The 204,800-nt window shown below is 37.6% G+C and carries 176 protein-coding genes, 2 tRNA genes, 1 other RNA gene, 1 pseudogene and 1 riboswitch (1 of these 181 cut by a window edge); of the genes and pseudogenes, 102 read left to right on the forward strand and 78 right to left on the reverse strand.

Features of this window, described 5'->3' with window-relative positions:
- From R2R28_RS07910 to R2R28_RS07925, 4 genes are all read right to left on the reverse strand, one after another.
- A protein-coding gene (locus tag R2R28_RS07910; protein ID WP_316825143.1) for a copper homeostasis protein CutC crosses the window boundary here: on the reverse strand, positions 1-323 show its 5' end (the start). The gene continues 424 nt to the left of window position 1, outside the view; only the first 323 of its 747 coding nucleotides appear in the window; the start codon lies at positions 321-323; its stop codon lies off the left edge, out of view.
- A gap of 1 nt (position 324) precedes the next feature.
- Positions 325-1,359, reverse strand: coding sequence for a N(4)-(beta-N-acetylglucosaminyl)-L-asparaginase (locus tag R2R28_RS07915; RefSeq protein WP_316825144.1), 1,035 nt, complete (start codon positions 1,357-1,359; stop codon positions 325-327).
- 159 nt (positions 1,360-1,518) lie between these two features.
- Entirely contained in the window at positions 1,519-2,328 is an 810-nt protein-coding gene (locus R2R28_RS07920; protein ID WP_316825145.1) for a nitrilase family protein, read from the reverse strand.
- A 19-nt stretch (positions 2,329-2,347) separates the two neighbouring features.
- Positions 2,348-3,493 carry a methionine aminotransferase gene (locus R2R28_RS07925; RefSeq protein ID WP_316825146.1) on the reverse strand — a complete coding sequence of 382 codons (1,146 nt, stop codon included), beginning with the start codon at positions 3,491-3,493 and terminating at the stop codon, positions 2,348-2,350.
- 235 nt (positions 3,494-3,728) lie between these two features.
- On the opposite strand from R2R28_RS07925, the gene R2R28_RS07930 reads away from it, so the two are divergent.
- Positions 3,729-5,255 carry a DUF2271 domain-containing protein gene (locus R2R28_RS07930; protein ID WP_316825147.1) on the forward strand — a complete coding sequence of 509 codons (1,527 nt, stop codon included), beginning with the start codon at positions 3,729-3,731 and terminating at the stop codon, positions 5,253-5,255.
- Positions 5,227-5,910, forward strand: coding sequence for a PepSY-associated TM helix domain-containing protein (locus R2R28_RS07935; RefSeq protein WP_316825148.1), 684 nt, complete (start codon positions 5,227-5,229; stop codon positions 5,908-5,910). Before R2R28_RS07930 ends, R2R28_RS07935 begins: the two co-directional genes overlap by 29 nt.
- 129 nt (positions 5,911-6,039) lie before the next feature.
- Here R2R28_RS07935 and R2R28_RS07940 read toward each other — a convergent pair whose 3' ends face one another.
- The 3 genes from R2R28_RS07940 to R2R28_RS07950 form a co-directional block, all read right to left on the reverse strand.
- Positions 6,040-7,065, reverse strand: coding sequence for an LD-carboxypeptidase (locus tag R2R28_RS07940; RefSeq protein WP_316825149.1), 1,026 nt, complete (start codon positions 7,063-7,065; stop codon positions 6,040-6,042).
- A gap of 922 nt (positions 7,066-7,987) precedes the next feature.
- Positions 7,988-8,058 (reverse strand) — tRNA-Met (locus R2R28_RS07945).
- A gap of 6 nt (positions 8,059-8,064) precedes the next feature.
- Entirely contained in the window at positions 8,065-8,226 is a 162-nt protein-coding gene (locus tag R2R28_RS07950) for a hypothetical protein (RefSeq protein ID WP_316825150.1), read from the reverse strand.
- 325 nt (positions 8,227-8,551) lie between these two features.
- On the opposite strand from R2R28_RS07950, the gene R2R28_RS07955 reads away from it, so the two are divergent.
- Positions 8,552-9,850 carry a DEAD/DEAH box helicase gene (locus R2R28_RS07955; RefSeq protein WP_316825151.1) on the forward strand — a complete coding sequence of 433 codons (1,299 nt, stop codon included), beginning with the start codon at positions 8,552-8,554 and terminating at the stop codon, positions 9,848-9,850.
- A gap of 178 nt (positions 9,851-10,028) precedes the next feature.
- Here the strand turns inward: R2R28_RS07955 and R2R28_RS07960 are convergent, their stop codons facing one another.
- The 4 genes from R2R28_RS07960 to R2R28_RS07975 form a co-directional block, all read right to left on the reverse strand.
- Entirely contained in the window at positions 10,029-11,354 is a 1,326-nt protein-coding gene (locus R2R28_RS07960) for an OmpA family protein (protein WP_316825152.1), read from the reverse strand.
- Between the two features lie 235 nt (positions 11,355-11,589).
- Positions 11,590-12,252 carry a YdeI/OmpD-associated family protein gene (locus R2R28_RS07965; protein WP_316825153.1) on the reverse strand — a complete coding sequence of 221 codons (663 nt, stop codon included), beginning with the start codon at positions 12,250-12,252 and terminating at the stop codon, positions 11,590-11,592.
- A gap of 41 nt (positions 12,253-12,293) precedes the next feature.
- The gene (locus R2R28_RS07970; protein ID WP_316825154.1) at positions 12,294-12,824 is read right to left on the reverse strand and encodes an RNA methyltransferase; all 531 of its coding nucleotides are present in this window, start codon (positions 12,822-12,824) and stop codon (positions 12,294-12,296) included.
- A 95-nt stretch (positions 12,825-12,919) separates the two neighbouring features.
- Positions 12,920-14,071, reverse strand: coding sequence for a galactokinase (locus R2R28_RS07975; RefSeq protein WP_316825155.1), 1,152 nt, complete (start codon positions 14,069-14,071; stop codon positions 12,920-12,922).
- 76 nt (positions 14,072-14,147) lie between these two features.
- Here R2R28_RS07975 and R2R28_RS07980 point away from each other — a divergent pair, with 76 nt between their 5' ends.
- Complete coding sequence (locus tag R2R28_RS07980) at positions 14,148-15,197, forward strand: aldose epimerase family protein (protein ID WP_316825156.1); 1,050 nt, start codon at positions 14,148-14,150, stop codon at positions 15,195-15,197.
- A gap of 2 nt (positions 15,198-15,199) precedes the next feature.
- Positions 15,200-15,595, forward strand: coding sequence for a DUF1398 domain-containing protein (locus R2R28_RS07985; RefSeq protein WP_316825157.1), 396 nt, complete (start codon positions 15,200-15,202; stop codon positions 15,593-15,595).
- A 193-nt stretch (positions 15,596-15,788) separates the two neighbouring features.
- On the opposite strand, the gene R2R28_RS07990 is transcribed toward R2R28_RS07985, so the two are convergent.
- From R2R28_RS07990 to ribD, 4 genes are all read right to left on the reverse strand, one after another.
- A complete protein-coding gene (locus tag R2R28_RS07990; RefSeq protein ID WP_316825158.1) occupies positions 15,789-16,649 on the reverse strand; it encodes a nucleoside phosphorylase in 861 nt (286 codons plus the stop codon).
- A gap of 177 nt (positions 16,650-16,826) precedes the next feature.
- Positions 16,827-17,441, reverse strand: a complete 615-nt coding sequence (locus tag R2R28_RS07995; RefSeq protein WP_316825159.1) for a YigZ family protein — start codon at positions 17,439-17,441, stop codon at positions 16,827-16,829.
- Positions 17,428-18,294 (reverse strand): DMT family transporter, encoded by an 867-nt coding sequence (locus R2R28_RS08000; protein ID WP_316825160.1) that lies wholly within the window; start codon positions 18,292-18,294, stop codon positions 17,428-17,430. Before R2R28_RS08000 ends, R2R28_RS07995 begins: the two co-directional genes overlap by 14 nt.
- On the reverse strand, positions 18,291-19,346 hold the full coding sequence (ribD, locus tag R2R28_RS08005) for a bifunctional diaminohydroxyphosphoribosylaminopyrimidine deaminase/5-amino-6-(5-phosphoribosylamino)uracil reductase RibD (RefSeq protein WP_316825161.1): 1,056 nt from the start codon (positions 19,344-19,346) through the stop codon (positions 18,291-18,293). Before ribD ends, R2R28_RS08000 begins: the two co-directional genes overlap by 4 nt.
- An 81-nt stretch (positions 19,347-19,427) precedes the next feature.
- On the opposite strand from ribD, the gene prmC reads away from it, so the two are divergent.
- Positions 19,428-20,279 (forward strand): peptide chain release factor N(5)-glutamine methyltransferase, encoded by an 852-nt coding sequence (gene prmC / locus R2R28_RS08010; RefSeq protein ID WP_316825162.1) that lies wholly within the window; start codon positions 19,428-19,430, stop codon positions 20,277-20,279.
- Positions 20,280-20,408: 129 nt separating this feature from the next.
- Here the strand turns inward: prmC and xerD are convergent, their stop codons facing one another.
- Positions 20,409-21,308: a site-specific tyrosine recombinase XerD gene (xerD, locus tag R2R28_RS08015; protein WP_316825163.1), complete on the reverse strand. Its 900-nt coding sequence runs from the start codon at positions 21,306-21,308 to the stop codon at positions 20,409-20,411.
- A 61-nt stretch (positions 21,309-21,369) separates the two neighbouring features.
- Here xerD and aroQ point away from each other — a divergent pair, with 61 nt between their 5' ends.
- Positions 21,370-21,786, forward strand: coding sequence for a type II 3-dehydroquinate dehydratase (gene aroQ / locus R2R28_RS08020; protein WP_316825164.1), 417 nt, complete (start codon positions 21,370-21,372; stop codon positions 21,784-21,786).
- A 156-nt stretch (positions 21,787-21,942) separates the two neighbouring features.
- On the opposite strand, the gene R2R28_RS08025 is transcribed toward aroQ, so the two are convergent.
- Entirely contained in the window at positions 21,943-22,956 is a 1,014-nt protein-coding gene (locus tag R2R28_RS08025) for a glycosyltransferase family 2 protein (RefSeq protein WP_316825165.1), read from the reverse strand.
- A 5-nt stretch (positions 22,957-22,961) separates the two neighbouring features.
- Entirely contained in the window at positions 22,962-23,834 is an 873-nt protein-coding gene (locus tag R2R28_RS08030) for a lysophospholipid acyltransferase family protein (RefSeq protein ID WP_316825166.1), read from the reverse strand.
- Between the two features lie 39 nt (positions 23,835-23,873).
- Here R2R28_RS08030 and R2R28_RS08035 point away from each other — a divergent pair, with 39 nt between their 5' ends.
- The 7 genes and pseudogenes from R2R28_RS08035 (at position 23,874) to R2R28_RS08065 (ending at position 30,393) form a co-directional block, all read left to right on the forward strand.
- The gene (locus R2R28_RS08035; protein ID WP_316825167.1) at positions 23,874-24,485 is read left to right on the forward strand and encodes a WbqC family protein; all 612 of its coding nucleotides are present in this window, start codon (positions 23,874-23,876) and stop codon (positions 24,483-24,485) included.
- Positions 24,486-24,488: 3 nt separating this feature from the next.
- Positions 24,489-25,610, forward strand: coding sequence for a magnesium/cobalt transporter CorA (gene corA, locus R2R28_RS08040; RefSeq protein ID WP_316825168.1), 1,122 nt, complete (start codon positions 24,489-24,491; stop codon positions 25,608-25,610).
- A 60-nt stretch (positions 25,611-25,670) separates the two neighbouring features.
- Positions 25,671-25,922 (forward strand): type II toxin-antitoxin system ParD family antitoxin, encoded by a 252-nt coding sequence (locus R2R28_RS08045; protein ID WP_316825169.1) that lies wholly within the window; start codon positions 25,671-25,673, stop codon positions 25,920-25,922.
- Positions 25,915-26,202 carry a type II toxin-antitoxin system RelE/ParE family toxin gene (locus R2R28_RS08050; protein ID WP_316825170.1) on the forward strand — a complete coding sequence of 96 codons (288 nt, stop codon included), beginning with the start codon at positions 25,915-25,917 and terminating at the stop codon, positions 26,200-26,202. The genes R2R28_RS08045 and R2R28_RS08050 overlap by 8 nt, the downstream gene beginning before the upstream one ends.
- Before the next feature lie 90 nt (positions 26,203-26,292).
- Entirely contained in the window at positions 26,293-27,642 is a 1,350-nt protein-coding gene (mgtE, locus tag R2R28_RS08055) for a magnesium transporter (protein WP_316825171.1), read from the forward strand.
- Between the two features lie 103 nt (positions 27,643-27,745).
- On the forward strand, positions 27,746-28,747 hold the full coding sequence (gene bioB / locus R2R28_RS08060) for a biotin synthase BioB (RefSeq protein WP_316825172.1): 1,002 nt from the start codon (positions 27,746-27,748) through the stop codon (positions 28,745-28,747).
- Positions 28,748-28,940: 193 nt separating this feature from the next.
- Positions 28,941-30,393 (forward strand): annotated as a pseudogene (locus tag R2R28_RS08065) (IS1182 family transposase).
- A 334-nt stretch (positions 30,394-30,727) separates the two neighbouring features.
- On the opposite strand, the gene R2R28_RS08070 reads toward R2R28_RS08065, so the two are convergent.
- Positions 30,728-31,138, reverse strand: a complete 411-nt coding sequence (locus tag R2R28_RS08070) for an organic hydroperoxide resistance protein (protein ID WP_316825173.1) — start codon at positions 31,136-31,138, stop codon at positions 30,728-30,730.
- Between the two features lie 445 nt (positions 31,139-31,583).
- Here R2R28_RS08070 and R2R28_RS08075 point away from each other — a divergent pair, with 445 nt between their 5' ends.
- Both R2R28_RS08075 and R2R28_RS08080 read left to right on the forward strand, forming a co-directional pair.
- On the forward strand, positions 31,584-33,956 hold the full coding sequence (locus tag R2R28_RS08075) for a gliding motility-associated C-terminal domain-containing protein (protein ID WP_316825174.1): 2,373 nt from the start codon (positions 31,584-31,586) through the stop codon (positions 33,954-33,956).
- A complete protein-coding gene (locus tag R2R28_RS08080) occupies positions 33,956-34,954 on the forward strand; it encodes a PorP/SprF family type IX secretion system membrane protein (protein ID WP_316825175.1) in 999 nt (332 codons plus the stop codon). The genes R2R28_RS08075 and R2R28_RS08080 overlap by 1 nt, the downstream gene beginning before the upstream one ends.
- Positions 34,955-35,463: 509 nt before the next feature.
- On the opposite strand, the gene R2R28_RS08085 is transcribed toward R2R28_RS08080, so the two are convergent.
- Positions 35,464-36,666, reverse strand: coding sequence for a DUF763 domain-containing protein (locus R2R28_RS08085; RefSeq protein WP_316825176.1), 1,203 nt, complete (start codon positions 36,664-36,666; stop codon positions 35,464-35,466).
- Positions 36,667-37,000: 334 nt separating this feature from the next.
- Here R2R28_RS08085 and R2R28_RS08090 point away from each other — a divergent pair, with 334 nt between their 5' ends.
- A complete protein-coding gene (locus R2R28_RS08090) occupies positions 37,001-38,095 on the forward strand; it encodes a metallophosphoesterase (protein ID WP_316825177.1) in 1,095 nt (364 codons plus the stop codon).
- Here the strand turns inward: R2R28_RS08090 and R2R28_RS08095 are convergent.
- The gene (locus R2R28_RS08095) at positions 38,088-39,173 is read right to left on the reverse strand and encodes a HAMP domain-containing sensor histidine kinase (protein WP_316825178.1); all 1,086 of its coding nucleotides are present in this window, start codon (positions 39,171-39,173) and stop codon (positions 38,088-38,090) included. The two genes, R2R28_RS08090 and R2R28_RS08095, sit on opposite strands and share 8 nt — an antisense overlap.
- 149 nt (positions 39,174-39,322) lie before the next feature.
- On the opposite strand from R2R28_RS08095, the gene R2R28_RS08100 reads away from it, so the two are divergent.
- Positions 39,323-40,795, forward strand: coding sequence for a glycoside hydrolase family 130 protein (locus R2R28_RS08100; protein WP_316825179.1), 1,473 nt, complete (start codon positions 39,323-39,325; stop codon positions 40,793-40,795).
- A gap of 369 nt (positions 40,796-41,164) precedes the next feature.
- On the opposite strand, the gene R2R28_RS08105 is transcribed toward R2R28_RS08100, so the two are convergent.
- On the reverse strand, positions 41,165-43,435 hold the full coding sequence (locus R2R28_RS08105) for a glycosyltransferase (RefSeq protein WP_316825180.1): 2,271 nt from the start codon (positions 43,433-43,435) through the stop codon (positions 41,165-41,167).
- A 127-nt stretch (positions 43,436-43,562) separates the two neighbouring features.
- On the opposite strand from R2R28_RS08105, the gene R2R28_RS08110 reads away from it, so the two are divergent.
- Positions 43,563-44,333, forward strand: a complete 771-nt coding sequence (locus R2R28_RS08110) for a Ku protein (RefSeq protein ID WP_316825181.1) — start codon at positions 43,563-43,565, stop codon at positions 44,331-44,333.
- 139 nt (positions 44,334-44,472) lie between these two features.
- On the opposite strand, the gene R2R28_RS08115 is transcribed toward R2R28_RS08110, so the two are convergent.
- Positions 44,473-45,591: an alpha/beta hydrolase gene (locus R2R28_RS08115; RefSeq protein ID WP_316825182.1), complete on the reverse strand. Its 1,119-nt coding sequence runs from the start codon at positions 45,589-45,591 to the stop codon at positions 44,473-44,475.
- Between the two features lie 144 nt (positions 45,592-45,735).
- On the opposite strand from R2R28_RS08115, the gene R2R28_RS08120 reads away from it, so the two are divergent.
- The 3 genes from R2R28_RS08120 to R2R28_RS08130 are packed head-to-tail and all read left to right on the forward strand — an operon-like array spanning position 45,736 to position 47,103.
- Entirely contained in the window at positions 45,736-46,104 is a 369-nt protein-coding gene (locus tag R2R28_RS08120; RefSeq protein WP_316825183.1) for an STAS/SEC14 domain-containing protein, read from the forward strand.
- 17 nt (positions 46,105-46,121) lie between these two features.
- Complete coding sequence (locus R2R28_RS08125; RefSeq protein ID WP_316825184.1) at positions 46,122-46,274, forward strand: hypothetical protein; 153 nt, start codon at positions 46,122-46,124, stop codon at positions 46,272-46,274.
- Positions 46,275-46,296: 22 nt separating this feature from the next.
- Positions 46,297-47,103 (forward strand): mechanosensitive ion channel family protein, encoded by an 807-nt coding sequence (locus R2R28_RS08130; RefSeq protein ID WP_316825185.1) that lies wholly within the window; start codon positions 46,297-46,299, stop codon positions 47,101-47,103.
- Between the two features lie 4 nt (positions 47,104-47,107).
- Here R2R28_RS08130 and R2R28_RS08135 read toward each other — a convergent pair whose 3' ends face one another.
- Positions 47,108-47,476 carry a response regulator transcription factor gene (locus R2R28_RS08135; protein ID WP_316825186.1) on the reverse strand — a complete coding sequence of 123 codons (369 nt, stop codon included), beginning with the start codon at positions 47,474-47,476 and terminating at the stop codon, positions 47,108-47,110.
- Positions 47,477-47,626: 150 nt separating this feature from the next.
- Here R2R28_RS08135 and R2R28_RS08140 point away from each other — a divergent pair, with 150 nt between their 5' ends.
- The 4 genes from R2R28_RS08140 (at position 47,627) to R2R28_RS08155 (ending at position 51,296) form a co-directional block, all read left to right on the forward strand.
- A complete protein-coding gene (locus R2R28_RS08140) occupies positions 47,627-49,840 on the forward strand; it encodes an ATP-binding protein (RefSeq protein WP_316825187.1) in 2,214 nt (737 codons plus the stop codon).
- 1 nt (position 49,841) lies between these two features.
- Positions 49,842-50,261: a response regulator gene (locus R2R28_RS08145; RefSeq protein WP_316825188.1), complete on the forward strand. Its 420-nt coding sequence runs from the start codon at positions 49,842-49,844 to the stop codon at positions 50,259-50,261.
- 87 nt (positions 50,262-50,348) lie between these two features.
- On the forward strand, positions 50,349-50,933 hold the full coding sequence (locus tag R2R28_RS08150) for a biliverdin-producing heme oxygenase (protein WP_316825189.1): 585 nt from the start codon (positions 50,349-50,351) through the stop codon (positions 50,931-50,933).
- 183 nt (positions 50,934-51,116) lie between these two features.
- Positions 51,117-51,296, forward strand: a complete 180-nt coding sequence (locus R2R28_RS08155; protein WP_116249844.1) for a histone H1 — start codon at positions 51,117-51,119, stop codon at positions 51,294-51,296.
- 277 nt (positions 51,297-51,573) lie between these two features.
- On the opposite strand, the gene R2R28_RS08160 is transcribed toward R2R28_RS08155, so the two are convergent.
- Both R2R28_RS08160 and R2R28_RS08165 read right to left on the reverse strand, forming a co-directional pair.
- The gene (locus R2R28_RS08160) at positions 51,574-52,635 is read right to left on the reverse strand and encodes an HmuY family protein (RefSeq protein WP_316825190.1); all 1,062 of its coding nucleotides are present in this window, start codon (positions 52,633-52,635) and stop codon (positions 51,574-51,576) included.
- A 27-nt stretch (positions 52,636-52,662) separates the two neighbouring features.
- Positions 52,663-54,732, reverse strand: coding sequence for a TonB-dependent receptor (locus R2R28_RS08165; RefSeq protein WP_316825191.1), 2,070 nt, complete (start codon positions 54,730-54,732; stop codon positions 52,663-52,665).
- 102 nt (positions 54,733-54,834) lie between these two features.
- On the opposite strand from R2R28_RS08165, the gene R2R28_RS08170 reads away from it, so the two are divergent.
- Entirely contained in the window at positions 54,835-55,758 is a 924-nt protein-coding gene (locus tag R2R28_RS08170; protein WP_316825192.1) for an AraC family transcriptional regulator, read from the forward strand.
- A gap of 20 nt (positions 55,759-55,778) precedes the next feature.
- On the opposite strand, the gene R2R28_RS08175 is transcribed toward R2R28_RS08170, so the two are convergent.
- The gene (locus R2R28_RS08175) at positions 55,779-56,795 is read right to left on the reverse strand and encodes a LacI family DNA-binding transcriptional regulator (protein ID WP_316825193.1); all 1,017 of its coding nucleotides are present in this window, start codon (positions 56,793-56,795) and stop codon (positions 55,779-55,781) included.
- A 659-nt stretch (positions 56,796-57,454) separates the two neighbouring features.
- Here R2R28_RS08175 and R2R28_RS08180 point away from each other — a divergent pair.
- The 12 genes from R2R28_RS08180 (at position 57,455) to R2R28_RS08235 (ending at position 72,034) form a co-directional block, all read left to right on the forward strand.
- Positions 57,455-58,042: an RNA polymerase sigma factor gene (locus tag R2R28_RS08180; protein ID WP_316825194.1), complete on the forward strand. Its 588-nt coding sequence runs from the start codon at positions 57,455-57,457 to the stop codon at positions 58,040-58,042.
- Between the two features lie 789 nt (positions 58,043-58,831).
- The gene (locus R2R28_RS08185; RefSeq protein ID WP_316825195.1) at positions 58,832-59,983 is read left to right on the forward strand and encodes a FecR family protein; all 1,152 of its coding nucleotides are present in this window, start codon (positions 58,832-58,834) and stop codon (positions 59,981-59,983) included.
- A 363-nt stretch (positions 59,984-60,346) separates the two neighbouring features.
- Positions 60,347-63,556, forward strand: coding sequence for a SusC/RagA family TonB-linked outer membrane protein (locus R2R28_RS08190; RefSeq protein WP_316825196.1), 3,210 nt, complete (start codon positions 60,347-60,349; stop codon positions 63,554-63,556).
- Positions 63,557-63,566: 10 nt separating this feature from the next.
- The gene (locus R2R28_RS08195; RefSeq protein WP_316825197.1) at positions 63,567-65,093 is read left to right on the forward strand and encodes a SusD/RagB family nutrient-binding outer membrane lipoprotein; all 1,527 of its coding nucleotides are present in this window, start codon (positions 63,567-63,569) and stop codon (positions 65,091-65,093) included.
- 129 nt (positions 65,094-65,222) lie between these two features.
- The gene (locus R2R28_RS08200; RefSeq protein ID WP_316825198.1) at positions 65,223-66,317 is read left to right on the forward strand and encodes an MBL fold metallo-hydrolase; all 1,095 of its coding nucleotides are present in this window, start codon (positions 65,223-65,225) and stop codon (positions 66,315-66,317) included.
- A gap of 48 nt (positions 66,318-66,365) precedes the next feature.
- Positions 66,366-66,728 (forward strand): hypothetical protein, encoded by a 363-nt coding sequence (locus R2R28_RS08205; protein WP_316825199.1) that lies wholly within the window; start codon positions 66,366-66,368, stop codon positions 66,726-66,728.
- A 138-nt stretch (positions 66,729-66,866) separates the two neighbouring features.
- Positions 66,867-67,565, forward strand: a complete 699-nt coding sequence (locus R2R28_RS08210) for a hypothetical protein (RefSeq protein ID WP_316825200.1) — start codon at positions 66,867-66,869, stop codon at positions 67,563-67,565.
- Positions 67,565-68,494 (forward strand): tRNA (adenosine(37)-N6)-dimethylallyltransferase MiaA, encoded by a 930-nt coding sequence (gene miaA, locus R2R28_RS08215; RefSeq protein WP_316825201.1) that lies wholly within the window; start codon positions 67,565-67,567, stop codon positions 68,492-68,494. Before R2R28_RS08210 ends, miaA begins: the two co-directional genes overlap by 1 nt.
- 117 nt (positions 68,495-68,611) lie before the next feature.
- A complete protein-coding gene (locus R2R28_RS08220; protein WP_316825202.1) occupies positions 68,612-69,133 on the forward strand; it encodes an outer membrane beta-barrel protein in 522 nt (173 codons plus the stop codon).
- A gap of 150 nt (positions 69,134-69,283) precedes the next feature.
- On the forward strand, positions 69,284-69,835 hold the full coding sequence (locus R2R28_RS08225) for a hypothetical protein (protein ID WP_316825203.1): 552 nt from the start codon (positions 69,284-69,286) through the stop codon (positions 69,833-69,835).
- A gap of 245 nt (positions 69,836-70,080) precedes the next feature.
- Positions 70,081-70,611, forward strand: coding sequence for a DUF3347 domain-containing protein (locus tag R2R28_RS08230; RefSeq protein WP_316825204.1), 531 nt, complete (start codon positions 70,081-70,083; stop codon positions 70,609-70,611).
- Positions 70,612-70,744: 133 nt separating this feature from the next.
- Positions 70,745-72,034, forward strand: coding sequence for a citrate synthase (locus R2R28_RS08235; protein WP_316825205.1), 1,290 nt, complete (start codon positions 70,745-70,747; stop codon positions 72,032-72,034).
- A gap of 251 nt (positions 72,035-72,285) precedes the next feature.
- Here the strand turns inward: R2R28_RS08235 and R2R28_RS08240 are convergent, their stop codons facing one another.
- The 5 genes from R2R28_RS08240 to R2R28_RS08260 form a co-directional block, all read right to left on the reverse strand.
- Entirely contained in the window at positions 72,286-73,410 is a 1,125-nt protein-coding gene (locus R2R28_RS08240) for a DUF3667 domain-containing protein (protein WP_316825206.1), read from the reverse strand.
- A 16-nt stretch (positions 73,411-73,426) separates the two neighbouring features.
- Positions 73,427-74,806: a nucleoside permease gene (locus R2R28_RS08245; RefSeq protein WP_316825207.1), complete on the reverse strand. Its 1,380-nt coding sequence runs from the start codon at positions 74,804-74,806 to the stop codon at positions 73,427-73,429.
- Positions 74,807-74,989: 183 nt separating this feature from the next.
- Complete coding sequence (locus tag R2R28_RS08250) at positions 74,990-75,604, reverse strand: bifunctional nuclease family protein (protein ID WP_316825208.1); 615 nt, start codon at positions 75,602-75,604, stop codon at positions 74,990-74,992.
- 51 nt (positions 75,605-75,655) lie between these two features.
- Entirely contained in the window at positions 75,656-76,624 is a 969-nt protein-coding gene (locus tag R2R28_RS08255) for an electron transfer flavoprotein subunit alpha/FixB family protein (protein ID WP_316825209.1), read from the reverse strand.
- Positions 76,625-76,702: 78 nt separating this feature from the next.
- Positions 76,703-77,440, reverse strand: coding sequence for an electron transfer flavoprotein subunit beta/FixA family protein (locus tag R2R28_RS08260; RefSeq protein WP_316825210.1), 738 nt, complete (start codon positions 77,438-77,440; stop codon positions 76,703-76,705).
- A gap of 128 nt (positions 77,441-77,568) precedes the next feature.
- On the opposite strand from R2R28_RS08260, the gene R2R28_RS08265 reads away from it, so the two are divergent.
- Complete coding sequence (locus tag R2R28_RS08265; RefSeq protein WP_316825211.1) at positions 77,569-77,904, forward strand: tetratricopeptide repeat protein; 336 nt, start codon at positions 77,569-77,571, stop codon at positions 77,902-77,904.
- 51 nt (positions 77,905-77,955) lie between these two features.
- On the forward strand, positions 77,956-79,173 hold the full coding sequence (chrA, locus tag R2R28_RS08270; protein WP_316825212.1) for a chromate efflux transporter: 1,218 nt from the start codon (positions 77,956-77,958) through the stop codon (positions 79,171-79,173).
- Positions 79,174-79,626: 453 nt separating this feature from the next.
- On the opposite strand, the gene dnaB is transcribed toward chrA, so the two are convergent.
- The gene (dnaB, locus tag R2R28_RS08275) at positions 79,627-81,189 is read right to left on the reverse strand and encodes a replicative DNA helicase (protein WP_316825213.1); all 1,563 of its coding nucleotides are present in this window, start codon (positions 81,187-81,189) and stop codon (positions 79,627-79,629) included.
- Between the two features lie 200 nt (positions 81,190-81,389).
- Between dnaB and rlmB the strand changes: the two genes are divergently transcribed.
- Positions 81,390-82,157 carry a 23S rRNA (guanosine(2251)-2'-O)-methyltransferase RlmB gene (rlmB, locus tag R2R28_RS08280; RefSeq protein WP_316825214.1) on the forward strand — a complete coding sequence of 256 codons (768 nt, stop codon included), beginning with the start codon at positions 81,390-81,392 and terminating at the stop codon, positions 82,155-82,157.
- A 64-nt stretch (positions 82,158-82,221) separates the two neighbouring features.
- On the opposite strand, the gene R2R28_RS08285 is transcribed toward rlmB, so the two are convergent.
- Positions 82,222-83,313, reverse strand: coding sequence for a mannose-1-phosphate guanylyltransferase (locus R2R28_RS08285; RefSeq protein ID WP_316825215.1), 1,092 nt, complete (start codon positions 83,311-83,313; stop codon positions 82,222-82,224).
- Positions 83,314-83,328: 15 nt separating this feature from the next.
- Positions 83,329-84,297, reverse strand: a complete 969-nt coding sequence (locus tag R2R28_RS08290; protein WP_316825216.1) for a KpsF/GutQ family sugar-phosphate isomerase — start codon at positions 84,295-84,297, stop codon at positions 83,329-83,331.
- Between the two features lie 91 nt (positions 84,298-84,388).
- Here R2R28_RS08290 and recQ point away from each other — a divergent pair, with 91 nt between their 5' ends.
- The 3 genes from recQ (at position 84,389) to R2R28_RS08305 (ending at position 88,221) form a co-directional block, all read left to right on the forward strand.
- Entirely contained in the window at positions 84,389-86,578 is a 2,190-nt protein-coding gene (recQ, locus tag R2R28_RS08295) for a DNA helicase RecQ (RefSeq protein ID WP_316825314.1), read from the forward strand.
- 111 nt (positions 86,579-86,689) lie between these two features.
- Positions 86,690-87,502 (forward strand): 3-deoxy-8-phosphooctulonate synthase, encoded by an 813-nt coding sequence (kdsA, locus tag R2R28_RS08300; protein ID WP_316825217.1) that lies wholly within the window; start codon positions 86,690-86,692, stop codon positions 87,500-87,502.
- A 2-nt stretch (positions 87,503-87,504) separates the two neighbouring features.
- Positions 87,505-88,221, forward strand: a complete 717-nt coding sequence (locus R2R28_RS08305) for a DUF2071 domain-containing protein (RefSeq protein WP_316825218.1) — start codon at positions 87,505-87,507, stop codon at positions 88,219-88,221.
- A 120-nt stretch (positions 88,222-88,341) separates the two neighbouring features.
- On the opposite strand, the gene R2R28_RS08310 is transcribed toward R2R28_RS08305, so the two are convergent.
- Both R2R28_RS08310 and R2R28_RS08315 read right to left on the reverse strand, forming a co-directional pair.
- Positions 88,342-90,228 carry an OmpA family protein gene (locus R2R28_RS08310; protein WP_316825219.1) on the reverse strand — a complete coding sequence of 629 codons (1,887 nt, stop codon included), beginning with the start codon at positions 90,226-90,228 and terminating at the stop codon, positions 88,342-88,344.
- A 37-nt stretch (positions 90,229-90,265) separates the two neighbouring features.
- Positions 90,266-90,889, reverse strand: coding sequence for a 7-carboxy-7-deazaguanine synthase QueE (locus tag R2R28_RS08315; RefSeq protein ID WP_316825220.1), 624 nt, complete (start codon positions 90,887-90,889; stop codon positions 90,266-90,268).
- Between the two features lie 107 nt (positions 90,890-90,996).
- On the opposite strand from R2R28_RS08315, the gene R2R28_RS08320 reads away from it, so the two are divergent.
- Positions 90,997-91,332, forward strand: coding sequence for a Rieske (2Fe-2S) protein (locus tag R2R28_RS08320; protein WP_316825221.1), 336 nt, complete (start codon positions 90,997-90,999; stop codon positions 91,330-91,332).
- A 311-nt stretch (positions 91,333-91,643) separates the two neighbouring features.
- Here R2R28_RS08320 and R2R28_RS08325 read toward each other — a convergent pair whose 3' ends face one another.
- The 4 genes from R2R28_RS08325 to R2R28_RS08340 all read right to left on the reverse strand — a co-directional run bounded on the left by R2R28_RS08325 (position 91,644) and on the right by R2R28_RS08340 (position 96,834).
- Positions 91,644-92,525, reverse strand: a complete 882-nt coding sequence (locus R2R28_RS08325; protein WP_316825222.1) for a bifunctional 5,10-methylenetetrahydrofolate dehydrogenase/5,10-methenyltetrahydrofolate cyclohydrolase — start codon at positions 92,523-92,525, stop codon at positions 91,644-91,646.
- A 117-nt stretch (positions 92,526-92,642) separates the two neighbouring features.
- A complete protein-coding gene (gene lepA / locus R2R28_RS08330; RefSeq protein WP_316825223.1) occupies positions 92,643-94,430 on the reverse strand; it encodes a translation elongation factor 4 in 1,788 nt (595 codons plus the stop codon).
- Positions 94,431-94,686: 256 nt separating this feature from the next.
- Positions 94,687-96,111 carry an MATE family efflux transporter gene (locus R2R28_RS08335; RefSeq protein WP_316825224.1) on the reverse strand — a complete coding sequence of 475 codons (1,425 nt, stop codon included), beginning with the start codon at positions 96,109-96,111 and terminating at the stop codon, positions 94,687-94,689.
- Positions 96,112-96,414: 303 nt separating this feature from the next.
- On the reverse strand, positions 96,415-96,834 hold the full coding sequence (locus R2R28_RS08340) for an acyl-CoA thioesterase (protein ID WP_316825225.1): 420 nt from the start codon (positions 96,832-96,834) through the stop codon (positions 96,415-96,417).
- An 88-nt stretch (positions 96,835-96,922) separates the two neighbouring features.
- Between R2R28_RS08340 and R2R28_RS08345 the strand changes: the two genes are divergently transcribed.
- The 10 genes from R2R28_RS08345 to R2R28_RS08390 all read left to right on the forward strand — a co-directional run bounded on the left by R2R28_RS08345 (position 96,923) and on the right by R2R28_RS08390 (position 106,852).
- A complete protein-coding gene (locus tag R2R28_RS08345) occupies positions 96,923-97,126 on the forward strand; it encodes a hypothetical protein (RefSeq protein ID WP_316825226.1) in 204 nt (67 codons plus the stop codon).
- Between the two features lie 8 nt (positions 97,127-97,134).
- The gene (locus R2R28_RS08350; RefSeq protein WP_316825227.1) at positions 97,135-97,275 is read left to right on the forward strand and encodes a hypothetical protein; all 141 of its coding nucleotides are present in this window, start codon (positions 97,135-97,137) and stop codon (positions 97,273-97,275) included.
- Between the two features lie 279 nt (positions 97,276-97,554).
- Entirely contained in the window at positions 97,555-97,839 is a 285-nt protein-coding gene (gene rpsO, locus R2R28_RS08355; RefSeq protein WP_025146265.1) for a 30S ribosomal protein S15, read from the forward strand.
- A gap of 174 nt (positions 97,840-98,013) precedes the next feature.
- Positions 98,014-100,149: a polyribonucleotide nucleotidyltransferase gene (gene pnp, locus R2R28_RS08360; RefSeq protein ID WP_316825228.1), complete on the forward strand. Its 2,136-nt coding sequence runs from the start codon at positions 98,014-98,016 to the stop codon at positions 100,147-100,149.
- 132 nt (positions 100,150-100,281) lie between these two features.
- Positions 100,282-100,461, forward strand: coding sequence for a hypothetical protein (locus R2R28_RS08365; RefSeq protein WP_316825229.1), 180 nt, complete (start codon positions 100,282-100,284; stop codon positions 100,459-100,461).
- Between the two features lie 3 nt (positions 100,462-100,464).
- Entirely contained in the window at positions 100,465-100,941 is a 477-nt protein-coding gene (locus R2R28_RS08370; protein WP_316825230.1) for a DUF6036 family nucleotidyltransferase, read from the forward strand.
- Positions 100,942-101,613: a ribulose-phosphate 3-epimerase gene (gene rpe / locus R2R28_RS08375; RefSeq protein WP_316825231.1), complete on the forward strand. Its 672-nt coding sequence runs from the start codon at positions 100,942-100,944 to the stop codon at positions 101,611-101,613.
- Positions 101,614-101,698: 85 nt separating this feature from the next.
- The gene (locus R2R28_RS08380) at positions 101,699-104,119 is read left to right on the forward strand and encodes a TonB-dependent receptor (protein ID WP_316825232.1); all 2,421 of its coding nucleotides are present in this window, start codon (positions 101,699-101,701) and stop codon (positions 104,117-104,119) included.
- Positions 104,120-104,750: 631 nt separating this feature from the next.
- The gene (serC, locus tag R2R28_RS08385; RefSeq protein WP_316825233.1) at positions 104,751-105,824 is read left to right on the forward strand and encodes a 3-phosphoserine/phosphohydroxythreonine transaminase; all 1,074 of its coding nucleotides are present in this window, start codon (positions 104,751-104,753) and stop codon (positions 105,822-105,824) included.
- 77 nt (positions 105,825-105,901) lie between these two features.
- Complete coding sequence (locus tag R2R28_RS08390) at positions 105,902-106,852, forward strand: D-2-hydroxyacid dehydrogenase (protein WP_316825234.1); 951 nt, start codon at positions 105,902-105,904, stop codon at positions 106,850-106,852.
- A 176-nt stretch (positions 106,853-107,028) separates the two neighbouring features.
- Here R2R28_RS08390 and R2R28_RS08395 read toward each other — a convergent pair whose 3' ends face one another.
- Entirely contained in the window at positions 107,029-107,547 is a 519-nt protein-coding gene (locus R2R28_RS08395; protein WP_316825235.1) for a hypothetical protein, read from the reverse strand.
- Positions 107,548-107,665: 118 nt separating this feature from the next.
- Entirely contained in the window at positions 107,666-108,445 is a 780-nt protein-coding gene (locus R2R28_RS08400) for an SAM-dependent chlorinase/fluorinase (RefSeq protein WP_316825236.1), read from the reverse strand.
- Between the two features lie 103 nt (positions 108,446-108,548).
- Between R2R28_RS08400 and R2R28_RS08405 the strand changes: the two genes are divergently transcribed.
- The 5 genes from R2R28_RS08405 (at position 108,549) to R2R28_RS08425 (ending at position 112,332) form a co-directional block, all read left to right on the forward strand.
- Positions 108,549-109,508 (forward strand): PhoH family protein, encoded by a 960-nt coding sequence (locus R2R28_RS08405; protein WP_316825237.1) that lies wholly within the window; start codon positions 108,549-108,551, stop codon positions 109,506-109,508.
- A 94-nt stretch (positions 109,509-109,602) separates the two neighbouring features.
- Complete coding sequence (locus R2R28_RS08410; protein WP_316825238.1) at positions 109,603-109,881, forward strand: hypothetical protein; 279 nt, start codon at positions 109,603-109,605, stop codon at positions 109,879-109,881.
- A gap of 108 nt (positions 109,882-109,989) precedes the next feature.
- Positions 109,990-110,934 carry a phosphoribosylaminoimidazolesuccinocarboxamide synthase gene (locus R2R28_RS08415; RefSeq protein WP_316825239.1) on the forward strand — a complete coding sequence of 315 codons (945 nt, stop codon included), beginning with the start codon at positions 109,990-109,992 and terminating at the stop codon, positions 110,932-110,934.
- A 45-nt stretch (positions 110,935-110,979) separates the two neighbouring features.
- A complete protein-coding gene (locus tag R2R28_RS08420) occupies positions 110,980-111,357 on the forward strand; it encodes an STAS domain-containing protein (protein WP_316825240.1) in 378 nt (125 codons plus the stop codon).
- 69 nt (positions 111,358-111,426) lie between these two features.
- A complete protein-coding gene (locus R2R28_RS08425) occupies positions 111,427-112,332 on the forward strand; it encodes a ribonuclease Z (protein WP_316825315.1) in 906 nt (301 codons plus the stop codon).
- Positions 112,333-112,963: 631 nt separating this feature from the next.
- Here R2R28_RS08425 and R2R28_RS08430 read toward each other — a convergent pair.
- From R2R28_RS08430 to R2R28_RS08440, 3 genes are all read right to left on the reverse strand, one after another.
- Positions 112,964-113,917, reverse strand: coding sequence for an MlaD family protein (locus R2R28_RS08430; protein WP_025146250.1), 954 nt, complete (start codon positions 113,915-113,917; stop codon positions 112,964-112,966).
- A gap of 171 nt (positions 113,918-114,088) precedes the next feature.
- Entirely contained in the window at positions 114,089-114,865 is a 777-nt protein-coding gene (locus R2R28_RS08435; protein WP_316825241.1) for an N-acetylmuramoyl-L-alanine amidase, read from the reverse strand.
- 9 nt (positions 114,866-114,874) lie between these two features.
- Positions 114,875-115,738, reverse strand: a complete 864-nt coding sequence (locus tag R2R28_RS08440) for an N-acetylmuramoyl-L-alanine amidase (protein WP_316825242.1) — start codon at positions 115,736-115,738, stop codon at positions 114,875-114,877.
- A gap of 74 nt (positions 115,739-115,812) precedes the next feature.
- Between R2R28_RS08440 and R2R28_RS08445 the strand changes: the two genes are divergently transcribed.
- From R2R28_RS08445 to trxA, 5 genes are all read left to right on the forward strand, one after another.
- Entirely contained in the window at positions 115,813-118,473 is a 2,661-nt protein-coding gene (locus tag R2R28_RS08445) for a putative LPS assembly protein LptD (protein ID WP_316825243.1), read from the forward strand.
- A gap of 4 nt (positions 118,474-118,477) precedes the next feature.
- A complete protein-coding gene (locus R2R28_RS08450; RefSeq protein WP_316825244.1) occupies positions 118,478-119,722 on the forward strand; it encodes a competence/damage-inducible protein A in 1,245 nt (414 codons plus the stop codon).
- Positions 119,723-119,778: 56 nt separating this feature from the next.
- A complete protein-coding gene (locus R2R28_RS08455; RefSeq protein ID WP_316825245.1) occupies positions 119,779-121,134 on the forward strand; it encodes a dihydrolipoamide acetyltransferase family protein in 1,356 nt (451 codons plus the stop codon).
- Positions 121,135-121,205: 71 nt separating this feature from the next.
- Positions 121,206-121,820, forward strand: a complete 615-nt coding sequence (locus R2R28_RS08460; RefSeq protein ID WP_316825246.1) for a hypothetical protein — start codon at positions 121,206-121,208, stop codon at positions 121,818-121,820.
- Positions 121,821-121,993: 173 nt separating this feature from the next.
- Positions 121,994-122,290, forward strand: a complete 297-nt coding sequence (trxA, locus tag R2R28_RS08465) for a thioredoxin (RefSeq protein WP_316825247.1) — start codon at positions 121,994-121,996, stop codon at positions 122,288-122,290.
- On the opposite strand, the gene pdeM is transcribed toward trxA, so the two are convergent.
- The 4 genes from pdeM to R2R28_RS08485 form a co-directional block, all read right to left on the reverse strand.
- Positions 122,287-122,925, reverse strand: coding sequence for a ligase-associated DNA damage response endonuclease PdeM (pdeM, locus tag R2R28_RS08470; protein WP_316825248.1), 639 nt, complete (start codon positions 122,923-122,925; stop codon positions 122,287-122,289). The two genes, trxA and pdeM, sit on opposite strands and share 4 nt — an antisense overlap.
- Positions 122,926-123,042: 117 nt before the next feature.
- Positions 123,043-125,520, reverse strand: a complete 2,478-nt coding sequence (locus R2R28_RS08475; RefSeq protein ID WP_316825249.1) for a ligase-associated DNA damage response DEXH box helicase — start codon at positions 125,518-125,520, stop codon at positions 123,043-123,045.
- A 252-nt stretch (positions 125,521-125,772) separates the two neighbouring features.
- On the reverse strand, positions 125,773-127,362 hold the full coding sequence (locus tag R2R28_RS08480) for an ATP-dependent DNA ligase (RefSeq protein ID WP_316825250.1): 1,590 nt from the start codon (positions 127,360-127,362) through the stop codon (positions 125,773-125,775).
- 2 nt (positions 127,363-127,364) lie between these two features.
- A complete protein-coding gene (locus R2R28_RS08485; RefSeq protein ID WP_316825251.1) occupies positions 127,365-128,393 on the reverse strand; it encodes a ligase-associated DNA damage response exonuclease in 1,029 nt (342 codons plus the stop codon).
- A 155-nt stretch (positions 128,394-128,548) separates the two neighbouring features.
- Between R2R28_RS08485 and R2R28_RS08490 the strand changes: the two genes are divergently transcribed.
- On the forward strand, positions 128,549-129,160 hold the full coding sequence (locus R2R28_RS08490) for a SatD family protein (protein ID WP_316825252.1): 612 nt from the start codon (positions 128,549-128,551) through the stop codon (positions 129,158-129,160).
- On the forward strand, positions 129,160-129,867 hold the full coding sequence (locus R2R28_RS08495; protein ID WP_316825253.1) for a DUF3307 domain-containing protein: 708 nt from the start codon (positions 129,160-129,162) through the stop codon (positions 129,865-129,867). Before R2R28_RS08490 ends, R2R28_RS08495 begins: the two co-directional genes overlap by 1 nt.
- Positions 129,868-129,979: 112 nt before the next feature.
- Here the strand turns inward: R2R28_RS08495 and R2R28_RS08500 are convergent, their stop codons facing one another.
- From R2R28_RS08500 to R2R28_RS08530, 7 genes are all read right to left on the reverse strand, one after another.
- Positions 129,980-132,109 (reverse strand): S9 family peptidase, encoded by a 2,130-nt coding sequence (locus R2R28_RS08500; RefSeq protein WP_316825254.1) that lies wholly within the window; start codon positions 132,107-132,109, stop codon positions 129,980-129,982.
- Positions 132,110-132,245: 136 nt separating this feature from the next.
- Complete coding sequence (locus tag R2R28_RS08505) at positions 132,246-132,929, reverse strand: DUF4412 domain-containing protein (RefSeq protein ID WP_316825255.1); 684 nt, start codon at positions 132,927-132,929, stop codon at positions 132,246-132,248.
- 23 nt (positions 132,930-132,952) lie between these two features.
- The gene (locus tag R2R28_RS08510) at positions 132,953-133,729 is read right to left on the reverse strand and encodes an enoyl-CoA hydratase/isomerase family protein (protein WP_316825256.1); all 777 of its coding nucleotides are present in this window, start codon (positions 133,727-133,729) and stop codon (positions 132,953-132,955) included.
- A gap of 1 nt (position 133,730) precedes the next feature.
- Positions 133,731-135,818 carry a ComEC/Rec2 family competence protein gene (locus tag R2R28_RS08515; RefSeq protein ID WP_316825257.1) on the reverse strand — a complete coding sequence of 696 codons (2,088 nt, stop codon included), beginning with the start codon at positions 135,816-135,818 and terminating at the stop codon, positions 133,731-133,733.
- Between the two features lie 3 nt (positions 135,819-135,821).
- Entirely contained in the window at positions 135,822-137,378 is a 1,557-nt protein-coding gene (locus R2R28_RS08520; RefSeq protein ID WP_316825258.1) for a helix-hairpin-helix domain-containing protein, read from the reverse strand.
- Between the two features lie 47 nt (positions 137,379-137,425).
- Positions 137,426-137,854 (reverse strand): helix-hairpin-helix domain-containing protein, encoded by a 429-nt coding sequence (locus R2R28_RS08525; RefSeq protein ID WP_316825259.1) that lies wholly within the window; start codon positions 137,852-137,854, stop codon positions 137,426-137,428.
- A gap of 274 nt (positions 137,855-138,128) precedes the next feature.
- Positions 138,129-138,464, reverse strand: coding sequence for a MerR family transcriptional regulator (locus tag R2R28_RS08530; RefSeq protein WP_113951188.1), 336 nt, complete (start codon positions 138,462-138,464; stop codon positions 138,129-138,131).
- Between the two features lie 116 nt (positions 138,465-138,580).
- Between R2R28_RS08530 and alaS the strand changes: the two genes are divergently transcribed.
- Positions 138,581-141,193, forward strand: coding sequence for an alanine--tRNA ligase (gene alaS, locus R2R28_RS08535; protein ID WP_316825260.1), 2,613 nt, complete (start codon positions 138,581-138,583; stop codon positions 141,191-141,193).
- 87 nt (positions 141,194-141,280) lie between these two features.
- Here the strand turns inward: alaS and R2R28_RS08540 are convergent, their stop codons facing one another.
- The 3 genes from R2R28_RS08540 to R2R28_RS08550 all read right to left on the reverse strand — a co-directional run bounded on the left by R2R28_RS08540 (position 141,281) and on the right by R2R28_RS08550 (position 143,125).
- Positions 141,281-141,784, reverse strand: coding sequence for a hypothetical protein (locus R2R28_RS08540; protein ID WP_316825261.1), 504 nt, complete (start codon positions 141,782-141,784; stop codon positions 141,281-141,283).
- A 124-nt stretch (positions 141,785-141,908) separates the two neighbouring features.
- Positions 141,909-142,415, reverse strand: coding sequence for a hypothetical protein (locus R2R28_RS08545; RefSeq protein ID WP_316825262.1), 507 nt, complete (start codon positions 142,413-142,415; stop codon positions 141,909-141,911).
- Between the two features lie 107 nt (positions 142,416-142,522).
- Entirely contained in the window at positions 142,523-143,125 is a 603-nt protein-coding gene (locus tag R2R28_RS08550; RefSeq protein ID WP_316825263.1) for a hypothetical protein, read from the reverse strand.
- A 318-nt stretch (positions 143,126-143,443) separates the two neighbouring features.
- Between R2R28_RS08550 and R2R28_RS08555 the strand changes: the two genes are divergently transcribed.
- The 6 genes from R2R28_RS08555 to R2R28_RS08580 all read left to right on the forward strand — a co-directional run bounded on the left by R2R28_RS08555 (position 143,444) and on the right by R2R28_RS08580 (position 150,953).
- Entirely contained in the window at positions 143,444-144,631 is a 1,188-nt protein-coding gene (locus R2R28_RS08555; RefSeq protein WP_316825264.1) for an ATP-binding protein, read from the forward strand.
- A 102-nt stretch (positions 144,632-144,733) separates the two neighbouring features.
- Positions 144,734-146,197, forward strand: coding sequence for an Asp-tRNA(Asn)/Glu-tRNA(Gln) amidotransferase subunit GatB (gene gatB, locus R2R28_RS08560; RefSeq protein WP_316825265.1), 1,464 nt, complete (start codon positions 144,734-144,736; stop codon positions 146,195-146,197).
- A complete protein-coding gene (locus R2R28_RS08565) occupies positions 146,197-147,309 on the forward strand; it encodes a TlpA disulfide reductase family protein (protein WP_316825266.1) in 1,113 nt (370 codons plus the stop codon). The genes gatB and R2R28_RS08565 overlap by 1 nt, the downstream gene beginning before the upstream one ends.
- Positions 147,310-147,412: 103 nt before the next feature.
- Positions 147,413-148,102, forward strand: a complete 690-nt coding sequence (locus R2R28_RS08570; RefSeq protein ID WP_131532107.1) for a response regulator transcription factor — start codon at positions 147,413-147,415, stop codon at positions 148,100-148,102.
- A gap of 297 nt (positions 148,103-148,399) precedes the next feature.
- The gene (locus R2R28_RS08575) at positions 148,400-149,122 is read left to right on the forward strand and encodes an RluA family pseudouridine synthase (protein ID WP_316825267.1); all 723 of its coding nucleotides are present in this window, start codon (positions 148,400-148,402) and stop codon (positions 149,120-149,122) included.
- 40 nt (positions 149,123-149,162) lie between these two features.
- The gene (locus R2R28_RS08580; RefSeq protein WP_316825268.1) at positions 149,163-150,953 is read left to right on the forward strand and encodes a chloride channel protein; all 1,791 of its coding nucleotides are present in this window, start codon (positions 149,163-149,165) and stop codon (positions 150,951-150,953) included.
- Positions 150,954-151,197: 244 nt separating this feature from the next.
- Here the strand turns inward: R2R28_RS08580 and R2R28_RS08585 are convergent, their stop codons facing one another.
- Together R2R28_RS08585 and R2R28_RS08590 are read right to left on the reverse strand one after the other, a co-directional pair.
- Positions 151,198-152,604 carry a sigma-54 dependent transcriptional regulator gene (locus R2R28_RS08585; RefSeq protein ID WP_316825269.1) on the reverse strand — a complete coding sequence of 469 codons (1,407 nt, stop codon included), beginning with the start codon at positions 152,602-152,604 and terminating at the stop codon, positions 151,198-151,200.
- A 106-nt stretch (positions 152,605-152,710) separates the two neighbouring features.
- Complete coding sequence (locus tag R2R28_RS08590; protein ID WP_316825270.1) at positions 152,711-153,958, reverse strand: serine hydrolase; 1,248 nt, start codon at positions 153,956-153,958, stop codon at positions 152,711-152,713.
- Positions 153,959-154,041: 83 nt separating this feature from the next.
- A riboswitch (cobalamin riboswitch) is annotated at positions 154,042-154,235 on the forward strand.
- A gap of 98 nt (positions 154,236-154,333) precedes the next feature.
- On the opposite strand from R2R28_RS08590, the gene R2R28_RS08595 reads away from it, so the two are divergent.
- From R2R28_RS08595 to R2R28_RS08625, 7 genes are all read left to right on the forward strand, one after another.
- Positions 154,334-156,202 carry a TonB-dependent receptor plug domain-containing protein gene (locus tag R2R28_RS08595; protein ID WP_316825271.1) on the forward strand — a complete coding sequence of 623 codons (1,869 nt, stop codon included), beginning with the start codon at positions 154,334-154,336 and terminating at the stop codon, positions 156,200-156,202.
- A 40-nt stretch (positions 156,203-156,242) separates the two neighbouring features.
- Entirely contained in the window at positions 156,243-156,833 is a 591-nt protein-coding gene (locus tag R2R28_RS08600; protein WP_316825272.1) for a DUF6580 family putative transport protein, read from the forward strand.
- A 520-nt stretch (positions 156,834-157,353) separates the two neighbouring features.
- Positions 157,354-158,295: an ABC transporter substrate-binding protein gene (locus R2R28_RS08605; RefSeq protein WP_316825273.1), complete on the forward strand. Its 942-nt coding sequence runs from the start codon at positions 157,354-157,356 to the stop codon at positions 158,293-158,295.
- A 44-nt stretch (positions 158,296-158,339) separates the two neighbouring features.
- Complete coding sequence (locus R2R28_RS08610; protein ID WP_316825274.1) at positions 158,340-159,026, forward strand: SIR2 family NAD-dependent protein deacylase; 687 nt, start codon at positions 158,340-158,342, stop codon at positions 159,024-159,026.
- Positions 159,016-159,741 carry a diphthine--ammonia ligase gene (locus tag R2R28_RS08615; RefSeq protein ID WP_316825275.1) on the forward strand — a complete coding sequence of 242 codons (726 nt, stop codon included), beginning with the start codon at positions 159,016-159,018 and terminating at the stop codon, positions 159,739-159,741. Before R2R28_RS08610 ends, R2R28_RS08615 begins: the two co-directional genes overlap by 11 nt.
- A gap of 131 nt (positions 159,742-159,872) precedes the next feature.
- Entirely contained in the window at positions 159,873-160,376 is a 504-nt protein-coding gene (locus tag R2R28_RS08620) for a YMGG-like glycine zipper-containing protein (RefSeq protein ID WP_316825276.1), read from the forward strand.
- Positions 160,377-160,470: 94 nt separating this feature from the next.
- On the forward strand, positions 160,471-160,800 hold the full coding sequence (locus R2R28_RS08625; RefSeq protein WP_316825277.1) for a Dabb family protein: 330 nt from the start codon (positions 160,471-160,473) through the stop codon (positions 160,798-160,800).
- Between the two features lie 575 nt (positions 160,801-161,375).
- On the opposite strand, the gene R2R28_RS08630 is transcribed toward R2R28_RS08625, so the two are convergent.
- On the reverse strand, positions 161,376-161,627 hold the full coding sequence (locus R2R28_RS08630; protein ID WP_316825278.1) for a hypothetical protein: 252 nt from the start codon (positions 161,625-161,627) through the stop codon (positions 161,376-161,378).
- A 10-nt stretch (positions 161,628-161,637) separates the two neighbouring features.
- A complete protein-coding gene (locus R2R28_RS08635; RefSeq protein WP_316825279.1) occupies positions 161,638-162,336 on the reverse strand; it encodes a DUF3291 domain-containing protein in 699 nt (232 codons plus the stop codon).
- Positions 162,337-162,465: 129 nt separating this feature from the next.
- On the opposite strand from R2R28_RS08635, the gene R2R28_RS08640 reads away from it, so the two are divergent.
- The 8 genes from R2R28_RS08640 (at position 162,466) to R2R28_RS08675 (ending at position 168,742) form a co-directional block, all read left to right on the forward strand.
- On the forward strand, positions 162,466-162,945 hold the full coding sequence (locus R2R28_RS08640; protein WP_316825280.1) for a GAF domain-containing protein: 480 nt from the start codon (positions 162,466-162,468) through the stop codon (positions 162,943-162,945).
- 14 nt (positions 162,946-162,959) lie between these two features.
- The gene (locus R2R28_RS08645) at positions 162,960-163,565 is read left to right on the forward strand and encodes a DNA-3-methyladenine glycosylase (protein ID WP_316825281.1); all 606 of its coding nucleotides are present in this window, start codon (positions 162,960-162,962) and stop codon (positions 163,563-163,565) included.
- A gap of 53 nt (positions 163,566-163,618) precedes the next feature.
- A complete protein-coding gene (locus R2R28_RS08650) occupies positions 163,619-164,107 on the forward strand; it encodes a pyridoxamine 5'-phosphate oxidase family protein (protein WP_316825282.1) in 489 nt (162 codons plus the stop codon).
- Between the two features lie 66 nt (positions 164,108-164,173).
- Positions 164,174-165,460 carry a kynureninase gene (kynU, locus tag R2R28_RS08655; RefSeq protein WP_316825283.1) on the forward strand — a complete coding sequence of 429 codons (1,287 nt, stop codon included), beginning with the start codon at positions 164,174-164,176 and terminating at the stop codon, positions 165,458-165,460.
- 20 nt (positions 165,461-165,480) lie between these two features.
- Positions 165,481-166,341: a bestrophin family protein gene (locus R2R28_RS08660; RefSeq protein WP_316825284.1), complete on the forward strand. Its 861-nt coding sequence runs from the start codon at positions 165,481-165,483 to the stop codon at positions 166,339-166,341.
- The gene (locus R2R28_RS08665; protein ID WP_316825285.1) at positions 166,341-167,243 is read left to right on the forward strand and encodes a histone deacetylase; all 903 of its coding nucleotides are present in this window, start codon (positions 166,341-166,343) and stop codon (positions 167,241-167,243) included. Before R2R28_RS08660 ends, R2R28_RS08665 begins: the two co-directional genes overlap by 1 nt.
- A 42-nt stretch (positions 167,244-167,285) precedes the next feature.
- Complete coding sequence (locus tag R2R28_RS08670; RefSeq protein ID WP_316825286.1) at positions 167,286-167,969, forward strand: pseudouridine synthase; 684 nt, start codon at positions 167,286-167,288, stop codon at positions 167,967-167,969.
- A gap of 38 nt (positions 167,970-168,007) precedes the next feature.
- On the forward strand, positions 168,008-168,742 hold the full coding sequence (locus R2R28_RS08675) for a hypothetical protein (RefSeq protein ID WP_316825287.1): 735 nt from the start codon (positions 168,008-168,010) through the stop codon (positions 168,740-168,742).
- A 492-nt stretch (positions 168,743-169,234) separates the two neighbouring features.
- Here the strand turns inward: R2R28_RS08675 and R2R28_RS08680 are convergent, their stop codons facing one another.
- The 4 genes from R2R28_RS08680 to R2R28_RS08695 form a co-directional block, all read right to left on the reverse strand.
- Positions 169,235-170,611 (reverse strand): MATE family efflux transporter, encoded by a 1,377-nt coding sequence (locus R2R28_RS08680; protein WP_316825288.1) that lies wholly within the window; start codon positions 170,609-170,611, stop codon positions 169,235-169,237.
- A gap of 94 nt (positions 170,612-170,705) precedes the next feature.
- Positions 170,706-171,902 (reverse strand): serine hydrolase domain-containing protein, encoded by a 1,197-nt coding sequence (locus R2R28_RS08685; protein WP_316825289.1) that lies wholly within the window; start codon positions 171,900-171,902, stop codon positions 170,706-170,708.
- A 24-nt stretch (positions 171,903-171,926) separates the two neighbouring features.
- Positions 171,927-172,556 (reverse strand): ATP-binding protein, encoded by a 630-nt coding sequence (locus R2R28_RS08690; protein ID WP_316825290.1) that lies wholly within the window; start codon positions 172,554-172,556, stop codon positions 171,927-171,929.
- An 11-nt stretch (positions 172,557-172,567) separates the two neighbouring features.
- Positions 172,568-173,053 (reverse strand): DUF4442 domain-containing protein, encoded by a 486-nt coding sequence (locus R2R28_RS08695; RefSeq protein ID WP_316825291.1) that lies wholly within the window; start codon positions 173,051-173,053, stop codon positions 172,568-172,570.
- Positions 173,054-173,129: 76 nt separating this feature from the next.
- Here R2R28_RS08695 and R2R28_RS08700 point away from each other — a divergent pair, with 76 nt between their 5' ends.
- The 5 genes from R2R28_RS08700 (at position 173,130) to R2R28_RS08720 (ending at position 176,488) form a co-directional block, all read left to right on the forward strand.
- Positions 173,130-173,441 (forward strand): phosphoribosylpyrophosphate synthetase, encoded by a 312-nt coding sequence (locus R2R28_RS08700; RefSeq protein ID WP_316825292.1) that lies wholly within the window; start codon positions 173,130-173,132, stop codon positions 173,439-173,441.
- Positions 173,442-173,565: 124 nt separating this feature from the next.
- Positions 173,566-173,775, forward strand: coding sequence for a coproporphyrinogen III oxidase (locus tag R2R28_RS08705; RefSeq protein ID WP_316825293.1), 210 nt, complete (start codon positions 173,566-173,568; stop codon positions 173,773-173,775).
- A 102-nt stretch (positions 173,776-173,877) separates the two neighbouring features.
- The gene (locus tag R2R28_RS08710; RefSeq protein ID WP_316825294.1) at positions 173,878-175,110 is read left to right on the forward strand and encodes an MFS transporter; all 1,233 of its coding nucleotides are present in this window, start codon (positions 173,878-173,880) and stop codon (positions 175,108-175,110) included.
- A gap of 101 nt (positions 175,111-175,211) precedes the next feature.
- The gene (gene hemF / locus R2R28_RS08715) at positions 175,212-176,105 is read left to right on the forward strand and encodes an oxygen-dependent coproporphyrinogen oxidase (protein WP_316825316.1); all 894 of its coding nucleotides are present in this window, start codon (positions 175,212-175,214) and stop codon (positions 176,103-176,105) included.
- Positions 176,106-176,143: 38 nt separating this feature from the next.
- Entirely contained in the window at positions 176,144-176,488 is a 345-nt protein-coding gene (locus R2R28_RS08720; protein ID WP_316825295.1) for a hypothetical protein, read from the forward strand.
- A gap of 90 nt (positions 176,489-176,578) precedes the next feature.
- On the opposite strand, the gene R2R28_RS08725 is transcribed toward R2R28_RS08720, so the two are convergent.
- The 4 genes from R2R28_RS08725 to gyrA all read right to left on the reverse strand — a co-directional run bounded on the left by R2R28_RS08725 (position 176,579) and on the right by gyrA (position 182,820).
- Positions 176,579-177,280, reverse strand: a complete 702-nt coding sequence (locus R2R28_RS08725) for an endonuclease V (protein WP_316825296.1) — start codon at positions 177,278-177,280, stop codon at positions 176,579-176,581.
- A gap of 588 nt (positions 177,281-177,868) precedes the next feature.
- Positions 177,869-179,014, reverse strand: a complete 1,146-nt coding sequence (locus tag R2R28_RS08730) for a tetratricopeptide repeat protein (protein ID WP_316825297.1) — start codon at positions 179,012-179,014, stop codon at positions 177,869-177,871.
- A gap of 99 nt (positions 179,015-179,113) precedes the next feature.
- A complete protein-coding gene (locus R2R28_RS08735; protein ID WP_316825298.1) occupies positions 179,114-180,202 on the reverse strand; it encodes a tetratricopeptide repeat protein in 1,089 nt (362 codons plus the stop codon).
- Positions 180,203-180,228: 26 nt separating this feature from the next.
- Positions 180,229-182,820, reverse strand: a complete 2,592-nt coding sequence (gene gyrA, locus R2R28_RS08740) for a DNA gyrase subunit A (protein WP_316825299.1) — start codon at positions 182,818-182,820, stop codon at positions 180,229-180,231.
- Between the two features lie 271 nt (positions 182,821-183,091).
- On the opposite strand from gyrA, the gene R2R28_RS08745 reads away from it, so the two are divergent.
- Positions 183,092-184,303 (forward strand): TCR/Tet family MFS transporter, encoded by a 1,212-nt coding sequence (locus R2R28_RS08745; RefSeq protein ID WP_316825300.1) that lies wholly within the window; start codon positions 183,092-183,094, stop codon positions 184,301-184,303.
- A 105-nt stretch (positions 184,304-184,408) separates the two neighbouring features.
- Positions 184,409-186,706 carry a M60 family metallopeptidase gene (locus R2R28_RS08750; RefSeq protein WP_316825301.1) on the forward strand — a complete coding sequence of 766 codons (2,298 nt, stop codon included), beginning with the start codon at positions 184,409-184,411 and terminating at the stop codon, positions 186,704-186,706.
- A gap of 95 nt (positions 186,707-186,801) precedes the next feature.
- Here the strand turns inward: R2R28_RS08750 and R2R28_RS08755 are convergent, their stop codons facing one another.
- Positions 186,802-188,154 carry a PhoH family protein gene (locus tag R2R28_RS08755; RefSeq protein WP_316825302.1) on the reverse strand — a complete coding sequence of 451 codons (1,353 nt, stop codon included), beginning with the start codon at positions 188,152-188,154 and terminating at the stop codon, positions 186,802-186,804.
- A 1,113-nt stretch (positions 188,155-189,267) separates the two neighbouring features.
- Here R2R28_RS08755 and R2R28_RS08760 point away from each other — a divergent pair.
- Together R2R28_RS08760 and R2R28_RS08765 are read left to right on the forward strand one after the other, a co-directional pair.
- Entirely contained in the window at positions 189,268-191,292 is a 2,025-nt protein-coding gene (locus R2R28_RS08760; RefSeq protein WP_316825303.1) for an FUSC family protein, read from the forward strand.
- A gap of 378 nt (positions 191,293-191,670) precedes the next feature.
- Entirely contained in the window at positions 191,671-193,347 is a 1,677-nt protein-coding gene (locus R2R28_RS08765) for a metallophosphoesterase (RefSeq protein ID WP_316825304.1), read from the forward strand.
- A gap of 120 nt (positions 193,348-193,467) precedes the next feature.
- On the opposite strand, the gene R2R28_RS08770 is transcribed toward R2R28_RS08765, so the two are convergent.
- Entirely contained in the window at positions 193,468-194,934 is a 1,467-nt protein-coding gene (locus R2R28_RS08770; protein WP_316825305.1) for a glutamate synthase subunit beta, read from the reverse strand.
- Positions 194,935-194,937: 3 nt separating this feature from the next.
- Positions 194,938-199,437 carry a glutamate synthase large subunit gene (gene gltB / locus R2R28_RS08775; protein WP_316825306.1) on the reverse strand — a complete coding sequence of 1,500 codons (4,500 nt, stop codon included), beginning with the start codon at positions 199,435-199,437 and terminating at the stop codon, positions 194,938-194,940.
- A gap of 421 nt (positions 199,438-199,858) precedes the next feature.
- Between gltB and ffs the strand changes: the two genes are divergently transcribed.
- Both ffs and fsa read left to right on the forward strand, forming a co-directional pair.
- Positions 199,859-199,958, forward strand: an RNA gene (gene ffs, locus R2R28_RS08780) — signal recognition particle sRNA small type.
- Between the two features lie 92 nt (positions 199,959-200,050).
- Positions 200,051-200,710, forward strand: a complete 660-nt coding sequence (gene fsa / locus R2R28_RS08785) for a fructose-6-phosphate aldolase (RefSeq protein WP_025141909.1) — start codon at positions 200,051-200,053, stop codon at positions 200,708-200,710.
- Between the two features lie 345 nt (positions 200,711-201,055).
- On the opposite strand, the gene R2R28_RS08790 is transcribed toward fsa, so the two are convergent.
- The 3 genes from R2R28_RS08790 to R2R28_RS08800 form a co-directional block, all read right to left on the reverse strand.
- Positions 201,056-201,550: an HAD family hydrolase gene (locus R2R28_RS08790; RefSeq protein WP_316825307.1), complete on the reverse strand. Its 495-nt coding sequence runs from the start codon at positions 201,548-201,550 to the stop codon at positions 201,056-201,058.
- Between the two features lie 142 nt (positions 201,551-201,692).
- Positions 201,693-202,979, reverse strand: coding sequence for a sugar MFS transporter (locus R2R28_RS08795; RefSeq protein WP_316825308.1), 1,287 nt, complete (start codon positions 202,977-202,979; stop codon positions 201,693-201,695).
- Positions 202,980-203,073: 94 nt separating this feature from the next.
- A complete protein-coding gene (locus R2R28_RS08800; protein ID WP_316825309.1) occupies positions 203,074-204,192 on the reverse strand; it encodes a formylglycine-generating enzyme family protein in 1,119 nt (372 codons plus the stop codon).
- A 183-nt stretch (positions 204,193-204,375) separates the two neighbouring features.
- Between R2R28_RS08800 and R2R28_RS08805 the strand changes: the two genes are divergently transcribed.
- Positions 204,376-204,448: transfer RNA gene (locus R2R28_RS08805), tRNA-Lys, on the forward strand.
- Positions 204,449-204,800 lie beyond the last annotated feature (352 nt).

The raw sequence follows: 204,800 nt of genomic DNA on the forward strand, positions 1-204,800 counted from the left end.
GTTGTACATCGCTCTTGATCAATTGTACCGTCTGCTTTAAGTATTCCAATAACCACCCCTTCGCATTTTAATGATTTACAGATTTTTATATCTTCTTTCATTAACTCAAATTCTGTGTCGGAATATAAAAAATCGCCACCCCTCGGACGGATAATCGGCCAGATTTCGATGGACAGGTTTTTCTTCGCCAAAGCAATTTGAGCAAAACTTGGTGTAGTGCCTCCTTCTGCCAGGTTATCGCAAAATTCAGCTCTTTTAGCACCGCCATTTTGAGCGGCCAGTGCTGAGGCATAAGAGTTTGCACATACTTCTAAGCAGGCCATATTAATAATAACTTTTTCCCTTGATTAATAAATCCTGTTTTTCTGAATTGCAAACGGCATAGCTAAAGCCTTGTTGAATGGCATAAGCACCGTATTCGCCCTTTTTATTGATGGCTAAAAAGCCGACTTGTATGTTTTTGGCTGTTTCTGGTTTCTTTTTAATAATGCGCATCACCGCTTCTTTGCAGGCTGCCTCAGGCGTATAGCCTTGGCGCATCAATTCTACAACCAAAAATGATCCTACATTCCGTACCACTTCTTCGCCCACACCGGTAGAGGTTGCCCCGCCAATTTCATTGTCTACATATAAGCCTGCACCTATAATCGGACTGTCGCCAATCCGTCCGTGTAGTTTATAGGCCATACCACTGGTGGTACAGGCGCCAGAAATGTTCCCTTTGGCATCAATCGCTAACATCCCGATGGTATCGTGGTTATATTGATTTCCTGGTAGTTTTTGCGGCGCAGCTTTTTCGTAAAGTTTATTTTCAATATTCATTACCGGCGCATATTTGGCCGTTTTTAACCACTCTTTCCACGCTTTCTCACTGGCGGGGGTAAGCAGGTTCTCTTTTTTAAAACCCTGCTCTAAGGCAAATTGCAAAGCACCATCACCAGCCAGCATTACATGCGGCGTTTTTTCCATCACTTTACGTGCTACTGAAATAGGGTGTTTGATATGCTCGAGTGCTAAAACCGCACCGCAATTACCTAGTTCATCCATAATACAGGCATCAAGTGTAACATGGCCATCACGATCTGGGAGACCACCATAACCCACCGATTGATTCTTCTCATCAGCTTCAGGTACCCAAACACCTTGTTCTACAGCATCCAGGGCACGTCCGCCGGTTGATAATACTTTCCATGCATCAGCATTTGCCGCAATTCCAAAATCCCAGGTAGAAATCACAATCGGAAAATTTGCTGCTTTTGAATTTTTTTGAGGAAGTACATTAGCGATACTAGTTTTATCGATAGCCAGTAATCCGGCAGATAAGGCTGATGCTTTTATAAATTTACGGCGGTTAAACATTTGTTTGCTTAATGGTTGAAATTGGTTAACTGGTTAATTGTTTTAATTGCTACATTGATAAATCGATTAATTCCGTCTGAAAATTATAATTTGAGAATTTGTAATTTTCTAATAATTAATCGTTTTACTTCCGTTCGAAAATTGCGATTTGATTATTGGTTATTTATCCTCAATCGTAAATCTGTCCGCATCCTTTAAAAACGGGAACTGCCTTCTAACTTTAACCAGTTCTTCGTAGTTGATACTAAAAGTATACAAATCTTCGTCTTCAGGTTTGTAGTAAACGGTATTACCGTAAGGATCTAAACACATAGATAACCCGCTATGGTAAATCTGGTTGCCATCATGCCCAACGCGGTTTACTGCAATCACATAACTCTGGTTTTCGATCGCCCTAGCCGGGATCAGGGCTTTCCAATGTGCCGAACGTTTATCAGGCCAGTTGGCAACAAGGAGCAAGATATCGTATTCCTGATCTACATTGCGCAACCATACCGGGAAACGCAGGTCGTAGCAAATGGCCAGTCTGATTTTCCAGCCTTTAAGCGTTACAATCAGTTTGTCTTTTCCGGGGCTAAAATGTTCATCTTCATTACCCATTCCAAACAGATGGCGCTTATCATAATGCTGGTGTTTGCCATCTGGTTCCATCCAGATTAAACGGTTATAATATTGGTTGTTCTCTTTTATAATTAAGCTTCCGGTAACTACACAATGGTACAAATCTGCCATTTTTTGCATCCATTGCATGGTTTTACCACCCATTTCTTCGGCCAAAGCTTCCGAGTTCATGCTAAAACCTGTATTAAACATCTCAGGTAAAATAATGATGTCGGTTTTTTCCCGAACACCCATTGATAGCCTTAACGCCAGATTTAAAAGGTTTTTTTCTATGTTTTCCCAAAAGAGATAAGCTTGAAAGACGGTTACTTTCAGGTTTTCTATTTGAGTATAAACAGGTGCTTCCATTTTTAAGGTTTTAAACTGGTTAAACGTTTTTTAATTTCTCTGCAGCTAAGGCGAGGGTAGAATTTTCTTTGGCAAAGCAGAAACGGATAATCTTATGATCGGTTGATTTCTGATAAAATGCCGAAACAGGGATGGTAGCCACTCCAAATTCTTTAATTAGGCGCATGCTAAAATCGGTGTCTTTTTCATCACTGATGTCACTATAACTGGCGCACTGAAAATAAGAACCGTTACAAGGTAAAAGTTTAAACCGGCTTTCTGCTAAAAGATCCCTGAAATAATCCCGTTTCTGTTGAAAGAAACCCGCTATTCCCATATAGTTTTCTGGTTTATGAATGTATTCGGCGATGGCCTGCTGCATGGGACTATTAACGCTAAAAACATTAAATTGGTGTACTTTTCTAAATTCAGCCATTAGTTTTTCAGGCGCTAAACAATAACCCAGCTTCCATCCGGTAGCGTGCAGAAGTTTGCCAAAAGACGCCACAATAAAGCTCCGTTGTTTTAATTCCGGGTAAAGCATTACACTCTGGTGTTTTTGTTCATCGTAAATTAAATGCTCATAAACCTCATCGCTTAAAATTAAAATATCAGTACCACTGATGAGCTTAATTAACGATTGCATATCATCTGCTGACAAAATGCTCCCTGTTGGATTATGTGGTGTATTTAAGATAATCATTCTGGTTTTTGCCGTAAACAGCTTTTTAACCATCTCCCAATCAATACCATAGCTAGGTGGGGCAAGTTCATAAGTTTTAACTAAACCGCCCAGCAGCCTTATTGTTGGTCCATAACTATCATATGCAGGTTCGAAAATGATCACTTCATCACCAGCATTAATAATGGCAGCCAGCGCGGTGAAAATGGCTTGGGTTCCTCCGGCTGTTACCGTAATTTCTGTGTCCGGATTGTATTTTACTTTGTAAAGTTTTTCAACTTTCTCTGCAATGGTTTCTTTTAAAAAAGTATTGCCGGGCATTGGTGCATATTGGTTAAAACCATCTTTCATGGCTTTGTTTACCAATTCAACCAACTTTGGGTCGCAGGCATAATCAGGAAATCCTTGTGATAAATTAATGGCATGGTGCTCAGCCGCAAGTTTACTCATCACCGAAAAAATGGTGGTACCCACACCAGGAAGTTTAGATTGTATATTCAGCATCGTATAAGCGAAAATAGGAAAAAAAAGCTTAAAGCGTTAGGGGCGGGGTACGAAAACGTGCATTGCTTTATAAAAGATGTTTTAATAGTTTGTCATTTTAGTGCTGATAAATTACGGCAGATTTTTTATATAACCACAGTTAGAATGTATCATTTCAAATATATTTTCAGCTTATTTAAAATTATTCCAGATAAACCAGTTTATTTGTAATAAAATCTCAAATTATATATACTGTATGAAGTTTAAATACCTGGTTGTTGCCTTTTTAGTGGTGATAACTGCATCAGCCTTTATAAGCCCTAAAAAAGCGCTAAGAACTTTCGTTTCCAATTACGAAAATGTACTGGGTACATCTTTAGAATTAAAATTTAAAGCAACTAATCAGGCAGATGCCGATTTAGCTGAAGAAAGTGCGCTTAAGGAAATTGATCGCTTAGATGATATTTTAAGTGCCTACAAATCTTCAAGCGAGTTTAGCAAGTGGATGAAAAACGGGAAGCAGACCACTAAAATTTCATCAGAATTATTTGAGGTTTTACAACAGTTTGAAGATTATAAAAATTTAACCCATGGAGCCCTTGATGCATCAGCAGCAGTTATTGGCAATGTTTGGAAAAAAGCGTCAACCGAGAACCGTTTGCCATCGGCCAGTGACCTGCAAAATGCAGTTAACCTGGTTAAACAGAAACATTATATTTTGAATGATCAGGATAAAACCGTTACCCGCCTGGATGAGGTGCCTTTAGCCCTAAATTCTTTCGCCAAAAGTTACATTATTAACAAAGCTGCTGATAAAGCAATCCATACTTCAGGTATTGAAAGTGTAGTGGTAAATATTGGTGGCGATATGGTGATTAAAGGTAATCAGTCAGAAAATATTGAAATAGCTAATCCGAAGGCCGATGCAGAGAATAGCGCGGCATTAAACACCGTTAAAGTTTCTAATATGGCTATTGCAACGAGTGGTAATTACCGCAGGGGATTTAGTGTAAATGGAAAATGGTATTCACACATTGTAGATCCACGCACAGGAAACCCGGCATCAGAAATTGTCAGTGCTACCGTTATTGCAGCTGATGCCAGTGAAGCAGGTGCCTTGGCTACTTCATTTAATGTATTGTCTGTTACTGAAATTGAGGCCATTACTGCAAATAGAAATGATCTTGCTTATTTGTTAGTGACTAAAGATGGTAAAGAAATTAAAAACAAAGCCTGGGCGAAATATGAATTAACGTTTGAAAAGCCAGCAATTACTTTAACCAAAGCAAACAAAGCCGATAAACTCTGGAACACCAAATACGAACTGATCGTAAATTTAGAAATTGCCAATATCGAATCGACTGATGGTAAGCGTGTTCGTCGTCCATTTGTTGCAGTATGGGTAGAAGATGCGGCAAAAACACCAGTACGTAATTTGGCCATTTGGTACAATAAACCACGCTGGTTACCTGATTTAAAATCGTGGAACCGTGTAAATGGTGACGAATTTAGAAAAGGAGCAGAAGGAAAATTAAGCTCAACGAGTTCAGCAACCCGTGGTCCGGGTAAATACAGCCTAGCGTGGGACGGAAAAGATGACAATGGAAACTTGGTGAAAGCCGGAACCTATACGGTTTATATTGAAGTAGCCCGGGAGCATGGAACCTACCAGGTAATTGCCAAAGAAATGAAATTTACCGGCTCAGCACAAAAAGTAGAATTATCCCCAAATACAGAATTAGCATCAGCCTCCCTTGACTACAGAAAAATCGCAAAAAAATAATATTATCGCTGCACCTATTGGTTTGGGAAAAAAGCCGGTAAAAAAGGACGGCGGAAAAGGCAAGGGAAAAAAACGTTTAGCTGGCTTATCGCGCTGGTTACATATTTATTTATCGATGGTGAGTTTTACCATTCTGTTGTTTTTTGCCGTATCGGGCTTAACCCTAAACCATGCCGATTGGTTTACCTCGGGCAAGGAAGTAGTGAGCAAAGATTCGGGCTCGGTAAACTTAAAATGGGTAAACCAGGCCGATACCAATAAAATTAACAAGTTACAGATTGTTGAGTTTTTTAGGAATAAACACCAGGTTAAAGGCGCACTGAGCGATTTTAGAATCGACGACCGCGAACTGAGTTTAACTTTTAATGGCCCAGGTTACCTGGCCGATTCTTTTATTGACCGGGAAACTGGTAAATACGAATTAACCACCACCAGATTTGGTGCGGTGGCTGTAATTAACGATTTGCATAAAGGAAGAGATTCGGGTAAGGCATGGTCGTGGATTATCGATATTTCGGCGGTACTCATGACATTGGTATCCATATCTGGCATTATCCTGATCTGTTTTATCAAAAAGAAAAGATTAAGCGGTTTTATCATTGCTGCAGTTGGAACAATAATCTGTTATTTGATCTATAAATTGTTTGTCCCTTAAGCTCCTCATTTACAATTAACTTAGATGTTCTCAGGTGACTGAGGTGGTCATTAAATTTAAGCTATTTGCCTAAAGCCTTAGAAACATCTAAGTTCGCTCATCATAACTACTACTATGGCTTCTTATAATTTAAGCTATAGTTTGTAATACCGAAATGGTTTCTTTTACCGTTAAGGTATGGTTTACACCACATTTTAAAGCAAAATTATTTCGTTGGTGCCCCACAGGGAAATCAAAAGCAATCGGATAGTGATATTCCCTTACTTTTTCTAAAACAATTTCATAAATGGTTTTGCCAAATTCTTCGCCGGCATCATCAGGTTTTACTTTAAAACCGCCAATAATTAAACCTTTTAAGTTTTTTAGTTTGCCACTGCGCTTTAAGTTCCATAACATCCTGTCTATACTATAAAGGTATTCGCCCGTATCTTCTATAAAAAGTATTTTGTCTTTTGTGTTTAAATCAGAATCACTTCCTGCCAGTGTTTCAATAATGCTCAGGTTTCCACCAACCAAAACACCATCAGTTTTCCCTTGTCGGTTATTTAGGTTAGCAGGAGCGGTGTACCCCATTTGTTCTCCAATTAAAGCATTTTTTATCGAGAGGATGGTTTCAATATGTATAGGTTCTGCTTTGTTCCAATCATCAGGAAAACTATTGCACATTTTAGAATGGATAGAGGCAATACCATAATTTTTAGCCAAATGGCAGTGTAAAACGGTAATGTCGCTAAAACCGATAATCCACTTTGGTTTTTTTTTGAAAGAAGAGAAATCAAGCTGATCGATAAGCCGCACAAGGCCATAACCACCACGGGCACACATGATCGCTTTTATATTGGGGTCATCAAGCATCTTTTGAAGGTCCGTTAATCTTTCTTCATCCGTTCCGCCGTAGGTAAAATCGCGTTTGCCGATGGTATCTCCAGTTTTTATGGAAAACCCCCAGCTTTGCATCTGTAAAATAGAAGGTTGAATCTGTTCTAATGTAATATAGCCCGCCGGACTTGTTATTCCAATGGTATCGCCTGGTTTTAAGTAGGGAGGGATTTTAAATGATGAACTTTCGTTTTCTACCGTATCGGCCAGCGTTTTAAAAACAGGTAGTACAGTTGCTGCGGCAACAAATGAAGAAAGAAAATATTTTCGGTTCATCTAAAAACAGGGGTGTAATGTTGATGTAGCGAATATAAGATTTAAAATACTGGCATAAAAGAAAAGGGATTTATATCCATAAATCCCTTTTTTAAACCAAACAAATTAATCTGTAAAAGATTAGTATAATGTGAATTATATAAATAACCACGTTTGAAATAAAATGTTTTGAGATTTTAGAAAAAAATGTTTTTGTTGTTTTGAACGCATAGAGGAATCTGTCAGTTACATGCAGAAAAATTTCTTGTCTGGTAGTTTCTTAATTATTTGATTGTTCAATGTTTGAAAAAGGTAATTTTGTTAATAGAGATCCTTTGCTTTGCCATTATTGACAGATTCCAATAGATGGATCGTCATTGCGAGGAGGAACGACGAAGCAATCTTTCCTGCTAGCGATTTTTGCTAGAAAGATTGCTTCGTCGGCTGAAAAAGCCTTTCTCGCAATGACGACCTCATGCAGCCCACCATTTGCCGATAAAAATCTGTTACTGATATTGATTTTTATAAAAAAAAAATAATTCCTAGAATGATAGTAACTATATAAAATTAAGGGCTATCTCTCAAGGATAAATTGGTCGCCATAAAATAACATTTATGAGATAATTATATTTTAAATCACTGTATCTGCTAAATAGCCCTGATGGAAACGGAAATACTTTTTGGTACCGTTATATTTTATTTTAGAAAACTGTCTAAAAAGATTGCAGTGTACAGCAGGAACAAACCTTTACCATAAGCACTGAAACTGCGCTTCTAAATATTTAAAAACAGGATGTGATGGAGACGGAAGTAAACTGTTTATAGATTAAAAGTTAAAGGCTATCCCTCGCGGATAGCCTTTGCTAACAACAAAACAAATATAAGATAACCAAATCTTACCTGATTGAGCAGAATCAGGTAAAGTGCTATGAGATACACTTTGCGGCCTAGTAATGGATTCGAACCATTGTAAAAAGTTTATGAAACCCTTACCTTCCAATCGGTCAACTGGCCATGTTTTTATAATTGCTTTAATGCCAAATAATCCCTCAACTCTAAAATCTGTTCTTTATTTAAGCTATCTTCATCTTTTAAATAATCCTGCTTTTCTTTCTCCGGTTTTAAAGGATAGGTAAGGGCCTGATATTCATCTATAGTGGGATATTGAAAATAGATTGACATAATTTAGCGTTTAATTGTTCGACATTGTTTTTCTTTATGATTAACGTTGAGCAAATATAGAAATAAGTATATAATATCTATAGATTTAGTAGTATTTATTTTTATTAAAATTGTAATTTATTCATTTTCAGTCGATTATTTTTTATTGTAATTGCATTGTGGGTGCTTAAATAACAGAATTATCATACTTTTTGCGGTAAATAATCCATCGTAATATTTAAATTCCTTTTCAATTTGCGGTCTTCTATTCAGGAGCTTTAAATTCAATTTCAGAAAAGCTAATTATTTTAAGGATATTTGCACTTCAATCATTAAAATAGTAATTGTGTCTTTAGATAAATTAAAACTTAGCAAACCACTTGTAGCGGCGATGACTGATGCCGGATTTTTAACTCCAAAGGAAATCCAGGCGAAAACAATGTCGCGTATTTTAGGTGGACAAGATGTTATAGCGGTGGGGCCAGAGGGTTCGGGAAAAACAACAACTTATGTTTTAGCTACTTTAATGAAATTGAAGTATGCCTTTGAGGAAGCGCCAAGAGCTTTAATTTTAGTGCCTGATGCCGAACATGTAGATTACGTGTTGGAACAATTTAAATTACTTAACCGCAACAGCACTTTCAGAATATTGGGAATCGATAGCCGTGGCGCCGTTGATACGCAAATGAATGAAATTACCGATGGTTGCGATATTATTGTTGCAGTGCCCGATCGCGCCCGTGCTTTATATTTAAAATTAGCCTTAAATACCAATAAAATCCAGTTGTTTATTGTAGATAATGCAGAGCTGATTGTTAAAAAAGGCTTGCAGCTACCTGTGGTAGAATTGGCCAATAGCGCTTATAAATCACAACATGTGGTGTTTACCGAAGTTATGCATGAAAAATTAAACCTGATGATTTCGCCTTTTATGAAAGATTCTGCCACAACCATTGAGGTAGATGAAATCGGCGAAAAGCAGGCAGAGGTTTACCAGCAAATGTTATATCAGGTGCCAAATTTTAGAACAAAGCTAAACCTGCTTACCTTATTATTAAATGACACGGAAGTTTTTGATAAAGTAGTGGTTTTTGTAAATACCAGGTTAACTGCACAAACGGTTTACAAAAATTTTAATCATAGTAAAGAAGGAGAAATCAGTATTTACCGTTCCTTGTTTTTCGACGATAAAGGCTATGATGATATTGAAGACTTTAAAGACAATCCGGATGCAAGGGTTTTAATTGTTGCCAATGAGAATTTAGGAGAACTAAATATTGAAGGTATTCCTTTTATTTTACATTTAGAATTACCGGAGCAGAAAGAAACTTTAATTCAGCGGATTGTGAAACATGGTGATGAGGATGTAGTCGCCATTACTTTTTCTACCGATATCGAATTGATAGAAGTGAAGAAAATTGAACAAGCGATTGGACAGAAACTGGAGGTGATGGAATTGCCGGAAGATTTAAAGGTAGTGGATGCTGCTGCTAAGCCGAAGAAAAAGAAAGGTGCTGAAGAGGAGGAAGACACCGAACGTGGTGCAGCTTTTCATGAAAAGAAAGCCAGTAACCTAAAAAATTACAATTATAGCGCCGGTACAAAAGCCAAAATGACTTATAAAAATAAAAAAGGATTGTCTTAATCAAAATCTGATCGTTCTTCTGAACTTGCTTCAGCATCTATTATATATAAATTAGAACCTGAAATGAACTCAGGGTAACGATACGAACTCCACATCCTGTGTCCTCACAGACTGAAATTAATAAAAAAGCTCCCCAGAAATTAACCTGAGGAGCTTTTTTATTAATCGTTATTTACGACTAATATAAAGTAAACTCTACACGACGGTTTTGTTGACGACCAGCTGCAGTTTTGTTTGTAGCAATTGGTTGGTCAGGTCCGTAACCTGTAGCTTCAACTCTTGATGCATTTGCACCTTGTGATACTAAGTAAGCTTTTACTGATTCAGCTCTGTCTTTAGATAAACGTAAGTTTAACTCTCTACCACCAGTATTATCAGTGTGACCAGCTAATTTTAAGCTAAAGTTTTTCTCAACCAATAAACCAGCAACACGGTTTAAAGTAGCGAATGATTTAGAACGGATAGTTGATTTTCCTAAATCGAATTCTAAGTTAGAAATCGCATCTTTAACCACTTTACGATCTTCTTCAGTAATTACTCTTGTTTCTTTAATTACTTCACGTTGAACTTTAATTGGGCAACCAGAACCATCAACAACTGTACCCGAAGCAGTTCCAGGACATTTATCAAATTTGTTTGCTACACCATCATTATCATCGTCGCCAAGGTCTTTAGCATATTGCTCTCTATCACGTTGTGCATTTTGCTCAGCAGTAGATAATGCTCTTCTTAACTCAGAACTTTCTTCAGCGCTTTGTTGACGTAAGTTAGCCAATGAGCTGTAGTTTTGTAACTGAGGTTTATCTTTGCTACCCAAAGCAAATTCTAAACCTGCGTGTGCATAAGCAAATCTATCGTTTGTACCAGTGTTAACACCGTCAAATTTAGCAGATTTAACAAAGTTCACATCGTAACCTAAATCTACATTGATTCCTTTTGCAACACCTAATTTTACACCTGCACCAACTGGTACAAACCATCCTTCTCTGTAATAACCTGCATCTTGCGTATTAGCCGGTGTAGTAGTTGCACCTGATGACATGTAACCTGCACCTGCCTTTAAGTAAGGGATAAGTACTGCATTTTCATTGTTGATGTTGATGTTCGCTACATTCCAAACGGCTGATAATGCACCAGACCACTGGATGTTGGTTTTATAACCTGTGTTTGCAATAAAACCACCAGCACCATTTGATACTCTTAACTCTTCAACTTTACCAGCTAAAAAGTCAGCCTGGATCCCTAACTGAGGTAAAATTTGTTTTTTAACATAACCTCCGTAACCGATGTGCTCAACCGGGGTTTCGAATTGATGGTTTGAATTACCAAAGATAGTTCGTGGTGTTAACAAACCTCCGTGCACACCTACACTCCAGGTACGAAATTCTTTAGGAGAAAAACGTCCTGTAGTACTCGTAGTCGTTGGTGTTTCCTGCGCAAATAATTGTGATGATAAACCTAATAATGCAACCAACATTGTTGATTTTGTAATTCTCGTATTCATGTTCTTATATTTTTTAAATATTAGTGTCTTAACAGTTTTTATATCGTACTGTTTTGCATTGGCTAAGAAAAAATCTTGCCAAATACCATTTTTTAACACAAATAGCATATTATCAGAAGATTAGCTAGGTAAAATTATTTCACAAAAAAGTTACTTAGTACTAGAGATTATAGGAATTTTTGTATAGTATTCTATACAAATTAAGTTTGGGAGCTGTTTTTGGGTAGTTTAAATTCTACTTCTCTGACGGATTTTTCTTATTGGTGAGTAGTAGTGTTAAAGATTTTTCAATTCTGCTCACTCTGGTTTTTTCCTGTTTTGCGGATAAAACCCAAAGTACATACTCTTTTCTATGGCTATAGGCGAGTTGATTAAAATATGCTAAAGCTCCAGGATCAGCCTCCAGAACTACTTTTAAATCTTCAGGAAGTTTAATCGTTTTATTTACCGGATCGATGTATTCACCATATTGGTTGGTTTTAATATGATAGTTTCTCATTCCGGATGGTTTCACCTCCGAAATAAGTTTTAACCGAAGTGCTGTCCAGGTTTCGTTAACTGCGGCTGATGCACATGGAGTTAAACCAAAAATGTTCAGTTCATCCCAACTTTTCATCAAGTCGAGGTCTGATTTTATTTTTGATGATTTTTTTGGATATAATATCCAGAAAATGGTTTTTGCATCGATGTTTTTAAGGTTGTTTTTGATTTGCCCGTGCAGTTGCTCTTTATTTACAGTAAAAGTGATGAGTGCGTTGAAATTAGTTTCTTCGTCATACTTTAAAACAATATTCGATGGAATATCGCCAAATATAGCTGCCGCGTGTTCCGGCGCATCAATAACCTTAACCGTATAGCCAGGTTTTACCTGAAGTTTTTTTAAGAATGAATTTTCCATTTCTTAAGTTAGAAGTTTAGCTCCATGCCGAAATGACGATACTACAACCTCAATTTAGCAAAGAAATCCCAAAATACGATACCTGCAGAAATTACAATATTGAATGAATGTTTCGTCCCAAATTGCGGAATTTCTATGCATTCGTCAATTTTAGCCATTACTTCATCACTCACTCCATCAACCTCGTTTCCGAATATGAGTGCATATTTTTTATTGGAATCAGGTTTAAAGGTGTTTAACATGGTACTGTTTTCTGCCTGTTCTATGGCAACAATTTCGTAGCCTAATTCCCTTAGTGCATCAACAGCCTGTAACGTATCGGTATAATGAATCCAATCAACAGATTGTGTGGCACCTAATGCTGTTTTTTCAATTTCACGATGGGGGGGCTGAGCGGTAATGCCACAAAGCACAACTTTTTCTAAGGCAAATCCATCAGCAGTACGGAATATTGAGCCTACGTTGTGCATACTGCGCACATTATCCAAAACCACTACAACAGGCAATTTTTCCTGTGCTTTAAACTCTTCAATATCCGGACGGTTTAACTCGTCTAATTTTAATTTTCTCATTATTTTAATTGATTACACAGATGGCTGGATTACACCTATTGGATATAATTTCTGAACTGTATTTATCAATGCTCGTCTGTGTTTAATAATAACATTTATAATTTGGTTGGTCCACCGCCAATTTCGCTAATGTAAATGGCAGCAGGGTAACCTATTTTATCTACGTAATAATCTGTTAAATGTTTAGCAAAATCTTCTTCAAAGCCTTTTTCTAATAAAGCAATTGCACATCCTCCAAATCCTGCACCCGTCATCCGGGCACCTATTATATGCTCATAACCCATACAAAAATCTACAACGGCATCCAGTTCTTTTCCACTTACTTCGTACAAGGTTTTTAAAGATTGGTGCGAGGCGTACATCAACCGGCCAAATTCTTCGAGGTTAGCACTGTTTAAGGCCTTTGCTGCTAAATGAACACGATCGTTCTCTTTAACCACATGTGTAGCCCGGTTTAATATGGTTTCGTCAGTAATTAAATGACTGTGCAGGGCAAATTTCTCTGCATTAAGTTCGCAAAGGTAATGTAGGGTGATTTCTTCGTTCAATAATTTTAAAGCGGTTTGGCATTCGGCTACACGTTCGTTGTATTTAGAATCTGCCAGTTCGCGGGGTTTGTTGGTATTGATAATGGCCAAAACATAATTGCCCAGGTCAACATCGACCATTTTATATTTTAAGGTTTCACAATCTAACACAATCGCTTTGTCTTTTTCGCCAAAAGCAACAGCAAACTGATCCATAATACCCGAATTCAGACCGATAAACTCATTTTCAACCCGTTTTGCAGTTTTAACCAGTTCCAGTTTATCGTAACCCAGGTTAAAATAACTATTCAGGGCATAAGCAGTAGCTATTTCAATTGATGCTGATGAGGAGAGTCCTGATCCGATAGGGATATTTCCATAAAACAGGAAATCCATTCCGGTAATTTCTTTGCCGTCTTTGATAAATTCATTGATGATGCCTATAGGGTAATTTGCCCAGTTACTGCCATCTTTTTCATGCGAAATATCGCTTTCAATTGTTGTCTCGATATCGAAATTAAGGCTTTTAAATCTAAATTTATTGTCATGATTAGGAGCAATGGCCAGCCAGGTTCCCAGGGTGATGGCGCAAGGCATTACTAAACCGCCATTATAATCAATATGTTCGCCTATGAGGTTAACACGGCCGGGGGTAAAATAGACGGCATCGGCTTTTTTATGGTATTGCTCTGCAAATTTTTCCTCAAGGTTAATGTTCATTTGGCTAAAATATATTTATTAAAAGCATTAATAATAGTATGTTTGTTTAGGAAACAAAAGCCCTAAGTTACAATTTATGAGCGTTCAGCAAATACCTACCGGAAAAATTATTGATGGCGAAGAAGTTATCGCAGTCGAACTAACCAATAGTAAAGGCACTTATGTTAAAATATTTAATTATGGTGCAATCATTAACAAATTCATCGTTAAAAATGCCAAAGGCGAGATGCAGGATATTGTGTTAGGCTTTGATACTTTTGATGAATACCTTAATCCAGCTTATTTAGTCAATTATCCTTATTTGGGTGCTGTGGTTGGTCGTTATGCTAACCGCATTAAAAACGGTCAGTTTACTATTGATGGAGAAAATTATCAATTGGCACAAAACGCAGGTACTGATACTTTACATGGGGGAATAGAAGGTTTTGATAGAAAAGTTTGGGATATCGTAGAAATAGGAGAAGGGACACAATCTTTGGTTACCTTACAATATGAAAGTGTGGATGGAGAAGAAAATTTTCCTGGCAACCTGATCATCGATCTTACTTTTGAGCTTACTGAAAATGATGAGTTGATTTTAAGTTACGAAGCGGAAACTGATCAGGCTACTGCAATTAATTTAACGCATCATGGTTATTTTAACCTTGCACCAGGTGGTGGAAATATTAAAAATCATAAACAGCAGATTTTTGCTTCGAATTACCTTGAACAGGATAGTAATTATTCGGTAACAGGCAAATTAATCCCTGTAGCGGGTACAAATATGGATTTTACCAAATCTAAAGCAATAGGGCAGGATTGGGATGAAGAAGAAGGGTACGACCAAACCTACGTTCTGGATAAAATCTATGGCGATTTATCATTGGCAACTAAAACAATCGAAGAAGAAAGCGGTTTAGTTTTAAGCGTATATACAACAGAACCGGTGGCGCATCTTTATACTTCAAAATATCTGGATGTGAAAAATGGTAAAGGCGGAAAGGATTATGGCAATTACGGTGCTTTTTGCGTGGAAACACAGCATCACCCCAATGCCGTAAATATTCCTGAATTTCCGAGTACAATTTTAAGACCTGAAGATTTGTATACGCAAACAACCATTTACAAAGTTTCATTAAACAAATAATTATGTTCACGATCGAAAACATCCAGGCAGCAGAATCTAAAATTAAAACTGGTGCAGATTTCCCGCAGTTTATAAAAGAAATTAAGGAATTGGGTGTTAAGCGGAATGATGTGTATGTAAGCAACGGCTTGTCGATCTATTTTGATGATGAAGACAATGCCCAGCAAGTGAGTCCCGATGAGTATCCGACTTTGACTATTAATGAAGAATCTTCTGCGGGAAAATTGGAGCATGCTTTAAAAATACACCAGCAAGGCGAAACAGACTATTTTACGTTTTGTAAACAAGCTGCAGATGCCGGAGTGGAAAAATGGATAACCGATCTGGAAGAAATGACCTGTACTTACCTTGATGCAGGAGGAAATGAACTGGTAAAAGAAAAGATACGAACAGTATAAAAATGTGGAGGCCCGAAATTTCGGGCCTTTTTTATTACGCTGCAATCGTCATTTAGCCAAAACACAATACAACAGTCTTAGTTTTTAGTGAAGTCAGATGTTAATTTTAGTGTTTTATAACATGTTAATGGTTTATTTAACCATCCGAAACATCTTAGTGCAACCGGGGATTATCGATGATGATCGGCCTTAATTAAATCCTTTCCAGTACCGTTTTAATAGCTTTTTCTACAATTTTGTCAGGCTCATTGCTAAATTCAAACTTTACACGACTGGCCAAAATAGCATTTACAGAAAGTGCTTTATGCCCCAAAACTTTAGCCAAAGCATAAATCCCTGCAGTTTCCATTTCTAAATTGGTAATACGGTATTGATTGCTCTGGAAACTATTGATTAATCCAATAAAATCAGGAACGGCATTTTTTGCCCTGACTATTCTACCTTGCGGGGCATAAAACCCTGGCGCAGTAACCGTGATGCCGTGCACCATATCTTTACCAATGGTATTTAGCAGGGTTTCATTTGCTGCGGTTAAATAGGGGTTAATATTTTTTAAGTGGCCAAAATGGACTTTGATATCATCCATTAAAAGTTGCTCATCTCCAGATAATTGTTGAAGGTAATAATTCATTAAGGCATCCATGCCTAAACCATGGGAAGAAGCCAGAATGGTACCCATTGGGATATCTGGCTGAACGGCTCCTGATGTGCCAACACGGATAATGTTTAGTGAAGTAAGCTCTTTTTTAATTTCGCGGGTTTCGAAATCAATATTAACGAGTGCATCCAGCTCATTAAAAACAATATCAATATTATCTGTTCCAATGCCAGTAGAAAGTACAGTTACGCGTTTTTTGCCTACATACCCCGTGTGGGTAATAAATTCGCGTTTACCTTTTTTAAACTCTACTTTATCGAAATGTTTACTTACCTCGCCAACACGATCAGGATCTCCAACGGTAATTACGGTGTCTGCAACGTCTTCCGGTAAAAGATTTAAGTGGTATATACTGCCATCAGGATTGATAATTAAGTCGCTTTCGGAGATTTTCATATTTGGTTTCGTTTTGCCCGCAGATTTGGATGATACAAACAAATTTATCTGTGTTTATCCTTCTTGTCTGTGGTACTAATTATGTTTTAGTCCCTTTATATATTTTATTTGTTCCTTCAGATTTCGCTGATCAACGCAGATCAATTTATCTGTGGCCGTTCTGCCAATCTGTGGTTATTACACAGTTTGCAAATATTTTAATGTAACACCTTCAATTTTTTCAAATTTACTCAAAACCTGATTGAGTTGTGTTTTTCTTACTTCAAATTTTAAAACGCAATTGGTATCAAACTGTTGAGCCAAAATCTGTAAGTTTTCCTCTTTGCTCAATTTCATTACATCATTCATCTGTAAATATTCGAAATAAGCTTCATAAATATCATTAACTGTTTTGTTAACAATTTTTGAGGCTTTGATGGCTTCAATAGCAGCGCTTTTATAGGCGTTAATTAAACCTGGAACACCAAGTAATGTGCCGCCAAAATAACGTACCACTACAATTAATATATTCGTAATATCTTCTGATAGTAAACAGTTCAATATCGGCCTGCCGGCAGTGCCAGATGGCTCGCCATCATCGTTCACCCTAAAAACCGATCGGTTTGGTGTTAAACGGTATGCATAACAAAAATGATTCGCCTTTGTATGCATTGCACGCAGGTTGGTGATAATTGGTTTTACCTCTTCTTCGCTGCGAATGGGGTAAGCATAGGCGATAAATTTGCTTCCTTTATCACGAAATATACCTTCTGAGGCACTTTCGATAGTTTTATATGAATCATCGAACAGCATTTTGTGATAATGTAATGAAGATAACGGCAGCAACGGCTAAAACTATCCCTGCATAATTGAGTTTGCTTAATTTTTCTTTAAAAGCAATTACACCAATTAAAGTTCCAACAATGATAACGCCTAAGTTCATGGCAGCAAAAACTGTTGATGGGTTCTCTGCCAGTGCTTTATGTGCTTTCATGTAAAAAAGGATGTTCCCGAAATTGAAGAAACCTAAAATCAATCCACAAGCTACGTTTACCAATTGTAGTTTTATTTTGCCCGAAATGACCATCGCGATCACAATTAATAACGATACAATGAATGAAAGGCAGAAAACAGTGAAAAGAGAGGTCGTATAAGGTAATTCTTTGTAAAGCGCAATTTGTTTGAAAAGCACGTCGATTACGCCAAAACCAATAAAAACCATTACCGGATAAAGTAAATTTCCCTTGTTATCTTTCTGATCCGATTTGCGTAAAAAAGTTAGAATGATGGCTACAAATCCTATGAGTAGTCCGGTGATTTTATAGTTGTTAAAGTCTTCTTTGAAAATAAAGTAAGCGGCCAGTATCGGAATAAATAGGGATAAACGTTGTGCGATATCAGTTTTAACAATACCCAGGTTTTTTACCGATGCTGCAAGAAACAAAAATATAGATGGTAATAGTATTGCAAGAGCGATGTAGATAGGCCATGGCGCACTATGGGTAACCAGTTTTACATCAGGTTTAAAGAAAAGAAAGCATAAGGTTAATGCAGCAAAATAGTTAACGGTAACGGCCTGGATAATACTGATTTGATACCGTTTGGCGAGTTTTAATAAAATAGCAACTGTAACACTACAGCAAATGCTTAAAATAATGTAAATCATTTATTTATGTCGTTTATATAGATAGAGAGTTTATCGTATTCAATCTGGATTTCTTCCTTCAGACTTCCATTTATGGTAGGTGAAGGAGCGCCATCCGCCCAGCTGTTTGATGAGGTGAAGATACGTGCTTCATCCCAAAGATTAGCAGATAAAAATTGATTTAATATGTTTGCGCCACCCTCAATAATAACCGATTGAATATCCATCAAATACAACTGGAAAGCAATTTTTTGTGCCAGATAGAAATGCATATCTTCCATTTGAATGTAATGGATATTATCTGCAACATCAGTTTTAACCTCATTAAAAATGATGGTTTTAGCAGCTGCATTGAAAATATGATTGGATTGCGGAACCTGAAGATTTTTATCAATCACCAAACGGATAGGGTTTTTTCCTGTCCATTCCCTAACTGTTAAATGCGGATTATCCATTATGGCAGTTTGTTTACCAATCAATATCGCATCTTCTTCTGCCCGCCATTGGTGGGCCAGGCGTTTAGCCAACGCACCGCTAATCCATTTCTGATGGCCATCTTTTGTTGCAAAATAACCGTTGGCGGTTTCTGCCCATTTCAAAATGATGAATGGTCTTTGTTGTTGTATTCTAGTGAAAAAACGTCGGTTAAAATAGCGACATTCATCATCTAGAATGCCACTTACTACTTCAATGCCGGCATTTTTAAGTTTCTCGATGCCTTTGCCATCAACTCCTGAAAAAGGATCCCTATTACCAATCACCACTTTTTTGATCTGGTGTTTTACAAAGAGATCAGCACAGGGTGGTGTTTTGCCAAAATGCGCACAGGGCTCTAAATTCACATAAGCTGTAGCCTGTTTTAACAGGTTTTCAGCTTCTTCACCATAACGATCAAATACTGCTTTAACCGCATTCGGCTCAGCGTGTGCTTTGCCATATTCCTGATGATAGCCTTCGCCTACAATTTTGTTGTTTAGTACAATTACGCAGCCTACCATGGGGTTGGGGCTTACGTTTCCAATTCCCAAAGCGGCTAACTCCAGACAGCGTTTTATATAAAATTCATCGCTCATTAGCGCAAAAGTAGTAAAAAAAGAATCATGGACTTATCAAAACAGATTTGTTATCATCGCAATTAAGTAATTTTGCATTACATGAATATAGGAGCGCTCGAAGAGCATTACAAACTTGAACTATTGCCTTTGTATGAAGGTGATGAGGCGAAGGCATTATTTAGGTTGGCGGCTGAGCAGGTTTTGGCTTTATCTTCAGGTAAATTGATGATTCAAAAAGATGAGGAAATAAGTTTCGTCAACCTGCAAAAGCTTTTGAGTATTCTTAACGATTTACAGATCGGAAAACCCATTCAGCATATTTTAGAAGAGGCCCATTTTTATGGTCTGGTTTTTAAAGTCAACGAAAATGTGCTTATCCCCAGGCCCGAAACCGAAGAACTGGTAGAATGGATGATCTCAGTTTGCAGTTCACAGTTACCAGTTGGCGAATATAAGATATTAGATATCGGAACTGGCTCCGGATGTATACCCATCACACTTAAAAAACATTTGCCAAACGCTGATGTATCTACTTTAGATATTTCGGGCAAAGCCATTGCGGTAGCCAAGCAAAATGCCTCGCAAATAAGTGTCGAAATCAATTTTATGGAAGCAGATATCTTGACCTATCAATCTAAAGAGAAATTTGATATGATCGTAAGTAATCCACCCTACATCAGAGATTTAGAAAAAATGGAGATGCATGATAATGTGCTTCAGCATGAACCTCATTTAGCTTTATTTGTTAGTGATGAAAATCCATTGATTTTTTATAAAGCAATAGCAGATTTTGCCCTAAGCAACCTAAAACCTAATGGACAGCTTTTCTTTGAGATTAATGAATATTTAGGTAAAGAAACAGTTGATATGTTAAGTGATAAAGGATTTACTAACATTGAATTAAGAAAAGACATGCAAGGGAAGGACAGGATGGTGAGGGCGGAGGTTTGATAGATATTATGATCAAATGACCAAATTCAATTTCAATGATCAATAGCGACTATAATTAGGAACTACCTATTAATTACGACTAACTGATTTATAAAAAAGAGTCGTCAATTGCGATGACAACTCTTTTTACTATGCCCTCGGATGAAACTGCGTAATCACCTCTCTTAAATAATCTCTGTCGATATGCGTATAAATTTCTGTGGTGGTAATACTTGAGTGGCCCAGCATTTCCTGTACGGCGCGTAAATCGGCACCACCCTCAATTAAATGCGTAGCAAAAGAGTGCCTTAAGGTATGCGGACTAATGGTTTTCTTTAGTCCGGTAGCTACCGCGAGACTTTTAATGAGGTTGAAAATAGAAATACGGGAAAGTTTAGCACCAAACCGGTTTAAGAAGATAAAGTCTTCATTGCCTTTTTTAATGTTTGCATGTACACGAACCTCATTAATGTAAATATCAAGTAGTTTTAATGCGGTACTGCCAATAGGCACCAGGCGTTCTTTATTGCCTTTGCCGATTACCTTTATAAATTCGATCTGAGGGAAGAGGCTTGAAATCCTGAGTTCAGTTAATTCGGTAACGCGTAAGCCACAACCATATAGTACCTCTATAATAGCTTTATTTCGCATTCCTTCAGGTTTTGAAGCATCTATGGCAGCAATCAGGTCATTAATTTCGTAAATGTTTAAGGTGTCTGGTAATTTTCTGCTCAGTTTCGGCGCTTCGATTAATGCTGAGGGATCGTTGGTAATTATATCTTCCAACATTAAATAAGAGAAAAAAGCTTTCAAGCCTGATATTACCCTTGCCTGCGTACTGGCAAGCACACCCAATTCGTTTAGCCATGAAATGAAGGCTTTTAAATCGCTCAGGGTAATGTCGCTCAGTTTAGGTTCCTCATTTAAAGATTGAAAATATTGGATCAGCCTATGGATATCACTGAGGTAAGCCTCTACTGAATTGCCAGATAATGAGCGTTCCAGCTTTAAATACGACTTAAATCCTTTAATATATGATGGCCAAAGCATGCTTTTATATGAGATTTTTTATAACATTGCAACGTTACAACATTTAACGTTACAACCTAACATGAAAATACAAATTATTAACGGCCCAAATTTAAATCTACTGGGCGTTCGTGAGCCATCTATCTATGGAAATACAAGCATTGAAGATTATATTAAGGAATTAAAATCGGTTTACCCGGAAATAGGAATTGAATACTTCCAAAGTAATGTAGAAGGCGAAATTATTAATAAATTGCATGAAGTAGGTTTCAGCTATGATGGTGTGGTGCTTAATGCCGGTGGTTATACACATACTTCTGTTGCCATTGCAGATGCCATTGCAGCCATTAAAACGCCAGTGGTTGAGGTACATATATCAAATATATATGCGCGCGAAGATTATCGTCATGTTTCGTTAACTGGTAAAAATTGTCAGGGTGTATTAACGGGGTTCGGGATGAAAGGTTATCGTTTAGCCATCGAAAGTTTGTTGGTTTAATTTCTTGCGAAGTATAAAAGGCTTGTTTAGTCTGATCTATTCCATTAGTATCTCTATCAGATGGTAACATCTGTGGGTACTCAGGTAATGTGGATTGCCAATCAACGGATTATAACTGTCAGATGGTCGCATCTGACAGCCCGAAAATCATATTATTTACCCCAATTTTGAAAAATATTTGATTTTCTTAATGAAAAATGCCCAAACAACACTTTTGTTATACACACCAGTATGCTGGGTATAAGCTTTTTGAACCGCCTTACGTTTTTTATTGGTTTTTGATAATGATTTAAGAAAGTGCCAGTGCCCTTTACTTACGGCCATTGTAAATTTTGGCTTCCCGGTAAGTAAAAAGTGCCACCACGCAATAAAATCAATAAACATGCGGATCGTGATCCTGAAAACGGCGTCACCTGCAGGAAGGTTTTTCTGCATGATGATGAGGTTATTCCTGAAATTGAGATAGGTTTTAAATGGATTTTCGGTTTGTAAGGTTCCCCCTCCAACGTGGTATACTTCGGCTTCAGGACAATACATAATCTTATAATTCAGGTTTTTTAAACGCCAGCAAAGGTCTATTTCTTCCATATGGGCAAAAAGATCAGCATCTAATCCGCCAGCTTCAATCCAGCATTTGCTTTTGATGAAAAATGCTGCCCCGCTAGCCCAAAATACCTCTTTTTGCTCATTATACTGGCCATTATCGAACTCATAAACATTAAAAAGCCTGCCACGGCAGAAAGGAAAAGCGTAAATGTCCAGATAGCCTCCGGCAGCACCGGCGTATTCGAACTGATTTTTATTCAATTGCCATTTAATTTTTGGCTGCGCTGCTGCAATCCGTACATCACTTTCCATCAGATCGATAACAGGTTTGATCCAGTTAGGGATGACCTCAACATCTGAATTGAGCAAAATAAAATAATCTGCCTCTACACGCTCTAAAACTTTATTGTAACCTCCGGCAAAACCATAATTCCGGTCATTCTGGATAATTTTAACAGTTGGGAAATTTTCCTGTAAAAATGAAACTGAGTCATCGGTTGAGGCATTATCGCCTACAATAATCTGCAGATTATCGTATTCAGAAAGCAAAATTCCGGGTAAAAACTGCTTTAAATATGCTTTTCCATTCCAGTTTAAAATTACAACGGCTACTGATGGGTTCATTCTTTTTATTCGGGTTTAAATTTCCAGCGTTTGTGGCTCCAAAGCCAATATTGAGGCTGTTCTTTTATAATATTTTCTAAAAATTTAAAATGCAGATCGGTAATCCCGAATTCGGGCATTTTTTCAGGATCAAGGCACATGGGCAATACTTCAATGTGGTAGTAGCCCTTTTTAACTACTTTAACCTTAAAATAGTATATCGGCCTTTTGGTAGATTTTGCAATTTTTTCTACGCCCAATAATGCAGCGGTAGGCTGATGCAGGAAATCTACAAAATATTTAGTTTCTTCTCTGGTAGGCGATTGGTCACTAGCAAAACACAAAAGTGTGGGTTCATTTTTATATGCTGCCATACCACGGAGGGTTTGGCGCATGGCGATGAAAATATTGCCATATTTTGTTCTCGCATAATCAAACCACTTTCCAAAAACTTTATTTGAAATTGGTTTAAAAATTACCATTGTTTTAGCAGAAATATTAAGTCCTAAGGCCAAAGTGCCTAATTCCCAGTTGCCATAGTGGCCTGTGCAGGCAAGTACGCTTTCGCCGTTTTTAAAATGAACTTCCAATTGCTCCAATCCGCTAAATTTTACCCTTTTTAAGGTTTCAGCCTTTGAAATACTGGTCATTTTGATGATTTCAAAAATCAGTTCTGCCAGGTATAAGAAAAATTTTTTCTCTATGGCCTTAATTTCTGCAGCAGATTTTTCGGGAAAGGAGTGGGTTAAATTCTGTCTGACAACTTTTTTTCGATAGCCTATTACGTAATAAAGCAGATAATATAGTAATCTTGCAAAAAAAAACAGCAAAGGTAGGGGGAGCAGCGATAACAGGTATAAAAAAAATACGCCAACGTGCGCAATCCCTCTTTTAATCATTATTTTTAAAACGTTTCAGCTACAAACATAAATTTTCAAATGCAGAATACAGCTATACTTCCATTATTTTATCTTCCGCCAGTTGGTTATTTTAGTTTATTACAAAAGCTGGAAGGAGATTTTTTAATTGAAAAACATGAACATTTAGCCAAGCAAACCTATCGCAACAGGGCCAGTATTTATTCGCCAAACGGCAAACTGGATATTACTGTTCCTGTGGTTAAGGGCGCTAAAACACATACGAAAATGAAGGATGTACGGATTAGCTACGATTTTAACTGGCAGCGTTTACATTGGCTAAGCTTAGAAAGTTGTTACCGGAGTTCTGCTTATTTCGAATTTTACGAAGATGAACTTTCCCGTTTTTATACCCATAAATTCGAATTTTTGTTTGATTACAACCTGGAACTGATGGAGTGGCTAAATAAAAAACTCAAACTGAATAAAACCCTTGAGGTAACTCCTGAGTATTTTGATGATATCGTACCAGCGCTGGATTTTCGCTCTGTTATGAACCCTAAAAAACAGGATGATATTGTAAACAATAAGCCATATTATCAGGTTTTTGAAGATAAACATCAATTTTTACCCAACTTAAGTATCGTTGATCTGTTATTTAACCAGGGCCCGCAAGCCCGGCTATATTTGTAAGATATGGGAAAAAACAAACCACGTCATCGCCATAAGCATTATAAAGTGCCCGAGCCTGGCACTAGTCCGGGTTTATATGCCATTGATGAAGAAGCTTTAAAACCGCTCATTGTACTTCACACTTATAATGATAAAAGTTATAAAAAAGAAGAACTGGAGAATATCAACAATATTGATAAACTGATTGAGAACAAGGATTTTTATTACTGGTTTGATATTAAAGGTTTGGCAGATCCGAATATATTCGAAACACTGTATTCGAAACTGGATATCAGCAGGTTGGTGCTCGAAGATATTACCAGTTCTTATCAACGACCTAAATTAGACGAATACGACAACGATAAATATATTTTTTCGGTAAGCAGGCACCTGTATTTAGGCGAGGATAATGTGCTCTGCAATGACCAGATTTCATTTATTTTATCAGAACGCACACTCATTACCTTTCAGGAAACTTATGCCGATTGCTTTGAGCCGGTTAGGAAACGTTTGGAAATAGGAAAGGGTAACATCCGTATTGGTGGCAGCAGTTATTTAATGTACGCCATTATGGATGTGATTGTGGATAATTATTTTACCCTCTTAAATTTTTGGGGTGAGGAGTTGGATGCCATTGAAGACCGGTTGTACGATCATCCCGATAAAAGGATTATGTACGATACGCAGGCGATTAAAAGATCGTTGATTATGATCAGGAAAGTAGCCTGGCCGGAAAGGGATAAGTTAAATGATATCATTCGCACAGATAGCCCTTTAATTTCCGATCTGACCAAAACCTATATGAAAGATGCTTATGATCATTGTATCCAGATCATAGATTTTATAGAATCGTTAAAAGAGATTGCTTCTGCCAATATTGATATGAATTTATCGATAATCAGTAACCGGATGAACGAAATTATGAAGGTTTTAACCATTATTTCATCGATTTTTATCCCTTTAACCTTTATTGCCGGAATTTACGGGATGAATTTTAGTAGAGAAGACCCTGTAACCGGAAAAATCTTAAAAGATAATATGCCAGAGCTGTATGCGGCACATGGCTATTTATACACCTGGATTGTGATGGGGATAATTGCGGTGGTGCAGGTGATTTATTTTTGGCGCAAAGGTTGGTTTAAATAAACTTTATTTTTAAAATGTACCATTTTTGGGTAACTTTAGTAATATTTTAATGTTAAAACAATGGGACGAAATACATCTATGGCTTTAGGAGATCATTTTGAAAATTTTGTTGATGAAAGAATTTCTGAAGGAAGATTTAAAAATGCTAGTGAAGTTATTCGCGCAGGGTTAAGATTATTGGAAGATGAAGAAAATAAGATCAAAATTTTAAGAGAAGCGCTTCAGGTAGGACTTGATAGTGGAATGGTGAAGGATTTTGATCCGAAAAAACATCTTGAAATGTTGAAAGCCAAAAAGAGGAAAAATGGCTAGGTTCTCTCTTAGTAACAAAGCGCTGGAAGATTTAAGTGAAATTTGGGATTACACTTATGATGTTTGGTCTGAAAGTCAGGCAGACAAATATTATAAGTTACTAATTGGATTTTGTACCCGGATTGCAAAGAAACCTGAAATGGGTAGAAATTATAAGGAGACAAACCAAAATGTTTTAGGATTCAAAGCCGGTGAACATATAATTTTCTATCTGATAACTGACAATGGAGAAATCCAAATCGCTAGGATTTTGCATGCTAAGATGGATTTAAGTGCTTAAATGTCAGAACTTTAATTATGCTGTAAATAAGTAGCATTAAAAATCAATTTTTAATATTAGTAGCTTTAGGGCGTTTTGGTTAAGTTATAGATGCAGTCATTCGAAATAGATAAAAGCGACGTACTCAAGGTTAAAAATGCAATTTTAGCTGGCGATGAAACTTTAAAGGTAGTTTTAGAGGAATACCATGCCTCAGAAATCGCAATTCTTTTTGAACGTTTGGATAAATCCGAGCAACGGCATATTATCAACCTGCTTCCGGCAGAAATAGCCTCCGAGATTATTTCGGAAATGGATGAAGAGTCACATCCCGAAGATTTACTATTTGAACTCCATCCTGATAAACGTACCGAAATTGTTGAAGAACTGGATTATGATGATGCGACAGATATCATCTCCCAGTTGGAAGATCATGAGCAAAAGGAGATTTTAGAAGACCTTACAGAAGACCACGCTTCAGAAATCAGGAACCTTTTAACTTACGACGAAAAAACAGCTGGTGGTTTGATGAATACGGAGTTGATCTGTGTAAACATTAACCTGACTAAAAAAGATGCAATTGAGGAGATTATCCGTCAAAGTGAAGAAATGGAAGAGTTTTATACCATTTACGTGGTGGATGACGAGGAAATTTTTAAAGGCATTGTTTCATTAAAAGATATTATCAAGGCAAAACACAATGCCAAAATAACAGAACTGGTTAAAATTGATGCCGTTTATGTGCATCCTGATACCGACCAGGAAGAAGTGGCCAACCTGATTTCGCAATATAATTTAACCAGCATCCCCGTAATAGATGAGCACCAGAAATTACTTGGCAGGGTAACCTTTGATGACGTAATTGATGTAATGGAGGCCGAAAGTACTGAAGATATCCTGAAAATTTCAGGGGTATCAGAAGATGAAGAATTAAGCGGTAATTGGGTAGAAGCGGTAAAATCGCGCTTGCCATGGTTAATTATTAACCTTGGAACTGCTTTTTTAGCATCTTCAGTTGTACGCTATTTCGATCCAACCATCAAACTGATTCCTTCTTTAGCGGCTTACATGACCATTATTGCGGGAATGGGCGGAAATGCAGCCACACAGGCCCTTGCGGTAACGGTTAGGCGTATTTCACTTTACGATTTAACGGATAAACAAGCATATAGAACCGTTTTAAAAGAGTTTACCGTAGGTTTAATAAATGGAGCAGCGAACGGATTAATTGTATTTATTTTTGCTTTCTTTTTTGATGGAAATCCAATGCTTGGCTTGGTTATCTTCCTGGCTATGACGGGTAATCTGGTTATCGCAGGCATAACTGGTGCCGGGATTCCACTTATTTTAAAAAGGGTAGGTATCGACCCTGCCATTGCATCCTCTATAATTATTACTACTTTTACCGACGTTTTTGGTTTCCTGTTAATTTTAGGATTGGCCAGTAAACTTTTATTATAAATCAGGATTTAATTGTTTTTGGCACCTGCTGCCTGAAAACTGAATTGAGTGCCTGTTAACTAACTAAGATTACATCAAATTAAATCTGTAAAATCTGATCCACATGCAAACAACAAGACACGATTGGACAAAAGAAGAAATATACGAAATTTATAACAGGCCATTTTTGGATCTGGTTTACGAAGCTGCAAGCATCCACAGAGAGAATAAAGATTATAATGAAGTTCAGGTAAGTTCGTTAATCTCGATTAAAACAGGTGGCTGTGCCGAAGATTGTTCATATTGCCCACAGGCAGCCCGTTACCACACCGAGTTAGAAGTACAGCCATTAATGCAGGTTGGCCAGGTAGTTAGCGCTGCTGTTAAAGCTAAAGAGGGTGGTGCATCACGTTTATGTATGGGCGCAGCCTGGCGCGAAGTACGCGATAACCGCGATTTCGACCGTGTGATCGAGATGGTTAAAGCCGTAAACGATATGGATATGGAAGTTTGCTGCACTTTGGGTATGCTTACCGAAAACCAGGCGCAACGTTTAGCTGATGCGGGTTTATATGCTTATAACCACAACATCGATACGTCTGAAGATGATTATAAACGTATTATCTCTACCAGGACTTACGATGATCGTTTAAATACCATCAAAAATGTGCGTAAAGCCAAATTAACGGTATGTAGTGGTGGTATTATCGGTTTAGGTGAAACTGTGGAAGACCGTGTTTCGATGTTACAAACTTTATCGAACATGGAAAAACACCCTGAATCGGTTCCGGTAAATGCTTTGGTTCCGGTAAAAGGTACACCGTTAGAAAATCAGCCCCGCGTACCAATCTGGGATATGGTAAGGATGATTGCAACTGCACGTATTGTAATGCCAAATTCGGTAGTACGTTTATCTGCAGGTAGAAATGAAATGAGCACTTTAGAGCAGGCCTTCTGTTTTATGGCTGGTGCCAGTTCTATTTTTGCAGGTGATAAATTATTAACGACACCAAATCCTGCTTTTGTAGATGATATGGCTATGTTTGAACTATTGGGTTTAAAAACCCGAGATGCCTTTAAAAATGGCCGTCCGGCAAACACAAGAATTGCCGAAGAAGCAGTTTAATTTATTATGTCAATGTCTTTGGCATCAGTTGTTTCCAACTGACACAGAGGGATTAATAGTATAAAAAAAAGGTCCCGGCTTAAACGAGGGCACTGAAAAAGTCCCTTCAAGATTTGGTCAGAAAAAAGGAGTAGAAATTACGATTTCTGCTCTTTTTTTTGTATTTTAAAGGTGTACCAGAACGGCTTTTAAAATGCTTTTTCAACAACAAAAAATCCAGTTTAGCGAATTTTCCAGGCTCTACGATCTAATTGTCCCTAAGGAGAATCTGCTGCGCAAGATTAACGAGCTTATAGATTTTAGTTTTATATATAACGAGCTTTTGGATAAATATTGTCAGGACAATGGGCGTGCGGCAGAGAGCCCTGTGCGTATGTTCAAATATCTGCTTTTGAAAACGATATTTACCGTTTCGGATGTTGATGTTGTTGAGCGTTCCCGGTATGATATGTCTTTTAAATACTTTTTGGAGATGTCCCCTGAAGAGGATGTGATCAATCCCAGTTCACTGACCAAGTTCCGAAAGCTTAGGCTGAAGGATATGGACCTGCTCAATTTACTTATTGGTAAAACCGTTTCATTGGCTCTTGAAAAAGGTATTATCAAATCCAAATCTATCATTGTTGACGCGACGCACTCACTTTCCAGATCCAACCCATATTCAGCTCTTGAGGTACTTAGGCAACGTTCAAAGTTGCTGCGCAAGGCAGTGTATCTGATGGATGATGATTTCAGGAGTCAAATGCCGGAGAAAAACGATTCAAACGATATCCTAAAGGAAATTAAATACTGCAAGGAATTGCAAAAAACTTATCGAGTCTGATCAGACATTAAGCGAAATGCCAGCTGTAAAAGAGAAACTCAATCTTTTGAAAGAGACTGTAGAGGATACTCAGGAGAACTATATCCTATCCAGGGATATTGATGCGAGGGAGGGACACAAAACAGCTGACAGCAGTTTTTTTGGTTACAAAACCCATCTGGCAATGACAGAGGAACGTATCATTACTGCTGCTATCGTTACCTCGGCAGAGAAGGGAGATGGTCCTGAACTGCCAAAACTGTTGAACCAGACCCAGTCAACTGGAATGGAGGTGGACACTATCATTGGTGATGCCGCTTATTCCGGTAAGGGAAACCTAAAGCTAAAAGATCCGGATGGAAATAAAATAAGAATAGTTGCCAGGATGAATCCGGCAATCACCCATGGGGCCAGAAAAGAGGAAGAAAAGTTTGATTACAACAAAGATGCGGATATGTTTGTATGTCCAGCAGGTCACCTGGCCATGTACAAAAGAGTTCAGGGTAAAAAGATAAATAGGTACAACCAGGCAATGGTTTATTATTTTGATGTTGAAAAATGCAAGAGATGTCCGCTAAGAGATGGATGTTACAAGCCAGAAGCCAAAAGCAAAACCTATTCGGTTGCAATAAAAGCAAATGAACACATAGAACAGGAAGTATTTCAGCAGAGCGATTACTTCAGGGAAAAGTCGAGACACAGGTACAAAATAGAGGCGAAAAATAGCGAATTGAAGAATGTTCATGGATATGACAGGGCAGATTCCTATGGCATGGAAAGCATGAAAATGCAAGGCGCCCTTGCCATATTCGTAGTAAATCTAAAAAGAATACTCAAATTCTAGGTTTGGTAATCTCACCCCCAAGAAAATCCTTCAGGAGTTTGTAAACGGCTATTAAATCCAACAAAACAAATCAGAACGCCGCCTAAAAGTAAATGTGAAATAACGCAGAAAAAAGAAAGCGGTTGAATAGCTTATAACCGTTCAACCGCTTTTTTTGCTGGAGACTATTTTAAGTCCACTTTTTCAGTGCCCTCCTTAAACCGGGACCTTTTTTTATTGTTGTGGTGTCAGATAGTGCCATCTGACACAAAGTTGAGTGCAATCTTACCTTTCTATCAGATAGTTACAGGTAACGCCTGACTTCAATCAAAGATCGCAACATATAATCTGCACCTTAAACGGCTGTTACCCTTACCTCAATATTTCCTTTTGTGGCTTTCGAGTATGGGCAAGCCCTATGTGCTTTATCGGCCAACGCCTGTGCTTCTTCATGAGGTATTCCCGGAATATGCACATCAAGATCTGCCGAAAGTACAAATGAATTTCCATCCTTATTAAAGGAAACCAATACTTTAACATTTGCTTCGCTAATATCTACGCCTTCGCGTTCTGCAACCGAACCTAATGCACCTAAATAACATGGTCCCCATGCTGCGGCAAATAGTTCTTCGGGGTTGGTTGCCCCGCCCTGACCGCCTAATTCCTTTGGTTTTCTCAAATCGAAATCTAAAATTCCATCACTTGATTTGATGTGTCCGTCTCTTCCTCCAGTAGCTGTAACTTCAGCTGTATATAGCTTTTCCATAATTATTTTTTACTTGATTAGTTTAACAAATTATACTTGTCTTTGTTTTTAGTCACCATAAAGACTACCTAAACATACCCTAAAACGCATAAATGGCAATAATATGTGTAATTTATAGTCATGTCATGTAAAAAACCAGGTATTTCATCAGCTAATAGGTAACTAAAAATTTTAATTAAATGAGTTTATTAATTATGGTAGGATAGGCTAGGATAATTTTAATGTGCTTAGAAATCAATTGATTACAGTTTTTGCGCTACAGATTAGGAGGGCGTAATATTTTAATATACTCATTTATCGGTATCCGGTTTCGTGTAAAAAACCATGACTTTAACTTGACACAACAACGCTGGATATACTAAAACGATATTTTTATATCATAACTGTTTAAATCATCCCGTTGATAAATCGATTGTTTTTGATGCTGCTCATAGTCAGTTTTGCTATGCCATCTAAATTATGTGCGCAATCCTCTCCGGAGAATATCGGATTTGAAAATGGAAATTTTCAGAACTGGAAGATTTATGCGGGTACGATTGCAATTGAGAATAATCAGAATGTGGTAACGATGAATGAAGTACCAAAGCCAATTTCGGGCAGGCATACCATCATCAGTAACAAAAAACTGGTAGATCCTTACGGTGGTTTCCCTTTAATTGCACCTTCTGGCGGAAACTATTCAGTTAAATTGGGAAATAATGTTACCGGTGCACAGATTGATGGGATATCCTATTTAATGACCGTACCTGCCGATCGACCTGAATTTACCTTAACCTATCAATATGCTGTTGTTTTAGAAGATCCTGATCACGAACCTTTTGAGCAACCCCGGTTTATAGCCAGGATAAAAGATGTGGAGAAAAACGAATACATCCCCTGTGCATCCTTTGAATACGTGGCTACTTCATCATTACCGGGCTTTAAAAAATCAGCTGTATACGAAAGTGTTATTTATAAAGACTGGTCGCCCGTAACCATTAATTTATCCGGTTACCAGGGTAAGCAACTCCTCATCGAATTTATCAGTACCGATTGTTCGAGGGGGCAGCATTTTGGTTATGCTTATGTAGATATTAATAATGTTTATGGTGATCTAGTTACCGGTAATAATTATTGTGCCAGTGCCGATGCCGTTAATGTTTCTGGTCCAAGTGGTTACCAAACTTATAACTGGTATAGCGCAGACCGATCTATAAAATACGGTTCCGGTCAATCGGTCAGCATTAAACCGAAACCCGCCGATGGCTCCCGGATTTTGCTTGATCTGGTTCCATATGCAGGCTTTGGTTGCCCCAGTACCGTTAGTACAACTATACATGGAATAGATTATGAGCTTAAAGTTTTAAAGAAAGATGTGGTATGTAAGGGCGCTGAAATTGATCTTTTAGAGCCGAAATATATTCTCAATAAATCTGAAGGATTTAGCTATCAGGCTTTTGAGGATAAGGATTTAACCAAACAGATTAATGGTCTGGTTAAAATAGTGGCCGATAAAACTTTTTACATTAAAGGAAGCAATAACACAGGTTGCGAAAGTGTAGTGCCGATTGATATTTCGATGTTTAATGCAGCCAATATCAGCGCTAAAAATCCTGAAACCGTCTGTTATTCGGAAAGCGTCGATATTACCAATACAGCATTATATACTGGCGATTTAGCCGGGATTACGCGGTCATATTTTGTTAATGAAGCTGCTACACAAGTGCTTACTGATCCACAACATATTGATAAAACCGGCCGGTATTTTATTAAACTTTCAAACGAGATGGGCTGTAATAAAATCATTTCCATTGATGTAACCATTAAAGATAAACCTGTACTAAAAATTACCAACCCTAAACCCGTGTGTATTCCGGCGAAGGTAGATATCACCACTGCGGATCATTTTTTAGGAAGTGAAGCAGGTTTTACCTATCGTTTTTATAAAGACAAGGAAATGAATACCCCGCTTACTGATCCAATGCATATTGATCAATCGGGCACTTATTATGTAAAAGCAACCAATGCGAGTGGTTGTTCGGTAAATGATAAAATTGAAGTGTTGATTAATCATTTGCCTGTGCTTAACATTAAAAACCCTGAAACAGCTTGTTATCCTGATCAGGTGGATATTAGCAATCCCGCCCTTTATACAGGTTCAACTGATCATTTAAATTATTCATTTTTTTACGATGAAGCCTTAACCAAAAAAATTACTTCTCCTAAAGCCATTAGTAAAGCAGGAACATACTTTGTAAAAGCCGAAAATGACGGTGGGTGTTTTACTATGGGTAAAATACAGGTAAATTTTAATATTGCGCCAATCATCGTACTTCATAAACCCAAAGCAGTTTTTGATAATGGCTTTATCGATTTAACTTCTTCAGAAATTACTAAAGGAAGCAGCGCTTTTGTAAAGGCTGGTTATTTTGAAGATGCCTATTTAAAACGTCCAGTGGCTGACCCTGCAAAAGTGAACAGGGCAGGGGTATATTATATTTCCATCCAAAACGAAAGTGGCTGTATTGCTTCGGCTCCAATAGAAGTAGATATTCTGCCTCAGCCTAAAATTGTTGTTCCTACAGCATTTACACCTCAAAAAGATACCAATAACCGTTTATATCCATTTTTAGTAAGTATACAAAAGCTAATCAGTTTTAAAGTATATAATAAATGGGGTATTCTGGTTTATCAAAGTGAAACGCTGGCGAATGGCGGTTGGGATGGACAGTTTAAGAGCCAAATGCAGCCTTTAGAAACGTTTTCGTGGTTTGCAGAGGGCATTGATACGTTTGGGGGTAAATTTCAGTCAAAGGGAAAAACTATATTGATATTATAATGCACAAATCGCTCCTCATTTTAATGTTGTGCTTAGCGGCCGTATGTTGCTCGGCACAAGACCCGAAGTTTTCGCAATACTTTGCGGCGCCTTTAACTTTAAATCCGGCATTTACCGGTTTTTTTGATGGTGATTATCGCGTAGCCGCCAATACCAGGCAGCAATGGGGCAACCTGGGCGATCCTTACAATACCTATAGTGTTTCGGGCGATTTAAAACTGGTTGAAGATGAAAATTTCATTAACAGTTATTTCAGCCTGGGTTTGAGTGGACTGTTTGATGAATCTTTAAATAAAGCATTAAAATCGCAATACATTAGTGCTAGTGTTTCTTATTATCAGTATATGGATGAGGAACACCGGTTTAAATTTGGTTTGGCACCACAGGTATCTTATGTTTCGAAATATTTAGATTATAACAAACTTACTTTTGCCTCTCAGTATAATGGTGATGGCGGTTTTAACAGTGCCATGCCTAGTTATCTTGATTTGAAAAACGATAAAACATCTTATTTTGATTTAAATATTGGCGCCAATTTCGCCGCGGGTTTTGATTATTGGAGTTTTGCTGTAGGCTATGCTCAATATCACCTCACAAAACCCCAGGAAGCATTATTAAACAATAGCACGGATATTGTTTCGGCACGAAAAACTGTCAATTTTGGACTGCTTTACCTTTTAAACAATAATGTTGATTTAAATGTAACCGGAGTATATAATGCCCAAAAGAAAAACAGGGATATGATTTTCGGTACGGTTTTAGGACTAAAGCCTGGTGATGAAACAAAAATGAAGCTGAACTTTGGCATGTGGTACAAATTTAATGAAGCTTCTTTTTATCCTTACATTGGTGTAGCCATGGGAAATATCAGTGCCGGAATGAATTATACGGTTTATGGAAGTAAATTGTTAAGCGCCACCCCACGTACTTATGAACTCTCTTTTATTTATAGACACAATAATTTTAAAGGATTTAAAGTGCCTTGCCCAAGGTTTTAGAGGTAGTTGCTTTTAGAGGTTGATGGATCACGGTTTATTAGTTGATGAACAAGACATTTAATCTTCCGCGTTTTTCTGAGTCTCCGTGGCTTTAATTTTTTAACTATAAGGTTTTAATTAATACACCAAATCTTCTGACCTCCGGCCCCGGACTTTCAGATTAGTTAATACCACAAAGGAACCAAGACACAAAGTCGGATTTACCGTGTGTTCTTTTACATTATATCTTCGGACATCGGACTCCTGACTTACAGCATTTATCTTCAATCTCTTCATCATTTAGACATTAAGAATTTACAGGTAGATCCTAACGCGATTGATATTGGTCATCGATAATTGAGCTTTGGTTATTTGATACATTTTGACCTTCGGCCCCGGACCTTCAGGCTAATTAATAACCACAAAGGCACCAAGGCACCAAGTTGGATTTACCGTGTTTTCCTTTACACTATATCTTCCGACTTTCGGACATCTGACTCCTGACTACATATCACATCTTCCATCAAACGTTAAAATAGCTTCAACTGTTCACTACCAGGTGCTTTTTCTTTTCCGAAAACTGTTCTGCCGCCGTACTTCCAGCTATCAGCACGTTCTTTAGCAATCACCTTTTCGAAATCCATATTGGGGACGAAATTTTTTTCTGCATTGCGGGCAATTTGATGTAACGATTTTATCGCGTGCTGTTTGTCTGAATTTCCAATCTTTGCTTTTTCTACCGCATTTCTTAAAACCTTTATGGTTTCGTCGTACACATTTACAGGTACCGGGAAGGGATGGCCATCTTTACCACCGTTTGCAAAAGAATAACGGGCAGGATCGGTAAAGCGCGAAGGTGTGCCATAAATTACCTCGCTAACCAAAGCCATCGATTGTAATGTTCGAGGTCCCATGCCTTCCAGCAGTAACAATTCTTCAAAATCGGCTGGTTTTTTTTCCTGTGCCAACCACAAAATACTACCCAGGCGTTTTAAATCAATATCTTTTGATCTTACATCGTGATGATTGGGCAAAACCAGATTTTGTACCTCAGCAAGCATCCGGTTAGGCGACTCCGTGGTGATGCTCATCATACTTTGCCGGGTTTTATCCGCATTGTTCGAGGTGAGGTTTAAAATTTCACCCTGATTAATGCCGCAAATGCCTGTATGGGGTTCTTCTACAAAAGATTTTAAATTTTCAGAATGCCAGTGGTATCTTCTTGCCGTCGAGCTGCTATCGCTCATACCTTGCTGTACAACTGCCCAATCGCCATCGCTGCTCAGAATAAAGCTATGGAGATACAATTGGAAACCATCTTGAATGGCTGTATTATCTACCTTAGCACTCAGTTTACTTGCGCGGACTAGCTCAGTACCATTTAAACCGGTTTTATCTGCAATTCTTAATAATTCATTGGGCGTTTCCCTGCTGTGTTTTCCTTTACCACCACAAATATAAATGCCCAGTTCTTTAGATAAGGGGTTGATAGACTTCTTTAAAGCCCCCATTACAGAGGTGGTAATACCAGAAGAGTGCCAATCCATGCCCATTACTGCGCCGAGGCTTTGAAACCAAAACGGACTGCTTAAACGACGGATGACTTCGGCTTTGCCATATTCCACTATAATAGCCTCGGTTATAGCTAAGCCAAGTGTGGCCATACGTGTGGCCAGCCAAGGTGGTACATGACCATAGTGTAAGGGTAAGTCTGCGTTTCCTGATCTTTTCAATACTAACAAATTTAGTAAAATGTATTTAATAAATCGAATTTGACCCCGGAAACAAAATAGTTTAAGTTGTTATGCTGATCTGATAGCTATTGGATACATAATGAAGGATTTCTTAAGTAAAAGATTTGAAAGCCATTTGAACTTATATTTCTTAAAAGCCTTATAAGTTTCAATCTATTGGTACGGCAATTTAAAAAATGTTGACTATAAGCGCTTACGAATTCGCTTTAAGCTTCCTGCACGTGGGAGAATGATGAATACCCTAAGAAAAAACGATTAGCGATATTTTTTGTTATCTTAAAATTAGTTTCATAGCTAGCACTCATTTTTATACATGCGGAAATTCTTACAACGCTTATTTAGTGCCTGGATCATTCGCATGTCGAATAAGTTTGGCTCCAGGCCCGACCACAAGCGTATTCATAGCGCGCTAAGCAAACTTTACAAAACCATTAATCAGGAGCCCGGAAAACGTGGTTTGATTTTTGAAATTACCGATGCAGATAAATTTATCATCCTGTCTGACCAGCATAAAGGCGCCCGCGATTATGCCGATGATTTTACCCTGGCAGAAAAAAATTACTTAAAAGCACTCGAACACTACAATCAGCATGATTTCCACTACATTAATCTGGGCGACAGTGAAGAGCTTTGGGAGAATTTGTTGGAATCTGTAATCAAGCATAATAAGGAAACCTTTGAGGCGGAGAAAAAATTTATCCTTAAAAACCGTTTTACTAAAATATTCGGAAACCACGATTTATACTGGGACAATGATCCTTTGGCTGGTTTTAACCTGAATAGGATTTATGGAAAAAAAATCCCGATTTACGAAGGTGCCATTCTTAGAATGGCAATAGGGGCTCGCCAATTCGATATTTTCCTTACCCATGGCCATCAGGGCGATTTGCAGAGCGATGGAAACTGGTTTAGCAAATGGTTTGTTAGTACCATTTGGGCACCTTTGCAAGCTTACCTTCAAATTAACCCGAATACGCCAGCTTACGATAGCCAGCTTAAAACGGCACACAATACTATGATGTACAGTTGGGTTGCAGAGCAGCAAAATATGGCTTTAATCACCGGACATACGCATCAACCCGTTTTTGCTTCATTAACGCATTTGGAAAGGATTTATGTAAAACTGAATAAAGCAAAAAAAGATAAACACACCGGTGATCTTGCTTTTTTAACTGAAGAACTTCATAAGCGCATTAAAGAAGGAGATAAGCCACCACGTTTGGGTAAATACAAACCCGGTTATTTCAATAGTGGCTGTTGTTGTTTCAGCGATGGAGATATTACCGGAATTGAGATTGAAAATGGTTATATCCGATTGATTAAATGGTCGTACCATAAAAATGACTTGCCAGAAAGGGTAGTACTTGAAGAAATGAAATTAAGCGATTTATCAGATTTAGTTATTTAATAGGTATGGAAACAAAAAAGGTTGTACCTAAATCTTTTCCTTCGCTTTCTACCCTTAACTTTCCTTTGTGGATATCGATTAGTGCATTGGCCGTAATTAAGCCTAAACCATAAGCATTCTCACTCCTGGTAGCTACAGCACTCAACCGTGGAAATTTCAGGAAGATTTTTTCCAGGTCATCTGTTGTTAAACCTACGCCAAAATCTTTTATCACAATGGTGATTTCATTTTCGGCTGTTTGGTGTGATATCACAATTTCTTTATCTACCGGAGAAAATTTAATGGCATTGTGGATAAGCTCACTAAAAATCATTTTCAGTTTATCCCGGTCTCCAAAAATTTCCGCGGGATTTTCTATATCAATTAAAATAGTTTGATTTTTGCCTTTGATATTTAAATCGAGGTTATTTTTCACCTCCTCAATCAATGTTCTTAGGTCTACCTTTTCTTTTTTAGGTTTAAACGAATGAGTTTCTTTGCGTGCATTGCTTAATATGCCGTTTAGGTTATCAATCATCTTTTTCGATTGTGCATTGATTTTGCCGGCAATTGTTATGGCTTTTTCATCTCCCCCCGGTATCCTGCCTAAAAGTTCTGATTGCAGTAAAATCGTGGTCATTGGGTTTTTAAGATCGTGTATCAGTACGTGTAAACGATCATCATAGGCCCTAAAAGTTTTCCTGATCGCAATCCTCGATTCCAGTTTCTCTACTGCCATATCAGCCAGTAATTTCAGCATATTGAGCTGTTTTTCTGTTGCTTGTTTGTGTTGATCATCTGCTACATAAATCAAGCCGATATCAAAGCCATCAGGCGATAAAATAGGGGCTGCGGCAAAAAAAACAGATTCATCATTTTTGACCGGCCATGTTAAACCGATCTGAGATTTCACAAAAATCTCTTCACCAGCCTGAAAACAAATTCCTGCATTTGGAACGTTAAAAATTGCAGCTGCCAGCTGGCTTATCTGATCAAAAGCATGTTCAGCAGGCGTGTCTGCAATGTCGTAATAGGCAAGTTTTGCTAAACGTAGGGTTTGGTATGGCTGTTGATGGTTTGCTGCTTGATCGGTATGCATTAAAGGCCTTTATTAACAGGATAAGAATAAAAAACTAAAGGTAAAGATTATGATAAATAATGTAAACAATTATGTCGTAAATTCCGTTAATATTATTTGCAGTAAATAGTGTGGTAAAGCGTTAAATTACGATCAAAACAGCTTAAACGATGAGATTATACATAGAGCGTAAACCGGTTAAGGTTAATCCGGATACAAAAAGAGTTATTGCCCGTTTTTTTTTTAACGGAGAGGAGAGAGCATTAGAAGTAATTAGAAAGGTTTTACAATTTTCGGATGAAAAAGTATTTGCCCTGATATCGCCTATTTTGCAGGAATATTCTAAAAGGCACCGGAACATTACTAAAATTTTAACCCGCCATTGCAAAAAGTTAAAAAAGCAGTTTATCACCTTAGGTACAGAGTTTGAGGATATAGATGAATATACCCGATTGTTAATTGGTGCTTATTTTACTCATGAATATTCGATCGAATCGGCAGCATTTTTTAATCCCAGTATAGTTGATGATCCTGATCAGACTGATTTAGTGGAGGGCGAAAAAAGGGTGATCATCAGTTTCAGGGCTGTAGGTGAGGGGCACATTTCTTCTATCGTTTTCCGCCGCGCCTTGATTGATAAAAACAACAATATCCAGGTTTTGCCCGTGGGCAATTATGTAGATGAGGCTGAAGTGGTAAAAAATGCCATTTACGTTAAAAAACTTTTCCTCAAAAAAGCTGCTTATGCACAAATCGATCCATCGGTACTGGAAGAAATTGAATCAAAACTCGACGATAAGTTCGAATACACCAGCTTGAGCAATATTATTAAAGATTCGAAAAGTTTAAATAAAGAGAATCCCACACGTTTAATCGAATACGATAAGGTGCTTTGGCTATCGGATACCTACCATACCATTAGCTTTTCGAAAGATACCGATATTTCGGACCGTGTGATATTTCCTATTTCTGAATTTGAGCGCAAAGGAATTGAAGACGCCCGTTTTGTGAAGTTTATCAAAGATGATGGCAAAGTATTGTATTATGCCACTTATACTGCATTTGATGGCTCTCTAATTATTCCTAAGCTGGTACAAACCGATGATTTTTACGAATTTAAGGTGATTCCGCTTTATGGGGATGGTGCACAGAATAAAAACCTGGCTTTATTTCCGAGGAAAATAAAAGGGAAATATGTAATGATGAGCAGGATAGATGGCTGGAACAATTACCTGATGTTTTCTGACAAAGTAAACGTTTGGGAAAACCCGATCCTGCTGAAACAGCCGCGTTACGATTGGGAGCTGGTGCAGATTGGGAACTGTGGTTCGCCGATTGAAACCGATAAAGGATGGATTGTGATTACCCATGGTGTTGGCCCGATGCGAAGATACTGTATTGGTGTAAGTTTATTGGATCTGGATGATCCGAGCAAAGAAATCGGCCATTTAAAAGAACCTTTAATTATTCCGAATAATGATGAACGCGAAGGTTATGTACCTAATGTGGTATATTCTTGCGGATCGATTATCAGCAATGGCGAATTGATTATCCCTTACGGATTATCTGATTATAGTTCTTCTTTTGCTACGGTGAATTTAGAATTACTGCTAAATAAGTTGCTGGAGAATAATGAAGATTAACTAACCATAGTCCTCGTTACAAACGGAAACAATGATTTAAATGTATTTAACCCTCGCAGGTTTCAAAAACTTGCGAGGTTTTTAATATATATCCATCGTCTGTGTGCTCACAGACCATGGAAAAGCCCCCAAGAACCGGAATCCCATTTTAAATAAACCTGATAGAACGGAAAGCCCGGAGCGAAGCATGAGTGAGGACTTGAAGAGATAGCAGGACTGTTGTACCGAAAAGAACCAAACCCTGATTTTCAAAATAATATTGACCATTTAAGTTAGCCGGAACTCATATAAGCATTACATGGCTTACCATAAAAAAATGCTGATCCATTTCTGCATCAGCATTTTATATTTTCAATACAGATTTAATCGTTAATTACATTTATCTGCCTCCACTAAGGGGGAAGACAGTGTTTCATATTCAGCTTCTGCGGCTTTAAGAATGGCCAGGTGGGAAATAAAATAGGCCAGCGTACTTTCTGCGCCCTGATTTCTATTTACACTGTTAAACTGTAAGCCATCTGCACAGCCGTGAGTTTCAAAATCGTACAATGGAATATGAAGGCTATTTTTACCTAAAAACCACTGATAACTCACATGCATTAAATTGAGGTATTGGTCATCTTTAGTAATTTCGAAAGCTTTAGCATACAGTAACACCATGGCCATCGTTTCTATTGCCTGTTGATCGTAAATTGGGTTTTTGCCTTGTTTTTTCATCCAGCCAGCATTCCCAACCGGATTCAGATAGCCATTTTCGAAAGAAAAACTATTCAAAAATGCGATACTTTCCATCGCGATTTGATAGGATGTTGTATTCCCTGTAGCTTCATAATGGTGAAGCAGGGCCAGGGGCAGGATTGCATTATCGTAGGTAAGGATATCTTCAAACCAATGCCAGTCGCCATCTTTATTTTCTTTGTAAGAACTAACCAACGAAGCAGCAAGGTGATTAATTTCTTTTATAATCTGTTCATCACCAGGATGAGCGCATAAATAGTACGCCAGGCCAATGATGGTATTTGCTTTCCCCCTAATGTATTTTAAGGCTTTAAAATGAGGAATAGAATGGGAGAATAATTCCCTTCCAAATTCGCGGTATGAATTGTTAGGTGCACTGCAAACCAAGTAACCCAATGACCAGATGGTACGACCGAAAGAATCTTCAGAGCCTACTTCATCCAGGTAATTGCGGTTAAAACTTAAGAAATTTCTAAAGTTTCCATTTTCAGTTTGCATGTACTGGATAAAACTCAGGTACACCGGCATAAATTTTAAGGCTTTCGGATTTTCGCCTTGCCCGGTAGCCATCAAAGCCATAATCAAAGCCCTGGCATTATCATCTATGCAATATCCTTCTTTTAAATTCGGAATCCCAAATCTAGCATGTTGTATAATCCCTGTATCATCTGTCAATAATGAAATGTGGTTCAGGTTTAATGCAGGCATACTTTCTATATCGATAATGGGAGGAGTAACCCTTTCCGCTTTTTTTCCACTGGTTAAGGCTTCATTTAATACATTAAGATAAACGGTGCCAATCGCTGGCCAACGCAGGTTTAAACCATATTCATACGCATTCTGTCTGAGTTTTTGATATTTTTCCTGATCACTTAAAAGTTCGTTTACAATGCTAGCCAGCTGAGCATCATTTTTAAAGTCGAACAGTTTCCCGCGGTTATCAGCAAGCAATTCCTGCGCATGCCAGTAAGGGGTAGAAACCACGGCAGCACCTGCACCAATAGCGTACGATAAGGTGCCGCTGGTGATCTGTGCCTCATTTAAATAAGGCGTAATGTATAAAGTACAGGCGGTTAAATATTGGTGCAATTGTTCTTCTGATACAAATTTGTTAACAAAGGCAATGTTATTTTCTACCCCTAAATCTTTAGCCAGTGCTTTTAAACTGTCGCGGTATTCTTCGCCATTGTGTTTAACCACACCGGGGTGAGTATTACCTAAAATAACATATAAAACATCAGGATGTTGTGCTACAACTTCGGGTAATGCTTTAATTACGGTTTCCAAACCTTTATTTCTGCTGATCAATCCAAAAGTAAACAGCACTTTACGACCTTTAAATAAATCACTCTGCGCAATTTCGTTATTTGGAACAGGTTCTAAATCAGGCACACCATGTTCTATTAATTTAATCGACGACTTAGGAATCTGGTAAATACTGGTTAAAAATAAAACCGCTTTTTTGCTCATCACCACAATTTTGGAAGATTTTAAGGCAATCTCTTTAATAATGGTTTGTTGCATAAAACTTGGCTCTTTTAAAACCGTGTGCAAAATGGTAATAAAGGGTTTTTTTAGCCTGTTAATTAACGATAACAGAAAAACACCGCTATTACCGCCATAAATACCAAACTCATGTTCGATAATACAGGTATCTACACCACTATTATTGATAAAATTTGCTGCTTCAATGTAATCCTGCTGATTTTGCTGGCGGATAACAAATTTCACTTCATCGGGATATTGGTGTTCATGAACATCATCAGATTCGTTTAGTGCAACAACAAAGCTGTTTTGTGATTGATAAGTGGGATTTAAACTTAATGCATTAACCAGGTTTTGGTTAAAAGTAGCCAAACCACATTCGCGTGGTGGATAGGTAGAAATATAGGCTATTTTCATAATTTCAAATAAGGTTGATGATTAAATAACATTGTATGATCTAAATAGTTTCTGATTTCCTCAAATTACGCTTAATAAACCCAAAACAATCTGATTTAGGCTATTGTTAGTAAGTAAACAATACACGATGAGATCAATATGGAAAGGCTCAATCGGGTTCGGTTTGGTAAACATCCCAGTCAAGCTGTTTTCAGGTGTACAGAACAGTAACCTCGATTTAGACATGCTCGATGAACGCGATCATGCAAAAATTAAATTTTTAAGGGTAAACGAAAATACCCACAAAGAAGTTCCTTATGAAAAAATAGTAAAAGGCTATTTTTTAAAGGATAAATATATTATTCTTGATAAACACGACTTTGAGGAAGCTGCTCCTGAAAAGACCAAAATTATTGAGTTGGAGAATTTTGTGGATATTAAAGATATCAATCCGGTTTATTATGAAACCTCTTATTATACCGAGCCAGAAAAACAGGGTAAAAAGGCTTATGGCTTGCTGTTAAAAGCACTGGAGAAATCAGGCAAAGCAGGTATTGCCAGGTTTGTATTGAGGAATACGGAGAACCTTTGTGTCATCCACCCCATGGAAAATGTGATCGTGATTACTAAAATCAGGTTTGAGCAGGAAATCAGAAGTTTATCAGAAATTAATAAAGCTAATGATATCACCATTACCAAAAAAGAAATGGATGTTGGTTTAGCCTTAATTAAACAATACAGCTCGAAATTTGATTTAAGTGCGTTTAAAGATGACTATAGTGATGAATTGTTGAAAATTATCAAGGCAAAAGCCAAAGGCAAACGGGCCACGGTGAAAAAAATGAAACCCCAGAAAGCAAGCAGCGATGATCTTTACGATCAGTTAATGCAGAGTTTAGGTTCGAAGAAGGGCGCTTAGTTGAGCTGGGAATGCGGGGTTGTGAGTGTTGAGTTTAGCAAGCGTATTAAACTGAGTTTTGGATATTTGAATTAAACACTTATTGTTAAATGCTTTACAGAAGCTTAACTGGAGCGATTTCCGCTCCAGTTAAGTTTGCTTATTTAAACGCAGCTTTTAACTGATCAGCCGCATAAGCCTGTGCAGCCTTAGCTTCTGGCACTAGGATAGCCATTCCAAAGAACTCGTGTGTTACGCCTTCATAATTTTTACTGTCTACTTTTACACCTGCAGCTTTTAGTTTATCAGCCAGCATTACACCGTCATCATGCAACGGATCAATTTCTGCTGTAATAATTGTTGTAGGCGGTAAACCTTTTAAATTCGCATTAACCAATGAGATTTTTGGATTTTGCGCCTCAATCATCGTATTTAAATATTTTTCGGTAAACCAGCCCATCATAGCTTTGTTAAGCGGTTTTGCTTTTTCGTACATTTTGTACGAATCTGTGCTCATGTTCGATTGTGCAATCGGATAAACCAACACTTCATGTACCGGGATCATAATATGTTTATCGCGGGCCATAATGGATACATTTGCGGCTAAATTTCCACCGGCGCTTTCGCCCACAACTGCAATTTTAGCGGGATCAGCTTTTAAGCTCACTGCATTTTTTACCGCCCATTCATAAGCTGCAAAAGCATCATTATGTGCCACCGGAAACTTATTTTCTGGGGCTAAACGGTAAGCTACCGAAATCACAATTGCTCCAACCTGTTCGGCCAGGGCCTGTGCCGACGCATTATATACATCTATATTGGCAATTACAAAACCACCACCATGGTAATACACAATTAGTGGGTGCGGTCCGCTTCCCTCTTTCGGAGTATACACACGTAAGTGGATTTTTCCGCCACTCACATCGATATCTTTACCCATCGTATCTACCTTTGGTGCAGGTATGGTAATGTTGTTTTGTTTTACCAGATCCATTACCGCATCTGTTGGGGTATGGTTTTTCCGTGCATCCGTGGCACTTAAAGTTTCAATCGGCTTATCACCATAACTGCCAAGTTTTTCAATAACAGTCTGCATTTCAGGTTTGATGGTTTTGCCCCATTCAGGAGCCGGACCTGCAGGTTTTAATCCTGCAGCTGCGGTAGAATCAATTATAGTAGAATCTGTTGTGGTAGTCGTTTTTGTACCACCCGTACAGGCTGCAAGCGAAACTGCCAGGCCGCATATTATTGCGCTAAGTTTTAATGAGTTGTTTTTCATAGGTTATTTTTTATGTTTTATTTGAATATGTTTCTATAACAGTATCAATCAGATAAGAGTTTTTATAGCCTTACAACTTTTTAGAATTTACTCGAACAGCAAACATCTTGAGTAATTAAGATGTTCTTATTATAAAATGTAAATATGCTAACGGAAATAACAGGACTGCCAGATCATATTTTTGGCGTAAGGGCTACGGGAGAAGTGACCAGCGATGATATAAAAGACGTACTATTAACAGGCCTGAAAAGAACAGCGCAACGGTTTAAGGAAATCAGGTATCTGCTTGTTTTAGAAACTGACGTAAAGAATTTTACTGCAGGTGCCTGGATACAAGACGCTAAAGCTGGCATCCAGAATTTTACCAGGTGGAAAAAGATAGCCGTGGTAAGTGCCGAAAAAAGTGTAGAGTGGTTTACCGATATTTTTACTGTTGCCACGCCAGGTAAATCAAAAGGTTTTAAACCGGATGAATTAGAAGAAGCAAAAGCCTGGTTAAATACTGAGGATTAAATCTTAAATAATAAATCATGAAAAACACTAAAACTGCGGAGGAAAATAGCAAGGCTACAGCTCCAAAAAACACTAAAGCCAAAGGTGCCGATGATAAAGTAACTTCGGCGAAAGATGCAAAAAAAGTAAATGTAACTAAAGATGCGCCCGTAAAACATAAGAAACCATAAGTAATAAAAAATTCCCGGGTGTATGAAGATTGATGCCAGTAATATCGACCGTTTTTATGATAAAGCTTACGATTGGATAATAGATAGAGGACCAGTTGTAATTTTAGGAATAGCCATATTGATTTTAGGTTTATGGCTGATTAAGCTATTGGGTAAATGGATGCAGGGTGGGATGCACCGCAAGGATGTAAACCCATCATTAAGGCCGTTTCTGACCAGTTTAATGCTGATTACCCTGCGGATTTTACTAGTACTCACCGTGATGCAGATTATCGGTATCCAACTTACTTTTTTAACGGTATTAATTGGTGGTATAGGTGTGGCTGCTGGTTTAGCTTTATCGGGTACTTTACAGAATTTTGCCAGCGGCGTATTAATTTTACTATTAAAACCTTTCGTGGTGGGCGATAATATTATAGCCCAAAGTCAGGAGGGAACGGTAACCTCCATACAGATATTTTATACCATTGTAAAAACTTTTGATAACAGAACGGTGGTTATTCCTAATGGTAAATTATCAAATGAAGTCATCATCAATATCAGCAGGGAAGGAAGCCGGCGTTTGGATATCGAAATGAAATTTAGCTATGGGATTGATTACGACCAGATTGTTGCCATTTTTAACAAAACCGTTGATGAATTTAAAGATTGCTTAAAAACTCCCGAAAGGAGAATAGGCGTTTCATCTCTGGAAGACAGTGGATTTAAAATAAGTTTAAACCTGTGGGTAAATGCACACGGTTTTACCGATACTAAACTTTCTTTTTTAGAAATTTTAATGAAAAACCTAAAACAAGGAGGAATAAAATTGCCTGGAATGGGCGATTAAAAATCTATTTTTTTAACAAGGCATAAATCTTATCCATCAGTTCATCGATATTAAAAGGTTTGGCCATAAAATCATCAGCAACCACGTCATCAATGGCATAATTACTCGCATTGTAACGGGCTGAAATCATTAAAACAGGGATATGCTGTGTAGTTGGTGTATCCTTAAGTTCTTTTAAAAGCGCTCTTCCATCTGCATCAGGAAGCATAATATCCATGATAATTACGTCTGGCTTAAGTTTGTGAACGTGATCAATAAAATCCGAACCCTTGTTTAATCCGTCTACATTGAAGGCTTCACTTTCTAAAATAAGGGTAATAACATCCAGGATTGCATGGTTATCTTCGATAACCAAAATATTTTTCTTTGCCAAGCTTTAGGGAGTAATTATTAAATTTCAAACAAATATATAATAAAAAATAAATCCGAAACCCTAATTTGTAAAATTAGCTCCATTTGAAAAAATGAGGCTCAATATTTGATTAACCGTTAATTCTGATATTTTTGCAAACCAATATATAATATGACTAAATTTTCTGTAGACTTAACCAACTGTGATAAAGAACCCATCCATATCCCTGGCAAAATTCAATCACATGGTTTCCTAATCGCTGTTGATAAGAAGAACTTCTCTATCACTTATCTCAGTGAAAATACAGGAGGTTTTTTAAATGAACAGCCTAAAAATCTGTTGGATAAGCCGCTTTCGGTTTTGAACGATTTTATTAAACAGCAGGATCCTGAGTTTAATATCGAAGATTTACTCAAACTTGGCTTTATTCGTAAAAGCTTTGATGCCATTAGTCCGCACCCGATTGAGATTAATGCTAACCCTTTTTACCTGATTATTTCATCGTCAGATAATAATTGGTTGCTCGAGTTTGAACCGGTTACCTTACAATATGATATCCAGAGTTCAATTGGCCGTTCAGCCTCATCTATGCTTCAGGGTAAAAGTATTGCTGCTTTATTAAAAGGTGCTGCACTTGAAGTAAAAAAACTCATCAACTATGATCGGATCATGATCTATAAATTTTTAGATGATGGTCATGGTGAGGTGGTAGCCGAAGAAAAAGAACCAGATTTAGAACCCTTTTTTGGCTTACATTATCCGGCCTCAGATATTCCAAAACAGGCACGCGAATTATATAAACTCAATTTAACCCGGTTAATTGCTGATGTAAATAAGACTGATTCGCCCATTATTACCTTTAAAGAAGATTTGCCCCTCGATTTAACAAATGGTGGTTTACGTGCCGTATCGCCCATACATATTCAATATTTAAAAAATATGGGGGTACATTCTAGCTTTAGTATCTCGCTGATCTCGCACGGCGAACTCTGGGGTTTAATTGCCTGCCATAACTACAGCCCTAAATTTATCGATTATAAAGCCCGGGAGGGTTCAAAATTAATCGGGCAGATCCTGTCTTCAGCTTTAGAGTATCGTCAGGAGGAAGAAGATGCAGAAGTTATCCAGCAGTTTAAAAATACAGCCAATGTATTATCAGAACACTTAGGTCGCGATAAATACCTTGTTGAAGCCATTACCACACATAAAACCAGCATTTTAAATGTCACCCAAGCTTCGGGTGTTGCGATTATTTTCGAAAATGAACTGAACACCCTGGGAGATGTTCCGGAGCGCGATGAAATATGGGAGTTGACCAACTGGCTGAAAAATACAAGTGACGAATCCATTTATTATACCCATCGTTTGCCAGAAATCCATTCGCCGGCAAAAAAATATAAGTCAGTTGCTTCAGGTATCCTTGCCTGTACCCTAAATAAAGAATTGGGTGAGATGATTATCTGGTTTAAACCAGAAATGATCACCAATGTAAACTGGGCGGGAAATCCGGAAAAACCAGTTAGTCCGTCAGAAAATGGCCTGTTGAGTCTGTCACCAAGGAAATCTTTCGAAATATGGTTGCAGGTGGTAAACAGCACTTCCGAAAAATGGCTTGCGGAAGAAATTGATTCCGTATTGAGAATCCGGGAAATCATCATCACTGATATTAATAAAAAAGCCAACGAAATCAGGCAGCTTAACGAAAAACTCCAGGCCGCATACGAAGAGCTTGATACTTTTAGTTATACCATTTCGCACGATTTAAGGACACCGCTGACTTCGATAAAAACTTATGCAGAACTGATGCTTAAAAACAAAAGCATTGATGATGTCGGCAGGAGAATGTTAGATCGGATTTTAAATGGCGCAGATAAAATGAACTTTTTAATTAAAGAGATCCTCAATTTAGCCAGGGTTGGCCGTTCTGATATCATTTTTGAAACCGTGGAGATGGAGTCACTATTAAAAGAAATTAAAAGCGAAGTATGGACGGCTTTTAAAGCAGACAACTCCGAACTGATTTTAGGGCAATTGCCAGATTTAAAAGGCGATAAAACCATGATTACTCAGGTTTTTACCAACTTGCTTGGCAATGCTGTAAAATACTCTGCAATGGTTGATAAGCCCAAAATAGAGGTTTCAGGGCATATTGAGGATGGTGAGATTATTTATGCCATTACAGATAACGGTATAGGAATTGATAACCGATATTATGACAGGGTGTTTGAGCTTTTCAAACGCATGGATAATGTTAAGGATATTGAGGGAACAGGAGTAGGATTGGCTATTGTAAAAAGGGTTGTAGAAAAACACAACGGAAGGGTTTGGTTCGAGAGTAAGTTAAACGTTGGTTCTACCTTTTATGTAGCTTTTAAAAACAGATAAAATGAAAACGCCAGATATATTTTACGTGGAAGATGATATGGACTATGCATTTTTTATGCAAAGTGCCGTACAGGAAGTGAAAGATACACTAAATTTAACCATTGTGGAGGATGGGGCAGAAGCTTTACTGAAATTACAGAATTTTGCAGACAGTAAAACAAAACCTAAACTGATTTTGCTCGATTTAAACCTGCCCGGTTTATCAGGGCTTGACCTGTTAAAGTTTATCAGGGATATTCCTTATCTAAAAACAATCCCGGTAATTTTGTTTTCTACCTCCGATAATCCTGATGATGTTAAAGCATCAATTGAGTTTGGAGCCAATGCTTATTTAACAAAACCCGATGGTTACGAAAACCTGGTTAAATGTGTACATTCCGTACACGACTTTTGGTTTAACCAACATTTAAGGCTAAATTAGAATTTATAAAACATTTATAAAGAGATTCGGGTATTACATCCGGATCTTTTCTTTTTAAGATCAAATTAGAAAATAAATAATCCCGATATGATTGCCAATTTATTGAGAACAGAAACTGCAGAAAATCACAAAACATTAGAATCGTTAATGTTCGTAAACGAAATTATGAACAATTCGTTAAGTATTGATCAGTATAAAAAACTGCTGACGGTGAATTACATCATCCATCAAAAATCAGAAAATACGTTGGCCAATATGCTCGATGTAGCTATTGCCACAGAACTGGAAATGAATAGCAGGTTAAAGCTTTCTGCATTAGAAAAAGACTTAAACTACTGGGGGATTGACAGTTTGACTTTACCTGGACTGGATTTCGAACTCTTTCTTCCACAAAAAAATACAGCCGAAGTTTTGGGAGCATTATATGTGCTGGAAGGCGCAACATTGGGCGGAAACGTAATTAAACGGCATATTTTGGCCAATCCAAACTTTAAAGATCATGAAGATGGTTTAAATTATTATGGGGTTTATGGGGAAGAGCTGAGCACAAAATGGAAAAAGTTTGTTTCTGTATTAAATGAGCGCGTTCCCGAAGGCGATTACGAACGTTGCATCAACAGCGCTAACCAAACCTTCAATAACCTGATCAACTTATCAAAACAACTCAGTTAGGTGATTGGATATTGATCTTCGAAATGTAAAAAATAGGCCTGCAATAGTGCCAGAGCATTTTTTTTGATTGTGAAAATGTGCAAAACTTATTTCAAATAAATATTTGCTTTCTGTTGTTAATTCGGGGTAAATATGTATTATTGAAAAAATAAATTTTTTAAACCTTAAAAACATCAATTAGCGATGGAAAAATTCTCAAAAGTTAAAGCTGCTGTTGCTGCTATTGAAGCAGATGTAGAAAAATTTTATAATGCTGGCAATGCAGCTGCTGGTACCCGTGTGCGTAAAGCAATGCAAGATCTTAAAGTTTTAGCACAAGAAATCCGTGCAGAAGTAACTGACAAGAAAAATACTGGCAAATAATATTTCGCGAGTAAGAAACAAAAAGGGTTCTGGTATGCCAGGACCCTTTTTGCGTTTAACGTGGAGGCATCTTACAAGGATTAACCGGCGAAGCGAGTTGGCACCCTGGCGTAAACTTACGTAGTCTAATGACCTAATGCCCATCAGATTTCGTAAGTCTGGCTTAGATCCTAAAAAGATAAAGCTCCCCATCGCGGAGAGCTTTTATCCAACTAACAAAACATATTTTTTTATCGGAATTTCAAAAGTCTCATAGACAAGTAGACTTTTGAAATCTTTACCCTTTTTTAACCAATTTATATTCAATTACTGGTTTACCACGGGTACCGCCATCAGTAGAAATGTAGCTTACGAATTTTAACTTGTATACATTTCCTGATCCATCTTTAACTACATAAAAAACTTTATCATTAACAGCACCTCCAACACCGTTTCTGTCAGGTGATGTTCTCCAATTTGCACCAATTACATCTCTTGCGGTAGAAAAGGCTACGCTTGCAAGGTCTGATTCAGAAAAAGCGGCATAACTTTTAGCAGAGGTGGCAACTGAAGCTGCAGTTACACTGGCCAAATTGTTAATAAAAACCAGATCAGAAAATGCATATGGAAAAGTGCTCGTCCAGTACATGCTATAACCCCAAACAATATCCCAGCTTGCCTTTGCCGGCTCAGCAGTTACAGCTGTTCCTTTAACTAAAGAAGCGAATTGGAAATTGGCATCCGCGTTTTTAGCGATGTCTAATGTTTTAAAAGTAGTTTCGGTTAATTTAGCATATTGCAGCGTGTAACCAGATCCTTTTCTTATTACTTTGATTTTATAAAGTTCATCATTGGTCAGAACCGTAGCTGCACCACCTTTTCTATTAATGATATATACTTTATTTTCAGCGTCTGTTGCCGAAATAGCAGCAATCGCTGTTTTATTTAAAATATTTGGCTCTCTGCCATCATCAATAACAGTGAAATTGCCTATTCCTTGACCAACTTTTAAAACATTAGAATCAAAACCGGTAGCCGTTACTGCATTTATATCAGTTTTATCAGTCGCCACGGCCGAGGCACCATTGGTTGAATTTAAAATAACTTTAAAATCTGCTCCACTATAAAAACCTAAATCCCAGCTATCTCTTTCAATAGCAGTTTGTTTATCAGCACTAAAATCTACATAAACGCTATTACCAGCTGCACTTCCAAGTTCTGCACCAATTAAACCATTCAGGGTTAAAGTGCTTCCGTCTGACGGTGGAACCACTACAATAGGTTCATCCGTATTTTTTTTACAGGCTGTAAAAGTTACCGCTAAAAGTGCGATAGCAATTGTTGAGTTAAATTTGTTCATGTTTATTGTAATTATATTGTTTTATGATTAAAGTAAATTCAGGTTATAATTAAGTCCCAACACGTATGAGCGGCCATAGCTATATGGTACAGCTGCACCGCCTGTACTATGCGCGCCGCCGCTAGCAGTAGAGCTGTTGCTTAATTGCGTAACATTAAACAGGTTTTTAATCCCTGCGTTTATGGTTAAAGTATGGAATAAAGTCTTGTTCAGCATTAAATCAGCAAAGCTGAAACCCGAAATTATCGTCTCTTTATACAGTTCTGGTGCGCTGCTTTTTTGAAAGCCTAATTTATTACCTGTATACTTAAAGAATATGCTGATGTTTGCATCGATTTTAGGAAATCCATAGGTTAAATTCGCGGTGATTTCTGGCGACCACAATATTTTTTTGCCTGAAAAGTCTTGGGTTTCCGAGTAATCATGGTAGGTGCCGATATAAGAAATCCCGATATTCGCCTGTAATTTTTTGAAATTTAAGGTGTTATCCAATGTACCGCCAACGGTTTTAAAATTCTCTACATTAAGCAGTGTAGTTACTGTCGGATTAGCAGGATCGAAATCAAAAACTATCCTGTTTTTAAATTTGTTGTAAAATCCGGCAAGTGTTGATTTAAAACTTAAATCTTTTGACGATATCCCCGCCCAGGCAATTGAGGCATTGAAACTATCAGATTTTTCTGCCTTTAAATTTGGATTTCCGTAAATGGTATGACTTGCATCTACAAAATCGTAATATAATTCTCGAAGGGCCGGAGATCTAAACCCTTTTGCATAAGCCAATCTAAAATCAAGTTGATCGCTTAGTTTAAACTTTGTATTTAAGGAAGGAATTACCGGGGGAGCATCGTAAACAGAGTTTTTAATAAACCTGAAGCCCGGTCGGATATTGATTCCATCGCCAAACTTAAGTTCTGATGAAATAAAAGCAGCATAATCATTAATTACAGGTGAACCACTTATCCTTTGTCCACTTGCTGCATCCCGGTTATATTCGATACCTGGCTGAAATGACACCACCTTATTCACTACATAAACCGCTGTTGCCCTAAAAATGGCCGAATTAAACTTGGCAACATCTTGTTCTCCTGCACCGGGGGATAATTCTTCTGTATTATTGGCAAAATTGTGTATCACCGTTCTCGTAGCACGATCGAGGTTGGTAAATCCGGCAATTGCAGCTAGTTGGAAGTTATTGTTAATTTTATATTCAGATTGAAGCTGTTGAGTATAGCGGTGTGTGGTATAGGTTTGTAATAACCCTTGGCCAGTATTGGCGTTTAATCCATATCGTACATCAATATCTTCTTTTAAACCATCCAAGCGGTACCAAATGTTGAAATTATGATTCTGGTAGCCAATTTTAGTATTGGCTAAAAACTGTTCCTTCGGTTTCCAGCGATTAGGTATAGCACTTACTTCTTGAATAGTTGCTGTTTTACTCCCTAAATTCCAGCCGCCAAATTCGTTGTGCGTAAAACCTGCTAATATATTCCAGTGATTGTTTTTCCAGTTGGCACTGATATTTTGGATGTGGTTACCTTTTCCCGATAAAGCTTCATATTCGCTGCCAGCACTTTCTTCCTGTACCCTGGCTGATAAATTTAATAACGATTTACCGGTACCGCGTTTCGTAATGATATTGATTACACCGGCTAGTGCATCTGTACCATATACTACCGACATTGGCCCTTCTACAATTTCGATACGGTCGATGGTATTGATATCGATCTGGTTTAAGCTTTCCCTCGCATCCGATCGGTCTACCATGGGTACACCATCAAGTAAAATTTTGATGTTCCTGCCCGTCATTCCCATTAAAGAAACATCAGTAGTACCTAGCGTTAAATCATTACTAAAACGGAAACCTAATTCAGTATTTAAAACCTGTTGCACATTGGTGGCTGCTCTGAGTTTTATCCGTTCGGCAGTAATCGTACGGACATTGTAAACCGAGTTCCTCAACGTTTGTGGCCCATATTGGCCGGTAACCACTACATCTTTTAAATCGTTTGCCTTCGCTGTATCAATTTTAATTTCTTGAGCTACAGTTACAAATCCGCAAAGTGATAAGGCAAATGATAAATATATCTTCATTTATTTAGACTAATTATAAATAATTGTGCAAATTTGTACATAATCAGAAAAAACAGATAACGTTAAACGGATAATTAATACCGCCAAACGGATTAAATCAAAATGGAACTTAAACACTTAGCAAACGGAAATATCATTTATAAAAACAATTATCCTGATAATTTTGATGGCGATAATGCTGTTGAAGAATGGAATGTTAACTATACAACAAACCATGCAAGGGTAGAAGTTAAAGAAAAATGGTTTGAAGGTTCCCATATCAGTTTAATAGAGGTTCATCCTGATTTACCAGAAGATTTTGTTTTCGAATCCAGCCAGCAACATATTTGCTTTTTATTTTGCTTAAGTGGTGCAATTGGTTATAAATTAAACCATGAGCAAGATAATTTCTATTGGCTCACTAAAAATGAACAGGATATTAACCTGGGTAGTATTCATACCATCAGGTTGAGGGTAACTGAGCAAGCTAAATTTCTTTATATACAATTAACTGAAAATCATTTTAATAAAATTACAGGAACTGAGCCTGCTAATTCTCCGGGGATACAAGAACCTATTAAACCAGAAACCAGTTTAATCCTTCAACATATTATTAATTACAAGCATGAGGGGAGGGCAAAACGATTATTTTTAGAAGCCAGGATATTAGAACTGGTTATTGTTTATCTTAACCAGAATCTGGAGCAGCAAAAGGTTACTTTTAAACAGGAAGATATTGATAAAATTATGCTCGCCAAGCAATTGGTAGAGCACGATCTGCAAAAACCAAGTTCATTAATTGAACTTTCGCGTAAAGCCGGAATTAATGATTATAAGCTTAAAAAAGGCTTTAAAGAATTAACCGGGCACACGGTATTTGGTTACCTGTACAAAATCAGGATGGAAAAGGCGCACTATTTTCTCTCAAAAGAAAAAAGAAGCGTAAACGAAGTCGCCTTTTTAGTAGGATATAAAAATGCACAACATTTTATTGCGGCCTTTAAAAAGAAATACCACATTTTGCCGGGTAGCTTAAATAAAAATTAAAACTTAGCGCAAACGTTTGTTTACTCTTTAACTTCGTTTACAATCAGGTCTGATTCTACTATGGTATTATAATAAGCCTGGTTTTCCGAATTTGGACTATGGATCAGGTCTAACAATATATTTGCAGCTTTTTGTCCCTGCAGATACGGGTATTGCTCTACTGATGCAACAGGCGAATTATCCAGGTAACTGATAATCGGTAAATTGGCATAACTTACTACATCAAAATCGTTAATCACATTCAGCTTTTTAAAATATTTGATCAGAAAAAGTGCTACATAATCATTAAAAGTAACAATTGCGGTAGGTTTTCTTTTATGGTTTAAAAACTGATCTGCTGCTTCGATGGTGCCTTCTTCGGTTAAATCGCAATTTACCACCAGTGATGGATCAAATTTTAAGCGGTTAAAGTTAATGGCCTGCATATAACCATCTTTACGTTCTTCGCTGGCATATAAGGTACTTGGCCCATTAATCATACCAATGCTCCTGTGGCCTTTTTTAAGGAGGTAATTAACCGCTTTTATGGTTGCACTTTCTAAACTGCAGGCAACATAATGTACGTTTTTAAAAGGTGGAATACGGTCGAAAAATACCACCGGAATATTAAATGAGTTGAGTTTCTCAAAATGATCAAATTTGGAAGTGTCTTTACTAATGGATACCAATAAACCATCAACACGCTGATTTTTCATTTTTTCAACGAGTTTTACTTCCTGCTCATAATTATCATGCGACTGGGCAAAAATAACCGTATAGTTTTTCTTGATGGCTTCATCTTCAATGGCTGATATCGCGATTGAGAAAAAGTGTTCAGAAAGTTCAGGTAAGATTACGCCAATGGTATAGGTTTTTCCTTTTTGAAAAAGGATTGCCGCATTATTGGGTTCATAATTTAGGGACTTAGCCAGCTGCTTAATTTTCTCCCTGGTTACCGCTCCAATACTGGGATGATCGTGTAAACCCCTGGAAACACTGGATGGGGAAATATTTAAAATCCTGGCTATTTCTTTGATTGTGGTTGGTTTCGATTGCATTGTAAGTGCTAAACTACATTAAATTTCTTCAATATGTAATATTACAAAATTAATCAAACGTTTGCGTTGTTTTTTTTTCTCATTTCTTTTCTCCGGCTTATAAATATCAATACATTCGGGAAACAAAACAAACATCATCTTCTAAATTAATAACATCAAATTTGTAAAAAAAAAATCAGCTTTCTTTGATTAAGGAAGGCAGCTTATTAAAATTAAGAAATAATTATAAAGGAACACCCCCCATGATTAACAAAAATGCCCCTCAATTGAGGGGCGTTTAAAAAAAAACGAGAAGTGTTCGTACCACTCCTCGTTAAATGGGTTATGCTCCTGCAAGCAGGATACAATAAGTTATCTAAGCTATAATGTTAACCCAACTCAAAGGTATGAAATTAAGTTACTTTTTAGTAGTATATTTATTGATCGAACCTGGAGATGAGCAGTTTTTTAACCAAATAGATTTTAATCAAAATAAGAACAAGTAATATAAAGCTTGCCCCAGTTATATTCGTACCGTATTCTATCCGTATATTTTTCTACCCCCGAGCTTTAATTATAATAAACCTGATTAAATAATTATAAGATTTAACATTGGGTTAATAGTGGTGCCCTTTCTTTGGCATTCATCTAAACCCTTAATAGTTGTTTATCGATTGTATATGTACGAAGAATTAGAAAGTAATTTTTTTCTTCTTGTAAAAATGAACAAAAATAAGGCATTCAACCTGGTGTTTGATGCTTATTGGAGTGCGCTTTATAAAAAAGCTTACAAAAAGGTTAATTGCAGCGATTTAGCACAGGATCTGGTGCAGGATGTGTTTGTAAGTTTGTGGGACAAGATGGAGTTTTTAGATGCAGAAGGCAGTGTACTGGCTTATTTATTTGCCATTCTCCGCAATAAAATTTTAAAACTTTATGAAAAAGATGAAGTGCGTTTAAGGTATGCTTTAAATGTAGCTTCAACTGTAATTCCTGTTGATGTGCATGCCCAGGATAACATCCTTGAAAAAGAATTACAAAGCATTATCGATGCAGAAATAATGCGTATGCCTTTACGCATGAAAGAGATTTACCTTTTGAAAAGGGAAGATGACCTTTCCATCAGGCAAATTGCACAGGATTTATCATTATCAGAGCAAACAGTCAAAAATCAACTCCAAATGGCTTATCAACGCTTACGCTCCAGGGTTAAAGCTTACGATTCTTCTCTGGCCATGCTGGCACTGCTTATCGCCAAACATTTATAACCAATGCCTTGGTAGGGGCTGCAGCTTGCATTAAGATTAGCTTCGCTGAGCACTTCGTGGTTCCCGCCTGCGCCTATCGCGTGGACACATCTTTTCTAACTTTTTGTGGCGTTATGCTAGCTTGCTTTGAAATAACACAGCGCTTACCGAAGCACGCCCGTCAATCCCCAGGGCCAGGAAAATCAAAAAAACAGGCTTACAGCAGTACGAATGGCACTATCAAACCTAAAACGCAGTGGTTTGTGAAAATATCACTTAAACTTTCATTGAGCAGAAACGAGCAAAACAAAGTGCTGCTGTTTTTTTGATGAGCGTGGGATGGTGAGAAGCCACATTGCCGGATTGACAAAGCGCTTTGGGTACTTTGGCGCCCCAAAGTACCTTGCCGCCGCGGCATAGAGCGGGAAAAGAATCTTTATAATTAATTGTGTCCACACAATAGGCCTGCGCGGGAATGATGACCATTCTATTGGATTCTGTTATTGTTAGAGTCAGTTTTAGAAAAAATAGAGGAGTTGGAATGACTGTTCTTTAAAATCTGTTATTGGTAGCGTAAGTAAAAATCTTTTAAGATGTAAAATGGATAAGAGATTAATTATCAATGACCAATAGCCACCGTTTTAGGAATTAGTCATAAACCTTAATGCCCTAAACATCTTAATGATGAAAAGGATTAAAAACCGGAATGTAACTAATAATGCAGGGCTATCTTAAAAATAATTAAAATAATTATCATCACGTATGGTACTTTTTATCAGGTAACCGTATATCATTACAAAAGCCCTTATTTTGAAGCCAGACGAAATTAGATTTTTAATTAAAAAATACAACAGCCAGACTGCTACACCTGATGAAAAGAAACTGGTGGAGCAATGGTATGATGGTGTAGATGGCGACGACTTAAACGAAGATCAATTTAATAAGAAAGCACTAAAAAAGCTGATTTTTGAAAACGTTACTTCAGCCGTTGAGCACAAAAAGGCTTATGTGCAGCCAAAGAAGGTTAAGTTATACCATTCGCTGTTTTTTAAAGCGGCAGTTCTTGTATTGGCTTTACTTGCAGGAACGTATGTGTATTTAAAACAAAGTGAAGGCATTATTAAGGTAACGAATGTGCCCAAAACCCCAAAAACGAAAATAATGCCAGGTGGTAACAATGCCGTGTTGCTATTGGCAGATGGTTCGCAAATTGCCTTAAACAGTGCTTCTGACGGGCATATTGCAGATCAGTCAGGTGTTCAGGTAATCAAAACAAAAAGCGGCGAGCTACTTTACCGTTTCGTTGGCAATACCAACACCACAGCCATTAATACCATTAGTACGCCACGTGGTGGTCAGTATCACCTCATTTTGGTAGATGGTACCCAGGTATGGTTAAATGCAAACTCTTCTGTTAAGTTTCCGACGGCATTTAATGGTAACGAACGTAGGGTAGAGGTTAGCGGAGAGGTTTATTTTGAGGTGGCAAAAAATAAAACAAAGCCATTTATTGTACATACTGATCAATCTGATATTAAAGTTTTAGGCACCCATTTTAATGTAAATACTTATGATGATGAGGCGGCACAACGTACCACCTTGCTGGAAGGAAGTATACAATTAACGCGTGGTAACCAAAAAGTGCTTTTAACACCGGGCCAGCAAGCCAGCATTAACAGAAAAGCAGAGGCCATTAAAATTAAGGAGATAGCAGACCTGGATGCGGTAATTGCCTGGAAAAACGGTTATTTCCAGTTTGAAAAATCAGACCTCCAATCGGTAATGCGGCAGGTTTCTCGCTGGTATAATACAAGTGTAGATTATAATGGCACAATACCAACGAAAGAATATTCGGGCAAAATACCACGAAATGTAAATGTTTCAAAACTGATAGAAATGCTCTCTTATTCAGGTATTCATTGCGAAATTAAAAACAATCAGATTATAGTAAATCCAAAATAAAAGCCAAACCAAAATATATGAAGAAATAGTACACCACGACAAAGACCATTCAAATTATTTTCTCTTAAACAAATCAGAAATGTTCGTACCATTTCCTGTTAGGGTTTTTTGAGATGGAGCTTTCTGTGCGGATCAATCCCGTAGCAGGAATACCAATAAGTTATCTAAGCTATAATGTTTTAAACCCCGAATTCAATCATGAATTTTAGTAATTTCTTAAACGCCGTATTTAAGATACGGTGCAAACCTGCACAATTAATATTGGTGATGAAACTAACAACAATATTTTTATTAGCAAGCCTTTGCCAGGTAAGCGCGAGTGTATACAGTCAAAATATCACATTGAAACAAAAAAATGTTTCGATGAATGTGATATTCAAATCAATTGAAAAACAAAGTGAATATGTTTTTTTATACGATGATTTAGAGCTTTCAAAAGCGCAAAAAATCAGTGTTGATATTTCTAATGCACCTATTGAGCAGGTTTTGGATTTATGCCTCAAAAACCAGCCGCTGAGTTATAAAATATTCGATAAAACAGTCGTATTGAAGAAAAAAGACAACGATATTATATATAAATCGGTCTTTTTTGAAACAATAAGCGGAAAAGTAACCGACGAAAGTGGTCAGCCCATTGTTGGGGCCAGTATTTTGGTTAAAGAGACGAAAATTGGTGCAACAACTGACTCAAATGGATTATTTTCTTTAAATGCATCGGTAGGGGCTACCCTGGTTGTTTCGTTTATTGGTTATACTTCAAAAGAGGTGGTTATCGGCGAAAGTAAAAACTACGCTATTTCCCTTGTGCCAGCCATCAGTAATTTAACCGATGTGGTTGTTACAGCCCTGGGAATCAAGCGTTCAGAAAAATCGTTGGGTTATGCCGTACAGAAAGTAGATGGTAATACACTTACATCGGCAAAAGGTGTAAATGTAGCTACTTCGTTAACAGGTAAAGTAGCCGGCTTAAACATTAAAAACAGCACTGAGTTTGCTGCCAATCCTACAATCGAACTTCGTGGAGCAAATGCATTATTGGTGGTTGACGGTGTTCCTTACACCAGCTTATCAATCGATAATATTTCTCCGGATGATATTCTGGATATCAGTGTTTTAAAAGGTGCAACGGCATCAGCTTTATATGGTAGCAGGGGCGGCAATGGTGCCATTATGGTAACTACTAAACGCGGCACCAAAGAAGGCGGCCTGGTGGTAGGTTTTAATAGCAGCAATATGTTTTCATCAGGCTTTTTAGCCTTTCCTGAAGTGCAATCTTCTTACAGCTCAGGCAGTGGAGGTAAATATGGAGTGGGCGATTATGTTTGGGGTGATAAACTGGATATTGGCAGAACAGCAAGTCAGTATAATCCCAGTACGTACAAATTTGAAACGATGCCTTTAGTATCGAAAGGGAAAGATAATTTAGCCAATTTTTTGCAGCAGGGCTTTATTTTAAACAACAACATCAACATTAGCCAAACCGGGAAAAACGGCGGTATGCGTGCTTCATTTTCTCACGTGTATAACCAGGGGCAATATCCAAACACCAGGCTGAATAAAATGATTGCCAGCATTTCTGGCGATATAAAAGCAGGTAATTTTAGCCTGGATGGTGGTTTCACCTTCAACAAAAGGTATTTCCCAAATAATATAGGAACAGGTTATGGTGGTGGTGGCTATTTATATAACCTGGTGGTATGGTCGGGTAGTGAATATGATGTACGTGATTACAAAAATTATTGGGTGGCGGGTAAAGAAAACGTCTTGCAGAACTGGATGGAAAATACCTGGTATGATAATCCTTATTTTATTGCGAACGAAATTTTACGCAGCGATGATTATAACCTAACCAACGGTTATGTTAATGCAAGTTACGATATTAAGCCCTGGTTAAAGGCTGTTTTACGCTCAGGAATGGACACCTACTCACAAACCAATAAATATAGAAATGCCATTAGTGCAGTTGGCGGCTGGAATAAAAAAGGTTATTATAGCATCACTAAAACTGATGCTTTTAACCTTAATAACGATTTAATGTTAACAGCCAATGGAAAAGTTGGCGATTTTCGGGTTGATGGTTTAATTGGTGGATCGATATATTACAGAGAAAAAAATTACCTGAATGTAGAAACCCAGAATGGGATATCAGTACCTGGTTTTTACGCTCTTGCAGCTTCTGTAGATCCTGTTAAAAGTACATCTTATTATGGCATAATTGATAGAGACAGTCAAATTGGTAAAAAACAGGTTAACAGTTTGTATGGAAAAGCATCATTTTCTTATAAAAACATCGCTTTTGTAGATGTAACCGGAAGAAACGACTGGTCATCTACCTTATCTCCCCAACAACGTTCTTTCTTTTATCCATCTGTTTCGGGCAGTTTAATTGTTTCTGAATTAATTAAATTTCCAAAATGGGTAGATATGGCCAAAGTACGCGGATCATGGACTAAAACAAAATTTGATCTGGGTATTTACGACTTAAACAATAGTTACAACATTAATACCAACGTTTGGAATGGTTTAAGCACAAGCAGTTACCCAACTTCCATTAGGGGAGCAGATATTTTGCCTCAAACCAACAAAAGTTACGAATATGGTGCGGCTTTCGCTTTCCTGAAAAATAAAATACATTTCGATGCGGCCTATTTTAACACTTTATATTATAACAGAACCATTTCATCAACAGTAAGCAGCAGTTCTGGCTTTAATAGTGTACTCATCAATACAAAAGAAGAACTGAAAAGGAAAGGTGTGGAGTTATCGGCCGATGGAACCATCATAAATACAGGTAATTTTAGCTGGAATACCGGAATCAACTGGTCGACTAACCGAAGGTATTATGCCAAATTAGATCCTGTATATTCCAGTAAACAACAATGGGTTACCGAAGGAAGCCGATACGATTGGGTAAGCGGAAACGAATACGACAGGGCGCCAGACGGACAACTCATTTTACAAAACGGGTATCCTACCGATAGTCCGCGGGCTACCGTGTTGGGTTATTCAGATCCCGATTGGATCTGGGGTTTTAACAATACCTTCAAATATAAAAACATAAGCTTTTCTTTTTCATTTGACGGACGGGTAGGTGGTAAGGCCTATAATAACATGGTGGGTTATATGTGGAGTTCGGGTACCCATATTGATAGCGATAACAGCTGGAGATATGATGAAGTTGTAAACGGTAAAGAAACTTTTAAACTCGATGGTGTTAAAGTAGTTTCGGGTACTACCACCAGAGATACTTATGGAAACATCCTTACTGATACCCGTGTATTTGCGCCAAGCACCGATGTAATCTCATACGAAGATTATTCAAGGAACTATCGTGGTGTACAGGACTATTTTGCCCAAACCTTTTTTAAATTAAGAGAGCTTTCATTAACCTATAACATTTCAACAAAGTTTATCAAACACATCGGAATGAAAAATGCATCGATAGGTTTTGTTGGCCAAAACATGCTGTTATGGACGAAAGAGTGGAAATTCTCTGATCCGGACGTAGGTGGCGATAACCTGAATTCGCCTTCAGTGAGGTATATGGGTTTTAATGTAAAAGCTAATTTTTAAAACAACGAAAATGAAAACAGATCATAAAATATTCTTTTTGGTGCTAATGAGCTCAATGCTTTTTCAATCGTGCAAAAAGTTTGATGAAATAAATACCAATCCAAATTCGCCTGTTATTACCACTGCGTCTTTATTGGCAACAAACCTGATTTTAAATATTACGCGTCCATCCGAAGGAAATAAAACATTTTCGGCATTAACCAGTAAACAAATGGCCTGGGGCGAATTGCCACAAGGCGAGCAGTATAATAATTATGGAAGCGCAGGTTTTGGTACCATAACCATATTAACCAATGTCCAAAAAATGATTAATGCTGCTGCCGAAGCCGATAAACCAGCTTATACCGGTTTGGGCATGTTTATTAAAGCTTACAAACTATACTATTTATCCTTAAATGTAGGTGATATTCCTTATTCGGAAGCTTTGGCTGGCGAAACCGGAAATACACAACCTAAATACGATCCTCAAAAGCAGGTAATGCAACAAGTGCTGAAAGATTTAGAAACATCGGCAAATGCTTTTGCAATAGCTAAAAACTTTACCGGCGATCCTGTTTTTAATGGCAATGCAGATAACTGGAGAAGGGTTGTTAATGCATTTCGTTTAAAAGTATTAATCAGCCTGTCTAAAAAAGAAGCAGATCTTGATTTGAAAATTAAAGAAAATTTTGCCCAGATTTTAGCCACCCAACCTCTGTTGCGTAGCAATAGCGATAACCTGCAACTGGTATTTTCTGATAAGGCAAACCAAATTTATTGGTTTAATAGTGTAATCAGCAAGTTTACCAGTTATGCTATGGTTTCGTCTGTAATGATTGATACTTTAAAAAAATATAACGATTATCGCTTATTTTACTATGCTGCTCCTTCTGTATATAAAGTACAAACAGAAGGCAAATTACCTGGCGATGCTGATGCCTATCTGGGTACCGATCCAACCCAGGTATTTTCTGGTGTATCTGCGCAATATACTTCTAAAAAATATTCACAGCTTAATTTACGATATACAGGTTATGCGCCGGGAGAGCCTTTGGTGCGTATTGGTTTTGCCGAGCAAAATTTTATTATTGCTGAGGCAATGGTAAGGGGATGGGCAACCGGAACCGCTAAAAATTATTACGAAGAAGGCGTTAAACAGGCCATGAATTTTGTGGTAACAATTACGCCCGATGATGTAAAATACCACGGTGGCAAAAAAATTACACCTGCTTATATCAGTAACTACCTTACCGATTTAAACGTTGCCTTTTCAGGAGTTTCAGATCAGCAATTGAAGCAAATTGGAATACAAAAATACCTGATGTATTTTATGCAGTACCCATATGAGGCTTATTACGAATTCAGGCGTACTGGTTATCCTAAATTACCAGTTAACCCTGCAACGAGTACCAATCCTTTTGATAAAAATAATATCCCCGTCCGGTATACCTACCCAAGTGAAGAATACAATTATAACCTTGAAAATCTAAAAACAGCTTTAAAAAGGCAATATGATGGAAATGACAGAACAGATGGTATAATGTGGCTCTTAAAATAATTGAACTGAAAAATCCTTCCCCTCCAGGAAGGATTTTTTTTGTAATATTTAAAGTAAAAAACTGTTCATACGTCATGTATATTTGAAAGCTGTTTTTTAATGGCAAACCTTTACCTTATTTTAAATTGAATGACCGCAGTTTACATCTTAATTTTTCTGGTGACCGTTTTTTTGATCATCACCAATCTTCCCGTTTTTGGCCGCTTACCAAAAAATCAAAGGTTAGAGAAAATTCATCATTTATCCAATTACCGGGATGGTGCATTACAAAATCAATCTTTTACACCCATGCAGCCGGAAGGTGTAAGTTTTTTTAAAATTTTAAAAGCCTTTTTATTTGAGAAACATCCTAATAAATCACCCGATAAAGCACTTCCTTTTGTTACACCTGATATCGCTGGAAAACCAAAAAGCAACTCACCTGAAATCATCTGGTTTGGGCATTCTTCTTACCTGATCAAGGTAGATGGACTGAGGATTTTAGTTGATCCGGTATTTAGTATTACGCCATCACCTTTTTCTTTTATTGGCAGTAAAGCTTTTAAAGGTACTGATGTGGTGAAGGCCGAAAGTTTCAAAGATATTGATATACTGCTCATCACACACGATCATTACGACCACCTCGATTATCAAAGTATTTTGAAAATTGCACCACAAGCCAAAACCATTATTACCTCCATTGGCGTGGGCTCACATTTAGAGCGATGGGGCATTAAACCAGAAAAAATAAACGAATTATGCTGGGGTCAGTCTACCACTTTAGTTAACAATCTTACATTAACCGCTGTACCCGCTAGACATTTTACCGGCAGGAAATTTAAAAGAAACCAGACACTTTGGTCGGCTTTTGTATTAAAAACTGCCAACTATAAACTGTTTCTGGGTGGCGATTCAGGCTACGATACCCATTTTGCTAAAATAGGAGCTGAATTTGGGCCATTTGATTTAGCCTTGTTGGAATGCGGTCAGTATAATGCCTATTGGCCTTATATACATATGTTTCCCGAAGAAACCGTACAGGCTGCAATAGATTTAAAATCAAAAGTATTAATGCCTGTACATTGGGGCAAATTTAGCCTGGCCATGCATCCGTGGAACGAGTCTATTAAAAGGGTTGTTTTAGCAGCCACCGCAAAACAATTTCCTTTAGTTACCCCGAAATTGGGTGAAACCGTTGTATTAAACGGGCATTTGCCAACCGAAAACTGGTGGCTTGCAGAATAAAAACTAAACAATAACGTAGTACAGCTGTTTAATTTCTAAACTAGAATTATGAAAACTGATCTTGTAGAAATTTTTCAAACCATTAGGGCAGGCATACAACCATATGCAACAAGAGGATATACCGTGCACGAAAATTCTGAAACCGGCTACGATTTATATAGCGAAAAAAATATAGATTTAAACGGTGAAAAAATAACTGAACGCTTTTTTACAGGGGTTTACATTAATGGGAGCGAAGTAGAAGTTAAAGTAAATACAAGTGAATTTTCTACAACAAACCAGCAATTAACTCACTTTGGCGAAGATACAGCCGGTTTAAAAATTACCCAGCTGGATGACGCCAAATTAAAGGAAGCAGAAATGCTGATCGAAATTATCCATACGAACTTTAAAGAAAAAGAATGGATTTAATAATTTGATGGTTAAATTTGCAGCAAATAATTTTTCTGAATAAATTTCTGCTCATTGAACTTTTTAACTTCTTATAATAACTGGCATCATCAATTGAGTTTAGCGTTAACTAATCACAAAATTGAATGCCATTTTTTTTTGGAAGAAGGATTTCAACTGATCAAGACCAATACAAACCTGGTGATTAACCTTGCTAATTTAGACCATGGATTTAAACCTGAGAATCTGATCAGGCTCCAGGAAAGATATACTCAAAAAAAGATTAAACTGGTTCATCTTTGGGAAGACGTATGGCGGTCACGTCCGGATCAGGTTATCGCCAGGATAAAATCGTTAACCGGCATGAATAGCCGTATCCACGGCAGAAAAACCAAAGTTTTTAAAATCACAAAACCGGTTGCCGATGCTTTTTTAACCGAAAACCACCTGCAAGGGCCGGTAAGCAGCCGGTACAAAATTGGGTTATTTGAAAAAGAAGGTCTTGTTGCTGTTGCCACTTTTTCGGCACTCCGAAAAATGAACCATACCGAAAATTACAGATCAGCAGAACTGATCCGTTTTGCCGTTAAAGCTGGTTATTCCATTAACGGTGGATTGAGTAAGCTGATCACCTATTTTGCTGAAATCTACAAACCCAACGACCTTATGACTTATGCAGATCGTGATTGGTCAACAGGGGAGGCCTATGTAACGTTAGGTTTTGCCCAAACGGCTATTTTAGCTCCGCAAGTTTATATGTTAGGTGAAAATTTAATCCGCACGCTTAAAATGGACGATCAGATTTCAAATCAGGAAGTATTTAATACAGGGAGTTTAAAGTTTATCCTCAAATTTTAATGGACACGCATAACCTCATCATTATTTTGGGCGCAACGGCATCTGGCAAAACAAAACTTGCTGTGCAGGTTGCCGAGGCTTTAAATACAGAAATTATCAGTGCAGATAGCCGTCAGGTTTTTAAATGTATGGATATTGGTACCGGAAAAGATCTGCAGGAATATTTTATTAACGGCAAAACCATCCCCCATCACCTGATCGATATTTTGGAGCCCGGAGAACGTTACCATGTAGATGCTTTTAAAAACGATTTTTACAAAGCATTCCAAACCATCACTGCGCAAAATAAAATCCCCATCCTTTGTGGTGGAACGGGCATGTATATTCATAGTTTACTTCAGAATCAAACTTTTACTGCAGTTCCGGTCAATCAGGAATTAAGGGAACACTTCGATGCATTATCCAAGGAAGAACTGGTTCTGAAATTACAAAACAATCAAAACCAGAATACCGGTTATGTAGATCTGTCTTCAAAAAAGAGGTTAATCAGGGCATTAGAAATTAATGATTATTTAAAAGATCACCAGCTAGAAGTTATTCAACGACCAGTAATTAAACCGATCACTTTTGGGTTAAAAAATGAAGTTGAAGTCACCAGGGCTAAAATACTAAAGCGGTTAGACGAAAGATTTGCCTCAGGACTGATGGAAGAGGTAGCGCAATTGCTGCGGGATGGCATCAGTAAAGAAATGCTCGTTTTCTATGGACTTGAATATAAATTTATTGTGAACTATCTGGATGGTTTGTTCACTTTGGATGAATTAAAACTTAAACTGGGCATAGCCATTTGCCAGTATGCCAAAAGGCAAAATACCTTTTTCAGAAAGATGGAAAAGGACAATGTTCCCATCATTTGGCTCGATGCATCATTACCGGCAAACCAATTAAAACAGTTGATTTTAGAAAAAGTTTCAGTTGGGTTAAATTAATCTACATTGGTCATCTTAAGGTTGGTTTATTGGTTAAATAGCTTCAAAAAAGCCCTTTTGGCACAACCTTTGTATTTGTTGAAGCATAATATTTTTAACTCATAAATTATCCTTAAAATGAAAACAATTACTAAAATCATTGCTACTTCAGCAGCTGTAGTGGCATTATTTTTTACAACTAATGCTAATGCACAATCACAAAAATTAGGAATAGGACTAACTGCAGGTATCCCAACCAGCGACGCTTACAATTTTGCTGCTGGTGTAGATTTACGTTATCAATTTGATATCGATAAACAATTATCGATTCCTGTTACAGCAGGTTATACCAACTTATTTGCTAAAGATTTTACTGTTGGAAACACAACTTTCGACGGTGTAGATTATGGTTACATTCCAGTAAAAGCTGGTGTTAAATATTTCTTTAACGATTCTGGTTCTGGTGTTTATGGCTTAGCTGAGCTAGGTGCAGGTTTCGGTACCAAATCGGGTAGCGGAACATCTTTTGTGTATTCACCAGCAGTTGGTTATGCATGGAGCAACGGATTAGATTTAGGTGTTAAATATGAAGGTTTAGCACAAAACGGAACAAGTACCGGATTCTTTGGTCTGCGTTTAGCTTACGGATTCAGCTTATAAGCTAATCCATAACAAAATTGAAAGCCTCCTTTTTAAGGGGGCTTTTTTTATTTCACAACATTCTGAAAAAAATGAAAATTTAAAAATCCGCTCAAGATATTTTAACGTATATACCCTAAACCCTTAATTAATAACTTAAAATATCTAACAATGAAAACAATTACTAAACTTTTTGCAACAAGCTTAACAGCACTTGCAATCTTAACCACTTCAAATTTAAAAGCACAAACAATGGGCACTACGGAGCCAATGACAACCGGAAGCGGCATGGCTTTTAAAATTGGTGCTGGCGTAAATTATGGAATATTTCCTGACCGTTCGGAAATGGATTACGGTTATGGTGCCGATGTGAGACTTCAATATGATTTAAGTCCTTTTGTTGCAGTTACGGCATCTGGTGGTTATACCCGTTTAAAATGGAAAGGCAGCCCCCTTAAATTCGAATTTATCCCTGTAATGGGTGGTGTTAGGGTTTTCCCGATCGAAAGAATGTATTTAGCTACTGAACTAGGGTCTGGTTTGGCCATTAAAGATGGTGCAAACATGAACTTTATCTATACCGGCGGATTGGGTTACGAATGGAAAAACGGATTGGATCTTGGCGTAAAATATGAAGGTTATGTAAATAACAGTTCATCTGATCTTTATTTCATGAAAACAGGACAGTTTAACCTGAGATTGGGATACAATTTCAAACTATAATTAAAACATCATATATTTTTAAAGTCCCGGTGAAAATCGGGATTTTTTTTTGCCCAATAGCCCAATATTCTTAAGTTAAGTTTTATGGCCACGGATGCACACAGCTAAACACGGATTTTGTATCTGTGTTCATCCTTACAATTAAACGGCCTTGCGTCATATATTTTTAAAGTCTCCATGAAAATGGGGACTTTTTTATTTATTTAATATTTAATTTGCTATTTTGACCCGAAAACCAAATACAGATGAAAAAAATATTCGGATTAGCCATACTCACCGCTTTAATGGCCTGCAACCAGGCAAATAAAAATTCTACTGAAACCAAAGACTCAACTAAAACAGATTCGGTTGCGGTTAAAAATGAGGTTAGCATAAAAGATAAACAGAAATCGGAAATCTTTAATCAATATGTAGTTTTAAAGGATGCACTGGTAAAATCAGATGCGGTAAACGCACAAAAATCTGCTGTTCAGTTACAAACTTCTTTAGCCGCTTATAAAGGTTGCGAGCCTACGGCTGCGGTAGCAAACAAAATTGCGGCAAGCGGTAACCTGGTTTCGCAACGGAAAGATTTTACTGTTTTAAGTGCCGATTTAATTGCTTTACTTAAAGGAACAGAAATTGATAAAGGCATTATTTATGTGCAGCATTGCCCAATGGCCAATAAAGGTGATGGAGGAGACTGGTTATCAACAGAAAAGGACATTAGAAACCCTTATTATGGTAAAGAAATGCTCGAATGTGGAAGGGTTGCTGAAGAGATTAAGGCAAAATAAAATTTCAAAAATTGTAAAATTAAGCATGATTGTTACGTCATTTTGACCAATTATTCATATTAATTTAACAGATTTGTTATGCATGTATATTAATTTTATATAATTTAGAAAGCTATAAACACAATACAATAATATGTCAGATATTGCAGAGATTAAAGTTGATGGTAAGACAATAGAATTGCCAGTAATAACAGGAACAGAAGATGAGAAGGCCATTGATATTTCGAAACTAAGAGATCTTACAGGCTTTGTAACTTTAGATACTGGTTTTAAAAATACGGGTTCTACAAAAAGTAAAATCACTTTTTTAGATGGTGAAAAAGGCATTTTAAAATACAGAGGTTATTCTATTGAAGAACTTGCAGCAAAATCAAGTTTTTTAGAAGTTATTTATCTGATCATTTATGGCGACCTGCCAACGCAAAAACAACTGGAAGATTTACAGGCCGATATCAGCAAACATACGCTGATCCATGAGGATATGAAAAAATTCTTTGATGGTTATCCATCAAGATCCCATCCAATGGGACAATTAGGTTCGTTAATATTCTCGCTTTCTACATTTTACCCTGAATGTTTAAAGCCAAATCAAACTGCAGCAGAGCAGGATTTAACCATTATTAAATTATTGGCTAAATTTCCAACCATTGTTTCTTTTGTTTATAAAAAATCATTGGGTCATCCGCTTATTTATCCAAAAAATAAATATGATTATGTAACCAATTTCCTTTGGATGACATTTGGGCAACGTACCGAAGATTATGATGTAAACCCAATCGTTGTAAATGCGATGAATAAATTGCTGATCCTGCATGCAGATCATGAGCAAAACTGTTCAGCCTCTACAGTACGTATTGTAGGTTCATCTGACTGTAATTTATATGCATCAATTGCTGCAGGTATTGCTGCACTTTGGGGACCATTACATGGTGGCGCAAACCAGGCCGTTATCGATATGTTGGAGTTGATTAAAGCAGATGGTGGTGATACAGAGAAATGGATTGCAAAAGCTAAAGATAAAAACGATCCTTTCCGTATGATGGGCTTTGGTCACAGGGTTTACAAAAACTTCGATCCAAGAGCTAAAATCATTAAAAAAGCATGTGATGATATTTTAGAAAATTTAGGCATCGACGATCCGATCCTGGAAATTGCTAAAAAACTGGAAGAAGCAGCTTTAACTGACCAGTATTTCATCGAGCGTAAATTATATCCAAACGTAGATTTTTATTCGGGTATTATTTACCGCGCTTTAGGCTTCCCTTCTGAAATGTTTACCGTACTGTTTGCTTTAGGGCGCTTACCAGGATGGATTGCACAATGGAAAGAAATGCACGAAAACAAAGAACCTATCGGTCGTCCACGTCAGATTTATGTTGGCGAAACGGATAGAGAATTTGTTGAGTTGAAAAACAGAAAGTAATTCTATAAATCATAAAAAAACCACCCGAAAAATCGGGTGGTTTTTTTGTGGGTTTTACTTTCCTTTACTAATAGCCGTCATTGCGAGAAGGCTTTTTCAGCCGACGAAGCAATCTTTTAACGATCGCTACTTAGCGTGCGCATTAAGATTGCTTTGTGCCTCGCAATGACGGCAATTTATTAAGTTGTCATCCTGAGCGTAGTCGAAGGATCTCCATTCCACTGCGTTCTAGTCGAGATGACGACCGTGAATTAAGTAGCTACGTAATAAATCAAATTGATCATCGCCATTTCTGTTAGCTTAAATGCAACTGCATAAAGAATCAAAATCCAGAATATTTTAAAGATGGTGCTCCAGGTTTTACGTTGATAAAATATAGTTAGCGCCTTAAACATATACCAGAACATGTATATGGTAACAACAACTTCAATAATATTACTCACGATAGAATGCTCCCCAAACACATGTTTCATGATGGGTTGGGTAATAATCGAAATGATAAAATAAACCATCATACCATGGATGGTAAAAATCAGGTGATCTAAATAGTAGATATGGTTTTTTCTGAAATTGAGCATGATAAACCAGGCCAGTAAAGGCATCAGCAAGAAATATTGTTTTGGACGGTTATGTTCGAGGGTTTCCTGAATTACCTCAGATTTTTCTCCGATGGTAATCGCCCTTTTTTTAACCATTCTTTCGTACCAGCTATCCTGTTCTGAAAGAGATAGTTTTTTCTGACGAGATAAATAGGCTGAATAAGTGCTATCGTTCCTTTCAATATGGATTTCATTGTATTCTTCTAGTAAATCCGAAATGGAATCGGATTTAAGCGTCACATTTTCTGCTTTAAGCCTGCTTAATTCTCTTTCCTGATCAGCAAAGCCTAATTTTATAAACGCTTTCTTTTGGATGGCCTGATCAATAGACTTTGTAGCTTTATCTGCGATGGTTTTAGATACACCAGTAAGTTTCAGCGCATTTTTTACACTATCGCTTACTTTATCATCACCTTTTTTGTTTGCAATGCTGATATTAGCGTAATCTGAATTCTTTGCTATATGTTTTGGGGAATAAACCACCAAAAAATATACAATGGATACAAAGATGTACATACTCACCGGATTGATGTATCGGGCTCTCTTACCAGCTAAATAATCGAGTGTAACCTGACCAGGCTTTGTTAAAAGGGGAGAAAGAGTTTGAAAGAATTTATTGTCAAAATGGAAATAATGCGCAATGCTATGACTAATAAAAGTCCAGAAACTTTCTTTTAATTCTAAATTAGGTTGACCGCAGGCGCTACAATAATGTTTCTCAACATGAGAACCGCAGTTTAAACAATTATGTTCTTTTCTATATTTACCAGCTGACATAAGAGGTTAATGGGAATTATAAATGGTTAATGGCTTCTACTTCTGCACGGGTATGTTTGTGTTTAAAAATAACCACAAAAATAACTGCAATTACTAAAACATAAATGGTGAACGATAGCCAGATATTGTGCCAGTCTTTTACATCCAAAGCCCTGCTTAAATCACCATTCTGTAATACGCTGATACCTTTGTTTTTTAAAAATTTGAGCAAATGTGTATTATCTGCTTCGCTATTTACATATTTTGATAACGAACCAATATTATTATAATAGGTGGTGAAATATTTATTGATCATCCAGCCTGATATCAGACTTCCGAAAACGGCACCGAAACCGTTGGTCATCATCATAAACAAACCCTGTGCAGATGAGCGTGTTTTAGGTGTGGTAGAAGTTTCTACGAATAACGAACCCGAAATATTGAAGAAATCGAACGCCATACCATATACAATACATGAAGTAATGATCATCCATAGGTTGGCTGATGGATCGCCAAAAGCAAACAGCGCAAAACGTAATACCCATGCAAACATGGCAATTGCAATTACCCATTTAATGCCAAAACGTTTCAAAAAGAATGGAATAGCAAGGATAAAAAGCGTTTCTGATATTTGTGAGATGGATAAAATGATGGTAGAATATTTGATTACAAAAGAATCTGCAAAAACAGGAAACAATTTAAATTCATCTAAAAAAACATCACCATAAGCATTTGTTAATTGCAAGGCAGCGCCCAAAAACATAGAGAAAATGAAAAACAAAGCCATTTTATAATCGGCGAAAAGTTTAAATGATTCTAAGCCCAGCTTTTGTGCAAATGTTTTCTTCTCGCTGATTAAATTTAAAGGTTTACAGGCGGGAAGGGTAAAAGAATACACGCCTAACAGTAAAGCACTAATGCCTGCTATGTAAAATTGGTTGGCACTTGCTTTGTTACCTGTTAAATTGGTAATCCACATGGCTGCAATAAAACCTACCGTACCCCAAACACGGATTGGAGGAAAATTCTTTACTACATCGAAATTGCCGTTTTTTAAAGTGGTGTAACTAATGGAGTTGCTTAATGCAATGGTAGGCATATAAAAACACATGGCCACCAATATTACCCAAAAGAAAGTATGTGGATCTTCTACCTGAGGCAGGTAGAACATGGTAGCGGCATAAAGGATATGTAAAATGGCGTAAAGTTTTTCTGCATTAATCCATTTATCGGCAATAATACCGGTTATGGTTGGCATAAATAGCGATGCAATACCCATTGTAGAGAAAATGATCCCGAAATCTGCACCGTCCCATTGTTTGGTTCCGAACCAGTAATTTGCAATCGTAATTAACCAGGCAGCCCATACAAAAAATTGCATGAAACTCATTATAGTTAAGCGAAACTTAACGTTCATAATAATAGTTTAGTTTGATTATTGAAAGTAAAAGCTGAATATAGAACTATTTTGAATCATAATCCAAAATGAGCTTAAATTATTTTAAACAATTGGGCTCATTTTGGTATTTAGCTTTTTATTTGTTGATTTTTAGAGAAAATCTGAAGGGATTTTGATCTGTTGGATGGTTTTGACTAAAAATTAAGAGGTTCCGCGTTTATTCAGTTCGTCACGTAACCTGGCTGCTTTTTCATAAGCTTCTTCAGCAATGGCTTCCTGTAACTTTTGCTGTAGTTCTTCCAGGGTAAGATCGCCAAAGCCCTGTTGTTTACCCGCACTTGGCAAACTGTCGGCCTCTGGTTCTTTGGTGAGTGAGTTCATATTCTCCAGAAAAAGAAAATCATTTCCTTCGATTACAATTCCGGCAGATGCCAGAATAAATTCGTAGGTATAAATCATGGCATTAAACCTCACCGCCAAAGCAATGGCATCAGAAGTACGTGCATCAACCTCGTGTGTGTTTTTGCCATCGCTACAAATCAGTTTTGCATAAAAAACACCATCAACCAGGTTGTAAATAATTACCTCCTGAATATTGATATGAAAAGTATCAGCCATCGATTTAAAGAGATCGTGTGTTAATGGCCTGCTGGGAGTCATTTTCTCAATTTCTATGGCAATGGCCTGGGCCTCAAAAGCACCAATAATAATCGGTAGGCGACGGCGTCCATTTACTTCTCCTAAAACAAGGGCATAAGCACCAGATTGAGTCTGGCTGTAAGATAAACCTACAATATCTAATTTTACTTTTTTCATATTTTTGGTAAGACCTAATAGGTTTAAAAAACCTATTAGGTCTATAAGATATTATCCCTTATGTGCTTTTAATGCTTCAATTAATTTTGGTACCACTTCAAAAGCATCGCCAACAATACCATAATCGGCCACTTTAAAGAAAGGTGCTTCAGGATCTTTGTTGATCACCACAATAACTTTTGATGAACTCACACCAGCTAAATGCTGGATAGCACCAGAAATACCAATGGCGATGTATAAATTAGGACTAATTGCAATACCGGTTTGACCAACGTGTTCTGAGTGTGGTCTCCAGTCTGCATCCGAAACTGGTTTAGAACAAGCGGTAGCAGCCCCTAATAAACCAGCAAGTTCTTCTATCATTCCCCAGTTTTCAGGTCCTTTCAGGCCTCTGCCTGCCGATACCACCAACTCTGCATCCGGTAAAGAAACTTTATCCGTAGCCCTTACAATATCTTTAATTAGTGTACCTAAATCTGATTGTTTAATATCAGCAGCAAAGTTTTCGATGGTAACATCTGTTGCATTTTCTTTAACACCAAAAGCATTTGGATTTAAAGCAATTACTTTGTTGGCTGATGTTAATTCGGTAATGGCGAATGCTTTACCAGAAAAAGCAGTTTTCTTTACGGCGAATTTACCATCATTACTTGGTAGTTCAACAGCACCATCTGCCAAACCTGCTTTAAGTTTTACTGCAATACGCGGTGCTAAACCTTTTCCTGAGAATGAGTTAGACAAAACAACAACATCAGCGCCTTCTTTTTCAGCTGCAGCAGCAATAACGCTGGCGTAGGCCTGGTTTACGAAAGTTTTTAACTGATCGGCACTTACGTTTAATACTTTAGATGCACCGTATTTTCCTAATTCTTTTAACTCACTTTCTGCAACATCGCCAATAGAAATAGCGGTTAACTGAGTGGATTGTTGGCCGGCAATGGCTTTGGCATAAGAAACTGCTTCAAAAACAGATTTCTTGAATTTACCTTCAGCTTGTTCTACATATACTAATACTGACATATAATTTAATTCCTTAAAGGATTTTAGTAAAATTTAATTTTTTAATTATTTAAAAGCCCCCTCCAGGGGATTTAGGGGTTATATCACTTTAGCTTCGCTATGTAACAAGCTGATTAACTGTTCTGTTTGATCGGCAGGAATTAGCTTTACCGTACCGCGTGGGGCAGGAGTTTCGTATTTTGTAACCTTGCTTACTTCTTCTATCGCAACGGCATCAACCACGGCCAAAGGTTTTGTCCGGGCGCTCATGATACCACGCATGTTTGGTATTTTAGGCTCGGCTACACCTTCTGCACAGCTTGCAATAAATTTGCCAGAAACGGTTAATACTTCTTTACCACCTTCAATTTCTCTTTCAATTGTTGCAGTATCACCTTCAATGGTTAATTTTTTAATGATGGATACCGAAGGGATATCTAAAAACTCACCAACCATCGCCGCAACCTGATTACCGTTATAATCGATAGATTCGCGACCGGTTAAAATGATATCAAAATCTTTGTCTTTTGCATATTCAGCAATCTGCTTCGCTACAAAATAAGCATCTCTTGGGGCTGCATTAACCCTTACAGCATCATCAGCACCAATAGCCAAAGCTTTTCGGATGGTTGGATCGTTTGCGGCTTCGCCTACGTTAATTACAGTTACTGTTCCTTTACCACCTTCGGTTAGTTCTATTGCTCTTGATAAAGCGATTTCATCGTAAGGGTTAACAATATATTGCACACCTGCCGTATTGAATTCGGTATTATCATTAGTAAAAGTTATTTTTGTCGTCGTGTCTGGCACGTTACTGATACAAACTAATATTTTCATATGTTAATAGTGGTTTTTATTTAATGAACGATCTGGAACCGTAATTGTTCGTGTTAATCGATTCATATATGATATCATTATTATATAAGGTCTTTCTGCAAATTTAATTAAAAAAGCAAGGAAATAAAATGTCATCCACCCGTTTAAGTAAGTTATTAGAATTTTTAGAGAACGATCCTAACGATCCGTTTATACTATATGCCTTAGCTACAGAGTATAACAGTCTAAATGATAAAGAAAAAGCCTATTCTTTTTACCTTCAGTTAACGGATAAACATCCTGATTATGTAGGTACTTATTACCATTTTGGGAAATTATTGGAAAAAGAAGGGGAGAAAGAGAAAGCAATTGAAACCTACCAGAAAGGAATGCAGGTGGCCAGAAATAAGCGGGATATGCATGCTTTTTCTGAGTTACAAGGTGCGTACAACTCAGCCGCGGGTTTAGATTATGAAGATGATTAAGCCAGTTTCCAGTTGTCAATTTTCAGTTAACAGCTATTAGTTTTTGAATTAATGCAAACAAAACCCATCGCGGCTAAAAGACAATGGCTTTTTATCCGGAATGTAATCTTTTTTACTTTTACATCTTTTGGAGGTGCACAGGCACACCTGGCTTTATTATTAAAATATTTTGTTCAAAGTACAAAGTTTATTTCTGAAGAAGAACTTTTAGAGCTAAATGCGCTTGCACAGGTGTTACCTGGCCCGGCTTCTACACAAACACTGGTAGGAATAGCCTGGAAGGTTGGTAAGCTTAAACTTGCCATTATAACCTTTTTGATCTGGATTCTACCCACTGCAGCGATCATGACTTTTGCAGCCATTAGTTATGCCTTACTGGATCAGAAACAGAAATTTAATGATATCCTGGAATACATCCAGCCCATTGCTTTAGGCATTGTAGCTTATGGTGCATGGAAACTGGGCAAAAAAGTTTTATCCTCGCAGGTTTCTATTTTTTTAGCCATTGCCTCTGTTATTGTTACCCTGGTTTTAAGGAATGCTTATGTATTTCCACTGTCTATTTTAATCGGTGGAATGATTTCTTCTGCCATTGAGACGCCAAAAGAAGAAACAGAACTAAGGGTTAAACTTTTTTCGAACATTAATCCAAAAAAACTGATCTACTTTTTAGGTGCTTTATTACTGTTTGCATTGGTTGGGGCCATTATCAACAGAACATCACCTTTTAGTTTACCCATCCGCCTGCTGGAGAACTTTTACCGTAACGGGATATTGGTATTTGGAGGAGGGCAGGTACTTGTTCCGTTGATGTTTACCGAGTTTGTAGACATGAAACATTATTTACCTTCATCAGGATTTTTATCTGGTTTTGCGCTTCAACAGGCTTTGCCGGGCCCTACATTTTCTTTTACCAGTTATCTGGGCGCCCTGAGCATGAAAAATTTTGGCTATGGCTTATGGGGACAGATTTTAGGTGGATTAATTGGTGTAATTGGCATTAATTTACCTGGATTAATCCTCGTTTTATTTATCGTACCTTTTTGGGATGACCTGAAAAAGATCTCCAGGATCCGCCACAGCCTTTCAGGAATTAATGCGGTGAGCGTTGGTTTTATTATTGCAGCATTTGTATTGTTATTAATCCCTATGGGTTTTAACTGGGTGTTTTTAGGTATAATGCTCGCTACATTTCTGTTGCTCAACTTTACTAAAATTAGTCCACCTTTAATTGTGCTGGCAGGCATACTGATTGGATATTTATTTTAATACCATGCTAATTAACAGATTGTTATCAGACTCATAGATAAGGAGTCAGAACTTGGAAAGCAAACACAGTAAACTTTGGGCTAATGCAGTCCCGCCATCACTGCTGCTCCGATAAAGAATCGGGAGCATTCGTTTTATCGGGTTTAAATTGGTTGGTTCCCTGCTACTAGGCCAGTTTTCCGTGCCTGAGTTCTAGCTTTTAACCTGAGAGATCTGGTACTTGTGGGTATGGTATGGTAATATGAATGACATGAAGATTTTCGTGCATTTTAGCTCGTGTGGGGTCGTCATTGCGAGAAGGCTTTTTCAGCCGACAGCCTGCCCCGGGGAAGTAATCTTACAACGATGCAATGACGATCATTCTATTAAGTCTGCCATTGATAGCAGAAAAAGCTAAAACCTTTATGTAAAAATGAGTTTTGCTTCGAATAATGGATAGATGACTACTAATTACTAAAACGGTGGATCGTCATCATTATAATCATCCATTTTAGACGGACGGATAATTACGTTGCTTTGTTTTTCAAAATCTTGTGAAGGGTACATTCCGGCAGATGGATCTGCAGCAAACGAATTTGGCGGTGCATTAAAATCATCTTCCAAATCGGTGAATTTCACAAATTTACCTATGAATTTAAGTGGTACAATTCCGGTTTCACCGTTACGGTGCTTTGCAATAATTACCTCACCAATGCCGGCTTGCGATCTTCCTTGCTCATCCTCGGTAATACCGTAATATTCAGGACGGTACAAGAATAATACCATATCTGCATCCTGCTCAATTGATCCAGATTCACGTAAATCGGATAACATTGGTCTTTTTCCCTGTAAACCAGGTCTGCTCTCTACCGCACGACTTAACTGCGAAAGTGCCAATACCGGAACATCAAGTTCTTTAGCAACCGATTTTAGCGCCCTGGAAATACTACCGATTTCCTGTTCACGGTTACCACCTCCCTTGCCTTCGCCTTTACCATGCATTAACTGCAAGTAATCGACAATTACCAGCTGGATATCGTATTGTGATTTTAATCTCCGGCATTTAGCCCTGAATTCAAATATATTTAACGCAGGGGTATCATCAATTAATAGGGGAGCCTCGGTTAAACGGCCAATTTTACTGTGTAGTTGTTGCCATTCCCATTCCTGTAAATTTCCTTTCCTGATTTTTTCCTGTTCGATTTCTGCTTCTCCGGAAATTAAACGATTCACCAACTGAACCGACGACATCTCGAGTGAGAATACTACCGTTGGTTTTGCAAAATCAACTGTGGCGTTTCTTGCACAGGTTAATACGAAAGCCGTTTTTCCCATTGCCGGACGTGCAGCAATAATTACTAAATCCTGCTTTTGCCATCCACCGGTAATCCGGTCTAATCCGGTAAAACCTGTTGGTACACCTGTTAAACCATCTGTTTTGGTCCGAAGTTCTTCCAGAGTAGCTAACGATTGTTTAATAATATCGTCCATTTTTTGCGTATCCCTACGTAAGTTATTCTGGGCGATTTCAAAAAGTCCTTTTTCAGCCTGGTCCAATAAATCGAAAATATCGGTAGTATCTTCGTAGGCATTGGTAATAATTTCGGTTGAGATCCTGATTAATTCGCGCTGGATATATTTCTGAGAAATAATCCTGGCGTGAAATTCAATATTCGCTGCAGAAGCAACGCGGTTGGTTAAATGTGTAATGTAATAAGCGCCACCTACCATTTCCAGCGATCCCAGGGTACGTAACTCTGAAGTTACCGTTAAAATATCAACTGGTTTCGATTTTTGAAATAAAATATGGATGGCTTCAAATATTTTCTGGTGGGCGATGTTGTAAAAAACCTCAGGCTTTAAAACATCGATTACCGCAGATAAGGCGTCTTTTTCGAGCATCAATGCACCTAACACGGCTTCTTCCAGGTCTAATGCCTGTGGGGGTATTTTCCCCTGTGAACTAATGGTATTACTTAACCTGCTTTTTCTAGCAGTCATACTGTTCTTTCCGCCTTGTTCATTATCGATACTCATTCAACAAAAGTAATCAAATTTTGACGGGGTTGTTTGAATTAGTTACTAGTTGTTTGTTAACAAATTGAAGTATAATCAGATTAAATTTTAAGGGCTTTTATTCGATCTTGAAATTTTTTAAACAATTAAATGTGAATAAGGATAATATAGATTAGGGCTGAAACATTTAATTGAATACTTTTGCCTAACAATTTCAAAACATGGATAATTTTAGAAGACCGCAACGCGCAAAAGAGAATAATGAGTTTGTATTTGGCATAAGGGCCGTAATAGAGGCCATTAAAGCAGGAAGAGATATTGAAACCATTTACCAGCAACGCGGTTTGGGCGGCGATCTTTTTTTAGAATTAAAAGGCCTTTTAAAAGATACTTTGATTCCTTTAAACTCGGTTCCTGTTGAAAAACTGAACCGGATGTCGCAGAAAAACCATCAGGGTGTAATTGCTGTGATTTCTCCAATTACTTATCAGAATATTGAAGATATTGTTCCTGCCGTTTTCGAAAAAGGAGAGGTGCCATTAATATTGGTTTTGGATAGTGTAACCGATGTGCGTAATATGGGCGCAATTGCCCGTACGGCGGCTTGCGTGGGTGTTCATGCCATTGTAGTACCCTTAAAAAATGCGGCACAAATAAATGCCGATGCCATTAAAACTTCAGCGGGTGCTTTATTTAATATTCCGATTTGTCGCCACAGCAATTTGCATAAAACCTGCTTGTTTTTACAGGAAAGCGGATTGCAGGTTGTAGCCTGTACCGAAAAAACAAATGATTTTATATATGCTCCCGATTATACCATGCCTACAGCCATTGTAATGGGCTCAGAAGATGAAGGTATTTCTAATGATCTTTTACGTGTGGCCGATCACCTGGCTAAAATACCAATGTCGGGTAAAATCGAATCGCTAAATGTGTCAGTAGCTGCAGGCGTAATTTTATACGAAGCGGTTAGACAAAGAGGGGTGTAAGATGGATGATGTAAGATGGATAATGTAGTTTAATCCCACATTATCCATCTTACATCATCCATAGTTATATGAACTTGTTTCCAAATCTGGATTTAACTTCTGCGACAAATTCTTTAACGCGTTGTTCCTCGTCTCTCGGGCAAATCATTAGCATATTGTTATTTTCTACCACAATATAATCATGTAATCCTTGCAGAATAACCAGTTTATCTTTCGGAACATTTACCATACAGTTCGATGAATCGAACATAATCACCTGTTCCGAAGGGATAACCGCATTTCCTACATAATCTTTATCAGCCATCTCATAAATAGAGGCCCAGGTGCCTAAGTCCGACCATCCAAAATCAGATGGAAGCACATAAACATTTTCCGCTTTTTCCATAATCCCAAAATCGATTGAAATATTGGTACACTGCAAATAAGCGTTGTTGATAAATGTTTTTTCGTTTTCGGTATTCAGTTCCGATCGGCCCACACTGAATATTTCATACATATCCGGCAGGTGTTTTTCAAAAGCTTTCAAAATGGTTTTTGCCGACCAGATAAAAATGCCCGCATTCCACAGAAAATCGCCACTCTGCAAAAATGATTTCGCTAAATCGAGATTTGGCTTTTCAGTAAAAGTTTTAACCTTGTGCAGGTCTGTATCCGTATTAAGTACGTAATCAGTATGCTGGATATAGCCATAACCCGTATCCGGACGGTTTGGCTTAATGCCCAGGGTAATTAAACAGTCGTTTTTCGATGCTGCATCCAATGATTGTTCAATAGATTCTACAAAACCATCAATATTTGCAATAGTATGGTCAGAAGGAGCAACTACTATAGTTGCATTTGGATTTAATTCAGCAATTTTTAAACTGCCATAAGCAATACAAGGCGCTGTATTTCTAAGTAATGGCTCGGCCAGAATCTGATTTGGACTCAACTGAGGCAATTGCTCTTTTACCAGATCCGAATAAATTTCGTTCGTTACGATAAATATATTTTCGGGGAGACAGATTTTTAAAAACCTATCATAGGTACTTTGTATTAAAGTTTTACCTACGCCAAAAAAGTCGATAAATTGTTTTGGGTATTCTGTTCTGCTTACTGGCCAAAAGCGGCTTCCGACGCCACCGGCCATAATTAATGCATAATAATCTTTATTCATTTTTTATTTTAAAAATTACACAATGCCTTCGTTGAGCAGGTCGTGTAAATGGATGATGCCAAAGTAAGTATTTTGTTCTAGAACTAACAATTGTGTAATGTTGTTTTGTTTAATAATCTCCAGGGCGTCTACCGCCAAAGCATCAAATTGGATGCTTTTCGGGGTTTTACTCATAATATCTTCAGCTTTTAAATCAGCTATAGAATTGTTGTTCTCCAACATTCTCCTGATATCTCCGTCTGTAATAACACCCAATACATGGTTAGCTGAATCAACAACAGCAACAGCACCCAAACGGTTTTTACTAATTTCGATTAATACATCTTTTACGGATGCAGTTGGGCTGATGGAAGGCTTCTCGTTAGATAAAGCCAAATCTCTGGCCTTTAAATAAAGTTTTTTACCCAGCGATCCTCCGGGATGGTATTTTGCAAAGTCTGCTTCGTTAAACTCCCTGCACTCGAGTAAACAGATGGCCAGTGCATCACCTAATGCCAATTGAGCGGTAGTACTCGTGGTGGGCGCTAAATTGTGTGGGCATGCTTCTTTTTCGAAAGATGTATTTAAAATCAGATCAGCCTGTTCTGCCAGGAATGAATTTAATTCGCCAACCATCCCGATTAAAAGATTATTGGATGTTTTGAGTAACGGGACCAATACCTTAATTTCTGGTGTATTGCCACTTTTTGATAAGCAGATTACAATATCATCTACCTGGATCATGCCCAAATCGCCATGGATGGCATCTGCAGCATGCATAAAAATTGCCGGGGTACCGGTTGAATTAAAAGTGGCAACCATCTTTTGCGCAATAATGGCACTTTTTCCAATACCGGTTACAATTACCCGCCCTTTACCTTCTAAAATACGAGTCACAACTTTTTCAAAATCGTTGTTGATGTTCCTGGCAACATTTAATATTGCTGCTGCTTCGAGCTCTAAAGTGCTTATAGCTGACTGAATTATTGATTTTTTACTTTTCAAAGAGAAAATAATTGTCTGTTAATACTTGAAATTCTTGTAAAATTATGTTATTTTGGATAGAAAAATAGCATCGCATATTTTATTACACAAAATGGACGTGAAAAAGTCGTTATTTGATAACCTTCAAAATTTCTTCGGGTTTGATAATTTCAAGGGTGATCAAGAGTCGATCATTACAAATATTTTAGAAGGCAATAACACCTTTGTTATTATGCCAACAGGTGGAGGGAAGTCTATTTGCTATCAGTTGCCAGCTTTAATGAGCGAGGGAACAGCAATTGTTATTTCGCCGTTAATTGCATTGATGAAAAACCAGGTAGACCAGTTAAGGGCTTTTGGTGGGAATGATAGTATTGCACATTTTCTTAACTCATCTTTAAACAAATCTGAAATTACCCAGGTTAAATCTGATCTTTTAAGCGGTCAGACCAAATTATTGTATGTTGCGCCAGAATCCCTTGCGAAACAGGATAATATTGAATTTTTAAATCTGATTAAAATCTCTTTCGTTGCCGTTGATGAAGCGCATTGTATCTCTGAATGGGGGCACGATTTCAGACCGGAATACCGTAAAATCAAACAGGTTATTGCGGGTTTAGGAAATAACATCCCAATTATTGCACTAACCGCTACAGCAACTCCTAAAGTGCAGCAGGATATTATGAAGAATCTTGGGATGACGGAAGCAACCTTGTTCAAATCGTCGTTTAACAGGCCAAACCTGTTTTACGAAATCCGTCCCAAGCGTGATATTACCAAAGAAATCATCAAGTATATTAAATCCAATCCGGGTAAATCGGGCATCATTTATTGCCTTAGCCGTAAAAAGGTGGAGGAGGTTGCAGAAGCCTTAAATTTGAACGGAATCAGTGCGTTGCCTTACCATGCGGGCTTAGATCCGAAAGTACGGGCCGATACACAGGATAGGTTTTTGATGGAAGATGCCGAGGTGATTGTAGCAACCATTGCCTTTGGTATGGGGATCGATAAACCGGATGTTCGCTTTGTGATCCACCATGATGTGCCAAAAAGTATGGAAGGTTACTATCAGGAAACAGGTAGGGCAGGCCGTGATGGCGGCGAAGGTGTATGTATTGCTTTCTACTCTCAAAAAGATGTAGATAAGCTGGCCAAGTTTATGAAAGATAAACCGGTTTCGGAAAGAGAAATTGGTACACAAATATTAAAAGAGGTAATCGATTATGCGGAGTCTGGTGTTTGCAGGCGGAAGCAGATTCTTCATTATTTTGGTGAAAACTTTAATGAAACCGGCTGTAATTGCATGTGTGATAACTGTAAGAAACCTAAAAAACAGTTTGATGCCGAAAATCAATTATCTACCGTATTAAAGTTTATTGAAAAATCAGGCGAAAAGTTTGATGATGCCCATTTGTTAAACGTTTTCTTAGGTTTAGAAACCGCACAAACCATTGCCTACGAACATAGTAAGCTGCCGGAATTTGGTATTGGTAAAGAAGAAGGCGTATTGATGTGGAAATCGATTATCCGCCAGGCCGTTCTAAATAATTACCTCTATAAGGATATCGATAATTACGGTTTATTAAAATTAACCAAACAGGGAAGAGATTTTATCATCAATCCTTATAGCCTTAAATTTATATTAAACGAGCCAATAGAAAGTGGGGCAGATGATGATGACGATGACGTAAAACAAGGCACTGGTGCTTTAGATACACATCTTTTATCATTACTTAAAGATCTCCGTAAGAAAATAGCCAAACAAAAAAGCGTTCCGCCTTTTGTGGTTTTCCAGGATCCATCTTTAGAAGAAATGTGCACGCACTATCCCATTACGATGGAAGAACTTCGCCAGATTTCAGGTGTAGGATCGGGTAAAGCCATGAAATTTGGTACCCCTTTTATCGAATTGATCAAAAAATACGTGGAGGATAACGATATCGAGCGTCCGATTGACCTGATTATTAAAACCCAGGCCAATAAATCGCAGATGAAGGTTTCAATTATTCAAAATATCGACAGACAGATTGGTTTAGAAGATATTGCTGATTCTAAAGGGATAACTTACGAGGAAATTTTGAAAGAAGTTGAATCAATTGTAAACTCCGGTACCAAATTAAATCTCAACTATTTCATTGATGAAGTTATTGATGACGATCGTCAGGATGAAGTATTCGATTATTTCAGGGCGGCAGAAAGCGATTCTATCGATGAAGCCCTGAACGAATTAGGCGAAACCGATTATACCCGCGAAGAAATTCAACTGATGCGGATTAAATTCATGTCAGAACTAGGCAACTAGAGATTGATGGAAGATGGGGGAGGTAAGATGGATAATGTATCTGCTTATCCGTCCCATTTTCTGTTATAGATTTTAGTCCATACATTTTCCATCTTCCATAATACATTTTACATGCTAAACTACTTAGATAAACTTAAAAATACAGATTCAGGAAATTTCTTTTTAATGGCTGGTCCATGCGCTATAGAAGGCGAAGATATTGCCATGAGGATTGCTGAAAAAATTATAGCCATTACTGATAAACTGCAGATCCCCTATATTTTTAAAGGCTCTTATCGCAAGGCTAACAGAAGTAAAGGAAGTTCTTTCACTGGTATTGGTGATGAAAAAGCTTTACGGATTTTAGAAAGAATTGGAAGAGAATTTGGCGTACCAACCGTAACAGATATTCACGAAAGTGGCGAAGCGGCCATGGCTGCAGCTTATGTAGATGTATTGCAGATCCCGGCATTTTTATGCCGCCAAACTGATTTACTGATTGCCGCTGCCGAAACCGGAAAAGTGGTGAACGTTAAAAAAGGCCAGTTTCTTTCTGCAGGTTCGATGAAATTTGCCGTGGAGAAAGTTAAAGAAGCAGGCAATAATAAAGTCATATTAACCGACAGGGGGAACACCTTTGGTTATCAGGATTTAATCGTTGATTACCGTGGCTTACCCGAAATGCAGAGTTTTGGTGTGCCTGTGGTAATGGATTGTACGCATTCTTTACAACAACCTAATCAAAGCAGTGGAGTTACCGGTGGTAAACCCGAATTGATTTCTACCATTGCCAAAGCCGCTATTGCTGTGGGTGCTGATGGTTTGTTTATCGAAACACACCCTGATCCGGCCAATGCAAAATCAGACGGTGCCAATATGCTGCATTTAGATTTGCTGGAAGAAACTTTAACCAAACTGATCAGGATCAGACAAGCCATACTATAATTTTGAACAATCCGAAAGTATTTCTCACTGCCGAATGGCGAAAACTTGCTTTAGCACAATATGCTGTAGACAAAGAAATACTTTCGAAATATTTGCCCCCGCATACCGAATTGGACGACTGGGATGGAAAATATTATGTGAGTTTGGTGGGATTTATGTTTCTTGATGTAAAACTTCTTGGATTTAACATCCCCTTTCATACCAATTTTGAAGAGGTTAATTTAAGGTTTTACGTCAAATTTAAAGATGACGAGAGCTGGAAACGGGGAGTGGTGTTTATTAAAGAATTTGTACCCAAACCATCAATTACTTTTATAGCCAATACCATTTATAAAGAGAATTACCAGACTTTTCGAATGAAACACGTTTGGACTGAAGAAGAAAATCAGCTCGAAGTAGATTATTCATGGAAGAATAAAAACTGGCATAATTTTTCTGTAATTGCTGGCTCGAAAGCTGAAGAAATTTTAATTGGCAGCGAGGAAGAATTTATTACCGAACATTATTGGGGTTATACTAAAATTGGTACAAATAGAACATCCGAATATGGGGTCGAACACCCGCGCTGGCAATCTTATCCTATAAAAGATTATAAAATCAACGTTGATTTTGGAATTAATTATGGAAGTGATTTCGCTTTCCTAAATCAAGCCAAACCCGATTCTGTAGTACTCGCAGAAGGATCAGCAATCAGGGTTTTAAAAGGGAAAAAGTTTTAATTTTTAGCTGAAAATGTCATTCTGAATGCCAATGAAGAATATTTATTAAAAGGTTTTGCAGTCAGTGTTTTATGGGTAGGGGATTCTTCACTACGTTCAGAATGACAGTGATTAGAAAAACTAAACCTTGGTAATCACAAATGATGTCCTTCTATTGTTTTTTCTGCCCAATTCTGTTTTATTATCAGCAATTGGTTTACTTGCTCCAAAACCTTTGAATGTAAGTCTTTTAGTATCAATACTGTGTTTGATCAGATATTCATAAACGGCATTTGCACGGTTAAATGAGAGTTTTTCATTCAACTTATCATCTCCAACATTATCGGTATGTCCCTGTATTTCGATTTGAACCCTCTCATTTTGATGCAGGAAATCAATCAGCAGATCCAATTCGCGGATAGAGGCAGGCAAAAGGTTAAATTTATTGGTGTCGAAAAATATATTTCTCAGTGTAACATTGCCACCCTGTTTTATTTTTTCTATGTATACTTCAATCTGGTAGGGTTTATTAATATCTCCACTCTTCGGTTCGAAGTTTTCAGAGTAGAACATGTAGCCTTCTGCATTTACATTAAACAGATAATTACTTCCAACGGGCATTACCGCTAAAAACTGACCAGTTTCGGGATCGGTATAATCATCGAAAACGGTTTTATTGGTTTTTAGATCTACCACCTGCACATTACTTTCAATGGTCTTTTTAGTATCCTTATCCCTTACAATTCCTTTTACATACGATACTTTTAATGGCTTTGCGCTTTCCGGAATCCCAAAACTGTAAATATCCTGCAGGCCGAAACCACCTTTTAAGTTGGACGAAAACAGACCAAAATTTCCATCAGCACTTACCACTAAACCACTTTCATCTTCGAAAGAGTTAATTGGATAACCAATATTAACGGGTTTCTGCCATTTACCATCATTATCCATCCGGCTATAAAAAATATCTTTATTGCCAAATCCAGGCCAGCCATCTGAAGAAAAATATAAGGTTTTTCCGTCTGCATGCAGGAAAGGTGTATTTTCATCAGAAGCTGTATTGATGTCGGGGCCAAGATTAATGGCTGGTCCCCATTTTGCATCATCAGTTATTGTGCTTTTCCATATATCGTAACCCCCAGATCCGCCGGGACGGTTACTGATAAAGTACAAAGTTCTGCCATCCGGACTGATTGCAGGCTGCGATTCCCAATATTCAGAATTAACTGGTTTGCCAATATTATAAGGTTCGCCCCAATCTTTTCCTTCGCGGTGCGAAACATAAATATCACATCGGCCTAAGCCATCAGGACGATTACAGCCTGTAAAAAATAAATACTTACCATCAGGAGAGATGGTTTGCGCACCTTCGTTGTATTGCTTTGTATTTATTTTAGAAGATAACGGTGTAGCAACATCCCATTTATTGTTTTTAAACTGCGAGGTCCAGAAATCTTCATTTCCATTTACCTGACGGGTAAAAACCAGGGTTTCGCCATCTGCAGTTAAAGCAGGAAAATATTCTGCATTTGCTGTATTTACTCCATCTCCTAAATTCGTTGGGGTATATTTTACAGGTTTCTTTATCGCTAAGGACGCGAAATCGCAATCTAAAAGATACTTTTTTGCTTTTTTTGCCCGATCAGAAGAAACATCCACTGTGATGAATTCTTCGAAATGTTGTTTGGCCTTTGCATAATCCTGTGCCACAAATTCCATTTCTGCTAATCCATAAATTACAGCCGGTGCAACACTTTTATTGATCAGTATCGCCTTTTCGTAAGCTGTTTTGGCTTCCGGGTATTTCTTTTCCGTTTTATAAACAGCCGCCAGTACGATATAAGCATTTTGAAATAGCGGATCGGTTTCTACAGCACTTTTTAATACCTGTTCTGCACCAGCATAATCTAACCTATCTATAAGCGGACCTGCTTTTTCGAAAAAAGTCTGTGCTTTTTTGTTTGTTGAACTTTGTCCAAAACAAAAAAAGCTCAGTATGCTAAAGATAAGGACTAAACGAAATTTCATTACATTAACATTTGGTTATAAAGCTAATGTATTGTTTTTAAGGAATATTTAAAAATTTATGCGTTTGCAAAGAAATTTCCCATTTCGGGTTAGCCATTACATATTCGATAATCAATGGCGTAATTTCTTTTGATTTAGACCACTCTGGTTGCAGGTACAATTTACAGGTAGGAGATACCATTGCTGCATATTCTTCGGCCCATTTAAAATCACTTTTATTAAAAATGATCACTTTTAATTCGTGTGCAAATGGTGTAATATCTGGTCTTGGCGCTTTAAATTTCTTCGGCGATAAACAGATCCAATCCCAGTTGCCCGAAAGGGGATAAGCGCCAGAAGTTTCGATAAAAGTTAGAATGCCTCTTTCTTTTAGTTTATTGGTCAGATAATCAAGGTTATAAATTAAAGGCTCACCACCAGTAATTACAACTGCTTTACCTGGAAATTTATCTGCATTTTCTACAATAACATCGGATGGGGTAAGTGGATGCATTTCAGCATCCCAGCTTTCTTTAACATCGCACCAGTGGCAACCTACATCGCAGCCTCCTAAACGGATAAAATAAGCTGCTTTGCCGGTATTAAACCCTTCGCCCTGTATGGTATAAAATTCTTCCATCAAGGGAAGTAATGTGCCGTCTTCTGGTATGTCTTGTTTCATTTTTGAGGATGCAAATATCCTAAAAAAATATGGTGATGTGGTTCCTCTTTCGAAATTTAATGGAAAGATGAAATAAGACTGATATTTATTTGCCGTATTTTAGCTTTATGAAGTGGTTTAAAGCGTTAAATAAGATTCAGGTTCCAGCTGCAGATGCAATTAAGACGATTGAAGTAAACGGAAAACAACTTTGCATCATCAATAACAATGATCAAATCATCGCAACCCAATCGCATTGTCCGCACGCTGGCGGTCATTTTAGTGGTGGCTGGTGTAAAAACGGCAACCTGGTTTGCCCGATTCATCGCTATGAATACAATTTAACCACAGGGAGAGGCGCAGAAGGGCAGGGCGATTACATTGATATTTACCCGACAGAACTACGTGAAGATGGGCTGTATATCGGTTTCGAAGAAAGCTGGTGGAGTAAATTGTGGGGATAAAATAGTTTATTAGTCACTGGTTCATTGGTGAAGTGCAAAATGCAAAGAAAAGTTGTCATTTCGATCCGATTGCTATTGGATGTAGCGTATATAAAACCATTTTATTTATTTCTATCATTAAAGATCCTTCACTGCGTTCAGGATGACAAATGTGGCTGTGCAAATTTTTCTTTGTGTCTTCTTGCCTTTGTGCTATAAAATAAGCAATTAGCCGTCTAACAAAAAAAAGCAATCCAAATTAATGAACTGCTTTTTAAATATTTTCCGGCTTTAGGTTTTACCTTCAACCCTCCACCTTTAAACCCTCAACCTTAAGAATATATTTCTTTCCTTGCCGATGCCAAGGTATTTTTTAATAAACCTACAATGGTCATCAATCCAACGCCACCTGGAACAGGGGTGATATAAGAAGCCTTTGGTGCTACGTTTTCGAAATCTACGTCGCCATATAATTTGAAGCCGGATTTAGTTTCTGTGGAATTTTCGCGGTTAATGCCTACATCGATAATAATGGCACCAGTTTTAACCATATCAGCAGTAACAAAATTCTTTTTACCAATAGCTGCAATCACAATATCAGCCTGAAGAATTTGCTCCTTTAAATCTTTTGTACGCGAGTGTGTAAGCGTTACCGTACAGTTGCCCGGATTGGCGTTACGTGCCATTAAAATACTCATCGGACTACCTACAATGTTACTTCTACCAACCACAACGCAATGCATTCCAGTGGTATCGATACCATATTCCTGCAACATCAATAAAATGCCATAGGGTGTAGCCGGAATAAAACAAGGTAGATTACGCATCATCCTGCCTAAATTTACAGGATGGAAACCATCTACATCTTTACGATGATCGATCTTTTCGGTAACTTTTTCCGGATCGATGTGCTTAGGCAAAGGCAATTGAACAATTAATCCGTCTACATCATCATCCTGGTTAATTTCTTCAATTTTCGCCAATAACTCAGCTTCAGTTACTGAATTCTCATATCTATGCAGTGATGATTTAAAACCAACTTTTTCGCAGTTTTTCATCTTACTGGCCACATAGGTTTCGCTTCCGCCATCGTTACCAACTAAAATAGCAACTAGGTGTGGCTTGCGACCACTTTTATTTAAAAATTCGGCAGCTTCTTCTGCAATTTGAATTTTAACCTTTTCTGATACGTATTTACCGTCTAATAATTTCATTCTAAAAGTATCGAGTAGTGAGAATCAAGTATCAAGACCAATGGTCAACTCAATCATCACTGTGCTTTAACTATATTTTTATCTTGGTACCTAATACTAGTATCTTGATACTATGTATTAATCTAATTTCAAAACTGCCATAAACGCACTTTGTGGAATTTCTACGTTTCCAACCTGACGCATGCGTTTTTTACCTTTTTTCTGTTTCTCTAATAACTTACGTTTACGGGAAATATCACCTCCGTAACATTTAGCCGTTACATCTTTACGTAAAGCACTCAATGTTTCGCGGGCAATAACTTTAGCACCGATAGAGGCTTGTATTTTAATCTCAAATTGCTGACGAGGGATTAATTCTCTTAATTTCTCGCAGATTTTCTTTCCGAAATCGTAAGCATTACTTCTGTGGATTAAAGATGATAATGCATCAACCGGCTCATCATTTATTAACATATCTAAACGAACCAAATCCGATTTACGATAGCCAATCTGATGATAATCGAAAGATGCGTAGCCTTTTGAAATCGTTTTTAATTTATCATAAAAATCAAATACAATTTCGCCCATCGGCATTTCAAAAACCAACTCAACTCTATCAGAAGTTAAGTATGACTGATTTACAATTGTTCCTCTTTTCTGAATGCATAGTGACATTACAGGACCAACAAAATCAGCTTTGGTAATAATGTTAGCTTTAATAAATGGTTCTTCAACAGAATCTAATTTACTTGGATCAGGCAAATCAGATGGATTATTTACAAAAATTTCATCGCCTTTGGTCGTATGCGCAACGTAAGATACATTGGGAACGGTAGTGATTACCGTCATGTCGAATTCACGCTCTAAACGTTCCTGAATAATCTCCATGTGCAACATTCCAAGGAATCCGCAACGGAAACCAAAGCCTAATGCGGCAGAACTTTCAGGTTCGAAAACGATAGATGCATCATTGAGTTGCAACTTGTGCATGGCTTCGCGAAGTTCCTCAAACTCATCAGTATCAACAGGGTAAATACCTGCGAAAACCATTGGTTTTACCTCTTCAAATCCCTGAATAGAATCTAATGATGGTCTTGCAGTAGTTGTAATTGTATCACCAACTTTTACTTCTCGGGCTTCTTTAATGCCAGAAATAATGTAACCCACATCTCCGGTTTTAACTACATTACGTGGCGACATATCAAGTTTTAAGATACCTACCTCATCAGCCAGATATTCTTTTCCTGTATTGATAAATTTTACTTTATCACCCTTTTTAATCTCGCCGTTTACTACTTTATAGTAAGCAATAATCCCTCTGAAAGAGTTAAAAACTGAGTCGAAAATCAAAGCCTGTAAAGGTGCTTCCGGATCACCAACAGGAGCTGGAACGCGGTCAACAATGGCCTGGATAATATCAGGAATACCCATACCGGTTTTACCCGATGCAGGGATAATATCCTCACGTTTACATCCGATCAAATCAATAATCTGGTCTTTAACTTCCTCAGGCATTGCTCCGGGTAAGTCCATTTTATTTAAAATTGGAATAATTTCAAGGTCGTGCTCTAACGCTAAATAAAGATTAGAAATGGTTTGAGCCTGAATACCTTGCGAAGCATCTACAATTAGTAATGCGCCTTCACAGGCAGCAATGGAGCGCGAAACTTCATATGAAAAATCCACGTGTCCTGGTGTATCTATCAAATTGAAATTATATTCAATATCACCAACTTTATAGTTCATTTGTATGGCATGACTTTTAATCGTTATGCCTCTCTCACGCTCTAAATCCATGTTATCGAGCAATTGCGCCTGCGCTTCACGCTGCGAAATCGTCGCTGTATATTCTAATAACCTATCAGCCAGGGTGCTCTTGCCATGGTCGATATGTGCAATAATGCAAAAATTACGTATATGCTTCATCTTTGCGCAAAGATATGGTTTTTAATGGAAAATGTAAGAGGGAAAATGGAATGCTGCAATGGCCGGATTTTTATGGTTTTGAAAAGGAAAAACAGTGCTTTTTCTGTTACAACAGCGCTGCTTACCACTTTATTTCGATATTTGGTTCACTGCTTTTCCGACGCGAAGTCGGAAGCTACAGTAGTTAAAATAAAACAGGACGAACACAGATAACGTTACTCTATCTGTGTTCGTCTGTGCCTATTTGTGGTAAAAACTAAACCTTAATTTTCTTCCATTTACCCTTTTTAAACAAGATAAATGCCGCTACTGCAATGCCAGCTTCTGCGGTTGGGATGGCGATAAAAACACCGGTTGGCCCCATTTCTAAATATTTTGCCAAAAAGTATGCAAAGGGAATCTGGAACAACCAAAATGCAAATACATTAATTTTGGTCGGTGTCCAGGTATCGCCGGCACCATTAAAGGCGCTGGTAAATACCATGCCCGCACCATAAATAACAAAACCACCACTCATAATTTTTAGTGCTCTGCTGGCTACTTTAATCACTTCCTGATCTTTAGTGAAAAATGCGGCGAAAAACTGTCCGCAGGTTAAAAACAAAATACTTACTACAGCCATAAATATAACCGTGTATTTTATGGTTTGAAATACCGATTTCTCCGCCCGTTCCGTGCTTCCTGCACCAAGGTTTTGCCCAACCAATGTGGCTGCCGCATTACTTAAACCCCAGGCCGGAAGTATAAAGAACATCATTAATCTCAATGAAGTCTGGTAACCTGCAGAACCATGATCTCCGCCTGTAGTAGCAACCAGTTGCGCCAAAAATACCCAGCTACAACTTGCAATAACAAATTGTAAAACCCCTGGTGCAGCAATTTTAACGATGGCCTTTATCTGCTCCCATTCAGGCACAAGAAAGCTTAATCTGATTTTTAGTGTGTTTTTGGCGTTAAATAAGTGGTAAATCTGGTAACTAACGCCAAGCCCACGGCCAATGGTGGTGGCAATGGCAGCACCTGTTAGCCCAAATGCAGGCACGGGACCGAAACCATTGATAAAAATAGGGCAGAGGATAATATTTGCAATATTTGCGATCCATAAACTGCGCATGGCAATTGCTGCATTGCCGGCACCCCTAAATATTCCATTAATCAGGAACAGTAAAACAATAATTATACTGCCACCCATCATAATGCGGACAAATGTAACGCCATGACCGGCAGTTTCCCGGGAAGCACCCATAATCAATAAAATATCGCGGGCATAAATAAAACCTGCAATACTGATGATTAAATTGATCATCACCGCAATGATGATGGTCTGCATACCTGCTTTACCTGCAGCTTCCGGATTTTTTTCGCCAACCCGCCGTGCAACAACTGCTGTAGCGGCCATACTTAAACCGATTGCCAGCGAATAAATAATGGTTAAAACAGATTCGGTTAATCCAACGGTTTGTATAGCATGGCTGCTGTTTTCAAGATGACCTACAAAATAGAGATCGACTAAGGCAAAAACCGATTCCATGGCCATTTCCAGCATCATTGGTATAGCCAATAAAACAATTGCCCTTTTAATGCTAATGGAAGTAAGGTCAACTTCGTGACCTTTTAAAGACTGTACCAGGATACCGAAAAAAGACGATAATTTTCCCTGTGCCTTTGTAGACTGTGACATATAAATAGATAAAAAATGTGATGTATAAACCAATCATACGCTTAAAAGCGTAGATACCTAAAATTAAAGCGGAGGGAATCCTCGGTTGTTTAGAACCTCAAACGGATTGCAGATACTATCATGGCTCTGGTCTTTTTGATGCGGCAAATATACGGAAAGTTTTTGATTGTCAAATTTTGATGACCATTTTTTAAGGAAGTGATTAACTTTTTGCAGATTCTTTTTGCCACATAGATACACAACTCACAGATCTATATTCACTAATCTGCTAAATGGTGGATCACTCTATCTATTTAATCACTTTTAAATGCTGTAGGCTTTGATCATTTCTTCAGTAACTTTTGTACCTCTGCTGGTATTTAAATCAATCAGTACATAATCAAAAATGCCATCTGAAGCTACTTTGCCGGTTTTTTGATTGATAATTTCGAACTGAACAGCGCATCCTTTTTCGTTCATGGTCAGGATACCAGTGCGAATGAGCATTAAATCATTCATTAAAAGCGGACGTTTAAAGTTGATATCCACATGACTTACCACCCAGCCCAAACCCTGTTTGGTAAAATGTTCCCAGGGCATCCCATAAAATTTTTCCATCTGCTCGTAACGTGCAGCCAATACATAATCCAAATATTTACTGTTATGTACGTGGTTAAACATATCGATATCATCGGGACGGACACGTAGTTCACTTTCAAAAATGCTATATTGGTTCTTTTCCAAGGGTAAAATGTTTTGTGCAAAAGTATAAATAAGGTTTTGATATCTTAGAATAAGATATTCCATCTATTTTTCGTGTTTTTGATATGAAATGGGAAAGCTTAAGTTATACGATATTACAATACCACGCGAAACAATTTTTGAGGAGCGTGATGTTGTTTATTTGAGCCTTACCCCCGAGCAGCGCTTTTTTGGTGTTTTACAGCTCAATCAGATTTCAGTTACCATTAATGGTGGTAAACCATTAAAATTTCCCCAGGGTAAGGGGCTTGTTATCCGTAAGCCAGCCATATAATTTGCTTTATGTCTTTTGATAAAGAAAATCCTGAAATGCTTTTGTTGTTAGAAACATTTGAGCAGCTTAACGTTAATTATCTGATTGTAGGCGGTTTTGCTGTTAACAGATATGGTTGCAATCGTACTACCGGAGATACATCTATTTAAAGGATACTATGCGGGCAACATTGATAAGCTGTCCTGCTGAAGCATGAAGAATTCCAAGGTTATGAAACAGATATTTCGTACCTCAGCATGACAGAAGTTTTTAAAAGATTGCCGTGAGGGCGGGAGTATAGCAACAGGCAAGAAAAGTGAATCGCCTTACCCCTAAATCCGCTAAGGGAGCTTTGGCTTTTCGTTTAATAAACACTTGCTTATAATCAAAAATAACCTTATCTTTGCGCCACAATTAATTAATTTTATTGCTTTAATATTATTCAAGAAATGTATTTAAGTCCAGAAAAGAAAGCCGAAATCTTTAAACAACACGGCGAAGTAGAAACCAACACGGGTTCTGCAGAAGGTCAAGTAGCGTTATTTACATACCGTATTGCGCACTTAACAGAACACTTAAAGAAAAACCGTAAGGATTTTTCTACTCAGTTGTCACTTCAAAAATTGGTAGGTAAACGCCGCGGTATTTTGGCTTACCTATACAAAAAAGATATTGAGCGCTACCGTGCTATCATCAAAGCTTTATCGCTTCGTGATATCATTAAACAAAAATAAGCGAATTTTATCAGCGAAAGCCATTCTTCAGAGAATGGCTTTTTAATTCCTGTTAATTTTTTTAACGGGATTTGTTATAGATAGGCTTTTTTAATCTATCTTCGTTTGCAAAAACAAAAACATATATAAACAACGGTGTGTAGAAAGAGGAAAACACACCATAATTCTAATTAAATGAATGTAATAAAAAAATCGTTCGATTTGGGCGATGGCAGAATTGTAGAAATTGAAACTGGTAAACTGGCTAAACAAGCAGATGGTTCGGTTGTAGTGAAAATGGGCGATACCATGTTGTTAGCAACTGTAGTATCAACTGTTGGCGCTAAGCCAGGTACTGATTTTTTACCTTTATCGGTTGATTATCAGGAAAAATACGCGGCTACAGGCCGTATCCCAGGAGGCTTTTTACGTCGTGAGGCAAGATTATCAGATTATGAGGTATTGATCTCTCGTTTGGTAGATAGAGCTTTACGCCCAATGTTCCCAAGTGATTATCACTCTGATACACAAGTGATGATTTCATTAATTTCTGCTGATAAAGATATCATGCCAGATTGTTTAGCAGGTTTAGCAGCATCTGCAGCGTTATCAGTTTCTGATATCCCTTTTAATGGTCCAATTTCTGAAGTACGTGTGGCTAAAATTGATGGTAAATTAATTATAAATCCGAAAGCCAGTGAGTTAGAACGTGCAACGCTAGAGTTTATGGTTGCCGGTTCGGCTAACGATATAGGCATGGTTGAAGGTGAATGTGATGAAATTCAGGAAGATGAAATGGTTGAAGCTTTAAAATTTGCACACGATGCAATTAAAGTTCAATGTGCTATTCAGGTTGAATTAACTGAAGCTACAGGTAAAACTGTAAAACGCGAATATAACCACGAAGACCATGATGCTGATTTAAAAGCTAAGGTTTATGCTGATACTTACGATAAAGTTTATGCGGTAGCGAAAGCTGGTGGCAATAAAGATGTTCGTAAAGAAGGTTTCACTGCAATCATTAACGAATTCTTCGAAGCAATGCCAGAAGATACTGCAGATTTAACCAAAGCAATGGCTAAACATTATTACCATGATGTTCAATACGATGCCATCAGAAACTTATTGTTAGATGAAGGTATTCGTTTAGACGGTCGTAAAACGACTGAAATCCGTCCAATCTGGAGCGAAGTTGGCTATTTACCTGCTGCTCACGGTTCGGCTGTATTTACACGTGGCGAAACGCAATCGTTAACATCAGTTACTTTAGGTAGCAAAGATGATGAGCAAATGATTGATGGTGCTTTCTTTAATGGTTATAACAAATTCTTATTACACTATAATTTCCCTGGTTTCTCAACTGGTGAAGTTAGACCAAACAGAGGCGCTGGCCGTCGCGAAATTGGTCACGGTGCTTTAGCGCAACGTTCGTTGAAAAAAGTATTGCCTCAAGGCGAAGCAAATCCATATACTATCCGTATCGTTTCTGATATTTTAGAATCAAACGGTTCATCATCAATGGCAACTGTTTGTGCTGGTACACTAGCGCTTATGGATGCAGGTATTAAAATCAAATCGCCAGTTTCTGGTATTGCAATGGGTTTAATTACTGATGAGAAAACTGGTAAATATGCAATCCTTTCTGATATTTTAGGTGATGAAGATCACTTAGGTGATATGGACTTTAAAGTAACAGGTACTGAACATGGTATTGTTGCTTGTCAAATGGACTTAAAAATCAATGGTCTATCTTATGAAGTTTTAACTAAAGCTTTATTACAGGCTAAAGAAGGTCGTTTACACATCTTAAACGAGATGAAGAAAACCATCAGTTCACCTAACGAAGATTACAAACCACATGCGCCACGCATTGTTTCTCTAACCATCGAGAAAGAATTTATTGGTGCAATTATCGGCCCTGGAGGTAAAATTATCCAGGAAATGCAACGCGAAACCGGCGCTTCAATCTCTATCGAAGAAGTTGATGGTAAAGGTATTGTAGAAGTATTTGCTGATAACAAAGCAGCTATCGATGCAGCGGTTACCCGTATCCGTAACATCGTTGCTAAACCAGAAATTGGTGAAGTTTACCAGGGTAAAGTAAAATCAATTATGCCATTTGGTGCATTTGTTGAGGTGATGCCAGGTAAAGATGGTTTATTACACATCTCTGAAATTTCATGGGAACGTTTAGAAACCATGGATGGTGTTTTAAAAGAAGGTGATAAAATCGAGGTTAAATTATTAGACATCGATAAACAAGGTAAAATGAAACTTTCTCGCAAAGTTTTATTGCCAAGACCAGAAAAACCAGCTGCGTCACAAGCGTAAAAATGTCCGGAATCGGGAGATATAGCAAACCCTTTCAGTTTTACTGGAAGGGTTTTTATTTTATCTAAAAATTTAACTTCAGTCTTTCTGACTAAAAACTTTCGGACTTCTTTCGTAACTTGCAGTATTGCTATGAAAAAGGAAAACAACATCTTGGAAGAACCTGCAGCTAATTATCAAAAAGCTGAAGAAGATCTATTAAAAAAAGCTTTATCCAGCTCCTACACGGAGCGTTTTCATGCTATGACCAGATTGATGAAATTAAACATTCTTTTAAGATCAGCAACAATCGTTCACAAAAAAATCGACTAGTAAATGGACGTTTTTGACGATGAAATACTAAAATTATGGCGCTCACTTTTGAAAAATAAAGTAATGTTTATTATGATCGGTGGAGTGGCAACCAACTTGCATGGATTTCATCGAACTACCGATGATATTGACATCTGGATAAAAGATACCCTGGAAAACAGAAAAAACTTGAGAAGTGCTTTTAAAGACTATGGTCTTGGAGATCTTAAAGCATTGGAAACCATTCAATTTATCCCGGGCTGGACCGATTTCTATCTTGACAACAGCTTGCGAATGGACGTTATGACATCAGTAAAAGGGTTAGAAGACTTCGGTTTTGATAAATGTTTGGAATACGCTTCTATTGCAACCATTTACGAGCTGGAAATCCCATTTTTACACATTAACCAATTAATCGATTCGAAGAAAGCGGCTAATCGGCCGAAAGATCAGATTGATATAATTGAATTAGAAAATATTAAGAAACTAAGAGATAATTAAATGAAATACATCATTGCCCCATCCATACTTTCTGCCGATTTTGGCAATTTACAACGCGATATTGAAATGATTAACCAAAGTGAGGCCGATTGGTTCCACGTTGATGTGATGGATGGTGTATTTGTGCCGAATATTTCTTTTGGTTTCCCGATAATGGCTGCAGTTAAAAAGCATGCAACTAAACCATTGGATGTTCATTTAATGATTGTAGAACCGGATAAATATATTGAGGATTTTGCTAAAGCGGGTGCAGACCGGATTACTGTACATTACGAAGCCTGCACACATTTACATAGAACCATTCAGTTAATAAAAGCATCTGGTTGTAAAGCTGGTGTGGCCTTAAATCCCCATACACCGGTAACTTTATTGCAGGATGTGATAGAAGACCTGGATTTGGTACTGATTATGTCGGTTAATCCAGGTTTTGGCGGACAAGCCTTTATTTATAATACTTACAAAAAAATAAAGGATTTAAAAGCTTTGATCCAAGGCATTAACGAAGATTTAGTTATTGAAGTAGATGGCGGTGTTGGCTTACAAAATATGGCTACATTAGTATCTGCAGGTGCCAGTGCTTTCGTAGCCGGAAATGCAATTTTCGCAACGGATAACCCAACGGAAACCATTTCTAAAATGAAAAGCTTGACAACTAGCGCTATAAATATTTAAATTGTTAAATGTTTTATTGCTAAATTGTTTTTAGGATGAGGCGCATACAGTCTTAATACCTGGTACTTTTGTCTTGATACTAAAAATGCTCAAATTTCGGCTAATCCTTTTCCTTTTAATTGCTGGTTGCGGTTTTGCAGTGGCCCAGCCTTTAGTTAGGGTTTCTGGAATAGTTTATAGCGATGAAAAACTGCCGCTGGCCCAGGTTACGGTTATTGTTTTAGGGCAGGCACAATCAACCGTTACCGATGAATTTGGCGTATACACCATCTATTCCAAATCAAAGGGTTTCAGTATTAAATATTCACTTCTGGGTTACCAGCCACAAACCATCAAGTTTAACGAGCGTTCGGGAGCAAGAATTATCAAACAGGTAAATCTGATTGCCAATATTAATGAGTTAGAGCAGGTTAATATCACCAATAAACAGAATCAGTTAAGCAACGCCACTACCATTAATATTGCAGATATACCCTCAATGCCCCTGGTTTCGGGTAATTTCGAAACCATGCTTAAAACCCTCCCCGGTGTATCTACTAATAACGAATTAAGCGCACAATACAGCGTTAGGGGAGGTAACTTTGACGAAAATTTAATTTATATCAATGATATAGAAATTAACCGGCCGGTGTTAATCCGTAACGGACAGCAGGAGGGATTGAGTTTTATCAATTCAGACCTCGTGAGTAAAGCAAAGTTCTCTGCAGGTGGCTTCGAGGCCAAATATGGCGATAAACTTTCTTCTATTTTAGATATTAAATACGATAAACCAGATAGTAATCAAACCATTTTTAGTACTAGTCTTTTAAATACCTCAATAAGCACCAAAAAGATATTTAAAAACAGTTTTCTGCTGGCTGGATTGCGCTATAAAAACAATTCAAGTGTCCTCATTAAACAGGATGAAAAGGGAAGTTATAATCCAAATTTTGCCGATGCCCAACTGTTGTATCAGTACGATTTTTCACCAAAATTTAATCTCAGTTATTTAGGTAGTTTTAACCTCGGTCAGTTTAAACTGGTGCCCACCAATAGGGAAACCCAGTTCGGAACTTTAAGCACAACACTTAGGCTAAATGTAGATTATACCGGGCAGGAGATTGATGATTACCAAACTTTGGGCAGTGCGATTACGGCTACTTATTCTCCAAAACCAAACCTGGTAATCAAGTTTATCAACAGTTACTTCAATACCATTGAAAGAGAACGTTTCGATATTAATGGCAGTTATGTTTTTGATGAAGTGGACAATTCCTTTCCAGGAGAAAACTTTGGCCCGATTAGTAAAAACAGAGGCATAGGCAGTTATTATAATTATGGAAGAAACAGCCTGAATACACAGGTTTTTACTTCAGAAATTAAGGTTGATCAAAACTTTGATAACCATGTTTTTTCATGGGGTTTAAAATTCGATAAATCGAAATACAACGATCAGTTAAATGAATATAACTATACTGATTCAGCGGGATTTATTTTACCGGATAATTCTAAAAACATTGTTTTACAAAACGTAATCAATGTAAAAAACAACATTGATATTAAAAATTACAGCGCTTACATTCAGGATAGTTATTCGCTTTCCGATTTTGCAGAATTGCAGTTAGGGGCACGTGCCACCTATAGTTCGTTAAGCAAACAGTTATTAATCAGCCCACGGATGTTAATTGCTTACCGGCCCAATTCAAACAATAAAATCCTGCGGTTTACTGCCGGAGTGTACAAGCAACCACCTTCATACCGTACCATACGAGATTTTTCAGGAAAACTGAACATCAACCAGAAGGCGCAAAGTTCTTATAATACCTCATTGGGGTATGAATATGCCTTTGATGCCTTTGGAACAAGATTAAAATTTACTTCTGAAGCTTATTTTAAATATTCCGATAGGCTTATTCCTTATAAAATTGATAACCTGAGGATAAAATACCTTGCCGATGAAATATCTCGTGGTTACGCTTATGGAGCTGATTTTAGCATTGGGGGAGAATTTGTAAAAGACCTGGTGTCCTATTTCAGGATGTCGGTAATGCATGCCAATGAAGACATTATTAACGATAGTTATGTGCAGAACGGTAAAACCATTTATCCGGGTTATTTAAAAAGACCAACCGATCAGCGTTTAAACTTCTCCATATTTTTTCAGGATAAACTGTTAAACAGCCCAACTTATAAAGTGCATTTAAATGCATTATACGGTTCACGGTTACCAATTGGCCCGTCGCAAACGCCCAGGTACCTGGATAAGTTTTTTGTCCCATCTTATAAACGTGTAGATATTGGTTTTTCAAAAGATTTTCTTGATGATGCCGCTTTACATAAACCAAAATTTTTAGATAAGAATTTCAGCTCCGTTATTTTGTTTGTAGAGGTTTTTAATATGCTAAATATTGATAACACCGTGTCGTACCTCTGGTTAAAAGATGTAGATAATGTACAATATGCCATTCCAAATTATTTAACCGGCAGGCAGTTTAATTTAAAACTAATTGTCAAATTAAAAAACTAAGTTTCAATAACTGTAAACCGGGAACTGTTAGCTGAGAAATGCAAACTGATCAGGGCGTTCCTCAATTCCATGGAATACGGAAAAGTGGCGGGCTTTTCGCGGCTGCGCTTTGCTCTGGTACCGATGAAAAATCGGTACTAAACCCTTACAACCCCTAACGCAAACCCACCGTTTTAAAAGAATCTTCAACTTTTGAAAAGCTGGTGGGGTTATTGGTCTAATTTTTAATATGCATTTTTTCCTGAATATTAATGACAATGGTTATTAGCGATTGCTGAGAGAGAATCCTTATTGCGAGAAGGCTTTTTCAGTCAACGAAGCAATCTTACAATCACTATTAGCGTACGCCCTTAAATTGCTTCTTGTCTCGCAATGATAAGCCACTATATTTAATCTATCAATGGAAGCTATATTTAGTCGTAAATTTGCTGCATTTAAATTTATCATATTTTAGAAACCTGACAGATTCGTTTCCGCTAATTTCAGTAAAACGTTTTAATTGCAAAAACTTCAATAAATTAAACGTTTTAGAGCTTTTTTTTAACAAAATTTAATTTTTTAGGGTACGATTTTATGGGCATAACTGCTTTAAAAATTTTACATTTACGCCCATAAAACATTATATAATAAGATGAAGCATAATTTTGGCGCAGGCCCTTGTATTTTACCTCAAGAAGTGTTTAAACAAGCAGCTCAGGCTGTTTTAGATTTTAACGATGGATTATCAATTTTAGAAATTTCGCACAGAACAACCGAATTTGAGGCAGTTGTTGCTGAAGCTGATAAGTTGGTAAAAGAATTATTAAATGTGCCGTCGGGTTATTCCGTTTTATTTTTACAGGGAGGTGCTAGTTTGCAGTTTGCAATGGTTCCGATGAACTTATTGGGCGACGCACAAACAGCAAGTTATTTAGATACAGGCGTTTGGGCAACAAAAGCTTTAAAAGAAGCTAAACTGATCGGTAATGTAAATGTGGTTGCTTCTTCAAAAGATGCAAACTATACTTTCATTCCAAAAGATTTTGAAATTCCTGCTGATAGTGCTTATTTCCACTATACATCAAACAATACCATTTATGGTACTGAGCTTTTCGAAGTACCTAAAACGGGTGTTCCGGTTGTTTGCGATATGTCATCTGATATTATGAGCCGTGTAATCGATGTTTCTCAGTTCGATTTGATTTATGCAGGTGCTCAAAAAAATGTTGGTCCTGCAGGTTTAACCATCGCTATTGTTAAGAATGAGGTTTTAGGTAAAATCGACCGTAAAATTCCCTCAATGTTGAACTACCAATCACATATCGATAACGATTCGATGTACAATACACCTCCTGTTTTCTCTATCTATGTAGCTTTATTAAACCTACGTTGGTTAAAATCAAAAGGTGGCGTTGCTGAGATTGAAAAAGAAAACAAACAAAAAGCTGAAGCACTTTATAGAGAAATTGATCGCAATCCTTTATTTAAAGGAACCTGTGCGGTTGAAGACCGCTCGAGAATGAATATTTGTTTTGTAATGGAAAATTCAGAATTAGAAAAACCATTCTTGAAATATGCAGAAGAGCAAGGTATTGTGGGCATTAAAGGCCACAGAAGCGTAGGTGGTTTCCGTGCTTCGATGTATAATGCATTGCCAATTACCAGTGTTCATGCATTGGTAGAGGCCATGCAGATATTTGAAGAACAACAGGCAAAAGCAAATTAATTTAAACTTTAACCACAGATGATTACCGTGATTAATTAACCCGGTAATCTTTTTCAATCTGTGTAATCATAAATACAATGATTAAGATACTAGCAAACGATGGGATTGATCCGATCGGAAAAGAATTATTAGAAAAAGCAGGTTTTCAGGTAGATACCGAAACCATTCCTCAGGATAAATTAGCAGAAGCGTTAAAAAACTATGATGCCATTACCGTTCGTAGCGCAACCAAGGTTAGAAAAGAGTTAATTGATGCCGTTCCAAATATCAAATTAATTGGTAGAGGTGGAGTTGGTATGGATAATATCGATGTAGAATATGCACGTAGTCAGGGTGTTGCGGTGGTAAATACACCAGCTGCATCTTCATTATCAGTGGCTGAATTGGTGTTCTCTCACTTGTTTACCGGGATCAGGTTTTTACAGGATGCAAACCGCAAAATGCCTGTAGAAGGTTCAACTCAATTCAATAACCTTAAAAAAGCTTACGCTAAAGGAACTGAATTAAGTGGAAAAACCATTGGTATTATAGGTTTTGGTCGTATCGGTCGTGCTACTGCAAAAGTGGCTTTAGGCTTAGGTATGAATGTTTTAGCATACGATTTATATCCATCAGAATCTGAAATTACTTTAGAATTTCAAGGTGGAAAATCGGTAAGCATTCCAGTTAAAATGGTTTCATTGGATGAAGTAATTGCAGGAAGTGATTTCTTTAGTTTACATACCCCGTTTGCCGATAAACCGATCTTAGGTGCAGAAGAATTTGCAAAAATGAAAAACGGAGTAGGTATTGTAAACTGTTCTCGTGGTGGAACAATTGATGAGCCAGCTTTAATCGAAGCATTAAATTCTGGTAAGGTTTCTTTTGCCGGTTTAGATGTTTTTGATAACGAACCTACACCTTTGGCAGAAATTTTAACTCATCCTAAAATCTCGTTAACTCCTCATATCGGAGCATCAACCAACGAGGCACAAGAACGTATTGGTACGGAATTGGCTACGTTGATTATTGAGCATTTTAAGAAATAATAATATAAATTAGACCTTATAGGTTTCAAAATCTATAAGGTCTTTATCTCTAATCCAACGCATTCGTTGTAACCCAATAGCGATAACCCAATATCGCTTTCTGAAAAGTCGTCAGCTTATTCGGATCTTTTTTATACAAACTTGGCAAAACTAACTTGTTTATCTTCGCCAGGATTTTAAACAGTCCTCTTTTCATAATTTTGCAGTTTTTTATTAAAGAAATAAAATCCACCTGCCATTACTAAAATTAAAAATGCGATGATGTAGGTTGATAAACTTCCTTTGTTTTTTTTATCTAAATCTTCCTTCAGCTGTGCATTTTGGTCCTGCAATTTTTTAATGGTACCCATGTAAGCCTCAATGCGTTCCTGAGAATTGTCCGCCACAGCTACTTTTTGCTGGTTTTGCAGGTCTTTATAATCCATCAGTATTTTAAGCTCCTTAAAAATGTTATTATCGGTTAATACCACCTGGCGGAGAATCTCATTCGAATTTTTAATATCTTTTTTCGTTTGCCAGCCAAAAATGCCGGAGCGCTGCGTTAAACTTTCATCATATTGACCAAATTTCGAGCTTCGCTCTTGCAGTAACGAATTCACTTTAACCCGTTGAGCCGCGTAAGCAGCAGTATCTTGTTGCGCGTATGCTTGAAAGCTTAATAAGATAACCAAGAGCAGATAAAAATATTTCTTCATTTGGTATAAACGCGAAAAGGGTAGAAGTTGTTTTGCTGGTTTACTGGTTCACTAGCCATTAGTTCATTGGTTGGGTTCAACTAGTGAAATCAAGCTTAGTCTTTAAGCATTAATCTCATTAAGAATGAAACTCAACCCTAACAATATCGCCAAGGTGTAAGCCCAGTAACCCACTGGCTTTTCCTTTGTTAATGGCGATTTCCAAATGATTGCTAATACCAAAGAGGCAAAGTTTTTCACCCTCCTGTACTTCGTTGTAATGCCAGCTTAGTTGTGTAATGGTTTCGCTCTTTCTAAAGTGTAAGGTAAAGTCGCGGTTTTTTTGGATTTTAGTAAAAAGATCTTTGGTAATATTCGTAATTACGTTGCAAAAAGTATCAATATACACCACACTTCCCCTGATTACATCACGCTCAATTACAGGGTGTAAAAGCATCTTTTGCTCAATCTCCGCTACAGGTAAACCAATCTCTTTCAGTTTGCCTCCTTTAGCCAGGTGAGTTGCTGCCTTTACAAAAATATCAACCAATGGAAAATGCAGGTATTTTAAATCCTGCATAATGTTCAACTCCACCACATCTTCCGGAACATCATCAAAAAGAAGAGAAAAAATTCCATTATCTGCGCCTACAAAATAATGATCCCGATGCTTTACTGCAATGTATTTGGTGTTTTCGCTATACACAGAATCAATGCCGATTAAATGTACGGTATTCTTCGGGAAGTAAGGATAAGCGTTTTTAAGAACGAAGGCCGCATAAGAAATATTGAATGATGGAACTTCGTGGGTAATATCAACTAAATTAACATTAGGCATAAGACTAAACAGACTACCTTTAAGAGCACTCTGGTAAAAATCTTTTGAACCTAAATCTGTTGTTAAAGTAATTATCCCCATTAAAAATTCATTATTATTGCTTATTCTTGTGTACAGGCCTAAGCGTCTGCAAATATTCAAATTTTAATTAATATACCCCGATAACTTTTTAAAATACTACAGTTTGAACGAATTAAAATTAACCCTGGATACCGTAAATCCTGCTCACTTTTGGGGGCCGAACAATGAGAATTACGAAATGATTAAAGGTGCTTTCGCGAAGTTAAAACTGGTAGCGAGAGGGAGTGACGTTAAGGTTCTCGGTGATGAACAGGAACTTAAGGCTTTCGAGGAGAAGTTTAACCAACTGATTGCACACCTCGAAAAATATAGCTCACTCAGCAATAATGATGTAGAAACAATACTGGGCGCAAAGGCTGCTGGTGTAGTAAAAAAAGATGTAGAACAACCAACCGGAGGTGGCGGAGAGGTAATTGTTTTCGGAACTAACGGGTTATTGGTAAAAGCAAGAACCGCAAACCAGCGCAAAATGGTAAGCAGTATTGCAAAAAATGATATCCTTTTTGCCATTGGCCCTGCCGGAACCGGAAAGACCTATACTGCCGTAGCCTTAGCGGTGAGGGCATTAAAAAATAAAGAGATTAAGCGGATCATTTTAACACGACCGGCAGTTGAGGCAGGGGAGAACCTTGGTTTTTTACCGGGAGATTTAAAAGAAAAAATCGATCCGTATTTACGCCCGCTTTACGATGCGTTGGATGATATGATCCCTGCTGAAAAGTTGAAATTCTATATCGAAAACCGTACAATAGAAATTGCTCCTTTGGCCTTTATGCGTGGCCGTACCTTAGATAACTGCTTTGTGATCCTGGATGAGGCGCAAAACGCTACCGATATGCAGTTAAAAATGTTTTTAACACGTATGGGCCCAACAGCAAAATTTATTGTTACGGGCGATGTTACACAGATAGATTTACCCAAAAAGCAGATGTCGGGCCTATTTAACGGCTTAAGGATTTTGGAAGATATTAAAGGCATCGATATTATTTACCTGAGTGGCGAAGATGTAGTACGACATAAACTGGTAAAAGATATCCTGAAAGCTTACGGTGATATTCAGTAAATGGGAAATGTAAGATGGATCATGTAAAACGGGAAAGATTGAAGTCTTTTAAAAACGTCATCCATCTTACATCAATACATCTTACATCATAATTATGGAAAGTATTAATTTAGAAAATAATTTGAAGCTTTCTTTTGAAAAATTGCCTCATACCATACGGCTGATCATTTCAAAAACTGATGAAGTATGGGTTTGTAAAAAGGAAACACTTAAAAAGCTCTTCGAATTTGTTAATATTGATCAGGCACACGTCTTTAGAGGAAGGCTTCAGTTGATTAAAATTGATGATCGTATTACAATTCAGATCAAGAATGAAAATATCAGCACCATTTCAGCGAACACTTTTAAAGAGGTATTGAACAAATTAAAATAATCAAACCCCCGTAGCTTATTAACTGCGGGGGTTTTTAATAAATTATATCTTCGGACTTGTGACCTTTGTCTTCGGACTTTCGGACTTTTTCCCTATTTTTACTGCCTCATGAAAGCACTAAAAGAAACTCATTTCAATTTCCCGGATCAAAGTAATTTTTATAAAGGTAAAGTACGCGATGTATACACTATAGCCGATCAATCGATGGTGATGGTGGTATCCGATCGTATTTCTGCATTTGATGTGGTATTGCCCGAAGCGATTCCATTTAAAGGACAGGTGTTAAACCAGATCGCGGCTAAATTTTTAGCAGCTACTCAGGATATCGTTCCAAACTGGGTTTTGTCTGTTCCAGATCCAATGGTTACCATTGGTCGTATCTGTGAGCCTTTTAAAGTAGAAATGGTAATCAGAGGTTACTTAGCTGGCCATGCCTGGCGTGAGTACAGTGCTGGCAAACGTTCTGTTTGTGGTGTTGCTTTGCCAGAAGGCTTAAAAGAAAACGATAGATTGCCTCAGCCGATCATAACCCCAACTACAAAAGCATCAGTAGGGCATGATGAAGATATCTCAAAAGAGGATATTTTGGCTAAAGGCATTGTTTCTATTACAGATTACGAAAAGTTAGAAGAATATACTTACGCATTATACCAACGTGGAACTGAGATTGCTGCCAAAAGCGGATTGATTTTAGTAGATACTAAATACGAATTTGGTAAAGCTGATGGTGTAATTTATCTGATAGACGAAATTCATACGCCAGATTCTTCACGTTATTTTTACGCTGAAGGTTATCAGGAACGTCAGGATAATGATGAGGCACAAAAACAACTTTCGAAAGAATTTGTAAGAAAATGGTTGATTGAAAATGGCTTTCAGGGAAAAGACGGTCAGGTGATACCTGAAATGACACCGGAAATCGTAAATTCAATTTCCGAACGTTATATCGAACTTTACGAACAGATTGTTGGTGAGACCTTTATAAAAGCTGATGCTGATGCAATTTCGAGCCGTATTGAAGCCAATGTTTTAAAGGCCTTAGAAAGCTTATAAAATTCGAAAGAAATTTATACATTAGTAAAATTAAAGATTAGAGAGATGAAATTTTCAGTAGATAAACACGATAAATATGTAAGCTTAAAATTAGAAGAAACTAAGTTTACAAATGATAATGCCCCAGGCTTAAAATCAGAATTCTATTTACTTAATGCAGAGGGCTTTCAAAACATTATTGTTGATTTAAGCCATGTTACCGAGTGTAACGATGCACAGGATTTAAGCTGTTTATTGGTTGGCGACAGGCTATGCAAATCAGCCGGTGGGTTATTTATCGTAACCGGTATTAATGATGAACTGGCATCAATTATCGAATTATCAAACATATTTCAATCTGTAACGTTTGTTAATACATTAGACGAAGCAACAGATTTCATCTTTATGGATGAGTTGGAGAAAGAGTTTAGAGGCGCTAAATAATAATAATTTATATAACATTACGGCCTCGTAGTTTCTAAAAATCTACGGGGCTTTTTATATCTGATCATGATGAAGTTTGAAGTTACCATTTTAGGAAGCAGTTCTGCAACACCTGTATTTAACAGGAATCCATCGGCACAGCTTTTAAATTGTAACGAAAAATACTATTTGATCGATTGTGGCGAAGGTACCCAACAGCAACTGGCCAGGTTTAACCTCAAGGCGGCCCGTATCGATTATATTTTCATTAGTCATTTACATGGCGATCATTATTTTGGCTTAATCGGATTGTTGTCTAGTTTGCACTTAAATGGCAGAATTAAACCAATACAAATTTTTGGTCCGGGGCCTTTATTGGAGATTTTAGAGATTCAGTTTAAATATTCTGATACAATTTTGAGGTATCCGATTGAGTTTTTCCCTATCGAGGCTGATCAATCCACCCAAATTTTTGAAAATAGCGATCTGACGGTAAAAACCATTGTTTTAAACCACCGCATTCCGACTACAGGCTTTATTTTTCAGCAAAAGAAAAGACAGCGTAAACTCATCAAAGAAAAAGCAGATGACGTACCAATGGCTTATTATACTGCATTAAAAAAAGGGAATGATGTAGAATTGCCAAATGGTGATATTTTGCGCAGTGACGATTATACAACAGAACCTGATGCGCCAAGATGTTATGCCTATTGTTCTGATACTTTATTTGATGAACGTTACTTTTCTACCATAAAAGATTGCGATACATTATACCACGAATCAACGTTTATGCACGATCTTTTGGATAGGGCAAACGAAACACACCACACTACGGCTTTACAGGCAGGAGAAGTAGCTAAAATTACAGGAGCAAAAAAGTTACTCATCGGTCATTTCTCTTCACGCTACAAAACTTTACAGATGCTTTTAGAGGAAGCACAATCAGTTTTCGAAAATACGGAGTTGGCTGTTGAGGGGAGGACTTTCCAGCTTTAATATTCAACCACTGAGGTTCACAGAGCGCTAGGTATATCCGGATCCGTTATCCTGAACTTGTTTCAGGATTGAATGAACAAATTATTCAAATTCTTTCTCCTAAAAAAGACGCTACAGCCTGTCCTGTTTTTACGGGTAAATAATCTTAATGCGTACCCTGGTAGCGATCGTTGTAATGTCGCTTTCTCAGTTAAAGAAATCTTCTAGCAATACAGACAGATTCCAACAGAAAAGTCGTCATCTCGACCGAAGCAATGCGAAGTGGAGATCTCTCTTTAGTTAGATTTCCCGACTGCGTTGCACTCCGCCCGATATGACGGTAACTAGAATGGATCTGTACGTGTAGATTAATTGCTGTGTATGTGTTTCCATGGCAAAAAATAAGCTAGTGAAACTTACCATAATTTAAAGATCCTTCACTGCGTTCAGGATGACAAAAGAGTTGAGTTAACCAATTTTTCGTGTTCATGTTTCCGTGGCAAAAAAACGAGTCAATTTTGCTGGTAAAGATCCTTCACTGCGTTCAGGATGACAATTGGTAGAGCGGATTTCGTGACAAAACCAGGAATTTAGTCACAAAAAAAGCCTTACAATTTAAAACTGTAAGGCCTTCTGATTTTATAAAAATTAATTACTTATCTTTTTTATTTCCACCACCAAATACTGAGAAGTGTACATAACGTTTAGGATTTGCTTTTAAATCAATCATTAACTCATCCAGGTTTTTAGAAGCATTGGTTAAATTCTGATACATTTTATCATCATTTAATAATAAACCTAAACTACCTTTTCCACCTTTAATGCCTGAGATTACACTTTGTAAATCAGCAATGGCATTGTTTGCATTATCTAAGGTTTGTTTAAAATTAGCTGCAGCAAACTTATCGGTAACCGTATTGATATTGGTTAAAATATCGCTGATTTTTTGATTGTTGTTATTTAAGTTAGCGGTAATGCCTTCTACATTTTTAAAAATAGCTTCAATACGTTTGCTTTCGGAACCTACTAAACCATCAACTTTTTTAGAAGTAGTTTCTAACGATGCTAAGGTACCTGCAATACTGTTAAAACTTTTATCTACGTTTTTCTGGAAATTAGGATTCAGGATAGAGTTAACACTGCTCAATATAGAATCCATTTTGCCAATAATTAATTCTGCTTTTTTCTGTACAGGCTGTACCTGCTCCATTAATCCTTTTTCTACATTGGCATTTAGTGTATAACCATCTTCAGCCATTTTTTTAGAGTTACCTAACGACATTACAATGGCTTTGCTCCCTAAAAGGTCAGTACCTTCTAAACGGGCAATACTGTTTTCAGGAATTTCGTATTTACTGTTTACATTTAAGGTTGCAATTACAGTCCCATCATGCTGCAGCTCCAGTTTGGCAACACGACCAATCTGATAACCATTAATTAATATCGGTTTTGAAACAGTTAAACCATCTACCCTGGTGTATTTAGCATATAGTGTTGTTTCGTTTGAAAAAATGGAATTACCTTTTAAAAAATTATATCCAATAATTAGTAAAGCTATGGCAAATGCGGCTAAAATACCTACTTTGGTTTCGTTCTTAATCTTCATAAGTGTGTTATTTATGCTGCAGATTTTAGTTTGTTTTTAAAACCTGCTGGAGCGTTATTTCTTTTTTGTAACGTTAAACTTTATAAATACACAAAGTTTACATCAATTGTTTTGTTTGGTACTCGATTATATTTTCTGTAAAGTTAAAATAACTATCATTTATAATGCCACTTATTTAACTTCAATATTTTTTTTATACGTTTTTATTGCTTCCAGAATAGAATTAGCAATTTCATTCTGCCCTTTTTGCGAATTAATGTATTTTTCTTCTTCTGTATTGGAGATAAAACCCACTTCTGTTAAAACGGCAGGCATACCACAACGCTGCAATACCAGAACGCCTTGTTCTTTAACCCCACGGCTAAACCTTTCGTCCCTGCTGATATAGCTGTTCTGGATCAGTTTGGCAAATTTAATGCTTTTATCCCGAAAGGTATTTTTTAATAGCGATAAAAGAATAAAACTACTGGGGTTGCTGGGATCGTAACCATCATATTTGCTTTTATAGTTCTTTTCCAACTTAATATCGGCATTTTCACGGATGGCAGCATCCTGCTCTTTTAAGCGGTGCGAACCTGCCACTAAAGTTTCTACTCCTTTAATATGTTTGTTTCCCGGCGGCATAGAATTACAATGAACAGAAATAAAAAGATCAGCATTGGCTTCGTTTGCTATTTCAGCACGTCGGTAAAGGTCTACGTCAATATCTGTTTTACGGGTAAAGATAACTTTAATATCAGGCAGTTCTTCCTTGATCAGTTCGCCAAGTTTTAATCCAACTTTTAATGAAATATCTTTTTCTTTGGTAAAGCTGCCCGAGGCACCTGGTTTTCTGCCACCATGGCCGGGATCAATAACAATGGTTTTAATTTTATACCCTTGGGCAAACGAATGTTTAACGGCAAAAATGGAGAGGAGAAATATCGTTATCAGAAGTTTAATCTTCATCTATATTGATTAAAATGAGGTTTCGGCTATACGTTTATAATTTTTAATTGCCCTGATGATACCGCTTACAATTTCGTTCTGTCCTTCTTGCGAGTTCATATAATCTTCGTCTTCAGGATTACTTACAAAGCCAATTTCGGTTAAAACCGCTGGCATAGCAGCACGCGCCAATACTGCAAGGCTTTTTTCCTGTACACCACGGTTAGTTCGCCCTGCATTAACATACTCTTGTTGCAACATCGAAGCAAACTTTAAACTCCTATCCCTGTTGGTTTGTTTCATTAAAGATAACATAATATCATTTTCAGGCGTATTTGCAATAAAGCCTTCATAATTTTTCTGGTAGTTATCTTCGAGGAACATCGAAGCATTTTCCCTTTTTATTACTTCGTCCTGCTCACCTAAACGGCCAGTTCCCGATACAAAAGTTTCAGTTCCCCTGGTAGAAGTGCTTTTGGAAGTAACGGTTGTATAAACCGGAACTTTTCTTCCCCTCACTTTTTTGTAATAATCAACCACTCTCGAAACCCTTACCGGCATATCGTTTAAGTGGATAGAGATAAATAAATCAGCCTTGGCATTATTGGCAATGTTGATACGTTCGTATAAAGGAATAAAAACATCAGTTTGCCTAGTGTAAATTACCTTTATATCTTTTAAGCTGTCTTGAAGAGCCTTGCCCAGATTTAGCGCCGTTTTAAGCGCAACGTCTTTTTCTTTCGAATATACGCCATGTGTGGCGCCATCCTTGCCGCCGTGGCCTGCATCAATTACAATTGTTTTAATTTTATATTCTTGCGCAAAGGCTTGATTATCAATTGCATTTGACAATGCTAAATAAATAATAAATGTTAAAATGGATTTAAGATACATCAATGGTATATTTTTCACTAATTTTGAACGTTTTTGATTAAACATTTGTGCAAAAATAACATTCAAATACGAATTTGAAACTTCTTAAGAGCTCTATTTTACTAATTTCTGTCATTTTATTAACACTCGTTGTTGGTAAAGCTAACGCATTTTCGCGATTTTCATTGCAACAGATCATTCAACAAGACACTACAAAAAAGGATACTGCTAAAAAAACAGGCAAAAATAACAGCAGTATCGATCAAAAGGTAGAGTACAAGGCAGAGGACTCCGTAAAAATGAGTGCCGATAAAAATATTGTTTATCTATATGGAAATGCCAGGGTTATTTATGGTGATTTTGAGCTGGATGCGAGTTATATTAAATATGATAAAAAGCAGAACACCATTTTTGCCAGGGGTGTTAAAGATCCTAAAACCGGAAGATATACGGGCAGGCCGATTTTTAAATCAGGTGCTGACGGAACTGCGATAGCCGATTCTATTTTTTACAATTCTGAAACAACAAGGGCCAAAGTTTATGGTGTTTTTTCTGAACAGGAGGGTGGATTTTTCTCTGGTGGACAAAGTAAAAAACAAATAGATGATGAACTGCACATTAAAAATGTAATGTACAGTACCTGTAATTTACCGCATCCACACTTTGGATTAATGATTTCGAAAGGTGTGGTAACCGAAAAACAGATTATTACCGGACCGGTTTATATGATTATAGAGGATATTCCTACCTTTTTAGGACTTCCTTTTGCCTTTTTTCCCAAGCAGAACAAACGGACCTCAGGTGTGATTTTACCAACACCTGGTGAAGATGCAACACGGGGATTTTTCCTTCAGAATGGTGGCTATTACCTGGGTTTGAACGATTACTGGGATGCCAAACTAATGGGGTCAATCTACACCAACGGATCTTATGAAACCAGCGTATTGAGTAATTATACCAAGCGTTATAAATATAATGGTAACATTAATTTATCGTATTCCAGCTTTAAAGATGGTTTAGAGGGTACAGAAGCATTTGCAAACCCGACAAAAAACTTTAGCATTAACTGGAGCCATAGCCAAAATGCCAATGCCAATCCTGGAACTACCTTTAGCGCAAGTGTAAGGTTGGTATCAACCGGAAGAAAAGGTTATTACAGAAACACGGCAGCAGGTACCACTTACGATATTAATACCATTGCAACCAACTCTACCAGTAGTAGTGTGAGTTATGCCAAAGCCTATTCAAACGGGATGAATTTCGCTTTGTCCGGATCTGTTGACCAGACTTTAAGTACAAGGGCAATTTCTGTAAGGTTACCTGAGATAACTTTCAATGTACCGACTTTTAATCCCTTCAGTTCAAAAAATGCAGTTGGCGAACAAAAATGGTATCAAAAAATAACAGTAGGTTACAGTTTGCAAGGCATAAACCGGATTGATACTTTTGATAGTTTATTATTTCAAAATGATGGTTTAAAACGCTTAAGAAGTGGTTTTTCGCATAGTATCCCTGTAAATATGTCGTTTACCGCTTTAAAATACCTGAATTTTAGTATGGGTGGTACTTATAATGAGGTTTGGAATTTCCAGAATGTAAACAGAAGGTACACCAGGTACGATGATAATACCTATAGCTTTAGAGAAGATACAATAAGTGGCTTTAAAAGAGCAGGTAGTTACAGTTTATCAACCAGTTTATCGACCAAAATTTATGGAAGAAGAGATTTTAATCCGGCTGGGAAAATCCAGGCATTAAGGCATGTAATGACACCAAATATGTCGTTCTCTTATTCTCCTGATTTTACCAAAGCGGGATCTGGTCCTTATAAACCTGCCATCGATCAAAACGGTAATCCCATTTACATAAGCGGACAGCCTTTAAAATATTCCATTTTTGATGGGATGGCACAACCAGGTTCGTTTGGCGGACCTAATGCCTCTATTGGGTTCGGATTGGATAATACCGTCGAGTTGAAAGTGCGGAATAAAAATGATACAACCGGAACCGGATCGAAGAAGATTCCGATTATACAGGGATTAAGTTTTAGTGGTTCATATAATTTCTTAGCTACTTCGTACAAGCTTTCAAACATCGGTTTTAGCGGTCGTTCTCAGTTTACCGATAAATTAGGGATCAACTATAATGGAACATTAGATCCTTATTCACTTGGAGCCGATACTATACCGGGTTCTACATTAAAGATCAGACAAGACCGTTATTTCTGGCAAAGTGGCAAATTTTTACCGCGATTAGCCAATTTTGGTTTCTCTTTCGATTATAGTTTAAACCCTGAGGCATTAAAACGTAAAAATGAAGCCAATGATAAATTGGGCGATGCTGCTAATAAAAAAGGCCTAACTGATATCCAGTCGGAGCAACTGGCAGCCATTAGCCGTGATCCTAATGCTTTTGTTGATTTCAACATTCCATGGAATTTCTCGTTCTCTTATAGTTTCCAATATTCAAATGACGGAAATACGACTACAACTACAAATACATTAAACTTTAATGGCGATGTTAACCTAACCCCTAAGTGGAAGGTTACTTTTAACTCTGGTTACGATTTTAAGAATAATGGTTTAACACCGATGAACCTGGCCATATACCGCGATTTACATTGCTGGGATATGAGTGTAAACTGGGTTCCTTATGGTGCTTATAAAAGTTATTCAGTAACTATTAAAGTTAAAGCATCAATATTGCAGGATTTGAAATTGAGCAAAAGACAAGGTTTTTACAGCACATACCGATAAATTTATGCTAGCCGAAATTATTACCATTGGCGATGAGATTCTCATTGGCCAGATTGTAGATACGAATTCTGCCTGGATGGCGAAACAGTTAAACCTGATAGGCGTTTCCGTTAAACAGATTACTTCTGTTTCTGATGAAGAACAACATATTCTCGAAGCTTTAGCCCAGGCCGAAAAACGTGCCGATATTATTCTGATTACCGGTGGTTTGGGGCCAACCAAGGATGATATCACTAAAAAAACCTTAGCGAAATATTTCAACATGGGCTTTCGCAATGATGCCGGTGCTTTAGAGATGGTCCGCCAGATATTTGAAAAATATAAACGCCCCTTACTGGATGTCAATATTCAGCAGGCTGATGTTCCTGATGGTTGCGAGGTAATTGTAAATAGAAACGGTACTGCCCCTTGTATGTGGTTTGAGCAGAATGACCGGATTTTTGTTTCTATGCCAGGTGTGCCTTACGAAATGATGTATTTAATGGACGACGAAATCCTGCCAAGAATTACCAGCAGGTTTAAACTTCCATCAATCGTTCATAAAACCATTCTTACTGCAAATATCGGCGAATCGTTTTTAGCCAAAGAGATTGAAGAAATAGAGGATAGTTTACCCCCACATATTAAATTGGCATATTTGCCAAAATTAGGTCAGGTGCGTTTGCGTTTGTCGGCTAAAGGTGATCATGAAGCAGATCTTAAAGCCGAAGTTGAAATATATGCCAAACAGATCATTGCCAAAGTAAATAAATTTGTAGTGATTGATGAAGATATTGCGTTGGAGAAAGCCATTCTCAATATCATGAAAGAAAAAGGCCTAACCTTATCAACGGCAGAAAGCTGTACTGGTGGATATATTGCACATTTAATTACGCAACATCCGGGCTGCTCTTCAGTTTATTGGGGCGGGGCAGTAGCTTATGCTTATGAGCTGAAAGAATCAATCCTTGGTGTAAAAGCACATACTTTAAGCACTTTCGGCGCAGTAAGCGAGCAAACCGTAACCGAAATGGCCGAAGGTGCAGTAAAACATTTTAAAACTGATTATGCCATTGCCGTTAGCGGCATTGCCGGACCTGATGGTGGAACAGAAGATAAACCGGTTGGTACCGTATGGATTGCAATTTCTTCAAAACATAAAACTGTAGCTAAGGTGTTTAATTTCAGCAACAAACGGATTCAAAACATCGAGCGCTCGGCAGCATCTGCACTAACCATGCTATTAAATCTACTTAAAGAAGCAGTTTAGAACGAATAAAAACTGTATTTTTGTGGCGTTACCAATATAAAATACTGTAATTTAATATGGCTCAATACGAACTATTGTTACCAAAAATGGGTGAAAGTGTTGCGGAAGCAACGGTGATTAAATGGCTAAAACAACCGGGAGATCTGATTGATTTAGACGAAACCGTTCTGGAAATCGCTACGGATAAGGTTGATTCTGAAGTTCCTTCGCCCGTGGCCGGTAAATTGGTAAAACGGTTATTTAATGAAGGTGATGTTGCCCAGGTGGGCGATGTAATTGCCATTATTGAAACTGGCGCAGCAAATACTCCAACTGTTGAGGTTCCTGTTACGGAAGAACCAATTGCTGAAGAGAAAACAGAAACTATTCCGGGTATAGCGCAACTTCCGTCTGAAAATACAACTGTAGCGCCTGATTTTAGCGCTTCTGATCGATTTTATTCTCCGTTGGTGAAAAGTATTGCCGCACAGGAAAATATTTCGCTGGCAGAGCTTGATTCAGTTAAAGGTTCTGGCGCTGATGGTCGTTTAAATAAAGACGACCTGCTGGACTATATCGCCAATAAAAACGGTGGAAAAATTGCAGTCAAGACGGTTATCTTAAGCCCGCCTGCACCTCCGGTAAACGAAACGGCAGCACCAAAAGCAGTACCTGCACCTGAAGTTGCAACTTCAAATAAACCATCTACAACCAGTATAAATGGCGCGGATGAAGTGATTGAAATGGACAGGATGCGTAAACTGATAGCCGACCATATGGTAATGAGTAAAACCACTTCGCCACACGTAACTTCGTTTGTAGAAGCCGATGTTACGAATATGGTTTTATGGCGCAATAAAGTAAAAAACAGTTTCGAGAAACGTGAAAACGAAAAAATAACCTTTACGCCCATATTTGTAGAGGCCGTTGCAAAAGCAATAAAAGATTTTCCGATGATCAATGTTTCGGTAAATGGAACGCAAATCATCAAAAAGGGTAATATCAATATCGGTATGGCTGCTGCTTTACCAAGTGGGAATTTAATTGTTCCGGTAATCAGAAATGCTGATCAGTTAAATTTAGTAGGTTTAACCAAAGCAGTTAACGATTTAGCAGCCAGGGCGAGGAATTCTAAATTAAAACCTGATGAAACGCAAGGTGGAACTTTTACCTTAACTAATGTGGGTAGCTTTGGAAACGTAATGGGCACACCGATTATCAACCAGCCCCAGGTAGCTATTTTAGCAGTTGGTGCCATTAAAAAGAAACCGGCAGTTTTAGAAACCGAACATGGTGACGTAATTGCCATCAGGCATATGATGTTCTTGTCGTTATCTTACGATCATAGGGTAGTAGATGGTTCATTAGGTGGAATGTTTGTGCGTAGGGTAGCCGATTATTTAGAAAGCTGGGACCTGAACAGAGAAATTTAGTCAGTTTACAGTTTGTAATTAACAGTTTACAGTTGGCATAGGCCAGCAATTTACCAGTTTAACAATCAAAAATGTTAGCTTCAAATTTAAAATCTATAGTTTCGGATAATGTATTGCATGCCAAATGGTTAAATACGTTATCTTACATGGAAAATGCAGGTGCAAAAAAGATTTCGGCTTCTGAGCATAAAGAAAATGTAAACCTGATTATCCTTAAACACGCGGCAGAAGAACACCGTCATGCCTATTATTTAAAAAAGCAGATTTCAAAAGTAGACGAGGCGCTCTGTAAAACTTATACCAATGCCGAGCTACTTTCACCAAACCATACAAAATATTATTTACATGCCTTAGATATCGCTGTTTGCCGTTATTTAAAAGCTGTATTTAATCTGTCAGGTTACGATTTAAAATTTGCTGCATATTTATTTGTAACCTATGCAATTGAAGTCCGTGCTGATGAATTGTATCCAATTTACCAAACGGTTTTAGATGAGGCAAAAAGCAAGGTAAACGTCAAATCGATTATCCTGGAAGAAGAAGGTCACCTGGAAGAAATGATGAACCAGTTGGTTAGCTTTTCTGACGATTGGGAAAATCATGCTGCCGAAGTCATCAAAATCGAAAAAGCTTTATTTGATAACTGGGTTACTGCTTTAGCTGCAGAGTTGCCAGTAAGTGCCTAAATTCAGATATTCGTCATTGAGAGAAGGCTTTTTCAGCAGACGAAGCAATCTTATTGATTGAAAGTTTCTAAGAAACGCTAAATGAAGATTGCTTCGTCGTTCCTCCTTGCAATGACGAATTTTCGTTAAAAACCAATCCAGTTAATCTTTGTTTCTAAATAAAGACAAATATCATGGCTAAATTTTCAGAACTAATCAATGGTGATAAACCCGTACTGGTAGATTTTTTTGCGGAGTGGTGCGGTCCATGTAAAATGATGAAACCGATTTTAGAACAGTTAAAATCGCAGGTAGGCGATTCAGTTTCGATCATTAAAGTAGATATCGATAAAAATCAGCCGGCAGCTTCTTCGTTTAATGTTCAGAGCGTTCCCACCTTAATTCTTTTCAAAAACGGAGTACAGGTTTGGAGACAGAGTGGTGTTTTACAGGCCTCACAACTGAAACAGGTAATTGATGCCCACGCTTAAACTTCAACTACACTTTTGGGCGTAACTGCAAAGATACGTTCGCTCGTTTTTGGGTGAATATTGTAAAGCCCGGTAAACAAGCTAAAAGCTGGTAATACTGCATATTCCTTACCGAAATAAAAACAAGGAAATTTTAACCGCTGTTTAGCCTTCCCAACAATAGTAACCCCGGGGTGGATGTGGCCGCTAATGGGGTATAACTCCTCTTCAGTACAATTTGGCGCATCATGGATAAAACAAAAAGGCCCCAGGCAAAAACTAGGCTCATGTATTTCGATATCCATTTCGGCATAATTTGCATCAGAAAGCCGGTCGTGATTTCCTTTTACCAATAAGAAATTAAGCTCCTTATATTGCTTTCTCCATTCAGCAAACTCATCAATATCCGTATTTAAGCCATGGTGAAACATATCGCCGTTAATCAGCAAGGTTTTGGGGTTATATTGCTTAATTAATACGCTTAAACGCTGTAAATCGGTTTGGGCAATGGTAGCCGGCACCTGCAAACCTGCTTTACGGAAATGTGCTGATTTTCCTAAATGTAAATCACTTATCGCTAAAAGTTGGTGTTTGGGTAAAAATAAAGCCCTTTCTTTATCTAAAATCAGTTCTTCGCCCCGGCTAGTAATGTTCATTAATAATATGTAAAAATCTGACCATTTAAGAAATATAACAACTTATAAGGCATATTGCCAACGGGTTAACTTATATTTACTCAAATGCCTTATATGGTTCAAAATAATTTATATGTTTCATTTTATTTTCTCCGATTCTGCTTTCATTCTGGCAATGCGTTGTTCTAATTCCTCCGAGCTCATGTTTTCACGTAAACTATCCACCTTGATCGGAAAAGACAACGGTGTGAAACTTTTTGGATGCATGATGATAATCGCTCCATTCTGAATCCGCTCTAAAGCTGCCGCCAGCCGGGGCTCTTCCAATTGCTGGTAAAAAACCTCATCGTAAGCCTGGCGCAAAAGTAAATTATGTTTGTCATAATCGCTAAAAACATTAAAAAACAAACCAGCAGATGACTGGAGGTGTTTATTAGCCACATATTTGCCCGGATAACCCTGAAAAACCAGTCCTGAAATACAGGCAATATCCCTGAATTTTCGCCTTGCCATTTCAGTTGAGTTAATACTTAATGTAATATCTTCCGTTAAATTTTTAGGTGAAAAAACTTCATAAGCAATTGATTCATCCATTGGGATTTCCGTTTCACTTAACAATTCGAAGCCATAATCATTCATGGCAATGGAAAAACTGATCGGTAATAATTTGCTTAGTCGATAGGCTACCAGGGCCGCTAAAACCTCGTGTACCAAACGACCTTCAAAAGGGTAGGCAAATAAATGGAAACCTTCTTTATTGTTGATCAGCTCAATTAATAATTCATCATTTCGTGGCACATGAGAACGTTTCTCCTGTAACAGAAATAAAGGGTAAACCGAATCCAGTTCCTCATCCTGATGGGTTTTATCCAATGCCTCATTGTATTTTTTACGCAATACCGAACCTAAATTGGATGATAGCGGTAAACGCCCACCATTCCAGCTTGGGGAGATGGCATTCTTTTGTTTGCTCACCCTTACCACAACAGTCATATCTTTTACCTGGATAAACTCTAAAACCCGACCGGCCAAACGGAAATTATCGCCTGCTTTTAAACGCGTAACAAAATATTCTTCTACCATACCGATGTAGCCGCCAGAAATGAATTTCACTTTCAGCATCGCATCGCTCACAATGGTACCGATGTGTAAACGATGCCGCATGGCAAGTTGCCGGCTTTTTACTTTCCAAAGCCCGTCTTCATCTTTCACTACCTTTTTAAATTCAGTGTAAGCACTTAAACTATCGCCTCCGGAAGTAATAAACTGCATTACCCAGGTCCATTCCTCCGGTAAAATCATTTTAAAAGCATGGGTGTTTTTAATTTCCTCGTAAATAATTTTATCGTCAAATCCATCACCAATAGCCAATGTAACCAAATATTGCACCAGGGTATCAAACACCATGATAAAGGGCTCACGACTCTCTATATTGTTGGTTTTTGCCGCTTCCTTAATCGCTGCCGCTTCTACAAGTTCGAGCGCATGGGTAGGCAGGAAATAGATTTTGGAAGTTTCATGAGGGGAGTGGCCAGAGCGTCCTGCACGTTGCAAAAACCTCGCTACACCTTTTGGCGAACCCACCTGTACAACCGTATCAACAGGTTTAAAATCTACGCCTAAATCCAGCGATGAAGTGGCAATAACTGCTTTAAGCTGCCCCGTGTGCAGGGCATCTTCAATCCAGTTGCGAAGTTCAAAATCTATCGATCCGTGGTGTATGGCAATGCGACCGGCCAATTCGGGTTCGATATTCAGCAAATGCTGGTACCACATTTCCGACTGTCCGCGGGTATTGATAAAAATTAAAGTGGTTTTGCTTTTCTCTATGATGGGCAAAAGTTTATAGGCCAGTTTTAAGCCTAAATGGCCTGCCCAGGGCAGGGTTTCAATATCGTCCGGTAAAATCGATTTGATGATAATTTTTTTTTCTAAATCGGCCTTAACAATAATCCGTTTGGCTTCTAAATTAGGTTCGAGCACATCTAAAGCCTCATCTATATTACCGATGGTTGCCGAAATTCCCCAAATCCTTAAAAACTGTTTTTTTTCCAGCCTTTGCAAACCTTTAATCCGCGAGACAGCCAATTCAACCAATACACCACGCTTACTCCCCAAAAGTTCGTGCCATTCATCAGCCACAATGCATTTAAGGTTTCGGAATAAGGTTGAAGATCCCTTTTGTGCCAGTAATAAATGCAGGCTTTCTGGCGTAATCAACAAAATTTCTGGCATCGATTTCTTTTGCTGTACCTTTTCTGCCTGAGAAGTATCTCCATTCCGTACACCAACATGCCAATCCAATTCCAGTTCCAATAAGGTTTCGCGCATGGCCCTTGCAATATCTTTGGCCAGGGAGCGGAGTGGGGTAATCCAGATTAATTGTAAACGGTCTTTCGCTTTTTTATTATTGTTTTCAGATGCGTTTAAAGCTTCTATTACTATTGCCAAAAATAAAGAAAAGGTTTTTCCAAAACCGGTGGGCGCGTTTACCAAACCACTGTAGCCATTAAGATAATACTGCCAGGCATCTTCCTGAAACTGAAAAGGCCTGCGTTTATTGGCCTTAAGCCAGGCCTTTATCTTTTTATAACCTTTGGTTTTGGTTTGGTCCATGCTCAATGTATTTCCTTATTGATTTTATATATATAAGTTTTGGTTTTTTGAAAAGCAATAATCGTAATCCTTAGGTTACAGCAGCCCCGCCCTACGTTTTAACTTTTTTGTGATTTACCTTGTAACCATGATCCATTGATGACAAAAAAGGGTATCACTACTGTCGGGTTTAAAATCGTAAGGTAAACCTATCAAAACTTAACGTATTTTGCCTGTCTGCCTCCCTAAACATGCGAGGTTTAAACAAGCGCATTACAAAGTAGATTGCAGCAACTGCCTCAGATCTTCCAAAGTGTTAATCTCATCGGCTTTTTTATCCTTTCTCCACCGCAATATACGCGGAAAACGCAAAGCTAAACCTGCTTTATGGCGTTTGCTTTCGGCAATTCCTTCAAAGGCAATTTCGAAAACCAGTTCGGGTTTTACCGTGCGTACCGGGCCAAATTTTTCGATCGCGTTTCGGGTTACAAAGCTATTTACTTCCTTAATTTCTTTATCTGTTAAACCCGAATAGGCTTTTGCAATCGTAACCAGGTTTTTTCCATCGCGAACAGCAAATGTATAATCGGTAAAGAAATTGGCTCTTCTACCGCTTCCTTTTTGTGCATAAATCATCACTGCATCAACAGTGTACGGATTAATTTTCCATTTCCACCAGTCGCCGCGTTTTCTGCCACTATGGTAATGCGAACTCAGTTTTTTAAGCATAATGCCTTCGCTGTTAATCGACCGCGAAGTTTGTCTTAATTCGGCTAGTTCTTCCCATGTATTGCAATTAATTACAGGGGAAATAATTACCGGGCTTTCGTCCAGGTTGCCAATTAGTTGCTCCAGTATTTTTCGTCTTACATTTAAAGGTTCTTCCCTGAAATCTTTTGTTTCATATTCCAGGATATCATAAACAAAAAAGCCAATGGGTGCATCTTCCAGCTGTTTTTTATTGATTGTTTTGCGGTTTAACCGCTGTTGTAGCGTGCTAAATGATAAAACCTGTTTATCCTGTACTGCCAATATCTCTCCATCCAGAACCACGCCATCAGGTAAAACGTCAATCATGAAATGCAATTCAGGAAACTGTTCAGTAACCAGTTCTTCTCCTCTGCTCCAGATAAAAAGTTCCCCGTTGCGTTTTACAATTTGCCCGCGGATGCCATCCCATTTCCACTCCGCCTGCCATTCTGAAATATCTCCAAGTTTTTCGGGTTCCTGTTCTAAAGCATAAGCAAGGCAAAAGGGGTAAGGCCAGGAGTTATCGGTATTTACATGAATGCCGTTAATCAGTTCATGGAAAGTGATTTCGTAAGGATCCCATTTACCCATAATGCTATGCATAACCTGAGCACTATCTAAACTGCTTTGTTTAGCCAGCGCATTAACCAGCATTTTATTGGAAACACCTATCCTGAAATTTCCGGAGATTAGTTTATTAAAAATAAAACGCTCCTGGTTTTCAAGTTTATTCCAGGCATTTAAAATGAAATCTTTTTTGGTTTCATCGTTTTTACCTTCCAGATCGTGGAGGTCTTCAATCCATTTGTGCAATTGAAAATCTGATGTGTTTTCTGCAGTAGGCAATAATAATGCTATGGTTTCGCTTAAATCGCCAACATTCGAATAGCTTTCTGCAAACAACCATTCAGGAGTTTCGGTAATGTCTATCGCCCAATATTTTAGCAAAGCTGATTTAATCGGTCGTTTAGGTTTTTTACCTGTAAATAAAGCAATCACCCATACTTTGTCTTTATCGTCGGCATGGTTAAAATAATCAACCAAAGCTGCAATTTTATCGTTGGTTTTATTGCTCAGTTCGAGCTGCTGGATCAGTTTTGCAAAACGTTTCATGGTTATTTATTTTCGTTTTGCTCAGCTAAATCCACCTTGTTTTCTTCATCATCTTCCTGGCCAAATTTGGTTAGCACTTCGGCAGCTTCTATACCTTCATCATTTAGAAAACGGCTAAAAGCGGCTGTAAAACCATGGGTAACATAAACTTTTTCGGCACCTGTTGCGGTAATGGCTTCCATTAAACCTGGCCAATCGGCGTGGTCGCTCAGCGCAAAACCGGCATCGGCACTTTGCCAGCGGCGGTGCGCGCGGACCTGCATCCAGCCAGAACAGATACCCGTAACCGGATGGGATAAATTTTTGATCCAGCGGCTATCGCGCATCGCAGGCGGTACAATTACAATTCCTTTCTGCAATTCATCTTTAGTGGTTTCGGGAGTAATCCTAATGGTTTTGGGAAGGTTTACGCCGGCTTCTATAATCACTTCATTTAGGTTGGCAATGCTGTTATGTACATAGATGGGAATATCACCGGCAAGGTTTTTAATTAAACGTTGCGCTTTACCCAAACTATAGGCTATTAGTACGCTGGTTTTCTGTTGATTGATATTATCGTTTACCCAACTCCTGATCCCGTTAAAAACAGTTTCCTGTTTTTGCCATTTGTAAACGGGCAGGCCAAAAGTACTTTCTGAAACAAATGAATGGCACTTTACAGGCTCGAAAGGCGTAGTAATGCCATCATCTTCGATTTTATAATCGCCTGAAATGACACAAACTTCACCTTTATATTCCAAACGTACCTGTGCGGAGCCAATAATATGTCCGGCAGGAAAAAACGAAATATTTACACCGTTGCGGATGATGCTTTCGCCGTACTCAAGTGTTTCAACGTTTAAATCATCACTAATCCTGCGTTTGATGATTGGCTTCGTTAAGGTATGGCAAAGGTAATATTTGTTTCCAAACCTTACGTGATCGCTGTGCCCATGCGTGGTTACGGCATAATCTACAGGCCACCAGGGGTCTACATAAAAATCGCCCTGCTTACAGTAAATCCCTCTTTTGGTAAATTCGATCAATGCCATAGCTACTAAACAATAAATTTATGGATTAGTTTTAAATCAATATCGGGCATTTACCCGATATTTTAAATTATCGGCTAATTACCCGATAAAACGAAATATCGGCTAATTAGCCGATATTAGTTTTGTAATATGGATAATAAGTTCGATATTGTATTATGATTTCTATTATAACAGGTGATATTGTAGGTTCGCGAAAGATTAAAGACAGTTGGTTATTGAGCTTAAAAACTGCATTAAAAGCAATTTCAGGCCAACATGGGAAGTGGGAAATTTTTCGGGGGGATAGTTTTCAGGTTGAGGTTGAGCCGGAAAATGCAATTAAGGTTGCAGCTTATTTAAAAGCATGTATAAGGGTAAATAAACCTGCTGATGTTAGGATGGGCATTGGTATTGGTGGGATAAAAAACAAACGGAAAAAGCTTTCTGAATCAAGTGGAGATGCATTTATTAACTCGGGGGCAGCCTTTGATAGTTTAAAACAGGCTAAAACCAATTTGGCAATTAAAACAGATTATCCTGATTTTGATGAGGAAATTAATGTGGTAATAAAACTGTCTTTAATTGCCATGGATAGCTGGGGTGTAGTGGCTGCAGAAATGGTAAAACTTGCGCTCGAAAATGAAAATCTGTTACAAAGCGAACTTGCAGCTCTTTCAGGCAGAACACAATCTTCTGTAAGCGAGGCACTAAAACGTGCGCATTATACTGAAATAATGGAAATGGACAGGCTTTACCGTAAAAAATTGAACCAAACGATTTTGAAATAATGGATATCTATTTAATCAAGCTAATTATTGCCCACTTAATCGGTGATTTTTTTTTACAGCCAAATGCCTGGGTAAAAGATAAGGGAAGAAAGAAATTAAAATCAGCTAAACTCTATTTGCATGTAGTGATACATGTGGTTTTGATATTTGTTATTTTTTTAAGTTTTGATGTTTGGAAAACGGCTTTAACAATAGGTATCATCCATTTTGTTATCGATGCGTTAAAATCGATCTTTCAAACCCATAAAAATGCCCGGATACTATTTTTTGTTGATCAGGTTTTACATTTTAGTTCGATTGTGGCCGTGTGGCATTTTTTCTATAAAGGAAGCCTGGATATTGGTTTTTTAAATGATCCGCATACCTGGATATTCATTTCAGGTGCCTTGTTTTTAACCATGCCTACATCGATTGTAATGAAGGTAATCATTGCTAAATGGATTCCGGATAATCAGCCTGACAGTCCAAAATCATTAGAAAATGCGGGTAAATACATTGGGATATTGGAAAGAACATTGATTTTTCTCTTTATTCTTACCAATCATTTTGAGGCCGTTGGTTTTTTACTTGCGGCAAAATCGATATTCAGGTTTGGCGATCTAAAAGAAAAACACGATCTGAAACTAACCGAATATGTACTAATCGGGACTTTGTTAAGCTTCGGGATAGCTATTGTAACCGCCATGCTTATTCAAAGGTTTATTTAGATCTCATGACTAAATATAGTCAATCCTTGACCATATAAGGCATTTAAGAAATATAAGCTAAAGGCCCTATTATATTAAAAAAGCAGCCCGAAAGCTGCTTTTTTAATATTTTCTATCTTGCTCCCGGAGGACAATTTTCTTTTAAAAATTTGGTATAGGTTAGCGAGAGATGTTCGCTTGTACCTTCGCCTTCAGAAATACTGTGTGTACGGTTAGGGTAACTCATCAATTGAAAAACCTTTCTGTTTTTAATCAGTTCATTGATTAACATTTCGGCATTTTGGTAATGAACATTATCATCGCCAGTGCCATGGATATACAATAAATTCCCTTTTAAGTTTTTGGCGTAAGTAATAGGAGAGCCTTTTACATAAGCTTCTTTACTTGGAAAAGGCGTACCCATATAACGTTCCTGATAAACATTATCGTAAGTTAACTGGTTGCCTACTGCTGCAATAGCAATACCTGTTTTGTAAATTTCAGGATATTGGAACATCAGGTTTAAGGTAGATGAACCGCCACCACTCCAGCCCCAAACAGCAACACGGTCTTTATCCATAAAAGCGCTGGTAGCCAGTAATTTTTTAGCAGCCATGGCCTGATCGCGGATATTGATTACGCCAATGTTTTTGTAAATGCTTTTACGCCATGCACTGCCTTTTGGTACAGGTGCGCCTCTGTTATCCATTGAAATGTAGATATAACCATCTTTAGCCATATCGCCATTGTATAAGAAATTTCTTCCGGCACCATAAGTGTCTGATGCTGTTTGTGATGCAGGTTCGCCGTAAACATAAAATACAACAGGATATTTTTTAGCAGGATTAAAGTTGTCAGGTTTTTTCATCCATCCATCCATTTCAATACCATCTTCGGTAGTTACCTTAAAAAACTCGACCTTGTTTTTGGCAGCTTCTTGTTTTGATAACTGCGTGGTAACACTTCCATCCATGGTTAGTGGATTTCCTGTCGTAAAATTCATCCACTCGGTAATAGGCCTTACGATAGAACTGTTGTAGGTATGACGGGCAAATGATGCGCTTGGAGATATGTCGTAATTATGCGTTCCCGGCAGGATAGAGGGAGAAACCTGTTCTAATTTACCTTTTCCATCTAACTTGGTTTTAAAAAGATATTTTTGGGTGGCATTTGTTGGCGATGCAAGAAAATAAACCGTATTGTTTTTAACGTCGATCAATTTCACATCAATTACATCGTAATTGCCTTTTGTAACCAAAGTTTCTTTTTTCCCGTCTAAACTGATTCTGTATACGTGGTTCCAGCCATCTTTGTCTGATACAATAGTAAACTCCTTATTATCGTTTAACCACTTCCATTCGTCCTGTGGATCGATCCAGGCTTTTGCTTTTTCCGTATAAATGGCTTTTGCATCTCCTGTGGCTGCATTGCAGATAAATACTTTACTTTCGTTTTGCTCGCGGTTAAGCTGCTGCAAAATAATATTATTGCTGTTTGGTACCCACTGCATACGTGGAATATAATGCTGGATATTATCGCCCGGAACATTTAACCAGTTTGTTTTGGCTGTAGCAATATCAACTACACCAACTTTACAAACTGAAGGATTCTCCCCAACTTTCGGATATTCTACCGGGATGGTATAAGGATAAATAGAATCGGTATTGTTGATCATCAAAAAGTTTTTGATCTTCGTTGCATCAATTTGCCAATAAGCGATAGATTTCCCGTCAGGGCTCCATCTAAAACCATCGCGGCAATCGAACTCTTCTTCATAAACCCAATCAAAAGTACCATTAATCATCCGGTCTGTACCGTCGGTTGTTAAGGCTTTGCTACCCGATCCATCGATATTTTCTACATAAAGATTATGCTTGCTTACATAAGCCACTTTACTTCCATCAGGTGATAATTTTGCAAACATTAAAGATGATGCCGGTTTATCTTTCCCGATCTGGGTAATTTTATTTGCCGTTAAATCAGCTAGCCAATAATCACCACGTGTATCGTAACGCCAAACTTTTTTACTGTTGGTATAAATTAATGCTTTTGTGCCATCATCAGATAACTGAAAACTTCTTACAGCAATCGCATTATCTTTTCCGGCGGGCGTTAACAATGCCCTCGATACAATTATTTTTTTGTCGTTTTTTGGGAGGGTAACTGAAATAATTTCTCCACTTGCTATCTGGTAATAAGAGCTACCATCTTTTGCCCAGTTAATGCTTTGGGCTTTTGCATCAATTAACGTGCATAATGCCATGCAGGTAATTGATAATCTGAGTAATAAATTTTTAATCATATATATTTTTGGGCATAAAAAAAGCTTTTTAACTTTTTGGCTAATTTAAATAAAAAGCCGAAAGTTAAAAAGCCGTTAATTAACAGGAATTGGTTAATTATTCACCACCGCCTTGCATTTTTGCTAAATCTTCCATCGTTACTACTTCGTAACCTGCCGGAACTTCTTTCGAAATTGCACCAACTTTACCTTCTGCAACTGATTTTAATGTGGTAGTAGTTTCTACACCTCTTTGAACCAACGTATATTTTACAGGGAAAGCAGCTAAACCAGGGAAATAATTTTGAGAACCTACGTTTGGTAATTCAATATCTTTAGTCGCCCACAATTCAAGTGCAGTACCTTTATCATCTTTATAAGAATATTTTTCTGCACTGAAACCACCGATAGTCTGTTTTTCACCGGTAGCTTTAAAATCAGAATATTTAGGGATAGCACCCATTGCTTTTTCTATATCAGCTTTAGTTTGCTTAACCGCAAATTGTTTTTGGGCAACTGGTACATCGATTAAAAGCAAACCTGTTTTTTCATTGTTATCAGAAACGATACCAATTAAAGCAGGACCTTGTTCCATTTCGATTTTGGTTAAACCGTTGTTAAATTTTACTTTCAATTCTGCAGGTGGTTCTTGTCCGCCCATTGCAGCTTTTTGTTCTTCAGTTAATTTATAAGCCAAGCCATAGGTAATGGTACCTTCAGCTATTTTCTTTTGTGCATGGGCGATAATGGCGCTACTTACTAAGATTAAAGCAACAACGCTTGTTTTGATTGATTTTAACATGTTTTTTATTTCAGTTTAGTTATTTACCAGTTAATTTTTTCTTTGTTTAAAAATGAAGAAATTCCTTTTTTAAAATCCTCACTCTCCCGTACACGGGCATTAATCTGTACCGCAGTTTCCAGGCATTTTTCCAGCAATGGATTGGTCGTCTGCGTAATCAATTGTTTAGTAATCATTAACGAATTACCAGAACTCCCGTTACACAAACTTAATGCAAATTCTCTTACATTTTGATGAATTTCGGATGAATTTGTTACAAAATTTATTAAATTATATTTCAGCGCCTGATCTGCAGAGAAGGTTTTTCCCGTTAACAGGATTTCTTTAGCAACCGATTCACTTACCTTCTGTTTTAGAAAACAGGAAACAATTGCAGGCACAAAGCCGATTTTAACTTCTGTATAACCGAAATTACTTTCAGGAGTTGCAAAAACAATATCACAAATGGTTGCTAAGCCACAACCGCCGGCAATGGCATGACCTTCTACCTGTGCAATAACCACTTTTGGCAAATAATAAATACTGGTAAAAAGTTTTTTTAGATGATTTGAATCAGCAACATTTTCTTCAAATGTATTGTGCTGTAACTGTTGCAGATATCCTAAATCTGCGCCAGCGCTAAATGAATCGCCATTGGCATTTAATATCACTACCTTAACCCGGTCTTCCTCTGAAGCTCGGATAAATGCTGCAGTTAATGCTGATATAAGTTGGGGATTTAAGGCATTTCTTTTTTCAGGCCGGTTAATGGTTATCGTTGCAATTCTTTCTGCAACTTGGTATAAAACCAGATTTTCCATGTTATTGAGTTAGTTGCACCAAATATGCTTTATTTTTCTTTAAAACATGGAAATCTAAACGATTATTCTTTGCAGTTTTTTTAAGAATCTCAATCTTATAATCTCTATTGGTCGCATCAATGATCATGTTTCTGTATTTTATTTCAGGAGCCATGTCTGTTAAATCAAATCTGGCATTGCCGCTGATCCAGAGACTGGAGAAAATACCATTCCCCTGTAGCTTTTTATAATTTAAGCGTTTATCGGCGATTAATATTTTATAGTCATGAAAAATTAGCTGATGATTCTTCAAAACAAAGTTATGTAGCACAGTGTCTTGCCCTAAATCCACAAAACAGACGCTATCTACCTGTAATTGGTTAAGTGCCGGTTTTATAAAGAAATCGTAATTTTTATCGGTTACCTTTAAATCGGTAACCAGGATACTTTCTTTTCCGGTAATAAATGCAGCAGCATAGTTTTTCCTTAAGGAGAAGAAAATTATTTTTTGCTGATGGTAAGCATTTATGTCGTTATATGCAATTAATACCTGATAACAGGTAAAAACAAGCAGCGAAGAAAATATAAAACGTTTGTTAAAATTTGCCAGACCATAGACAAATAACCCAAGTGCAAAACTCAATAAAGTAAATTCGGGCAGGTTAATCCATATTGATGAAAAAGTGGCATAGGGTAAATCTGCAATCCATTTTAATACAAAATTGGTAAAGTTGATGAGCCATTCGAAAATTGGTGCTAAAAAACTAAGCCATGGAACCAAAACTGCAATCCCCAAATACATCATCAATACCAATGGTAAGCTGATAAAAAGATTTCCGAAAAGAAAATAAAGCGGAAACTGATGGAAATAATAGATACTTAAAGGAAAGGTAACAATTTGAGCAGCCAGAGACATGGCAATAAAACCCCATAACTTATCCATCCATTGGTTTTTAATATAGACTGTGTTATAAATTTTTGGCTGGAGATAAATTAATCCGAAAACAGCAAGGTAGGAGAGTTGAAATCCCACATCCCAAATCAAAAATGGATCGTAAATTAACTGGCAAAGTGCTGAAAAAGCCAAAATATTATAACTGTTAGTGTTTTTAGATAAAACCTTAGCCGTAATTAAAATACTGATCATAATTGCGGAACGGACAACAGAAGGAGATAAACCTGTTAATAGCGCATATCCCCATATTAGCGAACATATTGAGATTAGTTTTACAATTTTTAAAGTGCGATTTCTGTTCAAAAACATCAACAGAAAATCCAATACTACATAAATAATGGCCACATGCGCGCCCGATACCGATAAGGCGTGTATTGTTCCTGTTTTACTGTATGCCGATAAGGTTTCTTTGCTTAAATCGGCCCGATAACCCAGGATTAGGGTGGAAGCCACCGCAAAAGCTTCGTTACTTTTAATCAGTTTGCGGTATTTTTGTACCTGCTTCTCTCTTAATCTTAAGGCTTGCTTTATAATTGGATTACCAACATTATGATTGGTTTTAATGATATGTTCCTGATCAATAAAAGTTTGATGATAAATGTTCTGATGAGAAAGCCAGGCTTTAAAATCGAATTCTGCCGGATTATAAGGTGGTTCTATTTCCGTGTATTTTACCGAGATTAGAATTTCGTCGCCATATTTTAATTGAATCGGTTTTAGGCTATCCAATCTTAACGCAACCAGCAGTTGACCGGACAGCCTGATTTGTTTATCTTTTTGATAACCAGAAATTACCCTGGTTTTAAAACGCAATATATTGCTGCTAAGTTGAGGCTCATCTTTTACCAAAAGTTTTAAGGAAGTATTTGGTTTGTTTGCAAAATAATCGCTTTTAAGTGTTTCATTGTTCAGCAAACAAAATAGACCGCCAAGATTGAAGAAAAATGTGAAAAGTAAAAGACCAATTGTTCCTTTATGGCGATAGGCATTTAGTTTTTTATAAATAATATTTAGGGTTAGGATACATGAAAAGTTTAGCAAAAGGGTAATAGAAAGAAACAATAAAAATGCTTTTGACGGAAAGAAATAGAAAATGCCTATCCCCAATATAAATGGAAACAGAATCCTTGCAAAAACGTATTCGGCTTTAAACATGGTTTAAAATTGGTAACGCACCTGAACTTTAACCTCTGATTTTTTATTGCCTTTAATTTCATCCAGATAAGTGCCTACTGTTTCTACATCTTTATAGATAAACAAGCCATAGCGCATCCAGATATTTAATTTTTTAGCCAGATTGTATTTCAGGTTTAAATAAGTTCTAAAACCCCTTCCACTGTACATGCCAAAGCTAAAGCTGTACAATACATCATCTTCATAAGCGTAAATCCTGCTGTTGTAACTTGGTGTGTTGAAATAGGCAAACCTTACATTTCCGGTAATTTTAGAAAACAGGGGAGAATAATCAACGTCCTGATAAATAAGGTAACCGAATTCTTTATTTGCATCACCTTTTTTATATTGAGAAACTTCTGCCCGGTTTTGGAAACTCCATTTTTTATTTAGCTGCCAGTTTACTTCAAGCCGGTAACCTTGTTTTTTTACATCATCTAAAAAATTTATGGGTACGTCCAGATCCGTATTTTGTTGCTTCTGCTCTGTTTTAAAGCGGGCTAAAATTTTAAATGTTTTACTTGGCGTATAAACAGCCTGAGCCAAAGCTTCATAACCTTTTGATGGCTCATCAACACGGTATTTCAACCATGGGAATCGAAAATAATCACCATATACAGAGAAAGCCCATTTTTTATTTGGATTAACATTTAAGCCAACATAAAGCCCTTTTTCATTTACAGCCTCGCTTGATTCGGCTACGGCCTGGTTAAAAAAATTATGATAATCTTTTGCATAATCGCGATAGGTTAGGGCAGCAGAAACTGCTTTTGACAAACTAATGAGTATCCCGTTAATATAGGCAAAACCACTACCTGAACTTTTGGCTGCTTCGCCGTAGAGGTACATGTTTTTATAGGTGTAATTATAAAACAACCCTAAGTTAGTTAACGATTTACCTGTAAAACTATATTGGTCGTAAGCCGCAGTTTGAACAACAAAATCATTTCCATAGGTACTCTGATAAGCAATTGCACCTATACCAAATTCATTTTTAGTATATTGAAGTACAGCGCCAAATACCTGCTGTTTTAAAACGTTTTTATTTTTGATTTCAGAAGGCGTTCGGTGTAATCCGGTCTGATTAATCGTTGATTGTACCAGATTTCCTTCCTTGTCTGTTTTCTGGCTCGCATCAAGATTCCGGAAAGAAACAAACGGTGTGATATCTATATTTTTGAAAAGATTAACACTTGCTGAAACTCCTCTGAAAAATGAATATTCATTGGTAGAATTATATGGTCGTAATCCCAAATCCTTCTTGGCTACACTGGTTACATCCGGTCCTTTGCCAAAAGAAAAACCCGACCATAAGGTTAAGCCTTGCCCGAATTGCAAAGTACAATCGCCGGCGACTAGTTTTTTAATTCTGCCCAATTTAAATAAAGCTACATTGCCCGAATAAAAATCGAAAGGTTTATCTATAAATTTTTCACCAGCATCTTTATCCAATGTAATGGCTGCAGATAATATGGTACTATAATTAAAGCGATAGCAGGTTTGAAATCTTTCAGGAGTACCTAAATATCGGTTTCCGGGCAAATCAGTAAATCCTTTTTGCTTTTCTAGGCTCTGCACATACCGCATCATCAGGTCATTTTCTCCAAACTTAATAACGTTTTAAAACTAAGCTGCTGATACTCCGGCTGAACGTTTACCGCTACAAAAGGCAATAAATTTTGCACCGTTTTAACATCAAATCCATCAATTCCCTGTAATTCCAGCGGATCTACAAATTGTCCGTTCTCTTTAACATAAGCGAAAAAGTTGCTGATTTGTAGTGGTGATAGAAAAACCATGCTTTTTAATTCTTCCGGCGAAGTGTGGTTCAGGTCAATAGGATGTTTCCGGTACCTCATTAACACATCAACCAGTTCGGTCATGTCGTAATCATCAGGCAAGCTTTCGGTAACACTTTCCAGAATATCACGGATATCAATTTCCGTTTCGTTATTTTCTTGTGCATTTGCAATGAATCCCATCATCACAAAAGCGATCATTAGGATTCTAGCCCGCATATGTAGGAGGATTGGATGGTGAAAACAAAGTTTTTGTAATGGCCAGGCCATTACAAGCTAGTGTAAAACTAGTCAGCAGATTATGCCGGAGAGAAAAATAGTTGAAAGAAAAATCGATCAACAGCAGATACCATATTTTCATAAAGCGGAGATTAAACCAGTTAAAGAAAATAGGGCAATAGTTGATTAATGGATACTAATCTAATAATATCTTTTTAAAACTACAAGAGAAATATTTGTAAATCTACAATTATGTATGATTAGGCTGTGCTATTTAAAGTTCTTCGGCCAGATTAACCAGGAAACCTTTTAGTTTTTCTAATGAATCTATTATTTTCTGATTCTCTTTCACATCCGATTTATTGTTCTTCAGATATTCTTTTGCGCCTTTTAAAGTGAAGCCTTTTTCATCAACCAGGTTGAAAATGATTTTGAGGTTTTCTATATCTTCCGGAGTAAAAAGACGGTTGCCTTTTTTATTTTTCTTAGGCTGAAGGATATCGAATTCTTTTTCGTAAAAACGGATTTGTGATGCGTTTACATTAAACATTTCAGTCACCTCGCCCATGGTATAATACATTTTATTAATGTCTCTTTCTTTATACGGCATAACTTGTGCTTGATTATGAGTGTTTTATATCGATTAATTAAAGTATTCAAATGTAGCTCGATTTTTCCTTAATAACGCAATAAAATTTTAATTTTGTTCCCTCCAATAATATTGAAATGACAGCAAAAGAGATTAGACAGGCATTCCTTAGTTTTTTTGAATCGAAACAGCATCATGTTGTTCCTTCAGCACCGATTGTGGTTAAAAACGACCCAACCCTGATGTTTACCAATGCGGGTATGAACCAATTTAAAGATCTGTTTTTAGGAGAAGCCGCCATAAAATATTCTCGTGTTACTGATACACAACGTTGTTTACGTGTTTCGGGCAAACATAATGACCTCGAAGAAGTGGGAATTGATACTTATCACCACACCATGTTCGAAATGCTGGGCAATTGGAGTTTTGGCGATTACTTTAAAAAAGAAGCCATTGCATGGAGTTGGGAATTATTAACCGAGGTTTATAAAATCCCGAAAGAAAAATTATATGTAACCTATTTCGAAGGTGATGAGAAAGAAGGTTTGGAAAAAGATCAGGAAGCTTACGACCTTTGGAAACAATATGTAGATGAAAGCCATATTTTACCAGGAAACAAAAAAGATAATTTCTGGGAAATGGGCGATACCGGGCCATGCGGACCATGTTCTGAAATCCACGTGGATTGCCGTACTGATGAAGAAAAAGCTTTAGTTGATGGTGCTACATTGGTAAATGCAGATCATCCTCAGGTAATCGAGATCTGGAATAATGTATTTATGCAGTTTAACCGTTTAAAAAATGGTTCTTTGCAAAGTTTACCAGCTAAACACGTTGATACAGGTATGGGTTTCGAGCGTTTGGTACGTGTTTTACAGGAAAAAACTTCGAATTATGATACCGATGTTTTCCAGCCGATGATCCAGTTTATTGCAGAGAAATCTGGAATAAAATATGGTGCTGACGAGAAAACAGATATTGCCATGCGTGTAATGGCCGATCATATCCGTGCCATTTCATTTGTAATTGCCGATGGCCAGTTACCATCAAACAACAAAGCAGGTTATGTAATCCGCAGGATTTTACGCCGTGCCGTACGTTACGCTTATACTTTCTTAAATTTTAAAGAGCCGTTTTTAAATCAATTGGTTCCTTTATTGGCTGAGCAATTTAAAGGCGTATTTGATGAATTGATTTCGCAACAGGATTTTGTTCAGAAAGTAGTTTTAGAAGAAGAAGTTTCTTTCTTAAGGACATTATCTACAGGAATTCAACGCTTTGAAAAATACCAGGCTGCTAATAATATAGTAGAGGGTACTTTCGCTTTCGAATTATCGGATACTTTTGGTTTCCCGATCGATTTAACCGAGTTAATGGCAAGAGAAAAGGGCTGGAGTGTTGATTTAATTGGCTACGAGCAAGCTTTGAAAAAACAAAAAGATGATAGCCGTGCCGCAACAGCCATCGATACAGGTGATTGGATTGTGGTTAATACAGAAGATCAAAGCGAATTTGTTGGTTACGATGACTTAGAAATTGAAACGGAGATTCTAAAATACCGTAAAGTTAAAGCTAAAGGCAAAGAACAGTATCAGATTGTATTACGCCAAACGCCTTTTTATGCAGAAAGCGGTGGTCAGGTAGGAGATACCGGCCGTTTAGAAGACCACAGTCGTCAATTTTGGGTAGATATTACCGATACCAAAAAAGAAAATGGACTAACGGTTCATTTTGCTGATATATTGCCTGATCATTTGGAAGGTAAATTCTGGGCGGTTGTAGATGAGGATAAACGTGTTTTAACAGAAGATAATCACTCGGCAACTCATTTATTGCATGCAGCCCTTAAACAGGTTTTAGGTAAACACGTAAACCAGAAAGGTTCGTTGGTAAATGCAGATTATTTACGTTTCGATTTTTCTCACTTTGCTAAGGTAACTGATGAAGAATTGGCGCAGATTGAAGTAATTGTGAACCAAAAAATCCGTCAGAACATCAAGTTAAAAGAACAAAGAAATGTTCCTTATCAAGATGCTATTGAAAGTGGTGTAACAGCTTTATTTGGCGAAAAATATGGTGATTTTGTACGTATGATTACTTTTGACGATCATTTCTCGAAAGAGCTTTGCGGTGGTACACACGTAAAAGCAACCGGACAGATTGGTTCTTTCAAAATTATTTCAGAAAGTGCAGTAGCAGCTGGCGTTCGCCGTATCGAAGCGATCACAGCTGATAAAGCCGAACAATATTTCTTAGGTCAGCGAAAAGAACTTGGTCATTTGAAAGCGTTATTAAACGGAAGCAAAGATTTATCGGCATCTGTTCAGGCTTTACTGGATGAAAATGCAAAACTGAAAAAGGAAATTGAAAAATCGACATTAGAACGTGTAAATACCTTAAAACATGAAATTGTACACCATGTAAGAGGAATCAACGGAGTTAATCTGATTGCCAAACATATCGATTTGCAAAGTGCTGATGCGGTTAAAAACCTGGCTTTCTCTTTAAAAGATATGATTGATAACCTTTTCTTAGTTTTTACAACAGAAATTGAGGGTAAACCGGGCATAACCGTAATGCTTGCTGATCACCTGGTTAAAAAAGGATTAAATGCATCAAACATCGTTCGCGAATTGGGTAAAGAAATTCAGGGTGGTGGAGGTGGACAGCCATTTTACGCTACAGCAGGCGGTAAAAATCCTGCTGGGTTAAAGGTTGTTCTGGAAAAAGCAGAAAGTTTTATTCCTTAAGATCCTCATTGCGGGGAGAAACGACGAAGCAATCTTGTTAACAAGTATATCCATAAAAAAAGAGGCCCTAAAGCCTCTTTTTTTATTTTAGTGTCTACCATGTCTTTCTCTGTGTCCTCTGGAGAATAAACTAGAATTTACCCTTCTGTCGTGATGCCTGTTATCTACATGATACGACCTGTAATTATTTCTTGGTGAGTTGTATCTTATTCTATTTCCACCACCATATGATGAACGGTAATAGTTATTATGACTTACGTAGGTTACTCTGTGTGTATTGTAATTACGATATGGACTGTTTCCGTACATTACAATTTTTCTTCCATGGTGTAAATCGTAGCCCCTATATCTTGCGGGTAAATACCTCGATCTCGTCCACCTGTTTCCGCTTAAATAAACAAATTGCCTTTGTGGTACATAATAATACGATTGAACTTCCGGAAGATAATAATAATTGACATCCTGATAACCCGCCGGAACCCAGGCTGGCTGTGTACCAATGTTTAAATTAATGCTTACCTGAGCGTTAGATTGATTAGATGTTAAAGCCACGATACCTAAAATCGCGGAGATGATAAATAACTTTTTCATAATAATCTATTTTATTTGTGTGTACTTCAAACAATTCAAACGCTGTGCCAAAACTTCTATTGTAACAGATATATAAAAAAGGAGTATCTTTCGAAACTCCTTTATAAACCAATAAACCTATAGATTAGTGTTTTCCTTTACCATTTCCATGGCCTTTTCCGTTATTCCCATTATTCCCTTTTCCATAAATCTTTTTAGCCTGTCCTGGAGGCATACCATGGGGATGTCCTTTTACCACATAATATTTACTATCACGGCTATCTCTAATTACCAGCTGACCTTTATTGCCTTTATACTTGCCGTATTTCACTTTATCGTTTTTGAAATTCAAATAGGGCTTAGGCGAATTAATTACTACTTTGTAGCCATTATATAAATTGTAATTGCCGTATCTCGAAGGTAAAGAATTGGCAAAAACCCATTCGTTTCCATTTAAATACACAAACTGTTTTTGTGGAACATAATAATAGCTTTCCACGTCGGGGAGATAGTAATAATCAACATGGTCATAGCCTGTTGGCCCCCAAAGCGGTTGCGAACCGATGTTAACATTCACATTTAATTGTGCCTTCGCTGGGATGCTGAACAATGAAACCATCATCAATACAGCCATTAAAAATAATCTTTTCATAATCAATTCATTTAGTGTTTATTGTTTATAGCCAAACCACGTGCCAAATTAAGTGAACAAAAAAGAGCCCCTTTCGAAGCTCCTCTATTTACAACTAAATACTAATATTAATGGCGCTCGTTACCACGGCCTTGACCGTTATTTCTTTCAGGACGGTTATTACTACCTCTGTTATCGGCTTTGTGTTCATTGTTGCGGGCAGGTCTTGAATTTTGATTTACCCTTAGAACAGTTTTCTCCCTACGTACAGGGCGGTTATTATTAATTACTACAGTTTTGTTCCCATTATAGTTTGGATGACCTTTTACTACAAAATATTTACTATCCCTGCTGTCTCTGATAACGGTTTGACGGCCACCATAGTTTTTATATTTGCTATAACGGGTTACATAAATATTGTTTCTTAAGTATGGTTTTGGCTCATTAATGACCACTTTGTAGGCGCGGTATAAATCAAAGTTTCCATATTGTGCAGGTAAATTGTTTGTCCAGATCCAGCGGCCACCATTGGCATAAATGTATTGGCCGGAGGGCACATAATAATAAGCATCTATATCAGGGAAATAATAATAATCTACATGGTCGTAACCTGTAGGCCCCCAAACAGGTTGAGAACCAATATTGATATTTAAGCTAACCTGTGCTTTTGCATTGTTTATGCTGAATAATGAAACCATCAGAACTGCAGCAAATAAAACTAACTTTTTCATAATGTTTTTTAATTAAAGGTTTCTTTTGTGTGTTTTTGAGATAGACAAACCTAACGTACTCTGGTTTAATCATTACCACCCGATTTAACATTCTTTAACGATTATACATGGCATTGAGTAATTTTACTCAGTTAATTGAGTAAATTGTTATAATACCTGTAATTAACTTAATTACAGAATGTTATATGATAATTTTTAGTGTATTAATTAGTGAATAATGCTGTTATTATTATAATTATTTAATTAGAATAAGTAATCATTTTGAATTACTAATCACATTGAGTAATTTTACTCAGTATATTGAGTAAATTGTTAAATATGTTCCAAAGATCTTATTTACAGAAACTTGTAAAGGTTTTAAATGAACCAAAAAGGTTTATTCAGGTGCTTGTGGGCCCCAGGCAAATAGGCAAAACAACATTAATCAGTCAATTGGTCAAGGAAATTAATACACCCTGCATATTCGAATCTGCAGATGCCGTTGCTGCTTCAGATAGAACCTGGATAGAGCTGATATGGTTTAACACCAGAGAACTATTAAAAGAACCTGGGGTTAATGAATATCTCCTTGTGATTGATGAAATTCAGAAAATTGATAACTGGAGTGAAATTGTGAAGCGCCTATGGGATGAAGACATGCGAAATGGGGTAAACTTGAAAGTAATTTTATTAGGATCTTCCAGGCTGCTAATTCAACAGGGATTAACAGAATCATTGGCTGGGAGGTTCGAATTAACTTATTTAGGGCATTGGAGCTTTGCAGAAATGGAAAGTGCATTTGGTTTTACTGCCGAACAATACGTGTGGTTTGGCGGATACCCAGGCGCTGCAGGTCTAATTAACGACGAAGAGCGGTGGAAAAGCTATGTTTCAAATGCATTGATAGAAACCAGTATTTCGAAAGACATTTTAATGCTAACCCGTGTAGACAAACCTGCTTTAATGAAACGCTTGTTTGAATTGGGCTGTTTATATTCCAGTCAGATCCTATCTTTTACCAAAATATTAGGCCAACTCTCTGATGCAGGCAATACCACAACATTGTCGCATTATTTACAATTATTAGATACAGCAGGTTTACTGGGTGGTATTGAAAAATTTGCGGCTGATGTGATCCGTAAACGTTCATCCAGTCCAAAATTCCAGGTTCATAATAATGCTTTAGTAAGCGCCCAAAGAAATGATCTCTTTGAAGAGATAAAAAAACAACCAGCGGAATGGGGGAGAATGGTAGAATCATCAATAGGTGCTCATTTATTAAATTCTTCATTTGTAGAAGGCTATAAAGTGTTTTATTGGCGGCACAGAAACGACGAAGTAGATTTTATTTTAGAGAAACGAGGTAAAATAATTGGTATAGAAGTTAAAAGTACAGGCCAGATTACGGGTACATCGGGAATGGATGCTTTTAGCAAAATGTATAAGCCAGACAAAATACTTTTAGTTGGTGCAGGAGGTTTACCATGGCAGGAATTTTTAAAAATTTCTCCCTCAAGCCTTTTTTAATGAAAGACTAAATAATAACTATATTTGACCTATTAATATTTAATCACAGATAAAATTATATCTCTGGTTTATAAAACCTATAAAACACCCAAAAGCTTTTAAATGCCTTTACAAGAAACAAGCCCACAAAACAATTACGAACTCGTTTCAGGACTGGAAATACACGTTCAGTTAAATACAAACACCAAAATATTTTCTGCTGATAGCGCATCTTTCGGGGCTTTGCCTAATCAAAATATCTCAACAGTTTCTTTGGCGCTACCAGGTGCACTGCCAAAGCTTAACAAAGAAGTAGTAGCAAAAGCCATTCGCATTGGTCTGGCTTTAAACTGTAGCATCAACCAGGTTAACCATTTCGATAGGAAAAATTATTTCTATGCTGATTTGCCGAAAGGTTATCAGATTACACAGGATAACCAGCCGATCTGTGTAAATGGCTTTTTAGAGCTTCAACTTGCTGATGGTGCTACAAAAAAAATCGGAATTAACCGGATCCATTTAGAAGAAGATGCAGGGAAAAGTATTCACGATCAGGACGATAACTATTCATTGGTAGATTTAAATCGTGCCGGAGTACCATTAATCGAGATTGTAACTGAGCCGGATATCCGCAGTTCAGAAGAAGCTTCTGTTTTGCTAAGTGAGATCAGAAAACTGGTGAGGCATTTAAATGTAAGCGATGGTAATATGGAAGAAGGCAGTTTGCGTTGCGATGCCAATATTTCTATTCGTACGCATGGTACTACTGAATTTGGAACCCGGTGTGAGGTGAAAAACCTAAACTCGATGCGTAACGTACGTAGGGCTATGGATTTTGAATTTGGCCGTCAGGTTGAGGTAATTAATGGTGGTGGGAAGATTATCCAGAGCACTTTAAACTTTGATGCCGATAAAGGCACCACTTCGCCAATGCGTACCAAAGAGGAAGCTAACGATTACCGTTATTTTTCTGACCCTGATTTACAGCCAATTCATATTTCGGATGAGTGGTTGGCAGAGATCAAATCTTTAATGCCGGCTTTGCCAAATGAAATCTCGCAACAAATGGTTTCTGAATTTGGAATCAGTAAAGCTGATGCAACGCTTTTTGCAGAGGATTTGGATCTGCTAAATTACTTTAACGCCGCGTTACCTGTTGTAAACAATAAAAAAAGTCTGATCAACTGGTTAATTGGCCCAATAAGGGCTGTTTTAAATGAAAAAGGAATTACCATTACTGATTTTAAAGTAAATCCGACACCATTAGCAGAAACCATTAATCTGGTTGATGATAAAAAAATTACCCAGCAAATTGCGATTCAACAATTATTGCCTGCTTTAGAACAACATGGTGATACACATGTTACTGATCTTGCTCAATCATTGAACTTGCTTATTTCTGAAAATGGAGATGAATTAAGTAGTTTTATTGATGAAGTGTTAAATAAATACCCACAGCAGGTAGATGCGTATAAAAAAGGTAAAAAGGGCGTTTTAGGTTTATTTGTTGGCGATGTAATGAAACTGGCCAAAGGTAAAGCCGATGCTAAAAAATTAAATGAATTAATACTTGAAAAACTGAAATAATGAGACTAAAACAATTGAGCCTGATCATGCTGATCGCGATTGCCTTCACTGCATGTAAACCAAAAGACAGCTTTACCATTGATGGAACTTTCAAAAATCCCGGAACGGAGAAAAAAGTGTTTTTGTATGGCATGCAAAACAGCAATATGGTTGCAATCGATTCGACCAATTTATCAGAAAAAGGCGAATTTAAGTTTATACGCAAAACGCCGTCAGTAGATTTTTTCAGGGTATCATTAGGTAACCATGAATTTATGCTGATTGCAAAAAATGGTGATGATATCAAACTTGAAGCAGATATAGCGGATAAAACCATGGCTTACAAAATTTCTGGTGCAAACGAAGTTGAGAAACTATCTGAACTGAATGCCATCAGAAATAATTTTGCTAAGCAAGTTGAAAAATTGCAGGCCGATTTTGAAACGAAAGTTGCATCTCAGCCACAAAATAGAGCTGCTGTATTAGAATCGATGAAACCGCAATACGAATCTTACATCAATCAGTTGAATACCCAGATTATCAAGTTTGCAAAAGATAATAAAGGTACACTTGCAAGTTTTTATGCGATGAATACTTTAAGTCCGCAGGAGTTTGAAGCTGAACTTGTTCAATTTGCAGATGAGGTTAAAGAAGACATTAAAGGCAATGCCACAGTAGATGCTTTTGTAAAACAAATGGCCTTATTAAAAGCTGTTCAGGTAGGTCAGGTTGCGCCTGCATTTACCATTAACACCGCCGATAACAAACCGGTAAGTTTATCAGATTATAAAGGAAAATACGTGCTGATTGATTTCTGGGCTTCATGGTGCCAGCCTTGCCGTCAGGAGAACCCTAACGTAGTTAAAGTTTACAATAAATATAAAACTAAAAACTTCGATATTGTTGGGATTTCTTTAGATACCGACAAAGCAGCATGGTTAGGAGCGATAAAAGCAGATGGATTAACCTGGACACATGTTTCAGAATTGAAAGATTTTAATGGCGAAACGGTTAAAAAATACCAGGTACAGGCAATCCCAACTTCTTATCTAGTTGATCCGACTGGAAAAATCGTGGCTAAAAACCTGCGTGGCAACGAATTAGAAGCCTTTTTAGCTAAAACATTACGTTAAAACAAATTCCATGTTAAACTAATTTAAGTAATTAACAATTTCTTAACTTAGGCTTAACTAAATATTGCATCATAGACACTACTTTCGTAACAAATATTTAACTATGAACAACGCAGGTCAGAAAATATTAATTGTTGATGATGAACCAGATATTCTGGAACTTATTGAATATAACCTAAAGAAAGAAGGTTATCAGGTTTTCACAGCTACCAATGGCCAGGAGGGAATTACTGTTGCGAAAAAGGTTCATCCGGATTTAATTATCCTGGATATTATGATGCCTAAAATGGATGGGATAGAGGCTTGTCGTTTAATGCGTGCCATTCCTGAATTTAAGAATACATTTATGGTTTTTTTAACAGCCAGAAGTGAAGAATATTCTGAAATTGCAGGTTTTAATGTAGGTGCGGATGATTATATCGCAAAACCAATTAAGCCACGTGCTTTGGTTAGCCGCATTAACGCTATATTAAGAAGAAACACAGGAACTGAAGAAGTATCTGAGAACAAGCTGGAAATCGGCGATTTAGTAATCGATCGTGAAGCTTATTTAGTATTTCAAAGTGGCAATAAAGTAGTATTGGCCAAAAAAGAATTTGAGCTATTGTACTTACTGGCATCAAAACCAGGAAAGGTTTATACCCGCGAATCGATCCTTAAAAACATCTGGGAAGATTCGGTAGTCGTAACCAACAGGACCATTGATGTACACATTCGCAAATTGCGTGAAAAATTAGGTGAAACTTATGTTTCAACCGTAAAAGGAGTAGGTTATAAGTTTGAATTATCTTAAATAACTTTACCACAGATAGACACAGATTAACACAGATTTTTTTCTGATGATTAATCTGTGTTTTTTTATGCGTTGTTAATTTGGCGTCATTCCCAACTTGATTGAGAATCTTAATGCAAGAGGTTTTAAGATTCCCACCTGCGTAGGAATGACGAATCGTCCAAAACCGCTGTATAAACTTTTTTGTTTATTCTTAAGGGACTATTCAGGAAGACAATTCTCAGGTTAAAGTTGTGGTTAATATCGCAACCAATAAAAATAAAATCGTATTTTTGCGCTTCATTAATTACACACAGTTTGAAGTTTCCAAATTTTAAAGACCTTATTCTTTTCGAAGACAATGATTTTATTGTAATCAATAAACCTCCATTTTTAGCCTCGCTCGATGAACGTGGCGGATCCGGAGAAACTAATGTATTGCGTTTAGCCAAACAATATAGCGATGATGCACAGGTTTGTCACCGTTTGGATAAAGAAACTTCTGGTGCTTTAATTATTGCAAAAAATCCAGAAGGCTATCGTCATGCCTCCATGCAGTTTGAAAGAAGAAAAGTCAATAAAACCTATCATGCCGTAGTAGATGGACACGTAATTTTTGATGATTTAACAGTTGATTTGCCTATTTTAAACGATGGCAATAAAAATGTAACCATTGATAGGGCAGAAGGCAAAAGGGCCGAAACCATTTTCGATTCTTTAAAATACTATAAACATTATACACTGGTTGAGTGCAAGCCAATAACTGGCCGTATGCACCAGATCCGTATCCATTTAGCAACGCAAAGGGCGGCTATTGTTGGTGATGATATGTACAAAGGAAAACCGGTTTTTCTTTCGTCGATTAAAAGAGGTTATAAATTAACCAAAGGAGAAGACGAGCAGCCCATAATGAAACGTTTTGCGCTACACGCGAGGCATTTGGTTTTTAAAGGACTGGATGACCAAGATATTGTGATTGACGCACCTTATCCAAAAGATTTTGCAACCTTAATTAAATTATTGGATAAATTTGATGCATAACCCCTAAATCCCCAACAGGGGACTTTGAAATACTGATAAAATGTACGTTAGATTTGTAAATTACCTTGATAAGATTAACCAGTACCGAAAATCTAAAATATCAAACCGTAATTTCTTAATTATCCTGGCCGTAATTGTAGGGATTTTAGCCGGATTGGCAGCCGCAGCATTAAAAAGTTTAACCCACCATATCGAAGAATTTCTTCAGTCTGATTGGCATTGGAAATATAAATATTACCTGTATTTTATTTTTCCAATGATTGGTATTTTTTTAACGGTTTTGTATATCAAATACTTTATCCGCAAAACCAAGTTCGAAACGGGATTAACACCACTGCTTTATGCCATTTCTAAAAAATCGAGTAAGGTAGAAGCGCACAATATTTATTCGCAGATTATTACGGCGGCAGTAACAGTTGGTTTTGGTGGATCAACGGGTTTAGAAGCTCCGATTGTAACCAGCGGATCGGCCATTGGCTCTAACCTTGGCCGTTTATTAGGTTTATCCTATCGTGAAATTACCATGCTGGTAGCTTGTGGTGCAGCTGCCGGTATAGCTGGTGCATTTAATAGTCCTGTTGCAGGAATTGTTTTTGCTATAGAAATTTTGTTGCCAGAATTTACCATTCCCGCATTTATTCCCCTTTTATTATCTGCGGCAACTGCAGCTGTAGTGGCCAGGTTATTTTATACTCAACAACTTTTCTTTCTGGTTACAGAAGGATGGAAGGTTAACGCATTATTCTACTATGTAATCTTAGCCTGTTTTATTGGTTTGTTTTCCATCTACTTTACCAAGGCCAATTACGCGGTAAAAGGATTGTTCTATAAAATAAAACATCCTTACACTAAAGTGGTTGTGGGAGGTTTAATGCTTGGTGCTTTGGTATTTCTGTTTCCAACTTTATATGGTGAAGGATACATTACGATAAAAGGCTTGTTAAAAGGCGATTACCAGGCGGTAATCAATAATAGTATTTTCGCCGATTACAATACCATTCCGGCTTTAGTAGTACTGTTTACAGTGGTAACCATTTTCATGAAATCCATTGCTACTTTGGTTACCTTGGGTGCAGGTGGTAATGGAGGTACATTTGCACCCAGTTTAATCATGGGCGGTCTTATTGGGTTTATCTTTGCTTATGTGGTCAATTTATCGGGTATAGCGCAATTAAACGTTTCGAACTTTATTGTTGCAGGTATGGCAGCTGCCTTAGGCTCCATTATGCATGCCCCTTTAACCGGGATCTTTCTGATTGCTGAAATTACAGGCGGATATATCCTGATGGTTCCATTAATGATTACCACTGCAATTTCTTACGCCATTAACCGCAGTTCGCAAAAACATTCTATTTATACCAAAGCACTGGCTGATAAAGGCGAGTTATTATCGCACGAAGATAAAGATACAACGGTTTTAAACCAGATGAAGCTAAAATACCTGATTGAGAAAACTTATCCTCAGTTACAGATGAATGATCTGATTTCAATCAAAATGAATGAGATTTTGCAATCACATAAAAATATTTGTGCGGTTACTGACGAGTTGGGCGATTTTAAAGGCATTATTTATATAGAAGAGCTATTTAATGAGATGATCAATCATCCGGATAAGGGAAATTTAATGGCTTCTCATTTGGTTCAGCCCGCTCCTAATGCCATTTCTGAAAATGATGACCTGAAAATGGTACTGGAGAAAATGGAACAGGACAATGTTTGGATTTTACCGGTATTAACTGCACAGAACCAGTATTTGGGTTTTGTATCTAAAACCGCTATTTTTAATAAATACAGGGCATTGCTGATGAGGCAGAATGATTATATGGGATAGATAGCGTTTTTAATGTTGAAACGTTTTAAGGTGGGTTGTAATGTTGAAACGTTTTAAAGTCGCCCGTGAATCCATAAAATCCCGCATGATCGTCATTTCGACCGTAGTGGAGAAATCTGTTAATAGATAACTTTTATAGATCTCTCCATTTCGCTATACTTCAGTCGAGATGACGACTTTTTTGATGTTGGAATGTTTTCCGGTAAACCTGCTAACATTCCAACCCTAAAACTTTCCACTTATTTTATTCCGCTCTTTTCAAACCAAACTTTTCAATTTTACTATATAAGTGACTTCTTTGTATATCAATTTCGTCAGCTGTTTTTGATACGTTCCAATTGTTTTTTTCCAGTTTGAATTTGATAAACTCACGCTCCGCATGGTCTTTGTAATCCTGGAAATTGTTAAACGAATCAAACGATGAAGCCATTGCAGAACCTCCTCCGGCACCTGCAATTTGTGCACTGGTTGCTGCACCAATATTTGTTCCTCCGCCAGGATTGGCAAAAGCACGTACATCGTTTTCGGTAATTACCCTATCGCTTAAAATAATTAAACGCTCAATCATATTGTGCAGCTCACGTACGTTACCCGTCCACGGTAAAGCTTGCAGGGCAGCCATACCACCATCATTTATTTTTTTAACCGGCATACCATAATCACTGCAAATACTCTCTAAAAAGTTTTGTGCAATAACCGGAATATCATCAGTACGTTCAGTTAAATGCGGCACGTGGATGTTGATTACGTTTAACCGGTGGTACAAATCCATACGGAAGTTACCATCTTCAATTTCTTTTAATAAATCTTTATTGGTTGCCGCCAAAACACGAACATTTACTTCAATTTCTTTTTCACCACCTACGCGTGAAATTTTATGCTCCTGTAATGCACGTAAAACTTTAGCCTGGGCAGAAAGGCTCATATCTCCGATCTCATCTAAAAATAAAGTTCCGCCATTGGCAAGTTCAAATTTACCGATACGTTGTTTAACAGCAGAGGTAAATGAACCCTTTTCATGCCCAAATAGTTCACTTTCAATTAATTCAGAAGGAATTGCTGCACAGTTTACTTCAATTAACGGGCTATCGGCACGGTTTGATTTTTCGTGTAACCAACGGGCTACCAGTTCTTTACCACTACCATTTGCGCCGGTAATTAATACACGGGCTTCAGTAGGGGCAACACGTTCTATGGTTTCCTTAATTTTGGAAATACTTTCCGATTCCCCTAAAATTTCGCGGGTTTTGCTGGCTTTACGCTTTAAGACCTTGGTTTCGGTAACCAAATTTCCACGGTCTAAACCATTACGTACCGTGATTAATAAACGGTTTAAATCAGGTGGTTTTGAAATAAAATCGAAAGCTCCTTTTTTACTGGCTTCGATGGCCGTTTCAACTGTTCCATGACCGGATATCATAATGAAAGGCAGATCGGGTTTAATCAGCTGTGCCTGTTCAAGCACTTCCATACCGTCCATTTTATTCATCTTGATATCACAAAGAACCAGGTCGAAATTTCCTTTTTTGATCATTTCTAGGCCTTCAATACCATTATCGGTATCTTCAACATCGTAATTTTCATATTCCAGAATTTCGCGTAAAGTACTCCTTATCGCACGTTCATCGTCAATTATTAATAATTTAGCCATTAGAGATGTATTCTTCTATTTTGAAATGCGAATATATTATTTTTTAATTAATGTATAGTTTTTTATACAATTTATAGGCTATAAACCCTAAAAGTGAAGAAAGGTTTTAGTGATTATAATCCATTTTGAATTTGCGAAGATCCGGCTGACGTTTTCTTGCCCTTTTTAACTCGAGATCGTAAATGGTATGGCCCAGGTTTTTCATAAAAGGGAAGCAAACGGTATCATACTCGTATTTGTTATCGTTAAAAATTCCATCTTCATTACTTTGTACAACGGCAGTAAGAAAATATTCAATACCATTTTTGAAATCAACAAAATAAGCGTTATCGATAATGTAACCGTAACTATCACCGTATTTATTAAAAATCCTGATATTTGAATCTGGAGTAACCTGTTCCCGTCCATAATACAGCATTTTAGCATAAGTAGGCCAAAATTCTTTCGGATCATATTTTGGAAAATCGCTCTCCGTTGGGTACTTGCTCATATAGGTATAAATCAACTTATAATCTTCAGCGGTTAGGTTAAACCTCTCTTTAACCGGAAAAGCTTCCGGTAAAATCAGTTTCTGCATCAGCTTTTGTTGGTCGTTAATGGCAAAGGCATTTTTACCAGCTAAACTAAACGGTTTATTTACCAGTTTATCTGTGCTATCCAAATAGCCTGTACCCATTACGAGATTCGATAATTTCAATTCATATTCTTTTGGGTCATATTGTTGTGGTTGATCATATACCAGCTGAGTGCCATTATAAAATTTAATAGGGTTGGTGTGTTTAGCCGATTCGCCGGCATCGCCAATAGCCAAACGATTCAAAATCCGGCTATCGTTTAATCCGTTCGCTTTCAGTTTCTGATTAATTTCTGCCCGTCCAATAAATTCGAATAAACGATTAAAGGCATCATTATCACTGGTAAGCAGGATTTTTTTAATATAATGTTCTATGGAAGGTAGGCCGCTTTTAGCAGTGGTGTCTTTTAAAACCCTGGTTTGCCCTTTATACGCACTGTCGGTAATCATGGTGCTTTTAGCCGTTAAGCCGGTGCTTTTTAAATGATTTACTTTTTCCAATGCAAAAATTACCGCAGCAAGTTTAACGGTACTGGCAGGATAAAAATAATGGTGTGGATTTAAATGGTAACTAAAGGTTTTAAAAGTAGGTTTGTTTTTTGCATCACGGTTAATTTGGGTATAAAGAATCTGCACCTGGTTATGATCGGGATGGTTGAGTATGGCCGAAAAATAGGCTGGTTTACTTTCCATTAATTTCTTTAAGAAAACAGTATCGGTTTTTTGGGCCATAACAGATAAGCTGATTAACGATAGCACCGTGGTTATAATCCTTTTCATAGATGGAATTTGAGTTCTAATTTAGGTTTTTCTGTTAACAAGACCATTCTCCATCATGCATTTTACATGTTGTTTAATTTTGTTACTTTTGCAGCGCTTTTGGTTCCTGATGTAAAATCGGGATTAAAAGGGAATACAGTGTAAATCTGTAACTGTCCCGCAGCTGTAAGCTCTGTAACGTTTTTCAATTCATAAGTCACTGTTCAATTAACTACTGAACGGGAAGACAGAAAAACGGGAGTAAGTCAGAAGACCTGCCTTTAGCGTTTAATTTCATAGCTTTCGGGGATTGAAGCTAGGACTGAGGTACTTAACGTTTTTCGTATTTTCATTTCCTTTTCTAATCTGTTCGCTGTGGCAAAACTAGCCAATCTAATGAACAAAAAATGTATGCTAACTGTAGCCGGTCTCGGACTTGCACAGTTAATGATTAGCCAGTTGGCTAATGCTCAAAAACAAGACAGTTTACAACTTAGAGATGTTGTAATTTCTGCAACTAAAAACGATCAAAAACAATCGCAAACAGGTAAAGTTGTTACCATCATTAGCCGCGAGGTATTAGAACGCAGTAATGGCAAATCATTGCCAGAGCTGATTAGCGAGCAGGCCGGAATCATTGTTGCCGGTGCAAGCAGTAATCCAGGTTTAAACAAATCAGTATTTTTTAGGGGGGCAGGTAGTGCTTATGCTGTAGTTTTAATTGATGGCATTGTGCAGAACGATCCTTCGGGAAACGGTGGTGCATTCGATTTAAGGTTAATTTCTATCGATCAGATCGATCACATCGAAATTTTAAGGGGTGGTCAGTCTACCATTTATGGTTCTGATGCCGTTGCCGGGGTAATCAATATCATCACCAAAAAAGGCGGACCAAAAGGAAATACCATTTATGGTGTGGCCAGTGCGGGTAGTTACGAAACTTACAAGGGAACCATTGGTTTAAATGGTGGTGTTGAAGGCTTTTCTTACAACATTAACTATACCCACGGTAAAACAGATGGGATTTCTGAAGCTGCAACACCAGTAGGCAGTGCCGCCATATTTGATAAAGATGGATTTAAAACCGACGCGTTAAATGCAAATTTTGGAATCAAATTGGATAATCACTTTTCTGTAAATCCTTTTGTACGTTATTATTATGGTAATTATAAATTTGATGGGGGTGCTTTTACCGATGCAAACAATTATTCCATCCTGAAAAATTTTGCTGCAGGTACCAATGCCAAATATGAATTTGCCACCGGTAAAGTAACTTTAAACTACAGCTTCGAAAGCACCAGGAATGATTCTCACAGCCAATATCCTAGTATTAACGAAGGCAGGGTATCTTTGCTGGACTTATTTTACAACCAAAAATTAGGCAATAAATTAGATTTATTGATAGGCATCGATAACCGGGTAATGAAATTATCATCCGCAACAAACAAACCCGAAACCAATATCTTCGCCGCTTATGGATCATTGTTTTTACACGATTTAAGCATATTTAACCTCGAAGTTGGCGGACGTTACAACAAACACGAACAATATGGCGAAAATTATACTTACTCGGTTACCCCAAGCATCAACATCATTAAAGAAATAAAATTATTCGGAACCGTTTCAACCGCATTTAAAGTGCCTACGCTAAACATGCTTTTTGGCCAGTTTGGTGCTAACCTGGATTTAAAACCAGAAAAATCTCAGAATTATGAAGCCGGTGTTAATTTTAGTTTTGCTGACGACAAATTTAGTTTACGTTTAGCAGGTTATAAACGCGATTTAACCGATGCTATTATTTATGCTTATCCTAACGGATACATTAACCAGGTAAGTCAGAAAACCAAAGGTTTTGAGGTAGAACCGGCGGTTAAATTCAGCGTATTTAACATTAACGGTTATTATGCCTATGTAGAAGGAAACGAATTCAATTTTGTTGATAATGCCGTAGCCAATTACCTTTTCCGCAGGCCAAAGCATACATTTGGTATTACTGCAGGTGCACAGGCTACCAGCAACTTATATGTAAGTGCAAATTACCGTTATTTCGGCAAACGTACCGATGGTAATTTTACCACTTATACCGTTGATAACTTACCAGCTTATAAATTGCTAAATGCCTATGCAGAATATGCTTTGGCTAAAAAACGCGTAAAACTGTTTTTTGATGCTAAAAATATCCTAAACGAAAAATACAATGAAATTATCGGTTACAACAGCTTAGGTTTCAACTTTAATACCGGAGTAATTTTTAATATACACTAATAAAATTTAACTTTGCATTATAAATATTAACCAAAATAAAATGTCTCATTTAAAATTTAATCCACGCACTTTAATTTTGTTGCTGATGATTCTGGCGATAACGGCCTTCCGTTTGCTGGTAACATTCAACTCTGATGAATTAAAGTTTGCCAATTTCTCATCAATAGGAGCGGTAGCTCTATTTGGAGGAGCATATTTTAAAGATCACCTAAAAGCCTTTGCCTTCCCATTATTGAGTTTGTTCTTAAGTGATTTTATTTTATCTGTTACCATTTTTAGCAAATACAGCAGTGGTTTTCTTTACGAAGGTTGGTACTGGACTTATATCGCATTTGCTTTAATGGTTTTAGCAGGTAGGGTTTTGCTTAAAAAAGTGAATGTGGTTAATTTATTGGCCTCAACCTTAGTCATTGTTTTAATCCATTGGATTGTGAGCGATATTGGTGTTTGGTTTAAAAATCCTGCATATACACAAGATTTAGCTGGTTTTTGGGCATGTTTAGTAAAAGCAATCCCCTTCGAAATCAGATTCTTAGAAGGAACAGTGATCTATGGTGCATTGCTTTTCGGCGCTTTCGAAATCTTAAAAGCGAAATACCCCGTATTAAAACTGCAAACGCAAAAATTATAATTCACTGGTTGGTGGCTCATCAACCAAAACGAAAAATAAACAGAAATCCTCTTTTGATTTAAATCAGAAGGGGATTTTTTTTACTGTGAGTTTTTCGTCATGTTGTATCGATTTATTCTATAGAAATAGTTTCGGCATCATGTTAAACCTCCTTAAAAAACCCCATTAGGTTCTACCGAAGAACGCCGTCAATCCCAAGAGCCGGGGAAATCAAAAAAACAGTTTCAGTTCAGATAAATTAGCACTAACAGGCCTGAAACGCAGTGGTTTTGTGTTCATTAACGGTGATTTAATTTTAAAGAAAATATTGAATACAAAACGAAGTGCCTCTGTTTTTTTGATGAGCATAGGATTGCGCAAAAGGCTCATTGCCGGATTGACAAAGCGCTTTGGGTACTTTGGCGCTCCAAAGTACCATGCCCCCGCGGCAGAGAGCGGACGAAGAATTCTTATATTTGTATCAACTAGCACAAAATTTTTTTATCTTCGATAGCTAATTACCTTTTACATCTTCCATCAAATGAAAGTCGTTTCTTTTTTACCAGCTGCTACCAAAATGATTTACGATATGGGCCTGCAAGAATATTTGCATGGGGTAACATTCGAGTGCCCTAAAGAAGCCGCAGATCAGCCAAAGGTTGTTCGTTGCATATTGGAAGGTAAAAACTATTCCAGCATCGAAATCGATCGTATATTTTCTGCTTCAAAGGCACAGGGCAAAAGTTTGTATTGGGTAGACGACGAACTTTTAGAAAGTATTTTACCAGATGTGGTTTTTACACAGGATATCTGCGAGGTTTGCAATATCGACACCGTTTGCACCGAAACCGCCGTAATGAAACTCAGCAAACAGCCTACGCTTGTTCCTTTATCACCAAACAACCTTCAGGATGTTTTCGAATGCGCCATCACCATTGCCAAGGCTTTGGGAAAAGAAGAAGTAGCCTTAAATTATCTCGCAGGTTTACAAAAGAAAACAGATTTTATCTTAGATCAGCTCCGGGCAAACCGCGCCCCTTTAAAAAGGGTGATGCTGATGGAATGGATTGAACCCATCTACAATTGTGGCCATTGGATTCCTTTTCAGATTGCAGCAGCAGGTGGTGTAGATATGTTATCTAATCCTGCCGGAGATTCTATCGTTACCCAATGGGATAAAATCTTAAAATACAATCCAGAGGTTTTGGTGATTGCCCCATGTGGTTTCGATCAAAAAAGAAGCATAGAAGAAATGGAACTGCTTACATCAAAAGCCGGTTGGAGAAATTTAGAAGCCGTAAAAAGTAATCAGGTTTACATTGCCGATTTCGATATGTTTACCCAGCCAAGTGTTGGCACTTTGGTAGAAGGTATTGAAGCTTTAGCCTGCATGTTCCATCCGGAAATTTTTAAAGCTGATGAAAATATTTCGAAAAAATTCATCAACTACAATCAATCTGTAAAATTATTTAAATCAGTGTAATCTTCAAATCGGCGCAATCAATTTAAATCAGTGTAATCATACTTATGAAACTAGTTGTTTTAACAGGAGCAGGGATTAGTGCCGAAAGTGGCTTAAAAACATTCAGGGATGCTGACGGATTATGGGAAGGTTATAATATTTATGATGTAGCCACACCCGAAGCCTGGGAGAAAAACCCCGAACTGGTTCAGCAGTTTTATAACGAAAGAAGAAAGCAGGTTTTAGATGCAAAGCCCAATCTGGCGCATCAATTGCTTGCCGAACTGGAAAAGGATTTTGATGTCGAAATTATCACTCAAAATATCGACGATTTGCACGAAAGGGCAGGTTCTACTAAAGTTAAGCATCTTCACGGTATCATTACTCGGTCGCAATCCGATTTAAGATCCAGTTTAACTTATCCAATTGAGGGCTCAGAAATAAAAATGGGCGAGCTCTGCGAATTAGGATCTCAATTAAGGCCACATGTAGTTTGGTTTGGAGAAGCGGTGCCTATGATAGAAGTTGCGGCTAAAATCTGTAAACAGACCGATATATTTGTGCTCATCGGCACTTCATTAGCCGTTTATCCTGCTGCAGGCCTGATAGATTTTGTTCCCTCTGTTATAGATAAATACATCATCGATCCACGGATTCCAGACGTTAAACGGTATAAAAACGTCATTAATATTGAGAAAAATGCGGTAGAAGGGGTAGCCGAACTTAAAGAAATATTGCTCAATGCCCGATAAAAAGATCTGTATTTTTAACTGGAGCGGGGGGAAGGATAGTACATTGGCGCTCCATTATGCTTTGCAGGATCCTTCGATAGAAATCCGCTACCTGGTTACCACCATCACCGAAAAGTATAACCGCGTTTCCATGCATGGCGTGAGGGAAGATTTGTTGATTAAACAAGCCGAAAGTATTGGTATTCCTTTGTACCAGATCCGTTTAGGCGAAATGCCGGATATGGAGAGTTACGACAATACCATGAAACTGCATCTTTCTAAATTTAAAGAAGAAGGTATCACTCATTCTATTTTTGGCGATATTTTTCTGGAAGATCTCCGCTTATACCGCGAAAATAAATTGGCTGAAATTGGCCTTCAGGCAATCTTTCCTTTGTGGAAAAAGGATACCACAAATTTGATCGAAGAATTTTTAAATCTGAACTATAAAACCATCATTGTTTGCACGCAACAAAACCTTAAAGATTTTTGTGGAAAAGTAATCAGTCATGCTTTAATAGCTCAACTTCCTGCAGAAATTGATCCCTGTGGTGAAAATGGAGAATTTCATACCTTCGCATTTGAAGGACCTATTTTCAAGAATAAAATACCATTTACCATCGGAGAGAAGGTATTCCGTACCTATAATGCACCTGCAAAAACGACACCTGATAACGATTCATCTTCTTCATCCAAAGCACTTTCAGGCTTCTGGTATATCGATTTATTACCATAATTTTTTATTTTCAAAACATTTTGGCACCATTTTTTCTTTACTAGTTATAATTAACTAAATCACACATCCCAAAATGAAACCTGTTTAGCGAGGTTAGGTAGCTGAACAAGCGTCATGAAAAATTAAAAGTTATGAAAAAGATATTGGTAGTAATCGCATTAAGCTCTTCTGTATTATTTGCTTGTAACAATAAGGCAAAAGAAGAAGCAGCACTAAAACAACAACAGGCAGAAAAACAATTAGCTGTTAAAGCTGTAAAAGATAGTTTAAGGTTAGATAGCTTCAACAAAGCTGCTGCAGCCAAAGTAGAGCAGGAGAAAGAAGCAAAACACCAGGCAGAATTAGTTGCCGCAAGGAAAGCAGGAGCAGCATCATCCTCAAGATCGTATGCCAGCTCTGGTGGTAGTTCAAGTGCTGCTTATGGTGGTACACAACCAACCGCTAAGAAAAAAGGCTGGAGTGATGCCGCAAAAGGTGCTGTAATTGGTGGTGTTGGTGGTGCAGTAGGTGGTGCCTTAATTGATAAGAAAAAAGGTAGAGGTGCTATTATCGGTGGATTAGTTGGAGCTGGTGGCGGTTATTTAATCGGTAGAGGCGAAGACAGAAAATCTGGTCGCGTGCAACCTAAAAATTAATTCAGGTTTGCAAAATATTTAGAGTCCCGATTTACATCGGGACTTTTTTTATGCCCGTTAAAAAAGGTTTAATATATTAGCAAAAAAAGATCCCATGATACAAACCGCAGATAAAGGCCAGATTCAACACTTTGTAATGTTCTGGTTAAAACCACAACTTACGAAAGCTGAAATTTCAGACTTTGCTAACTTTTTCGAAAGTTTAAAACCGATTAAATATATTAAAACGTTGAATTATGGCTTAGCTGCCAATACGCCGGTGCGCCCTGTTACCGATAATTCTTTTACTTATTCACTTACCATTACTTTTGCAAATATCGCCGATCATAATGCCTATCAGGAAGATAAAACACATTTAGATGCGGTAGAAAAATTCTCTCAAAACTGGTACAGGGTAGTGGTACACGATACAGTGATTTCTTAATTTAAACCACAGGCTTAACCACAGATTCATTTCTTTTTCTGCCATCCTTAACGCAGTGAAGGATCTTTCCTTAAGATTCTAAATTACTAGTAATGTCATCCTGAAGGATAATTTATTTTATAAAAATCAATATGAATGACATAGGATTTCTTTTTGGTAATGATCTGCGATAAATGGTCGTTGCGAAAAAGCTTTTTCAGCTGACGAAGCAATCTTACAACAATCGCTGTAAACCCGTAGTTGTAAGATTGCTTCGTCGTTCCTCCTCAGCAATGACGACCCTACTATTGGATCTGTGAATGAAAGTATGGTCCAAGGATTTTCATAATTTAATTACAATCACCGATATTTCAGCCACAACCACTAAACCTCCCATTTATTTGGCTAAATCATGCCACAAAACTATATTTTGTGAGTATTGTTAAAAATCATAATATCAATTAGTTACATTGTTTTATTTAAATGAATACTCTGCTTATTGATCATTTTAAGGCACTAAAATACTTCAAAATTCAAAATATAATTCTGAATTAAGTATTAACTATTTAATTTACAGTTAATTATGTATGGTATTTCTAATATTGATGCCTGTTATAGGCTGCCGTAAAATCTGCACGCATCATCTTAAACTTGGTGATAACCGTTTGAATAAATTCTTCATCAAGGATTTCGAATACATCATTTACACCTCCTCCACTCAGGTCGAGTTCAGCTAATTTATAACTCTGCTCAAAAGTGCCCTGTTCAAATTTGACGATGAATTTCTGGTTCATCGAAAAAATGGTAATCTTACATTCCGGGTGTGGAAGCTCTGCTACTACTCTCATGATATTGTTATTAGTCGTTTTTATTGTTAATTGATATGCCATTTAAGGTTCCCCGGCTTTCAATAATCTCGAAACGGGCAAATAGCTCTTCTTTATACCATTCTCGCGCTCTGGTGAGTTTAATCACATCCGAATGATCGTGTGATTTATATGCATAAGCTTTCATTTGCGCTGCATCTTCCCAGATGGAAAACGTTGCCTGATCAAAGAATGGATTTTCGCCAATGCCGGCTGATAAAATAAAGCCGGGTGCATTTCGCATGGCATTTGCCGCTCTTTTAATGTTTTGCCTGAACTCTTTAAGTTTATTAAAGTTAATCGCGGCTCTTGTAATCACAGCTATTTTACCACTGTGATTTTTATTAGAAATAGCGGGCTTAAATGGTTCTTTTTTAGACCATAAGCCATGGCTTGATAAAGGGTTTAGTAAGATGGTAAAGCTTTCAATTCCAAAAAAATTAAACCATTTAATTACAGATGAATCCCGGTAAAATGCATCAGCATCACTTTTATTGTCCCATGTGGTTAAAACTGCCCAATGCCTGTAATCCGGAGCTAAATCTACCTGCGCTTCTTTCCCGCTGCCCATTAATTTCCAAAACCTGCAGTGTTTGTTTAGTCCTAACGGAATTCTTAGAACTGCCATACCTATAAAAGCAAAAGGGATAGTGATGCCACGGAATTTGGTAATGGTTAAAGCTACAATCATCAGATAACGGTTAATTTGCCAAAAATAAGGAATTTAAGAATAGCTTATCGTTCAAATTTTCGTCATTAAAATCAATGTACCTGCACATCTCACAAATCATGATTAACTTTGCTTTACAGAAAAAATGAAATGGCAGAAGATTTAATTATTAGCAGGGATATTTCTAAAGAAGAGCAATATCAATCCATTATTCCACAGATTGAGGCCTTATTGTATGGTGAAACCGATTTTATTGCCAACCTGGCAAATGTAGCAGCAGCGCTAAAAGAGCAGTTTAGCTGGTTTTGGGTTGGTTTTTATCTTGTTAAAAATGACGAATTGGTACTTGGTCCATTTCAAGGCCCGGTAGCCTGTACCAGAATTAAAAAGGGTAAAGGCGTTTGTGGCTCCTCCTGGGCACAGGCGCAAACCATTATTGTGCCTGATGTAGAAGAATTTCCTGGCCATATTGCCTGTGCATCTGCATCAAAATCAGAGATTGTACTGCCTTTGATTGTTAATGGTGAAGTGATAGGTGTATTTGATGTAGATAGTGAGGTACTTAATAAATTTGATGAAACAGATCAGCTTTATTTAGAGCAAATTATCGCCATTTTATTAAACAGATAATTCATATAAATACCTTGAAGTTACAACCGGAATATTATCAGAATGAGGATGTAGTTGGTTTGGCTAAAGACCTGCTTGGCAAAGTTTTGTATACTAGGGTCGGTGATGAAATCACAGCCGGTATCATTGTAGAAACCGAAGCCTATTTTGGTATAAAAGACAAGGCTTCGCATGCTTATGGTGGCCGCCGCACCAACCGTACCGAAATAATGTATGGCGCAGGTGGAATTGCTTACGTTTATCTTTGTTACGGTATGCATAATTTGTTTAATGTGGTCACTTCGGTTGAAAATGATCCGCATGCGGTATTAATCAGGGGGATTGAGCCTTTGGTTGGTATTGAGGTTATTGAAGAGCGCAGAAATATGCCTTATATCAAAGGTGCTATTTCGGCAGGTCCAGGTTCTGCTGCAAAAGCATTGGGGATAGATAAAGCTTTTAATGCTAAAGACCTCAATGGAGATGAAATCTGGATCGAAGACCATGGGATTCTATATAAAGAAGAAGATATTGCAGCTTCGCCACGCGTTGGGATTGCTTATGCTAAAGAACATGCGCTATTGCCATGGAGGTTTTTCGTAAAAGGCAATAAATATGTCAGTAAACCAAATAAGGTGTAAATAATGCAAACCTTTTATGTTGCCTACTGTTTTTCTTTCATATTCTAAATAATATGAAAAACGAGAAAAATATAGCAATCCTTAAAGATATGGCAGAAAGTGTGCGAACTTGTATGTTTACCACCTTTTCTTCCGGAGATGAATTTGGAAGCAGGCCAATGGGTACTGCAAAAATTGAGGACGATGGCAGTTTGTGGTTTTATACCAACGAATATTCGCCAAAATCGAAAGAGATTTCTAAAGAAAATAATGTATTGCTGGCTTATAGCGATCCTTCTAAAAATACTTACCTAACAGTTAAGGGGAAGGCTGAGCTGGTAGATGATAAAGTGCGTAAAGAAGCTTATTTTTCGCCTTTTATTAAAGCCTGGTTTCCGGATGGAATTGAAGACCCAAGGTTAATCCTGGTAAAAGTTACGCCCGAAGAAGCGGAATATTGGGATGCATCAGCATCAAAAATTGTGGTATTGTTCAGTATGTTAAAAGCTGTAGTTACCGGTGGTACACCTGATTTAGGCAAGCATGATACCATGAAATTTTAATTAAACATCATAAAATACAAAGGCAGGATTGGAAACAATACCTGCTTTTTTTGTAATATTGGCGCAATGAATTTCGAAAATACCCTTTCATTTGCTAAAGCGCACGATGAGGCTGATCAGCTTCAGCAGTTTAGGTCACAATTTTTATTTCCAAATCATAATGGAAAAGATTTTATTTACCTGTGTGGTAATTCTTTAGGACTTCAACCTAAAGTAGCTAATGAGGTTTTAAGAAAGCAATTGGATAACTGGGCCAACTATGCTGTTGAAGGGTGGTTTGATGGAAACGAGCCCTGGATGTTTTATCATAAAGCGCTTAAAAAACTGATGGCACCAATTGTGGGTGCATTACCTGCAGAAGTTTGTCCGATGAACACTTTAACGGTAAACCTCCATTTGTTGATGGTGAGTTTTTACCAGCCAAAAGGCAAACGCTTTAAAATCATCATGGAAGGCGGGGCGTTCCCGTCTGATCAGTACGCGATCGAAAGTCAGGTCAGGTTTCATGGTTTCGATCCAAAAGAAGCGATTATAGAGGTTTTTCCAAGAGCAGGTGAGGAAATCCTTCAAACGGAAGATATCATTGCTCAAATCAAAGAAAATGCAGATGAAATTGCGCTGGTTTTGTTTGGGGGGATTAATTATCATACCGGGCAATGGTATGATATGGAGACGATAACAAAGGCTGGTCATGAAATTGGCGCCATCGTAGGCTGGGACCTGGCGCACGCCGCCGGAAATGTTCCGCTAAAACTTCACGATTGGGATGTCGATTTTGCTTGCTGGTGTTCATATAAGTACCAAAATTCGGGCCCGGGTGGCATTAGCGGAATATTTGTCCACGAAAAACATTTTAACAACAACAGTTTAAACCGCTTTGCAGGATGGTGGGGTTACCAGGAAGACAAACGTTTTAAAATGGAAAAGGGCTTTATTCCCGAAGCTGGGGCGGATGGCTGGCAGGTAAGCTGTACACAGGTAATGCCAATGGCTTTATATCATGCATCGCTTAAGATTTTTGAGCAAGCCGGTTTTATAGAACCTTTAAGAGCTAAAAGTATTAATTTAACTCAGTACCTTGAATTTATTATAAATGAGGTAAATATAGCATTAGGATTGGAGCAGTATCAAATTATAACACCAAAAAAACCTGAAAACAGGGGGGCGCAATTATCCATTATTGCCAAGCGTAACGGTAAGCAGATTTTTGATGGCTTAATGGCTAATCATGTGCTGGGAGATTGGCGTGAGCCTGATGTAATCCGGTTAAGCGCCGTGCCGCTTTACAATTCATTTGAAGATATTTATCTGGCAGGTCAGGCGTTGTTAAAAGTGAGTAAAGATATTTTATAAGTAAAAAGTAGAAGTTAAAAATGATTAATTACAACCCTAAGGACTGGAGTACCTTCATTTTTCATATTGATAAAAGCGATACGTTCAGAAAACTTTGGCCTTTAATGCTTGCAGTAGCCGTATTCTCCGGACTAGTGGCATACGCTGAACTTAATTATTTTCAGCTTTCTAAAACCAGCAACGTAACCAATATCGGCATGATGCATAGTTTGCTGGGTTTTGTTTTATCTCTTTTGCTGGTTTTTAGAACCAATACCGCTTATGACAGGTGGTGGGAAGGCAGGAAGTTACTTGGCGCGTTAACCAATGTAAGCCGTAACCTGGCCATGAAAATTAAAGCGCTTAAACTGGAGGACGAAGATGTTCGCTTTTTCGAATATGGCATTCCCAAGTATGCTTTTGCCTTAAAAGAACATTTGCGTGAAAAGATGTACTTTGGTAAAAACAGCTTGTTAATTGAAGTTGAAGAAGGTAAACACATTCCAAACCAGATAGCCGGTAGTTTAATCAGCAGGTTTTACGGCTTATTAGAAAAAGGTTCAATTTCGCAAGAACAGTTTATTGTACTTTCGAGTGATTTTAATCAGTTTACTGATATTTGTGGCGCCTGCGAAAGGATTAAAAACACCCCAATCCCGTTTTCTTACAGTGCTTTTATCAAAAAATTTATTTTTGTTTATGTGATCACTTTACCTTTTGGCTGGGTATTTAGTTTAGGTTATTTTGTAGTGCCAATTGTTCCCTTTATTCTTTATGTATTAGCGAGTTTGGAGTTGATTGCTGAAGAAATAGAGAATCCATTTGGCTATGATGCAAACGATCTTCCGGTAGATCAGATCTGCAATAATATCGAAAAGCATGTAGAGGAGATTTTGGGCTGATGATCAAGATTGCCTGGCACCCCATTTATGCGCATCCTTTACCAGAGGGGCACCGCTTCCCGATGTTGAAATATGAGCTGATACCTGAACAGCTATTGCATGAAGGCACGATAGAAAAACAAAATTTATTCAGTCCAGAGCCCGTCAGCGAAGAGATTTTACTTTTAACGCATCAAAAAGATTACTGGGAGCAACTGAGGAATTTAACCCTTTCAGTGAAAGACCAGAGGCGGATTGGTTTTCCATTGGATACGCAGCTGGTAGAGCGGGAACTTAGGATTGCACAGGGCACAATTGATGGAATTCATTTCGCGATGAGCAGTGGAATTGCCTTTAATGTTGCCGGCGGTACACACCATGCAGGCAGTAATTGGGGAGAAGGATTTTGTTTGTTGAACGATCAGGCTATTGCTGCTAACTATTTATTAAATAATAATTTAGCTAAACGTATCTTAATTATTGATTTAGATGTACATCAGGGAAATGGTACAGCAGAAATCTTTCAAAAAGAGCCTGAAGTGTTTACCTTTTCCATGCATGGCGATAAAAATTTCCCATTCAGAAAGGAAGTATCCAGTTTGGATGTTCCCCTGGATGACGGGCTGCAGGATGAAGTTTACCTTTCGATATTGAACATCAACCTTAAAAGGGCATTTGAAAGAGCCAAGCCTGATTTTGTGTTTTATCTTTCTGGTGTTGATGTACTTTCTACCGATAAATTAGGAAAGTTATCGTTAAGTAAAGCTGCCTGTAAAGAACGGGATAGGATGGTACTGCAGGCCTGTAAAAACAAAAGCCTACCAGTTCAGGTGAGTATGGGCGGTGGTTACTCTGCTGATATTAAAGATATTGTGGATGCCCATTGTAATACTTTTAGGCTTGCTTTTGATTTATTTGCATAGGTCATCACTCAAAAAACATAATATCCTTATCTTCGCGGCAATATGTTGGAGATTATTTATCAGGACGAGCATTTAATTGCTATTAACAAACCGCATGGCCTTTTGGTACATCAATCTTCTATTGCCAGAGATGCTACCGAATTTGCCTTACAGTTGCTGAGGGATCAGGTAGGCAAACATGTTAGTCCGGTGCATAGGTTAGACAGGAAAACAAGCGGAATCTTATTATTTGCTTTTGATAAGCCGTCTGAAATTGCTATGCATCAGCAATTTATGAATGCTGAAACTGATAAAAGATACCTGGCTGTTTTGCGAGGTTTTACAGCCGACACCATGGATATTGATTATCCGCTGGCCAAAGAAAACGGAACCATGCAGGATGCTTTTACTGCTTTTAAAACCCTGCAAAGGGCAGAGGTGGCAGTGGCATTTGGCAAACACCCAACTTCGAGGTACTCGTTGGTAGAAGCTACACCAAAAACGGGTAGGATGCATCAATTGAGGCGGCATTTTAGTCATATCCTTCATCCCATCATCGGCGATCGTACGCATGGTTGTAATAAGCAGAACAAATTTTTTAAGGAGCAGTGGGATATGACCACCATGTTGCTGCATGCCTCTGAACTGGAGTTTATCCACCCCGTTACAAAACAAAAAATACATTTAAAAGCCGGTTTGCATGATGAATTTAAGAGGGTGATGGATTTCATGAAAATGGAATACTAACACAATTTTTGTCTTCAAAATCTGTTTATATAACATCTATGATTAAATACTTACGATTTACACTCCCAGTTTTAGCGCTTTTTGCAGTCAGTTGTTCTTCTGTTTATATGCCAAACGTTCCTAATACGCCCATGTTGAGCAAACAGGGTGAATTTAGCGGAGGCGCACACATTTCTTTAAAAGGCAATGCCAGTGTAAATGGTGCCTATGCCGTTTCTGACCATGTTGGACTGCTCTTTAGTGGTTCTAGAATGAATAGTGAAAGAAAAACCAAAGATTTCGGGCATAAATTGATTGAAATAGGCGGTGGTTATTTTGATACTTTCGGACCAGATAATAACCGGATTATTGAGATTTATGCTGGTGTAGGTAAGGGTTGGAGCGATATTACTTTCCGCGATTTTAAAGATGATGTGCTGATCAGTAATGAAGTACAGGATGTAGATTACCGCAAAACGTTTTTACAGGTAAATTATAGTTCAAAAAAGAAAAACAACCTGCATTTGTTTGGAACTGACTTTCCAATCAATTATGGTACTGCGTTAAGAATCAGTCATATTAAAATGGACCGTTTCTTTTTAAACGGTGTGGTGCAGCCTAAAGAAGATAATATTTTCTTTGAACCTGTATTTTTTACGCGTATGGCGCTCAGTAAAACTTTTCAGCTGCAATATACCACCAGCAGTAATATTGGCTTAAAGAAGCGGAAATACATGTCTGCAGGCAATTCTATCTTCACTATCGGTGTTGTGGTGAATGTTGGTGGGAAATAACCGTTTATCATTCTGAATTTTCCTGATGCTGCCTTCATTTCGAGCGGAGTGTAACGAAGTCTGGCAATCTATCGAGATGGATCTCTCTCCCGAAAAGTGCTATCGTGTGGACACATCTTTTAGGCACTATATAAGGCACTATGCTGGCTTGCTTTGAAATAACACAGCCCTTACCGAAGCACGCCCTTCAATCCCCTGGGCCAGGAAAATCAAAAAAACAGGCGTACAGCAGTACAAATGGCACTATCAAACTTAAAACGCCGTGGTTTTGTGTTTCATGTTTGCAAAAACTTTTCACCCGGCCCTAACAAACAAAACAATTGCCACTGTTTTTTTGATGTGTATGGGGATTGTGTAAAAGGCCCTTGCTGGATTGACAAAGCATTTTTGCATACTTTTGATGTCTCAAAAGTTTGATGCCTTGCGGCATAGGAGCAAATAAAACTAATCTAATATTTGTGTCCACACGATAGGAAACGTGGGGAATGCGCTTTAGTCGATATGACGACTATTTTTGTAATTCAAACTCCTCGTTTTATTCTGAAAACGTATAAATAATAGGATAGAGGCCGTTAATAAACCAAGGGTTAATCCATACCAGATTCCGTTTACGCCTAAATTGAAATGAAATCCCAATAAATATCCGATCGGAATACCAACTACCCAGTAAGCCAGAAATGTAATAAAAGTTGGAATATTTACATCGCCAATGCCCCGTAGAACACCCAGTCCGACAACTTGTGTGCCATCGAACAATTGGAAAAAACCTGCAATAATTAATAACTGAGCAGCAATAGGAATTACGGCTGCATCTTCGGTATAAATAAATGGCATCATGTTATTGGCCAGCACAAAAATGATGGCTGTGCACGACATAAATAGTAAAATAACATGATAACTGGCTATGGCAGATTTACGTAAATCGTCGAAATTATTCTTGCCAAAATTATTTCCGGTCTTTATTGTAGCTGCAGAAGCCACGCCACTGGCAATCATATACGTCATTGCAGCTAAACTGATCGCAATTTGGTGCGCAGCCTGTTCTACTGCTCCAATAGTGCCAATTAATACAGCAGCACCACTAAAAGCACTGATTTCGAAAGAATATTGCATGGCAACAGGCATCCCGATCTTTGCAATTTTAATGGCACGTAATTTATCGAAGAAAGTAGCTTTAAAACTGACCAGGTACTTTTTAAAATGTTGCGAACGCAATACATAAAACGACATTACGGTAGCCATCAATACCCTGTCAATTAGGGTACTTAAGCCTACACCGCTCACACCCATTGATTTGATACCAAACATTCCTTTTACAAGAATAATCCCTAATATAATATTAAGGGCATTTCCCCAAATGGAAACATACATCGCTTGTTTGGTAAAACCTAAACCTTCGGCAAACTGTTTAAAAGTCTGAAAAACCAGTAATGGGATAATGGAAACCGATAATAGATTGAGATAAGGTTTTGCATAGCGCACCACCTGAGGTGTTTGCTCGAGGTGATCGATTACAAAAAATATTCCTAATTGCACCAGGATGTATAAAAGTACACCCACGCATATGTTGATAATTAAACTGTTTGATAAAAGTTTTCCGCATTCGCTGTAATTCTGACGACCGTTTTCTTGTGCAATAAGTGGGGTTAAACCGTAAGAAATACCTAATCCGATTACAAGGATGAGCATAAAAATACTGTTCACCAGTGAAACTGCTGCCAGTTGAATCGTATCGGTAAAGTGGCCAACTATAATACTATCAGCCATGTGTACCAGGGTATGGCCAACCTGAGAACCCACAATAGGCAATGCCAAATGAAGATTTTCTTTATAGTAGGGTTTATATCTGGTATAAATTTTAGCAAACATAGGTTTGCAAAGGTCGGGTTTTTAAACCTCAAAAAATAGCAATGTAGAAAAGTTAGTTTTATAAAGATAATCGGGGAGCTATAAGGGCTACATTTTATTTGGAAGAAGTAACGAGTAGAGGGCCATATTTTTTGAGGATGGAAAGAATTTTACTTCTGTCGGCAATGTAAATATTACTGATCAAGATTATGCCTGTTGTTTTATTGAAAAGGATATTGGCACTTGCACCCGGGTCATCTCCATCATGCCCAATATAGCCATCATTGTAAATATTCCAGAAAACCCCTTTGTTTCGTGTTTGCAAATTCATGTTCTCAGGTAAATTTTGTGGTGTAAATACGGGTTTAAACATTTCAGTTGCTGATGCTCTTGTAATTAAACCCGGGTTATTGTTGAGTGTTTTCATCATTTCGCGTACATATAATGATAGTTCAGCAACAGAAGTTCTTAACCCTCCGTCAGGATAGGTTGTAAGGTGGTAAAATGGCATTGAAATATCTTTGGTTAGGTAAGGAACAGCTAGTTTAGTAGCATTTTTCTTAGTTTCGAACCAATTTGTATGATTCATTTGAAGCGGTTTAAAAATATATTTCCGGGTAAAATCGGCAAAAGACAGGCCAGATTTCACTTCAATAAGGTAAGCAGCAAGCGCCGAAGCAATATTACTGTAGGATGCACGTTTGCCGGGCTTTGAATTACTAAAATTTTCTTTTTTATATAGGGCACCCTGTGGGGTTAAATAAGCTTTTAAAAATGTTGTTAAAGTAGTGTCGTTTAAATCAGAAGTATAATTGTTTTCCTTCATCATGTTTAACAAAAACCCATTCTGGACTTTTGGCCCTTCAAAACGATAGGAGCGGTTATATATCTCCTGATGATCTAAAATTCCCGAAGTATGGGTAGTTAAGTATTTAACTTTAATAATTTCATCGGGTAAATATGGATTTACGATTTTAAAAGGAAGAATGGTATTGATATCCGTCTCCAGATCAAAATAACCGAGTTCCATAGCTTTCATGAGCGATACGGCAATAAATGTTTTACTAACAGAACCTATATTCTGAATGGTTTGTGCGGTATAGGGTTGTTTTTTAGCAACATTTGCATAACCAAAACCACTTTCAAAAACAATTTTACCTTTGTTTAAAATAGATACCGAAAAGCCGGGTATACTGTTTTTATTCAGGTAATCTGTTAATTCACGATGGAGCGAGTCCTGATAGTTTTGCGATTTAACCGTTAAGGAACAGCAAACAATAAAGAAAATGAATATTAATTTTGAACGTATCATTTAGGTGCTTTTTGAGGAGATTTGCTACTTTACAGCTGTAAAATATTCTTCTTTTTCGCTTGTATGCGTTTTGATTACGTTGGTTAAAATTAAATTAACCAAAACTTTTTGGGCTTTCCGGTAAGAACTTCGCAGCAGTTTGCTGAACTCCTTCAAGGTAATTTTTTCATGTTGCTCCAGGTATTCCAGCAGTTTTTTTTCGTTATCTGAATAGGAGATCAGCACACCATCGTTTTTATACTCTTGCTTTAATACTTCCACAATGATGCGGCTGGCGAGCACACTTTTATCATCAATACGGATATAAGCCCACCATTTTTTCTGATCATCGAGTGCATAATGGGGTTTGGTATCGCTTTCGGGAATATTTACCACCAGTACCAGTTTATCATCAACATAAATTTCTTCAAAAAGGGGTTCAATGGCAGGTTTGCAAAACTGATGGGCAGAGGTTAAAATCATGTATTTTTCTTCTTCCTCGGATTTTACTCCTTTTATGGATCCATCATCAGCTACGCCGATCAGCAATTTACCACCTTTATTATTGGCAAAAGCGACCAAACTTTTGGCTATTTTTTCGGTACTGGTAATGGTTTTCTTAAAATCGAGCATCACGCCCTCGCCCTGCAAAATTAAATTCTTAATACTCGGCATAATCTAAAAATTTAGTAAGCAACCCTCGGCATTTCGCCCTGGTGCAGGTTTCGGATATATACTTCATTCATAACGGTAGCACACAATTCACCATTTTTATTCGTAATTTCCATTGGATAGGCTTTTACAAACTTCCCAACAGTTTTTAATGCATGCTCGGCCTCGTTCAGCATTTCTTCGGTTACTGTAATGGTAAAATATAAAGTGGAACGACCGGGTTTTAAATATTGTATAGATGCACTTTTTAACCAAACGCGTACTTTAAAACCGCGCCTTTGCATTAACTGATCGAATAATAAGGCGTAAAAAGGATCCGTAGCAGCGTAAATGGTTCCTCCAAAAATAGAACCGTTGTAGTTTTTATTGAGGAAACTCTTGCTTAGTTTAACCGTGCAGCTTCTAAATTCATTTTCAAATTTCTGAACCCAAATGCGCTGAAAAAACAAAGGCGGGTAAAAGCGCATTACCCATTTCAGGGTGTTTTGAGAAATAATCATATTTACTAATATCAGAAAGTTTTACCACCTTTTAAAGTTTTGGAGGTGTTGTTTTGGTAATATTTCCGTAATTTACATGATGCATGTTTTCGATACGCTTAGCGGCGCTTTAACAGATTTAGATAGCCGCGGTTACAATTTAGATTTCAATTTAACCCCTGATGGCCTGGAATGCAAATCGATTGATCTGTTCCTGATGCCCGAAGAGTTTGAAATTGAAGAAGTTTACCGTTTTGAAGGCATGACTGATCCTGCTGATAGTTCGGTGGTATATGCTATTTCTTCAAATGTAGGCAATCTGAAAGGTGTTTTGGTAGATGGTTATGGCGTATATGCCGAAAATGTATCACCAGAGCTTTTGAATAAATTAAAAATCCATCATAAATAGTGATTGTTCTGTATTGCAAGCGCTTCATAATCAATGCGATCTGTCAAAAAAGATCTTATCTGGAGAAAAAAAATAAAACCAAATGATTATAAGGTTGTTAGGATGATAGATAACAATAAAAACTATGAAAAAAATAATCTTAAGTCTTGCTTTCGCGGGTTCTCTTATGATAGCCACTTCAGCATGCAATTCATCAAAAAATATGGCTGGTTCTTCAGACAGTACTAAGATGGATTCGACCACTACGGCACCAATGGATACAACATCTAAAAAAATGCCAGACACGACAACAAAAATGCCGCCTGACACTACAAAAAAGAATCCTCCTATGTAGGATTTTAAGAGCCACTCTAATGCAGGGTGGCTTTTATTTTTAAAAATCTATTTTAAATATTTGTGTTATTGCGTACTTTCAGCGTTTAAACCAAATACTTAAATGGATCATCAAGCAAAAACCAACAGCCGTAATGTAATTTTCTTAGTTATTGTAGCCGCCCTGGGCTATTTTGTTGATATTTACGATCTTGTTTTATTCTCCGTTGTACGTCTTAAAAGCTTTACCGATATAGGTGTTTCTGCCGAACACATGCGCACCGAAGGCGAATATGTAATTAATATGCAAATGTTCGGTTTATTACTCGGAGGTTTACTTTGGGGAATTATCGGCGATAAATTTGGTCGCATTAAAGTATTGTTTGGTTCGATCTTAATGTATTCGTTAGCGAACATTGCCAATGGTTTTGCTACTGATGTACATACTTATGCCATCATCAGGTTTATTGCTGGTATTGGTTTGGCAGGGGAGCTGGGTGCCGGGATTACACTGGTTACCGAAACCATGGATAAAGAAAAACGTGGTTACGGAACGATGGTGGTGGCCGGAATCGGGTTATTGGGCGCAGCAGCAGCAGCTACTATTGGAAAACACTTTACCTGGCAAACATCCTATTTTGTGGGTGGTGGAATGGGCTTACTGCTCTTGCTTTTACGTGTGGGTACTTTCGAATCGGGCATGTTTAAACACGCAGAACAAAGTACAGAAGTTTCGAAAGGCAATTTCTTTATGCTTTTTTCCAATAAAAAACGGTTTTTAAAATACCTGGCCTGTATTTGTTTAGGGCTTCCACTTTGGTTTGTTGTAGGTATTCTGGTTACTCAATCGCCAGAAATTGGAAAAGCGCTGGGTGCAAAAGAACTGCTTAGTGCTGGTACGGGGATTATGTATACCTATTTTGGTATTGCTATTGGGGATGTGGTATGTGGCTTTTTAGCGCAGGTATTAAAATCACGTAAAAAAACGGTGCTCATTTTTCAAAGTCTTTCCGTAATTACTGTAATTGTTTACTTAACGAGTACAAGTTTAACAGAAAATAGTTTCATACTAATCTGTTTGTTTATGGGGTTTGCCGTTGGTTATTGGGCAACATTTGTAACGATTGCTGCTGAACAGTTTGGAACCAATATCCGCTCTACCGTAACCACAACCGCGCCAAATTTTGTACGTGGTGCCTTAATTCCAATTACTTTTGTTTTCGAGTTTTTTGTGCACCGCTTTAGCATTGTATCAGCGGGTTTTATTGTAATGGGTATTGTTACCGTAGTGGCGATGATTTCGGTAACTTATTTAAAAGAAAGCTTTAATAAGGACCTTAATTATTTAGAAAGTTAACGGCTGGTTAAAAACAATGTCAATAAAATGTACTATCTAAACATAAATCAATATAGCTGCTTTAATAGCCTTAAATTTGTATGGAAATAGAAAGAGCCGTCATGTTTAAAGAAGAAGTAGCAGCGAGGTATAAGCAAATTCAGGATGAAATTTGCCGTGGATTGGAAATTGCCGATGGTAAAGGAAAATTTGAAGAGGAGCTTTGGGAAAGAAACGGTGGGGGAGGCGGCCGCACGCGGATTATGCAGAATGGCGCCATTATCGAAAAAGGTGGTGTAAACTTTTCTGCAGTATACGGTAAACTGCCTGAATCGGTTAAAAAAGCCTTCAATGTAACAGAAGATGATTTTTTTGCTACAGGTGTTTCTATTGTGATCCACCCAAATCATCCTCTGGTTCCGATTATTCATATGAATATTCGTTATTTCGAACTCAATGAAGAAACACGCTGGTTTGGCGGCGGCATCGATTTAACCCCGCATTATGTGTTTGAAAATGATGCCCGCTTTTTTCATCATAAATTAAAACAGGCATGCGACGATTTCAGCGATGATTTTTACCCGAAATTTAAAAAACATGCCGATGATTATTTTTTCATTAAACACCGTGAAGAAACGCGGGGAATTGGTGGGATATTTTACGATCGCTTAAAACCTGAGAATACCAATTTATCATGGGAACAGATTTTAGATTTCTCCATCAATATTGGTGAAACATTTTTACCGATTTATACAGAATTAATCGACCGTAACCGCGATAAAGAATTTACTGAGGCGCATAAAGAATGGCAATATCAGCGCCGTAGCCGTTATGTAGAATTTAACCTGGTTTACGATTCCGGTACGAAATTCGGATTGGAAACTAACGGCAGAATTGAATCTATTTTAATGAGTTTGCCTCCACAAGCCAATTGGGGGTATAACGTTCAGCCAGAAACTGATTCTGATGAGTATAAAACAATACAGTTACTTAAAAAAGGGATTAACTGGGTTTAAAAAACAAACAATTGCAGAAAAAAACCAATTAAATTTAAATGACTGAATTAAAAGATTTTGAACTTTTGTTGCTCAAAACGATAATCAAGGCTAATTTGGATAAGTTTTCTTATTTATCAGATCATTTAGATTTTATAAAAATCGAGACTTCCAAAACAACAGGAACTGGCTTATATTTAAACTTTGTATACCTGAAAGAATTTGAAGAAGAAGAATTTGTTAATGGATTGCTTAGTGCAGAAGAAAAATTAACAGCTCTTAATCTGAAAAATGAGCTAACTTATTGCCTTGATGTAACCAATGGTAAAATGGATTTTCTTGAAATCGTAACCAATGAAAAAGAAATCTGGGATGGTAATTTAGAAGATTGTGTGTTAAACTAAGTCGTCATCTTATTTAATTTTCGATAATTTACTTTTTTTCCAATCAAAAAGTAAATTATCGAACCAAAAAGTGGCAAAAACAGCAAATCCTTAGAACAAAGTTAATGGTGCTGATATTTCATGAAAACCGGCTTTTAATTTACCTGTCCTAAAATCGTTCACAATATTGTGTGTCAGGCGTGTAGGTTCTGGAATACGGTAATTTCTGATGGAATTTTTAACGATATCCAGGCTTTGATCATTAGTAATTAAATGACCTGCAGATACATATACAGGTGCGCAGTTGATTTTCGTTCTTAATGCAAAACCAAGCATTTCTCCGGCGTTATTTTTAATTTCTTCGGTCTTCAATTTTGCGTTTTCCGGAAGATGATTTTTTCCGTGCAAAAGACTCTTGGCACAACCAATTGTAGCCTGATTAGCTAAAATTCCAAAATGAGAAGCAAGACCCATACGGCGCGGATGTAAAATCCCATTACCATCCAATACCACAACATCTGGTTTGTGAGCAATTAATTCCCAAACTTTTAACAAGGCCGGAACTTCTTTAAAACCTAAAAATCCAGGCTTATAAGGGAAATTGGTTTCGTAAGTTTCCAATGCAAAAGATTTTAGCACCATGCCAGGATAAGTCAGTAGTACAATTCCGGCATACATGGTCGAGCTGTCTCTATTGAAAGAAATATCAGCTCCGGCAATGGTTTCAATTTTATCAAGCGGTTGAAACTTTAATTGTTTGGCAAGTTCAATCTGATAAGCAGCAGCATCTTCGAAACTATAATGGTCGTACATGATTATTAGTACAAATTGACTGGCAAATTGTTTTATAACGATGTATTGTGCCAACAACATCCGATCAATTATTTTTCATTAACTTTTTGCGATCAAAAGTAAAAGGATAATTGTTATCTTTAGTTACCAATATAAATCAATATGGAAAATATAAAGTCTAAAGAAATGCTATCTGCGGGATTAATGGGCGTAAGCGGTTTTGTTGCTCCGTTTTCTCTTTTTTGTATGATTTGCTATTTCACTGATTCTACTATTGTTCCACTTTACCCAATAAAATATCTTGTACCAACTTTTATCATATCCTTAGCGGTTTGGCTTTATTGTTTTTACGTGATTAGATCAATAAAAAAATACAGGAAACAAAATAGTCATGACAATATTCAATTGTAAGTTTCCTTATTTATACCAAGTGACTATAGGGATTTCAATATTGAAACGATTCCCAGAGATAGTTTGAAGTAAGAATTTATCAGACTAGATTTGCATTAATGTTTATACGTTTTAGTGTAAACTATTTGTCTTATAATTAATATTATGTTAAGTTGCATTCTTCAACACTATCCTATCCTTGATAAATGACATATGAAATTATAGCTCCTGAAGTTTGCGGTTAAGTTCCTGCACTTTGTTTGTTGTACCTTTTTTAGTGTAGATATCGATCAGCAGCTGTACCGTTTTTTTATCGTTTGGATTAATCTCGTTCGCACGTTGTAAAGCAAACTGTGCACGGTTAATCAAACCTTTATATTTTTCAGTTTTATCTGCATCACTTTTGCGCAAAGTTTCGTTGGCTGTATTGATGTAAGCTAAACTTAATTGATACAATGCGTCGAAATAATTCTGATCTGTAGATAAAGCTTTATCGTAAGCTAAAATAGCCGTAGCATTATTTCCGCCAACCTGTTGCAGGTATCCGTAAAGAAAATAAAGCAGTTTATTTCCTTTTTCTACCTTTAAGTTATTTTCGATTAATCCCTGGGCTTTGCTGTAATTTTCGGTGTCGAGCAAAAGATTGATGTAATCATTGGTTAAAAAACGGTTAAACGGATTTAAAGCCAATCCATCTTCAAGCGTTTTAATTGCTGTTTCGTTTTCTGATTTGACCACGTACATTTGCGCCATTTTCTGAAAAACAGACGGGTTCCTGATACCATTTTCTTTGGCACGTTTAAAGTAAGTTAAAGATTCATCGTACGATTGGATATTTAATGCACAAATGGCGGTATTTAATGCCAATGTGGTATCAGCAGGAAAACTATCAGCTACTTCTTTCAGGGCGGTAAAAGCCTCTTTAAATTCATTATTAAAATAGGCTTCGTTACCTTTCTCCTGTTTTTTGATCAGAATATTGTGGTTAGATGCTTTAATTAAACCGCCATTATCATTGTAACGATCTAATGATTTTGCTTTGGCAACGGCCTCTACAGCGCTATCGTAAAATTTATTAGCATTGTTCGGATCGGTATCAATCAATGATGCGAAGGAAGTCAGGTATGATTTTATTGACCAGGTTTCTGTCCAGTTTTTGGTTTTATTGTCTTTTTCTGCAGCATCTACTGATTTTAAGCCTTCTGTAATAATACTTAATTGCTTTTTCTCATCTTCTTTGTTGGCTATGGAAGCCTGCAATTTGCCGACAGCATTTCTGGCCAGTAAAATCTGGCTTTTTTGGGCTGTAGCATTAAAAGAGACGAAAATCAAAGCGGCTAAAGATATTTTAAAGCAATTCTGCATAATAGTATTAATGTGATAAAACCGTAATAAACCATAAAAATAAACATAAAAAAAAGAGCCCCGAAATTTCAGAGCTCTTTTTTTGAATCGGATAATAAATTATTGTTTAGGCAATGCGTCTAAACGTTTCTTGATATCTTCGTAGTTTTTAGTGTCATTTCTGAAACCGTAAATGGTTTTCAATGTTTCTAAAGCTCCCTGGTTTTTAGCATCTACCTCAAGTGCTTTTTTGTAAAACGGAAGAGATTTATCTAATAAGGCATTCATTCTGCCGGTTACTTCGTTAAATTCTTTCACTTTTTTAGCATCAATCTTATTTCTATCGGCCTGTAATTTTAAAGCCTGACTGAAATAAATATTTCCCAATAAAACCTGATAATTAGGATTGTTTGGCTCTTTTGCGGCTAAAGCAGTTAACATTTGCTCAGATTTTGCTGCATCACCCCTATCGATATAAATCTGGGTTTCAGTTTTAATCCAGTCGGTATTTTCAGGAAACTTAGCTGAAGCTTCTTTGATAATGCCTAATGCAGCAGTAGTATCTTTTTGTTTGCTCAATGTTGTACTGATGATCTCAGAGTATAAATCTTTAGACTGTGGTGAGTTTAAAGAGATTACTTTTTTAAACTGGGTAATCATGCCCGGATAATCCTCAATATTTCTTGCCGCAATACCTGCGTTTAAATACATTGCGGTATCGTTAGGATTGATTACGGTTGCAGCAACAAATTTTTCGTATGCTGTTTTGTAATCTTTTTTGTTGTAAGCAATCACACCACCATTTCTAACGGCATTGATAATGTTTGTTTCTGCTGAATTGATATTATCTTTTTCAGCGCCTTTTGTATCTAATTTTTTAGCTTCAACAATCGCATCCTGGGCAATTTTTAGATTTGCATCAGCATTTGCGGTACTGGTTGTATCTAAAATAGCTGCAGAAGAAGCAAATAAAGCGCGGTACGACCATGCTTCCGGCATTACTTTAGATTTCTCATCAGCAATGGCTTTGTCGGTATGGGCCAGGCCTTTTGCCAACGATTCAAGCTTTTTTGCCAATGGAGTTGTTGCACTTGCAGAGGTTAACTGGAATAAGTTCCAGTCGTTTTTTGCTGCGCTTATTTCACTTTTCTGAGCAAAAGCAGCGCTCACCGCACCTGCTAGAAACATACTTAGAAATACTCTTTTCATAATTTTTATTCTAATCTAATTTTTAGTTAATTTTCTTCTTCCGTTTCGTTATCTGATTCGCCTTCTTCTTCAGTATCATCAGCTTCTGGAGTGGTATCGGCTTCTACTTCTTCGCCATCAACAACTAGCACGCTTTCTAAATCAACTGTTTCTTCTTCATCCTCTTCGTGATCAATTTTAGTAACCGATGCAATTTCGTCATCACCTTTTAACGAGATTAAACGAACTCCCTGCGTGGCACGTCCCATTACCCTTAAAGCTGAAACCGGAATCCGGATTACAATGCCTGAACGGTTAATGATCATTAAATCTTCGCTATCGGTAACGTCTTTAATCGATACTAATTGTCCGGTTTTTTCAGTAACGTTAATTGTTTTTACCCCTTTACCACCACGGTTTGTTACACGGTAATCTTCAATGTCGGTACGTTTTCCGTAACCTTTTTCAGATACCACCAACACCGTAACTTCAGGATTGTTAACAGCAATCATGCCAACAACTTCATCCTGATCGTGTGCAAGCCTTACACCACGAACACCAGTTGCTGTTCTACCCATCGGACGAACAGTTTTTTCGTTGAAACGGATGGCTCTGCCTGAGCGTAAAGCCATTACAATTTCACTTTCACCATTAGTTAAACAAGCTTCTAATAAGATATCGCCTTCGTTGATGTTGATGGCATTGATACCATTTACACGTGGACGGGAATATGCTTCAAGAGAAGTTTTCTTAATGGTACCTTTTTTAGTACACATGATGATGAAATTGTTCTCTAAGTATTCCTGATCTTTAAGATTTTTAACCTTAATATAGGCTTTAATTTTTTCCTCTTTCGGGATATTGATGATGTTCTGGATCGCCCTTCCTTTACTGGTTCTCGAACCTTCCGGAATTTCATATACCCTGAGCCAGAAACACCTTCCGGCTTCGGTAAAGAATAACATATAGTTGTGGTTAGTGGCTACAAGCATGTGCTCAATAAAATCTTCATTTCTTGAGTTACTGCCCTTAGATCCTTTACCACCTCTACCCTGCGCTTTAAATTCGCTTGCAGGAGTACGTTTTACATAACCTTCGTGAGAAATGGTGATTACAACTTCTTCATCGTCGATGAAATCTTCCATGCTCATGTCTTCGGCTGAATGAACGATCGTAGTTCTACGCTCATCACCAAATTTTTGTTTCACTTCTTCCAGTTCATCCTTAATAATCTGCATCCGCAAACCTTCATCTGCTAAAATAGATTTTAAGTATTCGATGGTTTTCATTAATTCAGCATATTCTTCTTTAATCTTATCACGTTCTAGTCCTGTTAAACGACGTAATGTCATATCCAGAATGGCACGTGCCTGAAGATCGCTTAATCCGAATTTTTCAATTAAGCCTAAACGGGCTTCCTCAGGTGTTTCGGAAGCACGGATTAATTTAATTACTTCATCTAAATGATCTAAAGCAATTAAATAACCTTCTAAAATGTGGGCACGTTTTTCGGCTTCAGCTAATTCATATTTAGTACGACGAACAATTACATCATGGCGGTGATCCACAAAATGTACAATCAAATCTTTTAGATTCAACATCTGTGGACGGCCTTTTACCAATGCAATGTTATTTACACTGAAAGAGGTTTGTAAAGCCGTATATTTATATAAGTTGTTTAATACGATAGAGGCATTTGCATCACGTTTAATTTCGTAAACGATGCGGATACCATCTTTGTTCGATTCGTCTTTGATATTCGAAATACCTTCCAGTTTTTTCTCGCCAACCAATTCAGCAGTACGCTCAATCATTTGTGCTTTGTTCACCTGGTAAGGAATTTCAGTAACAATAATTACTTCGCGGTCTTTAATGTTTTCGATTTCGGCTTTTGCGCGCATTACAATACGTCCGCGACCAGTTTCGAAAGCTTCTTTAACACCTGTATAACCATAAATAATACCACCTGTAGGGAAATCCGGAGCTTTTACAAACTTCATTAATTCCTCAATGGTAATATCCCTGTTGTCGATATAATTTATAACACCATCAATTGCTTCTGTTAAGTTATGGGGCGCCATATTAGTAGCCATACCTACCGCAATACCAGATGAACCGTTAACTAAAAGGTTAGGTATTTTTGCAGGTAGAACCGTTGGCTCCTGCTCGGTATCATCAAAGTTGAACTGAAAATCAACGGTATCTTTATTGATATCGGCAACCATTTCTTCGGCAAGTTTACTAAAACGAGCCTCAGTATAACGCATTGCAGCTGGCGAATCACCATCGATATGGCCAAAGTTTCCTTGTCCATCTACCATTGGGTAACGTAAGCTCCAATCCTGAGCCATACGAACCATGGTAAAATATACAGATGCATCCCCATGCGGGTGATACTTACCTAATACCTCCCCTACAATACGGGCTGATTTTTTATAAGGTTTTCCGCTGGTTACACCTAAACCTAACATCCCGTAGAGCACACGGCGGTGTACTGGTTTTAATCCATCGCGTACATCAGGCAAGGCCCTTGATACGATTACCGACATTGAATAATCAATGTAGGCCGATTTCATCTGCTCTTCTATGTTAATTTGAATGATTTTGTCGTTCTGTTGATTCTCTAAATCTTCTGCCATAAATTATTATTCTCGTTGTTTAAAACGATATTAAAAAAGGTATTACTATAACCTTGCGAATTTAACAAAATTATGCCGAATTAAGGCATTGTGGAAAAGTTTTGACCTTTGTTATAGGTTTTTTATTCCCCGCTGGATTTTAATTTACTGAAGACCGGTTTAAGGGGTTTTGGTTTTTTATATCCCAAACCTATCAGGTTTTAAAAACCTGATGGGTTTGTAGAACTTTTTTAAGTAATTCTGATACTTTTGCTTTTAAACCTTATATACGATGGCAAAAGAAAAGAAATCTGCAATGAGTTTTATCATGGTCACCCTCCTGATCGATTTTACAGGCTTTGGGATCATTATTCCGGTTTTACCAAAACTTATTCAGGATTTTACCGGCGGTGGTTTCGGTTTAGCCGCCGAATACGGCGGTTGGCTTACCCTCGCCTACGCGTCGGTTCAGTTTATATTTTCTCCTATTATCGGTGCCCTGAGTGATCGTTACGGCAGACGGCCGGTATTATTAAGTTCCTTATTCGGATTGGGGATTGATTATATTTTTCTGGCTTTTGCCCCTTCCATTGTATGGTTATTTGTTGGGCGGATTATTGCCGGGATTACCGGGGCCAGTTTTACCACAGCACAGGCCTATATTGCCGATGTTTCGGCGCCTGAAAAAAGAGCACAGAATTTCGGTTTGGTTGGAGCCGCTTTCGGTGTAGGTTTTATTTTAGGTCCGGTTTTGGGTGGTGTATTTAGTCATTTTGGTACGCGGGTGCCTTTTATGGTGGCTGCAGGTTTATCATTAATTAACTGGTTATATGGTTACTTTATCTTACCCGAATCTTTACCGGTAGAAAAACGCAGGGCTTTCGATTGGAAAAGGGCAAATCCCATAGGTTCATTACGCAGTATAGGAAAATATCCTGCTTTGCTAGGTTTAATGGTTACTTTATTTTTACTGTACTTTGCCAGTCATTCAGTTCAATCGAACTGGACATTTTATACCATGGAAAAATTTAACTGGGATGCATCCTGGGTAGGTTATTCGTTAGGTTTTGTGGGTTTGGTTATCGGCATAGTTCAGGGCGGATTAATCAGGGTGATTTTACCGAAAATTGGTGATAAAAAAGCCGTTTATTTTGGCTTGATATTATATGTAATTGGGTTCATTGCATTCGCTTTCGCAACTAAGGGCTGGATGATGTTTGCCTTTATGCTTCCTTATGGTTTGGCCGGAATTGGCGGACCGGCCATGCAGGGTTTAATTTCGAACCAGATCCCGGCTAATGCGCAGGGTGAAATGCAGGGTGTTTTAACCGGCTTACAGAGTCTGGCGGCTATTTTTGCACCCTGGGTAATGACCCATATTTTTGCTTATTTTATCGAAGGCAAAGCGCCTGTTTATTTTCCTGGGGCGCCCTTTATATTAAGTGCTGTTTTAACTTTAATCGGGTTGTTTATTGCCCTTAGGTCTTTACGGAAATACCACTAATATCCTGCTCCTGCTAATTGTTAAAATTAGTTAATCCTTTTTTAGCCTGAGGATAATGTGCGATTAATTTATTTACTTTAATAAAAATCTAATCGCACATTACCTATGCTCAATCTCAAAGTTCTTTCGGCTTTTTGCTGTCTGTTATTGCTTTCTTTCCAGTCCTTTGCTCAGGAACCTTTAAAAAAGACGCTGTTAAAAAATGTAGGACCGATTCCGCTTACTGATACCACCAACGCTATTTCCTTATTTTACACGGCAAATGAAAGCGCCGAGATTATTGCCATAGTGGATATCATTCCGGAGCTTAAACTCAAAGGCACAATGATTATGGCGTCTAAATACGGGAAGGGCCAAATTTTAGCTTTAGGATCTAACACTTATTTCGAAAAGCATTTATTAGAGAATAAATCGGTCAGGCAGCTTATTTTAAATGCCCGGGATTTAAACCCTAAAGGCAATGTTGCCATTTACGGCACATCAGCAAATGATCTGATCAGTTTTTTTAAAGCTGAAAAAATAAATGCAAAGGTTTTACCCAAATTCGATATTGAAAATAAAATAAAAACTTTATTTATTACCGACGACCTGAAAGATTCGGTTCAGCTCGAAAAGCTTACTTCTTTTGTGAAAAATGGTGGTACTTTAATTTTTGGTTCGCCCTACGGTGCTATCTTTAAAGTAAACGACAAAACAAAGCCAAAAAACCTAACTTTAAAAATTAACGATTTGTTTACTAAAGCGGGTATTTTTAATGTAAATGTCCTAATTTTTCCGACTAAAAAGTATAATCATGCTTATACCGATTCTATTCCTGCCTATTTGCATATCAATACCTTATTGCCTTATACTTTAAATCCTTCAACCGGTGATGAAGGCTATTATAAATCAGCGCTTTATGTTAAGCCAACGCTCGATCTTGTTTTAGAATCAAATGATGTCAAATCGCCTTTGATTGAAAGAATCAAACATTTTTACAAAATACCTGCTGATACTGTTTATCAGCCGTCAAAAGCACATCCTTTAGATATTTCTACCAGTGAAAAGAAAACGGCTTACCGCATGGCAGAAAAAATATTAGCGAAACAAGAGGATCACAAACTGGGATACAAAAGAAAAGCTGCTGGTTATGAGCTTTTTCCAGGTAAAGTGCCCGATGAAGCAGAACGAATTACCAAAAATGTAATCATCCCCGTAAAAGTAGGTACACAAGGCTTATATGATATGCCTTCTCCCTATTACAGGCCGCATACTACCGGCTTATATATTCCTGCCGGAGAAAAAGTAAAGGTAATAATTGATAAAAAATACTTATCGCAAAAATTAAAGGCACAGGTTGGTGTACATAATGATGACCTGATCGATAACCTGGATCAGCTAACAAGGATAGGTACTGACTTAACCAAAACATTCGAACTGATAAAAGATACAACCGATGTTTTTTCGCCCTATGGCGGATTGCTTTTGATCAACATTTCGGATACCTCAAGCCTAAAATCGATCGACATTAAAGTTGATGGTGCTGTAAATGCGCCTTATTTTAAACTGGGCGAAACGAATACCGAAGACTGGAATAAAGCCATAAAAAATTATCCTGCACCATGGGCAGAACTGGCCACCGATAATGTCATTTTAACGTTGCCTTCTTACAGGGTTCGTAATATGGACAATCCCGGGGCTTTGTTAACGTTTTATGATCGGGTAATGAATGCGGATGCTGATTTAAGGGTAATTGATAGAAAAAGGGTACATACAGAGCGGATTATATTGGATCAACAGGTAATGGCGGGCTCTTTATTTACAATGCCATACAAAATTGTGGGGCCTGATGATGATGAAAATTGCAACGTGATGCTCAACGTAGATTCACTTGAAATTAGAGGATCCTGGGGTATTTTTCACGAACTTGGCCATCGCCACCAATTTAATGATATTGATTTTGATGGTTTGGGAGAAGTTACCGTTAATCTTTACAGCATGTATGTTTATGACCAGGTTTTAAAGCTTGGTAAATATCAGCATAAAGATCATTTGCCAAGTAAGGAAGGCGTGATTCAACATATTAAAAATTATATGAGAATGAGTCCGAGTTATGATAAATTTAAGCAGGACCCATGGATTGCCCTGAGCATGTATATCGAAATTATTGAGCAATTTGGCTGGGATGCAATTAAAACTTCAAACAAAGCTTATGCTGATCTGCCTAAAAGCGATTACCCTAAATCAAATGAACAAGCGATAGATCTTTGGTTTAATACGATTTGTAAAGCTACTAAATCAGATTTAGGGATGTTTTTCGATATCTGGAAATTACCGGTTTCTGCAGAGGCAAAACAAAAGGCGAAACAATATCCGGTATGGTTACCTGAGGAGTTGGAAGAGTTTAAGGCTAAGACAAAATAAATCGTCATCTCGACTGAAGCAAAGCGAAATGGAGAGATCTATCCAGACAGATTTCTCCACTGCGGTCGAAATGACGATACGCTGGGGGTTAATTGCTACAACAACTCATTAGCTAAATTTGCCAATTCGCTCCGCTCCCCTTTCTGAAGCGTTATATGCGCATAAAGCGGATGGTTTTTAGCATTTTCTATTAAATACGATAATCCATTACTTTCCGAATCGAGGTATGGAGTGTCGATCTGGTAAATATCACCTGTAAATACAATTTTAGTATGTTCCCCTGCCCTCGAAATAATGGTTTTAACCTCGTGTGGCGTAAGGTTCTGCGCTTCGTCAATGATGAAAAATATCTTCGTTAGGGTTCTGCCACGGATAAAAGCCAATGGAGCAATGGCAATTTTTTCGGTGGTAATCAATTCATCAATTTTCCCCGACATTTTATCATCATCAACAAACTGCTCTTTAATAAAACGCAGGTTATCCCATATTGGGGCCATAAACGGATCCGTTTTCGATTTGGCGTCGCCTGGGAGAAAGCCAATATCTTTATTGCTTAAAGAAACAATAGGTCGTGTAATATAAATCTGTCTGAAGTTTTTGCGCTGTTCCAGTGCACTGGCCAGTGCCAATAATGTTTTTCCTGTTCCTGCATTGCCCTGTATACTTACCAGCTTAATTTCGGGATCTAAAAGTACGTGAATCGCAAATGCCTGTTCGATGTTTTTGGGTTTGATCTTAAAAATAGCGTCAGTAGAAACAGCCGAGATGGATTTTAAACTGTTGTTGTAAAATACATTTGCTGTTTTTCTTTTGTTTTTAAGGATATAAAAATGGTTACCGCTTTTGGGTGGTAAACCTATATCTGTAGCATCAACAAAGGCCTCTTTTTTTACTTCATCAATAATTTCGACAGGGAAATTGGATAATTCTGTTTTTCCGGCATAAAGTTCATCTACATTTTTAATTTTACCGGTTTCGTAGTCTTCAGCATTTAAGTTAAGCGCTTTTGCTTTTAACCTCAGGCAGATATCTTTCGATACCAGCACTACTTTTTTATCAGGATGTTCTTCTTTAAGGCTTAATGCCGCATTTAAAATTTTGTGGTCGGTTTTTCCCTTTCCATAAACTTCTTCAGCATCTACAGTTAAGGGTTTTTCGTTCAGTACGACTTTAAATTTACCCGCATCAGGACTTTTTAACGAAATCCAGTCGCTGATTAGTTTTTGTTTGGAAGTTTCATCAATCAGCCGGATAAAACTTCTGGCCTCAAAATTCCGGGTATCATTACCGCTTTTAAAGTTGTCTAACTCTTCTAAAACCTGGATGGGGATGGCTACATCATGTTCGTGGAAGTTATTTACCGCATCATGATCGTATAAAATAACCGAGGTATCTAAAACGAATATCTTTTTTGACGGATTGGAAGTTGATTTACCTTTTTTGGCCATTTGGTAAATTTAATATTTTAGGGATAATTAGCAGAAGAATTGAGGATTCTTTTTTGGCCTTAACGTCTAAAATAAATCTGAGTGGGTACCAGTACGGATAACTTTATTGCATCATTTTCATCCCAGATCAAAAGTAAATCTGGCTTTACGTGGCATTACCAGTAACCGCTAAAACCCAAGTTCTTTTAAAAGCTCTTTAACTAAATTGGCTTTTTTGGTAGGTATGTGTATTACAAAGCTTTCTATCGTAAAATGGATTTATATAGAAATATACATTTTTATATGAAGTGTAGATTTTTTGACAAAATAAAAACGGGGACTTTCTTCTTTCGATTCAGATCCCCGTTTTAACTTTAAAAACAACCATAGCTGTATTTTAAAGCACCTAATTCTTGTTACTTTGATTTTTCCGTTTTCGTTAGGTTTTGCAACTTTTGCGATCCGTGAAAATTTATTTCCAACTCTTCTGTCCGTAAACTTCTTAGTTTTCCATAAGCTCTGTTTGGGCCTGTTCGATTTTCTTATTATCCAACCTTGCGGCGGTAATGTATATTCTTACTCAGTTTAACCCTTTCTGAAATCAATCGTTTTCCCTGTAAACATTCCGAAACAATTTCCCTTTCGGTTCTTTATCTCTTTTGGATTGTTTTGTCAGAATTCAAAGTACTTCGTATTTGATATGATCTAATTTAGTACGAAAAGCTCCATTTGTCAAGAGAAAAATATACGTTTTTATAAACAAAGTTATTAACCTAAATTAGCTGTTTATCAACAGTTTAAATTTTTGAAATAGCCATTTTTATAGCTGATTTGAGCTTTTATAAAGTTTGTTAACAATTCTCTTGCTGGCGGTTATAAACATTTTATATCTATTTGATGATCAGTTGTTTGGTGGTTTTCTGCTTAAAAGTTAAAAAAAAACAAAAAACTTAATTTTAATCGCAACAAAAAACTTCGCTATTATGTTATTTTTGTAACATGCAGATTAGGCAACCCATTAGAAATATACAAGATTTTTTACTGAGTACGTATTTTGCCGACGGTCTCCGCATTACTATTGGACTGCTGCTCCCCTCTCTCATTCTTGCCCAATTTGGTATGTTAAAGTATGGTATGACTTTATCATTAGGCGCTTTGTGTGTAAGCGTGGTTGATAGTCCGGGGCCGATGGTACACCGCAGAAATGCGATGCTGGTTACTACAGCCTTAATCTTTACCTTTTCTATCCTAACCGGTTTAACTAATAAAAGCCATTATTTTATTGGTTTCCTGCTTGCTGTATCGAGTTTTGTATTTTCGATGTTTTACATTTATGGCATCAGGGCGGCATCGGTTGGTACAGCCGTTCTGCTGATCATGGTGTTGAGCATTGATGACATCAGGCCATGGCAGGATGTGTTATTACACGGTTTAATGGTGCTTGCCGGTAGCCTTTGGTACACTGGACTAAGCTATTTTGTTTATCGCCTACGCCCTTTCCGCTTAGTACAACAATCGTTAAGTGATTCTATTATAGAGGTAGCAGAGTTTTTACGTGAAAAAGCCAAATTTTATCACCAGAACAACAATTACGATAAAACCTATTCCGACCTGTTACAGCTTCAGGTTTCTGTTCACGAAAAACAGGATGCAGTAAGGGAGTTGCTTTTCAGAACGCGTGAAATTGTAAGAGACTCTACTCCCGAAGGCCGTTTCCTTTTACTGGTATTTGTAGATATGGTCGACCTGTTCGAACAGGTAATGTCTACCTATTATAATTACCAGCAATTGCATGATCAGTTTGATAAAGCAGGGATATTATCGGATTATGAAATGGCCATTAAGCGGATTTCTTATGCGCTCGATGATATTGCATTTGCCCTGAAAAGTGGTAGGGTGCCTGTGATCTCAAAACGTTTATTGATTGAGATTGAACGATTGAAGATCAAAATTAATAACCTGGAGAAGAATAATCAAAATCAGGAATACAATACACTGGGGATTATTGCGCTGAAAAACATAGAGGTTAATATTGAAAATATACTGGCCAGAGTGAAAACGATTTTCAGTTATTTTAAACTGAGGAACAGCAAGGATATCCGTCAGGCTGAAGTAGACACCGAAAAGTTTATTACCAGGCAGAAATTCGATTTTAAACTCTTTACGGAGAATTTAACTTATAGCTCATCCACTTTCCGGCATTCGCTAAGGGTTACCGTGGTAATGCTTTTGGGATTTTTGGTATCGCAATTGCTTAATTTTTCTCACAGTTACTGGATCCTTCTCACCATCCTGGTGATTTCGAAACCGGGATTTAGTTTAACCAAAGAGCGTAATTACCAACGTTTGATCGGTACCACCATAGGTGCATTTATTGGTATGGGTGTGGTTACTTATATCGATGATAAACACACCCTTTTTGTTATCCTGCTGATCTGTATGATTGGTTGCTATAGTTTCCAGCGGAAAAATTATGTAGTAAGTGTTCTCTTTATGACGCCTTATATCCTGATCCTATTTGATTTTCTGGGCATGGGATCTATCGCACTGGCACGCGAAAGGATTTATGATACATTTATTGGTTCGGGTATTGCGCTACTGGCGAGTTACTCTTTATTTCCAACCTGGGAACATGAGAAATTAAAAGAGGCCATGCTCAATATACTCAAGGCTAATAAGGCTTATTATGCGCAGGTAATTAAACTGTATTTCGAAAAAAATTACAATAGGACAGAATATAAACTCGCCCGGAAAGAGGTTTACGTAAGTACCGCCAATTTGGCTTCTTTATTTCAAAGAATGTTCTCTGAACCGAAAAGCAAACAGCTGTTTATTAAAGAAGTACATCAGTTTACCGCGCTGAGCCATTTATTGTCTTCGTATGTGGCTACACTTTCCCTTTACAATAAGGAGCATGAGTTTATTTTTGAAAGTTTCGACGCTTTAAAGCCGATTGCGAATAATACCAACTATTTGCTGGATACGGCTATCGAAAACCTGGTACAAGGAACCAGTACCATCGATAACGTGCCGTTAATCAGGCTCAATGATACCGGTTTAGCGATCAAAAAAGGTGAGGATTTAATTCCTGAACAGTTTGACCTGATCCAGAAAGTGGCTTATGATATTTATAAATTATCGGTGAAGATTAAACTTTAAACACGGCCCCATACTCCTCAACTTGCTTCCGGATCTTTTAATATTAATTTCTCTACAGGGTAAATTTCACTATTACGTATAAACCTTTGAGATACACTATCCGTATCGGGATCTCTCCCCTCCCCATTAATACTTCTTTTTTAGGTCATCCTTAAGTAGTTAGTGTAAGTTTTTATCTTTTGAGGTTAAGAGGTTTAATGTTGATTTGATTGCCTTAACGTATGAATTGTAGTAATATAATATCCAATAATCATACATTTTTACCTAATTAAGTAGTAAAACGTTTTACAGATTGAGTAGTCATTTGCTAATTTCTAGTTTTGTAACATAAGTGTTGAACTTAAAAAATACCTCTATTTTAAATGTGAAAACTAAACAATGAAAACAAAAAATCTACTTATCTGCTGTTTTGTTGCAGCAGCTGCAACAATGAGTTGCCAAAAAATGAGCTTAAACCATGATTTAAAAGTTGAACCAAAACAAGAAACTCCTGTAAAATCTGTAGCTTCAGATAAGGCCCTTGTAGATGAAAAATCAAGCTGGAAATACCTGGACAATGGATCTGATCAAGGCACAAACTGGCGTTCATCTACTTTTAACGATTCGGGATGGAAAACAGGTGCAGGTCAGTTTGGTTTTGGCGATGGTGATGAAGCTACAGTTTTACAATCGGGATTTGTAACTTATTATTTTAGAAAACATGTTAATATAACTGATGTAACTGCGCTGCCTGATTCGGTAATTCTCTCGATGATACACGATGATGGAGCTGTAGTATACATTAATGGAATTGAAGTATTACGGACACCGCTATTGCCTCAAACCGGAACCATTACATATAACACCGGCACGAGTGCTTATATACCTACTGCCCAGGAAAATAGCTTTTTTAATTATAAAATAGCCTCCTCACACTTTATCAACGGAGACAATGTAATTGCGGTGGAAGTGCACAATCAGAATACAACCAGTAGCGATGTCTCCTTTGATCTTGCCATCAAAAACTTTTTAGCATCAGATCCCGATGGGCCCTATGTGTTTTACAGGAACAATCAGTATATAGTAAAATCGATTACAAGAGAAAATGGTTACGTAAGTCAAACTTATGCCAGTCGCGATAAGGTGAATCTTACTATAGAGCTACCAGGAGGAGGCTCGTTTGCTGTAAACCTGAAGCCACAATTGCTCGATCGCGAACCATCAGAATCACCCACTTTACCGAGCAAATACTTCGCAACTTCCGATATCGAAGGCAGTATTGATGCATTTATTTTATTGCTGAAAAAAGCTAATATAATAAATAGTAATTATCAGTGGAGTTATGGTACAGGCCACCTTTATATTATGGGCGATGTTTTTGACAGAGGCCCATACGTAACCCAATGTTTATGGCTAATTTATAAACTGGAACAGGAAGCGGCCAATGCTGGTGGTAAAGTACATTTTATACTGGGAAATCACGATATCATGAATCTGATAGGAGATTATCGCTATGTAAATGCAAAATACATGACCAATGCACAAACTATTGGAGAAACCTACACTGCATTATACAATGCCGACAGTGAGTTGGGTAAATGGTTAAGGAGCAAAAACATCCTGGAAAAATCGGGTAATACTTTATTCTTGCATGCCGGTATCAGTCCTGATGTGGCTGCGCTGCCCAAAACCGTAAGCGATCTTAATGTATATGTAGCTAATGTTATAAACAAAACCTGTACCACGCAGAATTGTAAAATCGCTACAAGTGGTTCTGTAGGTCTGTATTGGTACAGAGGGATGGCTCAGCAGGCGCTAACGCAAGTACAAGTAAATGATATACTTGCCAAGTTTGGTGCCGAACGTACCTATATTGGTCATACTATTCTGAATAACCAGATTACTTTATTATATCAAAATAAAATATTGGCGATAGATTTAGAACATGCCAATAATTATGAAAAGGGATACATGGAAGGTGTGTACTATAATAGCGGGTGTTATTTTAAATTTCACGCCACTCAATCGAGTAGTATTTACACCGCTTTGATCGGCAGTAACTGTACAGCTCCGTAAGTTATCTTATTGCGTTAAAGAAATACTTTTTATTTAGCCCTGGATTGCCTGGGGCTAAATAAAATCAAAAAAGGTCGTAGTTTGCACCACGACCCTAAAAATATAGAACTGTAAACTTATTTAAGCGTAAGCAACTGCATCTTTTGATGTCAGTTTGGTGGTACCCATCAAGTATTCGTCTACCTTGCGGGCGGCTTCTCTACCTTCTGAAATGGCCCAAACCACTAATGATTGTCCGCGGCGAACATCACCTGCAGCAAAAATCTTTGCAATGTTGGTCTGGTAGGTGTGTTCAGATGCCTTTACGTTTCCGCGGTTATCTAGCTCCACTCCTAACTTTTCAATTAAACCTTCTTTTTGAGGATGTAAGAAACCCATGGCTAAAAGCACCAGTTCACAGGGAAGATCTCTTTCGGTACCAGCAACTTCTTTAAAAGTAACCGGGCGGCCGTTAGCATCAATTTCCCATTCTACATCAACTACTTTTAAAGCTTTAAGATTACCATTTTCATCAGCAATGAAATTTTTGGTATTTACCGACCATGCCCTTTGTGCACCTTCTTCGTGTGATGAGGTATTTTTTAGCAACATAGGGTAATTTGGCCAAGGCATGTGTTCGTTACGGGCCTGAGGTGGCATTGGCATGATCTCAAACTGTGTAACCGATTTTGCACCATGACGGTTTGAAGTACCAATACAATCCGATCCGGTATCACCACCGCCGATTACGATTACGTTTTTACCTGTAGCCATAATGTCTTCCACTTCAACTGCCCTGCTTGCTACGCGTTTATTTTGCTGTTTCAAAAAGTCCATAGCGAAGTGAACACCTTTAGCAGCACGCCCTTCGATTGGTAAATCGCGTGGAATGGTAGAACCTCCGGCCAGTACAATTGCACTGAAATCTCTAAGTAAAGTTCCGATTTCTACATTCTCGCCAACATTGGCATTACACCTGAAAATAATACCTTCTTCTTTCATTAAATCGATACGGCGATCTACTACATTTTTCTGCAGTTTAAAATCAGGGATTCCGTATCTCAATAAACCACCTGGAGCATCATCACGTTCGAAAACGGTAACTTCATGTCCAACTTTATTTAACTGAGCAGCAGCAGCCATGCCCGCAGGGCCTGAACCAATAACAGCAACTTTTTTACCAGTTCTGATTAATGGTGCTTTTGCTTTGATAAAGCCTTTCTCGAAAGCAATTTCGATGATGTGTTTTTCAATTTCCTCTATAGATACGGGTGGACGGTTGATGCCTAATACGCATGCAGATTCGCATGGTGCCGGGCAAATCCTGCCTGTAAACTCCGGGAAGTTATTGGTGCTTAATAAAATATTTGCAGCCTGTTCCCATTTTCCCTGATAAACGGCATCGTTAAATTCTGGAATGACATTACCCAAAGGGCAACCTGACTGACAGAAAGGAACGCCGCAATCCATACAACGGGCAGCCTGATTATTTAATTCTTGTGAGGGCAATTCATTTAAAAATTCCCCATAGTGTTTTACACGTGTTGCAGCCTCTTCTCTGGTGGGCGCAACTCTATCGTATTCTTGAAATCCTGTTACTTTTCCCATGGCCTAGTGTGTTTTTACTTGTTGATTACGTTTGCTTAAAACTGCTTTGTATTCTTTAGGGAATACTTTTACAAAATGAGCTGATTGTGTTTTCCAATCACTTAAGATAAACTCAGCTACCCTGCTATCAGTTAAGCGGATATGTGTTTTAAGTAAAGCTAAAATGCGCTCTTCATCTTCAGCTTGTAAAGGATCCAGATCAACCATTTCTTTATTGCATTTACGTGCAAAAGTTCCGTTGGCATCATAAATCCAGGCTACACCACCACTCATACCGGCTGCAAAATTGCTTCCTGTATCGCCAAGGATTAACACTTCACCACCAGTCATATATTCACAACCGTGATCGCCAACACCTTCTACAACAGCTGTTGCACCAGAGTTACGTACGGCGAAACGCTCGCCTGCTTTACCACGGGCAAATAGTTCGCCAGAGGTTGCACCATAAAGGGCTACGTTACCGATAATGATATTCTGCTCTGGTATAAACGTTGAATTTGAGAAAGGATAAATGGCCAATCTTGCTCCTGATAATCCTTTACCAACATAATCATTCGCTTCACCTTCTAGCGATAAGGTTACGCCACGGGTATTAAAGGCTCCGAAACTTTGTCCGGCAGAACCCACAAATTTAAAGTTGATTGTATCTGGAGGTAAACCAGCACCTAAATGCACTTTAGAGATCTCGTTTGATAACATCGTACCAAGCGCCCGGTCGGTATTTTTAACTTCAAAACTTGCAAAAACAGGTTCATTGTTATCAATGGCAGATTGTGCGGCAGCAATTAATTTGTGATCTAAAACATGATCTAAACCATGATCCTGACCTTCAGTATTGAATAAAGGCAAGCCATTGTCTTCAGCTTTATATAAAATAGCCGATAAATCAAGGTGTTTCAATTTCCAGTCTTCAGCAGGTAACTCACGTGCTTTTAAAATATCAGCCTGACCGACCATTTCGTGGATGGTTCTGAAACCTAATTCAGCCATAATCTCACGTAATTCCTCAGCAAGGAAATAAAATAAGTTTACTACATGGTCCGCATCACCGGTAAATAATTTTCTTAATTCCGGATCTTGTGTAGCCACGCCAACCGGACAAGTATTTAAGTGGCATTTACGCATCATGATACAGCCAGAAGTAACTAAAGCTGCAGTAGCAACGCCCCATTCTTCAGCGCCTAATAATGCTGCAATGGCGATATCCCTACCTGTTTTAAGCTGACCATCGGTTTGTAATACAATACGGTTACGCAACTTGTTTTTCACCAAAGTTTGGTGTGCTTCTGCCAGGCCAAGTTCCCAAGGTAAACCAGCGTGTTGAATAGACGTTAGCGGAGAAGCTCCTGTACCGCCATCAAAACCCGATACCAGGATTACATCAGCATGTGCTTTCGCCACACCAGCAGCAATGGTACCAACACCAGCTTTTGAAACCAGTTTAACATTGATCCTTGCTTCACGGTTGGCATTTTTTAAATCGAAAATCAGCTGTGCCAAATCTTCAATCGAATAAATATCGTGGTGTGGCGGAGGTGAAATTAAACCTACCCCAGGTGTGGAGTGACGAACTTTTGCAATCCAGTCATCCACTTTGTGTCCAGGTAATTGACCACCTTCTCCAGGTTTAGCACCCTGAGCCATTTTAATCTGTAACTCGTCGGCATTGGTTAAATAGTAACTCGTTACACCAAAACGTGCAGAAGCTACCTGTTTAATGGCCGAACGCATACTGTCGCCATTTGGCAACTTAGTAAAACGCATTTCATCTTCACCACCCTCTCCGGTATTGCTTTTTCCACCGATACGGTTCATCGCAATAGCTAAGGTAGAGTGTGCCTCATGAGAAATGGAACCGAATGACATTGCCCCTGTTGCAAATCTTTTTAAGATTGCTTCAGTAGATTCTACCTCGTTTAATGGAACTGACGGACGACTATAGTTAAATTCGAACAATCCACGGATGGTATAAGCCTGTTGTGTTTGCTCATTAACCAGTTTAGAGTATTGTTTGAAAATGTTGTAATCGTTTTTACGCGTAGCATTCTGTAATAAGTGAATGGTTTGCGGATTAAACAAATGCGCTTCGCCTTTACGACGGAATTTGTATGTTCCACCGGCAGGCAATAAGTTTTCAGTCTGCGTTAACGGACCAAAACTGCGGTGGTGTTTAATTAAGGTTTCTTTTGCAATTTCATCCAAACCTAAACCACCAATACGTGAAACCGCACCTGTGAAATAAGTATTGACTACTTTTTTGTTTAAGCCTAAAATTTCGAAAATCTGCGCTCCCTGGTACGATTGCAAGGTAGAGATGCCCATTTTAGAGAAGATTTTAAGCAACCCGCTGTTTACCGCATAGATATAGTTTTTGGTCAACTGTTCTGCTGATAAGCCCGATTCAGCCTGGAAACCGTTAATGGTTTCTAATGCCAGATAAGGATTGATCGCCGTAACCCCAAAGCCTAATAAGGTGGCGAAATGGTGTACTTCCCAAATATCTCCAGCTTCGATTACAATACCCACTGCACCACGGTATCCTTTGCGGATTAAGTGATGGTGCACTGCAGAAACAGCCAGTAAAGAAGGCATTGCAGCATGTTCCGAATCGATGGCCCTATCGGTTAATACAATCACCTGAAAACCATCTTCAACCGCATCAACCGCATAACGGCATAAACGGTCTAAGGCTTTCGCCATAGCACCCGGTTTTCCATCAGCCCTGAAATAAGTCTGTAAAGTTTTTGCCTGGAAAACCCCGGTATCAATACTTCTTAGTTTTTCAAGTTCCTGATTGGTTAAAATAGGGTGTTTAATGGCTACGCAATGTGCTTGTTTTGGCGTTTCATCCAAAAGGTTACCCATGCTGCCCATAAAACTCGCCAAACTCATCACCACTTTTTCGCGGATCGGATCAATTGGCGGGTTAGTTACCTGTGCAAATAACTGTTTAAAATAAGAAGATAAGTGTTGAGGACGTTTTGATAATATAGCTAGAGGGGTATCGGTACCCATTGAACCAATTGGCTCTTTGGCTTCGATGGCCATTGGCTTTAGCAAAAGATCTACATCTTCCCTGCTGTAACCAAAAACCTGTTGATATTTAAAAATAGATTCTTCTGAAAGACCAGTGAACATTACACGAGGCTCAGGCAATTCTTCCAAACGGATCTGGTATTGGTTAATCCAGTCTGAATATGGGCTTTTGCCACAAACCTGTTGTTTAATTTCGTTATCGCTGATGATCCTACCCTGCTCCATATCCACTACGAACATTTTGCCTGGGGTTAAACGGCCTTTTTCGATTACCGTGCTTTGATCAATGGCCAATGCACCAGCTTCAGAACCCATAATCACGCGGTCATCAGAAGTAATGGCATAACGCGAAGGGCGAAGACCGTTACGATCTAAAGTTGCGCCAATTAATTTACCATCGGTAAAAGCAATCGCTGCAGGTCCATCCCATGGCTCCATTAAAGTAGCGTGAAATTCGTAGAAAGCCTTTTTAACAGGATCCATGTCTTCGTTGCCGTCCCATGCTTCCGGAACCAACATCATCAATACATGGGGTAAAGTTCTTCCTGCATGAAGCAATAATTCGATTACGTTATCTAAACAGCCAGAATCGGAGTTGGTTTCATCGATTACAGGCAATAACATATCCAGTTCTTCAGGTGTAAAATATGCTGAAGCAAAAGATTTAACTCCTGCCCTGAACCAGTTTAAATTCCCCTGTAAGGTATTGATTTCGCCGTTGTGCGCAATAAAACGGAAGGGCTGGGCCAATCTCCATGACGGGAAAGTGTTGGTTGCAAAACGCGAGTGTACTAAACCCAGCGCAGAAACCACTCGTTTATCGGTAAGATCGTTAAAATAACTGCGTACCTGTAATGAAGTAAGCTGACCTTTATATATAATGGTTTGCGCAGAAAGCGAAACGATATAAAAGTCTTTACCGCCATGTACGGTGTTCACGATCAGTTTAATCAGGTAATTTTTGAAAATGTACAGTTTACGCTCAAAATCTGCCCCTGGTGCTACTGCATAAGGGCGGGCAATAAATACCTGCTCAATTTCCGGTTCAACTGAAAGGGCCATGCTGCCAATATCGGTTGTATCAACATCAACCTTTCTGAAGCCTAAAATCTCCAGACCTAATTTTTCGGCGGCACGGTAAATTAATTCTCTGCACTCTTCTCTGGATCTGATATCCTTTGGCATAAATAACATACCCACGCCATAATTATTGGTTTCGGGTAAGCTAAAGCCAGCTTTTAAACATTCGTCATAAAAAAATTCATGCGGAATCTGAATCATAATCCCGGCTCCATCGCCAGTATTCGGTTCTGCCCCACTTGCCCCTCTATGATCCAGGTTCTCTAAAATAGTAAGTGCATCGGAGATGATTTGATGCGATTTTCGCCCTTTCACATGTGCAACGAACCCAATACCGCAGGCATCGTGTTCAAATTGCGCATCGTACAATCCACTGTTTGGTTCCATTCTTTGCTCGTTAGTTGTTAGTGTATAGGAAACACTAAGATACGGAAAACAATTCTAAAATTACAGAGTTGATATGTTTTTTGGAAAAATTTTAGTCCTTATGTAATTTAAAGTCTTTAGATTAGAATATTTGTAATTTTAAACGTAATTATTTATTAAATTGATAATGGTAATATAGTACAATAATTGGCTTATTTTAATGAAAATCACTCATAAAACGTTTTAATTGTGTTTTTATATATGAATATTGTATTTACAAATGAGTGATGCGCTGTTGAACTGTCTATTCTTTCTCTTTTTTGCCTTTTTAAAAATACACATTTAAAATTTATTAATTTATGAATCAGCTAGATAGCTTAAAAGCGAAAAAAAATAGAAAAATGCATTTCGTGAAACAACTTCTTTTTCTACCTTTGTGGCCGGGCAAGTCTTTTACGACCAGCTCCCTTTGAACTCCCCCAGGATGGGAACATAGCAAGGGTAGAAGGTTGTAGCGGTGCGATAGAAGGTGCTTGCCCTTTTTTTTAACCCCCTAACCCCCTGAAGGGGGGATATTAAATTCTTCAGGGGTTCTAACAGCAGAACCTAATAATCATTTTAAGAATTTATAAGCATGAAATTTTTTATTGACACAGCAAATCTTGATCAAATCAAAGAAGCGCAAGATCTTGGCATTTTAGATGGCGTAACCACTAATCCTAGCTTAATGGCTAAAGAAGGTATTACTGGCGAACAAAATGTAATCAACCATTATAAAGCAATTTGTGATATCGTTGATGATAACGTAAGTGCGGAAGTAATTGCTACAACTTTCGATGAGATTGTAAAAGAAGGTGAGGCTTTAGCTGCTTTAAACCCGAAAATCGTGGTTAAAGTGCCGATGATTAAAGATGGTGTTAAAGCCATTAAATATTTCTCATCAAAAGGAATCAAAACCAATTGTACTTTAATTTTCTCTGCCGGGCAAGCTTTATTGGCTGCTAAAGCGGGAGCTACTTATGTTTCTCCTTTTTTAGGCCGTTTAGATGATATTTCTAGTGATGGTTTGGTTTTAATTGAAGATATCAGAACTATTTTTGATAACTACGGTTACGAAACTCAAATTTTGGCTGCTTCAATCCGCGGACCATTACATATTGTAAACTGTGCTAAATTGGGTGCTGATGTAATTACTGCTCCTTTGGCAGCAATTGTTGGCTTATTAAAACACCCTTTAACCGATAGCGGTTTAGCTACTTTCCTGGCAGACCATGCTAAGGCAGCGGGTAAATAAGTTTGGAGTATTTAGTTTGGAGTGTTGAGTTCCAAACGCAAAAAAAAGACTTAAGTTATATAACTTAAGTCTTTTTTGTTTTATGGATAATGTTGGATGGAAAGTGGATGACGGGCAAATCGCAGGTTACATCATCCATATTACATTTTCCCTCTTAAATATTCTTTTTTGGAGAGCAGAAACAGTGCTTATCGGTTACGGCAGTCCTGCTTTACATTGTATTCCGGTGAATGTTTAATGCAATCAGGTCTAGGTGGCAATAGCTGTATTTTATGGAAAATGTAAGTATGTATAATGGATGAAGGGCAAATTGCAGGTTACATCATCCATCATACCTCTTCCATATTACATCGAAAGAACCTCTTTAACCTTCTTATAATTAATCTGCTCATCGGGCTCAATCAAAATCCCCTTCACTCCTGCTCCGTTTGCAGCTTCAACATCGCGTGGTTTATCGCCGATCATTACAGATTGTGCCGGGTCGATATCGAACATCTCAATGGCATCCAGGATCATTCCGGAAGCAGGTTTTCTACATTTACATTCGCCACCAACGGTTGGATGGTGCGGGCAATAGTAAAAGCCGGCAATATCAGCTCCTTTGGCTACAAAGGCATTTCTTAACAGCTGATGCATAATGGCCAATTCTTGTTCTGTATAACGTTTTAAGGCAATGCCGCCCTGGTTGGTAATTACAATTAAGAGGTAACCTTCATCAAATAATTTTTTTAATACCGGGATCTGGTAGTCTAATATTTTAAAATCTTCTACACGACAGATGTAATCGTAAATTTCGTGGTTAAGTACACCGTCACGGTCGAGAAAAATAGCTTTATTCATTGTTGAGATATGAGTATTGTGATGTGAGGTTTGAGATTTAAACCTTACTTATAATTTCGCCAAAATAACTGAAAATTACGGACAAAAGAAAGCCCAATCTGATTATAGACCGGGCTAACTCATAAAATTTATTTGGTTTTGGTTATTTTAACTTCAGCCCTGCCTTGTGGCCTTTTATTGCAAAAAACAGGATGTAAAGGTAACATGGTAATACGGTTAAAAGGTAGGCCAGCTGAAAATTGATATGTAATTTTTCATTTAAAGAAGCATATAACAATGGCATTAAGGCACCACCTGAAATACCCATCACCATAATTGCCGAACCAATTTTGGTAAACTTACCTAAGTGGCTTATACCAAGCGGGAAAATTGCAGGCCACATTAATGAATTTGCCAAACCTAACAGGGCTACAAAAATAACAGCAAACCAGCTGGAAATAACGAAAGATAAAATGGTAAATGTTATACCCAGGATGGCGCAAATTCTGAGGGCTTTTTGCTGTGAGATGTATTTTGGAATGGTTACGATACCAATAATATAACCAATTAACATACTAAATAGTGTGATGGAGGTTAGTTTTCCGCTAATTTCGGTGCTAATACCTAACTCACGACCGTAAATGCCGATAATGTCACCAGCCATTACTTCTGCACCAACATATACAAAAATACAAAGGGCCCCAAGGAATAAGTGTGGAAACTGGAAAATGCTGGTGTGTTTTACCACTTCACCTTTGGTTTCGTCGATTACGTCTTCTTCTACTTCAACTTCTGGAAGGTTGGTGAATTTGATAAAGATAGCGAAAAGACAGAAAACGATAGCCAATACAATATAAGGCATATTTACACGACCTAAAACATCGTTCAATAGCTGCTCGTGGGCAGTACCGGTGGCAGCTTGTATTTTTTTCTCAACTTCTGATGCGTTTTTCAAAAATAAGCTACCCATAATTAGGGGAACGATCATACCAGCAAACTTATTACAGATACCTGCAATACTGATTCGTTTTGCAGCACTTTCTATCGGGCCAATAATGGTTAAATATGGGTTTGATGCGGTTTGAAGCAGTGCTAAAGCCGCCCCCTGAACAAAAATCCCCGTTAAAAATAAACCAAAGGTTCTGGTTTGGGCTGCAGGTATAAATATTAAAGAACCCAGTCCTAAAATTACCAGACCTAAAACAATTCCATTTTTAAAGCCAACTTTCTTCAGTATCCAGGATGATGGGATGGCTAAAAAGAAGTAAGCCATGTACGAAGCAAAGGTTACAAAGAATGCCTGTAAATTTGATAAGCCGAAAGATAGTTTAAAGAAAGGGATCAGCGTGCCGTTTGCCCAGGTTACAAAGCCAAAAATAAAGAATAAGGCACAGATGATAATAAGTGGCTTAGGTCCTTGCGTTTGACCTGATTTGGTTGTTTGTTGCATAAAGTTTGGTTCGGTTTAAATTGATGCGACCAAACTAAACAATAATATTTAATAATATACGGAGCAAACGTTTGCGTAATTTTAACTTTATTTTTTAATTCGAACTTACGCATCTAAAACCTGTATGTTCCAGGCCGGTATCAACAGAAGTTTTCATTCTAGAGGTTACCCGGTATCCTTTGCAATAAGAGGCGTTACACATGAACGAGCCTCCCCTAACCACTCTTTTAGGTACGGTGGGCTCCATGGGGTCGTAACTATCTGATGGGCCTTTGGGGTTATTGCTGACACCAGAAAGCGTAGCATAGTAATCGGGGCGGTACCAATCGCTGCACCATTCCCAAACATTGCCAGCCATATCATACAGTCCATAACCATTGGCTTTAAACTGTTTTACAGCAGCCAATCCATGGTAGCCATCCCAATCAGTATTTTTTAAAGGGAAATTACCCTGCCAGGTATTGGCTTTGGCTTTGCCTTTTTCAATATCCTCATTTCCCCAGGGATATTTCTGATTTTTTAAAGTACCTCTGGCCGCATACTCCCACTCTGCTTCTGTAGGTAAACGTTTACCAGCCCATTTGCAATAGGCGATGGCATCATCCCATGAAACATGAACAACCGGATAATTATCTTTTCCATTAATATTGCTTTGAGGGCCATGTGGGTGTTTCCAGTCGGCGCCTTTAACCCATCGCCACCATTGTGAAGCATCATTTAAGGAGGTAACCTGCTTTGGCTGGTAAAAAACGAGTGAAGCCGCTACAAAAACGCTATCGGGTGGTTTTGGTGTTCCTGCAGGAAGTTGTTTTTTCATTTCTTCCCAATCAGGCTTGCGTTCGGCTGTAGTTTGGTAACCAGTAGCATCTATAAATTTTTTAAACTCGGCGTTGGTTACTTCAGTAATATCAATCCAAAATGAAGCCAGCTTAACCTCATGTTGCGGATACTCATCCTCCCTTGCTTCTTTATCTGAAGCGCCCATGGCAAATTCTCCGGCAGGAATTAAAACCATGCCTTGGTGACTTACCTTATGGGTAGCAAAACTTGAAGAATCTTTTACTGCGCCAAAACGGCTGGGCATGTTTTTTTCGCATGAGGCTAAAGAATCTTGCCTGTGTTTAGCCTTCTCTTGCTCTTTAGCCTGATTGGATTGACAAGAAAATATAAGCAGTAAGGGTGAAAAAAACAGGATAGAAAGTAATCTGTACATGGCCGGGTATTAAATAATGAGCGATAAAAGTATCAATTCTATTTAAAAAACAGAAGGCAAATAATTAATTCGCCTATAAATCAATACACTAAGGGATTTGGCGATTTTTTATTTGCAGGAAATACATCATAACCCTATATTTGCACCACTTTAAAGGAAACGGATAACGTTTTAAACAAAGTAGATTCCGTAGCTCAGCTGGTAGAGCATTACACTTTTAATGTAGTGGTCCTGGGTTCGAATCCCAGCGGGATCACAAGAAACAATATCAAAGAGAACTAAAACCTTGCAAATCAAATGATTGCAGGGTTTTTGCTTTTAGTGGTTTTGCCAAAATATGCATGAAATCGCATATAAAATGTGCGTCATTCGGTGCGTCGTTCTTTATAATATCAAACTCCCCTAATTCGTATTAATGCATTGATATTCAGCTAGTTTAACAGGTGAACATCTTGTGTGAATGAAACTGCAAAGCTATTTTTGTTTAACCTTAATGTCATCGTTATGAAAACTAATTTTAGCGTGCTTTTATTTTTGAAAAAGCCAAAAAACTACACAAAAGGGGCTGTTTACTTTATCTTTTTAAGAATTACAGTGGACGGGATTCG

It is taken from the genome of Pedobacter miscanthi (genome assembly GCF_032678605.1).
In the GTDB taxonomy this organism is placed as follows: Bacteria; Bacteroidota; Bacteroidia; order Sphingobacteriales; family Sphingobacteriaceae; genus Pedobacter; species Pedobacter miscanthi_A.

Excerpts from the sequence above, each read along its gene's own strand:
- R2R28_RS07915 (WP_316825144.1), bottom strand. The coding sequence starts at position 1,359 with ATGTTTAACCGCCGTAAATTTATAAAAGCATCAGCCTTATCTGCCGGA.
- R2R28_RS07920 (WP_316825145.1), bottom strand. The coding sequence starts at position 2,328 with ATGGAAGCACCTGTTTATACTCAAATAGAAAACCTGAAAGTAACCGTC.
- R2R28_RS07925 (WP_316825146.1), bottom strand. The coding sequence starts at position 3,493 with ATGCTGAATATACAATCTAAACTTCCTGGTGTGGGTACCACCATTTTT.
- R2R28_RS07930 (WP_316825147.1), top strand. The coding sequence starts at position 3,729 with ATGAAGTTTAAATACCTGGTTGTTGCCTTTTTAGTGGTGATAACTGCA.
- R2R28_RS07940 (WP_316825149.1), bottom strand. The coding sequence starts at position 7,065 with ATGAACCGAAAATATTTTCTTTCTTCATTTGTTGCCGCAGCAACTGTA.
- R2R28_RS07950 (WP_316825150.1), bottom strand. The coding sequence starts at position 8,226 with ATGTCAATCTATTTTCAATATCCCACTATAGATGAATATCAGGCCCTT.
- R2R28_RS07960 (WP_316825152.1), bottom strand. The coding sequence starts at position 11,354 with ATGAATACGAGAATTACAAAATCAACAATGTTGGTTGCATTATTAGGT.
- R2R28_RS07965 (WP_316825153.1), bottom strand. The coding sequence starts at position 12,252 with ATGGAAAATTCATTCTTAAAAAAACTTCAGGTAAAACCTGGCTATACG.
- R2R28_RS07970 (WP_316825154.1), bottom strand. The coding sequence starts at position 12,824 with ATGAGAAAATTAAAATTAGACGAGTTAAACCGTCCGGATATTGAAGAG.
- R2R28_RS07975 (WP_316825155.1), bottom strand. The coding sequence starts at position 14,071 with ATGAACATTAACCTTGAGGAAAAATTTGCAGAGCAATACCATAAAAAA.
- R2R28_RS07980 (WP_316825156.1), top strand. The coding sequence starts at position 14,148 with ATGAGCGTTCAGCAAATACCTACCGGAAAAATTATTGATGGCGAAGAA.
- R2R28_RS07985 (WP_316825157.1), top strand. The coding sequence starts at position 15,200 with ATGTTCACGATCGAAAACATCCAGGCAGCAGAATCTAAAATTAAAACT.
- R2R28_RS07990 (WP_316825158.1), bottom strand. The coding sequence starts at position 16,649 with ATGAAAATCTCCGAAAGCGACTTAATTATCAATCCTGATGGCAGTATA.
- R2R28_RS07995 (WP_316825159.1), bottom strand. The coding sequence starts at position 17,441 with ATGCTGTTCGATGATTCATATAAAACTATCGAAAGTGCCTCAGAAGGT.
- R2R28_RS08000 (WP_316825160.1), bottom strand. The coding sequence starts at position 18,294 with ATGATTTACATTATTTTAAGCATTTGCTGTAGTGTTACAGTTGCTATT.
- ribD (WP_316825161.1), bottom strand. The coding sequence starts at position 19,346 with ATGAGCGATGAATTTTATATAAAACGCTGTCTGGAGTTAGCCGCTTTG.
- prmC (WP_316825162.1), top strand. The coding sequence starts at position 19,428 with ATGAATATAGGAGCGCTCGAAGAGCATTACAAACTTGAACTATTGCCT.
- xerD (WP_316825163.1), bottom strand. The coding sequence starts at position 21,308 with ATGCTTTGGCCATCATATATTAAAGGATTTAAGTCGTATTTAAAGCTG.
- aroQ (WP_316825164.1), top strand. The coding sequence starts at position 21,370 with ATGAAAATACAAATTATTAACGGCCCAAATTTAAATCTACTGGGCGTT.
- R2R28_RS08025 (WP_316825165.1), bottom strand. The coding sequence starts at position 22,956 with ATGAACCCATCAGTAGCCGTTGTAATTTTAAACTGGAATGGAAAAGCA.
- R2R28_RS08030 (WP_316825166.1), bottom strand. The coding sequence starts at position 23,834 with ATGATTAAAAGAGGGATTGCGCACGTTGGCGTATTTTTTTTATACCTG.
- R2R28_RS08035 (WP_316825167.1), top strand. The coding sequence starts at position 23,874 with ATGCAGAATACAGCTATACTTCCATTATTTTATCTTCCGCCAGTTGGT.
- corA (WP_316825168.1), top strand. The coding sequence starts at position 24,489 with ATGGGAAAAAACAAACCACGTCATCGCCATAAGCATTATAAAGTGCCC.
- R2R28_RS08045 (WP_316825169.1), top strand. The coding sequence starts at position 25,671 with ATGGGACGAAATACATCTATGGCTTTAGGAGATCATTTTGAAAATTTT.
- R2R28_RS08050 (WP_316825170.1), top strand. The coding sequence starts at position 25,915 with ATGGCTAGGTTCTCTCTTAGTAACAAAGCGCTGGAAGATTTAAGTGAA.
- mgtE (WP_316825171.1), top strand. The coding sequence starts at position 26,293 with ATGCAGTCATTCGAAATAGATAAAAGCGACGTACTCAAGGTTAAAAAT.
- bioB (WP_316825172.1), top strand. The coding sequence starts at position 27,746 with ATGCAAACAACAAGACACGATTGGACAAAAGAAGAAATATACGAAATT.
- R2R28_RS08070 (WP_316825173.1), bottom strand. The coding sequence starts at position 31,138 with ATGGAAAAGCTATATACAGCTGAAGTTACAGCTACTGGAGGAAGAGAC.
- R2R28_RS08075 (WP_316825174.1), top strand. The coding sequence starts at position 31,584 with ATGCCATCTAAATTATGTGCGCAATCCTCTCCGGAGAATATCGGATTT.
- R2R28_RS08080 (WP_316825175.1), top strand. The coding sequence starts at position 33,956 with ATGCACAAATCGCTCCTCATTTTAATGTTGTGCTTAGCGGCCGTATGT.
- R2R28_RS08090 (WP_316825177.1), top strand. The coding sequence starts at position 37,001 with ATGCGGAAATTCTTACAACGCTTATTTAGTGCCTGGATCATTCGCATG.
- R2R28_RS08095 (WP_316825178.1), bottom strand. The coding sequence starts at position 39,173 with ATGCATACCGATCAAGCAGCAAACCATCAACAGCCATACCAAACCCTA.
- R2R28_RS08100 (WP_316825179.1), top strand. The coding sequence starts at position 39,323 with ATGAGATTATACATAGAGCGTAAACCGGTTAAGGTTAATCCGGATACA.
- R2R28_RS08105 (WP_316825180.1), bottom strand. The coding sequence starts at position 43,435 with ATGAAAATAGCCTATATTTCTACCTATCCACCACGCGAATGTGGTTTG.
- R2R28_RS08110 (WP_316825181.1), top strand. The coding sequence starts at position 43,563 with ATGAGATCAATATGGAAAGGCTCAATCGGGTTCGGTTTGGTAAACATC.
- R2R28_RS08115 (WP_316825182.1), bottom strand. The coding sequence starts at position 45,591 with ATGAAAAACAACTCATTAAAACTTAGCGCAATAATATGCGGCCTGGCA.
- R2R28_RS08120 (WP_316825183.1), top strand. The coding sequence starts at position 45,736 with ATGCTAACGGAAATAACAGGACTGCCAGATCATATTTTTGGCGTAAGG.
- R2R28_RS08125 (WP_316825184.1), top strand. The coding sequence starts at position 46,122 with ATGAAAAACACTAAAACTGCGGAGGAAAATAGCAAGGCTACAGCTCCA.
- R2R28_RS08130 (WP_316825185.1), top strand. The coding sequence starts at position 46,297 with ATGAAGATTGATGCCAGTAATATCGACCGTTTTTATGATAAAGCTTAC.
- R2R28_RS08140 (WP_316825187.1), top strand. The coding sequence starts at position 47,627 with ATGACTAAATTTTCTGTAGACTTAACCAACTGTGATAAAGAACCCATC.
- R2R28_RS08145 (WP_316825188.1), top strand. The coding sequence starts at position 49,842 with ATGAAAACGCCAGATATATTTTACGTGGAAGATGATATGGACTATGCA.
- R2R28_RS08150 (WP_316825189.1), top strand. The coding sequence starts at position 50,349 with ATGATTGCCAATTTATTGAGAACAGAAACTGCAGAAAATCACAAAACA.
- R2R28_RS08155 (WP_116249844.1), top strand. The coding sequence starts at position 51,117 with ATGGAAAAATTCTCAAAAGTTAAAGCTGCTGTTGCTGCTATTGAAGCA.
- R2R28_RS08160 (WP_316825190.1), bottom strand. The coding sequence starts at position 52,635 with ATGAACAAATTTAACTCAACAATTGCTATCGCACTTTTAGCGGTAACT.
- R2R28_RS08165 (WP_316825191.1), bottom strand. The coding sequence starts at position 54,732 with ATGAAGATATATTTATCATTTGCCTTATCACTTTGCGGATTTGTAACT.
- R2R28_RS08170 (WP_316825192.1), top strand. The coding sequence starts at position 54,835 with ATGGAACTTAAACACTTAGCAAACGGAAATATCATTTATAAAAACAAT.
- R2R28_RS08175 (WP_316825193.1), bottom strand. The coding sequence starts at position 56,795 with ATGCAATCGAAACCAACCACAATCAAAGAAATAGCCAGGATTTTAAAT.
- R2R28_RS08180 (WP_316825194.1), top strand. The coding sequence starts at position 57,455 with ATGTACGAAGAATTAGAAAGTAATTTTTTTCTTCTTGTAAAAATGAAC.
- R2R28_RS08190 (WP_316825196.1), top strand. The coding sequence starts at position 60,347 with ATGAATGTGATATTCAAATCAATTGAAAAACAAAGTGAATATGTTTTT.
- R2R28_RS08195 (WP_316825197.1), top strand. The coding sequence starts at position 63,567 with ATGAAAACAGATCATAAAATATTCTTTTTGGTGCTAATGAGCTCAATG.
- R2R28_RS08200 (WP_316825198.1), top strand. The coding sequence starts at position 65,223 with ATGACCGCAGTTTACATCTTAATTTTTCTGGTGACCGTTTTTTTGATC.
- R2R28_RS08205 (WP_316825199.1), top strand. The coding sequence starts at position 66,366 with ATGAAAACTGATCTTGTAGAAATTTTTCAAACCATTAGGGCAGGCATA.
- miaA (WP_316825201.1), top strand. The coding sequence starts at position 67,565 with ATGGACACGCATAACCTCATCATTATTTTGGGCGCAACGGCATCTGGC.
- R2R28_RS08220 (WP_316825202.1), top strand. The coding sequence starts at position 68,612 with ATGAAAACAATTACTAAAATCATTGCTACTTCAGCAGCTGTAGTGGCA.
- R2R28_RS08225 (WP_316825203.1), top strand. The coding sequence starts at position 69,284 with ATGAAAACAATTACTAAACTTTTTGCAACAAGCTTAACAGCACTTGCA.
- R2R28_RS08230 (WP_316825204.1), top strand. The coding sequence starts at position 70,081 with ATGAAAAAAATATTCGGATTAGCCATACTCACCGCTTTAATGGCCTGC.
- R2R28_RS08235 (WP_316825205.1), top strand. The coding sequence starts at position 70,745 with ATGTCAGATATTGCAGAGATTAAAGTTGATGGTAAGACAATAGAATTG.
- R2R28_RS08240 (WP_316825206.1), bottom strand. The coding sequence starts at position 73,410 with ATGTCAGCTGGTAAATATAGAAAAGAACATAATTGTTTAAACTGCGGT.
- R2R28_RS08245 (WP_316825207.1), bottom strand. The coding sequence starts at position 74,806 with ATGAACGTTAAGTTTCGCTTAACTATAATGAGTTTCATGCAATTTTTT.
- R2R28_RS08250 (WP_316825208.1), bottom strand. The coding sequence starts at position 75,604 with ATGAAAAAAGTAAAATTAGATATTGTAGGTTTATCTTACAGCCAGACT.
- R2R28_RS08255 (WP_316825209.1), bottom strand. The coding sequence starts at position 76,624 with ATGTCAGTATTAGTATATGTAGAACAAGCTGAAGGTAAATTCAAGAAA.
- R2R28_RS08260 (WP_316825210.1), bottom strand. The coding sequence starts at position 77,440 with ATGAAAATATTAGTTTGTATCAGTAACGTGCCAGACACGACGACAAAA.
- R2R28_RS08265 (WP_316825211.1), top strand. The coding sequence starts at position 77,569 with ATGTCATCCACCCGTTTAAGTAAGTTATTAGAATTTTTAGAGAACGAT.
- chrA (WP_316825212.1), top strand. The coding sequence starts at position 77,956 with ATGCAAACAAAACCCATCGCGGCTAAAAGACAATGGCTTTTTATCCGG.
- dnaB (WP_316825213.1), bottom strand. The coding sequence starts at position 81,189 with ATGAGTATCGATAATGAACAAGGCGGAAAGAACAGTATGACTGCTAGA.
- rlmB (WP_316825214.1), top strand. The coding sequence starts at position 81,390 with ATGGATAATTTTAGAAGACCGCAACGCGCAAAAGAGAATAATGAGTTT.
- R2R28_RS08285 (WP_316825215.1), bottom strand. The coding sequence starts at position 83,313 with ATGAATAAAGATTATTATGCATTAATTATGGCCGGTGGCGTCGGAAGC.
- recQ (WP_316825314.1), top strand. The coding sequence starts at position 84,389 with ATGGACGTGAAAAAGTCGTTATTTGATAACCTTCAAAATTTCTTCGGG.
- kdsA (WP_316825217.1), top strand. The coding sequence starts at position 86,690 with ATGCTAAACTACTTAGATAAACTTAAAAATACAGATTCAGGAAATTTC.
- R2R28_RS08310 (WP_316825219.1), bottom strand. The coding sequence starts at position 90,228 with ATGAAATTTCGTTTAGTCCTTATCTTTAGCATACTGAGCTTTTTTTGT.
- R2R28_RS08315 (WP_316825220.1), bottom strand. The coding sequence starts at position 90,889 with ATGAAACAAGACATACCAGAAGACGGCACATTACTTCCCTTGATGGAA.
- R2R28_RS08320 (WP_316825221.1), top strand. The coding sequence starts at position 90,997 with ATGAAGTGGTTTAAAGCGTTAAATAAGATTCAGGTTCCAGCTGCAGAT.
- R2R28_RS08325 (WP_316825222.1), bottom strand. The coding sequence starts at position 92,525 with ATGAAATTATTAGACGGTAAATACGTATCAGAAAAGGTTAAAATTCAA.
- lepA (WP_316825223.1), bottom strand. The coding sequence starts at position 94,430 with ATGAAGCATATACGTAATTTTTGCATTATTGCACATATCGACCATGGC.
- R2R28_RS08335 (WP_316825224.1), bottom strand. The coding sequence starts at position 96,111 with ATGTCACAGTCTACAAAGGCACAGGGAAAATTATCGTCTTTTTTCGGT.
- R2R28_RS08345 (WP_316825226.1), top strand. The coding sequence starts at position 96,923 with ATGGGAAAGCTTAAGTTATACGATATTACAATACCACGCGAAACAATT.
- R2R28_RS08350 (WP_316825227.1), top strand. The coding sequence starts at position 97,135 with ATGTCTTTTGATAAAGAAAATCCTGAAATGCTTTTGTTGTTAGAAACA.
- rpsO (WP_025146265.1), top strand. The coding sequence starts at position 97,555 with ATGTATTTAAGTCCAGAAAAGAAAGCCGAAATCTTTAAACAACACGGC.
- pnp (WP_316825228.1), top strand. The coding sequence starts at position 98,014 with ATGAATGTAATAAAAAAATCGTTCGATTTGGGCGATGGCAGAATTGTA.
- R2R28_RS08365 (WP_316825229.1), top strand. The coding sequence starts at position 100,282 with ATGAAAAAGGAAAACAACATCTTGGAAGAACCTGCAGCTAATTATCAA.
- R2R28_RS08370 (WP_316825230.1), top strand. The coding sequence starts at position 100,465 with ATGGACGTTTTTGACGATGAAATACTAAAATTATGGCGCTCACTTTTG.
- rpe (WP_316825231.1), top strand. The coding sequence starts at position 100,942 with ATGAAATACATCATTGCCCCATCCATACTTTCTGCCGATTTTGGCAAT.
- R2R28_RS08380 (WP_316825232.1), top strand. The coding sequence starts at position 101,699 with ATGCTCAAATTTCGGCTAATCCTTTTCCTTTTAATTGCTGGTTGCGGT.
- serC (WP_316825233.1), top strand. The coding sequence starts at position 104,751 with ATGAAGCATAATTTTGGCGCAGGCCCTTGTATTTTACCTCAAGAAGTG.
- R2R28_RS08390 (WP_316825234.1), top strand. The coding sequence starts at position 105,902 with ATGATTAAGATACTAGCAAACGATGGGATTGATCCGATCGGAAAAGAA.
- R2R28_RS08395 (WP_316825235.1), bottom strand. The coding sequence starts at position 107,547 with ATGAAGAAATATTTTTATCTGCTCTTGGTTATCTTATTAAGCTTTCAA.
- R2R28_RS08400 (WP_316825236.1), bottom strand. The coding sequence starts at position 108,445 with ATGGGGATAATTACTTTAACAACAGATTTAGGTTCAAAAGATTTTTAC.
- R2R28_RS08410 (WP_316825238.1), top strand. The coding sequence starts at position 109,603 with ATGGAAAGTATTAATTTAGAAAATAATTTGAAGCTTTCTTTTGAAAAA.
- R2R28_RS08415 (WP_316825239.1), top strand. The coding sequence starts at position 109,990 with ATGAAAGCACTAAAAGAAACTCATTTCAATTTCCCGGATCAAAGTAAT.
- R2R28_RS08420 (WP_316825240.1), top strand. The coding sequence starts at position 110,980 with ATGAAATTTTCAGTAGATAAACACGATAAATATGTAAGCTTAAAATTA.
- R2R28_RS08425 (WP_316825315.1), top strand. The coding sequence starts at position 111,427 with ATGAAGTTTGAAGTTACCATTTTAGGAAGCAGTTCTGCAACACCTGTA.
- R2R28_RS08430 (WP_025146250.1), bottom strand. The coding sequence starts at position 113,917 with ATGAAGATTAAGAACGAAACCAAAGTAGGTATTTTAGCCGCATTTGCC.
- R2R28_RS08435 (WP_316825241.1), bottom strand. The coding sequence starts at position 114,865 with ATGAAGATTAAACTTCTGATAACGATATTTCTCCTCTCCATTTTTGCC.
- R2R28_RS08440 (WP_316825242.1), bottom strand. The coding sequence starts at position 115,738 with ATGTATCTTAAATCCATTTTAACATTTATTATTTATTTAGCATTGTCA.
- R2R28_RS08450 (WP_316825244.1), top strand. The coding sequence starts at position 118,478 with ATGCTAGCCGAAATTATTACCATTGGCGATGAGATTCTCATTGGCCAG.
- R2R28_RS08455 (WP_316825245.1), top strand. The coding sequence starts at position 119,779 with ATGGCTCAATACGAACTATTGTTACCAAAAATGGGTGAAAGTGTTGCG.
- R2R28_RS08460 (WP_316825246.1), top strand. The coding sequence starts at position 121,206 with ATGTTAGCTTCAAATTTAAAATCTATAGTTTCGGATAATGTATTGCAT.
- trxA (WP_316825247.1), top strand. The coding sequence starts at position 121,994 with ATGGCTAAATTTTCAGAACTAATCAATGGTGATAAACCCGTACTGGTA.
- pdeM (WP_316825248.1), bottom strand. The coding sequence starts at position 122,925 with ATGAACATTACTAGCCGGGGCGAAGAACTGATTTTAGATAAAGAAAGG.
- R2R28_RS08475 (WP_316825249.1), bottom strand. The coding sequence starts at position 125,520 with ATGGACCAAACCAAAACCAAAGGTTATAAAAAGATAAAGGCCTGGCTT.
- R2R28_RS08480 (WP_316825250.1), bottom strand. The coding sequence starts at position 127,362 with ATGAAACGTTTTGCAAAACTGATCCAGCAGCTCGAACTGAGCAATAAA.
- R2R28_RS08485 (WP_316825251.1), bottom strand. The coding sequence starts at position 128,393 with ATGGCATTGATCGAATTTACCAAAAGAGGGATTTACTGTAAGCAGGGC.
- R2R28_RS08490 (WP_316825252.1), top strand. The coding sequence starts at position 128,549 with ATGATTTCTATTATAACAGGTGATATTGTAGGTTCGCGAAAGATTAAA.
- R2R28_RS08495 (WP_316825253.1), top strand. The coding sequence starts at position 129,160 with ATGGATATCTATTTAATCAAGCTAATTATTGCCCACTTAATCGGTGAT.
- R2R28_RS08500 (WP_316825254.1), bottom strand. The coding sequence starts at position 132,109 with ATGGCATTATGCACGTTAATTGATGCAAAAGCCCAAAGCATTAACTGG.
- R2R28_RS08505 (WP_316825255.1), bottom strand. The coding sequence starts at position 132,929 with ATGTTAAAATCAATCAAAACAAGCGTTGTTGCTTTAATCTTAGTAAGT.
- R2R28_RS08510 (WP_316825256.1), bottom strand. The coding sequence starts at position 133,729 with ATGGAAAATCTGGTTTTATACCAAGTTGCAGAAAGAATTGCAACGATA.
- R2R28_RS08515 (WP_316825257.1), bottom strand. The coding sequence starts at position 135,818 with ATGTTTAAAGCCGAATACGTTTTTGCAAGGATTCTGTTTCCATTTATA.
- R2R28_RS08525 (WP_316825259.1), bottom strand. The coding sequence starts at position 137,854 with ATGCGGGCTAGAATCCTAATGATCGCTTTTGTGATGATGGGATTCATT.
- R2R28_RS08530 (WP_113951188.1), bottom strand. The coding sequence starts at position 138,464 with ATGCCGTATAAAGAAAGAGACATTAATAAAATGTATTATACCATGGGC.
- alaS (WP_316825260.1), top strand. The coding sequence starts at position 138,581 with ATGACAGCAAAAGAGATTAGACAGGCATTCCTTAGTTTTTTTGAATCG.
- R2R28_RS08540 (WP_316825261.1), bottom strand. The coding sequence starts at position 141,784 with ATGAAAAAGTTATTTATCATCTCCGCGATTTTAGGTATCGTGGCTTTA.
- R2R28_RS08545 (WP_316825262.1), bottom strand. The coding sequence starts at position 142,415 with ATGAAAAGATTATTTTTAATGGCTGTATTGATGATGGTTTCATTGTTC.
- R2R28_RS08550 (WP_316825263.1), bottom strand. The coding sequence starts at position 143,125 with ATGAAAAAGTTAGTTTTATTTGCTGCAGTTCTGATGGTTTCATTATTC.
- R2R28_RS08555 (WP_316825264.1), top strand. The coding sequence starts at position 143,444 with ATGTTCCAAAGATCTTATTTACAGAAACTTGTAAAGGTTTTAAATGAA.
- gatB (WP_316825265.1), top strand. The coding sequence starts at position 144,734 with ATGCCTTTACAAGAAACAAGCCCACAAAACAATTACGAACTCGTTTCA.
- R2R28_RS08565 (WP_316825266.1), top strand. The coding sequence starts at position 146,197 with ATGAGACTAAAACAATTGAGCCTGATCATGCTGATCGCGATTGCCTTC.
- R2R28_RS08570 (WP_131532107.1), top strand. The coding sequence starts at position 147,413 with ATGAACAACGCAGGTCAGAAAATATTAATTGTTGATGATGAACCAGAT.
- R2R28_RS08580 (WP_316825268.1), top strand. The coding sequence starts at position 149,163 with ATGTACGTTAGATTTGTAAATTACCTTGATAAGATTAACCAGTACCGA.
- R2R28_RS08585 (WP_316825269.1), bottom strand. The coding sequence starts at position 152,604 with ATGGCTAAATTATTAATAATTGACGATGAACGTGCGATAAGGAGTACT.
- R2R28_RS08590 (WP_316825270.1), bottom strand. The coding sequence starts at position 153,958 with ATGAAAAGGATTATAACCACGGTGCTATCGTTAATCAGCTTATCTGTT.
- R2R28_RS08595 (WP_316825271.1), top strand. The coding sequence starts at position 154,334 with ATGAACAAAAAATGTATGCTAACTGTAGCCGGTCTCGGACTTGCACAG.
- R2R28_RS08600 (WP_316825272.1), top strand. The coding sequence starts at position 156,243 with ATGTCTCATTTAAAATTTAATCCACGCACTTTAATTTTGTTGCTGATG.
- R2R28_RS08605 (WP_316825273.1), top strand. The coding sequence starts at position 157,354 with ATGAAAGTCGTTTCTTTTTTACCAGCTGCTACCAAAATGATTTACGAT.
- R2R28_RS08610 (WP_316825274.1), top strand. The coding sequence starts at position 158,340 with ATGAAACTAGTTGTTTTAACAGGAGCAGGGATTAGTGCCGAAAGTGGC.
- R2R28_RS08615 (WP_316825275.1), top strand. The coding sequence starts at position 159,016 with ATGCCCGATAAAAAGATCTGTATTTTTAACTGGAGCGGGGGGAAGGAT.
- R2R28_RS08620 (WP_316825276.1), top strand. The coding sequence starts at position 159,873 with ATGAAAAAGATATTGGTAGTAATCGCATTAAGCTCTTCTGTATTATTT.
- R2R28_RS08625 (WP_316825277.1), top strand. The coding sequence starts at position 160,471 with ATGATACAAACCGCAGATAAAGGCCAGATTCAACACTTTGTAATGTTC.
- R2R28_RS08630 (WP_316825278.1), bottom strand. The coding sequence starts at position 161,627 with ATGAGAGTAGTAGCAGAGCTTCCACACCCGGAATGTAAGATTACCATT.
- R2R28_RS08635 (WP_316825279.1), bottom strand. The coding sequence starts at position 162,336 with ATGATTGTAGCTTTAACCATTACCAAATTCCGTGGCATCACTATCCCT.
- R2R28_RS08640 (WP_316825280.1), top strand. The coding sequence starts at position 162,466 with ATGGCAGAAGATTTAATTATTAGCAGGGATATTTCTAAAGAAGAGCAA.
- R2R28_RS08650 (WP_316825282.1), top strand. The coding sequence starts at position 163,619 with ATGAAAAACGAGAAAAATATAGCAATCCTTAAAGATATGGCAGAAAGT.
- kynU (WP_316825283.1), top strand. The coding sequence starts at position 164,174 with ATGAATTTCGAAAATACCCTTTCATTTGCTAAAGCGCACGATGAGGCT.
- R2R28_RS08660 (WP_316825284.1), top strand. The coding sequence starts at position 165,481 with ATGATTAATTACAACCCTAAGGACTGGAGTACCTTCATTTTTCATATT.
- R2R28_RS08665 (WP_316825285.1), top strand. The coding sequence starts at position 166,341 with ATGATCAAGATTGCCTGGCACCCCATTTATGCGCATCCTTTACCAGAG.
- R2R28_RS08670 (WP_316825286.1), top strand. The coding sequence starts at position 167,286 with ATGTTGGAGATTATTTATCAGGACGAGCATTTAATTGCTATTAACAAA.
- R2R28_RS08675 (WP_316825287.1), top strand. The coding sequence starts at position 168,008 with ATGATTAAATACTTACGATTTACACTCCCAGTTTTAGCGCTTTTTGCA.
- R2R28_RS08680 (WP_316825288.1), bottom strand. The coding sequence starts at position 170,611 with ATGTTTGCTAAAATTTATACCAGATATAAACCCTACTATAAAGAAAAT.
- R2R28_RS08685 (WP_316825289.1), bottom strand. The coding sequence starts at position 171,902 with ATGATACGTTCAAAATTAATATTCATTTTCTTTATTGTTTGCTGTTCC.
- R2R28_RS08690 (WP_316825290.1), bottom strand. The coding sequence starts at position 172,556 with ATGCCGAGTATTAAGAATTTAATTTTGCAGGGCGAGGGCGTGATGCTC.
- R2R28_RS08695 (WP_316825291.1), bottom strand. The coding sequence starts at position 173,053 with ATGATTATTTCTCAAAACACCCTGAAATGGGTAATGCGCTTTTACCCG.
- R2R28_RS08700 (WP_316825292.1), top strand. The coding sequence starts at position 173,130 with ATGATGCATGTTTTCGATACGCTTAGCGGCGCTTTAACAGATTTAGAT.
- R2R28_RS08705 (WP_316825293.1), top strand. The coding sequence starts at position 173,566 with ATGAAAAAAATAATCTTAAGTCTTGCTTTCGCGGGTTCTCTTATGATA.
- R2R28_RS08710 (WP_316825294.1), top strand. The coding sequence starts at position 173,878 with ATGGATCATCAAGCAAAAACCAACAGCCGTAATGTAATTTTCTTAGTT.
- hemF (WP_316825316.1), top strand. The coding sequence starts at position 175,212 with ATGTTTAAAGAAGAAGTAGCAGCGAGGTATAAGCAAATTCAGGATGAA.
- R2R28_RS08720 (WP_316825295.1), top strand. The coding sequence starts at position 176,144 with ATGACTGAATTAAAAGATTTTGAACTTTTGTTGCTCAAAACGATAATC.
- R2R28_RS08725 (WP_316825296.1), bottom strand. The coding sequence starts at position 177,280 with ATGTACGACCATTATAGTTTCGAAGATGCTGCTGCTTATCAGATTGAA.
- R2R28_RS08730 (WP_316825297.1), bottom strand. The coding sequence starts at position 179,014 with ATGCAGAATTGCTTTAAAATATCTTTAGCCGCTTTGATTTTCGTCTCT.
- R2R28_RS08735 (WP_316825298.1), bottom strand. The coding sequence starts at position 180,202 with ATGAAAAGAGTATTTCTAAGTATGTTTCTAGCAGGTGCGGTGAGCGCT.
- gyrA (WP_316825299.1), bottom strand. The coding sequence starts at position 182,820 with ATGGCAGAAGATTTAGAGAATCAACAGAACGACAAAATCATTCAAATT.
- R2R28_RS08745 (WP_316825300.1), top strand. The coding sequence starts at position 183,092 with ATGGCAAAAGAAAAGAAATCTGCAATGAGTTTTATCATGGTCACCCTC.
- R2R28_RS08750 (WP_316825301.1), top strand. The coding sequence starts at position 184,409 with ATGCTCAATCTCAAAGTTCTTTCGGCTTTTTGCTGTCTGTTATTGCTT.
- R2R28_RS08755 (WP_316825302.1), bottom strand. The coding sequence starts at position 188,154 with ATGGCCAAAAAAGGTAAATCAACTTCCAATCCGTCAAAAAAGATATTC.
- R2R28_RS08760 (WP_316825303.1), top strand. The coding sequence starts at position 189,268 with ATGACTTTATCATTAGGCGCTTTGTGTGTAAGCGTGGTTGATAGTCCG.
- R2R28_RS08765 (WP_316825304.1), top strand. The coding sequence starts at position 191,671 with ATGAAAACAAAAAATCTACTTATCTGCTGTTTTGTTGCAGCAGCTGCA.
- R2R28_RS08770 (WP_316825305.1), bottom strand. The coding sequence starts at position 194,934 with ATGGGAAAAGTAACAGGATTTCAAGAATACGATAGAGTTGCGCCCACC.
- gltB (WP_316825306.1), bottom strand. The coding sequence starts at position 199,437 with ATGGAACCAAACAGTGGATTGTACGATGCGCAATTTGAACACGATGCC.
- fsa (WP_025141909.1), top strand. The coding sequence starts at position 200,051 with ATGAAATTTTTTATTGACACAGCAAATCTTGATCAAATCAAAGAAGCG.
- R2R28_RS08790 (WP_316825307.1), bottom strand. The coding sequence starts at position 201,550 with ATGAATAAAGCTATTTTTCTCGACCGTGACGGTGTACTTAACCACGAA.
- R2R28_RS08795 (WP_316825308.1), bottom strand. The coding sequence starts at position 202,979 with ATGCAACAAACAACCAAATCAGGTCAAACGCAAGGACCTAAGCCACTT.
- R2R28_RS08800 (WP_316825309.1), bottom strand. The coding sequence starts at position 204,192 with ATGTACAGATTACTTTCTATCCTGTTTTTTTCACCCTTACTGCTTATA.